Source organism: Rhizobium sp. BG4 (assembly GCF_016864575.1).
Taxonomy (GTDB): Bacteria; Pseudomonadota; Alphaproteobacteria; order Rhizobiales; family Rhizobiaceae; genus Rhizobium.
Genome location: NZ_CP044125.1, coordinates 2,457,088 through 2,684,670 on the forward strand (window position 1 = coordinate 2,457,088; position 227,583 = coordinate 2,684,670).

A 227,583-nucleotide genomic window follows, 5' to 3' on the forward strand; every position below is an offset into this window, starting at 1 on the left:
TCCAGGAGATCGGCGCGCTGCACGAGACCGGCCGACAGCTGCTGCCATTCGCGCTCGTCGATCAGGACCGGGATGTGCGACAGCGGCCAGGAGCGCTCGCCGGTGCCTTTGTTGCCATAGGCGCGGTAGAAGACGCCGGCGTCGCGCAGATAGCGGTCGGCGCGGGCGAAGCGTTCGGCAAGCTCGGGCTTCGGTACGCGGCCGAAGGCGGAGAGGAAGCGCTGCCAGACCGGGCGGATGGCGCCGTTATTGTCGACCATCTCGTCGGCAACGCCGGGCAATGGCGAATAATCGAGGATCGCATCGTTGCCGCTGCGGTTCTCGATTGCCTTGCGCTCTGTTGCCGGTTTCTTGCCCATTAAAACCTAGCCTAAAGTCCTGCCGGGCGCCTGAGATCGAGCGTCAGCGGGAATTCCTGCGAACCTGTTTCGGCGCGCGGAATGAAGCCGCCTGCCGTATGTCCCCACGGTTCGAATCGCGCCAGCCGCCGGGCTTCCGCTTCGTTTCCGTTGACCGGGAAGGTGTCATAGTTGCGGCCGCCCGGATGGGCAACATGATAGATGCAGCCGCCGATCGAACGCTTCGACCATGTATCATAAATGTCAAAGGTGAGCGGCGTGTTGACCGGCAGGACGGGGTGCAGGCCCGACGAAGGCTGCCAAGCCTTGTAGCGCACGCCGGCGACGGAGACGCCTGATGTGCCGGTCGGCGTCAGCGGCACCGTCCGGCCATTGCAGGTGACGGTGTAGCGCGAGGCATTGTTGGTCTCCAGCCGCACCTGCAGGCGCTCGACGGAGCTGTCTACATAGCGAACCGTGCCGCCGATCGCGCCTTCCTCGCCCATCACATGCCAAGGCTCCAGCGCCTGCCGCAGTTCGAGCTTCGAGCCCTCGTATTCGACTTCACCGCAGAAGGGGAAGCGGAACTCCAGCTGCGCCTTGAACCATTCGGGGCTGAGGTCGAAGCCGTTTTCGCGGAGATCGTTGAGGACATCGAGGAAATCGGCCCAGACGAAATGCGGCAGCATGAACCGGTCATGCAGCGAGGTGCCCCAGCGCACGAACTTGCCATCGGCAGGATTGATCCAGAAGCGGGCGATCAGCGCGCGCACCAGGAGCTGCTGGGCGAGCGACATGCGGGCATTCGGCGGCATTTCGAAACCGCGGAACTCGACGAGGCCGAGGCGGCCGGTGGGGCCATCCGGAGAGAACAGCTTGTCGATGCAGATTTCGGCGCGGTGGGTGTTGCCGGTGACGTCGGTCAGGAGGTTGCGGAAGAGCCGATCGACGAGCCAGGGAAGCGGTGCAACGCCGCGGCCGGGCATCGGCACCTGCGCCATGGCGATTTCGAGTTCGTAGAGGCTGTCGTGGCGGGCTTCGTCGATGCGCGGCGCCTGGCTGGTCGGGCCGATGAACATGCCGGAGAACATGTAGGAGAGCGAGGGATGCCGCTGCCATTGCAGCACCAGGCTCTTCAAAAGATCCGGGCGGCGCAGGAACGGGCTGTCGCCCGGATTGGCGCCGCCGACGACGACATGGTTGCCGCCGCCGGTGCCGGTGTGGCGGCCGTCGATCATGAACTTGTCGGCGCCAAGGCGTGTCTCGCGGGCTTCCTCGTAGATGGTGGTGGTGATGTCGATGCAGTCCTGCCAGTTCGAGGCAGGGTGGATGTTGACCTCGATGACCCCCGGATCGGGCGCGACCCGGATCACGTTGATGCGCTCGTCCTGCGGCGGCGAGTAGCCTTCGATATGGACGGGAAGACCGAGATCGCGGGCGGCATGCTCTGCAGCGGCGATCAGTTCGAGATAGTCCTCGATGCGCTCGACCGGCGGCATGAAGATGCAAAGCCTTCCGTCGCGCGGCTCGACGGACATCGCCGTGCGCACCGAGCCGCCGATCTCGCCGATCGTCTGCTCGACACGGGTCTGGCCGCCTTCCTCTGCATGGCGCGAAGCTTCCAGCATGGCGCGGCCGGGCGGCGTCATCACCTTCGGCAGCGCTTCACGCGGGATCGAAGGGTCGGCGGTGTGGATATAGGGAAATTGCGCGGGCGAGATATAGGGCAGGGTGCCGAGCGGCAGGCGGTAGCCGACGGGGCTGTCGCCGGGCACGAGGAAGATCTTGCCGCGGCGCGTCTGCCACTTCTCGCTCATCCAGCGGCGGCCGGAGGCCTGGGCGTTCCAGGCCTGGACGGGGAGGATGTAGCCGGTCGGAACCGTCAGGCCGCGTTCGAAGACGCGGGCGATGCGGTTGCGCTCTTCGGGATCCTTGAGCTTCGAATTCGAGGGATCCACATTCTCCGGCAGATTGCCTTCCTTGACGATCCACTCGGCGGGATCCTCATAGGCGGGCAGCACCATGTCCGGCGAGATTGCCAGTTCGCGGGCGATGCCGGTCATCAGCCGTTCGGCATCAGCTGGTGTCACGCCGGTATCCTTGCCTTCGGCGGCAATCAGGTTCGGGTCCTGCCAGATCGGCATGCCGTCCTTGCGCCAATAGAGCGAGAAGGTCCAGCGCGGCAGGCTTTCGCCGGGGTACCATTTGCCCTGGCCGTAATGCAGGAAGCCGCCCGGCGCGAAGCGCTCGCGCAGCTTGCGGATCAGGCTGTCGGCCTTTTCGCGCTTGGTCGGGCCGACGGCGGCGGTGTTCCATTCGGCGGATTCGAAGTCGTCGATCGACACGAAGGTCGGTTCGCCGCCCATGGTGAGCCGGACGTCTTCAGCCTCCAGAATGCGGTCGATCTTTTCGCCGAGTTCGTTCAGTTCATCCCAGCTCTCGTCGGAGAACGGTTTGGTGATGCGCGGATGCTCGGCGACGCGGGTGACTTTCATGTCGAAGGCGAATTCGGTATTCGCCTCGCCGAAATAGCCGCCGGAGATCGGCGCGGCATTGCGGAAATGCGGGGTGGCGGCGAGCGGGATATGGCTTTCGCCGGTCAGCAGGCCGGAGGTCGGGTCGAGGCCGATCCAGCCGGCGCCCGGCAGATAGACTTCCGCCCAGGCATGCAGATCGGTGAAATCGACCTCTGTGCCGGAGGGGCCGTCAAGCGCCTTCAGATCGGGCGTCAGCTGGATCAGGTAACCGGAGACGAAGCGGGCGGCGAGGCCGAGATGGCGCAGAATCTGCACCAGCAGCCAGCTTGTATCGCGGCAGGAGCCCTTGGCAGTCTCCAGCGTCTGTTCCGGCGTCTGGACGCCGGCTTCCATGCGGATGACATAGCCGATCTGCTGCTGCAGCCGGGCATTGAGGCCGACGACCATATCGACGGTCGGCTGGCCCGGCGTGTAGTCGAGCGTTTCCAGAAGCGCCTTGAGCCGCGGGCCGGGCTCCTCGGGCTTCATGTAGATCGACAGGTCTTCGCGGATGGTCTCGGGATAATCGAAGGGCCATTTCGTCGCTTCCTCTTCGACGAAGAAGTCGAAGGGATTGTAGACGGTCATGTCGGCGACCAGATCGACCTCGATCTTGAATTCGGTCACCGGCTCGGGAAAGACGAAGCGGGCGAGATAGTTGCCGTAGGGATCCTGCTGCAGGTTCACGAAATGGTTCGACGGCGTCACTTTCAGCGAATGGCTGAGTACGCGGGTCTTCGAATGCGAGGCGGGTTTCAGGCGGATGACCTGCGGCCCGAGCCGGACCGGCTTGTCATAGGTATAGTGCGTCAGATGATAGATGCTGGCCTTGATCGACATATTTCGCCTTATCCGGCGCCGCATCGTTGCGCGGCTTAGCTGTTCCCAAAGCGATAGTGTGCAATGCAGCGAAAGAATGCAAGGCACAAAGGTTAACGGCTGGAAGGCTTTACGACAGTTTTGCGAAGGTGACCGAAGCCTTGAGGCCCTTTCCATCCGGACCATTGGCGAGCGTCAGGCTGGCATTGAAGAGATTGGCGATCTCCTCGACGATCGGCAGGCCGAGACCGGCGCCGGGCGCGCCCGAATCGTTGCCGCGCGAGAAGCGCTGGCGCACGGCTTCAAGCTTTTCCGGTGGAATGCCGGGGCCGTTATCCTCGACTTCGAGCGCCACCGTCTCGCCGTTGCGGCAAACGCGGACGGTCACCTCGGCGCCCTTTCCGGCATAGGCGATGGAGTTGCCGGTGAGATTGCGCAGGAGTTCGCCGATCAGCAGCGGCTCGGCGCGGATCATCGCGGCACCTTCGCCTTCGAAACCGAGATCGATCCCCGCCTCGGCGGCGGTCGGGATCAGCTCGCCGGTGATTTCCTGGGCGATCGGGGTGAGATCGATCGCCGTCGCCGTCAGCGCTTCCTTGGCGGTGGCGGCATCGATCTTCGCCATCAACAGCAGCTGGGCAAGGATGCGCTCGGCATGGGCGACCGCCTGGTCGCCTTTCAGGGCTGAACGGTGGGCTTCGTCCAAGGTCGCGGAGCGAGCGGAGAGCGCAAGCTGGGTGCGGATGATCGCCAGCGGGGTGCGCAGCTGGTGGCTGGCATTGCCGGTGAAATTGCGCAGCGCGTCGAGCGCCGATTGCAGGCGGACCATGAAGCTGTTGACCGTATCGACCAGCGGCTCGACCTCGGTCGGGACCGACTGGCGGATCGGGTGCAGGTCGTCGGGGCTGCGCTCGCCGATGGCGTCACGGAGCTTGTAGAGCGGGCGAAGCGCCACGGTGACCGAAATCCAGACGATAACCGCCGCACCCGCGATCATAAACAGCAGGCGCAGCGCCGAGCGCAGCAGGATGGCGCGGGCGAGCTGGCGGCGGGCGATGGTGGTCTCGGCAACGGTGACGGCGAATGGCACAGAGCGGATGCCCGTCGAGGCCGAACGCCGGAGCGTGGCGACACGGATCGGCTCGCCGCGGAAGATATCGTCGGCGAAGCCCGCGACTTCGCCGGATGTGTCGGCAAGCGTCGGCAGGTTCTGATAGCCGGTGATGAACTCGCCGGGCGGGCCGTCGACGCGGTAGAAGACGCGGTCCTGGGCGGCTGAGGTCAGCATTTCCAGCGCGACATAGGGAATGTCGACTTCAAGCGTTCCGTCTTCGGCAACGACGACACGCTCGGCGATGGCCAGCGCCGAGCCTGCGAGCACGCGGTCCGAGACGATGTTCGAAGTCTGGATCGCCTCGCGATAGGTATCGGCGAGCGCCAGCGTTCCGATGATGGCGGTCGAGATCAGCAGCCAGAACAGCAGCCTGCGGCGCAGCGAATAGGCAGCGCTCATGCGGCCTCGGTCAGTTTGTCGAGATAGTAGCCGATGCCGCGGGCCGTCTTGACCGTCAGGCCATAGGGCGCGAGCCGCTTGCGCAGGCGGCTGACATATTGCTCGATCGCATTGGCCGATATGTCGTCGTCGAAGGCTGTCAGCGACTGGATGATGGCCTCCTTGGCAACGACCTTGCCGGCGCGCATGAAGAGGATTTCGAGCAGGCCGAGTTCGCGGGCGGGGATATCGATCTGCACGCCGGCTGCCGAGAAGGTGCGGGAATTGAGATCGAAGGAAACCGGACCATACATGACGGTCGCCGAATGCAGCCCGGCCTGGCGGCGCAGGAGAACGCGCACGCGCGCTTCGAATTCGGCAATGTCGAAAGGCTTGATCAGGTAGTCGTCGGCGCCGAGATCGAGGCCGCGGACGCGCTCTTCCGGGGTGCCGCGGGCGGTCAGGATCAGAACGGCGGCCTTGCTTTGGCGGGCGCGCATGTTGCGCAGCACTTCCAGGCCGTCCATTTCCGGCAGGTTGAGATCGAGGATGACGAGATCGAAATTCTCGGCGGCGATGACGGCGTTGGCGGAGGCTCCGTCATGCACGACATCGACCGCATGCCCCGTACCGCGCAAGATCGCGGACAGGCCATCGGCAAGCGCGACATTGTCTTCGGTCAGCAGGATGCGCACGGATGTTTCCTTTTTTGGAAAGGAGATTACAGGGCGGGTGTGCCGCTGTCATCAGCCGTGCTGTCGGTGTTTTTGCTGATGCGGGGGTGAGCTGCCTCTTCCTGCTGCGCAATTTCGCGCAGCCTGATGAAGCGCGGGTGGGTACGGACGTTGTCCAGGTCGGAATCGTTGTCGAACCATTTGATATGGTAGATCGAGCTGCGCACCAGCAGCCTTTCCAGGAGCACCATCGCCTCGTCCACATCGCCGAGGACGGAATAGACGCAGGCTAGATTGTACTGCGCGACGATATCATCCGGGTCGATGGCGATGGCGCGCGCCGCCCAGTTGCGGGCCCGTCCGGCATCGCCGAGATGGGCGAGCGCCAGCGCGCCGCGATGCGCCGGCCCGGAATTTTCCGGGTTGAGGTTGAGGGCGCGTTCGGCGCGCAGCAGCCCGAGTTTCGCCCAGTTTTCGGTGTCGGCGGCGCGCCCGAGCGAGCGGTAGGCGCTCATCAGGTGGATTGGCGATACGTAGTCGTCGGTGCGGATATGGGCAGCGCGGGTGAAATAATGCACCGAATTCGCATAGTCGCCGCGCATGAAGAAGAAGCGACCGTAGTGGAAATTCGCTTCATAGAGGTTCGGGTCGAGGGCCAGCGCGCGCTCGAAGGATTCGATCGCCTGCTGCTCCTCGCCGTTCTGATGCAGCGCCAAGCCGTGCGAGGCATGGGCTTCAGCAAGATCAGGGTTGAGTTCCAGCGCCCGGGCGCTCGCCTTGAGAATCTGCTCGACGGAGACCTGATCCGGATCCCAGTCGCGGATGGCAGCGTCACAATCGGCAATACCGGCATAGGCGCGGCCATATTCGGGATCGAGCTCGACGGCCTTTTCGAACATGCGGCGGGCAAGGACGAGATAGGATTTCGTCCAGGTATGGGAGAGCTGCCGGCCGCGGAGGTAATAGGTATAGGCCTCGACATTGGCGGTCGGCTCTTCGGCGATCGCCTTGCGCTCCTCCGGCAGCAGCCGGATCTTTAGCTGGCCGACGATCGAATTGGCGATCTCGTCCTGGATGGCGAAGATGTCGGTCAGGTTCCGGTCATAGCGGTCGGCCCAGAGGTGGTCGCCATTGGTGGTGTCTATCAGGTGGCTGGAGATGCGCACGCGGGTGCCCGCCATGCGCACGCTGCCCTCCAGCACATAGCGGACGCCGAGTTCCTGGGCGACCTGCTTGATGCGCACCGAAGTCCCCTTGTAGGTGAAAACCGTGTGGCGCGGCACGACATGCAGGCTGGAGACCTTGGAGAGATCGGTGATGATGTCCTCGGTGATGCCGTCGGAGAAGTAGTCCTGCTCGGTATCGCCGCTCATATTGGTAAAGGGCAGGACGGCGATGAAGCAGGTGTTGCGCCGCTGGGTGGCGCTGCGGCTGCTGCCGGAACCCTTGGTGATGTCGATGGTATAGACCTGCACCGGCTGCTTGATGTTTTTCAGCGCATGCTCGCCCTGCAGCTCGAAGCCGACATTCAGCCGCGTACCGACCTGATCGCGCACCGAGCCGGACACGCAGATGCCGCCGGGCTGCGCGAGCTTTTCCAGCCGCGCCGCCACGTTGACGCCATCGCCGAACACGTCACCATCCTGGACGACGACGTCGCCAAGATTGATGCCGATGCGGAATTCGATGCGTTGTTCCTTCGGTACGCCCTCGTTGCGCGCCGCCATGTTTCGCTGGATTTCGACCGCGCAGGCAACGGCATTCACGACGCTCTGGAACTCGACAAACATTCCATCGCCTGTCAGCTTGAATGTCCGGCCCTTGTAGTCGGAGATCCTGACATCGATCAGTTCGCAGCGGTGACGGTTGAGAGCCTGGAGGGTGCCGGACTCGTCGATACCCATCAGGCGGCTATAACCCACGACGTCGGCAGCGAGTATTGCACTCAGCCGTCGTTCCAACATCCCCTCCATGAAAACGGTCTAATTTAGCTTAACTTCTTTTGAAGTTCTTGTCGCGGGGCGACTGCGATTTTGCCGCTTTGACTAGAGTATCGGCGCTTGCTCCCGTTTTGCACGCATGCAATCCTTGGGGCATGAGGAGACTTTTCATTCTTTTACTAATGCTCTGTCCGGGCTTTGCTTACGGCAACCAGACCTTCTACCCGGCAAAATCGGGCAAGGCGGATGCCAGGGTGCTGACGGTTTATTCATCGCTGGACGAGCCGCTTGCCAAGCCGATGATAACGGGGTTCCAGCATGCCAATCCCGATGTGGCGATCCGCTATGAGGATATGCTGACCGGGGAGATCTACGACCGGATCGTGCGGGAAACCGATGCCGGTAAGAAGACGGCGGATTTCGCCTTTTCATCGGCGATGGACCTGCAGGTGAAGCTGTCCAACGACGGTTACGCGCAGGTCAGCAACCTGCCGATGAGCGGGCGCTGGCCGAAATGGGCGAACTGGCGCAACACCGCCTATGCACTGACCTTCGAGCCCGCCGTCTTCGTCTATCATAAGCCGAGCTTCAAGCATGAGGCGGTGCCGTCGTCGCGTGCCGAATTCGTCGATTACCTCACGCGCAAGGGCAATGCCGTTTATGGCCGCATCGGCACCTATGACATCGAGCGGTCGGGCGTCGGCTTCCTGTTCATGGCGCGCGACCAGGAGCAGTTCGGCGATATCTGGTCGGTGATCGGCGCCATGGGTGCGGCGGGCGTCAAGCTTTACTCGACGAGCTCAGCGATCCTCGAGCGCGTTGCCGACGGGCGCTTCGTGCTTGGCTATAACATCCTCGGCTCCTATGCCGCTGACTGGGCGGCCCGGCATCCGGATGTCGGGATCGTGCTGCCGAAGGATTATACGGTCGTCATGTCACGCATCGGGCTGGTGCCGCAGGCAGCGGCCGACCCTGAGCTCGGGCGGCAATATCTCTCCTTCTTCATGTCGAAGGAGGGGCAGACGATCATGGCGCGCGAACTGCAGATCCCGGCCGTCAGCCCCGAGGTGGCGGGCGACAATACTGCCAATACCATGCAGGAGCTGCTCGGCGCGCAGCTGAAGCCGGTGCCGGTCAGTCCTGGTTTGATGGTCTATCTCGATCAGGTGAAACGGGCACGGCTGATAGCCCATTGGAACGAAGTGCTGCGCCGGCAGTAAGTCCGGCTCAGCGTCCCTTGAAGAAGGCGGCGGTCCGGCCCCTCAGCTCGTCATTCTGTTCGGCCGCGCTGTCATAGTCGAAATGGCCGGCATCGAGGATGAAAACCTCCTTCTCGCCCGGCAGAGCGTTGGCGACGGAAAACTGGCAGGGGGGTGCCACGGCAGGATCGAACCGGGCGGGTGCGACGAGCATCGGCACGCGGATGCGCGTTGCGGCCGTTGCGGCATCGAAGAAGCGCACGGTTTCCAGAACGCTGCCGTGCTTGCGCTGATATTGCTGCACGGAATCGGCGCTGCCGACGGTCGGTAGGCGCAGCCAGAGCGGCCGGTTTCCGAAGGTCGGCACAGTCAGGAAGCCGCGGTCGATACGCCGGTCGAAGGGGATCGCCAGGGCGCCCAGCCCGCCGCCGAAACTGACGCCGGAATAGCCGATTGCGCCATCGAGCCAAGGGTAGAGTGCGATCAGCGCCGAGACGCCAAGCCAGATATCCTCGACGCAGCCGCCGATGACATAGCTGTCGCGGCTCTCGATGCCATGCAGCACATGGCCGCTGGCCTCATTCGGGATCGGTGGATGGGCGCTTCGCGACATGCCGCGGGCGCAGAAGAACAGTACAGCGGTGTCTTCGACGGGCATGTCGAGATCCGGCTGATCGCGGCCGCCATAGCCATGACCGACGACGAGGCCGCGGCGCACCTGTCCGTGCTTCGGCAAAAGCAGCCATCCGCCGATCGTCACGCCGTCCGTCGAGGCGTAGGTGATATCCAGCACGTGCCAGCGGGCATGCCCGGTCTCGTTGCGCGAAACGGCAGGTTTCGGGTCGATGGTGAGTGCCCGGGAGTAGCGCTCTTCCCAGAAAGCATCGAAGCCATCGGGCGCTTCCGGCGGACGGATCGATTGCAGCGCCGACAGGGTGGCGCCGTAGGTGGGATCGAAGGGAAACGGATGTTGCTTCGGGATGCTCATGGCACATTCATTTCCCGAAAGTCTGATGTGCGCAAGCGGCTTTGATCCAGCTATTTTGAAGCTGGGTGAGAGCGGGAATTTATACTTACGCATATTCTCAAGTGATAATATTTATGCGGATCCCGCAAAAGAAAATTTTACTCTGAAAGTAAGAAAAACTTACTTCGGCCGAGTGTCGCCGAAAATGCCGCTTTTTTACATCTGATTTTACAAGTTCTTTGTTTTTATTACTATTTTTTCTGTGTCGCATTTAGCGAAAATTAATCGAAAACCGGTGGTTATTCTCGATATGAAACGGCTTGCGCGGGGCCGTCAGAATGTCCGTGCGGGCGGCATGAAGCTGCAAATCATATCTCTCCACAATGACGGGGCGGGGGAGCGCGAGAGCGCGGGGCCCCCTTTTTCAGAGGTTCTTTTTCATGAAGCGTCCAAACGTAAAAACATCGATGGTGGCGATATTCGCGGTCATCGCGGTCTTGTTCGGCCTGACCGGCTTTATTTCGCTGCGCAGCCTCAACACGTTCAACGAGAATGCCGACGACTTCGCGACCAGCTATCTGCCGGGCGTTTCGAAGGCGACCGATATCCAGCTGGCGCGCTACTCGCTGCGCGGCTCCTACGGTGACTACGTCATGGGCCGCACCGAAGGCGGTCCGGATGGCTTCGTGAAGAAGATCAAGTCGAAGCAGGCAGCGCTGCTGAAGGCCGTTGCCGACTTCAAGGATCAGGTCGATACCGACGCCGAGCGTGAGGCCTTCGCCTCGATCGACGATACGTCCTCCAAATATGTCTCCGCGGGCGACAACCTGATTGCGCTCCTCCAGGCCGGCGAAAAGCAGAAGGCAATCGATGCCTTCGACAAGGATCTCGGCCCGATCGCCGACGAGCTGGCCGCCAGCGTCGACAAGGTCGTGAAGTCGAACCAGGCACTGGCCGCCAGTGCCGCTGCCGAAAACCGTTCGGAATTCAGCCGCACACTGCTGCTGCTCAGCGTCATTCTCGGCATGAGCGCGCTGCTCGTCTGCGGTGCAGCCTATTTCGGCATTGCCGGCATTGCCAATGCGATCGGCCGGATCACCGGTTCGATGCGCGCCCTCGCCAACGGCGATACGCATATGACGGTTGCCGACGCCCATCGCGGCGACGAGATCGGCGAGATGGCAAAGGCCGTCGAAGTGTTCCGTCAGGCTGCGATCGAGAACGTAAAGCTGCAGGCCGATGCGGAAGCCAACCGCGCCCAGGCCGAAGCCGACCGCGAACGGCTGACGCGTGACGCCGAAAGCGCTGCCCAGGCACGTCTCAGCGAAGCGACCGCCGGTCTTGCGGCTGGCCTGAAGCGCCTTGCCAATGGCGATCTCAGCTTCCAGCTCAACGAAGCCTTCGCGCCTGATTTCGAGCCGCTGCGCCAGGACCTGAACGGCGCCGTCATGCAGCTTGCCAACACGATGAAGGCGATCTCCTCTTCGGCAGGCGCGATCGGCACCGGTACCCGCGAAATCGGCAGCGGTGCGGACGATCTCTCGAAGCGCACGGAACAGCAGGCCGCTTCGCTCGAGGAAACGGCAGCGGCGCTCGATGAGATCACCGTCAACGTCTCGAACTCTTCCAAGCGCGCCGACGAGGCCCGCCAGGTGGCGATCCAGGCAAATGAAAGCGCTGCCCGCTCCGGCCAGGTCGTCTCCAACGCCGTCAACGCGATGCAGAAGATCGAGCAGTCGTCGAACCAGATCTCCAGCATTATCGGCGTCATCGACGAAATCGCCTTCCAGACCAACCTCCTGGCCCTCAATGCCGGTGTCGAAGCCGCGCGTGCCGGTGAAGCCGGTAAGGGTTTCGCCGTCGTCGCCCAGGAAGTCCGTGAGCTTGCTCAGCGCTCGGCGGAAGCCGCCAAGCAGATCAAGGACCTGATCCGCAACTCGTCCGTCGAAGTACAGGGCGGCGTCCAGCTGGTGCGTGAAACCGGCGATGCGCTGAAGACCATTGAGGGGCTGATCGTCTCGATCAACCAGCACATGGATGCGATCGCCACGTCGTCCCGTGAGCAGTCGACCGGTCTCTCCGAGGTCAACAGCGCCGTCAACCAGATGGACCAGGTAACCCAGCAGAACGCGGCGATGGTGGAAGAAACCAATGCCGCCAGCGCGACGCTCGCCTCCGAAGCAGTCCGCCTGCGCGACCTGATCGCCAACTTCAAGCTGGCCGGCGATCACCATCAGGGTGCTTCCGACGCCGAAGCTCTGCGCCGCACGGCCTCTGCAATGGCCCGCAGCGCGCCGAAGGCCGCTGCACCGGTCTATCGCAGCCACGGCAACGCCGCCGTGCAGCAGGAATGGTCGGAATTCTAATTCCAACTGTCTGAAAACAGATCGTAATTCGATCGAACGGCCGGTCCGCTGAAAGGCGGGCCGGCCGTTGCCGTTTGGGTGCCCGGGCGAAAGAATTGCGGCAAAAAAGTGTCAACGGACACTGGATAGGTGGCGATGTCAGCTAAATGACAGCTTCTTGTGGTGCTTTCGGACACTTCTTCTCCGTGGAGGCGGAGGAAGTTTCGGGAGGACTTGCCGTTCATTTGCGATCGATCGCTCTTTCGCCGGCGGCCGTGCTTCCCCCGATCCCTGACAGCAATGACGCGGCTTAAAGCCCGCGCTCAAGGAGGACACGTCTTGAAACATACATTTATCGCCACTCTCTTTGCAGCCGCCATCGCGCTGCCGGCCGTTGCGGCCGATTACACGATCATCGCTCCGGCAGCGCCGGGCGGCGGCTGGGACCAGACGGCCCGTTCGCTGCAGTCGGTGATGCAGCAGGAAGGCATTTCCAGCAACGTTCAGGTTCAGAACGTACCGGGCGCCGGCGGCACCATCGGTCTGGCGCAGTTCGCCAACCAGAGCGCCGGCAACCCGAACACGCTGATCGTGGGCGGCTACGTCATGGTCGGCGCGATCCTAACCAACAAGGCACCGATCACGCTCGCCAACGTTACGCCGATCGCCCGCCTCACCGGCGAATACGAAGCCGTCGTCGTTCCGGCATCGTCCGACATCAAGACCATGGCCGATCTCGTTGCCAAGCTGAAGTCCGATCCCGGCTCGGTCTCCTGGGGCGGCGGCTCTGCCGGCGGTACCGACCACATCACGGCCGGCCTGATCGCAAAGGCTTCGGGCGTCGACCCGACCAAGGTCAACTACATCGCCTTCTCCGGCGGCGGCGAAGCGCTTGCCGCTATTCTCGGCGGCCAGGTCACGGCCGGCATCTCCAGCTACAGCGAGTTCGAATCGCAGGTTAAGGCCGGCACGCTGCGCCTTCTCGCCGTTTCGAGCGACGCTCGCCTCGAAGGCATCGATGCACCGACCCTGAAGGAAGCCGGCACCGATGTGTCGATCCAGAACTGGCGCATGGTTGCAGCCGCTCCCGGTCTGACGGACGAGGAAGTCAAGGTTATCGCTGCCGACGTCGAAAAGCTGCACAAGTCTGCCGGCTGGCAGGAAACGCTGAAGACCAAGGGCTGGGCTGACACCTACCTCGCGGGCGATGAGTTCAAGGCTCAGCTCGAGAAGGACGTTTCGGCGACCGAAGGCATTCTCAAAGAGATTGGACTGGTAAAATGAGCGAGGGTAACACCCCCTCGGCAACGAAGCGCCGCCCTGATTGGGCGGCGCTGGCTATTGCCGTCTTTCTGTTCGCAATCTCGGGCGTGATATTCTGGGATGCGTCTCATCTGAGCGCGATTGCGCAGTATGACCGCGTCGGTCCGGCGACAGTGCCGGAGTTCGTCGCCTTTGGTCTTGCCGCTCTCGGTCTGTGGACGGTCGCGGAAGCCTGGCGTGGCGAGTTCCCGGAGCGCGAGCGCCAGGAAGTTCCGCCGGTTCTCTGGGTCGTCGCGGGTCTGGCCTGTCAGATGATCTTCCTGCGCACCGCAGGTTTCTCGATCGCCACCGGCCTGCTCTTCGGCCTGACGGCGCGCGGCTTCGGCAAGCGCCAGCTGTGGATCTCGATCCCTGTTGGTATCGTCTTCAGTTTCATTGTCTGGATGATCTTCTCCAAGCTGCTGCAGCTGACGCTGCCTGCCGGCTGGCTTGAACATCTGTTCTTCTAAGGTGCAGCCCCCATGAGCACTTTCGAATTCCTTCTTCAGGGTCTCGCGGTTGCATTCCAGCCGATGAACCTGCTCTTCGCCTTCATCGGCGTCATGCTCGGCACCGCTGTCGGCGTTCTCCCGGGCATCGGCCCGGCGCTGACCGTCGCGCTGCTGCTGCCTGCCACCTACAAGCTCGATCCGGGCGGCTCGCTGATCATGTTCGCGGGCATCTATTACGGCGGCATGTATGGCGGGTCGACGACCTCGATCCTCTTGAACACTCCGGGCGAAAGCTCGTCGATCGTCACCGCGCTCGAGGGCAACAAGATGGCTCGCGCCGGACGCGGCGGACCGGCACTTGCGACGGCCGCCATCGGCTCCTTCGTCGCGGGTCTGATCGCGACGCTCGGCCTCGCCTTCATCGCGCCCTACATCGTCAAGCTGGCGCTGGTCTTCGGTCCGCGCGAATATTTCGCGCTGATGATCCTTGCCTTCGTCACGGTATCGTCTGCTTTCGGCGACTCGGCGCTGCGCGGTCTGACGTCGCTGTTCATCGGCTTTGCGCTGGCCATGGTCGGTATCGACCAGCAGACCGGCCAGGCGCGTCTCTCTTTCGGCATTCCCGATCTGCTTGACGGCATCGAAGTGACGACGCTTGCCGTTGCGATGTTCGCGATCGGCGAGACGCTTTACATCGCTGCCCAGGGCAATCTGGTTGCCGACAAGATCGAGGCCGTGAAGGGTTCGCTCTGGATGACGGCGCAGGACTGGAGCCGCTCCTGGAAGGCGTGGCTGCGCGGAACGGTCATCGGTTTCCCGATCGGCGCGATGCCGGCCGGTGGTGCCGAAATCGGCACGTTCCTCTCCTATGCCACCGAGAAGCGCCTGTCGAAGAACCCGGAAGAGTTCGGCAAGGGCGCGATCGAAGGCGTTGCCGGTCCCGAGGCTGCCAACAATGCATCGGCTGCCGGTACGCTCGTGCCGCTGCTGACGCTCGGCCTGCCGACCTCGGCGACGGCTGCGATCATGCTCGCCGGCTTCCAGCAATACGGCCTACAGCCCGGTCCGCTGTTGTTTGCGACCAATCCGCAGCTCGTCTGGGGGCTGATCGCCTCGCTGCTGCTCGCCAACGCTATGCTGCTGGTTCTGAACCTGCCGCTGATCGGCCTCTGGGTGCGTCTGCTGACCATCCCGAAGCCGTGGCTCTACGCCGGCATCCTGCTGTTTGCGACGCTCGGCACCATCGGCGCCAACCCGTCGGTCTTCGAACTCGGCATGCTGCTCGCCTTCGGCGTGCTCGGCTACATCATGCGTCTCTTCGGCTATCCGATCGCGCCTGTCGTCGTCGGCCTGATCCTCGGACCGCTTGCCGAACAGCAGCTGCGCCGTGCGCTGTCGATCAGCCAGGGCGACCTGACGACGCTGGTGATGTCGCCGATCGCGGCAGGCCTTCTGCTCGTTGCGGCAGCGGCCTTCATCATTCCGCTGATTCTTCGGTTGCGCGGGCGCGGGCAGGTCCTTTCCCAGCTCGCTGCAAACGAAGACTAACAAAAAGACGCCACTAACCCCTACCTGCCAACCGGCCCGCGCAAGCGGGCCGGTTTTTTTTCCGTTTTGACTGCAAGATGATTGGATGGACCGCTTTGTATTCCATAAATTTCGCTAGTGAAATTTGCGGTATTGGCGACCTCTTAGAGTTAATTCTGTTTTAATCCCTCAGCCATTACTTTGATAAGAATCGTATATGATGTCGCATCTTCGTATTTCTATTGCTGATGTCATATACTTTCATATTTTCATTTTAGGATCATTCGATGAAGCGCCCCCGCATCAAGATGTTATTGTCTGCCATTTTCGCCGCCGTCGCGATCATGTTTGCATTGCTTGGATGGATGGCGATCAGCAGCATGAGCATGCTGCACGGCCAGACCGAGGTGATCGCCACGAACTGGATCCCGAAGATCTCGACGGGCAAAAGCATCGAGAGCGCCTTCTACCAGCTCGACAACGCCTATTCGCAGCACATCCTGGCTTCGACGCCTGAGGAGATGAAATCTGCCGAAGCGCTGATTGCCGAGCGGAACGGCGCGCTTCAGAAGCAGCTGGAGACCTATCATCCGCTGATCTCGACGCCGAAGGGCGCAGACTTGATCAAGTCTATCGAAGACAGCATCGATGCCTATCGCAAGGCGTCCGAACACATGGTCGAGCTTTCCTCGGCAGGCAAGGATGCGGAGGCCAAGGCTTCGCTTTCCGGCGAGATGCGCACGGCGATGAACAATGCCAGCGCCCATCTGAACGAACTGCTCGACTTCAACACGGCGAGCTCCGAGAAAATCCATCAGCAGGGTGCTGACGTGTTCCGGTCGACGCTGGTATTCGCCTGCAGCCTGATTGCCGGATGCCTTGCCATCCTCATTGCCTCGGTGGTCTTTGCGATTGCCGGTATTGCGCGGCCGATCGAGGCGATCACGGCGTCGATGCGCGTACTTGCCGGCGGCAATGACGAGGCGGCGATTCCCTTTGCCGGGCGTACCGACGAGATCGGCGACATGGCGGCGGCGGTTGAGGTGTTCCGTGCCAATTCAGTCGCCAACAAGCGGCTGGAGCGGGAAGGGGCCGAGCAGCGCCATCTCACCGAAGAGCAGCGGCTTCGCACGGCCGAAAGCGATCGCATCAGGGCCGAGCAGATGCGCCAGGCGACGTCGGGCCTTGGAAATGGTCTCAAGCATCTGGCATCCGGCGACCTGTCCTTCCAGCTCGACCAGCCTTTCGCGGAAGATTTCGAATCCCTTCGTGCCGATTTCAACGGCTCGGTGACACAGCTTGCTGAGGTTCTGCGCGCCGTTTCCGCCAGCGCCTCGTCGATCGACAGCGGCAGCCGCGAGATCAGCCAGAGCGCCGACGACCTGTCGCAGCGAACCGAGCGTCAGGCCTCCTCGCTGGAGGAGACGGCGGCGGCACTCGACGAGATCACGGCGAACGTTGCCAATTCCTCGAAGCGTGCCGAAGAGGCGAAGGTCGTTGCCGTTGAGGCGAATGAGAGCGCCGCGAAGTCTGGCGCCGTCGTCTCCGATGCAGTCCGGGCGATGGAGCGCATCGAGCAGTCGTCGAGCCAGATTTCCAACATCATCGGCGTCATCGACGATATCGCCTTCCAGACCAACCTGTTGGCGCTGAACGCCGGTGTCGAGGCTGCGCGTGCCGGCGAGGCGGGCAAGGGCTTTGCCGTTGTTGCACAGGAGGTGCGCGAGCTGGCGCAGCGGTCCGCCCAGGCGGCACGCGAGATCAAGTCGCTGATCGACGCCTCGACGGGCGAAGTCGAGGCGGGCGTGCGGCTGGTGCGCGAGACCGGCGATGCGCTGACGGCGATCGGCGAGCACGTTGCCGTCATCAACCGCCACATGGAGGCAATCGCCACGTCGTCGCGCGAGCAGTCTCTCGGCCTCAACGAGGTGAACGCTGCCGTCAACCAGATGGACCAGGTGACCCAGCAAAATGCCGCGATGGTCGAGGAGACAAGTGCGGCCGGTGCCACACTTGCCACCGAGAGCGGCCGGTTGCGCGACCTGATCGGCAGGTTCAGGCTCGGCCAGCAGCAGGCGGCTGCGCCTGCCGCAAGGGCGGTCAGCGAGGCGGCTCCGCGTGCGGCGCGCTATGCAACTTCGGGCAACGCCGCACTGAAGCAGGAATGGTCGGAATTCTGAGTTTCACCACAGCCTGAACGCGATCGAAGCCCGGCTCTCATGTGGCCGGGCTTTTGCATTTCGGCCGCCGCATCGGCGTTTTTGCATGGCAGCGCTGAATTTCCGCGACTTGTGGTAGATGTTGCGATGCACCATATGTGAGCAGTCAATAATGAAGCTAAAGCGAGAAGACAATGTCCTACGTTAAGTCCATCCGTGAAGGTTTCCTTGGCCGCGCCTTCGCCGTCATTGGTGCCGCAAATGCAGTCAGCGCCGCAGTCGATGCAGGCCGCCGTCCGCAGGGCCGTCATCTGAAGACGCTCGGCATCGACGCCGATGTGTTCGATCACATCCGCCGCTAAGCGCCGCTGAAACCTACGCATGAAAATAGCCCGCAACCGGTTGGTCGCGGGCTTTATTTTTATCTTGGTGACTGCGGCTGATGCCCCGCCGCAGTCCTGCTATCAGGCTTCCACGCTCTTGGCGTGATGGCCGTGGGCAAGTCCTTCCGCTGCTTCCTTGCGGTTATGACGGATCGACGACCAGAGCGAGATGCCGATCAGCGTCGCGCCACCGAGACCGGTGATCACCTCAGGAATGTGGTAGAGCGTCTGGACATACATGATCACTGCCAGGATCAGGATCGCATAGAACGCGCCGTGTTCCAGGTAGCGGTATTCCGTCAGCGTTCCCTTTTCGACCAGCATGATCGTCATCGAGCGAACGTACATGGCGCCGATGCCAAGGCCGATGGCGATGATGAAGAGGTTCTGCGTCAGGGCGAAGGCGCCGATGACGCCGTCGAACGAGAAGCTGGCATCCAGCACTTCCAGATAGATGAAGGCGCCGAGACCGCCGCGGGCGGCTTCGCTCATCGCCCGCTGCGAGGCATCCAGCAGGCCGCCGATGACTTCGACAGCCAGGAAGGTCACTAGGCCATAGATCGCGCTATAGACGAAGGTGGTGGCTTCCTCGCCTTCCAGAAGCGACGAGAAGAGCAGGATGAGCAGGAGAACGACAGCGATCTCGATGCCCTTGATGGCCGCACCGCGCGACATCATCCGCTCCAGCGAGGAGATCCAGTGGATATCCTTCTCGTGGTTGAAGAAGTAGGAGAGGCCGACCATCATCAGGAACGTGCCGCCGAAGGCTGCGATCGGCAGGTGGGCGTCGTTCATGATGCGGGCATATTCGGCCGGTTCGCGGGCCGCGAGGATGATCGCGTCGATCGGGCCGATACCGGCGGCGATGACGACGATCGCCAGCGGGAAGACGATACGCATGCCGAAGACGGCGATGACGATACCCCAGGTCAGGAAGCGATGCTGCCACTCCGGCGTCATCTCTTTGAGCTTGTTGGCGTTGACGATGGCGTTGTCGAAGGAGAGCGATATCTCCAGCACGGCCAGAACCGCGCAGATGAAGAAGACGGTCGCCATGCCGCCGATCGTGCCGGTCGATTGCCAGCCGAGAATGGCGCCGAGCGCCAGGCCGACTGCGGTGATGATGAAGGACCAGCGGAAATATCCGAGGGTCGACTTATGGCTTTGTGCCTGGTTCATGGCCGCACCTCATTCGTGCGGACATCGTTTTTGACATTGGGTGTCGTGGAGGAACGCGGCATGCCAGAACGGGCATGCGCGAAAGGCATGGTGAACTTGTTCATCGATTGAAAATCCGCCGGCTCTCTGCAGGCGGTACCGACATCACGAGAGCGCCGTAAAAACTCTCGCCAGAGGGGCCCGGCACCAGTGTTTATCCATCGCCGATGTTTTTCGCATGGGGGGCAACCACGCACATCTCTGCGGCGACAGATCAGCGCTTAGGTAATCAACTTATACAGGCAGTCAAGAGGGAAGACGTCTGATCCCAGCACGATTTTCTTTGGAACCTTACGCAGCCCCGGCCGTTTGAATGAGGTTGAGCGATGCGATGCATCGCGGGTGCGATGATAAGGAGGCCGATGATGCAGACTTCGACCCACTCCCCCGACAAGAGAACCGAGGCAGCCGACCGCATGAAGCGGGCACGCCCGAACCGCATGCAGAAGGCACAGGTGCTGCCGCCGCATCAGGTGGATCTCACCCTGCCGCAATCGCCGGTGCATGATGTTCATGTCCCCGCGCATGTGAGCGGCAGCGATCTTTCCAAGGGCGGTCCGGATATTGCCGCCGATGCCATCAAGAACAAGCGCTGAGCCAGTAGCCACTATGAAAGGTGATACGCGAATGGACACTCGTCTTGTGCCGCAGGACATCTATCTCCAGCATGAAGAAGAATGGCGGATGATCCGCACAGCCGAAGACAGCGGCAAGGATGAGCGCAGAGGCAGCGTTGCCTGGAAAGGCATCAAGGCGAAACCGAAGGCTTCGCCATCCCTCGATCAGGAAAGATCGATCCGCAATTGATGTAGATGAGCCCGGCCCAGCCGGGCTTTTTCTCTAGTGGTGATCTTTCTCGTCGGAAGCAGAGAGGCGCTTTTCCATCTTGCCGAAGGCATAGAGAACGCAGACGGCCGCCACGGTGGCGAAGAAGGCGATCGGCCAGTAGCCGAAGCCCATGGCGAGACCGATCGCGCCGGACAGCCACATGCCTGCCCCTGTCGTCAGTCCCCTCACCCGGCCACGGGCAAAGACGATCATTCCAGCAGCCAGAAACGCCACGCCGGCCGTCACCGCTTCGATGACGCGGAGCGGATCGATGCGGACCTGCTGGTCGTCGGCAATGCCGGGCATATGCACGGCCTCGATCGAGATGATGCCGAAGAGGGCGGCGGCGAGGCTGATCAGGATATGCGTTCGAAAGCCCGCCGGGTGATCACGGGCCTCGCGCTCGATGCCGATTAGGCCGCCAAGGATGACCGCGCCGATCATGCGGGCGAAGATAACAGGGTAGTGGATGCGCGACTCGGGAAACATGTCGGCAAAGACAAGGTCCATGGCTTCAGTTCTCCAGCGAAGAATTCTTCGCTGACTAACGCCGGCAGGTCACCTTCGTTCGGCTTCAGAAACCGATCGTCTCTTCGTATTTGTCCCAGGAGCTGTACATGGCGTAGCGGCCAAGGCCCTTGATGGCGAAATTGCCGTAATAGGGGCTGAGCTGGAATTCGGCGGCGGTCTCGCTCATCTTCTCGACGGCGCCGACATAGATTGCCGAGGCAAGACCGGTCCGGTTGGCGCCGTGTTCGCAGTGGATGAGAAGCGGCTTCGGCGCATCGGCCATGATCTTTGCCAGCTTCTGCGCTTCCGCGATCGGCAATTCGCGCGACGAAGACATCGGGAAGTCGATCAGGGTGATGCCGTTGTCGGCCGCCGCCTTCTGTTCGTCGGTGTACCATTCCGTGCGCTTTTCGTTGCGCAGGTTCAGGATGGTGCGGATGCCGTGGTTCTTCGCGTAGGCGTTGACATCGGCGCCGCTCGGCTGCGCTGAGCGGTAGAGCTCTCCAGCGATCACTTCATGGAAATTACCCGTCGCCTGTCCGAGTGCCGCATGCGCGCCGACAAGGGCCGCCAATCCGAGGATGGCGCCTGCGGGCCAGGCTATGAAGGACAGATAACGCATCAGACACCGGTTGCTTTACGCGCGACTAGCCACCCAAATGGGGGCTCAATGTGACGGATGCCAGACCGCACGCATATTATTCTCAGATAGACCTTGTTCCGCTTCGTTGTCCAGCGTCCGCAGAAGCCTGTGCATAGCCATGCCGTTCGCCAACCTTTCGGAAAGGATTGCCGTCCAATAATCCGGCCACTCACGGGATTCGGGACAATGGCGAAGACAGCGACTCGCGGCCGTAGCCGCAAATCATCGGGACGCAGCAAGAGCAGCGGCAGCGGCATCCTGCCCTGGGCGGCGATCGGCATTCTGACCGTCGGCGGCATCTATGCGCACGACAACTGGAAAAGCGTGAAGCCGATGCTGGCCCGCGCACCCGATGTCTCGACGATCACGGCTGCAATCAAGCCGGATGCTCCGAAGGCCACAGCGCCCAAGACTGCGGAAACGAGGACTGCCGAGCCGAAGCCGGCCGTTGCACTCGCTCAGCCGCAGCGTCCGCTGCCGCCGGCCGATGTGCCCGTGCCCGCCGCCCAGCCGGTCAAGGCATCGCCGGCCGATACGCTAAGCGGCAAGGCTGCCTTCGGCTATTGCGGCCAGGGCGAGCATGTGAACTGCGTCGGTGATGGCGGGGTGTTCTGGTACAAGGGCGAGAAGATCGTCGTTGCCGATGCGCTGGTGCCAGATGTCACCAACGCGCGCTGCGAAAACGAGCGGCGCCTCGGCTTTGCCGCCAAATCGCGTGTCTTCAAGTTCCTGAATGCCGGACCCTTCACCATGAATACGGCCGGCAAGGGCGGCAATGACGGCGCCCCGCGGGTGATTTCCCGCGACGGCCGTTCGTTGGGCGCGCAGCTCACGAACGAGGGGCTGGCACGCAAGCCAGGCGCCGGCGGCGCCTGGTGCGCCTGATCTGATTATTTCTTGGCGGGTTTGGCCTCGGGTGTCGGCGCTACTGCTGCGGCGGGCGCCTTCGGCTGAACCGGCGCCTTGCCGTTAGTCTGGAAATTGGCAGCGAAGGTGCTGTCCTTGCTCTCGGCGGTGCATTCGATCGCTACCGGCTTGCCGCCGTAGGGATTGCCGAAGGTGCAGCTGCCGGCAACCTTCACTTCGCCGGTCATCTTCTGTCCGACGCCCGTGGTCACCAGCGTCAGCGGGATCCGGGCATTGCCGTTCGAGGCCGGCTTGATCGCCTTGCCGTCACCCTGGAAGCCCAGCATCTTGCCCTGTGCCGTGAAGATGAAGGTCACGTCGCCGTTCGGCAGCGCCACGGCCGCGATCTCGTTCTTGCAGGGCTTGGAAACATCGAGCTTGCCGACGACAAGCTTGGAGCATCGGCCGGCCAGCGTGGTAACGCCTGCGCTCGGAAAGTTCTGGGATTGGGCGGAGGCCGAACCGGCAAAGGCAAAGGCGGAAATGGTGGCTGCGGAGAGGGCTGCCGCGGCGGTAATCAGTCGTCTCATAAGGTTGCAAATCCTGTCATGCTGCTCGTCTGATCTGTGACTGGCATGTTTGTGTGTCGGAATTTTGCTTTGTTCAAGCCTTCGAGACCCGCAAAGATAGATGGCAGGCAAAAATGAAACGGGCCGCTACAGGGGATCGCGGCCCGTTCCAGGAAGCGGGGGCGCCTTGGCGGCAGCCGCCCTCTTTATCTCTTCAGTGCTGGCGGTTGGCGTCTTCCATCGACCAGCCAAAACGCCATGCCTCATAACGCGCGTACCAAGTTTCGAGGGCTGCAGCGTCCCAGATGGGCATGAATTCCGGGTGCGACATAGGGTTGTCACTCAGCCGGCATCCCAGGATGCGGTCGCGGATGCCCCGCTCCTGCATATTCAGCAGCTCTTCGATTTCCATATGCGTGCCCTCAACCACCGGCCCCTCAGCCGACCCGTTCAAGGAAACATTTCCCTTTACTAATGTCCACAAAAGCCGAACTCATCCCCGTTATTCACAGGATTAATCATGAAAAAGCCTTGACGCATTCGGTGATGCGCCAGTGCAACTTCTATCTGCTTAATCCAGTGCGAATTTAACCTTATTAGCACCTTGTGATGGATGTGTGCTGTTACGCCAACTATAGATTTTTATGGGTTGTAAGAGGGCGTGATGGGCAAGGTCGTATCGAAGATCATCCGGATATTGTTGCATCCGGCATGTGTTTGCATTGCCGCGATATTGTTTTTCGCGCTGATCCGTTACCTCGATACCCGCTGGCGGTTCCTGCCCTATACATTCGCCGTGACGCTGGTGATTGCGGCGATCTTCTTCCTGTTTTCGCGGCGCCCCGTCTTTTCGTTCTATGGCGCGGCGGCGATCGTGCTGTTGCAGACGGCGGCGTCGATCGTGAAGTTCAAGCTCAAGGGCTATTCGCTGCACGTTTTTGATTTCATCTTCACCAGCACCGATACGGCGATCCTCGCGTTCCTCATCAAGTATTATACGCCGCTGGTGGTTGGGGCGATGCTGGCGCTCGTTGCTACCGGCGCATTCCTCTGGGCGCTGTTCCGTGCTGAGAAGCCATGGAATGCGCCGGTGCTCGTCCGGTTGCCGGCGCTGCTTCTGACCGTCGGCGTCTCGATCGGCGCACATCCGACGGCGCGGCCGGGCGATCCGCCGTTCATCTTCGGCTTCAACGCCTCGTCGCTCTTCATGTCCTTCTGGCATATTCCGAGCCTGATCGGTGAGCCGCCGCTGGCCGCCAAGCTGCGGGCCGTCCAGACGCAGGGTGCGCTTGCGGATACGGTCGAATGCGGGCCGGAGGTGGGAAGGGCCGACCTCTATCTTGTGCTGTCGGAGAGCCACGCGTCGCCGATGCGATTTCCCGAGATCAGCTTCCCGCCCGAAATCGCCGACACGTTCCGCTCCGGCGACGGTACGATCAAGCCGATGTTCGTGGAAACCTTTGGCGGCGGCACCTGGATGAGCAATTTCTCGATGCTCACGGGACTTTCCAGCGCCGATTTCAGCTGGCAGGCGCCCTATGTGAACCAGTTGCTCGAAGGCAAGATCAAAGGCGCGCTGCCGGAGATGCTGGCGCGCTGCGGCTATCGCACCGTGGCGATCATGCCGATGAAATATAATGCGGTAAACGAAGGGCCGTTCCTGCGCTCGATCGGCTTACAAGAGGTCTTCGACGCCGCCGATCTGGCGCTGCCGGAATGGGGTGTGAGGGACAAACTCTACTTCGACTTTGCCGAAAAGCTGATTGCCGAGCACCGCAAGACCGACAAGCGGCCGCTATTTCTGGCGATGGAGACGATGTTTGCCCATGCGCCCTACGACAAGGAAATGGTGCCGCAGGCTCTCGTGCCCGCCGAGAGCTTTGCCGATGACCGGAAGGTCAATGAATATGCCAGGCGCGTGGCGCTTGCCCGTGCCGATTTGCAGGCGTTTCTCGATCGCCGTGCCGAGGAGGCGCCGGAGCGGCGCAGCGTCGCCGTCGATTTCGGCGATCACCAGTCCGAAGCGACGCTCGGCTACGCGCTGGCGCTCGATCCCGCGAAGAACATGTTCGCCGATTTCCGCTCGCCCGTTTACGAAACCTACTTCGCGGTGAGGGGCTACGGCGTCGACATCGACTATGCAAAACTCGATCAGGCGGAGGACATCGCCTTCGTCATGGCCCGAATTCTGAACGCCACGGGGCTGCCGATCTCGCCGAAATTCAGAAACCTGAATGAACTGAGCGAGGCCTGCGGCGGGCGCTATCACACCTGCAATGACCGCGGGATTGTCGATGAACACTTGAAAAAGCTAGCAAATTCAGGGCTTCTGGATGCCAGCTGACGGCTAAAATCGTCATCACTAATGTTGTAAAAATATCGTTAAAATTGCCCATAACAAGTTTTTGTTCATCTGCCGTTCAGAAAACTGTTTGGGAAAGACGCAAAGTGGCGCACACTCCTCCTTGTGAATAAGGAGATAGTGCATGATTCGATTGACCGCGGCTCTGACGCTGTTCTCAGTCTATGCGTTTACGATGTTCTTCATCGCATCCATTCCTGAGACCCCGTATCTGCAAACCGCAGCAACGACGATAACCGAAGACGCATCGCTTACGAAGTGAGTTGGGCGAAGAGGGCAGGCTTGGGGGCAAGCCTTTGTACAGGGTGGTGGCGTAAATGATACGCTTCCCTGTGTGACAGAGCTTTTATTGCTTTGTCGTGGTGTCAGGAGTTGCGGCCGGGCTGCCTGACTTTGCTGCGGAACCCTCCCATCACCGCGCTGCCGATTTTTATCCAAGCTTTGCCGGCTAGGTTTCAGCGCGTTTCTCATCCCGCTAATAATCAAGACAAAACAAGCTGCCAGAAGCTGGACGACAGCCGTCGGCCGTACGCTTAGGTTGTGCATTTTTCGCCGCTACGAATCGGGCGTTGTTTCTCCATCCTCGCGCAAGCTTAGTGCGACACATATCCCAGCAGGACAACGGCACATTAAGTTGTAATTGCTGGTTGTATGTGCGCCTGGATTTGCAGTTCGCAAATTGAGGCTTCGAGCGCAACGATGTTGCGATTGCCGTGCCGAGGCCGTGGTTGGGGGACCGTGGCTCGGCTCTATGTGCACTGTCCTGGCATCGGCTCCGTCGAGCGATGTCTTCCAAAGCAGTCTGTCGAACCATCCCCTCATGTAGCAACGCGCGGTGCGCGAAGGCTCCGGTCGTGGCTGGAGCGCGCGGACTGCGGCTTCAGGGATGCGAGAGACAGAGAAATGTAATCGCCAACGCCGGGGCAGGGCAATTTCATGACGTCGATCATCTCCTCCTTTACCAGCAGCCAGATCAAATCCCTGTCGCCGAAGACGATCCGGGAACTCTCGGCAGAGGATATTGCAGGGCTTTCGCCCGAACAGCTCAAGAACCTCAGCAAGGATCAGGTGGCGGCTCTTGAGGCCGAGGATATCCAGGCGCTCAGCTCCACCCAGCTGGGCGCGATCTCGACGAGCGCGATCGCCGGGCTGAAGCCGGAACTGCTCGCCGTGCTCGATGCGGCAAAGATCGCAAGCCTCGGCAAGGATCAGCTGGCGGCATTCAGCGCCACGCAGATTGCATCCCTTACCCCCGATCAGATCGAAGGCCTGACGGTCGACCAGATCAAGGGGCTGAGCGCCACGCAGATCGCGTCGATCGGCCCTGACGATATCATCAAGTTCACGCCTGATGAGGTCGCCGCCATCACGCCTCAGGCGATCAGCGGCCTGAAGCGCGAGACGATCGCAGCGCTGAGCGACGAGCAGATCGCCAAGCTGAGCGCCGACCAGATCAAGGCGCTGACGGCGCAGCAGATGCCAGGTTTCAGTGCTGCCCAGCTCGGCACCTTCTCGGCGGTGCAGATGGGCGCCCTGACGGCAACGCAGGTCGGCGCATTGAGCACGCTGCAGATCGTCGGCTTCAGCGGCAGCCAGATCGGCCAGCTCAGCACGGCGGCGATTGCCGGCCTCAAGGCAACGCAGATTGCGGCGATGACGGAAACGCAGCTTGAGGGCCTTAACGTGGCTCAGGCGGCCGCGTTGACGGCGGCGCAGGTGGCGGCCCTGACACCGGCAGATATCGAGAAGTTCACGCCGGACGAAATCGGTGCCATCGGTGCCAAAGTCATCGGCAGTCTGAAGCCGGAAGCCGTGGCCGCGCTCAGCGCCGAACAGATTGCCAAGCTGAGCCCTGACCAGATCAAGGGTCTGGCGTCGAAGCAGATCGTGATGTTCACGGCCGATAAGCTTGCAGGCTTCTCCCCGGCGCAGATGAGCGCGATGACGGCTGTGCAGGTCGGCGCCCTGACCAACGCACAGATCGCCGGCCTCAGCGCCGCGCAGATCGGCCAGCTCAGCACCACGGCGCTTGCCGGTCTCAAGGCGACCCAGATCACCGCGATGACGGCCGATCAGGTCTCCGGTTTCTCGGCCGCGCAGACCGCCGTCCTGACGGCTGTCCAGGTTGCCGGCTTCACCGCTGCAAACTTCGCCAAGCTGTCCGATGATGCTGTCGTGGCTATCGGTCCCAAGGCCATTAGCGGCCTGAAGGGCGAGGTGATGCCCGTCTTTAGTGATGCGGTCTTGAGCCGGTTGAGCACGGATCAGATCAAGGCGCTGACACCGAAGCAGATCGCCGGTTTCACGCCGGCCCAGATCGGATTGCTGTCCGAGACACAGATTAAGACCCTGTCGGCCGCGCAGGCGGCGGCGCTGACCACCGCGCAGATCGGCGGCCTTAGCGCCACCCAGATCGGCCAGCTGAGCAATGCCGCCTTCAGCGGCCTGAAGGCGACGCAGATCGCGGCGATGACCGGCGATCAGATCGCCGGGCTGACGGCCAGCCAGATCGGCTTTCTCACTGTCTCGCAGATCGCCGGCTTCGGTGCCGGCAACATTGCCAAGCTGAGCCCGGAGGCATTCGCCGCCATTCCTGCAAAGGTCATCGGCAGCCTGAAGGGTGAGGCGGTTGCCGCTCTCACCGATGCGCAGATTGCCAAGCTCAGCGCCGACCAGGTCAAGGGCCTGACCTCAAGGCAGATGATGAGCTTCACGCCGGAACAGCTCGGCCTGTTCTCCGAAACGCAGATGAAGGCCCTGTCGGCGGTCCAGGTCGGATCGCTGAGCAACACGCAGATTGCCGGGCTTAGTGCGGCCCAGATCGGCCAGCTCAGCAACTCGGGTATTGCCGGCCTGAAGGCAACGCAGATCGCATCGATGAGCGCGACGCAGCTCGAAGGGCTCAGCGTGGCGCAGGTCGCGGCGATGACGGCAGCGCAGATCGCCGGGCTGACGCCGGAGGATATCGCCACCTTCACGGACGACGAGATTGCGGCCATCAGCACCAAGGCTATCAGCGGCCTGACGAATGATGCGATCGCCAAGCTCAGCGAAAGCCAGATCGGCCATCTCAGCGCCGATCAGATCAAGGCTCTCACAACCAAGCAGATCGCCGCTTTCACGCCCGAGCAGTTCAGCAAGTTCACCGATACGCAGCTCAAGGGGCTGACGGCGGCGCAGGCCGGATCTCTCACCAGCGCGCAGATCGCCACGCTTTCCGCAGCCCAGATCGGCGAGCTTACCAACGTTGCCGTCAGCGGTCTGAAGGCCACGCAGATTTCGGGCATGACGGCGGATCAGGTGGCCGGCTTTACGGCGGCGCAGACCGCTGTAATGTCGGCGGCTCAGGCCGCCGGATTTACCGCGACCAATATCGTCAAGTTGGCGGACGATGCCGTCGCAGCCCTCAGCACCAAGGCCATCAGTGGCCTGAAGAATGAGGCGATTGCCAAGCTCAGCAATGATCAGGTCTCGATGCTGAGCGCAACTCAGCTCAAGGCCTTTACGGCAACGCAGATCACCGCCTTCACCGACACGCAGCTCGGCACCTTCACCGACGAGCAGATGAAGGCGCTGTCTGCAGCGCAGACCGGTTCGCTGACGGCCCCGCAGATCGGCGGGCTGTCCGGCGAGCAGATCGGAGAGCTTACCAATTCGGCCGTGACAGGTCTGAAGGCCGCGCAGATCGCCGCCATGACGCCGGCCCAGGTTGCGGGCCTGACCGCGGCTCAGCTTGCCGTCCTGACGGCAGCGCAGCTGGCCGGGTTCACCGCTATTAATGTCACCAAGCTGTCGGATGACGCAATTGCCGCGATCAGCCCCAAGGCGATCGCCGGTCTGAAGGGCGAGGCGATCGCGGCGCTCACCGACAGCCAGATCGCCAGCTTGAGCCCGGATCAGATCAAGGGCCTCAGCGCGCAGCAGATCGCGAGCTTCACGCCGTCCCAGCTCGGCAAGTTCAGCGGCGATCAGATCGCGGCGCTGTCGGGCGTTCAGGCCGGTGCCTTGACCAACGACCAGATCGCCGGTCTCTCCGCCGCCCAGATCGGCCAGTTCAGCAACGCGGCCGTTGCCGGATTGAAACCGGCGCAGATCGACGCGATGAGCGATGCGCAGCTCGAGGGCTTGAGCGTTGCTCAGGCCGGTGCGCTGACAGCCGCGCAGCTTGGTGCGATGACGGCGGCGGATCTCGCCCGGTTCACCGACGAGGAACTGGCAGCGATCAGCCCCAAGGCACTTGCCGGCCTTAAGAGCGAAGTCATCGCTGCTCTGAGCGACAGCCAGATCGGCAACCTGACGCCGGAGCAGATCGCCGGTCTGCTGCCGGCCCAGATTGCCAGCATCAAGCCTGCCCAGGTCGCCCGCTTCACCGACGAACAGATCGGCGCGCTGTCGGCGGCACAGGCCGGAGCGCTGACGGATACGCAGATCGATGGCCTGTCCGCGGGTCAGATCGGTCAGCTCAGCAATGCGGCCGTTGCCGGTCTCAAGGCATCGCAGATCACCGGCATGACGGCTGACCAGGTGGCAGGCTTCACGCCCGCCCAGGCGGCTGTGCTGACCGCGGCGCAGACGGCCGGTTTCACGGCGGCGAATATCGCCAAGCTCAGCGACGAAGCCGTGGCCGCTCTCACGCCTGCCGCGATCGCCGGCTTGCCGAATGAGGCGGTTGCCGCGCTGACCAGCAGCCAGATCGGCGAGCTCAGCACGGACCAGGTCAAGGCGGTCGCGACAAAGCAGATCCCGGGCTTTACCGCTGCGCAGATCGCCCAGTTCAGCGAGGCGCAGATCGGCGCGCTGACGGCGGCGCAGACGGGTGCGCTCACCGGAGCGCAGATCGGGGCGCTGACACCGGCGCAGATCAGCCAGCTCAGCAGCGCGGCGATTGCCGGCCTGACGGCGGCGCAAATCTCCGCAATGACGGCCGATCAGGTGGATGCTCTCGGCGCCGACAAGATCGCGCTGCTGACGGCCGCCCAGGTCGCCGGTTTCACGGCCGCCAATATCGCCAAGATGAGCGACGAGGCATTTGCCGCGATCAGCCCCAGCGCGATCGGCGGGCTCAAGCCTGAAGTGCTCGCGGGTCTCAGCGACAACGAGCTCGCTTCGCTCGGACCTGACAAGATCAAGGGACTGACCGCCCAGCAGATGGCCGGCTTTACGGCCGGGCAGCTTGGCAAGTTCACCGAGGAGCAGATCGGTGCGCTGTCGGCGGCGCAGACGGCCGGTCTGACCGAGACGCAGGTCGGCAGCCTCAGCGCGGCTCAGATCGGCCAGCTGAGCAGCGCCGCGGTTGCCGGTCTCAAGCCTTCGGTGATCGCCGCCATGTCGGCAGCGCAGCTTGAAGGTCTGAGCGCGGGCCAGACGGCGGCACTGACGGCGGCCCAGGTCGGCGCATTGAGCCCCGAGGCTATCGCCAAGTTCTCCGCCGATGAAATCGGTGCGATCAGCGCCACCGCGATCGCCGGCATGACGAATGCCACGATCGCGGCTCTCAGCACCGAGCAGGTCGCGAGCCTCAGCAAGGAGCAGATCGCCGGGCTGCAGCCTACGCAGATGCCGGGCTTCACGACGGCGCAGCTTGGCAATTTCACTGATGAGCAGATCGGTGCCCTGTCGGCAACGCAGGCCGGGGCGCTGACCAATACGCAGATATCGAGCCTCTCTGCCGCCCAGATCGGCAAGCTCAGCCCCACGGCCACGAGCGGCCTGAAGGCGAGCCAGATCACGGCAATGTCCGCCGATCAGGTCGCAGGCCTGACGGTGGCGCAGGTGGGCGCCCTGACGGCGCTCCAGGTCGCGGGTCTCACGCTTGCCAATATCGCCAAGATGAGTGACGAGGCCTTCGGTGCCATTAGCCCCCGGGCGATGATGGGCCTGAAGGACGAGATCATCGCGTCGCTGAACGACAGCCAGATCGGCAAGCTCAGCGCCGATCAGCTCAAGGCGGTCACCGCGCTGCAGATGACGCACTTCACCTCGGACCAGCTCGCCAAGTTTACCGATGCGCAGCTCGGCGCGCTGCTGCCGTCGCAGGTGGGGGCATTGACCACCGCTCAGATCACCAATCTGACGCCGGCGCAGATCGGCAAGCTCAGCGATGCCGCCATCACCGGCCTGAAGCCCAGCCAGATCGCTGCCATGACGCCTGCCCAGATCGAAGGTCTGACGCTGTCGCAGACGGCGAAGCTGACCGCCGAGCAGATCGCCGCAATGGCGCCCGAAGATGTGGCAAAGTTCGCCATCGACGAAATCTCGGCGATCAGCGTCGGCGCCATTGCCGGCCTCTCCGTCGATGACATCTCGAAGCTCGACAGCGCTCATGCAAATGCGTTCACGACGCAGCAGGTCGAGGCGATGACCAACGACCAGCTGGCGGCAGTGATCGCGGCCTACAATGCCGTCTGAGCGCTAGACAGAGCAGGGGTGCGCCAGCACCGCTGATCGCAATCGGGTCCGCAATCTTGCGGGCCCTTTTTCGTTTCCGAAGTCAGATTTCGATTCGCGGCGCGAACCGGCGATCATCGCGTGACGTCGAAACGAATTGTCGAGGATGTGAGATCGGATGGTGGGCGTGACAGGGATTGAACCTGTGACCCCTACGATGTCAACGTAGTGCTCTCCCGCTGAGCTACACGCCCATCCGATGGGCAATAAATCCGTCGCGAATTCATGCCCTTAACGGCGCGCTTGATAGCGAGCCTTTGGCGCCTTGGCAAGCGCTTATGTGATGCGGCGCGATCGAATTTGTGGATCGAGCCCGGTATTGTGCCTGGCACGCTGAAATGCGCGATATCGAACGTTCTGAGGAGCCGAGGAAGGGCCGCGGAGCTTGCTGCCGTGAGGCCGCGAAACGGAGCGGCGATCGCTGCCATCGCCAAGCCTTGCCGTGCGGCAGGCTTCTCCGCGCGACAAAGCGAACCGTTCTTCGCTTTGCGAACCGCTTCTCTAAGTCTTTGACTTTGTGGAGATTTCGGATGGTGGGCGTGACAGGGATTGAACCTGTGACCCCTACGATGTCAACGTAGTGCTCTCCCGCTGAGCTACACGCCCATCCGATGGCGGCGCATAGATCACAAAACCTTTGGGGCCGTCAATAGGCTTTTTTGAAGTTTTGTGACGCGACGCCTGGAAGCCTTATGCGGCAAGCATTTTATTCACTTCATCGACCAGGTCGCGGAGGTGGAAAGGCTTGGAGAGGACCTTGGCGTCCTTCGGGGCCTTCGAATCGGGGTTCAGCGCGACGGCTGCGAAACCGGTGATGAACATGACCTTCAGGTCCGGATCGAGTTCGGTGGCGCGGCGCGCCAGCTCGATGCCGTCCATTTCAGGCATGACGATATCGGTCAGGAGGAGTGAAAAGGGTTCTTCGCGGAGCCGGTCGTAGGCGCTTGCGCCGTTGTCGTAGGACAGAACCTTGTAGCCGGCCTTTTCGAGCGCCTTCACAAGGAAGCGGCGCATGTCATTGTCGTCTTCTGCAAGCAGTATCTTCTGAGTCATTATCCAGACCGCTGGTGAGATGAATTTTTATGGAAGGCTCCAGCCATTACACTAGTCCTTCCCCAGTAAACAACCGGTGAAGTGACGGCCCAAGGCTGTCATCCCCTGTACATAGTATGGACTTGAGGCCGGGCAACTGGCAACATAGGCCAAGTCAGCCTCGAACGACATGGTTAAGAGGGCAGAAGGTGCCGGAAATCCGCGAATACGAGCTTTTTGAGATACGTGAGCCCGTGTCGCAGACCATTCCCTTCGTTTACAATTCCCCCATAGCGGCCGTATTTATCCACCGGAATTTATCGCTCAGTCGCGTTTGCAGGGCATTTCGATCCGCCGCTCGGAGGATCATTATGTCGAAGAGCTGTTCTCGGCGGCGAGCATGCTTGGTGCGCCGCTGCTCTTCGCAAACTTCCCGCGCGCCTATCTCGACGTTAACCGTGAACCGTACGAACTCGATCCGCGGATGTTCGACGGCATGCTGCCGTCCTATGCCAACGTCAATTCGCTGCGGGTTGCCGGCGGTCTCGGGACGATCCCGCGCATCGTTGCCGAGAACATGGAGATCTACTCTCACCGGATCCCGGTCCAGGAGGGGCTCGACCGCGTCGAGAGCGTCTATAAGCCCTACCATGCGGCGCTGCGGCGGCTGATTGCGCGTACCCATGTGCAGTTCGGCTTCGGCGTGCTGATCGACTGCCACTCGATGCCGGGTAATATCCGTATCGCCGGCAGCAACCAGCGGCCGGACTTCATCATCGGCGACCGCTACGGGACGTCGGCATCGGCCGAGTTGTCGCGCACCGCGATCAGCATTTTCGAGGAAATGGGCTTCAACGCCATCCGCAACAAGCCTTATGCCGGCGGCTTCATCACCGAGCATTACGGCCGCCCCTCGCGCGGGCTGCATGCGCTGCAGATCGAGGTGAACCGTTCGATCTATGTCGATGAGGTGACGCTGGAGAAGCGGGCCGATTTCCCCGTCATCGCCAATGCGGTGACAAGCTTCATGCGGCAGATGGCGGACTACGTACAGCGTTTCGCCGACGATACGGCGCTTGCCGCAGAGTAATTCCTCCCTCCAGGTCAAAAAAAACCGCGCTCTGCAGCGCGGCTAAGTCTAGGGAGGAAACACCCAAGGAGGGTATTTACAGTCAGAAGACTGTAAGAAGAAGCTACTATTGCATTGCACAATCGTCAAGCAAAATATTGCAGTGCGAAATATTTAGGCAGATAAAGATCGATTGCCTGAAGTGTTTGCATTTTAACGCAGTTTCGCTATGAAAAGCGCCATTACCGAGGCTAGAAACGGATCCGCCATGCTCCCCGACCGCTCGTTCTTCAATCGCCTGGCGGAAGCCGCCAAGGCTGAGACTTTGCCGCGTTTCCGCTCCGGCCTCAGCGTCGTCAACAAGCTCGCCAGCGGCTTCGACCCGGTCACCGAGGGTGATCAGGCGGCAGAAGTCGCGATCCGCAAGCTGATTGAAGAGCACTATCCCGAGCATGGCATTCTCGGCGAAGAGCATGGCAGCGTCGGTCTGGATCGCGAATATGTCTGGGTGATCGATCCGATCGACGGGACCCGCGCCTTCATTTCGGGCGTTCCCGTCTGGGGCACGCTGATCGGTCTGCAGAAGAACGGCCGGGCGGTCATGGGCATGATCGAGCAGCCGTTCACCGGCGAGCGCTATTTCGCCGATGAGAACGGCGCGATCTATACGGGTCCCGAGGGCGAGCGGCGGCTTCAGGTGCGCGATTGCGGCAGCCTTTCCAACGCCATCCTGTTCACCACCTCGCCGCATCTCTTTACCGGTAGCGAGATGGACAAGTATCGCGAGATCGAAAGCCAGGTACGGCTCTTCCGTTACGGCTGCGACTGCTATGCCTATGCGCTGCTCGCGGCCGGTCATATCGATCTGGTGATCGAAAACAGCCTGAAGCCCTATGATGTCGGCGGCATCATCCCGGTCATCGAGAAAGCAGGCGGCATCATGACGACATGGGACGGCGGACGGCCGGAAAATGGCGGCTCGATCATCGCCGCCGGCAGCCGCGCCGTTTATGAGCAGGCGATCGCCATCCTGCAGCGCTAAAGGGCGCGGGCGTCAGACGCCGATTCCTTCGACCTCCTGCTCAGCCTCGGCATCGCTGCCGGGGATGAAGGCGTGGAAGGCGGCGAGCGCGGCGGCGCGATAGGCGTCGCGCTCCTGGAAGATCTCGTGACGGGCGCCGTTGATCGGTACCAGCTGTCCGGCGCGGAAATAGCGCGACAGCCGCTCCTGGGCGATATAGGGCACGACGCCATCGCGGGTGGGGGCGATCACCACCGTCGGGATAGTGATCGAGAACAGGTGGTTCGGCGTCATGACCTTGTCGATCGTCTTGAAGGATTCGACCAGCCAGCGGGCCGTCGGCGGCCCGAGCGTTAGCTCGGGGTGGTCGCGCATCATCGAAACGTTGCGCTCGAAGCGCACTTCATCCGAGGTCAGCGGATTGTCGCGGAATTCCGGCTCGCGCAACTTGCCGGTCAGCGGCATGGAGCCGAGCCCGATGGCGCAGGCCGTCGATGCCAGCCTCCTGATCGTCGAGGCGGAAGCCGCTTGGCCGATCAGGCCGATGAATGGCGCCGAAAGCACCATGCGCTCGATACGGGTGGCGAGATAGGGTGCTGCCGAAAGAGCGATCAGCGCGCCGGTCGAATGCGCCAGAATGTAGAAGGGCAGGCGGGTATCGGGCAGCACGACCTTCTCGAGGAAGATATCGAGATCGCGCTCGTAATCTGAAAAGCGGCGGACATGGCCATGCTGGCGCTTCTTGACGAGGCGCGGCGAGCCGCCCTGGCCGCGCAGATCGAAGGTCGCAACCCAGAGACCCCGGGCGGTCAGGTCGCGGATCGTCTCGAAATATTTCTCGATATATTCGTTGCGCCCCTGCAGCAGGACGACAGTGCCCTTGGCAACGGAGGCGTTGGAGCGGAAGACGGCATAGCGCAGTTTCTGACCATCGAACGTCTCGAAATAGCCTTCGGTCCGGTTGTCGGGTGCCGGATTGTCTGGTGTCGAGATGAGAACCTGATCCATAGACGTCTTTGCCATTCAGTGCTGCGCTTCGTTCAAAATTATCGCAGCGTCACGCTCAAGGGAAGCGAGTGCCTGATCATAACTGCATGATCTGTTGTTCGGAAGCTTGTCTCTGCTACCTAAGGTAGATGTTGGTCGGTTGTTCCTCTTGGTGGCGAAGGGATAACTTCAGAACGTCAGGAGGGCACTCTAATGGAGCCGACCAGTCTGCTTTTGGAATATCTGAAAGAACAATACACCCAAGCGCGTCAACATGAGACAAGACAGACGGCCGCAACTACATTTCTGACGGCTGCCGCTGGATTGCTCCTTGGGGGCGACGCGTGTGAATACTTGAAGTCCAACAATTGGGAGACGGCGCTTCTCATTTTCTTGATCGGTCTCGCCAATTGGCAGATCAATGAAGCCAACTTCAAAGGCAATCGATTTCACGCCAGGCTCGCCGGCTACACTCGAATCGAGCTTGAGAAGGCTCTCTCTCCGTGGCCAGCCGATATAGCCACGCCAACAGCACTCAGAGATCGTGCGCTCAAGGAAGTAGGAATCATAGGCAACGTCGGCGAAAAGGTCCATCAAGCAATGCGTCTGGTTCCGATCGGCGTCATGGTCATCGGCATACTCCTATTGATCTCGGCAGTATTGAATCTCTGAGAAAAAAAAGAGACCGGCGGGGCGAGAGGGATGCCCGGCGCCGGTCCATAATCGGACTGAAGAAGAAGGGACGATGCACTTCAGCCATCGGGCCAGTTTGATCACCCGACGATCCGATTCCTAAGGCAGGACGGCTGAACGCATGCCGAACCGGGCGTTCATGCGTGGTTCACGGGTGTTAACGGCAGGGCTTGAACTCGCCAAAAACCATCACCATCTGAATTCTGCAGGCGCCGGAAGGGCCTGCGAAACCGTCCCGAAGCTGCCGAATATGGGGTTTCAGGGGCATCTTTATCGCAACTCGTCGCTTCCCAAGGAGGACACCATGCGTCACGTCGATTTCTCTCCCCTCTACCGTTCCACCGTCGGTTTCGACCGTCTCTTCACGATGCTCGACAGCCTCGCTCAGCCGGATCAGGGCCAGACCTATCCGCCCTACAATATCGAGCGCACCGGTGAGAACACCTACCGTATCACCATGGCCGTCGCCGGTTTCGACGAAAGCGAGATCTCGATCGAAGCCCAGGCTCACGCTCTGAACGTCAAGGGTGAAAAGAGCGAAGACAATGCCGAAGGCAGCGAATTCCTCTATCGCGGGATCGCCAAGCGCACTTTCGAGCGCCGCTTCCAGCTGGCCGACCATGTCGAGGTCACCGCCGCTTCGCTGAAGAACGGTCTCCTGCATATCGATCTTCTTCGCAGCATTCCGGAGGCCATGAAGCCCCGCAAGATCGCGATTGCCGCCGAGCCGGTGAGCGCGCCGAAGGCGATCGAGGCTCAGGTCAACAGCTAACCAATTCCTCCCAGGAATAGGAAAAGGCAGGCGGCGCTCCGTTGGAGCGCCGCTTTTTTATTGCGCTATATCTAAGGGGATCAGGCCGGGCTTGCGGCCTGTTCGATTTCCTTGGCAGTCGCCCGCTTCTTGGCGGCGGCTGCATATTTCTGGGCGATGACGGCGCAGGCCATCAGCTGGATCTGGTGGAACAGCATGAGCGGCAGAACGATGGCGCCGATCGGCTGGCCGACGAAGATGACGTTGGCCATCGGCACGCCGCTCGCCAGACTCTTCTTGGAGCCGCAGAAGGTGATCGTGATCTCGTCGGCCTTGTTGAAGCCGAGCAGGCGGCTGCCGAACATGGTGAAGAGCAGCACGAAACCGAGCAGCAGCATATCGACGATGATGACGGCGGCGATGTCGCCGATCGAGAACTGGTGCCAGAGGCCCTCGATAACCGCCTTGCTGAAGGCTGCGTAGACGACCATCAGGATCGAGCCGCGGTCGACGGGCATCAGGATCTTCTTCTTGGAGCGGATCCAGTCGCCGATCCAGGGCTGCAGCACCTGGCCGAGCACGAAGGGCAGCAGCAGCTGCAGCATGATCTGTTCCAGCGCATCCCAGGAGAAGCCGCCATGGCCGCCGACCGAGAAGAGCAGGCCGACAAGCAGCGGCGTCAGGAACATGCCGAAGATATTCGATGCCGAAGCCGAGCAGATGGCTGCCGGAACGTTGCCGCCGGCCATCGAGGTAAAGGCGATCGACGACTGCACGGTCGAGGGCAGGACGCAGAGGAAGAGGATGCCAAGATAGAGCGGTTGCGGCAGGATCCAGTCCGGGATGAAGCCGATCGCCAGGCCGAGCAGCGGGAAGAGGGCAAAGGTGACCAGCAGGATCGCCAGATGCAGGCGCCAGTGCAGCACGCCGGCGATCACCACATCGCGCGACAGGCGGGCGCCGTGCAGGAAGAAGAGAAGGGCGATGGCGAAATCCGTTGCGATGTCGAAATAGCCTGCGAACGCGCCATTCGCAGGAAACAGCGAGGCGAGGATGACGGTGCAGACAAGCAGGATCGTGAAGGTATCGGGCAGGAAACGGCGCATGGTGGTGGTCCCGGGCAATAACAAGTTCATTGTCTTGTCATCCATTGTGATTCAGGATGCAAGGAATAACAGTTATCACGAAATGGGATCGTCATGCTTGATCTGACCCAATTGCGCAGTTTCGTTGCCGTCGAGCAGATGGGCAGCTTTACCCTTGCGGCGGAGCGGCTCGGGCTTGGACAATCGACCGTCAGCCAGCATATTCAACGGCTTGAAAGCTCGGTCGGCCGGAAGCTCTTGGCCCGCGATACGCATAAGGTGGTGCTGACAGGCGATGGCGAGGCGTTGCTGTCGCATGCCCGCGCCATGCTTTCAATCGAGGGGCAGGTGCAGTCGCTGTTTCGGGGAAACAGCCTGCGCGGCAAGCTGCGGCTCGGCGTTTCCGAGGATTTCGTGACCAGCCAGCTGCCGGCCGTGCTTGAGGATTTCGTGCGCTCGCATCCGTCCGTCGATCTCGAGCTGACCGTCGCGCTCTCGGGTGCGCTCTATGAGATGCAGGACAATGGCGAGATCGATCTGGTTCTCGCGAAGCGCAGGCTCGGCGATGCGCGCGGCAAGCTCGTCTATCGCGAGCCGCTGATTTGGCTGGCGCGCGATCCGGAGCATGTTCTGCAGCAGAGTCCACTGCCGCTGATCGCCTTTCCGGCGCCGAGTGTCACGCGCAGCATCGCGCTGGAGGCGCTGGGGCGGACGCAGGTGGCCTGGCGGATCGTCTGCACCTGCGGCAGCCTGAGCGGCCTGACGGCGGCGGCCCGCGCCGGGATGGGCGTGCTGGTCCAGCCGCGCAGCATGGCGCCGGCGGGATTGAAGGAGATCGCGCCCGGGCGGTTGCCTGTTCTCGAGGATGTGGAATTCGTGCTGGTGCCGCGCAAGGGGGCGGACCGGGCGCTGGTTTCTGCTCTGTCGGACGATATTCTCGGGAAGGTTCGCAGCCTTCGCTCCGGCGGCTGACAAGAAAAACCCCGCCGGAGCGGGGCTTCTCTTCAATCAATAGGGGCCGACGCACTGCTGGCGGGGACCGTTATAGGGCTGGAACGTGTTGTCCGATGCCCTGTAGGAGCGATAGCGGCTGTAGCACCAGCGGGTATGCGAGTTGCCGCCGTAGTAGCGCGGCTGTGTGGCAGCGCTCAGCGCACCACCGATGATCGCGCCCGCTGCGAGACCGCCGATGATCGCACCGGCATTGTTGTGGTGGTGGTGATGGTAGTAGCGGCCGCGATAGTAGCGGTTGTTGTAGTAGCGCCTGTTGTTGCCGTGCCACCCATGGCGGATCCAGCGGCGGTCGCGGACCTGTTGTACATCCGAGGCAATGCCGGGCGATGTGATGTCGGGCCTCTGGATTGCCATGACCGGGAAGGCCTGAGCGGGGGCGATGCCTGTAAAACCGGTTACAAGCGAGACGAGTACGATTGCGAGCTTTTTCATGATTTTTCACCTTTCGCCTGTAAAGTCCTGAGGCGAGGGTAAAGTTCCGCAACACTTTGCTTTTGTTTGTATCTTCACGCAAAAGTTAACGCCCTGCTTACTATTTTAAGCAGGTCTCAACCCTGTCGCTTAGGCGTTTGGTCAGATTTCGGTTCGTAATTTAGCACCAGGTAAAGGTCGTCGTTCGGGGCAAGGGAGAACGGACCGATGATTTATGGTGCAGTGTTCATATCCGGGCTGGTTGCCTGCGTGATGATGATCGTGGTGATCGGCCACGAAGCAGAAAAGGCGGATCAGGGAGCGCCCCAATCCGCCGTCTTCGGGCATCAGAATTGATGCTGTCTTATGCCGCCAGGCATTTCAGGAAGCCGTCGACATCGGCTTCCGTCGTCGCGAAGCTGGTCACCAGGCGGATCAGCGTTTCGTTGTCGCCAACAAGTTCCGGCATGGAAACCGGGATCGGCCATTCATAAAATTTCGCGCCGCGGCTTTCGGCCGTCTTTGCAGCACTCTTGGTGATCACCGCGAAGACCTCGTTCGATGCCGTCGGCCAGGCAAGGCGGGCAGAGTTGCTGGCGCCGATGCCGGCGCGCAGGTGATCGGCCATCCCATTCGAATGGCGGGCGAGGCCAAGCCAGAGCTCTTCCTCAAAATAGGCATCGAACTGCGCGGCAATGAAGCGCGACTTGGAGAAGAGCTGGGCGGCGCGCTTGCGGATGAACGGCATTTCCTTTGCCTGATCCGGATCGAAGAAGACGATTGCCTCCGCACACCAGCAGCCGTTCTTGGTGCCGCCGAAAGAGAGAATGTCGACGCCGCGCTTCCAGGTCATTTCGGCGGGTGTGGCGCCAAGCGCCACGAGCGCATTGGCAAAACGGGCGCCATCCATATGCAGCGGCAGATTGCGCTTCCTGGCGATCGAGGAAATCTCGCCGATCTCCGGCAGCGAATAGACGGTGCCGATCTCGGTCGCCTGGGTGATGGTGACGGCGCTGGCGCGGCCGTGATGCACGGCGTCCTCAGGGTAACCGGCGATCTTTGCCGAAAGTTGCGCGGGATCGATCTTTCCGAACTCGCCGCTGACGGCAACGAGGCGCGAGGCGTTGGAAAAGAACTCCGGGGCGCCGCATTCATCTTCGATCACATGGGCTTCCGAATGGCAGAAGGTGATGCCGCCGGGGCGCTGGACACTGGCAAGCGACAGCGAATTGGCAGCTGTGCCGGTCGAGACGAAGAAGACGGCGACATCGCGCTCGAAGACTTCGGAAAAGCGGGCCTGGACCTTTTTGTCGAGGTCGCTGTTGCCATAGGCGGCGGCAAAGCCGGTGGAAGCGGAAAGCAGGCGCTGGGCAATGGCTTCGTGAGCGCCGGCCCAGTTATCGGATGCGAAGAACATGAGGAAACCGTTTATCAAATGAAAAGGCGGGGCAAATCCCGGCAGGGACATTACGCCATTGCGGTGAGCGATCAAGGCGCCATTGCAGTGAGCGACAAGGGGCCGCTGGCCGATCCATCACGAAATCTGATTTCGGCAATCAACAAACAAAATAATGCAAAACTGTGTAATTTTATTGCGTACCAAAAATACAGATTGTAATTTTCATTCGGAAGTTCATGTTTTTTTAATTTGATGGTCTTGCGGGTGCCCCAGCCTTCTGTCATAGAACTAGTGAATTAGGGCAGGGTTGCTGTCCTATTTTGGCCTTTATGGCCGAAGAGGCGCCGAGAGTCCTGACGTTTTCAGGCTTTCACGTTATAGTCGCCAGGAGCGCGGGCAATCGGCCCAAGCGGAGGCGGCTGGCAGGCGCGGAGCGCGGCGGATCGCTTTTGGCGGACGCATGCGGCCGGATCTTCACAATGCAACAGCGCTGTCACGCGCCGAACCTAAGATCGGGGACGGTGCATGACGAAAGGCCGCCCGCAGTCCCCGCGGGCTTTGACAGGAGCGAAGACGATGACGAAGAAGACGCCATCCACGAGTTTTGACCAGATTGCTGCAGCCGATGCGCGCGCAACGGCCAAAACGCGCAAATTCGCTTCCGGTCTGCCTGCCAAGCAGGGCCTCTACGATCCGCGCAACGAGCATGATGCCTGCGGCGTCGGCTTCGTTGCCCATATGAAGGGCCAGAAGTCGCATCAGATCGTCAAGGACGGTCTCTTCATTCTCGAGAACCTGACGCATCGCGGTGCCGTCGGCGCCGATCCGCTGATGGGCGATGGCGCCGGCATTCTCGTGCAGATCCCCGACCGCTTCTTCCGCGAGGAGATGGCGAAGCAGGGCATTACCCTGCCGAAGTTCGGCGAGTATGGCATGGGCCATATCTTCATGCCGCGCGACGAGAAGCAGATCGAGCATTTCAAGAAGGTCATCAAGGACGTCATCGTCGAAGAAGGCCAGGTCTTCCTCGGCTTCCGCGATGTGCCCGTCGATAACTCCTCGCTCTCCAAGGCGCCCGAGATCGCCGCCACCGAGCCGCATCACGTTCAGGTCTTCATCGGCGCTGGTAAGGATGCCGCGACCAACGACGAGTTCGAGCGCCGCCTCTTCACGCTCCGCAAGGTGATCTCCAACCGTATCTATGACGAGTTCGACGGCGAGGAGAGCAACTTCTATCCGGTGTCGCTGTCATCGGCGACCGTCGTCTACAAGGGCATGTTCCTGGCCTATCAGGTCGGTGACTACTACAAGGACCTGGCGGACCCGCGCTTCGAATCCGCGGTCGCCCTGGTGCACCAGCGCTTCTCGACCAACACCTTCCCGTCCTGGAAGCTGGCGCATCCGTACCGCATGGTCGCCCATAACGGCGAAATCAACACGCTGCGCGGCAACGTCAACTGGATGGCGGCGCGTCAGGCTTCGGTTTCCTCGCCGCTCTTCGGTGAGGATATCTCCAAGCTCTGGCCGATCTCCTATGAGGGGCAGTCGGATACGGCCTGTTTCGATAACGCGCTCGAATTCCTCGTGCGCGGCGGCTACTCCATGGCGCATGCCGTGATGATGCTGATCCCGGAAGCCTGGGCCGGCAACCAGTCGATGGCTGCCGAACGCAAGGCATTCTACGAATATCACGCCGCTCTTATGGAGCCGTGGGATGGCCCGGCAGCCGTTGCCTTCACCGACGGCAAGCAGATCGGCGCGACGCTCGACCGTAACGGCCTGCGTCCGGCCCGCTATCTCGTCACCAACGACGACCGCATCATCCTGGCCTCGGAAGCTGGCACGCTGCCGGTTGCCGAAGAGGATATCGTCCAGAAGTGGCGCCTGCAGCCGGGCAAGATGCTGCTGATCGACATGGAAAAGGGCCGCATCATCTCTGACGAAGAGGTGAAGTCCGAGCTTGCGACCAAGCATCCCTATCGCAGCTGGCTCGATCGCACCCAGCTCATCCTCGAAGACCTGAAGCCGGTCGAGCCCCGTGCGCTTCGTCGCGACGTGTCGCTGCTGAACCGCCAGCAGGCCTTCGGCTACACGACCGAAGACACCCGCATCCTGATGTCGCCGATGGCGACGACGGGCCAGGAAGCCGTCGGCTCGATGGGCACGGATACGCCGATTTCGGCAATGTCCGAGAAGTCGAAGCTGCTCTACACCTATTTCAAGCAGAACTTCGCGCAGGTCACCAACCCGCCGATCGATCCGATCCGCGAAGAGCTGGTCATGAGCCTCGTGTCGTTCATCGGCCCGCGTCCGAACCTGCTTGACCATACCGGCATGGCGAATGCCAAGCGTCTGGAAGTGCGCCAGCCGATCCTGACCAATGGCGATCTCGAAAAGATCCGCTCGATCGGCCACACGGAAGACCGCTTCGACACCAAGACGCTCGACTTCACCTATGATGTCGAGCGCGGCGCCGAAGGCATGCCCGAGATGCTCGATCGCCTCTGTGAGCGCGCCGAAGCTGCGGTCAAGGGCGGCTACAACATCATCGTTCTCTCGGACCGCCAGCTCGGCCCGGACCGCATCGCCATCCCGGCGCTGCTGGCGACTGCTGCCGTCCACCATCACCTGATCCGCAAGGGTCTGCGCACGTCCGTCGGCATCGTCGTCGAAACCGGCGAGCCACGCGAAGTGCATCACTTCTGCCTGTTGGCCGGCTACGGCGCCGAAGCGATCAACCCGTATCTCGCCTTCGACACGCTGCTCGACATGCATGCCAAGGGCGAATTCCCGAAGGAAGTCGACGCCTCGGAAGTCGTCTACCGCTATATCAAGGCTGTCGGTAAGGGCATCCTGAAGGTCATGTCCAAGATGGGCATCTCGACCTATCAGTCCTATTGCGGCGCGCAGATCTTCGATGCGATCGGCCTGCAGCAGGAACTGGTCGACAAGTATTTCTTCGGCACGGCAACGATGATCGAAGGTGTCGATCTCGCGGCGATCGCCGAGGAAACCGTTGCCCGTCACAATTCCGCTTTCGGCAAGGATCCGCTGCTCGCCACGACCCTCGATATCGGCGGCGAATATGCCTACCGCATGCGCGGCGAAAGCCACGCCTGGACGCCGGATGCTGTTGCGACCCTGCAGCACGCCGTTCGCGGCAATGCCGAGGACCGCTACCGTGAATTCGCCGAGATGGTGAACACCTCGGCGCTGCGCATGAACACGATCCGCGGCCTCTTCAACATCAAGAGTGCCGAGCAGCTCGGCCGCAAGCCGGTCTCCATCGATGAGGTCGAGGCTGCTGCCGATATCGTCAAGCGCTTCTCGACGGGCGCCATGTCCTTCGGCTCGATCAGCCGTGAGGCGCATACGACGCTGGCAATCGCCATGAACAGGATCGGCGGCAAGTCGAACACCGGCGAAGGCGGCGAAGAGAGCGACCGCTACATGCCGCTGCCGGATGGTTCGTCCAACCCGGAACGCTCGGCGATCAAGCAGATCGCGTCGGGACGCTTTGGTGTGACCACCGAGTATCTCGTCAACGCCGACATGCTGCAGATCAAGGTCGCGCAGGGTGCGAAGCCCGGCGAAGGTGGTCAGCTGCCTGGCCACAAGGTCGATGCGACCGTCGCCAAGACCCGTCACTCGACGCCTGGCGTCGGCCTGATTTCGCCGCCGCCGCACCACGATATCTACTCGATCGAAGATCTGGCGCAGCTGATCTACGACCTGAAGAACGTCAACCCGACGTCGGATGTCTCGGTCAAGCTCGTCTCGGAAGTCGGCGTCGGCACGGTTGCTGCAGGTGTTGCCAAGGCGCGCGCCGACCATATCACGGTCTCCGGCTTCGACGGCGGTACCGGCGCATCGCCGCTGACCTCGCTGAAGCATGCCGGGTCGCCGTGGGAAATCGGCCTTGCCGAGACGCAGCAGACGCTGGTGCTGAACGGCCTTCGTTCGCGCATCGCGCTGCAGGTCGATGGCGGCCTGAAGACCGGCCGCGACGTTATCATCGGCGCGCTGCTCGGTGCTGACGAATTCGGCTTCGCGACGGCTCCGCTGATCGCGGCAGGCTGCATCATGATGCGCAAGTGCCACCTGAACACCTGTCCGGTGGGCGTTGCGACGCAGGATCCGGTCCTGCGCAAGCGCTTCAAGGGCACGGCAGAGCACGTCATCAACTACTTCTTCTTCGTCGCCAACGAAGTGCGCGAAATCCTGGCGTCCCTCGGCTTCACCAAGCTCGATGACATCATCGGCGCTTCGGAGCTGCTCGAGAAGGACGAGATGCTGGCGCACTGGAAGGCCAAGGGTCTCGATTTCAGCCGCATCTTCCACAAGGTCGAAGCTGACAAGGAAGCGACCTACTGGACGACCCGCCAGAAGCATCCGATCGACGACATTCTCGACCGCAAGATGATCGAGCAGGCGCAGCCGGCTCTTACGTCGAAGACCCCGGTTGCCTTCGAAGTCGACATCAAGAACGTCGACCGTTCGGCCGGTGCCATGCTGTCGGGTGAGGTGGCCAAGCGCTACAATCACCGCGGCCTGAAGGAAGACACGATCAACGTTACCCTCAAGGGTACGGCTGGCCAGAGCTTCGGCGCGTTCCTTGCCCGCGGCGTCACCTTCAACCTGATCGGCGACGGCAACGACTATGTCGGCAAGGGTCTCTCGGGCGGCAAGATCATCGTTCGTCCGCCTGAGAATTCGAAGATCGTCGCCGAAGACTCGATCATCGTTGGCAACACCGTTCTCTACGGCGCGACCGAAGGCGAGTGCTACTTCCGCGGTGTCGCGGGCGAGCGCTTCGCGGTTCGTAACTCCGGCGCCATCGCTGTCGTCGAAGGCGTGGGCGACCACGGCTGCGAATACATGACGGGCGGCGTGGTCGTCGTGCTCGGCGCAACGGGCCGCAACTTCGCGGCTGGCATGTCCGGCGGTGTGGCCTACGTTCTCGACGAGAGCGGCGACTTCGCCAAGCGCTGCAACATGGCCATGGTCGAACTCGAGCCGGTTCCGGAAGAGGACGACATGATGGAGAAGCTGCATCATCACGGCGGCGATCTGGCGCACAAGGGACGTGTCGACGTCTCCGGCGACATGACGCGTCACGACGAGGAGCGCCTCTACCAGCTGATCTCCAACCATCTGCACTACACGGGCTCCACCCGCGCCAAGCAGATCCTGGACGCCTGGGCCGACTACCGCCCGAAATTCCGCAAGGTCATGCCGGTCGAGTACCGCCGTGCGCTTGAGGAAATGGAGCGCGCCCGGATGGGGATTGCTGCCGAATAACTTGCAGAGAAGTCCGCCGTGCCGGTGCATGGCGGATGACCGGACTATCTTCAAATGACCCGCGCCGATCGGCGGCAGCATCCTGCTGCTGGTCCGCGCGGATGGATCTCAGGGGATAAGTGCTGATGACGGTCGAAAGAAGCAACCTGCCTCCGAAGTTGAGGCTGATGATGGACAACTGGCCGCAGGCGAGGCGGTCATGAGTGTAAGGGACGAAAATATGGGTAAGGTTACAGGCTTTCTGGAAATCGACCGGCAGGTTGCGAAGTATCAGCCGGCGTCCGATCGTATCCGGCATTTCCGCGAATTCACGATCCCGATGTCGGACCCGGAAGTGCAGAAGCAGGCTGCCCGCTGCATGGACTGTGGCATCCCCTATTGCCACGGTCCGACCGGCTGCCCGGTGCATAACCAGATCCCTGACTGGAACGACCTCGTCTACAACAACAACTGGGAAGCAGCGATCCAGAACCTGCATTCCACCAACAACTTCCCGGAGTTCACCGGCCGCGTCTGCCCGGCGCCCTGCGAGGAAGCCTGCACGCTGAACCTCGAAGATACGCCGGTCGCGATCAAGACGGTCGAACAGGCGATTGCCGACAAGGCCTATGAGCTCGGCTTCATCCGGCCGCAGCCGGCGACGGTTCATACCGGCAAGAAGGTTGCGATCATCGGCTCCGGTCCTGCCGGCATGGCGGCTGCCCAGCAGCTCGGCCGCGCCGGTCACGAGGTTCACCTCTACGAGCGCGAGTCGAAGCCCGGCGGCCTGCTGCGCTACGGTATTCCTGACTTCAAGATGGAGAAGAACTTCATCGATCGCCGCGTCGAGCAGATGAAGGGCGAAGGCGTGACCTTCCACTGTGGCGTCAATGTCGGCGTCGATGTGAAGATGGAGCAGCTGCTCGCCGATTACGACGCCGTTCTTTATTGCGGCGGTTCGGAAACGCCGCGTGAGGCAGGCATTCCGGGCACGGATTTCGCCGGCGTTCACGATGCGATGCCTTACCTCGTGCAGCAGAACAAGCGCGTCGGCCGCGAGAATATCGACAGCGTCGGCTGGCAGGCAGATCCGATCCTCGCCGGTGCCAAGCACGTCGTCGTCGTCGGTGGTGGCGATACCGCGTCGGACTGCGTCGGCACGGCTTTCCGTCAGGGCGCCGTGAAGGTCACCCAGCTCGACATCCGCCCGCAGCCGCCGGAGAAGGAAGACAAGCTCGCCGTCTGGCCGTTCTGGGCCACGAAGATGCGTACCTCCTCCTCGCAGGCCGAAGGCGCGGTGCGCGAGTTTCAGGTCGCGACCCTGGAGTTCATCGGCGAAGACGGCCAGCTCACCGGCGTCAAGTGCTGCGAAGTCGATGAGCGCCGCAAGCCGGTTCCCGGCACGGAGTTCATCATCAAGGCCGATCTCGCTTTCATCGCGATCGGCTTCCGCGGCCCGTTCACCGATAGCGTGCTGAAGGATCTCGACGGCAAGCTGACGCTCAATACCGACCGCCGCGGCTCGACCAACGTCGTTGCCAACGACAGCGACTACAAGACCTCGGTCGACAAGCTCTGGACCGCTGGCGACGTGCGCCGCGGTCAGTCGCTGGTCGTCTGGGCGATCCGGGAAGGCCGCCAGGCCGCCCGCGCCATCGACGAAGCGCTGATGGGTTCGACGGTTCTGCCGCGCTAATCTGCCGGTCCGTCCGGTTTCAGACGAGCCGCTTGCGAGACATCGCAGGCGGCTTATCTATGCCTGCCATGACCTACTCGTTTCGAAAAGCCGTGCCTGAGGATGCCGCCAATGTTGCGGCTCTGGCGATCCAGGTCTGGCTGCATACCTATGCGAAGACAGGCATTCGCCGGGCGATTGCCGACTACGTCCTGCAGCAGTTCACCGAGGAAAACTTCAGGCGCCAGATCGCCTCGGATCCGCAATATTTCATCCTCTGCGAAAGCAAAGGCCATCTCGTCGGCTATCTGCGGCTGGATTTCGAGGCGCCATGCCCTGATGAGCCCGATATCGATACCGAGATCGTCACGCTCTATATTCAGGAGCATTTTCTAGGGAAGGGTCTTGGCGCGAAGCTCCTGGAAGAGGCGGACCGCGTGCTGTCAGCGCGCGGCAAGCGTCATGCCTGGCTTGGGGTCAACCATCAGAACCTCCCGGCAATCCGCTTCTATCAGAAACAGGGGCTTCGGCGGGGCGGCTCGACCTATTTCGAGTTCGAGGGAGAGCAGCACGAGAATTTCATCTACATCCGCTCTGCCGGTTAGCCGTTACTTCGCCGAAACCTGCTTCGGCTCCTTTGCTGGAAGGCGGTAGTCGTCGACGCGCCCGGCGGGAGCCTCTTCGACCATGCCGTCCTGCACCAGCATGTCGCGCGGCGACTTGGTGAGCGAGACCGGCGGCGCCTTGGCGCCGAGCAGTTCGGAGCCGCCGTCGAGATTGGGATCGGAGAGGCTGATGGGCTGCGTATGCGGCACGTTCGGCTCCGGCAGGCCGAGGCTCGGCAGGTTGCTGGTGTCGAGGCGCACGAGGTCCGGGCTCGCCTGCGTGCCGAGGATGCGGCGGGCGGGCTTTTCGACATAGAAGGCGACCTTGCGGCGGCCGGCCTGCGTCAGGTTGATACCGTCGGAGGTGCGCAGGCGCACCTGCTGGCCGTTGATATCGGAACCGGTGACGATGAACTGGCCGCCCTCGTCGACGAAGCCGTCCCAGATGTCGACGAACTCGCCGCCGACGCTTTCCACCTGCTTGCGGTAGAGCTGGTTCATCTGCACCGCGTCCGAGGTCATCGAATCGGAACCGAAGGCGGGAAGGCCGACCCAAAGCAGCGGGATCTTGCGGTTGGTCACTTCCTTGCCGAAATTCAACACGCGCTTCTGATATTCGGCATACCAGGCCTCGGTGCGGAATTTCTCCTTGTCGCCGTTGATCGCCATCTGCTGGCGGTCGTTGGCGCCGATCATGACGACGACGATGGCGGGCTTCACCTCGTCCATCATCTTCAGGAGCTGCTCGGGCCAATTGTAATAATCGTCGCGCACCAGGCCGGAGGAGACGTTGCCGCGCGCATCGATGACGACGCCCGGCGAGGTCTTGAACGCATCGGTCATGCCATCGCCGAGGCCGCTGGCCAGGAAGTCGCCGACGATCAGGATCTTCTGGGCGTTTTCGAGCTTCTGAACCGTCTCCTCTTGCGGAACGACAGGTGCGGGCTTCGGCGCGGATGTTACCGCCTTCGGCTTGGCCGGAGGGCGCTTGCGCTGCGGGCGGGGGCGCTCCACATCCGGCGGCGGCGGATAGTCGTCGACATAGGTGCGGCGGCCGAAGAAGAAATCGAGAATCGAGCGGCGCTCGTAGCGCTCCTGCGCATCGGCGAAATGAACGGGCGCCGTCACGCCGAAAGACAGGGCCAACAGCGCGATCGTCGCCGTCCGCCAGCCGGATTTACGCTTGTTGCCCTGTGGTCGCATGGTCATGTCCCGCATCTCGCGGCATTTTCGCATGGAGTGGGCGCGAGCGTCCACTCCGGATAGGATTTATGTCGCGAAATCTTGCCGTCTAGCGGCGCAGCGCGTTGAGCAGCGGAAGCGAGGGCTCGCCGTCGGCCTGCATGCCCAAGCGCTCCTGCACGGCCGAGATGGCGGCCTTCGAGCCGGAGCCGAAATTGCCGTCGACTTCGCCGTTGTAATAGCCGAGCGTCTTCAGGCGCGTCTGCAGCTCGAATTTTTCCTTCACATCGAGCGTGCCGTCCGGGCGCGGCCAGCGCTGCTTCATGCCGCCATAGCCGGCGATCTCGTCGGCGAGCAGGCCAACGGCAAGCGCGTAGCTGTCGGAGGCGTTGTACTTCTTGATGGTGAAGAAGTTGGAGGTCATCAGGAAGCCAGGGCCACCAGCGCCGCCCGGCATCTTCAGGATCGCCTTGGTGCCGGCGTCCTTGAAGCTCTTGCCGTTCGGACGCGTCAGACCCATCGCCGCCCACTGCGCCAGCGTGTGGGTCTTGCCCGCCTGCTTGGCGGCAGAGGCCGGAACCGAAACTTCGTAGCCCCAGGTCTTGCCGGTCTGCCAGCCGTTCTTGGCAAGCAGGTTGGCCGATGTCGCCAGCGCATCGGGAACCGAATTCCAGATGTCGCGATGGCCGTTGCCGTCGGCATCGACCGCGTAGAGCAGGTAGCTGGTCGGAATGAACTGCGTGTGGCCCATGGCGCCGGCCCAGGAGCCGGTCATGCCATCGGCGGAGATGTCGCCGTTCTGCAGAATCTTGAGGGCTGCGATCAGCTGCTTCTTGGCGAATTTCGCCCGGCGCTCGTCGGCATAGGCCAGCGTCGCAAGGGCGCGCGGCACGTAATGCAGGCGATCGTCCTTTTCGAGAACGGCGCCGTAATTCGATTCCATCGACCAGATCGCCAGGATGATCGTCTTGTCGACGCCGAAATGGCGCTCGATGGCGTTCAGAGTCGAGGCGTGCTTTGCGGCCATTTTGCGGCCGATCTCGACCGTATAGGGGTTCACGCGGGAATCCACATAGTCCCAAATCTTGGTTGTGAATTCCGGCTGAAAGGCCGCCTTTTCAAGGACTGTAGGGTCGGGTTCGCTCACCCCGGCGAAAGCTTTCCGGTAGGTTGCCTTGCTGATGCCATTTTGCGCGGCAGTTTGATAAAAATCCGCGATCCACTTCTGGAACCGCTGGTCGGCAGCCGCGTTATGGGGTGCCAAACCGGCGGACGCGGTCACAACGAGGGCGAGGGCAAGACCACGAAGGGAGTATTTGTGATTTTTGGTCATCGGCAGTCCGTATCCGTCATCTCTGTTACAAGTGCGGCGGAGGGGCATTCCGTCCGGACCCGAGACTACCGGAACGAAGTCAACAAATTCTTTACCATGACAACGTCTTCCCGTCATCATTTGTAAAACAGTAGCGAATTTAGCTTAATTCACCCCAAATAGCTTGAGTTCAAAGCGATAAACCCCCCAGGAGGTTCTACGTGACGCAGCAGAAAAAAGTTCGTAAGGCGGTATTCCCGGTCGCAGGTCTTGGAACCCGGTTCCTTCCAGCGACGAAGGCCGTTCCGAAGGAAATGCTGACCGTCGTCGATAAACCGATCATTCAGTACGTGGTCGACGAGGCTCTGGAAGCCGGTATCGAACATTTCGTTTTCGTCACCGGCCGCAACAAGCACATCATCGAAGACTATTTCGATATCCATTTCGAACTGGAGCAGACGCTGCGCGAGCGCAGCAAGAAGGCCGAAATGACGCTGCTCGAAGCGCAGCTGCCGAAGGCCGGCACCGTCAGCTTCACCCGCCAGCAGGAGCCGCTTGGTCTCGGCCACGCCGTCTGGTGCGCCCGCGAGATCGTCGGCGACGAGCCCTTCGCTCTGCTTCTCCCTGACATGATCATGAAGGCCGAAGGCAAGGGCTGCATGAAGGGCATGATCGACCTTTACGGCCAGAGCGGCGGCAACATCATTGCCGTCGAGGAATGCGCTCCGGACCAGGCTCACAAGTACGGTATCGTCGGCGTTGGCGATGCGATCGGCGACGGCTTCCGCATCACCGGCATGGTCGAAAAGCCTGCCAAGGGCACGGCGCCCTCGAACTTCTTCATCAATGGCCGCTACATCCTGCAGCCTGAGATCTTCAAGATCCTGGAAACCCAGGAACGCGGCGCCGGCAACGAGATCCAGCTGACCGACGGCATGCTGAAGCTGCTCAAGGATCAGGCCTTCGCCGGCTACCACTTCCGCGGCACGACCTATGACTGCGGCGCCAAGGATGGCTTCATCCTCGCCAACGTCGCCTTCGCGCTCGACCGTGCGGATATCCGCCCGACCGTCGAGGAAGGCTTCAAGGCGTTGCTCAAGGGTCTCTGAAGTCTAGCGCTTCAACCGCAAACCGACACCGGCTCGCCATTGCTGCGAGTCGGTGCCTTCATCCCGCGTCGTCAGCTCATAGCCGACAGTGCTCGTCAGATCGAGATAGCGGTTGATGTTCCAGATCAGGCCGGCGCTCGTCGTATAAACGGTCTCGTCGCTGCTTGCTCCGGCCGGATAGTCGCGGAGCGTCACTCCACCCAGAACCGTTGCCTGCAGATTGTCACGCAGCTGATGTGTGATCGTTGTCGACAGGGCATGCGACACGTAACCGCTCAGCCCCGGCGTGGTGGAAGGCTGAATGCTGGTCTGCAGGTCGAAGCCGACATTGGTGCCGCGCAGCGGCGACCAGACGATATTGGCATCGACGGTTGCCGTATCGATCGAGGACAGACGATCGTCGTCGAAATTGGCCGTCTCGTAACCGGCACTGACTTCGCCCTTCAATTTCTCGCCGAGATCGATCTGAACGCCGGCCTTGGCGCCGTAGCTGTTGCCGGAGCGGGCATAGCCTGAGCTGTCGCGCGTCTCGTCATAGACGGTCTTGCCGACGGTGCCTTCGATGAAGGGGATGAGCGCCGGGGAGAGCTCGTAGCCGATGCGGGCGCGGAAATTCCCGGCGGTCTGGTCGCGGTCGCTGAGGGAAACAGTCGTGCCGTTCGCCAGCGTCACGTCGGAATAGATCGTCCGGACGACACCGATTTCCGTCGTGCCGCGCAAGACGCCGAAGTCGCGCTCGATCGAGGCGCCGGTGCTGAATTCCTGGACGTTCGACTGCTCGTCGGCGTCGGAGATGGCGTTCGGATCGTCGGTGTCTTCGCGGTAGAAGCGGTAGCCGCCCTTGAGATGGGCGGTGGTGTCCTCGGGCAGATCGAGGCGCAGATCGCCATCGATCTGGAAGGACGGCTGTTCCTCGCCTTCGCCGCTGATGTTCTGCTGCCAGCTGCCCTCGCTGGTGACTGTCAGCTGATGCAGGCCCCAATCGGAGGTCAGCGTCGCATTGCCGTCGGTCTGCAGGAAGCCGCGGCTTTCCTTGATGCCGTTATCCTTGGTCGTCTCGGTATTGATCGACTGGGTGATCGACGGGCGCAGGATGAAGGTGCCGACGCGGATGCCGTCGGTGTCCTTCTCGGTCAGCGTATCGTCGGCCTTGCGCGGCAGGCGGCGCTCATCGATCGCCGGTTCGCGGGTGTTCAGGCGGCGGATGTCCTCGTCGAGGATCGAGCCGGTTGTTTCGTCGCTCGGCTGCTGGTCACCGGTTGCCGTGGTGGGTGCCGTGCCGGTCTGCTGCGTGGTGCCGGTCTGGGTCGCCGTGCCATCGGGGGAGGGAACGCCGGGCTGGCCGGGATCCGGGACGCCGTCGCCATCAAGATCAACGGTTTGCGCCTGCTGATCGCCGGTGTTGCCGCCGGAAGAATATTGGGACGATGATTGATAAGCGGATGTGCCGCTGCCGTAGCTCTGTGCCGATTGGGCGAAGGCCGCCTGCGGCAGCGCTGCGGCCAGAAGAACGGCAGACACGGCAAAGCGCGTCGCACGGAGCGGCGTCAAACTGCTCGTATCACGTTCCTTGCCCATTCAGAATCCGCGTGTGGCATGCTTCAACTCGTTACCCGAAAGTAAAGTGTCATAGTTAATCATTCGTTTAGGACGACCGAGGCGGCCTGTGCTTGCAAGCGCGACAACGATGGACAGCCACAGTGAAAAGCGGTAACGCAAGCACATGATGAGAAAAGTCGTCAATCTGATCGAAAACAGCGTGCTGGAGTCCGCGCGGCGGACCATCAGCATCGAGCGGCGCGGCCTTGAAGCCCTTGAGCGGGCGCTCGACGATGGTCTCTCCGGACCCTTCAGTCAGGCCGTCGAGACGATCAGCGCCATCAAGGGGCGCCTCGTCGTGACCGGTGTCGGCAAGAGCGGCCATATCGGCGTCAAGCTCGCGGCGACATTTGCTTCAACGGGCACGCCTGCGTTCTTCGTCCATGCCGCCGAGGCCAACCATGGCGATCTCGGCATGATCGGTGATCAGGACGCGATCGTTGCCGTTTCCTGGAGTGGCCAAGCGCCGGAACTGAAGGCGATCCTGAACTACTCCCGCCGCTTCTCGATCCCGCTGATCGCCATTACCTGCGATGAAAAGTCCGTCCTGGGCGAGGCAGCCGATATCGTGTTAAAGCTGCCGAAAGAGATGGAAGCCTGCCCGCACGGCCTGGCGCCGACGACATCGGCGATGATGCAGCTGGCTATCGGCGATGCGCTCGCCATGGCGCTGCTCGATGCGCGCGGCTTCACGGCCCGCGACTTCCACGTCTTCCATCCGGGCGGCAAGCTGGGCGCGAGCCTGACCCACGTCTCCGACATCATGCACAAAGGTGACCGTCTGCCGCTGGTGGCGGAGGGTACGCCGATGCAGGATGCGATCAAGGTTCTGTCGAGCAAGCATTTCGGCTGCGTCGGCGTTCTCGACGGCGAAGGAAAACTTTGCGGCATCGTCACCGAAGGCGATATGGCACGCAACCTGTCGCGCAATCTTGCCGAACTGGCTGTCGACGACATCATGACGCGGACGCCGAAGGTGGTGAAGCCGAAGGTACTTGCGACGGCTGCGCTTGCCTTGCTCGAGGAATATCACATCGGCGCGCTGATCGTCGTCGACGACGACAACCGCCCCGTCGGCCTTGTCCACTTCCACGATCTCCTGCGGATCGGCGTCGCCTGATCAGGCGGCTTCCACCGTCAGGTCGCGCCCGGTGCTGGCGACGACCCTGACGCGGGTGCCGGCCGGCAGGTCCGGTCCCATGACCTGCCAGATCGTATCATCCAGCTTTATCCGGCCGCGGCCTTCAGTGATCGGCTCCGCCAGCGTGGCGGTGCGCCCGACAAGGCTCGCGCCGCGCTGATTGAGGAAGGGCTCGTCGGTCGCATCGTGGCGCAGCGTCAGGCGGCGGCCGATAAAGGTCGCGGCGACCGATAGCGCCGCGAACAGGATGAGCTGTACTTCCCAGACCCAGAAGCCGGCATCCCAGAGCAGCAGCGACAGTATGCCGACGGCAAGCGCCGCCAGCCCGATCCAGACGAGGAAGAAGCCGGGCACGATCATTTCGGCGGCCAGCAATACGAGGCCGGCTACCCACCAGGTCCAGGGCCCGAGCTCTGCAACGATGCGTGCCAGCATGCGTCAGCGCTCCGGGTTCTGGTTGAAGGGGTTGACGGGCGGGGTGCTGCGCTGCGCCACCTGCCGGGGCGGCTGCGGCGCAGGCGGGGTGCTGCCGTCGCCGAAGACTTCCTTGGCGATGGCGCCGATGCCGCTCAGCGAGCCGAGAATCGACGATGCCTCGATCGGCATCAGCACGACCTTGGAATTGGATGCCGAGCCGATGGAGGTCAGGGCTTCGGTGTATTTCTGCGCCACGAAGTAGTTGATCGCCTGGACGTCACCGGCGGCGATCGCCTCGGAGACCATCTTCGTTGCCTTGGCTTCGGCCTCGGCCAGGCGCTCGCGGGCTTCAGCGTTGCGGAAGGCGGCTTCGCGTTGTCCCTCAGCCTGCAGGATGGCCGACTGCTTGGCGCCTTCGGCGCGCAGGATCTGGGCGTTTCGCGACCCTTCCGCCTCCAGAACCTGGGCGCGCTTCTCGCGCTCGGCCTTCATCTGGCGGGCCATGGCATCGACGAGGTCGCGGGGAGGCTGGATGTCCTTGATCTCGACGCGGGTGACCTTAATGCCCCAGGGATGCACGGCCTCATCGACGACGCGCAGCAGGCGGTCGTTGATGGCGTCGCGGTTGGAGAGCAGTTCGTCGAGGTCCATCGAGCCCATGACCGAGCGGATGTTGGTCATGGTCAGGTTGAGAATGGCGTTTTCGAGGTTCGAGACCTGGTAGGCGGCCTGCGCGGCGTTCAGCACCTGATAGAAGGACACGGCATCGGCCGAGACCGAGGCGTTGTCCTTGGTGATCACTTCCTGGGTCGGCACATTCAGCACCTGTTCCATCACATTCATCTTGGCGCCGACGCGCTCGATGAACGGGGTGATCAGGTTGAGGCCGGGCTCCAGCGTGCGCGTATAGCGGCCGAAGCGCTCGATCGTGTAGCGATAGCCCTGCGGCACCGTCTTGATGCCGGCAAACAGCACCAGGATGACGAAGATGACGAGTGCGATGACGACGATGTCGAAGCCGCCCAGGACCATGAAATTCCTCCACCGGTTGTTGCCGGAAAATCCGGCACACATCAAACGTGGAGACTTATCCCGTTATTTGCAACGATCCGCAACAAAAAGCCGCTGGCTGGATCACACCCAGCCGAGCAGCTCCCGGCGGACGACCTTCTCGAGCACGCGCATGCCGTGCTCGCTGTCGTTGAGACAGGGGATATGGGTGAATTTCTCGCCGCCATTCTCATGGAAGGAATGGGCCGCCTGTTCGGCGATTTCTTCCAGCGTTTCCAGACAGTCGGAAACGAAGCCCGGGTTGAGGACGGCGATCTTCTTGACGCCGTCCTGCGCCAGCTTCTCGACGGTCTTGTCGGTATAGGGCTGAAGCCATTCTTCCGGCCCGAAGCGGGACTGGAAGGTGACCATGAACTTTTCCTTCGGCAGGCCCAGGCGCTCGCGCAGCAGCCGTCCGGTCTTCTGGCACTGGCAGTAATAGGGGTCACCCTGCTTGAAGTAGGACATCGGGATGCCGTGGAAGGAGGCGAGCACCATGTCCGGCTCCCAGTCGAGGGTCGCGAGGTGCTGCTGCACGGAGTTGGCGAGCGCTTCGATATAGGTCTCGTCGTCGTGATACTCAGGGACGGTGCGCACCGCCGGCTGCCAGCGCATGGTGAGCAGCTTCTGGAAGGCCTTGTCGTTGACGGTCGCCGTCGTCGCTGCCGCATATTGCGGATAGAGCGGGAAGAGCACGATGCGGTCGCAGCCCGCAGCCTTCAGGCTGTCGATTTTCGAGGCGATGGAGGGGTTGCCGTAGCGCATCGCCCAGTCGACGACGACATTTGGCAGGTCCTTCAGCCGCGCAGCCATCAGTTCTGACTGGTTGCGGGTGTAGGTGCGCAGGTAGCTCTCGTTCTTGTCCCTGTTCCAGATCGTCTCATAGGCCTTGCCGACTTTCTGGGGGCGGGTGTTGAGGACGATGCCGAAGAGGATCGGGTACCACTTCCAGGGCGACCATTCGATGACGCGCTTATCGGTCAGGAACTCCCGGAGATAGCGGCGCATCGAATTGTAGTCGGTGCCATCGGGCGTGCCGAGATTGACGAGCAGCACGCCCACCTTGCCAAAGCTGACGGGCGGATGGTCCGCCGGGCGGTTCGAAATTTCAGCAGTCATACTGGCCCCAACGCTCATGATGTCTTCGCCCCGCTCATACGCAGCCGGGTTCGGTTGGTTCAACCCTATAAGTAGAAAAGCCGGCCCGGGGAACCCCGGACCGGCTTCGAAGATCGGGACAAATCGTCTTACTTGGCGGGAAGCTTCAGCTCCTCGCCGACCATGAGGCGGCGCGGGTTCGGGCTACCGTTGGCTTCGGAGATCTTCTTCCAGAGTTCACCGTTGCCGTAAAACTGCTTGGCGAGATCCCAGAGCGTGTCACCGGCGGCAATGACGTGGCTGGACGGCGTTGCGGCGGCCGGTGCGGAAGCGGCCGGTGCAGCCGGTTCGGCAGACGGTGCCGGTGCTGCGGGAGTGGCGGGTGCCGCCGGCGCGGCCGGGGCAGCAGCGGCGCCGGCTGCAGCGATCTCGGTGACGCGGCCATCGGTGTAGGGCTTGTAGGGGTTGTGCGCCGTCAGATACTCGACAGTGACGTCGGCAAGATCGGGGCCGAAGTCATAGGCATTCTTGCCGGCGCTCTCGAAGATCGAGTAGCCGTCGCCGCCCGCGCGCATGAAGTTGTTGGTGGCAACGCCGTAGGTCTTGGCCGGGTCGATCGGCGCGAAAGCGTCACCGGTCTTCACCTGAACGTCGCTAACGCGGCTGCCGACGGGCTTCGACTGATCGAAGGTATACTTGAGACCCGCAACCTGCGCGAAACGGCCGGCGCCCTGGTCGATCTGGCTGACGCCGTTTTCCAGCGCCTTGACGACGTCGGCACCGGTCAGCTGGAAGGTTGCCAGCGTGTTCTGGAAGGGCAGGACGGTGATGACTTCGCCCTGGGTGACTTCGCCGCCATCGATGGAGGCACGCAGGCCGCCGCCGTTCTGGATGGCGATCTGGACGCCCTGGCTCTTGGTGCGGTCGAGCATCGCGTCGGCGACGAGGTTGCCCATCGAGCATTCCTTGACGCGGCAAATGGTGCGGTCGCCCTCGATCGGGCCTTCCGAAGCACCGATGACCTTCTTGCGGAGGTCTTCGATCGGCTTGGCGAGCTCGGCAATGCGTGCCGTCAGCGCCGGATCGGGCGTGAAGGAGGAGTCGATCAGGATCGGATCGCCCTTGGCGCTCTTGACGACGCCGTTGTCGTCGAAGTCGACGACGAGATCGCCGAGATACTTGCTGTAGGATGCGGCCTGGACGACCGGAACCTTGTAGCCGCCGGGATTGTCCACCATCGTCGGATAGGGGCCTTCGGCCTTCGGATCGGTATTCGACAGCAGGCTGTGCGAGTGGCCGCCGACAACGACGTCGACGTCAGGGATCTTGGCGATGAAGGCGAGATCGCGCGGATAGCCGACATGGGTCAGCGCGATGATCTTGTTGATGCCCTGAGCCTTCAGTTCCTGAACGGCTGCGGTGATCGAGGCGACGTCGTCGGCGATCAGTACCTTCGGGCCGGGCGAGGAGAGTTCTTCCGTATCGTTGGTCACGGCGCCGACGACGCCGATCTTCTGGCCGCCGACATCGAGAACCAGCGACGGCTTGATGCGGTCGCCGAGCTTCGAGCCATCACCGGCAAGCACGTTTGCGGAGATGACTGGGAACTGAACCTTGTCGAGGAAGGTGGCGAGGCCGTCTTCGCTGTCGTCGAATTCATGGTTGCCGACGGTCATGACGTCGAACTTCATGGCGTTCAGCACTTCGGCTTCGGCCGCGCCCTTGTAGGTCGTGTAGAAGAGCGAGCCCTGGAAATTGTCGCCGGCATTGAGCAGCAACACATTCTGGCCTGTGAGAGCCTGGCGGCGCTGGTCGATCGCGGTCTTCAGGCGGGCGGCACCGCCGAAGCATTCCTTCTTGCCTTCTTCCTCGGCAGAGCAGGTGGAATCGAACTTGTTGATCGATTCAATGCGTGAATGGAAATCGTTGATGTGAAGAATATTGAGCTGGTAGTCCGCAAAGGCGGCGCTTGTGCTGAGCGCCAGCATGGATGCCGTCAGCAGACCGAAATTAAAGGATTTCGTCATCCTGTTCTCCTGATTTTCCGGCGGCAGCGCTTACCCCTGGCTGTTCCGCCGATCCCTCTTAGCCGTTACCCGGCGCGCCGGATGTTTTCATCAAGCCTGCGCAACCGCAAGCGAAAAGCTGTGCCAGTCCCGGCGCTTTCCAAGTAGCGGTAAACAAAAAAGCTCCCGCGAAGGGGAGCTTTTCATCGTCCAGATTTCGAGCGCCTTTACATGCTGCGCGTCAGCGTGAACTGCGAGCCGGAATCGGCGGTGCAATTCAGCTGGGTCGGGTTGACGAGGGCGCAATTGACCTTCGACTGCGTCTTGCGCACCAGCGAGGTCATATTGATCTCGACCAGAGACGGACCGGTGTTCACATAGGTACCGGAGGCGAGCAGCTGGTTGCTGTCGGTCGTGCGAGTGGTGAAGGTACCGGCCTGGAAAGTCGAGACGATGCCGTTCGGATCGCGCCATGCGCCTTCGACACCGGCCGGAGCGGCGCTTGTGGCGACAGGCATCGGGCGGGGATCAGAGGAAACACAGGCGGCGAGCGCTGCTGCGGCAGCCGCCAGCGCGGCAATATTTCTCAACTTCATAAGCTTCTCCGGCGATTGACGGCGGACTTTATCCGCAAGAGTTCGGAAAAAACATGGCGCGGGGCGGCCGCCAAGGCAAGCCTTCTGCAACGCCGAAGCGAATTTACACAGCAGGCGTTACAAAAATGCCCGCCTTGCGGCGGGCATCTTGGTTTTCATCGGTTCGCGATTACGAGCGAACGAGGATGTTCTTGAACTGCCACGGATCCTTGGTGTCGAGATCTTCTGGGAACAGGCCCGGGCGGCCATCAAGCGGGGTCCAGTCGGTGTAGTGACCTTCGACCGGGCCGAGGTAGGGCAGCTGCACTTCGAGGCAGCGCTTGTAGTCGATCTCGTCGGCTTCGACGATGCCGGCCTTCGGGTTTTCGAGAGCGTAGACCATGCCGGCCAGAACGGCCGACGTGACCTGCAGGCCGGTGGCGTTCTGGTACGGCGCGATGCGGCGGGTTTCTTCGAGCGACAGGCGCGAGCCGAACCAGTAGGCGTTCTTCTCGTGGCCGTAGAGCAGTACGCCGAGTTCGTCGATGCCTTCGACCAGCTCGTCTTCGTCGAGGACGTGGTGAACCGGCTGCGCGTTGCCGCCGTTGCCGAACATTTCATGCAGCGACAGAACGGCGTCGTTCGCCGGATGGTAGGCGTAGTGGCAGGTCGGGCGGAAGGTCACTTCGCCGTCCTTGTCGCGCACCGTGAAGTAGTCGGCGATCGAGATGGACTCGTTGTGGGTGACGAGGAAGCCGTACTGCGGACCCGGCGTCGGGCACCAGGTGCGAACGCGGGTGTTGGCGCCCGGCTGCTCGAGGTAGATCGCGGCCTTGCAGCCCTTCTTGTGCTTCTTGGCGTTCTTCGGCATCCAGTTTTCGTGGGTGCCCCAGCCGAGTTCGGCCGGCTGCAGACCTTCGGAGATGAAGCCTTCGACGGACCAGGTGTTCCAGAAGACGTTGAGCGGCTTCGGGTTCTTGGTGAGCTGCGTGTCGCGCTCGGCAATGTGGACGCCCTTGACGCCGAGCTTCTTCATCAGCTTCGCCCAGCCTTCGCGGTCGTGCTGATCCGGCTCTTCGAACTTCAGGCCCGTGTCATTGGCGAGGTTGACCAGCGCCTGCTTGACGAACCAGGAGACCATGCCCGGGTTTGCACCGCAGGTGGAAACGGCTGTTGCGCCGCCCGGGTTCTTTTCCTTTTCCTTGCGCACGGTTTCGCGCAGCGCGTAGTTCGTGCGGTCGGCGTTCTTCATGTTCTTGTCGAAATAGAAGCCGAGCCACGGCTCGACGACGGTATCGATGTAGAGAACGTCGAGCTTGCGGCAGAGCTTCATCAGGTCGAGCGAGCCGGTATCAACCGAGAGGTTGACGCAGAAGCCCTGGCCTTCACCTTCCGTCAGCAGCGGCTTCAGGAGGTCCTTGTAGTTGTCCTTGGTCACATATTCCTTGATGTGACGGACGCCGTGCTTCTTGAGGATTTCCATGTCGCCCGGCTCTTCGCGCGGGTCGATTACAACCAACCGGTTCTTGTCGAACTTGAAGTGGCGCTCGATCAGCGGCAGCGTGCCGCGGCCGATGGAGCCAAAGCCGATCATCACGATCGGGCCGGTAATTTCGGCATATACCGGGTGGTTTTGTTCCGTCATTCTTTTCTCCTGTGGAAGGCGACGAAGGCGATCTGCCTGAAGAATTCTTCAAAATGGGCTGAAAATTCGCGAAGTGACCGGCTCTAACCACAAAATGGCGTCACAATAAAGAGCGTTCGGCCGGGAAATCTAATATCAGGCGGGTGCGAGCTGTTGTGCAAGGCTGTGCAGCTTCTGCACGAGCTCGGCTTTCTGCAGTGTCAATCCCTTGTAAGCCGTCTGCTGTTCGTCGAGCGCGGCAAGCTGCGTGGCGAAACTCGACGCGAGTTCGGCGGCGCGCGGGTGATGCTCGATCGCGGCGATCGGATCGACATAGACGCGGATCGTGAAGACGATGTCGCCGGAAACAGGAAGCTTGCGCAGCGTCTGCCGCTCGACGCGGGCGAAGCGCTCGGCAAGCGTGAAATCCTCGGAAGACGGCGGGCGGCGGTGCTTGGACATCGGCAGGAAGAGATCGCCCGTCGTGTTGACCGACCAGTTCATACGCTCGACCGGCTGGGCGACCAGCAGGTTGTCGAAGATGCGGGTGATCAGCGCCGCGTTGCGCGTGCCCTCGCTGAAACCGGGCACATCGGCATGGATCGCCTGCATCGGCCGGCCGAACTTTTCCTGCAGCGACCAGGACGACGGGAAGGAGACATGGCCTGCGACCAGATGCCACCCATCGTCCTTGCGGCGCATGATGACCAGATCGTCCTCGACGAGAAGGCCGGCGCGCATCAACGGCGGCAGTGAGACGTCAGCGAGATCGACTTCGGTATCGCCGGCCGTGATGATGTCGCCATGCCTGACATAGCGATCCGGGTAGGCGGAGCAGAGATGATCTGCGAGGAGGCCGAGACATTCTTCCTGGGCCGCCTGCGTATCGTCTTCGGCGACGAATACATCCTTGCGGCGCGCGGCGAGAAGCCCGCGCTTTTCCGCCAGATAGCGCCCAAGGTCACCATCCGGCTCGATCCAACGGCCCGCATCGAGCGGCATCAAGCCGATGGTGAACGGCTTCGAGGATCCATCATAAGGTGTGTAAGCGGGAAGTTTCATTGTCAGGAAACTGCCGGTTTGCGGTGATTGATGCAAGAGTAAAGAGGCTAGCCCTTCAACGCTTCCAGTCCCTCATTAACCGTCGTCAGGGCCACTTCGGTCACCTCATACTCCGCCACCCCATGCACCGCAAACGGATCGGCGGAGACATAGGCTTCGATCTCGGCGCGATTGCCGGTGGCGAGGATGACGCCGCCGGTGCGGGGGACTTTGCGGCCGGAAGCGAGGAACCAGCCCTTCGCATAGCCTTCCTTCACCCAGGCCATATGCGGCTCCATGTGCTTGTCGGCCTCTTCGTTGGGCTTCACATAGGTGAGGGAAAGTATGAACATCTTTGATCCCGAGGGTTGTGCCGTTTTGGGGCTGTTGATAACAGAAATTGCACTGCCTTATCCATTTTCTTTTTATAGTTTTGAAGCATTGTGCCACACATCGCCATTAGTACGCCCGGAACCGTCGCATGACCAATATATCGGAGCGGCTTGCGGAGTTGCAGGAGGAAAGCGCCGTCATGATCGTCCTCTACGATCAGGACGACCGCGTGCAATATACAAATGCCGCCTTTCGCTCCACCTTCGCGCTTGAGCCGGACGAAACGCCCACATGGGCAGAGCTGATGCGCCGCAACACCAAGGCCGGGCGCGGCACCATCATTCGCACCACGGATTTCGAGGCATGGCTGATGTCTGCCCAGTCCCGCCGCGGCAAGCTGCCGTTCCGGGCCTTCGAGATGGATGTCGTCGACGGGCGCTGGTTCTGGATGACGGAGACGGTGCAGCGCGACGGCTGGATGCTGTGCATGGCGAGCGACATCACCCATATGAAAACCAGCCAGCGTGATCTGCGCCAGGATCGCGATTTCGCGCTGAGGGCATCGCAGACCGACGAGCTGACCTGTATCTCCAACCGCCGCTTCATGATGGCTGCGCTGGAGAACATGATCGCCCGTCAGGAAACATCGGCGCTCAGCGGCTGCATCTGCATCGTCGATCTCGATTTCTTCAAGCGCATCAACGACAATTTTGGCCATCAGGTCGGCGACCAGGTGCTGATCGACTTTGCCCGGCGGGTGCAGCCGGTGATCAGGCGCCGCGACAGCTTCGGGCGGATCGGCGGCGAGGAATTCATGCTGGTGTTTCCGGATACGACGCTGGAGCAGGGCGAGCGGATCATCGATCGCGTGCTGGAGCTGGTGCGCATTGCCCATCCGCTTCCCGCCCTGCCGGGCTTTTCCTATACGTGTTCGGCGGGCCTTGCAGAGCTCAAGGTCGGAGACACGGTGCAGCAGCTCTATGCGCGGGCCGACGAGGCGCTCTACATCGCCAAGCAGAGCGGCCGCGACCGGCTGAAGATCGCAGCTTAGCTTAGGCAAGCACCGAGGGGATCAAGCCGCGCAGCGAATTGCCCATGTAGAGCTTGCCCCCGGCAATATCGGCGAGGCTGATCCTGCCGACGCGGGCCTTGCGCTGGCAGATGAGTTCGGTGCGCAGCACGCCGGCGAGCAGGCCGCAGGAGATTGGCGGAGTGCGCAACAGGTCCGAGCCGTCGTCGAGAAAGACCGAGGTGATCGTGCCTTCGCAGATCTCGTCATTCTCGTTGAGCATCAGGACCTCGTCCGCTTCACTCGCCGGATATTCCGCGCGGGCGGCTTCGTAGACCTCTCGTCGCGTGGTCTTGATCCGCAGCAGCTTGTCGGCGCTGTCGAGCCGTTGCGAGGCGATGCGGAGTTTCCAGATTGTGTCCGGCGCCGGTGGCGTGAAAGCCGCGCTCGTCACATCGATCCGCCCGGCAGCATCGAGCGTCAGGCGGACGCGCAGCGATGTCGTCGCACCAGCGACGGCCTCTTCCAGCCTGTCCTTCGCCTGAAGCGGCGTGGGGAAGCCGATGCGGCGGGCGGAGCGGTCCAATCGGGCAAGATGCAGCCGCAGGCGGGTGAAGCCGATACCGGGTTCCCATCGCAGGGTTTCGATCAGGGAGAAATTGCTCATCGGGCAATCTCCTGGTCGCCGATCGCGAAGCGGGCCTTCAGCAGGCATTCCTCGTATTCGGCTTCGGCGGTCGAATCGAAGACGATGCCGCCGCCGACATTGAAGACGGCGCGGCCGTTGTCGAACAGGCTGATGGTGCGGATGGCGACGGAGAAGCGCATGGCGCCTGTTGGAGCGATCATGCCGATCGCGCCGCAATAGACGTCGCGCGGCCGTTCTTCGAGATCGTCGAGGATCTGCATGGCGCTGAGCTTCGGGGCACCGGTGATCGAGCCGCAGGGGAAGAGGGCGGCGAAGATATCGCGGATCGTCAGATCCGGCAGGAGTTTCGCCTGCACGTGGCTCACCATCTGGTGCACGGTCGGATAGGTCTCGATATCGAAGAGTTTCGGGACATCGAGTGTTCCGACTTGCGTGATCCGCGAGATATCGTTGCGCAGCAGATCGACGATCATCCGGTTCTCGGCCTGCGTCTTGATATCCGCGAGCATCGCCGCCTTGATCGCCTCGTCCTCGGTGGCATCGGCGCCGCGCCTGGCGGTGCCCTTCATCGGATGCGTCTCGATCCAGCCGTCCTCATCGGTGCGGAAGAAAAGCTCCGGCGAGCGCGACAGGATGATGGGACCACCGAGATCAGCATAGGCGCCGTATTTCACCGGCTGCCGCTCGATCAGCGACCAGAAGGCGGCGAGCGGATCGCCGCTCCAGCGCGCCTCGATGGGCATGGTCAGGTTCGCCTGATAGCAGTCGCCCTGGCGCAGATGCCAATGGAGGCGGTCGAAGCGCTCCTTATAGGTTTCGAAATTCCAGCCGGCTTTCGGGGCGGTGAGGAACTCTTCGTTGTCGCGGCGGCGGACCGGCTGGGCGAGGGGATGGTCATTAGGTGCCGGGCTGTTGAAGACGCCGAAGCAGACGAGAGGGGATTGGCGATTGGCCGGTAGTTTTGGAGCGAGCTTGTTCTCGAAGAGGTAGCCGGCCTCGTAGGACATATAGCCCGCAAGCCATTTGCCGGCGGCTTTTGCGTCCTGCATGCGTTTCAGGGCCGGGAAGAATTCGGCGCGGTCGTTGGCGATGATGATTTCGGACGGCTCGGAAAAGAGCATCGTCTGATTAGCCGTGTCGTCACGGAACAGGATGAAGGGGCCCAATTTATGTCTCCCTCATTCCTGTGCTTGTCACAGGAATCCAGTGCGCCCAAGTCCTTGGGCGCGGAAGACTCCTTTCACGGCGCAGACGCGCCGTGGCTGGATTCCTGTGACAAGCACAGGAATGAGGGAGGTCATTAGTTGGCATCATCGGTTTCTCATAGCCCCAGAGCGAGATGCGACATTGTTTTGGGAAACTCTGCGCCGCTCTCCCTCATCGGCCCTTCGGGCCACCTTCTCCTCGCAAGGAGAAGGCCTATCACTTCAGCCCTTATCCAAAGCTTCCAATTCGTCGATCAGGCCTTCGATCATCGACAGGCCCTTGCTCCAGAACGACGGATCGGTGGCGTCGAGGCCGAAAGGCTTCAGGAGTTCGGAGTGATGCTTGGTGCCGCCGGCCTTGAGGAGCTCGAAATACTTGTCCTGAAAACCCTTGTCGGCCTTCTGGTAGACGGCATAGAGCGAGTTCACCAGGCAGTCGCCGAAGGCGTAGGCATAGACGTAGAAGGGCGAGTGGATGAAGTGCGGGATATAGGCCCAGTAGGTCTCGTATCCCTCGGAAATCTTGATCGCCGGGCCGAGGCTCTCCGACTGGACCGATAGCCACAGTTCGCCGATATCGTCAGACGTCAGCTCGCCGGCCTTGCGGGCGGTGTGCATCTTGCGTTCGAATTCGTAGAAGGCGATCTGGCGCACGACCGTGTTGATCATGTCCTCGACCTTCTGGGCGAGCATCGCCTTGCGCTCGCGCTTGTCGCTGGTCTTGTCGAGCAGAGCACGGAAGGTCAGCATTTCGCCGAAGACCGAGGCGGTCTCGGCCAGCGTCAGCGGCGTTTGGCACATCAGCGCGCCCTGACCACCGGCCAGAACCTGATGGACGCCGTGGCCGAGTTCGTGGGCGAGCGTCATCACGTCGCGCGGCTTGCCCATGTAGTTGACGAGCACATAGGGATGCGCGGAGGGAACGGTCGGGTGCGCGAAGGCGCCCGGCGCCTTGCCGGGGCGAACCGGAGCGTCGATCCATTCCTCGTCGAAGAAGCGCTTTGCGATCGCGGCCATCTCGGGTGCGAAATTGCCGTAGGCGGAGAGGACCGTGTCCTTTGCCTCGTTCCAGGAAATGACGGCGTTCGAGGTTTCCGGCAGCGGCGCGTTGCGGTCCCAGAAATTCATCTGGTCCATTCCGAGCCACTTCGCCTTCATCGAATAGTAGCGGTGCGAGAGGCGCGGATAGGCTTCCTTGACGGCGGCGGCCAGCGCATCGACGACTTCGCGCTCGACGCGGTTGGCAAGATGCCGGGAGTCGGCAATGTCCTCGAAGCCGCGCCAGCGGTCGGAGATGTCCTTGTCCTTGGCGAGCGTATTGGTGATCAGCGTGAAGGTGCGGATATTGGCCTTGAAGGTTTCCGCCAGAGCCATCGCCGCCTTGTGGCGGGCTTCCGGGTTCGGATCCTGCAGCATGTTGAGCGCCACTTCGAGCGGCAGCTTCTCGCCGTCGATCTCGTAGCGCAGCTCGGCCATCGTCTCGTCGAACAGGCGATTGAAGGCAGCGGCCGATGTCATCGACTTCTCAAGGAAGAGCTGCTCCAGCTTGTCGTCCAGCTGGTAGGGCTTGTCCTTGCGCAGATCGACCAGCCACGGGCGGTAGTGGCCGGCGGCGGGATCGTTCGCCATGCAGGCGTCCATCACCGCGTCGTCGATGCGGTTGAGCTCTAGCGCGAAGAACAGCAGGTGACCGGAGAATTCGGTGATGCGCGCCTGGACGTCGCCATAGAGCTTGCCGTTCACCGGGCTCGTCGTATCGGAGAAATAGGTGAGGCCGGCAAAGGAGCCGAGACGGCCGATGATGTCGTCGAGCGCCTCATATTCCTTCAGCGCCTGGCCGATACCTTCCGCACCCGTCTTGGTGGCTGCGGCGGCCAGCTTGCCCTTCCACTTCTCTTCGAAGGCGATCGAGTTCTTGCCGGCCTTTTCCATGTCGCTGGTGAAGGCGGTCGAGATTGCGGAAGGGTAGAGATCCTGCAGTTTCCAGACTGGAAGATCGCCGAGCGCAGCGTCGGATGCCCCGGCGGCAGATGTTGCCGAAAAATTAAGACCGGCGGCGTTGAGCACAAAATTCATGGCAGGGCTCCTCTTCCTCTTTTCAAACAGGTCTGACTGTCTATGCGCCAGAAGCCCCCGCATCAAGGGGTTTTCAGCAGCCAAAAGGCCCCGCTTCGGCACGGAATCGCCATCGTCACAATCGTTAAAATGCGATTATTTCTCAAAACTGGATGTTCAAGCCTTTCGGGCAGAGTGCAACCTAGGTTTCGCATGAAGTGAGGCGACAATGACCGGTTACAATGAGCTCAAAGGGGCAGGGCAGATACTCGTGGTCGAGGATGACCCGGTACAGCGCCGTCTGTTGAAGAACGCAATCGAGCGCCACGGGCACGTCGTCCATCAGGCAGAAAACGGCCGCATCGGCCTGGAGATGGTCAAGCGCGATGCTGGCCTTTTCAATGTGATCGTGCTCGATCTGATGATGCCGGAAATGACCGGTCTCGAGTTTCTTGAGGCGGTGCACGAATTCGGCACACAGATCCCGGTGATCGTTCAGACCGGCCAGGGCGGCATCGAAACGGTCGTCCAGGCGATGCGCGCCGGCGCCTTTGATTTCGTCGTCAAGCCGGTTTCCCCGGAACGTATCGCAACGTCGATCGCCAACGCGATGAAGCTCGACCAGCGTGAAGTGAAGGCCCGTGCCGGCCGCCGCTCGCGCTCCGGCGTCGTCGGTTTCGATGATATCGTCTCGGCAAGCCCGGCGATGATCCGCGTCATCGATCTGGCGCAGCGCGCCGCCCAGTCGAACATCCCGGTCGTTCTCGAAGGCGAGTCCGGCGTCGGCAAGGAGCTCGTCGCCCGCGCCATCCAGTCCGCCGGCGATCGCTCCGGCAAGCCGTTCGTGACCGTCAACTGTGGTGCGATCCCGCACAATCTGGTCGAAAGCATTCTCTTCGGTCATGAGAAGGGTGCGTTCACCGGCGCGACCGAACGCCACATCGGCAAGTTCATGGAAGCCGACGGCGGCACCATCTTCCTCGACGAAATCGGTGATCTGCCGCTCGAGGTTCAGGTGAAGCTGTTGCGCGCCGTGCAGCAGGGTGAGATCGAAACGGTCGGCGCCCGCACGGCCCACAAGGTCAATGTCCGGCTGATCTCGGCGACCAACAAGGACCTGATCGAAGAGGTCAAGAACGGCCACTTCCGCGAAGACCTCTACTATCGCCTCAACGTGTTCCCGATCACCATTCCGGCGCTGCGCAAGCGCAAGGAAGACATCCCGCATCTGGTGCGCGTCTTTGCCGACCGTTTCTCTTCGGAACAGAAGAACGGTCACCGCATGACCGTCAGCGCCGGCGCGCTGGCGCTGCTGACCGCCTATGACTGGCCGGGCAATATTCGCCAGCTGGAAAATGCGATCTTCCGCGCTGTGGTGCTTGCAGAGGGGCCTGAGCTGACGGAATCGGACTTCCCGCAGATCGCCGCACAGCTGCCGGAATACGATGTCGTCGATCATCTGGCGCTGGTGGCCGACAATTCGCACCGTGACCGCGAAGCCGAGTTCGCAGCGGCCGATTACAGCGTTCCGCCGCCGTCGATGATCGACACGTCGGGCCGCCATGGCGAAACGGCCGATAACGCCATCGCCAGCGTCAACCCGGCGGGCGAAGTGCGCAAACTTGCAGATGTCGAAGAGGAGTTGATCCGATTCGCCCTTAAATTCTATCGGGGCCAGATGAGTCAAGTTGCGAGGAAACTCGGCATCGGACGATCAACTTTGTACAGGAAGCTGAAAGATTACGGCATCGACCCCGATAATCCCCAGAAAGACGCGGCATAGCAGCTGCCGCGTTAACATTCCCGCAAGCATGTCCGGTTACTGTTTATAAACCACTTGTTAGTCGATCGTTGACTATGTAAAGAAAAGGTTGATCGTGTGTGGCATTTTTGCCATCGTGTCACCGCATTTGACAGTCATTGGGACAGCTGGACTATTAGGGCAGTCTGACGGGGATTGAGTTTGCCGGATTTGAATGAGCATACCAAGCCTTCGCGCTTGAGCTGGCGTGCACGTTGCGCCAACGTTAGCGGAAAGGCGGTTAGGACGGCGATGGCCGCCCTTCTCGCGCTCGCGGTGTCCTCACCGGTATTCGTCGGGACGCCGTCCGAGGCGGCGGGGGAAACCCGCAGCCTTAAGCTCTATTTCATCCATACCGGTGAAAAGGCAGTCATCACTTACAAACGCAACGGCAAGTTCGATCCGAAGGGTCTTGAGCAGCTGAACCGATTCCTTCGCGACTGGCGCAAGAACCAGCCGACGAAGATGGACCCGCATCTGTTCGACCTGATCTGGGAAGTCTATCGCCAGAGTGGCTCGAAAGATTACATCAACGTCGTCTGCGGTTTCCGTTCGCCCGGCACCAATGCCATGCTGAAGGCGCGTTCGCGCAATTCCGGCGTCGCCGAAAAGAGCCAGCACATGCTCGGCAAGGCGATGGACTTCTTCATTCCCGATGTGAAGCTCGCAACGCTGCGCGCCATCGGCATGAAGATGCAGGTCGGCGGCGTCGGTTTCTATCCGAAATCGGGTTCGCCCTTCGTGCACATGGATGTCGGCGGCGTTCGCGCCTGGCCGCGCATGAGCCGCGACGAGCTGGTCCGGCTTTTCCCGAACGGCAACACCCTGCATATCCCGGCTGACGGCACGCCGCTTCCGGGCTACCAGCAGGCACTCGCCGACTACAAGCGCCGCGTCAATTCCGACACGCTCGTTGCTGCCGTTGGCGGCGATAACCTTGCCTCGTCCAAGAAGCCGAAGACGCTGTTTGCGGCGCTGTTCGGCGGTGGTGCTGATGAGGAAGAGGATAGCTCGGACGATTCTGCACCGGTCGCAGTTGCCAAGGCAACGCCGACGAAGCCGGAAGCTCCGGCTGCCGCGGCTGAGCCTGCCGCGCCGGAAGACGTTCAGGTGGCTGCGGTCAACGCGCCGGTTCCGCAGGTTCGTCCGGCCTTTGCCGGTCAGCTCGGCGGTGGCGAAGTTGCCAATGCGATGCTGCCTGCCAATTCCGGCAATGCTGCTCAGCAGGCGCTTGCCGCCGCAACGGCGCAGGAAGACCAGCCGCAGCAGTTTGCCGATCTCAGCACCTACCGCGTCCCTGTTCCGGAGCTGCTTGGCCAGCGCCGCGAGCCGGGTGATGCGGAAGTTGCGTCTATCGATCCGTCGATGGCTGTCCCCACTCCGGTCGATCGTCCGGTGGCTGCAGAGAACCTGCTTGCCGCTGCTGCCGACGCTGATCCGGATGCTGCAGGCGACGAGGCCGAGGCGCAGCAGCTTTCGCCTGCCGTTGCCCAGCAGCTCGCCAAGGATGGCGCTGCCGCCAACCAGCAGGTCGCGGCTCTCGCGCCGTCGACCGTCGAGCAGGCTATCAGCGCTGCGATGCCGGGTTCGGCCAAGCCCGCTGAGAAGGCTCCCGTCCAGCTCGCTGCTCTGGCGCCCGCCAAGACCGCAAGCTTCGGTGACAGCTTCTACATGCCGCAGCAGCGCGCCAGTGATGATGTCGCACCGGTCGCGCCTTCCAAGGGTGGCCGTCCGACCAAGGCCGTTGCCGCTGCCGCCGATGCTGGCCGCGCTTCGATCCGCACCGAGCCGAAGCTGACGCAGAAGATGATCTCGCAGTGGGCGCTGACGAACTCCCGCATGGAAATGGTCACCAAGCCGGTCAAGGCGCCGCGCTTCGTCAGCCAGACGCTCCGCGCCCAGCCGACGGCCGTCTACGCGGAAGGCTTCAACGTCAAGACAGCTTCGATCGATCCCGGCCGCTTCAGCGGTACCGCCGTCAACTTCATGGAAGTGAAGAAGTTCAACACGAACTGACCGGTTTCAAATTCATTGAAAAAGCCGCTGGAGCGATCCGGCGGCTTTTTTGTTTGGGTTCTGTCACGGCAATAAAAAAGCCGCCGAGGCGCGGGGCCTGGCGGCTTTCGAAGCGAATATCTGGGATCAGCCTTCCGGCGGAGCCTCGATCATGCCGAGCGCGTGCAGGTAGGTGTCGAGGATCGCATCTTCTTCCATGCGTTCCTGCTCGTCCTTCTTGCGCAGAGCGACGACCTTCTTGAGGATCTTGGTATCGAAGCCCATGCCCTTGGCTTCGCCGTAGACATCCTTGATGTCGTCGGCAATGGTCTTCTTTTCTTCTTCCAGGCGTTCGATACGCTCGACAAAAGCGCGAAGCTGATCGCGGGCGACGCCATGAGCATCAGACATCCGTGTTCTCCTGATTTTTCGGATTGGAATTCGTGGCAGTGACTGCCGTGAAGCGGTGCCGCGGTCAAGTCCCTTCGGCGGCGATGACGTTATTTGTGGGGATTGTTTTCGGCAAAAGCCGTCTTCTGTGCTTCCGATGCCTCGTTCTGGTGGAGGTTTTTCCACTCGTCATAGGGCATGCCATAGACGATCTCGCGGGACTGGTCCTTGGTGACAGGCACACCGTTTTCCTCGGCCGCCTCGCGGTACCAGTTCGACAGGCAGTTGCGGCAGAAGCCGGCGAGGTTCATGAGGTCGATGTTCTGGACGTCGGTGCGCTCACGCAGATGGGCGACCAGCCGGCGGAAGGCGGCTGCCTCGAATTCGATCTGCTGTTCCTTCGTCAGTTCCGTCATCGTCTCCTCCTTCATGCGTAGGGGCCGGTGCGCGAGGGATGCACCTTGTATTCGTGCAGCGTCGGATCGGCATTCATCGCCGCAAAGACCGGCGCCAGCCGTTCGGCCCATTCGGCAATCCCGGCCTCGTCGCCGATCAGATCCTGGCGGACCTCGAGGAGCGCGTGCGGGATGCCCGTCACCATGCAGTGCTGGTACATGGTATCGCCTTTGAGCGCGCCGTCATAGGGCTCGTTGTCGCCGACTACCAGATCGGGATCGCGGCGCAGCATGTCAAGCAGCGGGCCGACGGCGCGGTGATCGCTATCCCAGAGCACGGCGGCGTGCCAGGGACGGGGAACGCCCTTCCACGCGGGCGTATAGGAATGCAGCGAGAGGACCAGCGGCGCCTTGCCGGTGGCGCTGGCCACCTTGGCGATCTCCATCGCTACGGCATCATGATAGGGGCGATGAAAACGCTCGATGCGGCCCTGCCATTCGGCCTTGGAGATCGGGTGATTGCCGGGAATGATCGCGCCGTCGGAGATTTTCATGATCAGCGTCGGGTCGTCTTCGCCGCGGTTCGGGTCGATCAGCAGGCGGGAGAAGCCGCCGAGAACGGCGGGTACACCGAGCCTTGCCGACAGGCTGCGCACCAGGCCCTCGATGCCGATGTCGTAGGCGATGTGGCGGGCGAAGGCGGTCTCCGGCAGGCCGAGCTTTCCGTAGCTTTCGGGTAGCCGGTTCATGGCGTGATCGCCGAGGATCACCATGCCGCTGTCATGTTTGCCGGGTAGGATTTCGAAGGGTTGGAAGTCTTCCATCAGCGAATGGCCATTCGTCATTTCGGGCGAGGGGTCACTGATCGCATGCACGTGCCGGAGGTTCAAGCCGGATCATCGCGCGTCTGCGGCAACGCGATGGTCACAAGCAGGTTATGAAAGGAATATAATCGATTAGCATCGCGTTGACATTCGCCGGATGGCGGCGCAAGAAGGCACGGGAAAACGAATAACCGTGGGAGCAAATCGGAAGCCGTGTTGATGCAAGCCGCACCAAGTTTCCTCACCCGGTCCGGGCCGCTTGCCCGCCTCGCATTGTTCGCATTCGCAGCCATGATGCCATTCTTCGCCGCAAACGCGGCCCGCGCGGACTTCCGCGTCTGCAATGGCACGCAAAATCTGGTCGGGGTCGCCATCGGCTATCGTGCCAAGGATGGCTGGATTACCGAAGGCTGGTGGCAGGTCCCGGCAACGACCTGCGCGACGCTGATCGAAGGAGAGCTGCAGTCGCGATACTATTACCTCTACGCAGAAGATGCCGCCCGGGGAGGCCGTTGGACGGGCGATGTGCAGATGTGCGTAGCGGAAAACGAGTTCAAGATCACGGGCGTCAATGACTGCTATGCCCGTGGCTATCAGAAGATGGGGTTCAAGGAATATGATACGGGCCGCCAGGGCAGCTGGATGGTCCAACTTTCCGATACGCCCGGAACGCAAGAAAGCCCGAATTGATGAAGCGTAACCGCAAAGTAAAAATCCTCGCAACGCTCGGCCCCGCCTCCAGCGAAGAAGCGATGATCGAGAAGCTGCACCAGGCCGGTGCCGACGTTTTCCGCATCAACATGAGTCATGCGAGCCATGACCTGATGCGCACGCTGGTCCAGCGTATCCGCTCGGTCGAAGCGCGCTCCGGCCGCCCGATCGGTATTCTCGCCGACCTGCAGGGCCCGAAGCTTCGCGTCGGCAAGTTCGCCGATACCAAAGTCGACCTGAAACCCGGCCAGACCTTCACGCTCGACAACAACGAAGCCCCTGGTGACGCCACCCGCGTCTTCCTGCCGCATCCGGAAATCCTGGAGTCGGTGCAGCCGGGCCATCGCCTGCTGATTGACGACGGCAAGCTCGCCCTGCGCGCTGAGAAGTGCGACGGCAAGAGCATCGTCACCACTGTCATTTCCGGCACCAAGATTTCCGACCGCAAGGGCGTGAGCCTTCCCGATACGCTGCTCACCGTCGGCGTTCTGACCGACAAGGACCGCGTCGATCTCGACGCCGTGCTGGCGACCGACGATGTCGACTGGGTCGCGCTTTCCTTCGTGCAGCGCCCGGAAGATCTCGCCGAAGTGCGCAAGATCGCTAAGGGCCGCGTCGGCATCATGTCGAAGATCGAGAAGCCGCAGGCAATCGAGCGTATCGAAGAGATCATCGAGCTTTCCGACGCGCTGATGGTTGCCCGTGGCGACCTCGGCGTCGAAATGCCGCTCGAAGCCGTTCCCGGTATCCAGAAGCAGCTGATCCGCGCCTGCCGCCGTTCGGGCAAGCCGGTGGTCGTTGCTACGCAGATGCTGGAATCGATGATCACCGCTCCGGTTCCGACCCGCGCCGAAGTTTCCGACGTCGCGACCGCCGTGTTCGAAGGTGCGGATGCCGTCATGCTGTCGGCCGAATCCGCTTCCGGCGACTATCCGGTCGAAGCTGTTGCGACCATGGCGTCGATCGCCAGCGCCATCGAGCGCGAGCCGCACTATCCGGGCATCATCTACGCCCAGCGCGCCCAGCCTGAAGCAACCGGTGCCGACGCGATCTCGCTCGCAGCGCGCCAGATTGCCGAAACGCTGAAGCTCTCGGCCATCGTCTGTTATACCTCGTCGGGCACGACCGGCCTGCGCGCCTCGCGCGAGCGCCCGCAGGTTCCGATCCTGGCGCTGTCGCCGATCATCAAGACCGCCCGCCGTCTGGCGATCGTCTGGGGCCTGCACTGCGTCGTCACCCATGACGCGACCGACCTCGACGACATGGTCAACCGTGCCTGCCGCATCGTCGCCGACGAAGGCTTCGGCAAGCCGGGCGACCGCATCATCATCTCGGCCGGCGTTCCGCTCGGCACGCCTGGTGCCACCAACATGATCCGCATCGCCTATATCGGCTCCGACGGCCGCAGCGGCATCTGACAAGTTCGAGGCTTGGTCTCGATAGCCCGCCGGGAAACCGGCGGGTTTTTCTTTTGCGGTAATCTTGAACGGACGATGGCGACATGCGAGCCTCCGGAAAAATCCGGGAGGTGGATATGGACGCCGTTACAATTCTCGCCTTTGCCGCAGTTTCTTTCGTTGGGATCGCGACACCTGGGCCGACGGTCCTGCTTGCGCTCAACAACGGCTCGCGCTACGGCGTGAGGCGGGCCATTCCCGGCATGCTGGGCGCCGTGTTTTCGGATTTCGTCCTGATCGGGGCGGTTGCCGTTGGTCTCGGCGCTTTGCTTGCCGCGTCGGAATTCTGGTTCTCCGTGCTGAAATATTGCGGCGCGGCCTATCTCGCCTTTCTCGGCGTCATGCTGCTGCGATCGAAGGGATCTCTCGATGTCGCGCTCGCGGAGCAGGGCGGCGGATCCCGGTCAGCGATTGCTATCGGGCTGAAGAGCTTCATGGTGGCTGTTACCAATCCGAAGGGCTACCTGTTCTTTTCCGCCTTTCTGCCGCAGTTTATCGATCCCACATCGCCACAGGCATCACAGTACCTGCTGCTTGCGCTCGTCTTCTCCGCGCTCGATTTCTTCATCATGTTCGGCTACGCGGTGTTCGGTTCGCAAGCGGCGCGCTTTCTCAAGACGAGCGGTGCCATATGGCTTGAGCGCGCCTGCGGGGGCGCGCTCCTGGCTCTTGCGGGCTCGCTCGCCTTTTACCGCCGGGCAACCGCCTGAACGGCAGCTGGCAGCGACATGTGCCCGACGCGGTAGATCTGGCCGTCGCCTGATATCAGCGGCATATCCGCGTAGAGCATGAAGCGGACGAGCGACCACGATCTGGCTTCGAAGCCGGAGATCGAGGCGAGGGCGTCACGTTTGCGTCCCGTCTGCCTTGCCCGCTCGGTTTCTTCCGCGCGCAGAGCCGCGAGATCGGCGTGCGGCTCGATCGGGAGACGCTCGGCGGTCGCGAACTTGGCATTGCAGAGATCAGCCACCGTTTCGGCGTGCCACACCATCCATTGCTCGATGCCTGGCCGGCCGAAAGATTGCGTCAGCGCCTGGAAGCCCGGGCCGGTGATGAAGTTGCTCGCGCCCTCCGGCTGGTCCCAGAGGTAGAAGGGGGCGTAGAGGTTTTCCTGGCCGCCGAATTCGCCTCTCCTGGCGCTGAGATAGGCCTTGAAGGCGAGATGCGGAAAGCCGTCGGTGCCCGGGCCGCGTTCGCGCATGCGGCGGTCGATGATGCCCATGTCGTAATCGGCAGGCAGGGTGAAGCTGTATTGCATGGCGATCATCGCGGTAACTCCACGGGTTCCAGCCAGTCGACGAAGCGCTCCCCATCGGTTGCTTGGATGCTGAAATAGCTGAAGGGCGCATCCTCGGCCGCGCCGTGCCAGTGCTTCTCGCCAGCCGCAAACCACACGGCGTCGCCGGGCCTGATTTCCTCGACCGGGCCGCCATCGCGCTGCGCCCGTCCTATGCCCGAGAGGGCATAGAGCAGTTGTCCGCGGGGATGCGTGTGCCAGTTGGTGATTGTGCCGGGATCGAGCGTGGCGCGCATTGCGGCATTCTCTCCGGCGGCACTGCCTTCCAGCAGCGCCTCCACCCAGAAAGGCGCGGATGCGATGCCATCGGGGGAGCGCACGGCGCCTCCCGGACGGCGGATCGTCATGGCCGTGGGATTGCCGCTCATCACGGCTCTCCCATGGCGCGGGCACGCCAGTTGTCGTCGGCCATCTGCGCCACGCCGTCGCCGAAGGACCATTCGTCGGGCTGCGAGCTGACGATGGTGATCATGATGTCTTCCTTGCGCAGGCCCGGCGCCTCGCTCAGCAGTTCGGCGGCGCGCTTGAAGAAGGCCTTGCGCGTCTCCGTGCTGCGCGGGCGTCCGGCGCGGATGGCAAAAACCACGAAATCGTCGGAGCGGGGTCCGGCCAGATAGTTGCGGTCGAAGATCAGCTCGCCGGGTTCATGCTGCTGGATCTCATGGAACCGATCGGCCGGGGGCACGTCGAAAGCCTCGACGAGGGCGCGGTGGATGCCATCGGAGAGGGCGCGCAGATATTCCGGCGACTTGCCTTTGAGGAGAGAAATGCGAACGAAGGGCATGGGAGCCTCCTTGTTTGAAATCTTGACAGGAGGACCATTGCACGGCAAATTAATCCATAAAATCAGAATATATCGAACGTATGATCCTGAAAAATGGGATTGATGATGCGCAAGACAAATTTCGATCTGGATGTTCTCCGCACCTTTGTGACCGGCATGGAGCTCGGCAATTTCGCCAAGGCGTCCGAGCGTCTCGGCCGCTCGACATCGGCCGTCAGCGCGCAATTGAAGAAACTGGAGGAGCAGGCGGGAACGCCGATCTTCCGCAAGTCCGGCCGCGGGCTGGCGCTGACCGATGCCGGGGAGACGATGCTTGCCTATTCCCGGCGGCTTCTGGAGCTCAACGATGAGGCGGTGGCGGCGATCCAGAGCGTCGAGCTCGAAGGCTGGGTGCGGCTCGGGCTGCAGGAGGATTTCGGCGAGACCGTCTTGCCGGAGGTGCTTGGCCGTTTTGCCAGGGCGCATCCGAAAGTCCGGATCGAGGCGCGCGTGGTGCGCAATGCCGAACTGATCGAGCGGGTGACGACCGGCAAGCTCGATCTGGCGCTTGCCTGGAGCAACGGCAATGCGACGGCGCATTGCGAGATGGTGGGCGAGGTGCCGATGCTGTGGGTCGGACCGGCTTCGGGGCCGCAGGGCTGGACAGTCGAAAGCGGCGAGCCGCTGCCGCTGGCTTCGCTCGAAGCGCCCTGCCTGCTGAGGACCGCGGCAATCGATGCGCTCGACCGGGCCAACATTCCCTGGCGGCTTTCCTTCGTCAGCCCAAGCCTCGGCGGCCTCTGGGCGGCGACGGCGGCGGGGCTCGGCATCACCATCCGCACGCCGCTCGGTCTCCCTGCCAAGGTCAAGCCGGTTTCGCCTGACGCTGCCGGTTTGCCCGCTCTGCCGTCGCTCGGCTTGATGATGCATCGCGCCGAGGCGGATCCGGATGCGGCAACCGCGCGGCTGTCATCGATCGTGCTGCAGGCAGCACAGGAAGCGCTTGCCGGTCTTTCGCCGCAACCGATGTTGATGCGGGCCTAGGCCACCAGTTCGCTTTGGGCGTTGCGGCGGATGACGGCCGGCGGCTGGCCGAAAGCGCGCAGGAAGGCGCGGCGCATCCGCTCGCGGTCGGCAAAGCCAGTCTCGCGCGCCACGACATCGATCGGGTGGCGGCCCTGTTCCATCATCAGCCGCGCCGCTTCCAGCCGCAGGTTTTCCACGGCCTTTGCCGGGGACTGGCCGGTCTCGGAGCGGAAGGTACGGCTGAACTGGCGCGGGCTCAGATGCGCGGCGTCGGCGAGCTCCTCGACGGAGAGCGCGCTCGTCAGATTGCTTCTGGCATAAGTGAGCGCCTTCTGGATGCGGTCCGATTTCGGCTCGAGATCCAGGAGCGTCGAGAATTGCGACTGGCCACCGGCGCGGCGGTGATAGACGACCAGCTTGCGGGCAACGGCGCGGGCGACGTCGGCGCCATGATCGTTCTCGACCATCGCCAAAGCCAGATCGAGACCGGCAGTCATGCCGGCCGAAGTCCAGATCGAGCCATCGACGATGAAGATGCGGTCCTCATCGAGCTTGATGGCGGGATAGCGGGATTTCAGCTCGCGGGCGAGATGCCAGTGGGTGGTGACCCTGCGGCCGTCGAGGACACCGGCATCGGCCAGCAGAAAGGCGGCCGTGCAGATCGAAGCGAGTCGACGTGAGGCATCTGCCGCCTCACGAATGAACGCGGCCTCTCCCGCAGTCGGCAGGCGGATATCGGGCGCGCCGGAAACGATCAGCGTATCGAAGGCGGGATCACTGAAGGCTTCTGTGTGGATGATCATGCTCAGCGAGCTCGGCACAGGGCCGCCGGTTTCCGAGACATAGCGGATCTCGTAGGCCTGCTCGCCAAGCTGGATATTGGCGAACTCGAAAGCCGAGACCGCGGCGAGGCTCATGATCTGGAAGCCGGGATAGACAAGAAAGCCGATGCGCTGCATGGCCGAAAACTCCGTTTGTCCTAAAAGGTGGTTTATATGACATTCAGGACATCGGCAATCCCTCGTAAAACATCCCTCAAGCGATGGCATTCGCCAAAGCAATTGAAGGAGAAAGACCATGAGCGATTTGAACAAGGGCATCGCGCTCGTCACCGGTGCGTCATCAGGCATCGGCGCGATCTATGCCGACAGGCTTGCCAAGCGCGGCTACGATCTCATTCTGGTGGCGCGCAATGGCGAACGCCTCTCGGCGCTCGCGAGCCGCATCAGCGGCGAGACCGGCCGCAAGGTCGAGACTGTCGTTGCCGATCTCGGCGCGCAGGCTGATCTTGCCAAGGTGGAAGCTGTGCTGAAGGGCGACCGCAACATCACGCTCTTGGTCAACAATGCCGGTGTCGGCGGCACGGCGCCGCTGCTTTCGGCCGATGTCGACAAGATGCAGCAGATGATCGACCTGAACGTGACGGCGCTGATGCGGTTGACCTATGCCGCAGTGCCGGGCTTCGTTGCCCGCGGCGGCGGCGCGATCATCAATATCGCCTCGATCGTGGCAATCGCGCCGGAGATCCTCAACGGCGTCTATGGTGGCACGAAAGCCTTCGTGCTGGCCTTCAGCCAGTCGCTGAAGCATGAGCTGACGGACAAGAATATCCGCGTTCAGGCCGTTTTGCCGGGCGCGACCGCAACGGAATTCTGGGGCATTGCCGGGATGCCGGTCGAGCACCTGCCGGGCGAAATCGTCATGTCCGCCGAAGCGATGGTCGATGCCTCGCTCAAGGGCTTCGACCAGGGCGAGTTCGCGACCATCCCGGCGCTCGAAGACTCAGCGCTGTTGCAGGCCCATGAAGATGCGCGGCAGGCAATGATGCCGCACCTCTCGCGCTCTGTGCCTGCAGCACGCTACGGCGTCTGATTAGCCGAAGCGCTCCAGCGCCGTCGCGAAGACATCGGTATCGACATTGCCGCCCGAGGTGATGGCGATGACGGTGTCGCTCTCCAATGCCTTGCCGTGGAACAGTGCCGCGGCAAGCGCCACTGCGCCGCCCGGCTCGACGATGATCTTCAGCCGCTTGAAGGCGAGCGCCATGGCACGGAGCGCCTCCTCGTCGGTGACGACGATGCCGGCGCCGGCGAGGCGCTTCAGGATCGGGAAGGTGATTTTGCCGGGCTCGGGCGTGATGATTGCATCGCAGATCGAGCCGGTCATCGAGGCATTGCGCCTGATCTCGCCTGCGGCCAGCGAGCGGGCGAAGTCGTCGAATTTTTCCGGCTCGCAGGTGCGGACCGTGAAGGACGGCGCGCTGGCTTCGAGTGCCAGAGCGACGCCGGAGCTGAGGCCACCGCCACCGCAGGGGATCAGCACTTCGGCCGTCTTGATGCCTTCCTCCTCCGCCTGTTCGGAGATTTCCAGACCTGTCGTGCCCTGTCCGGCGATGACCAGCGGCTCGTCGAAGGGTTTGACCAGCGTCAGGCCGCGCTCGGCGGAGAGGCGGTCGCCGATCGCGTCACGGTCTTCCTTGGCGCGGTCGTAGAGCACCACCTCGGCGCCGAAGGCGCGGGTGTTGTCGATCTTCAGCTTCGGCGCGTCCGAGGGCATGATGATGACCGAGGGGACGCCGTGCAGCTTGGCGGCCAGCGCCACGCCCTGGGCATGGTTGCCGGAGGAGAAGGCGATGACGCCGCGCTTGCGGACATCAGGCTCCAGCCCCGATACCGCCGACCAGCCGCCGCGGAACTTGAAGGAACCGGTATGCTGCAGACATTCGGCCTTCACGAAGACCCGCCGCCCGGCCATTTCATCGAGGAACGGTGAGGAGAGCAGCGGCGTGCGCCTGGCATGCCCGCGCAGGCGGGCACGGGCGGCAACGATCATTTCAATGGATGCCATGGGATGTTCTTTCGGCTGATGTGCTGCGCCATGAATAGAATGTGACAAAGCCGTTGTGAACGGCGGTTTTTGTCACGGTGACACGAATGCCGGGGCGCGGCTTGGGCTCGCGACCGTTCCGGCCTGCTCGCGCCGCCGGTATTCGGTCGGGCTCGCGCCCGTCACCCGCAGGAATTCGCGATTGAAGTTAGACTTGCTGATGAAGCCCGCCTCGAACATCACGCTGGTGACCGGCAGCTCGGTGCGGACGAGCTGATCGCAGGCAAAGCGGATGCGGAACTCGTTGACATATTGCGAGACGCTCATGCCGTGGATGCGGTTGACCGCCGTCGAGACGCTGCGGGCCGGCAGGCCGAGCTTGCGGGCGATGCGGCTCAGATTGAGTTCGGGATCGCGGTAAATCTGCCTGGTCTCCATCAGGCTGTCGAGATGGGCGGCAACGGCGCCATCCTCCTCAGTCGGCAGGCTGGGCGGGGGTGGCGCGGCTTCGGTTGCCGGTTGCTCCGGCTGGCTTGTTCCGGCAGCGGCCGCCGCGCTGCCGAGGATCAGCAGCACAATGACATTGCCGAGCGCCACGATCCGCCCGGCATGGGCGCCGCCGGTATTGTCGAAATCCAGGCTGATGAAGACGTCGCTGAGCGCAGAGGCGATCAGGGCGACGGCCGTTACCATCAGGGAGCGATGGGAGAGGAAGGCGCCGTCGAGCCGCGAGGCGACGAGGCCATCGGCGCCGCTGCGGGAGATCCAGAGCAGGCTGAGGCCGTAGCCGAGAAAGATCAGGATCAGGCTCAGACCGACGATATCGCGCCAAAAGGCGAAGGCGAGCGCTACGCCGATCGCCGGCAGGAGATGCGGCCATTGGCGCTTCAGCGGACGCGGCGTCTCCAGTGTCAGGTCGGCGAAGCTGGCGAAGGAAAGCGGTGCGACGAGTGCCGCCAGCACCGCCTGAAACGGCATGATGGCGAGCGTGTCATAGCCCCAGCGAAAGCCGATGAGGACGGATTGCAGGGCATAGGCGGCGATCAGCGCCAGAAACAGCCGGCGGCCGGGCGCATTCCATTCCTCCGTCCGCAGCATCCTGACGAGCAGGATGAGCAGCAGCAGTGCGACGACGAAGGGTAGCGGCACGAAAATCATGGTCGGCGTCCGGATGATTGCCTTGAGGATATGAGCACGAGAATGGCCTCGATCGCAATTGCGGGCGACCCGAAACACGATTGAGGTCTCCGGAAAACTGCACGAATTGCACCTTGGTCTCGCCGGACCTGCCGGCCTTATTCAAGGAGCAAACCGATGAGCCTCATCCTTTCCATTCCGCTTTTCTTCATGACCCTGCTGTCGGCCTTCGGCGGCTCGATCACGCCGGGCGAGACATTCGATATCACCGCGATCCGCTCGATCGTCATCCGCGGCGATTCCAGCTCGATCCGGATCACCACGGATGCCGGCAGGCCCTATGAGGCCGTGACGACGGGGCGGCGCATCGGCTGGTTCTCGTCCTGGTATTCGAACTGGTTCTTCAACGCCTGCAAGGATGAGAGCCGGGTGCAGATCGACGGGACGTCGATGACGATCGATGTCGCGGTTTCGGCCTGGAGCGATATCGGCGATTGCGCGCCTGATGTTTCCGCCAATGTACCGGCGGGGGCTGCCGTTAAGATCGACCAGCATGCCTTCATGGCGCGGCTCGACGGCAATTTCTCGAGCTTTCGCACATCGGGCAATGCCGCCGATATCACCCTCGACGGTCATGCGTCGGAGGTCGATATTTCCGGCACGGCTGTGCGGGCGAACCTCACCTATGCGTCCATCGCCAGGGACGAGAAGATCGGCATCGAGGCGACCTCGCTCGATGCCACGCTTGGGTTCGGTGCGGACGTGCCGGTCGACTACACGGTTACGGCCAAGGCATCGCTTGTCGATGCCGAGAAGCCGAGCGTGCCGGGTGCCAAGCCGCAGGTGACGATCCGGGGCGACTATGTCCGCGCCCGGATCCGCTGATCAGTAACCCTTGGCAGCGCCCTCGACGGCGCGGCTATCCATCGCGCCGTAGTAACGCGCGCCGCCGCCCTTCTCGATATGGGCAAGGCTCTTGCCGCCGACGAGAATGCCTGCCGCCTGGCCCCAGACCGGCGCGTCATTGCCGCCGTCGAATGTGTAGCCCATGGCAGCGAGCGTCTTTTCCGTGTCGGGCGAAAGCGCGTAGGGTTCGAGGAAGACCTTGTCCGGCTGCCACTGGTGGTGGATGCGCGGGGCGTTGACGGCCTGGCTGATATCCATGCCGAAATCGATGACGTTGAGGATCGCTTCCAGCGTGATGGTGATGATGCGCGAGCCGCCGGGGCTGCCGATCACCATGAAGGGCTTCCCGTCCTTGGAGATGATCGTCGGGCTCATCGAGGAGAGCGGCGTCTTCTTCGGCGCGATGGCGTTCGCCTCGCCCTGCACGAGACCATAGAGGTTCGGAACGCCGGGCTTGGAGGTGAAATCGTCCATCTCGTTATTGAGCAGGATGCCGGTGCCGGGTGCGACGACGCCGGCGCCGAAGGAGCCGTTCAGCGTATAGGTGACGGCGACCGCATTGCCCTCGTCGTCGATGATCGAATAATGCGTCGTCTCGGTGCTTTCCTTGCCGCCGAGCGGCTTTAGGTCGGCCGACTTGCCGGCCTTGTAGGGATCGATCTTTTCACGGATCTCGGTGGCATAGCCCTTGTCGAGCAGCTTGCTCACCGGGTTGTCGACGAAGTCGGGGTCGCCGAGTGCGGCGTTGCGGTCGACATAGGCGTAGCGCATGGCTTCCACCATGGCATGCACCGTCTCGGCCGAGCCATAGCCCAGATAGGAGAGCGGGTAGCCTTCGAGGACGTTGAGAATCTCGCAGATGATGACGCCGCCGGATGAGGGCGGGGGCGAGGAGACGATGTCGTAGCCGCGGTAATTGCACTCGATCGGCTTCAGCTCGCGGACGGAATATTGCTCGAAATCCTCCTTGGCGAGAATGCCGCCCTTCGACTGGCTGGCCTTGACGATCGCTTCGGCGGGCTCGCCCTTGTAGAAGGCCTCAGGCCCCTTCTCGGAGATTGCCTGGAGCACGGTACCGAGCTCCGGCTGAACAAGCTTTTCACCGGCGGTCAGCGGCTTGCCGTCCTTCAGGAAGATCTTGGCGGCAGCTTCGTCCTTGGCGAGGCGCTTGGCGCTGTCGGCGAGGATCGCGGCATCGCCCTGCTCGAAGGTGAAGCCGTCCTTGGCGAAGGCGATGGCAGGCGCGAGAAGATCGGCGCGCGACTTGGTGCCGTATTTCTCGCGGGCGGTTTCGAAGCCCATGACGGAGCCGGGGACACCGACGGCGAGATAGCCGTCCAGGCTGGCCCGCGGCACGATATCGCCCTTGGCGTCGAGATACATGGTCTTCGTCGCGGCAAGCGGCGCGCGCTCGCGGAAATCGAGGAAGGTGGTCTTGCCGTCCTTCATGCGGATGGTCATGAAGCCGCCGCCGCCGATATTGCCGGCGGTCGGATAGACGACGGCGAGCGCATAGCCGACGGCGACTGCGGCATCGACGGCATTGCCGCCATTCTTCAAAACCTCGACCCCGACATCGGTCGCCAGATGCTGGGCGGTCACCACCATGCCATGCTGCCCTTCGACGGGCGCGGGCGAGGCGGCGAAACTGGTGGAAAGCGGGCTGAGAAAGAAGGCGAAAGCGGTGAAAAGCGAAATGGTTCGGGCCTGAAGCCGGTCCATGAGATCCCCTCCAAAAGATAAATTATCGAGTGGATATGGTTCGGCTTTTCGCCGGTGCAAGGCTTCAGGCGGCAACTGCCGCTATCTCTCCGGCAAGGCGCGCTTCCGCTACGCGTGCGGCGGCCTGCAGATCGCGCGGAAGACCGGCGATCTTTTCGAGCGCGGCGATCGCTACATCGGTCGCGAGATAATCCGGCTTGTGGCCGACGCCGCGGATCTTCACCAGCTCGGAGCCGGCGATATCGCGGGCAAGACCCTGCGAATGAAGATGCTCCCAGACGATATCGTCGCTGTCTCCTGTTATGATCACCGTCGGCGCGGCAATCTCGGGGTAGCGGTGCGATTCCGCCTCAAGATAGGCGTGGAGACGTGTGAAGTCGGCGGCGTTGTTGTAGAAGGTATCGGGGCGCAGCACGAGGGACGGGCCGGTGCTGGCGATATAGTCCGATGGCCTGAGGTTCGGGCGGAAGACGTTCAGCGTGCCCTGTTCGAGACGCCGCAGACCCATCGGCACGACGAGGGCATGATTGAACAGCCAGCCGAGAACGGGTGCCGTCGCGACGTGATAATACCAGTCGATACCGCCGGGCCATGGATGCGTCGCAGGCGCCAGAAACAACAGGCCCGCCGTCTTTTCCGGATGATGGACGCCGAAGGCGGCGGCAATGGCGCCGCCGAAGGAATGGCCGACGATGATCGCTTTCTCGATCCCGCGCTTTTCCATCAGTAGGGCGATCGCAGCGGCCTGGCCGGAAGGGATGGCGTTTTCAGGTCCGCCGCGTTCGGAATAGCCGTGGCCCGGCCGGTCGACGAAGAGCATTTCGGCGCGGCCCTGCAGCGGACGCAGGAAGGCGCCGGTCTGGTCGAGCAGATTGCCGCTGGCGCCGTGAATAAAGACGACGGGCGGCAGATCGGCAGTCTCCGGGCGCGGGAGATGCAGCGAGTTCAGGCGATAGCCGCCGACATCGATGAGTTCACCGACGTTAGGATAGGCGCGTTCGAACTGGCGAGCCTTGTAGGAACTGTAACCGATCGCGGCGGCAATGGGGGCGAGGAGGGCGGAAACTTCGGCAAGCATGGTCGGACCGGGAAGGTGTATCACTTATCCCTAAGATTGGGTGCGGCGCGCCGCCGTCAAGATCAGGTCCGGCTGCCGGCGAGTTTTTCCGAAAGGGTGTTCACCTGCTCCTGCGCCGTGCGGTTGGCGGGGAAGACGTCGAGGAAGCGTTCCCAGGCCTTCAGCGTCAGCTGGTCGTTGCCGGTGTCGTTGAGAATCGCGGCCATGCCCGACAGCGCGCCGAAATGGCGGGGGTCGAGTTCGAGCACATGCTCGATATCGGACATCGACTTGCGATAATTGCCGGAAGCGTAGTTCAAAGTGGCGCGGCGATTCCAGCTCTCGGCATAGGTCGGCTTCAGCGCGATCGCCTCATCGAGGAAATCGAGGGCGGCGGCGCTGCGCTTGTCCTCGATCGCCTTGTCGGCCCATTGCATCAGGAGATTGACGGTGGCGCTACCGGAATCGTTCCATTCCATGCGGATCTCCTGGGCGATGCCGTTCGCCTTCTCGGGATCACGCTCGCGCTTCAGCTGCGCATAGAGATTGTCGAGCCGTTGTTTGGGGGAGGCATTGGCATCCGGCTGCTCGACAATAACGTCCTTTTCCGCAGCGGCGGCAGGAGCGATTGGAGCGAGGAGACCAAGGGTCAGCGGCAGGGCCGCGGAGAGCAAAGCAAAAAAGCGCATGGCGGACAATGTAGCCCGCCAACGCACAAGATCAAAGAAAATTTGACGTGACCACCGCAGCGACCCACCGGAAAGCATGGCAGCGGCACGAATGCCGCCCAGATGCTCCGGAACGCTAGATCAGCCCTGACGAGCCTTGTAGCGCGGGTTCAGCTTGTTGATGATGTAGATGCGGCCCTTGCGGCGAACCAGACGGTTGTCACGGTGACGAGCCTTGAGCGACTTGAGCGAATTCTTGATCTTCATTTTTCTGATCCGCGATCTCTGTGGGGGAATTTCACATTCGCCCGTATCTTTAAACATTCAAAAGCGCGCTCGTGGCGCGCCTTTAGGTTGGGCAGGCAGATAACCCGATGGCATTCCTGTGTCAACCACATGAAGGCCTTTTATCCGGCAAAATCCTAGGTTTTCGCCGTCAGCACCGTCACGTGGCCCATCTTGCGGCCCGGCCGGGACTCGGTCTTGCCATAGAGATGGACAAGGGCATCCTTGCGCTTCAGCCAGTCCGGAACGGTCAGGATGTCGTCGCCGATCAGGTTCTGCATCACGCAGTCCGAATGGCGCCCGGCATCGCCGAGCGGCAGGCCGCCGACAGCGCGAATGTGCTGCTCGAACTGGGAAACCACGCAGGCGGCCTCCGTCCAATGGCCGGAATTGTGGACGCGCGGCGCCATCTCGTTGGCAACCAGGCCGCCGTCGGCGAGCACGAAGAACTCGATGCCGATGACGCCGACATAGCCGAGCGAGGAGAGAATTTTCCCGGCAGCCTCGCGGGCGGCCTCGGCGGTGGCGTCCGAAATCGATGCCGGAATCGTCGAGGTATGGAGGATACCATTCCTGTGGACATTCTCGGCCGGATCGAAGGCAACGACGGTGCCGTCGGTCGAGCGGGCGGCAATGATCGAGACCTCACGCTCGAAGGCGACGAAGCTTTCGAGAATCAGCGGCACGCTGCCGAGCGCGGCATAGGCGCCCTCGGCGCTATCGGCCGGCGAGCGGAATACTTTCTGCCCCTTGCCGTCGTAGCCGAGGCGGCGGGTCTTGAGCACGCCCTGCCCACCGAAATCCTTGAGCGCGGCTTCCAGGTCTTCCTGGCTGTCGACGGCATGGAATTTCGCGGTCGGGATGCCGCAGTCATTGATGAAGCGCTTTTCGACCAGACGGTCCTGCGCGGCTTCCAGTGCCTTCGGCGGCGGATAGACCGGCACGCTTGCGGCGAGCGTTGCGGCGGCGGCAACGGGCACGTTCTCGAATTCGTAGGTGACGACGTCGCAGAGCCTGGCGAGCTCGGCAAGCGCTGCCGGGTCGTCATAAGCCGCGGTGATCTGGCGGTTGGACACCTGGGCGGCCGGAGAATCGGCCTGCGGCTCCAGGATGATCGTGCGGAAATTCAGCCGGGCTGCGGCCATGGCAAGCATGCGGCCGAGCTGGCCGCCGCCAATGATGCCGATCGTCTTTGCAGTCATCTGTCGTCCATCGGGTATTCGGCGATCGCGCCGCTCTGGCGTTCGCGCCATTCGTCGAGCCTGTCGGCGATATCTTCATCGGAAAGGGCGAGAACCGCGGCGGCGAGCAGCGCCGCATTGATGGCGCCTGCCTTGCCAATCGCCAGAGTGCCGACGGGAATGCCGCCCGGCATCTGCACGATCGAGAGAAGGCTGTCCTGGCCGGACATGGTTTTCGACTGAACCGGAACGCCGAAGACCGGGAGCGGCGTGAAGGCGGCCGTCATGCCCGGAAGGTGGGCTGCGCCACCGGCGCCGGCGATGATCACCTTGAAGCCTTCGTCACGCGCGTTCTTGGCGAAGTTGACCATCCGATCCGGCGTGCGGTGCGCAGAGATGATGCGCGCCTCGTAGGGAATTTCGAGCGCCTCGAGCGTGTCGGCGGCGTTCTTCATGGTTTCCCAGTCGGATTGGCTGCCCATGATGATGGCAACGGGTGGTCTGTCTGTCATCGTCAACGGCACGTCCCCTTCAGGCGATGATATCCGGGATAATCTGATCCTCGATCTTCGTCAGCTTGTCCTTGATCACAAGCTTCTTCTTCTTCATGCGCTGAACGCGCAGAGCATCGCAGCCGGTTGCAATCATGGCGTTGATCGCGGCGTCATAATCCTCGTGCTCCTGCCGCAGCCGAGCTGCGATGAGCCTGATTTCCGCCTGTTCCTGATCGGCCATTTGCATTCCCCATTACCGTCCTTGGACCTTGTCCGTTCTGCCGATGATTTCCGCAAGCTCCTATCACCAAATAGCGGTAACGGGAAGTTAGTGTTGATCATGAATTTGCCATCTAGGCACCACGTTTTCGCCTTCGACAAGCCTTCAAAAATATGTCACAGTCGAAAGGTTGACGCCTAGAACTCCAGCGATGGATGGCTGGGGAAGGCAAGAGGAAGGAAGGGTCAAATGACTGTTCAAGCTCATCTTGAGTCACTTGAGAAGAAGCATGGAGCTCTTGAGGAGGAGCTGCACGCGCTGATGACATCTCCCTCTAAGCGCGATGCAGACATTGCAGAGTGCAAGCGCAGAAAGCTGCGTATCAAGGACGAAATCCAACGTCTGAAATCTTCCGTTCACTAATGGAATAACTCGAGATCACCGGTCGATCACTTGCAGTCTTGAAGGACAAAAATCCAAACTTTAAATAGGTTTAGCAAGGGCCCGGTGGCTTTACAAAATCGTGCGTCAGTCCATTCAGTGCGGAGTTGGACTGGCGCATTTTCATTTGTAGCGGGTGCTTTACGCCCAGAACTGGTCCAGCCACAGATTGAGCCTGTCGAAGCCGCGGTTGTTGACCGCGTAGATCCGCCGCGTGCCCTCGGAGGTAACGGAGACGAGGTTCGAATCCAGAAGCGCCTTCAGGTGCTGCGAGACAGCCGGGCGGCTGATCGGAAGGGTTTCGGCGAGTTCGTTGACCGTCTTCGGCGCGCGCCTCAGCTGTTCCAGCAGGAACCGCCGGTTCGGATCTGATATCGCGGCGAAGGGGTCGATGTTCGACATGCCGAAACGCTACGTCAAAGACCGCTTTCCGGCAAGGAAATTGTGCGGTGCACCCAAGCTCGATTGTCTGCCGGTGAACGCCCGGATTTGCTGTAACGGCAGGCTTCGTTGTAAACCGTCAGCTCTCTTGGATGACGAGGAGATGCAGGATGGATCGCTTCACCGGTGGCTGCCTCTGCGGTAATGTCCGTTTTGCCGCGACGGGAGCGCCCTACCGCGTCGGCATTTGCCATTGTCTCGATTGCCGCAAGCATCACGGCGCCTTGTTTCATGCTTCGGCGATCTATCCTGAAGATGCGGTCGAGGTTCAAGGCGAGACGGGGAGCTATGCCGGCCGCTTCTTCTGCCCGCGCTGCGGGTCTCCGGTCTTTGGCCGTAGCGGCGATGAGGTCGAGCTGAACCTTGGTTCGCTCGACGAACCCAATCGGTTCAAGCCGACCTACGAGCTCTGGACGATCCGCCGCGAGGCTTGGCTGCCGGCATTTCCGTGGGCCCGGAGCTATGAACGCGACCGCGACGATGCCGGTCGATCGGAAGACTAGAAACCGAGACCTTCGCGCATGATGAGGAACGCGGCGATCATCGCCATGGCATACATGAACGGATAGAAAATCTCCGGCTTCATGCGGCGCACGCACCAGGCGCCGGCGATCGTCGCCAGCGGTGCGAAGGGCAGGAGGGTCATCGAGGTGACCAAGTTCTTGGTGTCGAGCTGCCCGAGCGCGAAGTAGGGGATCAGCTTCACGGCATTGAGGATGGCGAAGAAGCGAACGCTGGTGCCGGTGAATTCGCGCGGCGGCAGCTTCAGCGGCAGGGCATAGATCTGGAACGGTGCGCCGCCGGCATGGGCGACGAAGCTGCCATATCCCGACAGCGTTCCCCAGGCGCTCGCAAGGATCGGGCGCTGGCCGCGCGGCGGCACGACTTTTCCGGCGCCGGGGCCGAAATTGTTCCAGAAGTAGCGCAGGCAGAACAGCACGGTGACCGTGCCGATGACGATGCGCAGCGCATTGCCGGGAATGAGTGCGGATGTCGCCCAGCCGAGCGCGATGCCGAAGAGCGCGCCGGGAAGCATGATCTTCAGCGTCGTCCAGTCGCCATGCTGACGCCAGATGATCAGCGAGATGATGTCCATGAAAACGAGGATCGGCAACAGGATGGCGGCCGCTTCGACCGGCGAGACGACGAGGGCGAGGAAGGGGACGCCGATCAGCGAAAGGGCATCTCCCATGCCGCCTTTCGCGAGGCCAACGAGCAGGACAGCGGGCACTGCCGCATAAAAGAATGACAGTTCCGGCAGCATGCTTTTCAAGTCCTCCCCTTGCCAGCCCCGTCTATCGGAATTACTCACACAAAACGAGTGCGGATTTACCGCCTGCTGGCGGAATCGGCAGAAAATGGAAAGACTTCATGAGCACCGAACCGGAAAACCGCTGCCGCCTGGTCCTGATCGCGCCTGACATTGCAGACGCCGACGAGAGGGCGAAGATTGTTGGCGATGCGCTGAAAGGCGGAGACGTCGCCTCGGTGATCGTGCCGCAATACGGCCTCGACGACGGCGTTTTCCAGAAGCACGCCGAAAAGCTGGTGCCGATCATCCAGGACGCGGGCGCGGCTGCCCTGATCGCCGGCGACAGCCGCATCGTCGGCCGCGCGAAGGCCGATGGCCTGCATCTGACCGGCCCGGCTGCCGAGATCGCAGAAGCGATCGACAAATATGCCGACAAGCTGATCGTCGGCGGTGGCAATGCCACCGATCGCCACAATGCGCTGGAGATCGGCGAGGAACGTCCCGACTACATCTTCTTCGGCAAGCTCGACGGCGACATCAAGCCGGAAGCGCATCCGAAGAATGTCGCGCTCGGCGAATGGTGGGCGTCGATGATCGAAATTCCCTGCATGGTGATGGGAGGAACCGATCCCGCTTCGGCGCTCGTGGTTGCCGAATCCGGCGCCGAGTTCGTAGCGTTGCGGCTTGCCGTTTTTGCCGATCCGGCACAGGCGCCGGCGATCGTTGCGCAGGTCAACGCACTTCTTGACGAAAAAGCGCCACGGTTTGAGGATTGAAGTCGCGCTTATGCCGATCCGCGCCGTCCACATTCGCCGTCTGATTCTCGCCGCTGCCGCGTTTTCCGCGTCCATTCCCTATGCGGCGATGGCCCAGACGATCGACAATGTGGTGACACGGCCGGTCGGCGGCGATGCCGAACCGCTGAAGAAGGGACGCCCGCCGGAAGGCGTGCAGCCCTCGACCGGTCTCGGCGTTCTCGACCGCATGGGCGCGAAACTTCCCGACCTGCCGCCGGAGAAGGACTACAAGGGGCCGGTCGATGATGCCTATGGCGCCTATCAGCGCGGCTATTATCTGACGGCGATGCAGCTTGCACTGCCGCGCGCCCAGCTTGGCGATCCCGCCGCACAGACGCTGGTTGCCGAAATTCAGTATGCCGGTCTCGGTGTGCGCCGCGATCCGAAGAGCTCTGCTTTCTGGTACGGCAAGGCAGCCGAAGGCGGCGATGGCGCGGCGATGTTCAAATATGCGCTGATGCTGATGGCCGGCGAAGTCGTGCCGCGCGACAAGGCCAAGGCCGACGAATACATGAAGAAATCGGCTGATGCCGGCAATTCTTCCGCGCAGTTCAACTGGGGCCAGATCCTCACCTCCGACCATCCCGGCCAGGACGGACTGAAGCTCGCGCTGCCCTATTACGAGAAGTCGGCGGAGCAGGGCATTGCCGATGCGCAATATGCGGTAGCTGAACTCTATTCGACAATGCCCGATCTTCCGGAAGAGAAGCGCCGTCTTGCGCGGCCCTGGATGGCGCGTGCTGCCCATGCCGGTTTCGATACCGCGCAGGTCGATCTCGCCGTCTGGATGGTCAATGGCCAGAACGGCCCGCGTGACTTCGTGCACGGTTTCCAGTGGATGCAGCTTGCCGCCAACCGCGGCAACGTGGTGGCGCAGAACAAGCTCGCGCATCTCTACATCTACGCGCTCGGCACCAAGCCCGATCCGATCGAGGCGGCCAAATGGTATGTGCTGTCACGCCGGGCCGGCCTGCCCGATCCTGAGCTCGAGGATTTCTTCCTGGGGATCGAGGACGATCAGCAGAAGGCGGCCATCGACCGGGCGAACAAGTTCCGCCGCCTTCCGTAGGCTTTAAGTCCTAGAACAGCGCGTCGGCGAAGAGGTCTTCGTCGTCACCGGCAGCCGCGGGGGCTGCCGCAGCGGCCGGTGCCGCTTCTTCTTCGATGGCCGGAATGATGGCGCGGTGGACGTTGCGTTCCTGAACCATCGTGTAGAGCTTGAAGATCTTGCGGTCGAGCGGAGCGATCAACTCGGCGATATCGTCGATATTGGCGATTTCCATGCCGGCGACGTCTTCGAGAACGGTGGCGCAGCGCACCAGCGTTTCACCGAGATCGTGCTCGAAATCGAGCTTGCCGATCATCAGGGTGATCTTGCTTGCGACCTCGCGGCCGTGCTCGGCCAGAACCTTCAATTCCTCTTCCATCATGTCCGCGCCCAAACGGATGCTGCCGACGGCAGCCGTCAGGCTCTCGGCGAGACCGCCGGAATTGCCGCCTGCGGCAGGGGCCATGTTGCCTGCCGCTGCTTCGAGCGCCGGCAGGCCGTTGACGATCGCATCGGCGGAATCGTCGAGCTTGCCTGCGAAGATGCGAAGCTCCGCGGTCACGACGTTGATCGACTTGCCCTCTTCACCGAGACGGCTGCAGCGTAGGTTGGTATTCAGCGCCATGTAGTTGATGTCGGTCTTGACGGCGCGGATGTTGCCGATCGCTTCCAGAAGCTTGGCCGCGGTGCCGAGTGTCGACTGGCTGACCTGGTCGGCCTGGCGGCTGGAGGCATCCACCTGCTTGACGATCTCGTGGGCGGCCGAAACGCTGGATTCCAGGGCGCGCATGAAATTGCCTTCGCCGCCGCCAGCCATCTGGTCGCGGAGCTTCATGATCTCGTGCGTGTCGTGGCCGAAGCTCTTGATTGTCTGCACAACATTCTGCGAGTCGCGGCTGAAATCGGCGGACATTTCCGCCATCTGTGCCGCGGTCAAATGATTGATGACATTGCGCAGCCGCTCGCGCTGGTCGGCATTCAGTGCCTTGCCATCGCCATCGAGGAATTCGTCGAGCAGCGAGAAGGTGCTCTGGACGTGCTCGATGCGCTGACGGGTGATGTCGCCGATCTGCAGGGCCGAAAGGGTGGAGGCGACCTTGGACTGGACGCCGCGGGCGATCGCGCCGACTTCGCGGGCGATGACGCCGAGTTTCTGGCGGTGTTCGGCGATCTTCTGCGCATCCTGGCGCAGTGCGCCGGCAACGGCGGGCACGGTTTCCGAATAGCTCTTCGACAGATTGGCGCCGACACTCAGCGCCAGCTTTACTTCCTTTTGCAGGCTATCAAGGTGGCCGGCGAAGCGATTGACTTCCTCGGTGCCGGAATAGATGCGCTCAAGAATTTCCTGGGCGAAGCCAGCGAATTCCGGGAGACCGGCGCCGGTGATCTTTACCGTCACGGCGAAGGTGCGGAGATAACGCATGGTCTCCTGCATCTCGGCGATATGCTTGTGCAGGCCGCTGCCGGTTTCGGCGAGCGTCGCAAGTGCCGTCTGGCGCGCCTGTTCGGTGACCGGCAGGGCGGTCAGGCTTTCGACGGTGGCGCGCAGATCAGCGTCGGCATTGCTCGACTCATTGTTGTCGAGAGCCTTGGTGATGTTATCGAGAGAATTCAGCAAACGGTTGAGAACGTCCATGACGGACAGCAGCACCGTGCCGCCTTCCAGGAAGCGTTCTTCGACTTGGCTGCGCGCGGTTTCGAGCGTCTGACTGACCTCCGTACCGGTGGTCAACTCTATCGCCTGTGCCGATCCTGCCCCGTTTGCCACGTTGTTCCCTTTACTTATTACTTCTGCAAAACTGATGCTATTTTTACGGGCAGGATGGAAATGAGGGGTAAACGCCGCCGACTCGCCTGCGTTGTGATTAACGATGCGTAAAAAATGCGGAGCCTTTCTCGTTAGAAAGCTCTCATGTTAATTTAACCATATGATTTTGCTTGTAAAAAATACCCATAAAAATTGCCGACTATAACTTATCTTGGGTAAGAATTTGGGAGTCGGGACTCGCGGCAATTGTAGATCGGTTACAACCACAGTTTACTCCCCGTTAAGCCTGTCGTGAGAGTCCTTTAGAGGAATAAAAGTATTTCTCATGCCTCGGGGGCTGTCTTGAGCGGCGATAATCAGCATCGCGATTCTATATCATTGCCTGAAGTTCTAAGTATCAGGAATGTATTGGATCTTAGCGCGACAATTTCTAGTGAAATCGAAAGTAAAGATCGAATTATACTGGAAATTCCATCGAGTGCGGAGGCCGATCTGAGCTTCGTGCAACTCGTGGAATCCGCGCGCCGCCAGGCCAAGCTGCAAGGCAAGACCCTGACGCTCTCGTCCCCTGTTGGCGAGCGTATTCTCAAGGTCCTCGAACGCGCCGGCTTCGTCGAAGCCTTCACCGCCGAGGACGCGAAGTTCTGGTTGCATAAAGAGGTTACAGCATGAGCGCCAATATCCTGACAGTCGACGATTCCGCCAGCATCCGGCTGACGACCAAGGTCACGCTGACCAATGCGGGCTATACCATCACCGAGGCGGTCAACGGTGCCGAAGGTCTGGCAACCGCGCAGACCGCGCAGTTCGACCTGATCGTCACCGATCTGAACATGCCTGTCATGGACGGCCTGACGATGATCGAGGAGCTGCGCAAGCTGCCGAGCCAGGCGGGCGTGCCGATCATCTTCCTCACCACCGAGTCCGATGCCGATCTCAAGGCCCGCGCCAAGGCGGCCGGTGCCACCGGCTGGCTGACCAAGCCGTTCGATCCTGAAAACCTCGTGAAGATCGTCAAGAAAGTTCTCGGCAGATGAGCACGCTCGATCCGGTCGCAGTGTTCCGCACGGAAGCCGCCGAATGCCTCGAGGCAATCGAGGCCGGGCTTCTCGATCTCACCCACCAGCTCGACGACAAGGGCCTCGTCGATGCCGTCTTCCGCGGCCTGCACACCCTCAAGGGTTCCGGCGCGATGTTCGGCTTCGAGGCGCTCGCAGCCTTCACGCATCACTGCGAGACGGCATTCGACCGCGTCCGCAAGGGCGAAGTTCCGGCAACCGCCGAACTGGTGGCGGCGGTACTGGCGGCGCAGGATCACATGCGCGCGCTCGTCGATCAGCCCGACGCCGACCACGGCGATACCGGGCAGAAACTGCTTGCCCAGCTGCAGGCCGCCGTCGGCGGTTCCGCAGCACCGAAGGAAGCGGCACCTGCTGTAGCGGCGCCCGCAGCCGTTGTGGCACCTGCTCCGCAGAAGAAGCTCAATCACTGGCGCATCCGCTTCAGCCTGCCGTCCAATGCGATGGCCAACGGCACCAACCCGCTCGGCCTGCTCGACGAGCTGCGCGAGCTCGGCGAATGCACGGTGCGCGCCAATACGGCCGGTATCCCGCCGCTTGGCGAATTCGTGGCGAACGAACTCTACATCTCCTGGGAAGTGACGCTGAAGAGCGAGCAGGACCGTTCGGCGATCGACGACGTCTTCATCTTCGTGATGGATGACATGGAGCTCGAAGTCGTCGATATCGATGACGCCGCCCCGGCGCCCGCGCCTGTCGCAGCCGAGCCGGTCAAGGCTGCCGAGCCCGCACCGGTCGCGGCGCCCGTTGCCGCACCGCAGGCTGCCGTCGCTCCGGCCTTCAAGCCGGTCGAGGCCGTTCCCGTCAAGCGCGATGCACCGGCCGCTGCCGCGGCCGACAGCCGCCAGGCCAAGGCACAGGAGAACGTCCGTGTTCCTGCCGAGCGCCTCGATGAACTGATGGACCGCGTCGGCGAGCTCGTCATCGCCCAGTCGCGCCTCAGCCAGCTGGCAAGCTCAAGCTCGGATATCGCACTGCGCTCCGTCTCCGAAGAGATCGAGCGCCTGTCGGGCGAGCTTCGCGACACGATGATGGTGCTGCGCATGGTGCCAGTCGCCACGCTCTTCTCGCGCTTCCGCCGCCTCGTTCACGATCTTGCCCGCGAAACCGGCAAGTCGATCGAGTTGATCACCGAGGGCGAAAGCACCGAAGTCGACAAGACGGTCATCGAACGCCTTGCCGATCCGCTCGTTCATCTCGTCCGCAACTCGATCGATCACGGCCTCGAAACCCCGGCCGACCGCCTTGCCGCCGGCAAGAGCGAAGCCGGTACCGTGACGCTGTCCGCCCGCCAGTCCGGTGGTGAAGTGATCATCTCGATCAAGGACGACGGCCGCGGCATCAACCGCGAACGGGTCCGCGCCAAGGCCGAATCCTCGGGTCTCATCGCGCCCGGCCAGCAGCTTTCCGATCAGGAACTGCTGCAGCTGATTTTCGCGCCGGGCTTTTCGACGGCTGCGACGATCACCAATCTCTCCGGCCGCGGCGTCGGCATGGATGTCGTCAAGAAGACGGTCGAGGCGCTGCGTGGCGCCATCGATATCGAGAGCCGTCCGGGTGAAGGTTCGGAAGTCTCGCTGCGCATCCCGCTGACGCTGGCGATCATCGACGGCCTTCTCGTTCGTGTCGGTTCCGGCCGCTACGTCATCCCGCTCTCGGCGGTCGAGGAATGCCTCGAACTGTCGCTGGAAGAGGATCTGCGTTCGCGCGGCCGCAGCTTCATCTCGCTGCGTGACAGCCTGGTACCGTTCCTGCGCCTTCGCGATCTCTTCCGCACCGGCACCAAGCCCGACGTGCATCAGAAGGTCGTGGTCATCTCGACCGGCACGGAGCGCGTCGGCCTCGTCGTCGATCAGATCATCGGCGACCACCAGACGGTCATCAAGTCGATGTCGAAGCTGCACAACGACGTGGTGACCTTCTCGGGCGCCACCATTCTCGGCGACGGCAGCGTCGCACTCATTCTCGACGTCGGCCATCTCGTGGCCGCCGGTCAGCAACAGGAAGCGCAGATGAGGGTCGCAGGATGAGCGCCGTAGCCGAACGTGTAGACCAGCATTGGGCCTATGCCGAAGAAGTCGAGGTCCTGACCTTCGACATGAACGGCGAGACCTTCGCTCTCGAGGCCGTCATGGTTCAGGAAATCCTGGACCTGCTGCCGGAGACTGCCGTGCCCGGCGCGCAGTCCTATGTGGCGAGCGTCATCAATTTCCGCGGCAAGGTCATCCCGCTCGCCGATCTACGCCTTGCCTTCGGCATGGAGGCGACGGAGGCGACGATCGACAGCCGCATCATCGTTATCGAAATCGACCTGCAGGGCGAGCGTACGCTCGTTGGCCTCAGGACGGACAAGGTGAATGAAGTCACCACGCTCGCAAAGACGGCGAGCGAACCACCGCCAAGTGTCGGCATGCGCTGGCGCGCCGACTACATCAATTGCCTCGTCAAGCGGGGAGGGGAGTTCATCATCATCCCCAATCTGCAGGCAATCTTCTCCGCCCGGCACGACAGCGCCGGCAACTCAAACTGAAACGCCGTTGATATCAGCTAGGGGGCTGGGACGATGCGACTGACAATTAAAGCCAAATTGGTGACAGCGTTCACCTTCATCATACTAATGCTTGTGGGCACGGCCGGTTACGGCATCATGAGCCTGGGTTCGCTCAACGACACGCTCGGCAACCTGCTCGCAGGCCCGGCCGCGCGTCTCGATCTTGCGCAGCAGATCAATATCGCGCAGCTCGAAGCGATCCGTCAGCAGAAGAACCTGCTCACGGCCCGCACGCCTGACGATATCGCATCTTCGATCCAGAAGGGCGATCAGGCCCGCAAGGACTTCACCGACGCGTTCAACGGCGTCGTCGCGATCGCCAGCGAAGAAGGCAAGCCGCGCTGGGCGCAGATTGCCGAGTTCTCGAAGGCATTCAACCAGTCCGACGACCAGATCCGCGACCTCATGAAGGCCGGCAACCTGGACGCCGCCAACAATATCTCGATCACCACGGCCCGCGACTCTGCCAACAAGATCGATGCGGCTCTTGACGATATTCTGGCGCTTGAAAAGCAGCGCATGCAGGATGCCGACGACAGCGCCGACCAGCAGTATGCCTCGACCCGCACAGTCATGATCGGCGTTGCCGGTGCTGCGCTGGTTCTGGCCGCCATTGTCGCCTTCTGGATCGCCAACACGATCTCCAAGGGTCTCGCCCGCGCCAACACCGTCGTTCGCGAAGTCTCCGAAGGTGACCTGACGAAGACCGCCGAAATCACTAACCGCGACGAAATCGGCGAATTGCTCGGCAACGTCAACGTGATGATCGAGCGTCTGCGCGGCGTCGTTGCCGATGCTCTCTCGGCCGCTGACAACGTCTCCTCGGGCAGCCAGGAACTCTCGGCTTCCTCCGAGCAGGTTTCGCAGGGCGCGACCGAGCAGGCAGCATCTGCCGAAGAAGCATCCGCCTCGATGGAAGAGATGGCTGCCAATATCAAGCAGAACGCCGACAACGCCGCCCAGACGGAAAAGATCGCCCGCCAGTCGGCAAAGGATGCCGAGGCTTCCGGCGATGCCGTCAACCGCGCTGTCGATGCGATGCGCACGATCGCCGAGAAGATCGGCATCGTTCAGGAAATCGCCCGCCAGACGGACCTGCTCGCTCTGAACGCCGCCGTTGAAGCGGCCCGTGCAGGCGAACATGGCAAGGGCTTTGCGGTCGTTGCTTCGGAAGTCCGCAAGCTTGCCGAACGCAGCCAGTCTGCCGCCGCCGAAATCAGCTCGATGTCGAGCGATACGGTCAAGGCTGCCCGCGACGCCGGCGAAATGCTCGGACGCCTGGTGCCGGATATCCGCAAGACCGCCGAACTCGTCTCCGAGATCAGCGCTGCTTGCCGCGAGCAGGATATCGGCGCCTCGCAGATCAACGAAGCGATCCAGCAGCTCGACAAGGTGACCCAGCAGAACGCCGGCGCATCGGAAGAAATGTCGGCAACGTCGGAAGAGCTTGCTGCACAGGCAGAAGAGCTGCAGGCCTCGATCGCCTTCTTCAAGGTCGATACCGCAGGTGCGGCCCGCTCCAGCGCGCAGCGCACGCCGGTCAAGGCCGTGACCAAGGTCGTCAAGGCTTCGGCTCCGGTTCGCAAGCCCGCCAGCGATCACTCGCACTTCAGCCATAGCAGCCAGTCGGTGTCGGCCCAGCAGGCCCGTGCCAAGGGCTTCGCACTCGACATGTCGATGGGCGGTCCGGACTCGCACGACGACGACTTCCGCGAAAGCGCCTGATCGATAGATGAACAAGTGCCGCGGGCTGAGAAGTCCGCGGCATGAAATGCCCGGCGTGTGTATGCGCCGGTGTCGATCGGCCCAGGCCACCGCAGGATGCGGACCGGCTTGAAGGCTCTCCGAGGGAGAAGCATCCGTGGCTGGCGCTCAGCGGTTTGCTGCCGATCGTGAAAAGGCCGGTACAAAACGGTGCCGGTGACGCGACGATGATTTTGGAACCAGCAAGACATTTCGAACGACTGCCGTTTGGGCGGCGCGGAAAGCCGCGCGTTCAGCCGGATCAACCAGAACATCTCTAGCGAGGAATGCCCCCATGACTACCGGCCGCAAAAAGGGAATCTTCCGTTCCATCGGCGCCAAAATTCTTGCAATCCAGATCTCGTCCAGCATCGCTATCGCCAGCGTTATCGGCGGTGGCGCCTATTACGGCATGAACGCCATGACGGAATCGATGAAGTCGATCTATGATGATCGCGTCGTTCCGCTGCAGCAGCTCAAGCTGGTGTCGGACGCCTATGCCGTCAGCATCGTCGATACGACGCACAAGCTGCATGCCGAAAAGCTCGACTGGCAGCAGGCCGCCTCCAATATCGAAGGCGCCAAGCATGTCATCTCCGATCAGTGGTCGGCCTGTCTCGCCACCCAGCTGACGCCTGAAGAAAGCGTGATCGCCGAGAAGGTGAAGTCCGACATGGCGCGCTCCGACGTCAAGGTCGCCGAGCTTCAGGATATTCTCCAGACGCGCGACACCGCCAAGCTCGATACATTCGCCAAGAACGACCTTTATCCTGCGATCGACCCGACGACCGACGGCATCAGCAAGCTGACCGAATATCAGCTGAAGGCCGCCAAGGATCTGCGCGAGCAGGGCATTGCTCTTTTCCACTCGCTGATCCAGATGACCGTGACGATGGGTCTGCTGATCACGCTCGCCGCGATCGGTGTCGTGATCTTCGTGACCCGCGCCATCAAGCGGAACCTTTCGGCAGCCACCGATCTCGCAAGTGCCGTCGCACGCGGCGATGTCTCGGCAACCGCGACCGTCAATTCCAACGATGAAGTCCGCGACCTCGTCGATGCCCTCAACACCATGACGGCCAATCTTCGCGATACGGCAAGCATTGCCGACAAGATCGCCAATGGCGACCTGACCGTCACGCCGAAGCCGCTGTCCGACAAGGACGTGCTTGGACTCTCGCTGGAAAGCATGGTCGAGCGTCTGCGTGGCGTCGTTGCCGATGCTCTCTCGGCCGCCGACAACGTTTCTTCCGGCAGCCAGGAACTCTCGGCCAGCGCCGAGCAGGTTTCGCAGGGCGCGACCGAGCAGGCAGCATCGGCCGAAGAGGCGTCTGCCTCGATGGAAGAGATGGCCGCCAACATCAAGCAGAACGCCGATAACGCCGCCCAGACGGAAAAGATCGCCCGTCAGTCCGCCAAGGATGCTGAAACCAGCGGCGAGGCCGTGGCACGCGCGGTCGAGGCTATGCGCACCATCGCCCAGAAGATCGGCATCGTTCAGGAAATCGCCCGTCAGACCGACCTTCTCGCTCTGAACGCCGCCGTCGAAGCGGCTCGTGCCGGCGAACACGGCAAGGGCTTTGCTGTTGTCGCATCGGAAGTCCGCAAGCTGGCCGAACGCAGCCAGTCTGCTGCTGCCGAGATCAGCTCGATGTCGACCGACACAGTCAAGGCAGCACAGGATGCCGGCGACATGCTTGGCCGCCTGGTGCCGGATATCCGCAAGACCGCAGAGCTCGTCTCCGAGATCAGCGCCGCCTGCCGCGAGCAGGATATCGGTGCGGCCCAGATCAACGAAGCGATCCAGCAGCTCGACAAGGTGACCCAGCAGAACTCCGGCGCATCGGAAGAGATGTCGGCAACCTCGGAAGAGCTCGCCACCCAGGCCGAGGAACTGCAGGCCTCGATCGCCTTCTTCAAGGTCGAAACCTCGGGCCATGCCCGCACGACAGCTGCCCGGATGAGCGCCCGCCCCGCCGCTTCGCCGCGCAAGCCCGTCAAGGCGGTTGCGGCAGCCAACAGCGTCGCCAGCCAGCAGGCCCGTGCGAAAGGTTTTGCCCTGGACATGTCAATGGGTGGTCCCGACGACGGTGACGCCGAATTCAAGGAAAGCGCATAATCATGGCCTCGACATCCCTGGAAGCTCAATTCGTGACCTTCAGCCTCGGCGATGAAATCTTCGCCGTTCCGGTGGAGGTGGTGCGGGAAATTCTGGACTATGCGGAAGCTTTCAAGATTCCGAACGGTCCCGACTATCTGCTCGGCCTTCGCGACGTGCGCGGCCAGGGTGTTCCGACCATCGATCTGCGCCTGAAACTCGGTATGTCGAAGACCGTGCCCACGCCGCATACGCGTGTGCTCGTTCTCGACATACCGATGGAAAGCCGGGTGCTGACGCTCGGCCTCGTCGCCGACCGGGTCTTCGAGGTGACGCCCTTCCGGCAGGACCAGATCGAGGCGGCGCCGGATATCGGTACCCGCTGGCGTTCCGATTACATCGCTGGCGTCGTGCGCCGTGAAAACGGCTTCGTCGTCATCGTCGACCTGGCGCGGCTGCTGTCGCGCGAGGACGCTTCGGCATTGCAATCGGCAGCTTAGGCTGCCGACTTTTGGGGGTTTTGAGTTATGAGTATGGCAGCAGTGGAAGCCCAATTGCCGGGCGACCGGATCAGCAAGCGCAATTTCGACAAGCTTTCCCGGTTCATCTACGACTACAGCGGCATCAAGATGCCGCCGTCGAAGCTGACGATGCTGGAGGGCCGGCTGCGCCGCCGCCTTCGCGCCACCAACCATTCGACATTCGACGACTATTGCGATTTCCTGTTCGATGAAGGCGGCCTGGATCAGGAAACGGTCTATCTGATCGATGTCGTCACCACCAACAAGACGGACTTCTTCCGCGAAGCCAAGCATTTCGAGTATATGCAGATGACGGCGCTGCCGGCGCTGGTTTCGAGCGGCGTGCGCAAGATCCGCACCTGGAGCTCGGCCTGCTCGACGGGCGCCGAGCCTTACACGATGGCGATGGTGCTTTCCGAATTCGTGGAAGAGAATGCCGGTCTTTCCTACAGCGTGCTGGCGACCGACCTCAGCACCGATGTGCTGCAGACGGCGCGCCGCGGCATCTATGCGCAGGATCTGGTGCAGCCGGTGCCTTACGATCTGCAGCGCAAATATGTAATGACCGCCAAGCAGGCCGGGCGCCGCGAAGTGCGCATCTCGCCAAAGCTGCGCAGCAAGATCGGCTTTGCGCGCATGAACCTGATGGACGACAAATATCCGGTCGGCGAGCCGATGCAGATCATCTTCTGCCGCAATGTGCTGATCTATTTCGACAAGCCGACGCAGCAATCCGTGCTGACGCGGCTCTGCGACTGCCTTGCCGATGGCGGCTACATGTTCATCGGCCACTCGGAATCGATCACCGGATTCGACCTGCCGCTGAAGCAGGTTTCCAACACGGTGTTCCAGAAGAAGTAGAGCAGGAAAGAGATGGGAAAGAAGGTTCGCGTTCTCGTCATCGATGACTCCGCCAGCGTTCGTCAGACGCTGGTGCGCATTCTCGAGGAAGATCCCGATATTGAAGTCATGGGGGTGGCGACAGATCCCTTCATGGCCGCCCGCAAGCTGCAGGAAGACGTCCCTGATGTCATCACGCTGGATGTCGAGATGCCGCGCATGGATGGCATCACCTTCCTGCGCAAGCTGATGTCGCAGCATCCGATCCCGGTCGTCATGTGCTCGTCGCTGACGGAAGCAGGTTCCGAAACGCTGATCCAGGCGTTGGAAGCCGGCGCGGTGGATATCATTCTCAAGCAGAAGATCGGTGCGGCCGACAGTCTGGCCGACGACGCGATCCGCATTCGCGAGGTGGTGAAGGGTGCGGCTCATGCGCGCCTTCCCTCCGCTCGCCGTGTGGCGGGTGCGGCGCGTTCAGCCTCGGCCGACGGTCCGGCCAAGAAGCTGACGGCTGACGCAATGCTGCCGCCGCCGACGGGTCGCGCCATGGCGAAGACCACCGAGATGGTCGTCTGTGTCGGCGCCTCGACGGGCGGAACGGAAGCGCTGCGCGAATTTCTGGAAGGATTGCCTGCGAATGCTCCAGGCATGGTCATCGTTCAGCACATGCCGGAGAAGTTCACCGCCGCCTTCGCCAAGCGCCTCAACGGCCTCTGCGAAGTCGAGGTCAAGGAAGCGGCCGATGGCGACGCTGTTCTGCGCGGCCACGTGCTGATTGCGCCGGGCGACCGGCACATGCTGCTGGAGCGCCAGGGGGCTCGCTACTATGTCTCGGTGAAGACAGGTCCGCTGGTTTCCCGCCACCGCCCGTCTGTCGATGTGCTCTTCCGCTCGGCGGCGCGCGCTGCCGGCTCGAACGCGATGGGCATCATCATGACCGGGATGGGCGACGACGGCGCCCGCGGCATGCTCGAGATGCACCAGGCCGGCGCCTATACGGTGGCGCAGGACGAAGCGAGCTGCGTCGTCTTCGGCATGCCGAAGGAAGCGATCGCCAAGGGCGGCGTCAGCCGCATCCTGCCGCTCGACCAGATCGCCCGCGAAGTGCTTCTGACACAGCAGAAATTCTAGGAAAGCCGGCGGCCTTGGCCGCCGGTTCTGTTTTCAGGCGAGATAACCGCCGTCGATCGTCAGGCTAGCGCCGGTGACGAAGGATGCATCGGGGCTGGCGAGATAGGCGGCAAGGCTGGCAATCTCGCGGTCCTCGCCGAGACGGCCGAGCGCCATCAGCCCTTGCAGCATCTCATGCGAACCCGGATCCGAGTTCATGTCCGTCGCCGTCGGGCCGGGCTGGATGGCGTTGACGGTGATGCCGCGTGGACCGAGATCGCGGGCAAGGCCGCGGGTCATGGCGGCGACAGCGCCTTTCGTCATGCTGTAGACCGATGCGCCGGGAAAGCCGCTGCGCTCGGCAGTGACGCTGCCGACGGTGATGATCCGGCCGCCGCTCTGCATGTGCCGTGCAGCCGCCTGCGTCCCGGCAAAGACCGCTTTGACGTTGATGGCGAACATGCGATCGAAATCGTCGAGCGAAAAGGTGTCGATCGGGCTGCGCATCAGGATCCCGGCATTGTTGACCAAAATATCGAGCCCGCCGAAATGGCGGGCGGCCTGATCGATTGCCGCCTGCAGTGCGGCCGCATCGGCGCTATCGGCTTGGATGGCGATTGCCTTGCCGCCCTCGGCCTCGATCCGGGCCGTTAGAGCCTCGGCCTTTTCCTTCGAATTTGCATAGGTGAAGGCTACCGCCGCGCCGTCCCCGGCAAGACGGCGGACGATTGCTGCGCCGATGCCGCGGGAGCCGCCGGTCACCAGTGCGGTCTTTCCATCAAGAGGTTTCGTCATGTCATGTCTCCTTATTTGGACTGTTTAGTCTAGAATTGGATATGCAAAGGCGCGCTCGGCCAACCCTCTTGTTAGCGAAGGCTGCGGATGGCGAGGCGGGCGATTGTTCTGAGTATGTCCGGCGTGGCGCCGTTGCGGGCGCTGACCTTCATGCCGGATAGCGTTGCGCCAAGAAATTGTACGGCGGCATCCGGATCGATCTCGGCGCTGATCTCGCCGCTTGCCAGGCCGCCTTCGATCAGCCTGGTGATTGCCCGGCCGAGAGTGGCCGAAGCGCTGTCTGTCAGCGTCGCGACGTCATTGTCGGTCCTGCCGAACTCGCAGACGGCGCTGACGCCCATGCAGCCGAGCGATGCCTCGGCAGTGGGACGCGAGGCGAAGGCGACAAGGGCAGCTTCCAATGCGTCGAGCGCAGAGCCGTTCCCCTTCATATCATCAATGATGCGCGAGACGCTGTCAGTGTTGTAGCGCTTCAGCGCCTCCAGATAGAGGCTGCGCTTGTCGCCAAAGGTATCGTACATGCTTTGCCGGCTGATCTTCATCGCCGTTAGCAGCGCATCGGTCGAGCTCCCCTCATAGCCATGCTGGGAGAAGATGCCGATAGCGGCGCCGAGAGCCTTGTCCCGGTCGAATTCCTTGTGACGTGCCATGACTCTCAGATAGGGTTTTCGGACTGATGTGTCCAGAATAATTTTAACCTCTCCGGCGCTCGCTGAAGCCGCTCGGCGCCTCTCCCCTTGAAATTTCCGTGATTTTGTGGTCTTGAGGCCGCCAATCTTATAAAGCGCTGCCTTTTCCGGCGATCAGGGACCTTTCCCGCCCTGACAGCGACCCCGTACCAGTTCCAAGGAAATTGCCAACATGGCCCGTTCTGCTCTTCTCAATGTCATGGTTCAGGCTGCCATCAAGGCAGGCAAGTCGCTGGGGCGTGATTTCGGGGAAGTTCAGAACCTGCAGGTTTCGGTCAAGGGACCGGGTGACTTCGTTTCCAACGCTGATCGCAAGGCCGAGAAGATCGTCAAGGACGAGCTTCTGAAGGCTCGCCCGACCTACGGTTTCCTCGGCGAGGAAAGCGAAGAGATCAAAGGCACCGACGGCGCGCATCGCTGGATCGTCGATCCGCTCGACGGCACCACCAACTTCCTGCACGGCATTCCGATGTTTGCCGTTTCGATCGCTCTGGAGCGCAACGGCGAAATCGTCGCCGGCGTCGTCTTCAACCCGGCGACCGATGAGCTCTACACCGCCGAGCGTGGCGGTGGCGCCTTCCTCAACGATCGCCGCCTGCGCGTCGGCGCCCGCCGCGTCCTGTCGGATGCCGTCGTTGCCTGCGGCGTGCCGCATCTCGGCCGCGGCAATCACGGCAAGTTCCTCGTCGAGCTGCGCCATGTGATGGGCGAAGTTGCCGGCGTGCGCCGCATGGGTTCGGCGTCGCTCGATCTCGCCTACGTCGCTGCCGGCCGGTTCGACGGCTTCTGGGAAAACGGTCTCTCGGCCTGGGATATCGCTGCCGGCATCCTGCTGATCCGCGAAGCAGGCGGCTACGCAACCGATTGGGATGGTGGAGCAAACGTCGTTGAAGGTGGCGCAGTGGTCGCCGGCAACGAGTACATCCACAAAGCGCTTATGGAAGTCATCAAGCGCCCTATCCCTTCGAAGTAGGACCTCATCAAAACCGACTGTTGTAAACACACGGTTTTCTGTCCCGGCATACTTCAATTCGGCACAATGTTGCTCTAGTCTCCCGATGCTAGCAATCCGGAGGCTGCGAGACCATGGAAAATGTGAATGCGGCGGAGTTCGGCTCGACCGAAAAACCGAGCGGTACCTATACGTACAAACTCTCCAGCCCGATGTCCTTCCTCTGGACGATGCTCCTGTTCCTGGTGATCGTCGGCTTCATCGCCGCGATCCTTTTCAGGCAGACGCAGACGGCGTTCATGCACAATCCCGGCCTCAACGGGCTGATCCTCGGCGTTCTCGCCGTCGGCATCATTCTGGTTTTCAATCATGTTCTGGCGCTGCGCCCGGAAGTGCGCTGGTTCAATTCGTTCCGCGCCGCAGGCAGCGCCGACAAGGTGAACCGCAATCCGCGGCTGCTGGCGCCGATGCGGGCGCTGATCGGTAACCGCAAATCGACGGCGACGCTGTCGACGACGGCGCTGCGCTCGATCCTCGATTCGATCGCCACACGCCTCGATGAATCCCGCGACACCTCGCGCTATCTCATCGGCCTGCTCGTCTTCCTCGGTCTGCTCGGCACCTTCTGGGGCCTGATCGGCACGATCGGCTCGATCAGCAACGTCATCCAGTCGCTCGATGCCGGTTCGAACGGTTCCGGCGATGTTCTCGCCACCCTGAAGGAAGGCCTGTCGACTCCGCTGTCGGGCATGGGCCAGGCCTTCTCGTCCTCGTTGCTCGGCCTTTCCGGCTCGCTGATCCTCGGCTTCCTCGACCTGCAGGCCGGCCGCGCGCAGAACCGCTTCTATATGGAGCTGGAAAACGCACTGTCCTCGGTCACAGACGTCGGCTCCGATGTTCCCGTTGCCGCCGCGCTCGATGCGCCTGCCGGATCGTCCGAAGATGTCCGTGCGCTTTCTGATTATCTGAAGAAGGTTTCGGAAGAAGGGGGTGCGGGCAACCAGCGCTCGGTCGCCGCGATGGCGAGCCTCGCCGAAGGCATTCAGGGCCTCGTCAAGAACATGCGCAACGAGCAGCAGATGCTGCGCGACTGGATAGAGGCGCAGCAGGACGAGGCGAAGGCGATGCGCCGCACCCTCGACAGGCTTGCCGAGCGCATCGGCGGCCAGGAGCGCACCAGCTACCGCAGCAGCCAGACCGAAAAGAGCGAGGGCAAATAAGCCATGGCTCTTGCCAAGAACCGCCGCCGCGAGCGTACGGTCGACTATTGGCCGGGTTTCGTTGACGCGCTGTCGACGCTGCTGATCGCCATCATGTTCCTGCTGACGGTCTTCGTCGTCGGCCAGTTTATTCTCAGCCGCGAGATTTCCGGCCGTGACGAGGTGCTGAACCGCCTCAACAGCCAGATCAACGAGCTGACGCAGCTTCTGGCCCTTGAGAAGGGCAGCAAGCAGGATCTGGAAGATTCCGTTGCCAATCTGCAGGCTTCGCTTGCGGGTGCCGAGAGCGAGCGTTCGCGGCTGCAGGCGCTGCTCGATGCCGGTTCCGGCGGGCAGGAAGCAGCGCAGCAGAAGATTGGCGGCCTGACCAAGGAACTCGACGAGCAGAAGCAGGTCAGCGAGCGGGCGATGAGCCAGGTCGAACTGCTCAACCAGCAGATATCGGCGCTGCGCAGCCAGATCGCCGCCGTCGAAGCGGCGCTGCAGGCATCCGAGCAGAAGGACCAGACCTCGCAGACCAAGATCGCCGATCTTGGCCGCCGCCTGAATGTGGCGCTGGCACAGCGCGTGCAGGAGCTCAACCGCTATCGTTCGGACTTCTTCGGCCGCCTGCGCGAAATCCTCTCTGACCGCGAAAACATTCGCATCGTCGGCGACCGTTTCGTGTTCCAGTCGGAAGTGCTGTTCCCATCGGGCAGCTCGGATCTGAATCCCGACGGCACGGCCGAGATGGGCAAGCTCGCCGCCGCACTTCTCGATCTCGCGAAGGAAATTCCGCCGGAGATCAACTGGGTGCTGCGTGTCGACGGTCACACGGATAATGTCGCGCTCTCCGGCAACGGCCGCTACCGCGACAACTGGGAGCTTTCCTCAGCGCGCGCGATTTCCGTCGTCAAATACCTGATCTCACAGGGTGTTCCTGCCGACCGCCTGGTGGCCGCCGGCTTCGGCGAGTTCCAGCCGATCGCGCCGGGCGATACGCCGGAAGCGCGGGCGACGAACCGCCGTATCGAGCTCAAGCTCACCGAGAAATAAGTGTGGGGTGGCGTTTCGCCGCCCTGCCATCGCCCCAAATTTCAGAGAGTGAAATCCAGCAGTTGCGGCTGACGCTGCCACTGCATAACCTTGGATTCGTGAATGCGGGGGAGGCGTTCGGGATGGAATGTGATGTGCTCGTCATCGGCGCAGGCCTGGCGGGATTGGTGGCGGCGGCCGAGGCTGCCGATCGTGGACACAAGGTCTGCATCGTCGATCAGGAAGGGGAGCAGAGCCTCGGGGGCAGGCTTTCTGGTCTCTCGGCGGGCTGTTCTTCGTCAATAGCCCCGAACAGCGGCGGCTGGGCATCCGTGACAATATCGATCTGGCGCGGCAGGACTGGTCTGGATCTGCAGGTTTCGACCGGCCGGAGGATTACTGGCCGCGGCTTTGGGCCGAAGCCTATCTCGAATTTGCCGCGGGCGAAAAGCGGTCCTGGCTGCATCAGCAGGGCATGCGCTGGTTTCCCGTTGTCGGGTGGGCCGAACGCGGCGGCGGCATGGCGCATGGTCATGGCAATTCGGTGCCGCGCTTTCACCTGACCTGGGGAACGGGGCCGGCGGTTCTGGAGCCGTTCATTCGCCGTGTGCGCGCAGCGGAAGAAGAGGGCAAGATCACCTTCGCCTTCCGCCATCGCGTCGACGACCTGATCGTCGAGAACGGCACTGTCGTCGGGGCCTTCGGCACCGTGCTGGTGCCCGACAATGCCCCGCGCGGCAAGCCGACAGCGCGGATGATCTCCGGCACCTTCCAGATCCGGGCCGGTGCTATCATCGTCACGTCCGGCGGTATCGGCGGCAATCACGATCTCGTCCGGCGCAACTGGCCGCAGCAGCGGCTCGGACCTCCACCGGCTTCCATGGTCGCGGGCGTGCCCGCGCATGTCGATGGCCGCATGCTGGAGATCGGCGAGCGAGCGGGCGCCCGTGTCATCAATGGCGATCGCATGTGGCACTATACCGAGGGCCTGAAAAATTGGGATCCGGTCTGGGCGAACCACGGCATCCGCATCCTGCCCGGGCCGTCGTCCTTCTGGTGCGATGCGCGCGGCAACCGGTTTGCCGCCCCTGCCATGCCGGGCTTCGATACGTTGGGGACGCTGAAGGCGATCAGACAGACCGGCTACGACTACAGCTGGTTCATCCTCACTAAGGCGATCATCAAGAAAGAATTCGCGCTCTCCGGCTCCGAGCAGAACCCGGATCTGACCGGCAAGGATATCAAGCTGCTGCTGCAGCGGCTTGGCAGCGAGCCGCCGGGGCCGGTGAAGGCCTTCATGGACAAGGGCGAGGATTTCATCGTCCGCAACACGCTGGAGCAACTGGTCGATGGCATGAATGCGCTGACCGGCGAGCGGCTGCTCGACGTGTCGCATATCCGCCATCAGATCGAGGCGCGCGACCGCGAGATAGAAAACAGCTTCTCCAAGGATGCGCAGGTGACGGCGATCCGCGGCGCCCGCAGCTATATCGGCGACAAGCTGCTCAGAACCGCGCGGCCGCACAGGTTGCTCGATCCTGCGAAGGGTCCGCTGATTGCTGTCAAGCTGCACATCCTGACGCGCAAGTCGCTCGGTGGGCTGGAAACGGATTTGTCGGCCCGGGTAATCGGTCCGGGTGGAAATGCGGTGCCTGGTCTCTATGCAGCGGGCGAGGTCGCCGGCTTCGGCGGTGGCGGCATGCATGGTTACAACGCGCTGGAAGGGACCTTCCTCGGCGGTTGTATTTTTTCCGGCCGCGTGGCCGGACGAGCTGTATGAGAAAAGGCGGCAACCTTATCGGGTGCCGCCTTTGTCAGGATCAAGCCGTGGGCTTGGTCTGATCGTCAACTGTTGCGCCGGGCGCATTCTTCTTGATGGATTCAATGGCGCTCAGCGCGGATGCCTTGGCCTTGTAACCTTCCGAGCCGAACATCTGCTCGCCGTTAGACGCCTTGAAGCGGAAACGGAATTCGCCGGCCTTGTCTTTGTACACTTCAAACTTATACATCGAATGTCTCCCAAAATCAGGAAGTTGCCCCGGTAACAGGCGATAATCTAGAGCAAAAGTTGAGACTATTCCATCTGGATATTTGCGCCTTTTACGATTGGCTCCCACTTCGCCAATTCGGCCTTCACATGGGCGCCAAGCTCGTCCGGCGTCGAGCCGACGATGGTGGCGCTGAACTCCTTCATGCGGCCTGCGACAGCCGGATCCTTGAGCGCCTTGTTGGCCGACTCGTTCAGCTTGGCGACGACATCGGTCGGCGTATTTGCCGGGGCGAAAAGCGCGTTCCAGGTATAGGTCTCGTAGCCCGGAACACCTGATTCAGCGACCGTCGGAATGTCAGGGAAAGAGGGCGCGCGCTGGGCCGTCGTGACCGCCAGCGCCCGAAGCTTGCCGCTCTTGATATGGCCGGACGAGGAGGGGAGGTTGTCGAACATGATCGACACCTGATTGCCGAGAAGATCGGTCAGCGCCGGTCCGGCACCCTTGTAGGGGATGTGCTGCATCTTGGTGCCGGCCATGGCATTGAAGAGCTCGCCGGAGAGATGCAGCGGCGTGCCGTTACCCGAAGAGGCGTAGCTCCACTTGTCCGGCTCGGCCTTCAAAAGCGCGATCAGTTCCTGCACGTTCTTGGCGGGCAGCTCCGGATTGACGACCAGCACGTTTGGCACGATGACGAGAAGCGAGACCGGCGAGAAATCCTTCTGCGGGTCATAGGGCGTCGATTTCAGGATCAGCGGGTTCAGCGCGTGGGTGGCGACGGTGCCCATCAGGATGGTGTAGCCATCCGGTTCGGCGCGGGCGACATTATCGGCGCCAAGATTGCCGCCGGCACCGGCAACGTTCTGCACGATCACCTGCTGGCCGAGGTCCTCCGACATCTTCTCGGCGATGATGCGGGCCACCACGTCGGTCGATCCGCCGGCCGCGAAAGGCACGACCATCGTGATCGTGCGATCCGGAAAGCCTTCCGCCATCGCCGTGCCGGCGCTGAGCGTGGCAAACAGCCCAAGGCCGAGCGCCAGGCTTGCCCGGCGGGTGAAATTGAAAAGCGCCATTCGATTCTCCTCCCAGAATTCAACAGCTATGCACCCGGCTGCGTCTGACCGGGCAGGAGGAGGTTAGGGCAGCGGGCTTTAAAGGCAACCACGGATGGTGCCGAAGCGAATTCGACTTTAGTCGCCTTGGAATGGGGATTGATATTACATTTGCTCCTCCGATAACCATCTAGGGATAAAGCAAGTCTTCTGCCGCTCGCCCCGCGGGTGGCCCTCATGAGGTTTTGATATGCATCCGTCCCCCGATGCTCTTTCCATCTCCACTGCTGCCGAAGACGGCGCCTGGCCGCTGCGCCGCCGCCGTATCCTCGATTGGCTCGTCAACGAAACCCGCAGCGAACGCTTCATCGACAATATCTTCGTCGAGATGAACGAGCGGCTGATCGAGGCGGGCGTGCCGCTCGGCCGGGCTACGCTGCACTTCCGTACGCTGCATCCGCAATGGATGGGTGCGCGGGTTCTGTGGCGGCCGGGCATGAAGGAAGCGAAAATCACCACCTTCGGCTATGGTGTCGAAAACACGCCGCAGTTTCTCAGCAGCCCGATGAACGAGATCTTCAGCGGCGCTTCGGAAGTGCGCCAGGACCTCGAAGGCGAGATCCGCAGCGACTATGCGCTCTATGAGGAGCTGCGCGGCGAGGGGCTGACCGATTACATCGCCTGGCCGCTGGAGCACACGCTCGGCAAACGGCATGTGGTGACCTTCTCCAGCAATGTAGCCGGCGGCTTCACCGCCGATCAGATCGCTTTCCTGCGCGATCTTCTTCCGGCGCTGACGCTGGTCAGTGAAATCCGGGTGAAAAATATCCTGGCGCGCACCCTGCTGCAGACCTATGTCGGCCCGCATGCGAGCGAGCAGATCCTGGCCGGCGCCACCACCCGCGGCAGCGGGAGCACCGTAGGCGCCGCCATCCTGATCTGCGATCTGCGCGACTTCACGACGATCTCGGACATGTGGCCGCGCGACGACGTGATCGAGCTGCTCAACGCCTATTTCGACGCGATGTCGGAGCCGATCGAGCGGCATGGCGGCGAGATCCTGAAATTCATGGGCGACGGGCTGCTCGCGATCTTCCCGCTCAGCAATCCCGATGCCTGCCGCAATCTGCTGACGTCGCTCAAGGAAGCCCGCAAGGCGATCAACGACCTCAACACGTTCAACGCCGAACGCGGCGTCGTAGAGCTCCGCTACGGCGTCGGCGTCCATGTCGGCGATGTGATGTACGGTAATATCGGCTCGCGCAAACGCCTCGACTTCACCGTCATCGGCCCGGCCGTCAACGTCGCCTCGCGGCTGGAAACCCTGACCAAGGACGTCGGCCAGCCGGTGCTGATCTCGAAAGCCTTCGTCGACATGGCCAAATGCGGCGCCGAACTGAAACCTGTCGGCACCTTCCCGCTGCGCGGTCTCGGCGAGCCGGTCGATGTCTTCACGTTTCCGGAGGGGTGAGGCTTACTTCCGCGATGCTACTTTTGGAGGCGTCGACTTGTCGGTTTCGGTGTCAACGACACCGCTCTTGAAGGCTTCGATGACCTGTATCGCGGCTTCCTTGCTTTGGTATGCCTCAGACACCAACAATATGTTTCCGGTTCCATCTCGAAGGCGGAAGCGAAATTTGCCGTCTTGATCTAAGAAGATCTGAAACCGTGCGGAGTCCTGTTCGACAAAATCAAAACGGACCATGCGCCGGTTCGTCCGTAGGTCGAATTGGCTCAGGTCTGCCTCATCGACGAAACGCTCAGCTTCTTCGTCGGTTTCAAATTCCGGTAGCGGTTTGTTTTCAAACTTGCTCAAAACGCTGGACCTCGCTCCCGTGCATATATCGGGCACTGATCGGACGGATCAATGTTACACCGTTTCGTTGACGCAGGCAAAATACGACAAATGCGTAGCGCCCCGCGCTGGTCTTACCGATAGCGCGCTGCCGCTTTTCGGTAGTCGCGGCATGCGGGTCCTCAAACGTCGCAAAGTCGCCCCGGAAGATGAACTCAATATCGCTCCGGCTTAGACCATGCTTGCCGCATTTCGGCCAATTGCCTTCATCCCAATCGAAACCACCGATGCTCATGCCATCCCACCCTTGGGTGGAATGCTAAAGCATCGAACACGTCAATACAATCAGAGGTAGCTTACTTCGCCGCCGCCAGAAACTCTTCAGCCCCTGCATCGAATTGGAGCTTGGCGAGCTTGGCGTAGATGCCGCCGTGGCGGATGAGGGTTTGGTGGGTGCCTTCCTCGATGACGCGGCCCTGGTCCATGACGAGGATGCGGTCGGCCTTGAGGACGGTTGCGAGGCGGTGGGCGATGACCAGTGTCGTGCGGCCCTGCATCAGGCCGTCGAGAGCCTTCTGGACCAGCGTTTCGCTTTCGGCATCGAGAGCCGATGTCGCTTCGTCGAGGAGCAGGATCGGGGCATTCTTCAGGATGGCGCGGGCAATGGCGATGCGCTGGCGCTGGCCGCCTGAAAGCGTGATGCCGCGTTCGCCGACCTCGGTATCGTAACCATTCGAAAGACGGGCGATGAACTCGTCGGCCTGCGCGGCGATCGCCGCGGCGCGCACCTCTTCGCGGCTGGCGCCGGGGCGGCCGAAGGCGATGTTGTCGTGGATCGAAGCGGCGAAGATCGTCACGTCCTGCGGCACGATCGCCATACGCTCGCGCAGATCGTCAGGCGAGACGCTGCGGGCATCGAGACCATCGACGCTGATGCCGCCGAGTTGCGGATCGTAGAAGCGCAGCAGTAGCGAGAAGACCGTGCTCTTGCCTGCGCCCGACGGACCGACGATCGCCACGGTTTCACCGGGCACGACGTTAAAGGTCAGGCCGTGCAGGGCAGATTTGTCCGGCCGCGAGGGATAGGCGAAATGGACATCGGCAAATTCGACCCTGCCACGAGCGGGCATCGGCAGCGTTTCTGGCTTGGCCGGGGCTGAGATCGGGGAGACTTCGTCCAGCAGCTCGGTCAGGCGGTCGGCGGCGCCGGCGGCCTGCGAGAGTTCGCCCCAGACTTCCGAGAGCGCGCCGAGCGAGCCGGCGGCGATCACCGAATAGAGCAGGAACTGGCCGAGCGTGCCGGCAGACAGCGTGCCGGTCAGAACGTTGTGGGCGCCGACCCAGAGAACGGCGACGACGCTGCCGAAGATCAGGGTGATGGCGATGCCGGTCAGGAGCGCGCGCGAACGGATGGCTGAACGCGCGGCCTGATAGGCGGATTCGACGGCGGAAGCATAACGGCCGGAAGCGGCATCCTCGCCGTTGAAGGCCTGTACGGTGCGGGTGGCGGCAATCGTCTCGTTGGCGAAGGCGGAGGCTTGCGCCAGCGTGTCCTGCGCGGCACGCGAGCGTTTGCGCACCGAGCGGCCGAAGGCGACGAGCGGGAAGACGATCAGCGGGATTGCGCCGAGCGCCAGGCTTGCGAGCTTCGGCGATGTCACGACCATCATGCCCATCGCGCCGAAACAGAGGATCAGATTGCGCAGCGCCACCGAGGCGGTCGCGCCGACGGCGGACTTGATCTGCGTCGTATCGGCCGTCAGCCGCGAGACGATCTCGCCGGACTGGTTGACGTCGAAGAAGGAGGGGGAGAGGCGGGTGACATGCGCGAACACATCCTGGCGCAGATCCGAGACAATGCGCTCGCCGAGCGTGATGACGAAATAGTAGCGCAGCGCGCTGGCGATCGCGAGCACGACGGCCATCCCCATCAGCATGGCGAAGTAGCTGTTGATGAAGGTGCCGTCAGGCTGGGTGAAGCCGTGATCGATCATCCGACGGACGGCGAGCGGCAGGGCGAGCGAGGTGACGGCGGCGAGTGCGAGCGCGACGAGAGCTCCGGCGACCATGCCGCGATAGCGCATGATATAAGGCGTCAACCGTCCGAGAGGCTTCAGCGACCGCGACTTCTTTTCCCCGCCCTGCACTGCGTCTGTCAAATCATCTCCAATCGCCTTCAAACCGTTGATCACCAGCTTGTTGGCACTTGTTATCCGGATGGCCTTCATGTATAGGCACCGCATCCGAATGGGAAGCCGTAGCCTTCGCGACTGCGGCTTCATTTATTCAATCGGTTCTCTTGCCGCAATGACATGCGTCAAATTGGACCCTGGCATCGCAGGAAGATTGTTATGAAGGCTGATATCCATCCCGACTACCACACCATCAAGGTGGTCATGACTGACGGTACCGAATACGAAACCCGCTCGACCTGGGGTTCGGAAGGCGCTGTCATGAACCTCGAAATCGATTCCAAGTCCCATCCGGCATGGACGGGCGGCAACCAGCAGCTCATGGACCGCGGTGGCCGCGTTTCCAAGTTCAACAAGCGCTTCGGCGGCCTCGGCCTCTAATCGCTTCTGCGGTACTACGGAATTTGAAAAGAGCCCGGTTTCGACCGGGCTTTTTTATTGTCCGGATTCTGGATTTCGGCAGGAAATGAAAAGGCCGACTGTGCAGGGAACACAGCCGGCCGGTCTTTAAAGTATGGCAGTAGAAACTTAGTTGTTGCCGAACGCCGTCTGCAGCAGGCTGAGCTGCGCCTGGACGCTGTTCTGGTTGTCATGCACGATCGGTGCTTCCGACGGACGGTAGATTTCGCGATCGAGCAGGGCGATGCGGTTCTGCAGGCGCAGCGAGCGCTCGACGAGATCGCGGAAGGATTCCGGCAGGTCGCCCCAGCCCGGAGCGTTGCGGTCGACGTTGAAGCCGTCGAGGCGAACCTTGTTCTTTTCAGCGAGAACCTGATCGCGGGACATCTCGCCGTTGTTGACGGCGCGCTGCAGGAGCAGCCAGGATGCCATCTGCATCAGGCGGGTGGTGAGGCGCATGGATTCTGCTGCGTAGAGGACGGATGCCATGCGGGGCAGGACCTTCGAAGCGGCGCGGCCGTTACCATCGAGGTAGGCTGCGGTTTCTTCGACCAGCGACATGCCTTCTGCATAAAGCGTCTTGAACTGCGACGATGCGGCGGCGCGTCCTGCGAAGCTGATCGTATTCAAACCAAGTTCCGACATTCCAATGGTCCCTGTTGCACGCGTCTACATATGGTCAGGTAACGCCAGCCGGAAGTAAAAGTTTCAGCGGCGGGTCTTTATGTCTTTAAGATGGTATCATTACCCTAAATGCGCAAGGCGTTTCTTAAGAAAGGGTTAACTTCCACAGATTCGTGGTGAACGGCCGCGCAGGCAAAAAGAAGAGCCGCAAAAGCGGCTCTCAAGGTAAAACAGGGAGAAAAATCAGACCAATTCACCGCATGGAAAACTGTCTGAGATCCAGACGAAATCTGGATGCGTTAAGTAATAGCTCGTAAAGCTTAATTGTATGTTAATACTGTTCTTGATTGAGACTTGCCGCGGCGCGTTTTGCGCTTGCCTGTGACTTTTTTCGGGCTTTTACGAGCGGAACAGGCCTTCGGCCGCAGCGCGCCCGGAAGCCTTCTTCGCCGACTCGGCTTCGAGTCTTGCGATCTCGCTTTTCAGGAGCTCGACGCGCTCTTTGAGCTCGCCGACGGACAGCAGCGACAGATCCTGGCCGATCTCGTGCGCTGTCTTCTTCTGTGGCCGTTCCTCGTCAAAGAAGCTCATGGGGCAACCCTCCTGCGTTGGCTTTTCAGCCGTACTTTACAGCAGGATCGCCGCTTTCGGGAGCCTTGCTGGAACCGCGGTCGGCAAGGGTCATGCTCTCGGGCGTGATCATCGGCGAGGTTGCCGTCGGGATCGTCGTATAGGCGTCGCGTTCGCTCGGATGGATGGCGGCGCGCAGGCGGCTGCGGATGATCGCGTAGGCGGCGATCAGGATATGCGCGATGGCAGTCACCAGGAACAGCGCGTGCGGGCTGACGACGGACATGACCGGGCCGCCGATGGTCGGGCCGATTACCGTGCCGATGCCATAGAGCAGCAGCAGACCGCCCGAGACCTTTACGAAATCCTCGGAGGAGGCGAAGTCGTTCGCATGGGCGACGGCGATCGGATAGAGCGTGTTGGCGACCGCGCCGTAGAAGACGACGAGGCCGATCACCCAGAAGGGATCCGACGGACTGAAGACGACGATGAGGATGCCGGCGAGGGCGGCAAGCGCAGACATGGCGGCCAGCACATAGCGGCGGTCGATACGGTCGGAGAGGCGGCCGGCCGGGAACTGCATGACGGCACCGGCGAAGATCGTGGCGCTCATCATGATGGCGATGCTGGTATCGGAAAGGCCGGCACCGGCGCCGAAAACCGCGCCCAGCGTACCATAGGCGCCATTGGCGATGCCGACGAGCAGGATGCCGAGGCAGGAAACCGGCGAATTGCGGTAGAGCGCCGGCAGATCGAGCCTGACCGCCTTCAGCGGCTGCGGCGAGGCTGCGGTCGAGAGTGTGGTCGGCAGCATGGCGACGCAATAGAAGACGCCGCAGATCATGAAGAGAACGGGCGTGCGCACATCTTCGAGCGGGATCATCATCTGGCCGCCGACGACGCCGAAAAGGGTGATGGCGATATAGAGCGAGAAGATCGCGCCGCGGCTCTCATTGGTCGCCCGCTCGTTCAGCCAGCTTTCGATGATCATCGAGGTGCCGGCGGTGGAGAAGCCGGTGACGGCGCGCAGCGCGATCCACCAGAAGGGATCGATGATGATGCCGCTGAAGAGAGCGGAGATGGCGATGATCGAGATGAAGCCGGAGAAGGCGCGCACATGGCCGACACGGCGCACCATGTTCGGCGCCACGAGGCAGCCGACGACGAAGCCCGCGGCCCAGGATGTGCCGAGCAGGCCGAGCGTGGTTGTGGCATAGCCCTCGAGATTGCCGCGGACGGGAAGCAGGATGCCCTGCAGGCCGTTGCCCATGAAGAGGAAAAGCGTTCCGAAAAGCAGCGCGGCGACGGACAGCAGATTTCTTCTCATATCCCCACTCTCGAAGAGTTCTGTGTTGAAAAGACATAAGACGAGACGCTGTCCCGCCTAGCCCCTATGGTGTTGATTGTGCCCCGGAATGCCGTTACGGCATGAAGAAATCTTGTGTTCGCGCGGAATAATGTCCGTCCTGTGACATTCTGATAATGTTGGAAAAATAAAACTATGACCAAGCTGCTCGCATTGCTGCTCATCCTGGCCATGGTCGTACACATCATCAAGCCGTTGGGGCTGCCCGGTTTGCGACGCCGGATGGACTTCTGGAAGATTGCGCTGGTCGCTTTCGCGATCTGGTCGGTGGCGCTGATCGCCCGCGAGTTCGTCGGCTAGGCCAGGATCTCGCCGCGCATGACGAAGACGCAGCTGCCGGAGATCCGGACATCGGTGACCGTGTCGCCGTTTTTCGTCACATCAACCTCGATGATGCTGCGGCGGCCCATCTCGACACCCTGCTCGATGGTGACGCGTTGCTGGCCGTCGGTTCCGGGCGCGCGGGAAACCAGATAGGCCGAGAGGGCAGCCGAGGCGCTGCCGGTCGCCGGGTCTTCGGCGACGTTGTCGAGCGGTGCAAACATGCGCGCGCGAAGGTGCCAGGGGTTCTCCTTCGAGCGCACATAGAGGAACAGCGAGAAGTCGTGATTGTTTTCGCTGCGGTTGCCAGCGGCTTCACGGAACAGGGCAGGGTTCGGCACCGCCGCGGCAAGCGCCTCCAGACTGTCGAGCTCGGCGACGGCAAATTCGAGGCCGACGGAGACGAAGAGCGGGCGGTGGAGCGCGGTGGCGATCTGGTCCGGCCGGATGGCGATGCAGCGGGCGATATCGGCTTCCGGGATCGTTGCGCCCGTCTGCAGCGGCTTCGGTGCGCGGATGGTCGCGGCGGTCACCTGCCCGTTGCTGCGGCGCAGGTCGACGTCGACGATGCCCGCGGCCTCCTCGAAACGCAGGCGATCGCCGACCGGCTTGCCGAAGATCTCGCTCTGCTGGCCGATGAAATAGGCGGTGCCGACATTCGGATGGCCGGCGAAGGGCACTTCCATGGTCGGCGTGAAGATACGGACATGCGCGGTGTTGGCCGGATCCTTCGGCGGCAGGACGAAGGTGATTTCGGAATAGCCGAACTCGGCGGCGATCTTCTGCATCGTGCCGGTATCGAGCGCTTCGGCGCCGGTGATGACGGCGAGCGGATTGCCTTCGAAACGCGTGGAGGTGAAGACGTCGAGTGTTGTGTAGGAGAGATTGGGCACGGCTGGCTCCCGTTCGGCTTTCCCAGATGTTTAGCCGGGAGCGCCTGTGACAGAAGGGGCAAACTTGTCGCCGTGACAAAGAAAAATGGGCGGCCCGGGCCGCCCATTGTTGGTCAGACGAGGGCGCTCTCGCGCGCCGGAGACTTGTCGACGCTTGCCGCATAGATCTGGGCGATCGTTGCGGTCAGGCTTGCGTCGAATTCCGCGTCGCTCATCGAAACGCGCAGATTTTCCGCCAGTGCGCGCGAGAAGCTTGCGATCATGCCATGGTTATGGCTGAGCTTTTCGCAGGCGTCTTCGGTGTTGTATCCGCCGGAAAGGGCGACGACGCGGATCACCGACTTGTGGGCGATCAACGGCGCATAGAAATCGGCAACCGTCGGGATCGTCAGCTTGATCATGACGTTGTCGCCTGCGGGAAGCCTGTCCAGTTCCTTGAGGATCTCGTCGCGCAGGATGGCTTCTGCTTCCTGCTTCGTCGGGCTGTCGATCGAGACTTCCGGCTCGATGATCGGGACGAGGCCGTGGCCGATGATCTGACGCGCGACTTCGAACTGCTGCTTCACGACGGCGGCGATGCCTGCCTTGTCGGCATGGGCGATGACCGAGCGCATCTTCGTGCCGAATATTCCCTTTTCCCGGGCGCGGATCAGCAGCGCGTCGAGATCCGGCATCGGCTTCATCACCTGAGCGCCGTTTGCCTCAGCCTCAAGACCCTTGTCGACCTTCAGGAAGGGGACGACGCCGCGCTTTTCCCAGAGGTAGGACGGAACCGGCTGGCCGTTGACATCGCCATCCATGGTGCGCTCGAAAAGGATCGCGCCGATGACCTTGTCGCCCGAAAAGCTGGGCGCGCTCATGATGCGGACGCGCATGGCATGCACCAGGCGAAACATCTCGTCGTCGCCGGAGTAATCGGATTCATTCACGCCATAGAGACGCAATGCCTTGGGCGTCGAGCCACCGCTCTGGTCCAGCGCTGCAATGAAGCCCGGTGCAGAGCTCATCTTATTCAACATCTTCGCGTCTACCATACTGCTCCTATCCCCAAAGTTTGCGCACTACGCGCCTCAAGGCTCGCTGGCCGTCATTCGCGGATAACAGATGTTTATGGACGGGAGAATGGAAGGCTAAATCATTGAAACGATTGAATTCGTTTCAATCGTTTGAAAGTTTGGGCAGTTTTAGTCACGCTGAGCAAAAGACCGCGGAAGCGATGTGCCTCCGCGGTCCTATCCACATGTAAAAATTGTCAAATCAGCGTTTGCTGATTACTTGGCGGTGAGCACGGCAACGCCCGGAAGCACCTTGCCTTCCATCCATTCCAGGAAGGCGCCGCCTGCCGTCGAGACGTAGCTGAAATCGTCGGCAACGCCGGCGTGGTTCAGTGCCGAAACGGTGTCACCACCGCCGGCAACGGAGGTCAGCTTGCCGGCCTTGGTGCGCTCGGCAGCGTATTTCGCAGCCGCCACGGTCGACTTGTCGAAGGGCTCGATTTCGAAGGCGCCGAGCGGGCCGTTCCAGACCAGCGTCTGGGCGCGTTCGATCCAGGACTTGACGGCTTCGACCGACTTCGGGCCGACGTCGAGAACCATGGCATCGGCCGGGATCGCGTCGATGGCGACGATCTCGTTGGCCGCACCTGCCTTGAATTCGCGGGCGACGACGCCGTCCTCAGGCAGGATGATGGCGCAGCCGGCAGCGGCGGCTTCGATCATGATCTGCTTTGCGGTCTCGGCGAGGTCGTGCTCGCAGAGCGACTTGCCGACATTGGTGCCGCGGGCGGCGATGAAGGTGTTGGCCATGCCGCCGCCGATGACGAGGGCGTCGACCTTCTTCACGAGGTTCATCAACAGGTCGATCTTGGTCGAGACCTTGGCGCCGCCGACGATGGCAACGACCGGACGGGCCGGATTGCCGAGGCCCTTTTCCAGCGCTTCCAGCTCGGCCTGCATGGTACGGCCGGCATAGGCGGGCAGGACCTGGGCGAGGCCCTCGGTGGAGGAATGGGCGCGGTGGGCGGCCGAGAAGGCGTCGTTGACGAAGATGTCGCCGTTGGCGGCGAGCGCCTTGGTGTGATCGGCATCGTTCTTCTCTTCGCCCTTGTAGAAGCGGGTGTTCTCGAGAAGCAGGATGTCGCCATCCTTCATCTTGGCAACGGCAGCGGCAGCGTCGTCGCCGATGGAGTCGGTCGCGGTCGCGACCGGCTTGCCGAGCACCTTGGAAACGTCAGGGGCGATCAGCGACAGCGACAGGTCAGCCGACGGGCCATCCTTCGGGCGGCCGAAATGGGCGAGCAGGATGACCTTTGCACCCTTTTCGGAAAGTTCGAGGATCGTCGGAGCCACACGCTCGATACGGGTCGCGTCGGTAACCTTGCCGTCCTTGACGGGAACGTTGAGGTCGACGCGGACGAGGACGCGCTTGCCGGCAATGCCGTTGAGGTCGTCGAGGGTCTTGAAAGCTGGCATGGGACTATCCGTTCGTTAGTGCCTTGGAAGGTGGCCGACCATACCAAGGATGCCCCACGACGCAAGGTGTTCAGCCGTGCTTTTCGCGTGCGTTTTCGTCGCTGTCGGCGGTGGATCCGCCATGCGCGGTAACGGCCATGTGACGGCCCTTCAGCCGGTCGCGAACACGCTGGATGATATCGCGCATATTGATGAAGATCGGCAGGGTGATCACCGGTTCGACGGCTTCCAGCGACATGCCGACCGAGCTGATGTGGTCCTGGTCGTCGAGATCGCGGACGATCAGGATGATCGAGCCGAGACGGACGCGATCGGCATAATCCGCCTTGCCACCGAGACGCTGCCGCATCAGCTCGGCGATCGTCAGACCCTTCTCGGATTCGTTCAGCAGGCCGGGTCCGTAGGCGGCGTCGAGATCGGCCGCCGGGCGCACCGGGGAGAGCGCGAAGGCGCCGAAGAAATCGGCATCGTCCTCGTCGACCGGCGCCTTGCTGGCGAAGAGACGGTCGAGCAGGCGGGCGTAGCTCGGCACGATGAAGAGGTAGACGAGGTCATTCTCGCGCAGGCGCCCCGCATATTGATAGCGCAGCGACTTGCCGTCGCGGATGACGAGCGAGGGCGTTGCCCAGCGCGGGATGCGCTCGCCGCGCAGAACAGGGCTGTCCTTGATGACGCGGTAGGCGAGCAGCTCGTGATTGGCGCTGCCGGGCAGATCGATCTCGACCTTGTCGACGGCGCCCATGCGCGGGGGAATGATGAGGCCGAGTTTCTTCGCCACCGGCTTGATCGTCCAGCCCTGCACCAGCAGCGAGACGAGCACGATGATGAACGCGACGTTGAAATAGACATGGCCGTTCGGCAGGCCGCCGAGGATCGGCATGATGGCGAGCAGGATCGAGACGGCGCCGCGCAGGCCGACCCAGGCGACGAAGCCGATCTCCTGCTGGGTGTAGTCGAAGGGCAGCAGCGACAGCCAGATCGCCAGCGGGCGGGCGACGAAGATCAGGAAAAGCGCGAGCGCCACGGCAGGCAGGATGATCGCCGGAAACTGCGAGGGTGTGGCCAGCAGGCCGAGCACCAGGAACATGATGATCTGCGCCAGCCAGGTCATGCCGTCCTGAAAGCGCTTGATGGCGGCAAGGCCCGGAAGCTTGCGGTTACCGGCATAGATGCCCGCGACATAGACGGCGAGGAAGCCGCTGCCGCCGACGGCGCCGGTGAAGGCGAAGACCAGCATGGCAAGACCGAGCACGAAGATCGGGGTGAGGCCGCGGTCGGTGTCGAGGCGGCTCACCACCTGGGCGATCATCATGCCGCCGAGCATGCCGAGAATGACGCCGAGCCCCATTTCCTCGATGAAGAGGGCGAGCATGGAGAGGTTGATACCGGAATAGCCTTCGCCGCTGGCCAGCAGCTCGACGAGCACGATCGTCAGGAAGATCGCCATCGGGTCGTTGGTGCCGGATTCGACTTCCAGCGTCGAGCGCACCTTGTCGCGGATATTGATGCCGCCGATGCGCAAGAGTAAGAAGACGGCGGCGGCATCGGTCGAGGCGACGATCGAGCCGAGCAGCATGCCTTCCAGCCAGCTGAAATTGAGAAGCCAGGTCGCCGCAAAGCCGACGAGGGCCGCGGTCATCAGCACGCCGACGGAGGCCAGCGTCAGCGACGGGATCGCCGCGAGCTTGAAGGCCTGGATCGGTGTGCCGAAACCGGAATCGAAGAGAATGACGGCGAGCGCGATGGAGCCGAGGATATAGGCGAGATAGTTGTTGCTGAACTCGATGCCGAGGCCATCGACGCCGGCGAGCAGGCCGATCGCCAGGAAGAGCAGCAGCAGGGGGGCGCCGAAGCGGAAGGCGAGCAGGCTGGAGAAGGCCGCAAGAAGCACCAGCGCCGTCGAAACCAGCACGACGATATAGAATGCTTCCACGTCCATCCCCTTTCACATCCGCGCTGCGATCCGCCCCCGGAAACGCAGCCATCTCTCAAACCTCGTCCGTTGCTTGCCTTCAGCCAGTAAACGGCAAAACAGGCCGGAAGGGTAGGCCTTGCGGCTTAACCTTGCTTACCTGCGGCGTCATGCTGCTGAACGATGAACCGGACGGATCACCGCGCTGAATGCTACGGGAGAGATTCTCTATAAAGAATGTATAGGCAAATCGGGCGAGAGCAGGGCAGGAGCAAATAAGCTTGCCGTTTTTGTCAAAGAAGTGCGGGCACTTACGCTGAGGCGACCCGATAGCGCTTGTTGATGCGGTCGACTGGCGTCCCATCGCGCAGCGGCACATCCTTCGTGGTGCTGTAGGTCTCGAAGCCGATCTTGCCGTAATAGGCGAGACCGCCGGTATTGTCGGCGCGGATCGTCGCGTTGATGAACTCTATATCGAGCGACCGGGCGGCCGTAAGTGTTGCCGCAAACAGCGCGGTGCCGACGCCGGGGATCTTGGGGCGTATGCGGGAAAACGTGCCGATGTCGGCCCATCCCTCGGGGAGGTCTCCGTAGCGGCTGATCTCCTGGAAACCGGCAAGGCGGCCTTCAGTTTCGGCGACATGGCAGGCAAAGATGGATGGTCCGTCGATGAACCATTCCCTGAACTCTGCGGGCGAAAGGGCAACCTCCATGGCGGTTGTGCCGCCAGCGGCGATGATCTCGTTGAGGAGCGCGGTGAGTTCTTCGGCGTCTGCCGCGCGTGCTTTTCGAATTCCGAGATCCACCATGATGCCGTTCTCCCCTTTTCGGCCGTCATTTAAAACAAAACGGCCCGGTTTCCCGGGCCGTTCTCTCGATCTGCTTTTCGCGAAAGCGAAGCTTAGATGAGCTTGGCGAAGGCGACTGCGGTGTCCGACATGCGGCTCGAGAAGCCCCATTCGTTGTCGTACCAGGACAGAACGCGCACGAAGTTGCCTTCCATGACCTTGGTCTGGTCGGTCGCGAAGATCGACGAGTGGCTGTCATGGTTGAAGTCGCGGGAAACCAGCGGCTCGTCGGTGTAGCCGAGGATGCCCTTCAGCTTGCCGTTCGACGCAGCCTTGATGGCTTCGTTGATTTCGCCGACGGTCGTAGCCTTCTTGGAAACGAACTTGAAGTCGACGACCGAGACATTCGGGGTCGGGACGCGGATCGACGTGCCGTCGAGCTTGCCCTTGAGGTGCGGCATGACGAGGCCGACGGCCTTGGCAGCGCCCGTGGACGTCGGGATCATGGACAGGGCTGCAGCGCGGGCGCGATACAGGTCCTTGTGCATAGTGTCGAGCGTCGGCTGGTCACCCGTGTAGGAGTGGATGGTCGTCATGAAGCCGTGGTCGATGCCGACGGCGTCGTCGAGAACCTTCACGACCGGCACCAGGCAGTTCGTCGTGCAGGAAGCGTTGGAGATGACCAGGTGTTCCTTGGTCAGCTGGTCGTGGTTGACGCCGAAGACGACGGTCAGGTCGGCACCGTCGGCAGGAGCCGAAACGATGACGCGCTTGGCGCCGGCCGTCAGGTGGGCAGCGGCCTTGTCGCGGGCGGTGAAGATGCCGGTGCATTCCATCGCGATGTCGACGCCGAGTTCCTTGTGCGGCAGCTGTGCCGGATCACGAACGGCGGTCACCTTGATCGGTTTGCCGCCGCCAACGGTGATCGTGTCGCCTTCGACCTTCACTTCGGCCGGGAACTTGCCGTGGATGGAATCGTAGCGCAGCAGGTGAGCGTTGGTCTCGACCGGGCCGAGATCGTTGATCGCGACGACTTCGATGTCGGTGCGGCCGGATTCGACGATAGCGCGGAGAACGTTGCGGCCGATGCGGCCGAAGCCGTTGATGGCAACCTTTACAGTCATGTGCATTCACTCCCTAGAGATGGGGCTTGCGGATAAGGTGGAGGAGCGCTTGCGCGCTCCCCTTAAAGCTTGGCTTCTGCAGCTGCGACGACGGCGTCGGCCGTGATGCCGAAATGCTTGAAGACGTCCTTGGCCGGGCCGGAAGCGCCGAAGCTCTTCATGCCGATGAAGGTGCCTTCCGGACCGATGAACGCATCCCAGCCTTCGCGAACGGCGGCTTCGACGGCGATCTTGACCGGCGAGTTGCCGAGTACTTCCTTGCGGTATGCGTCCGGCTGCTCGAAGAACAGCTCGGTGCAGGGGACCGAAACGACGCGGACGGAAACGCCCTTGGCTTCCAGCGTGGCGCGGGCAGCAACGGCGAGTTCGACTTCAGAGCCCGATGCGAAGATCGTGACCTTGGCGTCGGCCTTGCCGGCCAGCGTGTAGGCGCCCTTGGTGGTCAGGTTCTCTTCCGAATATTCGGTGCGAACCGTCGTCAGGTTCTGACGGGTCAGCGCCAGAGCGGTCGGGCGGTTCTTGGTCTTCAGCGCGATCTGCCAGGCTTCCGCCGTCTCGGTGACGTCTGCCGGACGGAAGACCAGCAGGTTCGGTACGGCGCGCAGGCTCGGGACCTGTTCGACCGGCTGGTGGGTCGGGCCGTCTTCGCCGACACCGATCGAGTCATGCGTCAGCACGTGGACGACACGGATGCCCATCAGGGCGGCGAGGCGGATCGGCGGGCGGCAATAGTCCGAGAAGATCATGAAGCCGCCGCCGTAGGGGATCAGACCGCCGTGCAGGGCGATACCGTTCATGGCAGAGGCCATGCCGTGCTCGCGGATGCCCCAGTGCATGTAGCGGCCGGCGAAATCCGTCGGGGTGATCGAGACCATCTGGCTGGTCTTGGTGTTGTTCGAGGGCGTCAGGTCGGCGGAGCCGCCGAGCGTTTCCGGCAGCAGGCCGTTGATGACTTCGAGCACGTCCTCGGACGCCTTGCGGGTGGCGACGGTCGGCTTGGTCTCAACGATCTTCTTCTTCAGGTCGCTGATCGCGGCGTCGAAGCCTTCCGGCAGGTCGCCGGCGAAGCGGCGGCTGAACTCGGCCTTGTGGGCCGACTTTGCGAGGCCAGCTTCCCAGGACTTGACCAGATCGACCGAGCGGGCACCGGCGGTGCGCCATGCGTCGAGAACGTCAGACGGAATGACGAAGGGTTCGGCTTCCCAGTTCAGTGCCTTGCGGGTAGCAGCGATTTCTTCGGCGCCGAGCGGCGAACCGTGAACCTTGTGGCTGCCGGCCTTGTTCGGAGCGCCGAAGCCGATGACGGTCTTGCAGGCGATGAAGGTCGGGCGGTCGGACTTGTGGGCTTCTTCGATCGCAGCGGCGATCGCAGCCTGGTCGTGACCGTCGACTTCGATGGTGTTCCAGTGAACCGCCTTGAAGCGCATGATCTGGTCGGTCGAGTCCGACAGCGAAACGGCGCCGTCGATGGTGATCGAGTTGTTGTCCCAGAAGAGGATCAGCTTGTTCAGCTTCAGGTGACCGGCAAGAGCGATCGCCTCATGGCTGATGCCTTCCATCAGGCAGCCGTCGCCGTTGATGACGTAGGTGTAGTGATCCTGCAGGTCGGAACCGAATTCCTCGCGCAGCTTGCGCTCGGCGATCGCCATGCCGACGGCATTGGCAATGCCCTGGCCGAGCGGGCCGGTCGTCGTTTCGATGCCGGTTGCGTGGCCGTATTCCGGGTGACCGGCGGTCTTGGAGCCGAGCTGGCGGAACTGCTTCAGGTCCTCGATCGACATGTCCGGATAGCCGGTCAAATAGAGGAGCGAGTAGAGGAGCATCGAGCCGTGGCCGGCGGAGAGGACGAAACGGTCGCGGTTCGGCCAATGCGGCTTCTTCGGGTCGAAGCGGAGATACTTGCTGAAGAGGACGGTGGCGACATCAGCCATGCCCATCGGCATACCCGGATGGCCGGAATTGGCCTTTTCGACTGCATCCATGGCGAGGAAGCGGATCGCATTTGCCATCCGGTCGTGTTGTTCAGGAGAGGTCATGGCTATTCCACGGGTTCCGGGTGTCGGGGGATGGCCTCGAGCCTTCTGAAGACCATCGATGAGAGCGGGGTGACACATAGCAGTTGGAACGGCCAAGTCAATAAATTGCGGGCCGAATCCGGGCCGGGTGCGACGATTTTTAACATTTGACCATCAAATTTTACAAAAGACCAATCCGTTGGGAAGACTGCTTCAATTTCGGTCATCCACAGAATAGGCCGTGTATCCCCATATCCCGTTTATTGACGGGCAGTTGGCTAGCTGCATATCCTCTTGAAAACACTGAACCGGCACCCTTTGCCGATTCGCCAGGTCTTCTGCGGGAACACCGGACTTAAGACATGACGCCCACAGGCACTGCCATGGAAACCGCGCTGAGCGAGCTCAAACAGGCCATCTCCGGCCTGGAGAATGCCGTCGACATGCGCATCGAACGCCAGCGCGAGCAGGGCGACATCGAGAGCGAAGTGCGCCGGGTCCATGCCGACCGTTCGAAGCTGGCGCAGGAGCTGGATCAGGCGGAATTCCGTGCGAACCGCCTGGAAGAGGTCAACCGCGAGGTCTCCCGCCGTCTGGTAACGGCGATGGAAACCATCCGCGCGGTTCTGGACCGGTAAAGGAAGCAGCGATATGGCGCAGGTGACGGTAACGATTGACGGCAAGGCCTATCGCATGGCTTGCGAGGAAGGCCAGGAAGGCCATCTGACGGATCTCGCCAACCGCTTCGACGGCTATGTCGGCCACCTCAAGGGCCAATTCGGCGAAATCGGCGATCTCAGGATCACGGTCATGGCCGGTATCATGGTGATGGACGAGATTGCCGAGCTGACGCGCAGGGTGGCGGGTCTTGAGGCCGAGCTCGAAGGTCTGCGCAGCAATCGAGACACCGTGGTTGCTGCGACGGCGCGCACCGAGGAAACGCTGGCGCAGGCGCTCGACGAGGTGACGAACCACATCCGCATCATCACCGAAAAGCTCAACAACCGGGCGCCGGCCGAGCTGAATTAATTCGCCGGGACAGCACGCGCTGCCACTGGCGCAGTCCTCAGAACCTCCTTATATATTGCCTGCGATCTGCGCCTCTCGACAGGAACCACAATCCCTGGGGCCATACTCGATCCAAAGGGAGCTGTCCCTGACCAGGCCCGTGGGCTTGGACATATGGCGCCCACCTACGTTTGTAGGCACCCAGGATCGTAAACATCCATCGGTTGCCGCGGATCGCACTTCATTTTCCGGCGCGTGGCGAGGCATCGCCGATGCCGATGTCTTCCTTCAAGTGATTGCTCAGTTCCAGCGCCTTTTGCGGTGCCGGCACCTGTTTGCCTGCGGGTGCACATGCGGCGATGGCGGATTTGATCCAGGCATTCAGAATATTCATCGATAGCGTCATGGTTTTTCTCCCATGAGGCCAGTTTATGCAGGCGTCCTGTCTGCGTATAATGAAACTCGCTCTGATCTTTCATGAGAAATTTTCATGTCAAACTGGCCGTTGCCACCGCTATCGACCCTGCAGGCCTTCTGCGCCATCGCCGAAACCGGCGGCTTCGGGCGGGCGGCTGAAAGGCTGGGGCTGACGCAAACCGCGGTCAGCCACCAGATCGCCCAGCTCGAGGGATGGCTCGGCGAGCGGCTTTTCGAGCGTGGACGGCGCGGTGCGCGGTTGTCTCCGGCGGGGTTGAAGCTGCACCCGGATATTGCTGCGGCGCTGCAGAGCCTTGAGACGTCCTTACATCAAGCGCGGGCGGCAAGTGCCAGTCCGTCGCTTGCGATCACGACGACACCGGAATTTTCCAGCCAGTGGCTGGCGCCGCGGCTCGAGAGCTTCTGCCGCCGCTATCCGAAGATCGAGGTGCAGATCGCGGTCAGCTACAAGCGGCCGGATTTTGCCAATGCCGATCTGGCGATCTGGCTTGGCCGCGGCGGGCCGGAGGTGGTGACGGAACCGTTGCTGCTCGACGACGAATTCGTGGTCTGCGCCCCCGAAGTCTCCGCCCGGCTTCCGAAGAGAGGCGCGATCCGCGCGGCGCCGCTGCTTGTCTATCGCGGCATGCGCCATACCGTGCTCGACTGGCAGCTCTGGTTCGAACAGATCGGCGGCGATCCCGACGCGCCGGAGCTCGCCGGCTACGACATCACTGAAGCGGTGCGTGAGGCGAAGGTCTTCGATACGTTCGAGGAGATGCTGGAGGCATGCGGGCGCGGGGAGGGCTTTGCGCTGGTGCGCAGTTCGCTTGCCGGTGCGGGTCTCGCTTCAGGCACTCTGAAGCGCTGCTTCATCGAGCAACAGCCGGCGGCTTTGAACTATGCGATGCTTTACCCGGCGGGAGCGCTGGAGAAATCCTCCGTCGCGCTGTTCCGCCAGTGGCTGCTTGAGGAGACGGCTTCCGCCGGCTGACGGTTTATTCGGCGGCTGCCAGATAAACCGTGTTCTGCGAGGCTGAAGCGAGCGCCTGGACGCGGGCCTCGGCCTTGGCGATCAGCTGGTAGAACTCTTCCTGGGCATCGACATCCAGCTGGATGACGGCATTCACGTCATCGGGCGTATCGCAGATGCAGGCAACGGCCGAGATCGGGCAGATGCCGCCGGGATAGCGCTTTCCGGTGCCGGTATAGGCGCGGCGGCCCCAGCGTTCGGAATAAACGGTCTCTTCGCGGTCGAGATGCAGGATGGTGCCCTTGCATTCGGTCACGATCGCCGCCTTGCCATAGGCGAACCAGTGATAGTTCAGTTTGCGCAGGATATATTTTCCGGTGATGTCTTCGCCGGCCAATTCCGCAGGGTCTTGAATCATTCGGATCATCAACGGGTCCTCGAAAGTGTATGCAATATCCGTTATGTATCTCTGCGCCGCAAGTCGGAAAATGCCTGCCTTTGCAACGGTTTAGTCACAATGTGTTTCCGATTCTTACAAACTGCGCTTTCTTGATAGCTGCGAATTAATGCCGTTTGATGAATTGAATTCACAAGTGTTAGGCGCTGCCGCCCGATTATGCCGGGCGCTGCCATCATCCATATGGAGATCCGAACAAGAAAGGCTGCCCGTTTTATCCGGGCGCCACAGCTATCGGATCTCTCATCATGCCCCTTGCTCTTTTTGCGCTCACGGTCGCGGCCTATGCGATCGGAACAACGGAATTCGTGATCGTCGGCCTGCTGCCGACCGTTGCGCAGGACCTTCACATCACCCTGCCGCTCGCCGGCTTGATCGTCAGCGTCTATGCGCTCGGCGTGACCTTCGGTGCGCCCATTCTGACGGCGCTGACCGGGCGTATCGAGCGCAAGCCGCTGCTGCTCGGCCTGATGGCGCTCTTCATCGTCGGTAACACGCTGGCGGCGCTCAGCCCCGGCTACGCGCCGCTGCTCGTCGCCCGCGTGCTCTCTGCCTTTGCCCATGGCGTGTTCTTCTCGGTGGGCTCGACCATCGCTGCCGATCTCGTGCCGGAGAACCGCCGTGCATCGGCAATCGCCATGATGTTCATGGGGCTGACGGTGGCAATCGTCACCGGCGTTCCGCTCGGCACCTTCATCGGTCAGACCTTCGGCTGGCGCGCCACCTTTGCCGCCGTCGCCGGTCTCGGCGTCATCGCCTTTGCCGCGATCGCCGTTCTCTTACCGTCGACGCTCAGCAAGGCCGAACCGGCGACGCTGCGCCAGCAGGCTGGCGTGCTCGGCAGCGGCAGACTGCTGATCGTCTTTGCCATGACGGCGCTCGGCTATGGCGGCACCTTCGTTGCCTTCACCTTCCTCGCGTCGATCCTGCAGGAAGTCACTGGCTTCTCGGCTTCCTCGGTAAGCCTCATCCTGGTGCTCTATGGCCTGGCGATCGCGGCGGGCAATATTGTCGGCGGCCGGATTGCCAATCGCGACCCGGTGGCGGCGCTGACCTGGCTGTTCTTGGCGCAGGCTGCCGTGCTCCTGCTCTTCAGCTTCACGGCTGTGTCGCCTAGGCTGACGATCCCGACGCTTGCTGCCCTCGGCTTCCTGTCCTTCGCCAATGTTCCCGGCCTGCAGCTCTATGTCGTCCAGCTCGCCAAGCAGGTGCGCCCGGCCGCAGTCGACGTCGCCTCGGCCATGAACATCGCGGCCTTCAATCTCGGGATCGCCCTAGGTGCCTGGATCGGCGGTCTGGTCGTCGAGTCTCGCCTCGGCCTGCAGGCAACGCCATGGGTCGGCGCGATCCTGGTTGCCGGTGCGCTGCTCCTGACGCTGCGGAGCGCCGCTCTCGATCGCCGCGAGGCGCAACCGCTTGCGGAGCCGCTGCGGAAGGCAGCCTGATCTGCGAGAAATGGAATGATGAGACGGGCGCTTCGGCGCCCGTTTTCGTTAGTCCTCGAGATCGGTCCTGAGGCGATCGATGATCGAGAGTGAGTGGCCGGCATAGGCGCTGATCCAGCGGTCGTAGATCTGCTTGATCGGCAGGCTGTTGAGATGGTTCCAGCGCTCGCGGCCTTCTTTCTTGGCCATCACCAGATCGGCCTCTTCCAGAACCTTCAGGTGCTGCATCACGGTGCAGCGGTCCATTTCGGGAAAGCTCTCGCAGAGCATGCCCGTCGTGCGCGGGCCATCCTTCAGCAGATCCAGGATCTCGCGGCGGCGATGATGGGCAAGGGCCTTGAAAACCGGGTCGTTTTGCGATTCGCTTGACATGTTATGTTTTTATAACATAATGACCCCATTGGCAATGAGAGAGGAGTAAGTGTCATGTCCCTCGCAATTCGTGTCGGTGGCCGCGTTGGCCGCCCTGCGGCTGAGGTGTTCGATGCCGTCGTCAATCCCAAGAAGCTTTCGAGCTACTTCACGACGATCGGCGGAGCGAGCGCGCCGCTGGTGAAGGGTACGACGGTGACCTGGTGGAAGGATGCACCTGTCGAGGTCATCGATCTCGTGCAGGACGAGCTGATCGTGTTGCGCTGGGACGGCGGCACCGATGCCGACAATGTCCGCTACAAGACGACCGTCGAAATGAAGTTCGATGCGCTCGACGATGGTGGGACGATGGTGACGATTTCCGAGAACGGCTGGCGGGAGGACGATCCCGGCCGGCGCGGCACCTATCTCAACTGTGAAGGCTGGAGCAACATGCTCTGCTGCATGAAGGCCTTCGTCGAATACGGTATCAACCTGCGCGACGGCATGTTCCTCAGCGAGATGCGAGGCGTGCCGGCCGAAGCCCCGGATTATGAGAAGCTGTCATGAGCGAGCTTTTATATGGAGGCGTGGATGTCGCCATGAAGGTACCGACGCATCAATATGCCGAGGTGCTGGATTTCTACCGCGATGTCGTGAAGCTGAAGGAGATCGGTAATGACGGCACGCGCGGCTTCGAGCTCGGGCCGATCCGGCTCTGGATCGACGAGGCGCCGGGAATGAGCCAGGCCGAAGTCTGGCTGGAGCTTTTCACGCCGGATTTCGACAAGGCTGCCGATCACCTGCAGCGGTCCGGCATCCGGCGGTGCGACGCGATCGAGCCGCTCGGCGAGAGCTTCCGTGGCGGCTGGATCCTCAACCCCGCGAACATCGTTCACATGGTTCGCGAGGAGAGCACCTGGGAGCCGCCGGCTGCCTGACGGGCGACTATTCGGCGGCCGGTGGCATGAGCCCGCGGGCGGGTGCAGGCAGCGCCTTTGCGCCGCCGGCGATCACGCCGCCCGGTGACGGTCTCCAGCGCGAACGGCGGACGGCAACCGTATTGGCTGCCGTTCGCGTCTTTCCGGCATAGGCCGATGGCTTCTGGAACATCCGGTTGAACAGGGCGCCCATGGCGGCCAGCGGATAGGCGCGGCCGGGCATCGCCTCCGGCATCTCGCTATAGAGCCGCTGGATCATCTTGCGCCGCACGATCGCCGGATGCGCGTGGATTTCCTCGCTCTCGCGCCGTTCCTTCACTGCAACGATCGAGACGGTAAAGACCGAGCGGTTCTGATCGACGCGCTCGATGCGGCCTGCGACATCGAAGCCCGGGAAGGGCGAGAACAGCAGCAGGTCGCCGATGCGGCTGCCGGCGGTCATCCGCTTCTGCTGCAGGCTGATCTCGGCCTGCGTCAGCGACAGCGTATCGACGGTGCAGGGGAACGCCTGGCCGTTGCAGGTCATCGCTGTCTTGCGGCCGAGTGGGAAGCGGATGGCATCCAGCGGCTCGCGCGGCAGCTCGATGCAAACGAGCATCGAGACGAAGGCATAGACCATGACAACCATGCCCCAGGCGACGCTGAAGCTGTCGAGACCGCTGTAATTGCTGAGCAGCGGGCCGTTCAGCATGCCCGTGAAGGTCAGGATGATGATCAGCGCGAAGGTCGTGGCGATCGGATAGAGGATGTCGACACGGGTGCGGTCCTCGCCCTTGGCGGTTACCTTGAACGGCCGCCCGAAGGGATGGGCGATCGCGTGGCAGATGGCGATGGTGATCGGGATCGCTGAGACCATCTGCGAGACCTCGGTGAAGAGCGGCAGGCTGCGCCAGCCGGAGACCCAGGCATGGAAGGTCCACATGGCGCCGACCATCGGCAGCGCGTAGAGGAAGAAGGCTTCGGGTTCCATCAGGATGGCGGGCAGGCCGAGGAAGTAGAAGAGGATCGGCGCCGCCATCAAGAGCAGCATGAATGGCCGGCAGAACCAGAAGAGCAGGCCGTGGAAATAATGCAGCCGTTGCATCGCCGTGTAGCCGCGGCCGAAGAACGGGCCGTCGCGCAGCAGCGCGACCTGGATGGTGCCGAGGCACCAGCGGCAGCGCTGGGTGATGTATCCGGAAAGGCTTTCCGCCGAGAGGCCGACGCTGAGGCGCTCGTTCAGCCAGCGGGTTCGCAGGCCCTTCTGCATCAGGCGATAGGTGAGGTGGATGTCCTCGGTCACTGTCTCCTCCGGCATGCCGCCGATCAGCTCCAGCGCATCACGCCGCACGACGCAGGAGGTGCCGACGCAGAAGGCGGCACCCCAGCCGTCTTTCGAAGGCTGCATGACGTCGAAGAAGATGCGCTGGTCGTCGACCCACGCCTTGGATGCCAGAAGGTTATGCTGCACGGGATCGGCGTTGTAATAGAATTGCGGCGTCTGGATCAGGCCGATCTCGGGATCGACGAACTGGCCGATGATGCGTTTCAGGATGGCGCGCTGCGGCGCAAAGTCGGCATCGAGGATCAGGATAAATGGCGCGTCGGTGATCTGCTTCGACCAGCGGATGGCATTGTTGATATTGCCGCCCTTGGCGCCCTTGTTGTCGTCGCGGGTGAGATAGCGGACACCGAGCTCGGCGCAGTAATCGCGCAGCCACTGGCGGCGGCCGTCGTCGAGAATCCAGATGGTGAAGTTGCCGTAGTCGATCGCCTTGGCGGCGAGGATCGTCCGCTCCAGAATGGTGACGTCCTCATTATAGGTGCAGATGAAGATGTCGACGGCCGGCGGCTTGCCCATCGCCGAAATCATCGCCTCGCTGGCGTCGGCAGCACCGGTATGATCGGTGCGGCGGAAGAAGAAGACGATCGACAGCAGCGTATAGAGGATGACGACCGCCTCGAAGGCGAGGTAGATGCGTGGCCAGAGCGCATAGGCGCTCCAGTCGAAATCCGGCAGCGTCGTCGTCACGCGGAAATAGACGTAGTTTGCCAACATCAGGATCAGGATGGTGCCGAAGAGCACGCGGTCCTTGCCCTTGCGGCTGTCGAGCAGCAGGGCGCAGCAGAGGATCAGCGCCAGCGTGATCAGTGAGAACAGGATGGCATCCGAAAGCGTGACTACTTCTGGGGACATGGCTTTTCCTCGTTCTTTGCCGCAAAGGAATCTGCACTGAAGGGATTGATGCCGAGCGCCGCGAGCACGGCCCATCCTGTCGCCCCGACATGGGGCAGGCGGTAGTATTTGAAGTCGCCGGGCTCCGAATTCGGCCCGACCTGCAGCCCGGTCGTCAGCTGTTCGTCGACGGTGGCGTAGATCAGTTTCTCCGGCGAGATCTGCGTCGATATCGTCTGGAACAGCGGTTCTGCCTTCTGCGGCTCGCCAACCACCTCATAAACGAGGGCTGCCTGCGCCGTTCCCTCGAGCCAGATGCCGTCGCGGTCGTTGTTGAAGTCGAAGCCACCGGGGACGCCGTGATTGGCTTCGGTCCATTCGAGCACTTGCGGCGCCTTGGCCTTGAAGTCCTCGACGGCGATCAACGGCCAGAGTTCGGCGTCGAGACCGGACATGTTGACGTTGGGCGCGTTGCTGTCGGGAACGCTGCCGATATAGAAGCGGCCCTCGGCCTTGTTCCACATGGCATCGAGGAAGTCCTTGGCGCTCTCGCCGTCATGCTCCCAGTCGCCGGCTTCGTCGATCGTCGCCAGCCAGTGGTCGGCGGCATAGATGTCGAGATTGTGCTCCGTCGATTTCCAGGTCATGCGGTCGGGCGTCGGCTCGTGGCCGAAGAAGCCGCCGAAATAGCCGGGGTTCTTGGGGTCGGCGGTCGAGCGGTGGATGAAGTCCATGATCTTGCGGGCGCCATCGAGATAGGCGGTCTGGCCGGTCTCTGAATAGGCGGCGAGCAGCCCGAGCGCGCCCCAGGCGATGCTGCCGGTGGCGCTGCCGACCTGATAGCCGTCCTCGATCCAGGAATTGCTGGCCGTGCTCCAGTAGCCGGGAAGCAGCATGCCGTCCTTGCCGGGGATGACCGGGCCGGAGCGATAGGCATTGCGCAGCCGTCCGTCGTGGTAGTGGCGGTCGGTCTCCAGCGCCAGAACCAGCGCGTCGGCCACACGCTTGGCTTCCTTGGCGCGGCCACAGCCATAGAGTGCCATCAGCGCCAGCGCGTTGTCATAGGTGAAGCCGGTATTGTCGAGCGCCGGGTGCAGTTTCGATCCGCCGTTTGCCGGTTCGAAGCTGCGGAAGACGAAGGCCTGTTCGGGTTCGCCGGTCATCAGCGCGGCAAGGCCATCGCAGAGGGTGCAGGCGAGTTCGGCGCGTTTGGCGTCTGCCATGGCCGCAGTGCTGCAGGCAGGTGCCGCGATAGCGAGCACCGCCGCAATCATGAGTGAACGCAAAACCATATCCAGGTCTTCCCTGTCATCGCGGTCGATAAAGTGAAGCGAAAGTGCTCAGTTATTGCTGGAGGCTCGCCAATCTGTGGCCCTTGTCAAAAAGCGCCGACGCGGAGAGCAGGCCGTCCGCCGCTGCCAATTTGTCGACGGCCATTTTCGAGTAGCGGGTAAGGCGCGCGACGACGGTCTCTCCAAGCGAGACAATCACGTCCTCACCGACATGGCATCCAAAGAACTTGTCGTTGTTGGGCTGTCCGGCTGCGGTCAGTTCGACGGGATCGTCGTCGACCTTGACGAGGACATAGACCTCATCGCCTTCGGCCTTCGGGAATTTGGCGAAGTAGCGGTTCTGCTGGCCGCTGTCGAAATAGCGGACGATCTTGTAGACATGGCCGCTTTTCTTGACGCCGAGCGAGCGGAAATTGACCATGGCGGGCGTGCCGATATCGAGCGAGGAGACATCCCGGCTGCGATAGACGGCAGCGGCAAAAGCCTCGTTGCAATCGAGCGACTTGGCGACCGCCTGGCCCTGCATCACGAAATCGCCGAAGGAGGCGTCGACGCTGACGACCTGGCCGTGATGGTCGGCGACGACTTCGGCCGCACCCGACTTGCCGAGCCGGCCTTCCTCGCGGTTGATCAGCTTTTCGACCTGCGCCTTGCGCTCGGTCATCTGGTTGATCTCGATATTGTCCTCGGCGATATCGCCGGCGAGCTTGGTGCGCTGCATCTCCAGCGTCAGCAGGTTGGCGGCAACCGTGCCGCCGGTATAGATGTCACGGCTGACGAGCGACTGGACGATCTCGTTGCGCTTCAGCTCGCCGCGGGCGGCATCGAGCTCGCCCTGGGCGGCATTGCGCTTCTGGCGCTGCGGCTCGACGCTGGCCTCGGAGGTCAGCCCCTTCTTCAGCATTGTGGTGGCGCGCTGCAGCAGCGCATCCTGCTCGGCGAGCCGCGCTTCGTAAATCTCGACATTCGATTGGGCGTTGCCGATCACGGCGCCGAGCTCGCTCAGGACGCCGTCCTTGACGTCGGCGATCTGCGCCTTGACCTTGCTCAGCTGGTCGTTGCGCTCGGCCACGACATTGATCGTGTTGTTGAGCTTCTCCGTCAGGTCGAGCTTCTCGAGCCTGAGGCCCGTCAGCGATGTCTGGTCCTGGTTCGGATTGGAAACGGTGGCGGTGACGTCGCCGAGATTGACCACCTGGCCGACCTGCAGGTCGATCTTGTCGACGCGGCCATAGATCGGTGAGGCGATCATCTGCACAGGGGCATTGATCACGGCTTTCGGCGAGACGACGAAGAACTGGTTTGGCACCATCGACATGCCGATGGTGAAGAGTAGCAAGAACGCGAACAAATACCCTGCAATCCGCGAAGCGGACAGTATTCGTACGTCTTTTGGATGAATGTTTATTGGTGTGGCCTTCATATTCTTCAATCCTGAACTGACAAATCATAGATCGAAATTGAAGGGCACTTCCCCCGTCGTTTTTTTATTTAGTTGTTAATGAAAAAGTACCATCCGACCTCCAGCAAGGCAACTGCTTCTCAAGTGCAAAATTTTGCGGGACAGTGTTGTGACGAAGATGGTCTCCAAGTTAAGAATATGAAAAGAAACGAATTAATCGGCTTTATTTCCGGCATAGAAAATTTTCGTGACTGTAGGAATTGACCGTTTGAAAGCATCCGGCGGTAACTGCCAGGCCTCCAGATGCAACTGCCGAATGCCTTCTGCGGCCCGCCGGGGCAGCGGCTTTTACTGAGTTTTTCACTCCGATTTTAGCACCGGCTACATCTCCTGAGCGAAATGCGGGCCATGCCCGCGACCGAACGAAGCATTTGCATCTCTGGAATGTGACAGAGACTTCGCTTGCCTGCTGCCGCGTGAGTGCTAGTTTCCGGAATCATATCGATTAGATTCCCAGGAGAATGTGTGATGCAGCTTGGCATGGTTGGTTTGGGCCGTATGGGCAGCTACATGGTCCAGCGCTTGATGCGGGATGGCCATGAATGCGTGGTCTATGATGCGAAAGCGGAAAGCGTTGCCGACCTTACGGGCAAGGGCGCCGTCGGCAGCAGCTCGCTCGAAGAGTTCGTTTCGAAGCTGTCGCGGCCGCGTGCCATCTGGCTGATGCTGCCGGCCGCCATCACCGACAAGGTGATCGCCCAGCTCGTGCCGCTGCTGCACGATGACGACATCATCATCGATGGTGGCAATTCCTATTATCACGACGATATCCGCCGCGGCGCTGAACTGATCACCAAGGGCATCCATTATGTCGACGTCGGCACCAGCGGCGGCGTCTTCGGCCTCGAGCGCGGCTATTGCCTGATGATCGGCGGCGAGAAGGGTATCGTCCAGTCGCTGTCGCCGATCTTTGCTTCGCTGGCACCTGGGGTTGGCGACGTGAAGCCGTCGGAAAACCGTACCGCAGCCGAGCACAGCACGGCCGAGCAGGGCTACCTGCATTGCGGCCCGCATGGCGCCGGCCACTTCGTCAAGATGGTGCATAACGGCATCGAATACGGCCTGATGGCCGCCTATGCCGAGGGCTTCAACATCCTGAAGAACGCCAATATCGGCGCTGCCACCCATGAGGCGGATGCCGAAACAGCGCCGCTCGCCCATCCGGAATATTACCGCTACGACTTCAATCTGCAGGATGTCGCCGAAGTCTGGCGCCGCGGCAGCGTCATCACCTCCTGGCTGCTCGATCTAACCTCCGACGCGCTGCATGCCGATCCCGCGCTCGCCAAATATGCCGGCCGCGTCTCGGATTCCGGCGAAGGCCGCTGGACGATCATGGCGGCGATCGACGAAAGCGTGCCGACGCCGGTGCTGAGTGCCGCGCTCTACGGCCGCTTCTCCTCGCGCGATCAGGACGAGTTCGCCAACAAGGTGCTCTCGGCGATGCGCGCCGGCTTCGGCGGTCACGTCGAAAAGCCGAAGGGCTGATAGACCCATACTCTCGTTTAAGAGCCCGCGCTTTCCAGGCGCGGGCTTTTTCGTGCCCATTGCCTAAAGCATTGCACACGATATGGTTGACATCAGTCATACCGGAGGGCGTCGGGTGTTTGGTTCAAGGTTCGTCAGACTGCTGTTTTGGCTCGCGCTTCTGACGCTCGGGCCAATCGCCACTCAGGCCCAAAGCCCCGCGCAGCCGCCAGCCGCCACCACCCCCATGCCGCCGGACAAGGTGCGGCAGATGATGGAGCTGATGCAGGCGCCCGAAGTGCAGAGCTGGATGGCGTCGCAGATGAAGACGGCACCGGCGGGCACGGCTGCGGCAGACGACGGGCAGATGTCGGTTCTCTCGGGCCTGCTCGGCCATGCGCGCCGCCATGTCGAGATGGTCTCGCATGCGGCGATGGAGCTGCCGGCGGAAATCGAAACGGCCGATGGCATCGTCGATCGCGAGGTCGAGCCGGCCGGCGCCGGTTGGGTCGTCGTCGAGGTGCTGACGCTGCTTCTCGCCGGTACGCTTGCCGAACTGCTGTTCCGGGCGGTGACGCCCCGGCCGCGGGTGCGCCGGGCCGATACGGAAGAACCGGCGGCACTGCATCATGCGGGCGCCAATATCTTCTACCGTGTCATTCCGGCGATCGTCTTTGCCATCGCAACGATGATCCCGTTGCTCGCCTTCAACTGGCCGCCGGTCAGCCAGTCAATGGCGATCGCCGTTGCCGTCGCGCTGATCGCGGCGCGGTTCACGATCTCGATCGGCCGTATGCTGGTCGTCTTGGTGACGCTGGCGCGGGCCGATGGCGAGCGGGATGTCTCGCGGGCCAAGGCGCTGTTCTGGTTCCGCCGCGCCGCCGTGTTCGGCATCTATTTCGCTTTCGGCTGGGCCGTCATTCAGGTGATGGAGCCGCTCGGCTTCTCGCCGGGCTCACGCTATTTCGTCGCCTATATCCTCGGCATTGGCCTGTTCCTGATCGCTGTCGAAGCGGTCTGGTCGCGCCCGTCGGATGGGTCCCGCCACAGTACTGCGGTGGCCTGGGCTCTGACGATCTATTTCCTGGCGCTCTGGATATTGTGGGTAACCGGGTTCAACTGGCTGCTCTGGCTCGGCATCTATGCGCTGCTGCTGCCGAAGGTTCTGTCGGTCGCGACGGCTGCCGTGCGCGCGCTGCATCAGGCCGAAGCCGGTTTCCTTGCCAATCGCCGCATCGCCACCGTGCTGCTCGATCGCGGCGTGCGTGCGTTGATCATTGCCGCGGCGGCGATCTGGATCGGTAAGGTCATGGGCGTCGGCGCCGATACGATGGCGGCCGGTGAAACGATGACCGACCGCATCGCCCGCGGCGTCATCGGCGGCATCGTCGTGCTGCTTGCGGCCGATCTGCTCTGGCATCTGGTCAAGGCCTATATCGACGGCAAGCTTCTCGATCAGCCGCTGGATAGCGCTGCATCGGATGAGGAGAAGGCCAGACGCGCTCGTCTGCAGACGCTACTGCCGATCTTCCGCAACATCATCGCCGTCGTCATTGCCGTCATCGCCATCCTGATGGTGCTGTCGGGGCTTGGTATCGAGATCGCGCCGTTGATTGCCGGTGCCGGCGTTGTCGGCGTTGCCGTCGGCTTCGGGGCGCAGACGATCGTCAAGGATGTGATCAGCGGCATGTTCTATCTGTGGGACGATGCCTTCCGCGTCGGCGAATATATCGAGAGCGGCAGCCACAAGGGCGTCGTCGAGGCCTTCAGCCTGCGCTCGGTGAAGCTGCGCCATCATCGCGGGCCGCTGACCACCGTGCCCTTCGGCGAACTCGGCGCCGTCAAGAACCTCAACCGCGATTGGACGATCGACAAGATCAGCCTGAACGTCACCTATGACACCGATCTGGTGAAGGCCAAGAAGGTGATCAAGCAGATCGGCCAGTCGCTGCTCGAAAACCCGGAATTCGGGCCGCATATCATCGAGACCCTGAAGATGAAGGGCGTCGAGCAGTTCGGCGAGTTCGCGATCGAGATCCGGTTGTCGATGATGACGAAGCCCGGCGAACAGTTCGTCATCCGCCGCAATGCGCTGGCGATGATCCGCAACGCCTTCAAGGAAAACGGCATCGAATTCGCCGTTCCGACCGTCCAGGTGGCGGGCGAGGGGCGCGATCCGGAAGCGATGGCAGCCGCCGCGCGCTATGCGGCGCAGGCCCGTGCGGGAGGCGAGCCGGCTGCCTGATCGGCTGCCGGGGTGCGACGGAATGTTACAAAAACGCAATGCCGCCTTGCGTTTGGCGGCGCTAATTTTGCCCCAATTCAAGCCGATGAGGCGCGCTCGGCGGCGGTTGGGTAGAGCTTGCGGGGGCTGATAGAGCTTGCCTGCAGCATATGCTAGTGCTTTGCCGAACGATTCACGCCACGCTGGCGATCGGCAGGGGTAACATGGCGAGTCAGAACAGTCTGGAAGAGATGGAAAGCGAAGAGGCCGGTGGGTTTCGCGGCTTTCTCCGGCGATATCGCACGCAGCTCGTGGCAGCCGCGACGCTGGTCCTGTTCTGCATGGTCGGCTATGCCATCATGCAGCTTACGGATGAAGTCCGCTATGACGACGTCGTCGAAGCGCTTGCCGATACCCGCGTCAGTTCGATCCTGCTCGCGCTTCTTTTCACCGGTCTCAGCTTCTTCGCGCTGATCTTCTATGATCTGAACGCCATCGATTATATCGGCAAGAAGCTGCCCTTTCCGCATGTGGCGCTGACGGCCTTCAGCGCCTATGCGGTCGGCAACACCGCCGGCTTCGGCGCGCTCAGCGGCGGCGCGATCCGTTATCGCGCCTATTCACGCCTCGGCCTGACGCCCGAAGATATCGGCCGCGTCATCGCCTTCGTGACGCTGTCTTTCGGTCTCGGTCTTGCCAGCGTCGCGGCAATCGCGCTGATGATCATCGCCGATGAAATCGGGCCGCTGATCAACACCAATGCGCTGCTGCTGCGCATCATCGCCGGTGCAATCCTCGCCGCACTTGCTTTCGTGGTCTATCTCGGTCGCGATGGCCGGGCGGTCAATCTCGGCCCGATCGCCGTCCGCCTGCCGGATTCGCGCACTTGGTCGCGCCAGTTCCTCGTCACCGCCTTCGATATCGCGGCGTCGGCGACCGTGCTCTACGTTCTCCTGCCGCAGACGGCGATCAGCTGGCCGGTGTTTCTGGCGGTCTATGCGATTGCCGTCGGTCTCGGCGTTCTCAGCCACGTTCCGGCCGGTCTCGGCGTTTTCGAAACCGTCATTATCGCCTCGCTCGGCAGCGCGGTGAATATCGATGCGGTTCTCGGTTCGCTGGTTCTCTATCGCCTGATCTATCATGTGCTGCCGCTGCTGATTGCGGTGCTTGCGGTATCGCTGACCGAGCTTCGCCGCTTCGTCGATCATCCGGCCGCATCGAGCATCCGTCGCATCGGCGGGCGCCTGACGCCGCAGCTGTTGTCGGCCTTTGCGCTGATCCTCGGCGTCATGCTGATCTTCTCGAGCGTCACGCCGACGCCAGACGAAAACCTCGAATTCCTGGCCAACTATCTGCCGCTGCCGATCGTCGAAGGCGCGCATTTCCTGTCGAGCCTGTTCGGCCTGGCGCTCGTTGTCGCCGCCCGCGGTCTTGGCCAGCGTCTCGATGGTGCCTGGCTGGTCTCGGTGGTCTCGGCCGTGCTGGCGCTGGCGCTGTCGCTCCTGAAGGCGATCGCGCTTGTCGAGGCGATCTTCCTGGCGATCCTGATCTTCAGCCTGTTCGTCAGCCGCCGGCTCTTCACCCGCCATGCCTCGCTCCTGAACCAGACGCTGACGGCGGCCTGGCTGATGGCGATTGCCGTCATCTGTGTCGGCGCGGTCGTCATCCTGCTCTTCGTCTATCGCGACGTCGAGTACAGCAACGAGCTCTGGTGGCAGTTCGAATTTGCCGCCGAAGCGCCGCGCGGCCTGCGCGCCGTGCTCGGCATCACCATCATCTCCTCGGCGATCGCGATCTTCAGCCTGCTGCGCCCGGCGACCTTCCGGCCGGAACCGGCGACAGAAGAGGCGCTGCAGCGCGCCGTCGATATCGTCAAGGCGCAGGACTATGCCGACGCCAATCTCGTTCGCATGGCCGACAAGAGCATCATGTTCTCCGAGAAGGGCGATGCTTTCATCATGTACGGCCGCCAGGGCCGCTCCTGGATCGCGCTGTTCGATCCGGTCGGCGAGCGGCATGCGATCCCGGAACTCGTCTGGAGCTTTGTGGAGGCGGCGCGCGCCGCGGGCTGCCGCGCGGTGTTCTACCAGATCTCTCCGGGGCTGCTGTCGCACTGCGCCGATGCGGGCCTGCGGGCCTTCAAGCTCGGCGAGCTCGCCGTTGCCGATCTCGGGGCCTTCGAGATGAAGGGCGGCAAGTGGGCGAACCTTCGCCAGACGGCAAGCCGCGCCCAGCGCGATGGCCTGAGCTTCGAGGTCGTTCCCGCCGACGGCGTACCGGCCATTCTCGGCGATCTCTCGGTGGTCTCCAGCTCCTGGCTCGAAGACCACAATGCCAAGGAGAAGGGCTTCTCGCTCGGCGCTTTCGAGCCCGACTATGTCAATTCGCAGCCGGTCGGCGTGTTGAAGAAGGACGGCAAGATCGTCGCCTTCGCCAATATCCTCGTTACCGAAACCAAATCCGAGGGCACGATCGACCTGATGCGCTTCTCGCCGGAAGCGCCGAAGGGCTCGATGGACTTCCTCTTCGTACAGATCATGGAATATCTCAGAGCCGAGGGCTACAAGCACTTCAACCTCGGCATGGCACCGCTTTCGGGCATGTCGAAGCGCGAAACGGCTCCGGTCTGGGACCGTATCGGCAGCACCGTCTTCGAGCACGGCGAGCGCTTCTACAATTTCAAAGGCCTTCGGGCATTCAAATCAAAGTTTCATCCGCACTGGCAACCGCGCTATCTTGCGGTTTCAGGAGGGGGCAATCCGATGATCGCGTTGATGGATGCGACCTTTCTCATCGGCGGCGGATTGAAGGGAGTCGTCAGGAAATGATCAGAAAATATCTCCTCGCAGCTGCTTGCGCCACGGCGCTGGCATTCCCGGCATTTGCCGCGGATGAAACCAACCAGGATTTCGAGACCGGCCTCATTCCGTCGCCGCACATCTTCCTGCCGAAGGGCGATGTGAAGGGTGCCGTGATGCTGATTTCGGACGGCGCAGGCTGGGGCGACAACGAAAAGGCCGAAGCGGACAAGCTGGTGGATGCCGGCGCTGTCGTGATCGGCGTCGATTTCACCTCCTATATCGATGCGCTGCGTAAATACGATGTCAGCGACAACGATGGCTGCATCTATCTCGTCTCGGATATCGAGTCGCTCAGCCAGCAGGTGCAGCGCGCCGCCGGTAACAGCGCCTATCATCTGCCTATCATTGCCGGTATCGGCGAGGGCGGAGCGCTGGCGCTGGCGATTGCCGCGCAGACCCCGGATGCGACGATCGGCCAGACGCTGGCGATCGATCCGGTTGCCGGTATCCCGCTCACCCAGCAGCTTTGCACCCCGGCCAGCAAGAAGACGGTCGGCGACCGGATGATCTACGGCCTTTCCGACGGCAGTCTGCCCGACCCGATCATCGCCGCCTTCACATCGGCAGCGCCGAAGGACGGGCGCGAACATGTGGAAGAGCTGAAGAAGATCCATCCGAAGATCGATATCCGCGATGCGGACGACGATGCGCAGACGACGCTCTCCGATACGCTGGACCAGCTGATGGACGAAGCCGGAAGCTCCGACAATCCGCTCGGCCTGCCGCTTTCGGTTCTCGACGCCAAGCCGGCGATGGACACGATGGCGGTCATCTATTCCGGTGACGGCGGCTGGCGCGATATCGACAAGGAAGTCGGCAGCAAGCTGCAGAAGGAAGGCATCCCGGTCGTCGGTATCGACTCGCTGCATTACTTCTGGTCGGAGCGGAAGCCGCAGGAGACGGCCGACGATCTCGGCAAGATCATTGACCTCTACCGCAAGCAGTGGAACGTCAAGCATGTGCTGCTGATCGGCTATTCCTTCGGAGCCGACGTGGTGCCTGCCACCTACAAGCTGCTGAAGCCGGCCGAGAAATCCTCGATCGTGCAGATCTCGCTGCTGTCGCTTTCGCATGAGGTCGATTACGTGATCTCCGTCATGGGCTGGCTCGGCCAGAAGACCGAGGGCGCCGGTGGCGACCCCGTTGCCGATCTCAAGGATGTCGATCCGAAGCTCGTGCAGTGCATCTACGGCAATGACGATGACGACGAGGTGGCCTGCCCCGATCTGAAGGACAGCGGTGCCTCCGTGGTCGAGCTGCCGGGCGACCATCACTTCGATGAGAACTACGACCTGCTGACCAAGACGATCGTCGATGCGCTGAAGTCGCGCCTCAACGATTAGCGCATAAGCTTCTCTTCGCTCCAGCCGAGGGCGGCGATCTCGCCGCCCCGGAAGCGGGCATCGTCATCGACGATGAATTCATCGAGCTGCGGCGGCTTGACGCTGGAGCCCGCCAGCATGGCGTGGATCTGGCCCCTGTGATGGGTCTGGTGCTGGAAGAGATGGCTCAGCACATCGTCTGCCCGCTCTTCCTGAATGCGCCCTGTCCGGTGGAGCTGCACAGTGGCAGCCAAGGCGTCCGGCGTCAGCTTTTCGCAGAGGATGACGAGGCGCCCGTCGACCTTGCGCTGTTCCGCAATCAGCGCTTCCAGCGCCGTGAACGGCTCTTCCACTTCCCAGGCCTTCGGCCCGAGCGTTCCGCCTTCCAGCGCGTCGACATAGAACCAGTCGACCGTGAGGATATGGTTCATAGTCATCCGGATCGATGGGAAGAAGCTGGTGCGATGCGCCTCGAATTCACCGGGCTGCAGCAGCAGGCAGGCATTGCTCAGCCGCAGATTGGCAAGCGCATTGTTATAGGCAAGCTTTCGGAACACCCGGCAGGGGTCGAAACCGGTCATGGCATGTCCTCCTAATGGCTGGATCATGCGGGCGCGCCGCCGTCAGCCGTGTCTATGCAGCTCGGAATGGCTTTTCAGCACCCGGCCGCCATCCTCCTGTTCGATCAGGTAGGCCGGCTCCTCCGGGCTCGCCTTCCGCTTGATGACGGCGCCTTCGATCGTCCGCTCGACGTCATCGGTAAAGCTCTGCCTGATTTTTCCGGTTCCAGTGCCCTTGCCCCATTTCCATTCGACGCTCGCGCCAGTCCGGTATTTTTGCATGGCGATCTCCTTTCGGAGTGGCAATGCGCAAGGCGGTGCGGGGTTCCCTCAGATGTCGCGATCGAGATCGCCGTCGCGCCAGACAACGTGCCGCGTCGTTGCCGGCAGCTGCTCGATCTCGTCGGCGATGAAATAGGGAGGAATGTCGAGAGCCTTCAGCGCTTCCTTGGTCGCAGGCACCCACTTGAATTCGAGGACGTCCTTGCCGTCTTCGAGCTGATGGACGACGTCATGGGGCCGGAAGGGGAAGCTTTCGGGGACCTCCATCAGGTAATAGAAGCCCAGCTCGTGCCAGTCGCGCTTCTCATAATGGAAGAAGTTTTCGACGATCCAGAGAAGGCGTCCGACCTCGACCGAGACGCCGAGCTCCTCGACCATCTCACGCTTCAAGGTCTCTTCGGACGTCTCGCCGATCTCGGCGCGGCCGCCGGGAAAGGTCCAGAACGGCTCATGGACGGCGCGATGTACCAGCACATGGCCCTCGCGAAAGGCGAGCCCGGCAATGCGGTAGTTGAAACGTCCGGCAGGTCCATTCAGCCGGATCATCGTTCTCTTGGGCATGGTGCTCTCACTCGTCGCCCTGGAAGAGGCGGAATTGCGCCGCTTCGAGATCCTTCGGCGGCTGCATGCCCAGGTGCTTCCAGGCCGTCGCGGTCAGGACGCGGCCGCGCGGCGTGCGCTGGATGAAGCCCTGCTGGATCATGTAGGGCTCGATGATGTCCTCGATCGCATCGCGCGGCTCCGAGAGACCGGCGGCGATGGTTTCGATGCCGACCGGGCCGCCGCCGAAATTGACGGCGATCATGTTCAGATAGCGCTTGTCGAGCTGGTCGAGACCGACATTGTCGACGAGCAGGCGGGTGAGCGCCTCATCGGCGATCTCGCGGGTGACGGCTTCGGCTCGGGCAACCTCGGCGAAATCGCGCACGCGGCGCAGCAGGCGGCCGGCGATGCGCGGCGTGCCACGGGCGCGCCGGGCGATTTCGCGGGCACCCTCATCGGTCATCGGCAGGTTCATCAGCCGGGCGCCGCGGCGCACGATCAGTTCCAGTTCCTCGACCGTATAGAAGGAGAGGCGAACCGGAATGCCGAAGCGATCACGCAGCGGCGTCGTCAGCAGGCCGAGACGGGTGGTGGCGGCAACCAGCGTGAATTTCGACAGGTCGATCTTCACCGAGCGGGCCGCCGGGCCTTCGCCGATGATCAGGTCGAGCTGGAAGTCCTCCATCGCCGGATAGAGGATTTCCTCGACGGCCGGGTTGAGGCGGTGGATTTCGTCGATGAAGAGCACGTCACGCTCTTCGAGATTGGTGAGCAGCGCCGCAAGATCGCCGGCCTTGGCGATAACAGGGCCGGAGGTCGAGCGGAAGTTGACGCCGAGCTCCTTCGCCATGATCTGCGCCAGCGTCGTCTTGCCGAGGCCGGGCGGGCCGACGAAGAGCACGTGATCCAGCGCCTCGCCACGGTTCTTGGCGGCCTCGATGAAGATCTTCAGATTGGCGCGCGCTTCCGCCTGGCCGGTAAACTCGTCCAACGACTGCGGGCGCAGCGTCACATCCAGGTCTTCGCCCCGCTTCTCCGGCGATATCAGGCGGGTTTCTTCACTCATGCAAGTAGTTCCATTCCGGGGACAGCTTTGGCAGCTCGCTGATCGAAAGTCTTGGTAGCGGAGCAGCCGGCGTCTCGATTTCGCAGGGCTATGAAAACATCGGCGAATTCGGCTGTTGTATCGGCCATTATGCCAAGCGTCTCTTCGACGACGTTCTCATTCTCCAGGATCAGGTCGGCAGCGTCCAGCAAATCGGAAACGGCTTCCATAACATCTGCGCGCGTCAACTTGATGCGCTGCCGCAGAAACCATGTCAGTTCCATCAGGGTGATACAGCTGACATAACCCGGTCCGATCTCCGGAAGCGATGCGAAGAGAGCCTCGGCTTTCTTCGCCTGCTCGGCTTCGTCCTTGAGGAAAAGACGAAGCAAGATGTTTGTGTCGAGGCCGATCATTCTGCTGCGGCGACCCGGTGCGCTATCGCATCTCCAACCGCCTGGTCCATGTCCTCAAGAGAAAATGCCGGACGATTGGGATCGTAGAACTTGCCTGCGAGATCGATCGCGCGCTTGTTCTTCGCCTTGATGAAAACCGCACCATCGCGATGGATGTACCGAATTTTGTCGCCAGGCTTAAGGTTCAACAGCTCGCGGACTTCGGCGGGAACCGTTGTCTGGCCTTTTGATGTCAGAGTGCCGTAGTAGACGTTCATCGGGTCCTCCTTACATTTCCATTATAGTAAGGAGTGTAGCCAGCAGCAAGGAATTCATCGCGACAATTCCTTCAACCCCAACCGGATCAGCTTGGCGCTGTCGGCGCCTTCCCCCGCGGTCTTCATTGCGGCCGCAACGGCATTTGCCGCCTGATCGCGCGAGTAGCCGAGGTTTGTCAGCGCCGAGACGGCGTCTGCGACCGGGGCGGAGGCGACGCCTTCGCCGATCTCCTGCTTGAGGCCCATGTTGATCGCCTCGCCGGCATAGGCGGGCGCCTTGTTCTTGAGCTCGGTGACGATGCGGACGGCAACCTTGGGGCCGACGCCCTGGGCGCGGGAGACGGCGGTCTTGTCCTGCAAGGCAATAGCGTTCGCGAGCTCGGCCGGCGTCAGGGTCGAAAGTACGGCCAGCGCTACTTTGGCGCCGACGCCCTGGACGCTCTGCAACAGGTTGAACCACTCGCGCTCGAGCACGCTCATGAAGCCGAAGAGCTTCAGCTGGTCCTCGCGCACATAGGTCTCGATGAAGAGCACGCAGGCCTCGCCGACCGAGCCGATCTTCGAGAGCGTGCGGCCGGAGCAATAGGCGACGTAGCAGACGCCGTGCACATCGACGAGCACATAGTCGTCGCCGATTTCCTCAACAGTGCCTTTCAGCTTTCCGATCATGATACGTCCGTCAGGGGTGGGTTTCGGGAGAGATGAGGTCGAGCGCCGGGAAATAGGAGCGATAGCGCGCGCCGTCACGCGTCAGCAGCCGGTGGCGGCCCCATTCCGCATGGGCTCCGACCAGAAAATCAGGAAGGGTTCGATCCCGCTGCCCTCCAGCATCGCGATAGCGCCGATGCGCCTTACCCGCGCGAAAGGCCGCCTCGAAAGGCAGTTCCTGCCGCACGAGGCCCAGCCAGGACAGCGCCCTCAACAGCTTCTCTTCTGCCGCTGACGTCGCGGCCAGCTCTGCCCATACGATCGGTGTCAATATCAATGGGCCTTCACCGGCACATCGCTTGAGTGCCTTGATAGACCAGGGTCTGAGGGCGGTCTGCGGTCCGAGAACATCGATCAGGACGTTGGTGTCAATGACGGTCGAGATCGTCACGCGGCCCCCTGATCCATTCCATATATTCGTCGGTGGTCATGCCTTCGAGATCAAGAGTGCCTTCGACATCGGCGGCCCACTCATCGAAGCCGCGCGCATCGGGCTCACTTCCCTTGACCTTGACGAGCGTGGCGGCATTGTCGCCGGCGATGAATTCGACCTCCGAGCCCGGGCTGATGCCCAGGTGGTCGCGAATGTCTTTCGGGATGGTCACCTGACCTTTTTCCGTCACGCGCATGGTAATACCTCTCAAGTAATACCTAGCGACGGAGGCGGAACAAGTCAAGAACAAATCATCCCGCCAGCGCCGCCATGCGCATCCGGGTGCCGCCGCGGTTGTGGGCGTGGCAGATGGCGATGGCGAGTGCGTCGGCGGCGTCGTTGCCCTTGAATTCCACCTTCGGCATCAGGATCTTCAGCATCATGTGGATCTGCTGCTTCTCGCCATGGCCGACGCCGATGACGGCCTTCTTCACGGCGTTCGGGGCGTATTCGGCGACGGGCAGGCCGGCGCGGGCGGGAACCAGCATGGCGATACCGCGGGCCTGGCCGAGCTTCAGCGTGGCGACGGCGTCCTTGTTGACGAAGGTCTGCTCGACGGCCGCTTCGTCCGGCTTGTAGCTGTGGACGATTTCGGCGAGCCCGTCATGCAGCTGGCAGAGGCGCGACGCGAGGTCCATGTCGCCGTCCGATGTGACCGTGCCGGAGGCGACGAAGCGCAGCGAATTGCCCAGCGTGTCGATAACACCCCATCCCGTGCGGCGCAGGCCGGGATCGATGCCGATGATGCGAATCGTGTTTTGCATGGCTCACCATATTGCAGTTGTAAAATATCTGCCATCGATATGTGAACAAAACAAAAACATCTGAGGTTTTGCGTGGCGCTGTTTACTGCGAATTAAATCAGTTGTCTGAAATCTAATCCATCAAATGTGAGAGGGCCGCTTTTTCGGAAGGTCAAGGCCCCCGATGTTCTGTTTTCGGTCAAGCCAGCTGCGAAAAAGCCAGGCAAACCGCTCCGGAAGGGTTCTAGTTCATGGCGCAGAGATTTCAGTCTCTTTCCTTTAAAGTTATCGCGACATTCATTCTGCTCACGGCGCTTGCCGTCAGCACCATCAGCGTGCTCGGCTATTTTGCCAGCAGCCGCATTTCCGACGATCAGGCGCTGAAGGCGAAGGAGAGCGTGCTCATCTTCCGCGGCGACATGCTGCAGGATCAGCTGGAGCAGCTCGAAAACCAGGCGAATTCGATTGCGCGCATCGAGGCGCTGCAGATGTCGATCACCAGCCTGAAGAGTGGCTGGAAGACAATCGAGAAGTCCTCGGGCGATGCACGCGCCGAACTCAAGAAGGTGTTCATCACCAACAACCCGAACCCGGCCGACCAGCGCGAGAAGCTGCTGAAGCCGGAAGGTCCTAGCGGGTTCTACTATTCGAACCATGAGAAGACGCAGGGCGAAGTCGCCCGCGACCTCGAAAACACCGCCTTCAGCGATCTGCTGATCACCGACATGGATGGCTCCGTCCTCTATTCCTACAAGAAGGACGACAATTTCGCCGAAAACCTGAAGGCTGACGCCTGGAAGGCGACCGGCGCGGGTCTGGCCTATGCGAAGGCTGTCGAGAACACCGCGAAGGCAACTGACGATTCCGCGCCGACGGCTTTCTCCGGCCTGCGGGTCGATGCCGGCAAGTCGGCGATCTTCTATGCCGTGCCGATCGTCAAGCTCGGCCAGGCCAAGGGCATCATTCTTTTCAAGGTGCGTGACGATATCGTCTCCAGCATCCTGTCGAAGGGCATCGTTTCGGGCAGCACGGCGCAGGCCGCGATCATCTCGTCGGATGGTTCCGCGATCGGCCTCAATGCCGAGAGCAAGCTCGCGACGCTCGATACCGCCGCCTTCACTTTCATTCCGGATGCGCTTGCCAACAGCCAGGGCATGACGGTCGATGATTTCGCCCGCAGCGACGGCACGGCGCGTGCCTATGTCCGCGGCATCGATTATCACGGCGACCGTTTCCTGGTGGTCGAGAGCGTCCGCCTCAGCGAGCTGAATGCCGGCTCGATCGAGATTGCCACGCTGCTGACGATGATCGGCCTCGGCGCGCTCGTCGTCATGGCGATCGCTACCGGCCTGATCACCAAGCTGCTGTTCTCGCCGCTCGCCCGTCTCGCCGGCAATACCCGCGACGTCGCCGACGGCAAGCTGGATACCGAGATCGGCAGCCAGAACCGCCATGACGAGATCGGCACGATGGCCAAGGCGCTGGCGCGCTTCAAGCAGTCGCTGCTCGACAGCCGCGAGCTGGAAGCCGCAAGTGCGGAGACCCGTTCGCTGGCGGAGCGCGAGCGTCAGGAAAATCTGATGCAGCGCGAAGCCGAGGCGAAGAGCCTGCAGGATGTCGTCCAGGCGCTCGACGAGGGCTTGCATCATCTGGCGCATGGCAATCTCGCCTACCAGATCGACACCCGTTTCCCGGGCGAGCTCGAAGGCCTGCGCGTCAATTTCAACGAGGCGCTTGCGACGCTCAGCGAAACGATGACGGCGATCGGCGGAAACTCGATGGCCGTCCGCTCCGGCTCGGAAGAGATGCGCAACGGCGCCGACGATCTTGCCGGCCGCACCGAGCGTCAGGCTGCCTCGATCACCGAGACCGCCAATGCGATTGATGCGATCACCCAGTCGGTCCGCATTCAGATCGAGCGTGCCGAACAGGCCGAGCGGATCGCGCGCGACGCCAAGAAGGAAACCTCAGGCTCCAGCGACATCATGCGCGAGACGATCGCGGCGATGGAAGCCATCCAGGCCTCATCGCGCCAGATCAACTCGATCATCTCTGTGATCGACGAGATCGCCTTCCAGACCAACCTGCTGGCCCTGAATGCCGGCGTCGAGGCTGCGCGCGCCGGTGAATCCGGCAAGGGCTTCGCCGTCGTCGCCATGGAAGTGCGCGAACTGGCGCAGCGCTCGTCGAGTGCCGCCAAGGAAATCGCCAGCCTGCTGCAGAAATCGACGCATGAGGTCGAAAGCGGCGTGTCGCTGGTCGAGCGGGCGGGCGTCGCGCTCACCGGCATCGGCAGCCATGTCGAGGCGATCAACGGCCAGATCCACGAGATCATGGAATCGACCCGCGAAGAGGCCGATACGCTGCGCCAGATCAACAGCGCGGTCGCCGAACTGGATTCGATGACGCAGCAGAATGCGGCGATGGTCGAGGAAAGCACGGCGGCGATCCATCGCCTCGCCAGCGAAGCGCTGGAGATGGACCGTCAGCTCGGCAACTTCACGCTCCCGCAGGGCCACCATCACCAGAGCGCGGAAGTACATGTGCTCCGGCATCGCCGGGCTTCGTAACGCCTGCAAAGGTCAGGCGACTCCAGCCATCAAGTTCGGTCTGGAGTCGCTTGAAACAGCGGCCTCATCAGAGGCTCAGGTCCAGACCGAGCTTCCTGCTCAGCAGGAAGGCAGCGAGCCCCACGCCCAATACCGCTACCGCGAAGAGTGCAGCCATCATGCCGCCCGATCGCAGCAGCGCTCGCCTGTCGCCCTTCTCCGCTCGGTCATAATGCCATTTGATGGCGAAGAACATCGCTATTCCCAGGGCAAGAACCTTGAATGTAACGAAGACTACCGGGACCCAATCCATACTAAAAACTCTTATGTGTATCAGCTGCGCTCCTTATGATCCCATATCGGGCAAGCGCCTACTTCCGATTATGCAAAGCAGATATGTAATAGTAGGTGGTGCTTACTTGGGCTGATCCGTGGTTTCACGGAGTGACCGCTTAGAGCTGAAGCCGACACCGGCAATGGACCGCTTTGCACCACTTGCGGACATCGCATGAACCGAAAGCTTGCCGGTCGCTCAGCTCACATTCGCAAATATCGAAACGATATACTTCACCCGCTCGCCGCGGAACGCCGCCCTGATGCGCCCATGGCGCTCAAGCTCCGCCAATCCGTGCAAGGCAGCCCAAAAAGACTCAGTCGCTATTTCAGGATCGGCGCAAAACGGTTCAACGACCGCCATCATGGCCCCGAACCCATCGCGCAGGACCTGAGGGGTATCGGACTTTGCGAACCGAAGGCCGCTCGGCAGAACGAACATGGCTTCGTACAGAGCTGGCCTTTCGAATGCGAACTCAAGGTAAGCCGTTGCGACGGCTTCGATAGCCTCTGCCGGCGTTGCATCTCTGGCGACCGACGCCCGCAACGCCGGCCCCAGCTCTGCAAAACCCTCAAGCGCGACCGCGCCGACGATCGCGTCACGGTTTTCGAAATGGGCGTAGAGTACGGGCTGACTGTACTCGATCTCCTGTGCAAGGCGTCGGACGGTGACTGACGCCCAGCCATCCCTTTCGGCAAGCATTCTAGCCGCCACGATGATCCGCTGCTCCCGCTCCGCTCTTTCCCGCTCTTTACGCTCGCTGATACCCATGCTTGCCCCGTCGATCCCTCGGCAGGACTTTAGCGATCTTAATTATTCATGGCAACGATTGATAATCTAGCAATGCTATATTTATGTTCGCCGCTATCGTCGCGACGGCGATCGAACGTTATGGTCTTCCAATGTCCAACCTGATTTCATTTTCGCTCGGCAATGCCGCGACGCTGGCTGCTGCTGCGGCGTTTCTCATCGGCAGCATCGTCAACGCCAGTGCTCGCAAGCCGATCCGCGAAGAATTCGTGCGTTACGGATTTCCATGGTGGTGGTGCTGGATCACCGCGCTGCTTGAATTCACGACCGCTGTTCTTCTTGTCCTGCGCCCGACATTCACGCTTGGAGTGGCGCTTGGGGCTTGCATCATGACTGCAGCGATCTTCGCTGTCGTGCGAGCGCGTGACTTTCGCCACATCCCGCCGCCGGCGGTATTCCTGTTGCTTCTGATCATCGCAGCATTAGTCCAGTTCTCGTAGTTTCGATGGGAAACCGTCGGCCTCAAACATCAAAACCGCCGAACGTCGAACAGCGTCATCTATTTGCTGACCAAGCAACCAGCCCTTTTTCTTCGCCGCGGGGTTTGGATGCGGCGCCCTCACCACCTACATAGCCGGTAGCCCCACATTCCCGACCGGCAGGTTTTCATGATCCCCTTTTCCATCCTCGACCTCTCGCCCGTTCCAGAAGGCACGACCGTCAGTCAATCTCTCGCCGGTTCTGCCCGGATGGCGCAGAAGGCGGAGGAATATGGCTACAAGCGCTTCTGGCTTGCCGAGCATCACGGCATGCCCGGTATCGCCAGCGCTGCGACGGCGGTGGTGATCGGCCATGTCGGTGCGGCGACGAAGTCGATCCGCATCGGCTCGGGCGGCATCATGCTGCCCAACCATTCGCCGCTCGTCATTGCCGAGCAGTTCGGCACGCTGGCAGCGCTTTTCCCGGGCCGCGTCGATCTCGGCCTCGGCCGGGCGCCGGGCACGGATATGCGCACCGCCCAGGCGCTGCGGCGCAATCTCGATGCCGGTGCACAGAGCTTCCCGCACGATGTCGTCGAGTTGCAGCAGCTGCTCGGCGAGCCGGTCGAGAACCAGGCGATCCTCGCCGTTCCCGGCAACCGGAGCCATGTGCCGATCTGGCTGCTCGGTTCCAGCCTCTACAGCGCGCAGCTCGCCGCCATGCTCGGTCTGCCCTATGCCTTCGCCTCGCATTTCGCGCCGGATTCGCTGCTCGATGCGATCGATATCTATCGCAGCAAGTTCCAGCCGTCGGCCGTTCTCGATCAGCCTTATGTGATGGCGGGCGTCATGGGCTCGGTGGCGCCGACAGACGAAGAGGCGGAGTATCACTTCACTTCGGCGCAGCAGCAGTTCGTCAATCTGAGGCGCAATGTGCGCGGCCAGTTCCCGAAGCCGGTGAAGGATATGGAGAGCTTCTGGTCGCCGATGGAGAAGCTCAATGTCGAGCATACGCTGCGCTACGCCGTTGTCGGTTCGCCGCAGACGGCGGAGGCGAAGCTCAAGGAATTCCTGAAGGAAACCGAGGCCGACGAGCTGATCATCTCCATGCCGATCCACGATATCGAGGCCAGGCTGAAATCGGTCGAGCTGTTCGCCGGCCTCGGCAGCTTCATGAGCGCGGCCGCCTAATCGCCAATCGTCTCGCCGGGATAGACGCCCCAGAGGGCGGCCTGCTCGACGAAGCCGGAGAGATCCTGGTGCGGCAGATCGATGGCGCACCAGCTTCCGTCGCAGCTCTTGATATGAACGAGGACGCGGGCCATCAGCTCGGCGGAGACCGCCGCGTTTTCGCGCGCCGCCTTGTGCAGGCTGGCCGGCTGTTTCAGCCACGGACCGATGACGGCGGTCCGGCGTGACGACAGCAGCGCGCGGTGCATCCAGCCGGAGATGCCGTCGCTATCGCGCACTTGGCGCCAGTTATCGTATTCGGCGGTGATCTCCAGCGGCAGGCCCGATTTCACATAGATCCACTTGGTGCCGTAATCGAGCGACGGGCCGATGCGCATGCGCGCATTGCCGGTTTTCAGCGAGACGAAGCGGGGAACCGGCAGACCGGTCTCCCGGCCTTTCGTCGCGGTGTCGGGGATGGCGGATGCCTCGCTGGCCATCAGCGGCGCAAGGAGTGAGAAGGCGAGGGCTAGAAGCCCTCTGGTGCGGCCGAGACGCAAGGGGATGCCCACGTCAGTTGCACTTGCTGACCTGCTTCAGCGCGGCGGTGATGCCGTCGAGGGAATAGGTGTAGCTCGTATCGGTGCCGCGGCTGGAGGTCGCCTCCAGAACCATCTCGCTGCCGCCGCGCATGGCGCGGATCATCTCGGGCTCACGCTCCTCGTGCTGCATCCAGGCAGCGTTCTCGCGGGTGAACATCCAGAAGGTCTGGTCGCCGATGCGGACCTTGACGCGCGAACTGTCCTTCAGTTCGTAGCCCATGCGGGCCTGCGGCTCGAACTGGCCCGAGGCGCCGGGGCCGACCATGAAGAAGTTGTTGCCGTGGCTGACGTTGGCAGGCGTCTGCCCGGTCGGCACCGTCAGGAGGTAGCAGACGGTCTGGCCGTTGGCCTTGTAGGAGTAGACGCCCCAATCGTTGAAGCGCTTGACCATCGAAGGCTGCGCTTGCGCGGCGAAGGCGCCGAGCAACGAAAAGGAGAGAACGAGAGCAAGTTTCTTCATGGCATATCCCCGCCGATGGTGTGAAGGACGCTGGCCTGAGACAGACCGGCTGGAGGCAGGGGCATTGAAAGGCGGCAGCGTTACCGCTTCCTTAAAAACAGGCGGCGGTTCACGGAGCTGTGAACCGCTTTGATCCAGATCACAGCAGAGCGGCAATCGGCGCCGCGCAGTTTCGCTTCAGCACGGCGTCGATCGACAGCGCGCCGGCACCCGATATCGCCAGCACGAACATGCCGCCGGCGATGGCGAAGTCCTTCTCGAAATGCAGGAGTTCGTTCTGGCTGGTGAAATCCGTGTGGAAGAGCAGGGCCGTCAGCAGGCAGAAGGTGCCGAGCGCTGCGGCACCCAGCCGCGTTGCCAATCCGGCTGCGACCGAGAGGCCGGCGGCGAGCTGCAGCAGGATGACGCCGATGGCGACCGGCAGTTCGAGACCGAGCCTGGCGAAGGTCTGGGCGGTGGCGTTGAAATTCAGCGCCAGTGTCGCGCCCTCATGCAGAAAGATCGCCGAGAGCAGCAGGCGTCCTGCAAGCAGCACCCTATTGGCGCCGGCGGATCGGGGGAGGGAGTGTTCCATGATCATCTCCTTGGGTGAGCAGGGCGAGCGGCAGCGCCGCCCGCCCCGGGGCAATCGCCGTCAGTTGCCGCCCCGTGCGGCGATCGCCTCTTGTAGGTCTTCAAGCTCCTCGCATCCCGCCGGGCAAAGCTGCTTCAGCGATGCGAGCTGTTCGTTCGCCTTGTCCGGTTTGCCGGTCTGCAGGTAGAGCTCGCCGAGGTATTCATGTGCCGCCTTGTGATCCGGCTGCAGCTCGAGCGCCTTGGTGTAGTAGGTCAGCGACGTTTCGTAGTCGCCGGTCATGCGCAGTGTGTAGCCGAGCAGATTGTAGACGTCGGCCTGCTGGTTATCCTCGGCGAGGCCGCGCAGTTCCGTGAGCGCCGCCTGATAGTCCTTGGCGGCGATCTTGGCGCGGACGGAGGTGAGATCCGGGCCATCGCCGGTCTCCATGTTGTCGACCGCGTAGGCGGGCATTGCCGTCAGCGCCGACATGGCGGAACCGGCTGCGGAAAGGGCGCAGAAGCCCATGACGCCGAGAACGGCGTAGCTGGTGAACGAGCGCTTCATGACTGTTATCTCCTCAGGCGTCAGGCCTGGCTTGTCGGTGTGAAGGCATAGGCGTTTCCGTCCTTGACGAAGCTGCCGGAGCCGGGGAAGGGGAAGTGCGAGCCGCAGATGGCGATCTTGTCGGCGATGACGCGATCGATCAGCTTGCGGCGGCTGGTAATGGCGAGCGGCCCGTCCTGATCGTAGCTGCCCTGCCATTCCGGATGCGGGGCGAGCAGGGCCGGCACGTACATGATGTCGGCCGAGACCAGCAGCTGGCTGTTTCCGGAGTTGACCAGATAGGTCGAATGTCCCGGCGTATGGCCAGGCGCCGAAATCAGCTCGATGCCGGGTGCCACTTCCGCGCCGTCCTCGACCAGCTTCCAGTTCTTCCATTTCGGGAAGACTTCGGCGATCCGCTTTCCGGCGCCCTTGCGGCCCTCGGGAAGCTTGTCGACCCGGCCGGGATCGGTCCACCAGTTATACTCGGCGGAATGAACGACGAGCTCGGCATTCGGGAAAACAGGTGCGTTGGAACCCTTTTCCATCAAGCCCCAGACGTGATCCGGGTGGAAATGCGAGATCATCACCGTGTCGATCTTCCGGTAGTCGATGCCGGCCGCCGCCATGTTGCCGGGCAGGTGGGTGGCGTTTGCCTGCCACTGGCCGACGCCGGAACCGGCATCCATCATGATCAGCCGCCCGCCGACCTTCAGCACCACGACTGTCAGCGGGATCGGCATGAAATCGGTCGGCAGATGGGCGGCGGCCAGCGCCTGCTTGGTCTCGTCGACCGAGACGTCCTTGATGAAGGCGGGATCGTGCGGCTTGCGCCAGATGCCGTCATAGATGGCGGTCACTTCGATATCGCCGACCTTGTAGCGATAAAAGCCGGTGGCCGGTTCGTCTGCCGATGCGGCGAAGGCCGGCGGTACGAATTCGAGCTTGGATGCGAGGCCGAATGCGGCTGCCGCGGCGGCCGAACCGAGCAGCGTACGGCGTGACATTTCGAACATGGGGATGCCTCCTCTGGCTTGTCCGTTGTCTCAGCGGGACCGGGATAGGTTCGACGTCCCCGCTGCAGAACTAGACCGGAGTGGCTGCGCGCTTATTCCCTGATGTCAGGAATTTTCTCATCAAGCCGTTGAAAGAACTCGGCTATTTTTATCGCGGCGGAAATTGCGCAAAAAAATGCAGCGGGGAGGGAATAAAACGGCGCCCTCATCGATCTAGTCGATAAAGGGTCGCGTTGCCTGCAGGGCGCCCTGAGGATTAGAGTCGGCTGGGATGCAGCCGCAGGGGACGTGATGACCCAAGTCAGTATTGCCGACCCCATTCCATTCGATGACCAGCTGGCCGAGGCCGTCCTGCGGTGGCGGCGCCGCTCGCGTTCGCTGGCCGGGCTTGTCAGCCGGCTGTTTGTCGAGGCCGCGTCGGTCCTCGTCGGCTATATGGAGATGGCCCGCGATCAGGGGCGCGCCCGGGCTGCCCAGCCGCTGCAGGCCGACCAGACGCTGCGCTTCCAGCAGAGCATCCTGCCGCACATGGATGCCGCCTATAATTTCGCGCGTTTCCTCAGCCGGGACCAGGATGCGGCGCAGGATATCGTGCAGGATGCGTTCTTGCGAGCCTATCGCAGCTTCGAGACATATCGGGGTGGTGATCCCAGGGCCTGGGTGTTTTCGATCGTCCGCAACTGCCATCTCGCCTGGCAGCAGCAGGGGCGGCGCAAGGCGCGTTTCGAGACGCCGCTCGATGGCGATGCCGGGAGCGAAAGTCCGGCGCACGAGATTGCTGCCGATGACGATACGGCGGAGACGGCGATGATCCGCGAGAGCGAGTCCTCACGCGTACGCCATGTCATCGCCATGCTGCCGGAAGCGATGCGCGAGATCCTGGTGCTGCGCGAACTGGAGGAGCTTTCCTACAAACAGATCGCCGAGGTTATCGACGTGCCGATCGGCACCGTCATGTCCCGCATCGCCCGCGCGCGGCGCGAATTCGGCGAAGCCTGGGATGCGTTCGAAAATGGCGGGGTCGGGGCATGAGCGATACGCCGAAACAGGGCTGCGACCAGTGGGGACCGGTGCTGCATGCCTTCATCGATGGCGAGCTCGATCTGGTGCGCGCAGCGGAACTGGAGGCTCATCTTGCGGGGTGCCCGGATTGCCGGGCGGAGATGGAAAGGGTGCGTGGGGTGCGGCAACGGATCGGGCGGGATGGCGTGCGCTTCAAGATGCCGGAAGAGGTGCGCGCGCAGGTGCTGACGGCGCTCTCGCGGGAGCAGGCCGCGGGCCTTCAGGCGCAAAGGCGCGTCGAGACGGCATCCCCATGGAGCCGCTTCTTCCGCTTCGTGCGCGACTGGAGCTTCGTGCCGTCGCTGGCGGCATTGGCCGCGAGCGCCATGCTGTTCGTCAACGCACCGGCGCCAGAACTCGGCATTCAGGACCAGCTGCTCGCTAGCCATGTCCAGTCGATGCTGGCCGATCACCTCGTCGATGTGCAGACCTCGAACCAGCACACGGTCAAGCCCTGGTTCAACGGCCGCATCGATTTCTCGCCGCCGGTCAATGATCTCGCCAAGGATGGTTTCCCGCTGGTCGGGGGCCGGGTCGATTATATCGGCGGCCGGGTGGTGGCGGCGCTCGTCTACAGGCGCAACGGTCACGTCATCAATCTCTTCGTCTGGCCGCAGACTGCGGGCAGACAAACGGACAGCGAACACGACGGCTACAACATGGCCAAATGGTCGGCCAACGGGCTGGTGTTTTGGGCGGTGTCGGATGTCAGCGCAGGAGACCTCGCCGCCTTCCGCTCAAGCTTCATGCGCGCCGCCGCCGGCATGTGACGCAAAAGAAAAGGCGGGCCTGAGCCCGCCTTTAGAATGCCGTCCCAAAGGGGCGATCAAGCCGAAAGCTTGGCCAGCACTTCTTCGGAGACTTCGAAGTTCGAATAGACGTTCTGGACGTCGTCGTCGTCTTCGAGATTGTCGATCATCTTGATCAGCGACTGGGCCTTTTCCTCATCAACAGGCACATTGTTCTGGGCGCGCCAGACGGCCTTGACGGTTTCGGCTTCGCCGAGCGTCGCTTCGAGCGCCTTGGCAACTTCGCCGAGGCTTTCGAAACCGGTCGTGATGTAGTGGCCTTCCTCGTCGGTCTCGACGTCGTCGGCACCGGCTTCGATCGCTGCTTCCATCACCTTGTCGGCATCGCCTGCCGAAAGCTTGTAGGTGATTTCGCCGACGTGATCGAAGGAGAAGGAAACCGAGCCGGTTTCGCCGAGTGCGCCGCCGGCCTTGGTGAAGATCGAGCGGACATTCGAGGCGGTGCGGTTGCGGTTGTCGGTCAGCGCCTCGACGATGACGGCGGTGCCGCCCGGGCCGTAGCCTTCGTAGCGGATCTGCTCGTAGTTCTCGCCGTCGCTGCCGGCTGCCTTCTTGATGGCGCGGTCGATATTGTCCTTCGGCATCGACTGGGCCTTGGCGTTCTGGATTGCCAGGCGCAGGCTCGCGTTCATCGCCGGGTCGGGCAGACCGGCCTTGGCGGCAACGGTGATTTCGCGCGCCAGCTTGGAGAACATTTTCGACCGCACGGCGTCCTGACGGCCCTTGCGATGCATGATGTTTTTAAACTGTGAATGGCCAGCCATGGCACCCCTGTTCACGTCTCATTGTTCGGAATGGGCCGCCTTATAAGAGCGAAACGGGCCGTATTCAAGCGGAAAGCAGCTTTCGGCCCTGCTGCACAGGCTGTGCAAATCATCGGAACAAAGCCGGTGGACCTGACGTTTTGAGCGGGAAACGCAAACGGAAAGGAATGGCCATGGCAAGCTTCAGCGAAGCCCGCGAACATCCGGCACAGCAGCTCTGGGAGCAGGTGAACGGCATTCACGCCGGGATGCTCGGCGTCGACGGCGCCGACATGCATATGCAGCCCATGGCGCCGCATGCCGATCCGAAGACCAATACGATCTGGTTCTACACCAAATCCGATGCCGATATCGCCCGCGCCATCAAGTCCGGCGCCCGCGCGCATTTCTGCGTGGTCGGCAAGGATCACGACTACCATGCGTGCCTCGCGGGCAAGATCGAGGTCAAGGCCGATCCCGGCAAGGTGGAGGAGTACTGGAATTCCATCGTCGCCGCCTGGTACGAGAACGGCAAGAAGGACCCGAAGCTGACGATGCTCGCCATGCATGTCGACGACGCGGAGATATGGGTCTCCACCGGCAGCAAGCTGAAATTCGGCTGGGAGATCGCCAAGGCCAATCTCGACGATGAGAAGACGCCGGATGTGGGGATCAAGCGGCATTTGCAGTTTGCTTGACGTCTCGTAGGCGTTCTACCGCGCGGCCCCCTCATCCGCCCTTCGGGCACCTTCTCCCCGCTGGGGAGAAGGGGAGGTGGCGCAACGCTCGACTCACTCTCGACATCCCCCTCTCCCCTCGGGGAGAGGGTAGGGTGAGGGGGCTGCGGGCGCCGACCTTACCTACTGCACATCCTTCATCACATAAATCTGCGGCTTCCGCGGCAGCGTCCTGAGCGACACCGTCAGCGTATCGTTCGGCGCATAGACGATCTCGAATTCCTTGCCGATCATCGACAGGAAGCGCTCGACCGGCGGCCCGCGGCGGTGCATCGGGAGCACGATAGAGGAGCGCAGCCGCTTGATCACCCGGCTCATGCTGTCAGGGCCCATCGTCAGTCCGCCATCAACAGGCACCATGACGATGTCGAGGCGGCCGATCTCGGTGTAATGGGCGTCCGTCAGTTCGTAATGCAGGTGGCCGAGATGGCCGATGCAGAGGCCGGCGATCTCGAAGATGAAGATCGAATTGCCGTCCTGCTGCGATCCGCCGAGGCCGTAGCTGAAGCGGATATCGGTGGTGACGTTGCGGATATAGGCGTCGCCGACGACCAGATCGACCTTGGCCTTTTCGCCGGGCACATCGCTCCAGCCGTGCAGCACATGCTTGATCGCCGGATCCGGCGTCAGCGTGTAATGCGTCTGGTGCGCCTTGTTCATGGTGACGACATCAGGGGTCACCGAGGGCTGGTAGATGCCGTTGTAATCGGTGGCGATGACGATGCCGCCGGGCGTGTCGATCTCGAAGGTGGAGTGGCCGAGGAAGGTGAAGGTGACGTCTTCGCCTTCGGAGACGGCCGGGACGATGGGCGCGCCAGGTGAGAAGCTTGCGAACTGCGCCTTCGGAATTCCCTGCGCGATCGCCTGGCACTGGCTGACATTCTTACGCTGTTCCTGGGAGCTTGCTGTCTGCGGCAAAGCGAGCGAGGCAAGGCATGCGATCGCGAGGACAAGACATTGCGGCTTCATGCCACCCCTCCGGCGCTTTCACGGGTAGCCGGAAGGATGCGGCAAGGCGCCGCAGGGGTCCAGATGTGGGGTGCTCACGTTTGCGTGTTGGGGTGGTCGCCGAAGCCTACCGCCAAAACTCCGGAATCGTCTCAGCCAGTCTCGGCCCCAGCCGCAGCGGCGCAATCTTCTCCGCGAGCCCGGTGCTGTCCGAAATCTCCACACCAACCCCACAGATCGTCGCCGGTCCGGTCGCCGCCTCCATCCGCCCCTTCGGCATCTTGGAAATGAACCGGTTGAGCGGTTCTTCCTTGTCCATGCCGAGCGAGGAATCGTAATCGCCGCACATGCCGGCGTCGGACATGTAGGCGGTGCCGCCGTTCAGGATCTGGTGGTCGGCGGTGGGCACATGCGTGTGCGTGCCGACGACGAAGCTGGCGCGGCCGTCGACGAAATGGCCGAAGCACTGCTTTTCGCTGGTCGCCTCGGCATGAAAGTCGAAGATGATCGCGTCGGCCTGTTCCTTCAGCGGGCAGGCGGAAAGGATTGCCTCGGCCGACTTGAAGGGATCGTCGAGCTCGGGATGCATGAAGACGCGGCCCATGATGTTGGCGACCAAGACGCGCGCGCCGTTGCGGGCATAGAAGAGGCCGGAGCCACGGCCGGGCGTACCCTGCGGATAATTGGCCGGGCGCAGAAACTGGTCATGGCGGCCGGCGAAGGCGACGGCATCCTTCTGGTCCCAGACGTGATTGCCCGTGGTGACGACATCGGCGCCGGCATTGATCGTCTCGAGAAAGATGTCTTCGGTGATGCCGAAGCCGCCGGCGGCGTTTTCGCCGTTGACGATGACGAAGTCGAGTTTCAGGTCGGAAACGAGCCCCGGCAGGCGGTCCCAAACCGCCGTGCGTCCCGTCTTGCCGACCATGTCACCCAGAAAAAGAAGCCGCATTTCTATCCGATCCAAGAAGCAAAAAAGCGAAGGCCGCTTTCTGTCAGGATGGCATCCAGGCTTATGTCATGCGGCTCGTCGGGCACATGTGCCACTTCCTGGCAGTCGAATGCAATGCCGATCAGCCTTGGTTTGCGGCCTTTTTGCCGCAAAAGGCTAATGGCGCGGTCATAATAACCGGCGCCATAGCCGATCCGGTGGCCGCGGGTATCGAAAGCCGAGAGCGGCACGAGCAGGATATCGGGGTCGAGAACCGGCGCATCCGGACCGGGACCCGAGGTGCCGAAGCCGGTGGCAATCAGTGGCGCATCGCGCAGCAATTCGCGGAAGACGATGGTCTGCTTGTCGAGAATGGCAGGCACGCAGAGCCGGGCGCCGCGCGCCTGAAAGCGTGCCATCAGCGGGCGGATATCGGCTTCCGAGCGGATCGGCAGGAAGCCGGAAATGATCGTGCCGGGATCGAAGGCGACGGCCTCGCCGGCGTGATCGGCGATGGCGAGCGCCTTTTCGATGCGCATTTCCGCGGGATGGCGTCGCGAAGCGAAAGCCGCTCGGCCCGCATGTCGGCCTTCAGCTGTTTGGACATGGTTTGCATGCGCCGACCATAGACCGGCTGCAGATCAATGCAAATGCGCGAAAGCGTCGTTGGCTTTGCCGATCGGGCTAGATGACGATGCTGGAGGGGATGGCGGAGGCTGCCGTCGGCATCGGCATTGCCTGTGCTGCGTCCGCGCCGGTCCTGCCGTTGCGCAACTCGTCCATCGCCTTGTTGAGGATCTGGCGTACTTCGCGCAGAAGCGACTGCAATTTCTCCAGCGTCGAGCGGTCTTCGTCAGACAGGCCGGTGGCCTGCTGCTCGCCATCGGCGGCAGTGTCCTGATAGGCCTTGCGGGCCTGCGCGGTATCGACGGGTTCGGTCTCGGCGGTCGCCGGATCGGCTTCCGCAGACGCAGCATCCGCCGATGACGACGTGGCCGTTGCTCCTGCCGTGCTTGCTTCGGTGGAGGCAGCGGTGACTGCGCCGGGTGTGACGCCCGCGCCGGCGACGGCGGAGGCAAATTGCGCTGCGGCGGATGCGATCTTCTGCGACAGCTGTGCTGCGAGCCGGGCGGTCGCCTCAGGCGACAGACCGCCGCTCTTCAGCATCTCGACCTGCTGCTGGAGTTCCGCGAGCTTGCGCGCGGCGCGTTCCTTTGCGAGGTCGGCGGAGGATTTCTTGTCCTGCTGCAGGGCGTTGAGCGCCTCGTCGGCGCGCTGAAGCATTCTGAGCTGCGGATCGCTGCTCGAAGTTCCCGATGCCGCAAGCGATTGCGGCGTGCTGCGCAGAATGTTCAGCGCATTCGACTGTGCGATCTGCATCATATCCCCCGATACTACGAGGGGATTTCTGCAACTTCAGGCTTGCGCGGGCCTTGGCACTAATCGCCGGGCGAGCGTCTTTACGGTCTCGGCAAAAAGCGGCAGGCCTCCCGGCTTCCAGCCGAGGCCTTCGAGCTTGGCGGTCTGCATGCGGTTGAGGGATGCCTTGTCTGCCGCCGGTGGCAGTGTGTGGGAACAGCCCGTTTCTGCCTGTATCCGGGCAAGGATATCGCGCGTATCGACGGTGATGTCGGAGACATTGAAGACCGCGCCCGATATCCGCGATGCCTCGATCTCGAGCATCAGCCGCACGGCGGTGCCGAGATCACGGCCGTGGACCTCGGTTCCCGCCCGCGCCGGAAGCGACCTGCCGTCGAGATAGTCGTCGATCAGTCCGCTCCACTTGTTGGGCAGGAGATCGCCATAGACGCCGGTTGCCCTCAGGCTCACCGCGGCAAAGCCGGGGCCGGCGAGATGGGCAAGCGCGCGTTCGCAATCGAGCTTGACCTCGCCATAGAGCGTATCGGGTTTCGGCAGCAGGTCTTCGGTCTGCAAATGAGAAGTAGCGGCATCTCCATAGACCGCGCGGCTGGAGAGGAAGATGCAGCGGCGGGTTCCGGCGCGCCTGGCGGCCTCGAAGAGTTTTACCGTGCCGTCGAGATTGAGGCGCTTGAAACCTTTGGGGTCATCGCCTTCGCCGCCGCGGTATTTGCCGGGCACATGGCTGAAAGCTGCGTGGACGAAGAAATAGGCGTCGTCGAAGGCTTCGATATGGTCCGTATCAGGATCGAGCGAGAGCGGCGCGAAATCGACGGGGCGGGAAAACAGCCGCGGCAGCGGCGCGTGGCGTCCGCCGATGATGACCTGGTATCCGGCATTCAGCAGTTCCTCGACGATATAGCGTCCGACGAGACCGGTGCCGCCCGATACCAGTACCTTCATGCCACCTCCGGGTTGTTCATGGCTGCCAGATCCGGCAGCGCCTTGCCGGCATGGAGCGCGTGCCAGAGATTGATCAGCGGCTGCAATTGTGCCGCCTTCGGATGATCGGTCTCCCACGGTTTCTCATATTGGTAATGCAGCACCGAAATGCTGTTCCAGTCCCAAAGCGCGGGCATGGTGAACCATACATATTGTAGCATGTTGAAATAGACGGGCAGGCCGTGCCAATCCGGGAAGAACTGCTGCAGGAAGGTCTGGTCGGTGCGCGGCCAGAAGGCATCGGGTGCGTCGAGCGCCTGCAGCATGCGGGCGAAGGTCTCCTTCGAGGGTGTGGCGACGAAGACGCCGGAGTTCAGCCGGTGAAAATCGGCAAGCGATTCATAGACATTGGGGGCGGCAGAGAATTCCGGATAGGAGAAGAGGCGATCGATATTGCGCAGCACGACGGCATCGGCGTCGATGAAGACCACGCGGTCGTACTCGGTCAATTCCCAGAGGCGCAACTTGCAGAAATTGTCGAGCGGCGTGTGGAAGTCGGGCTTGCGGCCTTTGGTGAAGGGAGCGGAGGCGTGGACGTTGCCGCGGGCGTGGCGCTGGTTGAAGGCGTCCGAGAGCGGGAGGTGGGCGACTTCGATGAGGCGGCAGCCCTTGTCCAGGAATGGGGCGAGATCGGCGCGTGTGACGGCGCCGGTGTGGAGGATGACGAGGTCGGCTTTCGTGCCGGTTTGGTGCAGGGAGTTAATGAGGGCGGTGGCGCCCTTGGCGTAGTCGGGGTTGGTGACGAGGGTGATGTAGGCGTGACGCGAGGGTTGGGTCATGAGTTTGCCGCCTTGCGATGATGCTCGACTGCTGCTGTGGCTGCAGGGCAAACGAAAGAGACGGTGCGCCGTGTGGCCCCCTCAACCGACCCTTCGGGCCACCTTCTCCCCGCGGGGGAGAAGGGAACACCGCAGCTTGTGCTGACGCCCCCTCTCCCCCGCGGGGAGAGGGCAGGGTGAGGGGGCTCCGGGCACCGCCGGGCGTTCTGTAGGTGTAGGGTGAGGCCGCGCAGCACAAGCGTCTCCGTCACGACACCGACTTCAACCGCTTACCCTCGGGATCATGATTGATCGTCGCGGCAATATCCTTGGTCCAGGCGGACACCGCAGGTACCCGGGAGCGGTCGACGCGGTAGGCGAATTTCCTGGCGACGTCGACGATCTCGGTCAGCAGCCCGGCCTCGAGCGTGATCGGGTCGAGGCCGAGCGCGCGGAATTTCTCGTTTTTCACGATCAGCTCGTTCTCCGGCGCTTCCTTGCGCGGGTTCGGCAGCCGGATGATTTCGGAGCCGCTCATCCTGGCGATCATCTCGGCGAGGTCGCGTATGCGATGGGTCTCGGTCATCTGGTTGAAGATCTCGACGCGGGAGCCGCGGGCCGGCGGGTTCTTCAGGGCCAGTTCGATGCAGCGGACGGAATCCTGAATGTGGATGAATGCGCGGGTCTGGCCGCCGGTGCCGTGGACGGTGAGGGGATAGCCGATGGCCGCCTGGATCAGGAAGCGGTTCAGCACCGTGCCGTAGTCGCCGTCATAGTCGAAGCGGTTGATCAGCTGCGGGTGGCGGCGGGTCTGTTCGGTATGGGTGCCCCAGACGATGCCCTGATGCAGGTCGGTGATCCGGAGCGCATCGTTCTTGGCGTAGAACTGGAAGAGCAGCTGATCCAGGCACTTGGTCATGTGATAGATCGAGCCGGGATTGGACGGGTAGAGGATTTCCTGGCTTGCGGTCTCGCCCGCCGAGGTCTCGATGCCCACGGAGAGATATCCCTCGGGAATTGCCGCGCCCACCGTCGAATAGCCATAGACACCCATCGTGCCGAGATGGATCAGATGCGCATCGAGCTGCAGCTCGACCATGGCATTCAACAGGTTATGGGTGGCGCTGACATTGTTGTTGACGGTGTAGTTCTTGTGGCGGTCGCTCTTCATCGAATAGGGCGCGGCGCGCTGTTCGGCGAAATGGATGATGGCGTCAGGGCGGTTCTCGCCGAGCCATTTCTTCAGGAGCTCGTAGTCTTTCGAGAGGTCGATGAGATTGAAATGGATGCGCCGGCCGGTCTCGGCATGCCAGATACGGGTGCGCTCCTGAATGGAGTCCATCGGGGTCAGCGATTGCACGCCGAGTTCGGTGTCGATCCACCGCCGCGAGAGATTGTCGAGGATGTGGATGTCGTGGCCCGCGTCGGAGAGATGCAACGAGGTGGGCCAACCAATGAATCCGTCTCCGCCCATCACTGCAATTTTCATCGCATTGCCTCCTGCGTGCTCATCCACTATCGGGAATACTTAGAGATTATGACGATTGTTCAATGCCTCCGGCCGCTGCTGCGGCCGCGGCAAAGAGGCATGCCCATTTGGAGACGATGATGGTGGAAGACGGTTTTCTGATTGCCGGGGCGCTGACGGAGGAGGGCCATCGGCTCATCCAGCGCGTCTATTACGAGGACACCGATTTCTCAGGCTTGGTCTATCACGCCCGCTACCTCCATTTCCTCGAGCGTGGCCGTACCGACTATCTGCGCTGCCTCGGCGTCGAGCAGCGCGAGCTGATCACTGCGGATGAGGAAGGGCTGGTCTTCGTCGTCCACCGCATGGAAATCGACTTCAAGACGCCGGCGCGGATGGACGATATCCTGACCATCGTGACGCGGACCGAAAAGGCCGGCGGCGCGAAGATGGTTCTGTCGCAGGAAATCCGCCGCGGCGAAACGCCGCTGATCGCCGCCAAGGTCATCATTGCCGTCATCAACGCCAAGGGCCGCCCGCGCCGTCTGCCGGAAGCATTGGCGAAGCAGATGCTGATCGAGACGGAATAGCCGTAAAGCAGGGCATTCCGGCAGCTGAAAAGCCGGAATTGCGCCCTTGCAAAAACATGAGTTTCATGTGAAGGAATTGCCGCGCTGCAGGAAATGCGCGGTGCTCCGCCGCCGGAACCGTTGAATCAGGTTAAAACCGGCTAGAAAAACATCAGCTTTAATAAGCTTGCCGCCGCACTCTGACACTAACGAACTATTAACCATAATAGTGTCTTACTCTGAAAGTCAGAGTTTGTGCGGTGCACGCCTTCCTTTGACCAAATTTGACGGCAAGGAAGGCGGAAGAAAAGCTTCGAGCTTGACCAGGGCTTAAGGCGGCGGTCGCCAGACATTTCTTGCGAGATCACTTTTTGTGCCGCCCGGTCAAGCGCCGGGCGTTTGGATTCGGGGATTTTGGATCAATGGAACAAGCAGGATTGGCAGCAGCAACGGCCGACGTCAGCCTCTGGTCGCTGTTCATGCAGGCAGGCATCGTCGTAAAACTGGTCATGCTCGGGCTGCTGGCAGCCTCGGTCTGGACCTGGGCGATCGTCATCGACAAATATCTGGCCTATGGCCGCGCCCGCCGCCAGTTCGACAAGTTCGAACAGGTGTTCTGGTCGGGCCAGTCGCTGGAAGAGCTCTACAGGACGCTGTCCGAGCGCAACAATACCGGTCTTGCGGCGATCTTCGTTGCGGCCATGCGCGAGTGGAAGAAGTCCTTCGAGCGCGGCGCCCGGTCGCCGATCGGTCTGCAGATGCGTATCGACCGCGCCATGGACGTGACGCTGTCGCGTGAATCCGAAGGCCTCTCGGCCCGTCTCGGTTCGCTGGCGACGATCGGCTCGGCCGGTCCGTTCATCGGTCTGTTCGGTACCGTCGTCGGTATCATGACCTCGTTCCAGGCTATCGCCGGTTCGAAATCCACCAATCTCGCGGTCGTCGCTCCCGGTATCGCCGAAGCGCTTCTCGCAACCGCCATCGGCCTCGTTGCCGCTATTCCGGCGGTTATCGCCTACAACAAGTTCTCCGCGGATGCCGGCAAGCTCTCGGCGCGCATGGAAGGCTTTGCGGATGAATTCTCCGCCATCCTTTCGCGCCAGATCGACGAGAAGCTGCAGCCGCGCCAGGCCGCGCAGTAACGGAACGGCGGAGTAACGACCATGGGTATGGCTGTTGGAGGCAATTCCGGAAGCGGTGGCGGACGCCGCCGCCGCGGTGGCCGGAACAAGAATGTAATTTCCGAAATCAACGTGACGCCGCTTGTCGACGTCATGCTCGTGTTGCTGATCATCTTCATGGTCGCAGCACCGATGATGACGGTCGGCGTGCCGATCGACCTGCCGGAAACGCAGGCGAAGGCGCTGAATTCCGAGACGCAGCCGATCACGATTTCGGTCAAGAACAGCGGCGAAGTCTATCTTCAGGAAACGCCGATCCCGGTCGACGAGGTTGCCGCGAAACTCGAGGCAATCGCCACGACCGGCTACAACGAGCGCATCTTCGTGCGCGGTGATGCAACTGCGCCCTACGGCGTGATCGCCGACGTGATGGCACGCATCCAGGGTGCGGGCTTCAAGAATATCGGCCTCGTCACGCAGCAGAAGAAGGACCAGTAGAAAGCAAGATGAAGACCAGCGTCGTCACATCTGCTGTTCTGCATGGACTGGTGCTCGCTGCGGCACTGGTCAGCATCGGCTCGCCCGAGCATTTCAAGGTCGATGATTTCGAAGCGATGCCAGTCGATCTGGTGCCGGTCGAATCGATCACCCAGATGCAGCAGGGCGACAAGAAGGCGCCGATGAAGGAAACGTCGGCGCCGAAGCCGACGACGCGTCCGCCGACGCCCGACCAGGGTGAGAATGTCGGCGACAACAAGGTCGACCTCAAGACAACGCCGGTTCCGAACGCCAAGCCGAGCAATACGGATGCGGCTGCCGCCAATTCCAGCGAGAAGCCGGCGCAGAAGATTGATCCGATCCCGAACGAGGTGAAGGAAGTCAACAAGGAAGAGACCGAGGTCGAACAGCCGAAGGAAGTCGCTTCCATTCCGCAGACAAAGCCTGACGTCGCGCCGACGCCGCCGAAGCCCGAGGAAAAGCCGGTCGAGGAGGCGAAGCCCGAGGAAGCGCCGAAGCCTGATGCCGAAGCGCTGCCGGACAAGGTGCCGACCCCGGTTGCCAAGCCGCAGGTGAAGCCGCCTGAGGAAAAGCAGGCCGAGAAGCCGCCGGAAAAGCCTCAGGACCAGCCGAAGACGGCCGAAAAGCCGACCGACAAGAAGAAGGACGATCAGAAGCGCGAAGTGGCCAAGTCCGCTTCGTCGATGAAGAGCGACTTCAATGCCGACGATATCGCCGCCCTTCTGAACAAGACCGATCCTTCCGCAGGCGGTACCAAGCGCTCGACGCAGGAAGCTTCGCTCGGCGCCAAGAAGGCGACCCAGGGCGCTTCGAAGCTGTCGATGAGCGAAATGGATGCGCTGAAGAGCGCGATTGCCGGCAACTGGAATGTCATTCCGGGCATGGAAGGCATGAACGAAGTGCGCATCAAGGTGCACATGAAGCTTGATGAAGACGGCAACATCATCGGCCAGCCCGAAGTCGAGGCGACCGGTGGCGACAACGATGCGACACGCCGCGCTCTCGAAGGCGGTGCCTATCGCGCGATCATGAAGTCCGCGCCGTTCTCCACTCTTCCAAAAGATAAATACGATGCCTGGAACGAAGTCGTCGTGAACTTCGATCCCAGCGATCTAGGGATTTAAATGCTGAAAGGCCTCTGTCATATGAGAAAGTCTTCCCTTCTCCGCGCCTTGATGATGGTGGCGGGTCTCGTCACCGCGGGTGCGTTTACGACGCCTGCGAACGCGCTCGTCGAAATCAACATCAACAAGGGCAACGTTCAGCCGCTGCCGATCGCCGTCACCGACTTCCTGCAGGGCGACATGGGCGCCCAGGTCTCTCAGGTGATTGCCGCCGACCTGCAGCGCTCGGGTCTTTTCGCGCCCGTCAACAAGAACGCCTTCATCGAGAAGATTTCGAACCCCGATGCCGCTCCGCGCTTCGAGGACTGGAAGGTCATCAATGCACAGGCGCTGGTCACCGGCCGCGTCACGCAGGAGGCCGACGGCCGCCTTCGCGCCGAGTTCCGTCTCTGGGATACCTTCGCCGGCCAGCAGATGACCGGCCAGCAGTTCTACACGCAGCCGGAAAACTGGCGCCGCGTTGCCCACATCATCGCTGACGCGATCTACAAGCAGATCACCGGCGAAGAAGGCTATTTCGATACCCGCGTCGTCTTCGTCTCGGAATCCGGCACGAAGCAGCAGCGCAAGCGCCAGCTCGCCATCATGGACCAGGACGGCTTCAACGTCCGCACCCTGACCGATGGCAGCGACCTCGTTCTGACGCCGCGCTTTTCGCCGAACCGCCAGGAAGTGACCTACATGTCCTTCGCCAACCAGCAGCCGCGCGTTTACCTGCTGCAGCTGGAGACCGGACAGCGCGAAGTGGTCGGCAACTTCCCGGGCATGACCTTCTCCCCGCGCTTCTCTCCCGATGGCCAGAAGGTCGTCATGAGCCTCCAGCAGGAAGGCAACGCCAACATCTACACGATGGACCTGCGTTCGCGCACGACGACGCGCCTGACCTCGACGGCGGCGATCGATACGTCCCCGTCCTATTCGCCTGACGGCAACCGCATCGTCTTCGAAAGCGACCGCGGCGGCCATCAGCAGATCTACGTGATGAATGCCGACGGCTCCGGCCAGACGCGCATCTCCTTCGGCGACGGCAACTACTCGACGCCGGTCTGGTCTCCGCGTGGCGATCTCATCGCCTTCACCAAGCAGTCGGGCGGCAAGTTCTCGATCGGCGTGATGAAGCCGGACGGTTCGGGCGAGCGTATCCTGACGACGGGCTTCCACAACGAAGGCCCGACCTGGGCACCGAACGGCCGCGTCATCATGTTCTTCCGCCAGGCGGCGGGTGCCGGTGGTCCGCAGCTCTATTCGATCGACCTGACGGGCTACAACGAGCAGCTCATCAAGACTCCGACCTACGCTTCCGACCCGGCATGGTCGCCGCTGCTCGAGTAGTGGAGAGCCTGGAATACGCCTTCATGTCGCCGCAAAGTCCTGAAAATGGGCAATGTAGGGACAAATCAGTAAATCGTTAACCATACTTATTGAGCGGCGGTTAACCGAGTACGGTTACAGTCCGGCAACCCTGATGAAGTCGCAAGGAGACCCGGCCATGAGCCGCATTCATACCCCGGCTATGAGCCGCATGCAGAATCTCGCCCGCAATCCCGTCATGATCGCTCTCGTCGCTGGTCTGGCTCTTGCTGGCTGCGCCAACAAGAAGAACATGGCCAACAGTGCCGGCGATCTCGGCCTCGGCGCTGGTGCGGCGACCCCGGGTTCGGCTCAGGACTTCACCGTCAACGTTGGCGACCGTATCTTCTTCGATACCGACTCCACCTCGATCCGTGCAGACGCTGCCCAGACGCTCGACCGTCAGGCTCAGTGGCTCGCCCGCTACCCGAACTACGCGATCACCGTCGAAGGCCATGCCGACGAACGCGGTACCCGCGAATATAACCTTGCTCTCGGCGCTCGCCGTGCTGCTGCCACCAAGGACTACCTCGCTTCGCGCGGCGTCCCGGCCCAGCGCATGAAGACGATCTCCTACGGCAAGGAACGTCCGGTTGCCGTCTGCGACGACATTTCCTGCTGGTCGCAGAACCGCCGCGCCGTTACCGTTCTCGGCGGCGCTGGCATGTAATCTGCGGATATCGCATTACATTTTGGAAAGGCGGTCCGTTCGCGGGCCGCCTTTTCTTTTTGAACACACTTTGGCCAGACTCCGTTGCTTTTTGAAAGCAATTGGCAAAATCTCCTGTTCGTGCCATCGGGGCGCGAAGAATCACTGGGACAGGACGATACCTATGAAGAAATATGTCGTGGCAGGGGTGCTCTGCCTCGCGGCTGTGACGGGAACCGAGCGAGCGGCTTACTCCGCATCGTTTCTCGGTCTGAATCTTGGCGGCAAGCCCGCGCAGACCCAGGCGCAGATGCCGCCTGTCGTCAACGTGCAGAGCAGCGGCACGGAAATGCGTGTGCAGCAGCTCGAAGACCAGCTGCGTCAGCTGAACGGCCGCATCGAAGAGATGAGCTACCAGATCCTGCAGATGCAGGAATCGCTTCGCAAGACGCAGGAAGACAACGAGTTCCGCTTCCAGCAGCTCGAAAAGGGCGGTGGTGGCGGTGGCGGCGGCGGCTCGATGGGCGGCAGCACCAAGGGCACCAAGAAGAGCGAGGCAGACGTTCCTCCCGCATCGACGAACCAGGCGCAGGCCGGTTCGCAGGGGCAGGGCGGTGACGACGTCGCAACGATCATCCAAGCACCGCAGGGAGCCGAAACGGCTCCCTCCAACGACGTGCCGTCGAACAGCGGTCTCGGCCAGCCGCCGCAGCAGCTCGGCTCGATGGATTTCGACCAGAACGGCAACCCGGTCGGCGGGACGGTCAATCCGGGCGCCGAAGTCGGTTCCGCGCCGCTGCCGCCTCCGGGCGCCGGTACCTCGTCGCAGCAGACGGCATCGCTCGGCAGCGAGAACGACCAGTACAAGGCCGCATACGGCCATGTTCTCTCCGGCGACTATGCGACGGCCGAACAGGAATTCACGCAGTATATCGCCCAGTACCCAGGCAGCGCCCGCGCTGCCGACGCCAACTTCTGGCTTGGCGAAGCGCTTTATTCGCAGGGCAAGTTCAACGAGGCCGCCAAGACCTTCCTGAACGCGCATCAGAAATACGGCTCTTCCGAGAAGGCGCCGGAAATGCTGCTGAAGCTCGGCATGTCGCTTGCCGCTCTGGATAACACCGACACGGCCTGCGCAACGCTCAAGGAAGTGACCCGCCGTTATCCGAAGGCTTCGCGCGCTGTCATAAGCAAGGTCGCGAGCGAACAGAAGCGTCTCGCCTGCTAAGGGTTTCCGGCTTGTATCCGGAAATCCCCCTGTCGCCCGAGGCAGCGGTCAGCCGCTTTCTCCAATCGCTTGCCGAACCCGCGCGCATTCTTGTCGCGATTTCAGGGGGCAGCGATTCCACCGGGCTTCTCGTCGCGCTTGCCGAAGCCGTCAAAGCCGATCCCCATTCGAAATTTTCCCTCTGCGCTGCAACGGTCGATCACGACCTGCGCGCCGGATCGGCGGATGAGGCGCGCGATGTCGCTGCTCTCTGCCAATCGCTTTCCATCCCCCACCGGATCGCTGTCTGGCACGGCGCCAAGCCGAAATCCGGCATCATGGCTGCCGCCCGCGAGGCGCGGTATGCGCTGCTCGCCGAAACCGCTGTCGGGTTCGGCGCCGATCTCATCGTCACCGCCCATACGCTCGACGATCAGCGGGAAACCCTGATCATGCGCAGTAAGCGCGGTTCCGTCGGCGACCTAGATACGGGCATTGCTGATGCGGTGCTGTTCGACCGCTCCATCTGGATCGCCCGGCCGCTGCTTGCGAGCACGCGGGGCGATATCCGACGTTTTCTCACGTCTCGTGGTGTCGGCTGGTCGGATGATCCCAGCAATGACGACATGAAGTATGAGCGGGTTCAAACGCGGGCGGCGATCCCTGCCGATGCTGTGGCTCGCGAATTGCCGCAGCCGGAAGGCCGCGCAGCGCTCGCAGATGCAGCGGCGGATTGGCTGACGAAGCATTTCACCCTTTGCGCCCCAGGTCTCGGGCGTATCGCAATCGAAGGCATCGCGATCGGCAATCCGGCATTCGCCTATGCACTCGGCCGTCTCGGCGCGGTCTTCGGCGGGCAGTCTTTCGTGATGGGTGCGCAATCGCTGCAGCGGCTTCTGACTTTCCTTGGGACCGGCGAGCCGGGGAGGGTGACGGCAGGCCGCGTCGTCTTCGACAAGCGCCGTGATGGCCTTTATTTCAGCCGCGAAGACCGCGGCATCTTGCCACTATCTCTGTCTCCCGGCACGAGCGGCATCTGGGATGGGCGGTTCCGCGTCTTCAACGGCGCGAGCTTCCCGATCAGGATCGAAAAAAGCGGCGGTATCGCTGCCGAAACGCCGTCCGAAAGCCGCCTGCCGAAATCGGCGTTGAAGCGTGCCCTTGCCGCCCAGCCGGCGATCTTTCCAGCGGATGACGCAAATGTGTCCGGAGCATTTTTGGGCGCCGTGGCGCTCGAACCGTATTTTGCGCCGTTCGACCGCTTTTTGACACGATTCGACTTCATTTTCGCTTGGCGCCTGACGGCGGCATTTGGAACACGCCCCTATCCAACGCTGCCTTTAGGACTTATTGACGGAAAAACCACCTGACGCAGGGGATCGCCTTGGCAACGGCACAGCGCAACCCTATGTTAGAGTTCAAATAAGACGGCCGCCAAACGGCGGCTGTTCCAGTGCTGGGGAGTTCAATGAACCCTAACTTACGTAATTTCGCCTTGTGGGCGATCATAGCGCTTCTGCTGATCGCCCTTTTCAGCATGTTCCAGACGACGCCGGCACAGACGAGCTCGCGCGAAATCCCTTACTCGCAGTTCCTGCGTGAGGTTGATGCGGGCCGCGTGAAGGAAGTCGTGGTCACGGGCAACCGTGTCTCGGGCAGCTATGTTGAAAATGGCACCACCTTCCAGACCTATTCGCCTGTGATCGACGACAGCCTGCTGGACCGCCTGCAGACCAAGAACGTCCTGGTTTCGGCCCGTCCGGAAACCGACGGCTCTTCCGGCTTCCTGAGCTATCTCGGCACGCTGCTGCCGATGCTCTTGATCCTCGGCGTCTGGCTGTTCTTCATGCGGCAGATGCAGGGTGGTTCCCGCGGCGCGATGGGCTTCGGCAAGTCCAAGGCCAAGCTTCTGACCGAAGCGCATGGCCGCGTGACTTTCGAAGACGTCGCAGGCGTCGACGAAGCCAAGCAGGACCTCGAGGAAATCGTCGAATTCCTGCGTGACCCGCAGAAGTTCCAGCGTCTCGGCGGTAAGATCCCGCGCGGCGTTCTGCTCGTCGGCCCTCCCGGTACCGGTAAGACGCTGCTGGCGCGTTCCGTTGCGGGCGAAGCCAATGTGCCGTTCTTCACGATCTCGGGTTCCGATTTCGTCGAAATGTTCGTCGGTGTCGGTGCAAGCCGCGTCCGCGACATGTTCGAGCAGGCCAAGAAGAATGCGCCCTGCATCATCTTCATCGACGAAATCGACGCCGTCGGCCGCCATCGTGGCGCCGGTCTCGGCGGCGGTAACGACGAACGCGAACAGACGCTCAACCAGCTCCTCGTCGAGATGGACGGCTTCGAAGCCAATGAAGGCATCATCCTGATCGCTGCGACCAACCGTCCTGACGTTCTCGATCCCGCGCTGCTGCGTCCGGGCCGTTTCGACCGCCAGGTCGTGGTTCCGAACCCCGATATCGTCGGCCGCGAACGTATCCTGAAGGTTCATGCCCGCAACGTTCCGCTGGCTCCGAATGTCGATCTGAAGACGCTGGCGCGCGGTACGCCCGGTTTCTCGGGTGCCGACCTGATGAACCTCGTCAACGAAGCTGCCCTGATGGCCGCACGCCGCAACAAGCGCGTCGTCACCATGCAGGAATTCGAAGACGCCAAGGACAAGATCATGATGGGCGCCGAGCGCCGCTCTTCGGCGATGACCGAGGCGGAAAAGAAGCTCACGGCCTATCACGAAGCCGGTCACGCGATCACGGCGCTCAAGGTTGCCGTCGCCGATCCGCTGCACAAGGCAACGATCATTCCGCGTGGCCGTGCTCTCGGCATGGTCATGCAGCTTCCCGAGGGCGACCGCTACTCGATGAGCTACAAATGGATGGTCTCGCGCCTCGTCATCATGATGGGCGGCCGTATCGCTGAGGAACTGACCTTCGGCAAGGAGAACATCACCTCGGGTGCATCCTCCGACATCGAGCAGGCCACCAAGCTTGCCCGCGCGATGGTCACCCAGTGGGGCTTCTCCGACGTGCTCGGCCAGGTCGCCTATGGTGAAAACCAGCAGGAAGTCTTCCTCGGCCATTCGGTTTCGCAGTCGAAGAACGTCTCCGAAGCGACGGCCCAGAAGATCGACAGCGAAGTGCGCCGCCTGATCGAGGACGCCTATACCGAGGCCCGCCAGATCCTGACCGACAATCACGACGAATTCGTCGCGATTGCCGAGGGCCTGCTGGAATACGAAACGCTGACCGGCGAAGAGATCAAGGCGCTTATCCGCGGCGAAAAGCCGGCGCGCGATCTTGGCGACGATACGCCGCCGAGCCGTGGTTCGGCTGTTCCGAAGGCTGGCGCCCGTCCGGCGTCGAAGGGCGATGAGGCCGAAGGTGGCCTCGAGCCGCAGCCGCATTGACCGAAAGTACAACGGACTAAGCTTAAGAGAGGCCGGGTTTCCCCAGGAAATCCGGCCTTTCCTGTGCAGTAACGCGATATAATCGGTTTTCGTCGTAATTGACGTGATGGCGCCTGCGTTTTGTGGCATGCCGCTATCATGAGCAGGCTGCATCAGTGGATTTCGAGCGATTTGATTCGCTCCCGCAGCCGGGAATTGCTTGGCACATGGCGCCGTCTTCTTGGCGCGCCGGAAGCATAGGGGTACATATGAAAAGACGTTACTTCGGCACGGACGGCATTCGCGGCCAGTCGAACATCTTCCCGATGACGCCGGATCTGGCGATGCGGGTCGGCATCGCAGTCGGCACCATCTTCCGCCGCGGCAGCCACCGCCACCGCGTCGTCATCGGCAAGGACACCCGCCTTTCCGGTTACATGCTGGAGAACGCGATGGTCGCGGGCTTCACCGCCGCCGGCATCGACGCCTTCGTTCTCGGCCCGATCCCGACGCCGGCCGTCGCCATGCTGACGCGCTCGCTGCGCGCCGATATCGGCGTGATGATCTCCGCCTCGCACAACCCTTATGAAGATAACGGCATCAAGCTCTTCGGCCCTGACGGCTACAAGCTTTCCGACGATATCGAGCAGCAGATCGAAGAGCTGCTCGAGAAGGACCTTTCCGGCCAGCTCGCCAAGTCTGACGATATCGGCCGCGCCAAGCGCATCGACGGCGTTCACGACCGCTATATCGAGCATGCCAAGCGCACGCTGCCGCGCGACGTCACGCTGCAGGGCCTGAGGATCGCCATCGACTGCGCCAATGGCGCCGCCTACAAGGTCGCACCGGCCGCGCTCTGGGAACTCGGCGCCGATGTCGTGACGATCGGCAACGAACCGAACGGCACGAACATCAATCTCAATTGCGGCTCGACGAGCCCGGTCGCCCTGCAGAAGAAGGTCGATGAAGTGCGCGCCGATATCGGCATCGCGCTCGATGGCGATGCGGACCGAGTGATCATCGTCGATGAAAACGGCGCAATCGTCGACGGCGACCAGCTGATGGCCGTCATCGCCGAAAGCTGGGCCGACAGTCAGCAGCTGCGCGGCAACGGCATCGTCGCCACCGTGATGTCCAATCTCGGCCTGGAACGTTTCCTGGAAGACAAGGGCATGAACCTTGCCCGCACCAAGGTCGGCGACCGCTATGTCGTCGAGCATATGCGCCAGCACAATTACAATGTCGGCGGCGAACAGTCCGGCCATATCGTCATGTCCGACTACGGTACGACGGGCGACGGTCTCGTGGCTGCCCTGCAGATCCTGGCTGCGGTCAAGCGCACCGGCAAGACGGTCAGCGAAATCTGCCGCCGGTTCGAGCCGGTGCCGCAGCTGCTGCGCAATGTCCGCATCTCCGGCGGCAAGCCGCTCGAGGATATCCAGGTACAGAAGGCGATCGCCGATGCCGAAGCCGAGCTCGCCAAGAACGGCCGCCTCGTCATCCGCCCCTCCGGCACCGAACCGCTGATCCGCGTGATGGCGGAAGGCGACGACCGCGCCCAGATCGAGCGCATCGTCAACGACCTGATCGGCACGATCTCGAACGTGCGCAGCGCGGCCTAAGAAGAAGCGCTCCAGCCAATCATGAAGCCGGTGCTTTCAGCGCCGGCTTTTTCTTTGCGCCACTGACTATGGTGAGCGATCCCTGAAGAAACACGGTAAATATTCGTAGTTAAGCGGGTTTTAACGTTTCCCGTTCATTATCCAAACAAAGCGTATCAGATTGGCAGGCGCGTGCCGGGCCAATGTAACTTCTTTGGAGTGGATCATGAAAAGAAGCTTGGCCGGCATCTTCGCCGCACTGCTGATGACATCGAATGCACTGGCGGCCGATCTCGCTCCTGTCGAGCCGGTTCCGGAAATGCCGCCGGAAGTCACGGTCACGGAAACGACCGGCTGGTATCTGCGCGGTGACGTCGGTTACGGCTTCACCGATCTGCGCGGCGCCCGCTATTTCCAGGGCAGCAATGACAACGAAGTTGATTTCACCAGCGCCGATCTTCGCGACAGCTTCACCGTCGGCGGCGGTGTCGGTTACCAGGTCAACAACTACCTGCGCACCGATCTGACGCTGGATTACCTGACCAAGGCTGACTTCCACGGTTCGACCACGGGCGAGTGCGGCTCGCCGCTCGAGCCTTGCACGTCGAGCGATCGTTCGTCGCTGAGCGCCTGGAACCTGATGGCCAACGCCTATGTCGATCTCGGCACCTACGGCATCTTCACGCCTTACGCCGGTGCCGGTATCGGTGGCTCCTACGTCAAGTGGAACAACCTCCGCAACGTCGCCTGCCAGGACGACGGCGGCGGTTGCGATGACGAAGTTACGCATAAGGGCAAGGGCAACTGGCGCTTCAGCTACGCTCTGATGGCCGGTACCTCCATCGACGTCAGCTGCAACGTCAAGGCCGACCTCGGCTACCGCTTCCTGCATGTCAACGGCGGCAGCATGTTCGGCTACGCTGAAAACGGCGGCCCGGGTCGTGACAAGGGCTTCAACGTCCACGAAGTCCGCGCCGGTGCCCGTTACCTCTTCGGCGGTTGCCAGGAGCCCGTTGCCTACGAACCCGCTCCGGCGATCCCGCTGCAGCAGCCGGTTTACAAGTAATCGGATCGAGACTGATTTGCGAAAGCCGCCTTCGGGCGGCTTTTTGCATTTGTGGCCATCCGTCGCGCCTGCGTCAAAAAATCCTCAGGCTGCGACACTTCTCCGTTGACCCAGACGGGCGACGTCTGTATCTACGGCGGTGGGACACCTCTCCCCAACGAGAGGCTAATTACCTGGAAGGGTATACATATGGCCACTGCCACCGCAAAGCCGGACGTACGTCCGAATAACACCCATTTTTCTTCTGGCCCTTGCTCGAAGCGCCCCGGTTGGTCGCTCGATGCTCTCTCCGACGCGCCTCTCGGCCGCTCGCACCGTGCGAAAGTCGGCAAGACGAAGCTGAAGCAGGCCATCGATCTTACCCGTGAAATTCTGGAAGTGCCCGCGGATTACCGCATCGGCATCGTTCCCGCCTCCGATACCGGCGCCGTCGAAATGGCGCTCTGGTCGCTGCTCGGCGAGCGCGGCGTCGACATGGTCGCCTGGGAAAGCTTCGGCGCCGGCTGGGTCACCGATGTCGTCAAGCAGCTGAAGCTGAAGGACGTCCGCAAGATCGAAGCTGGTTACGGCGAGCTGCCCGATCTCTCGACCATCGATTTCGACCGCGACGTCGTCTTCACCTGGAACGGCACCACTTCGGGTGTCCGCGTTCCGAACGCCGATTTCATCCCTGCCGACCGCAAGGGTCTGACGATCTGCGACGCGACCTCCTCGGCATTTGCCCAGGACATGGACTTCGCCAAGCTCGATGTCGTCACCTTCTCCTGGCAGAAGGTTCTCGGCGGCGAGGGCGCTCATGGCGTCATCATCCTGTCGCCGCGCGCCGTCGAGCGCCTGACGACCTATGCGCCGGCCTGGCCGCTGCCGAAGATCTTCCGCATGACCTCGGGCGGCAAGCTGATCGAGGGCATCTTCACCGGCGAGACGATCAATACGCCGTCGATGCTCTGCGTCGAAGACTATATCGATGCGCTGCTCTGGGCTCAGAAGCTCGGTGGCCTGAAGGCGCTGATGGCGCGTGCCGATGCCAATACCAAGGTCATCGCCGATTTCATCGCCGCCAATGACTGGATCGCCAACCTGGCGGTCAAGGCCGAGACGGCTTCCAACACCTCCATCTGCCTGAAGATCGTCGACAAGGATGTCGTCGCTCTCGACGCGGACGGCCAGGCGAATTTCGCCAAGGGTCTCGTCGCTCTCCTCGAAAAGGAAGGCGTCGCCTATGATATCGGCGCTTACCGCGATGCCCCGTCGGGCCTGCGCATCTGGGCCGGTGCGACGATCGAGGCATCCGACATGCAGAAGCTGATGCCGTGGCTCTCCTGGGCCTTCGAAACGCAGAAAGCTACGCTTTCCCAGGCTGCTGCCTGAGTTGATCGCATACGGCTCCGTCTTGATGGCGGAGCCCAGCATCCCTGATTTCATCCATCGCTGAACTTTTTGAAGGAAGCCCCCAATGGCACCTCGCGTTCTCGTATCCGACGAACTGTCGGAAACCGCCGTCCAGATTTTCCGTGACCGCGGCGTCGAAGTCGATTTCCAGCCGCAGCTCGGCAAGGACAAGGACAAGCTCGCCGAAATCATCGGCAACTATGACGGCCTTGCCATCCGTTCGGCCACCAAGGCGACCGAGAAGCTGATCGCCTCGGCGACCAACCTGAAGGTCATCGGCCGCGCCGGCATCGGCGTCGACAATGTCGATATCCCGGCTGCATCGCGCCGCGGTATCATTGTCATGAATACGCCTTTCGGCAACTCGATCACCACCGCCGAGCACGCCATCGCGCTGATGTTTGCCGTTGCCCGCCAGCTGCCGCAGGCCGATGCCTCGACGCAGGCCGGCAAGTGGGAAAAGTCGAAGTTCATGGGTGTCGAAATCACCGGCAAGACGCTCGGCGTCATCGGCGCCGGCAATATCGGCGGCATCGTCTGCAAGAAGGCGATTGGCCTCGGCATGCATGTCCTCGCCTATGACCCCTTCCTCTCGGCCGAGCGCGCCCAGGAAATGGGCGTCACCAAGGTCGAGCTCGACGAGCTGCTCGCCCAGGCTGATTTCATCACCCTCCACGTTCCGATGACGGACAAGACCCGCGGCATTCTCGGCAAGGAAAACCTCGCCAAGACCAAGCCCGGCGTGCGCATCATCAACTGCGCCCGTGGTGGCCTGGTCGATGAAGCTGCCCTTGCCGAAGCCATCAAGTCCGGCCATGTCGCCGGTGCCGGTTTCGACGTCTTCGAAGTCGAGCCTGCCAAGGAAAGCCCGCTCTTCGGTCTGCCGAACGTCGTCTGCACGCCGCATCTGGGCGCATCGACCACCGAGGCCCAGGAGAACGTCGCTCTGCAGGTTGCCGAGCAGATGTCCGACTATCTGGTCAAGGGTGCCGTTTCCAACGCCATCAACATGCCGTCGATCACCGCTGAAGAAGCGCCGATCCTGAAGCCGTTCATCAAGCTCGCCGACGTTCTCGGCGCCTTTGTCGGCCAGGTCACCGACGAGCCGATTAAGGAAATCGAGATCCTCTATGACGGCGTCACCGCCGGCATGAACACCCGGGCACTCACCTCTGCGACGCTGGCCGGCCTGATCCGCAGCCAGGTTGCCGATGTGAACATGGTTTCGGCTCCCGTCATGATCAAGGAAAAGGGCATCGTCCTTTCCGAAGTCAAGCGCGACAAGACCGGCGTCTATGACGGTTATATCAAGCTGACGGTGAAGACCGACACGATGACGCGCTCGATTGCCGGTACCGTCTTCTCGGATGGCAAGCCGCGCTTCATCCAGATCAAGGGCATCAACCTCGACGCCGATGTCGGTTCGCACATGGTCTACATCACCAATACCGACGTTCCCGGCATGATCGGCTTCATCGGCACGACGCTCGGCTCCGCCGGCGTCAACATCGCCAACTTCCAGCTCGGCCGTGACAAGCAGGGCGGCGATGCGATCGCGCTGCTCTATGTCGATGGTCCGCTGAGCGATGAAGTTCTGGCGAAGCTGACGGCCAATGCGGCGATCCGCCAGGCAAAGCCGCTGGTCTTCGCGGTCGACTGATTTTCCTCCCAGGAAGACAAAGAAAAGCCCGGCGCGGGAGACTGCGCCGGGCTTTTTCGTGCGATGGGGGTCAGGCGCTGATGCTGCCCGCGTCAGGCACGCGGCCCTGCGGCGTCAGCCCATCGACGGCCTGCGGCAATGTTTTCGAAAGCCGGGCGAGGAGGTCGTCCTTGTTCAGGCCGGTCGCCTTGGCGAGCTCGTCCAGAATGTCGGGGCCGAGCGCCTGGGAGAGCTGGCCGTTGTCGATCGGTTTGTTCTCTCCAGAGGAAACCCAGGAGTTTGCCGTGTCGCCGAAGCCGTTCTGCTGGAAGTGATCGAGCAGACCGCCAAGGCCGCCGCTCAGGATGCCGCCGGCGGAATTGCCCTTGAGCAGATCGCCGAGGCCGGTGCTGGCGAGACCGCCGAGCAGGCCGCCCAGTCCGCCAAGGCCACCGGATTGCGTGACACCGCCACCATCCTGGCCGCCGCCGAGAATGCCGCCAAGCAGGCCACCGAGGCCGCCATCGGCCTGTGGAGCGGCGCCGCCGGGTTGCGCTCCGGAGCCCTGCGGCTGCCCGCCGCCGGTCATCTCGCGCAGCGTCGCCGTGATGTTGTCGCGGTTCTGGTAGCCCGCAACGGCCAGAATGCCCAGCAATGCCATAAGACTTTTGCGATCCATGGTGTCCTCCCGCTGAAATCGCCAGGGCGCAGTCCGCCCGCGAGCGTGAATGCGCGACAGGGCAAAATGTTCCGCGGGTCCGGATTTTTCAACGCGCCGGGCGCAACAGACGCAGCGCGTTGATCGTCACCAGAACCGTCGCGCCGGTGTCGGCGAGGATCGCGGGCCAGAGGCCGGTGATGCCGATGATCGTCGTCACCAGGAACACGGCCTTCAGACCGAGCGCGATGGTGATGTTCTGGAAGATGTTGCGCATCGTCCGCTGCGAGAGCGCGATCATGGCGGCGACATCACCGACGCGGCCGTGGAGGATCGCGGCATCGGCGGTTTCCAGCGCCACATCGGTGCCGCCGCCCATGGCAATGCCGATATCTGCAGCGGCAAGGGCAGGGGCGTCGTTGATGCCGTCGCCGACCTTGGCGACGGTGAAGCCTTGCTGCTTCAGTTCGCCGACGATCCGCTGCTTGTCTTCAGGCATCAGCTCGGCGCGCACCTCAATGCCGAGCTGCTCGCCGATCGCCTTGGCGGTGCGGGCGTTGTCGCCGGTCAGCATCACCACCTTGACGCCGCGTGCTGTCAGCGCCTTGAGCCCGGCTGCCGCATCATCGCGCGGCTCGTCGCGCATGGCGATAACGCCGGCGATCGCGCCGTTGACGAGCAGGATCGAGACCGTCTTGCCTTGATCGTTCAGCGCCTGGATCGCGCTGTCCTGTTCCGGGCTCAGTTGTTCGCGGACTGCGGCGGGAGAGAAGAGATCGAGCTGCTCGCCTCCGACGCGGCCGGTCATGCCCTTGCCGGCAATGGCGGCGACTTCGAATGCCGGGGGCACGGGTACCTTGTCTGCCGCTGCGCGGTTGAGGATCGCCAGCGCCAGCGGGTGGCTGGAGCTGCGCTCCAGCACTGCGGCGCGCGAGAGGACCTGCGCCTCGGTGAAGCTGCCGAAGGCGAGGATGTCGGTGACTTTCGGCTTTCCCTCGGTCAGCGTGCCGGTCTTGTCGAGCGCTACGGCGGTGATCTTGCCGAGACCTTCCAGAACGGCGCCACCCTTCAGCAGCAGGCCGCGGCGAGCACCGGAGGAGAGCGATGCGGCGATGGCGGCGGGGGTGGAGATGACGAGCGCGCAGGGGCAGCCGATCAGCAGGATGGCAAGGCCCTTGTAGACCCATTCGCTCCAGGAACCACCGGCAACGAGCGGCGGCAGGACGGCGACGAGCGCGGCGACCGCGACGACGCCCGGCGTGTAATAGCGCGAGAAGCGGTCGATGAAGCGCTCCGTCGGTGCCTTGGATTCCTGGGCTTCTTCTACCAGCTTGACGACGCGGGCGATGGTATTGTCGGCAGCGGCGGCGGAGACGCGGATACGAAGCGCCGTGTCGCCATTCACGGTGCCGGCGAAGACCGTATCGTCGGGTCCCTTGCGAACGGGAACGCTTTCGCCAGTCACCGGCGATTCATCGATGGCGCTTTCGCCGGAGACGATGATGCCGTCGGCGGAGATGCGATCGCCGGGGCGCACGAGAATGATCGAGCCGACGGCGAGGGCTTCGGCGGGAACTTCGCGTGTCGCGCCGTTTTCTTCCAGCAATGCGCTCTTCGGGACCAGCGTCGTCAGTGACTGGATGCTGGCGCGGGCGCGGCCTGCCGCAACGCCTTCGAGCAATTCGCCGACAAGGAAGAGGAAGACGACGGCCGCGGCTTCTTCGGCGGCATTGATGATGACGGCGCCGACGGCAGCGATGGTCATCAGCATCTCGATCGAGAAGGGTGTGCCGGCAAGCGCTGCCATGACCGCGCGCCGCGCGATCGGGATCAGGCCGATCAGCATGGCGACAGTGAAGGCATAGGCAGAGATCTGTGGCAGGAGATGGCCGGCCGCATAGGCGACTGCGAAAGCGATGCCGGACAGGATGGTGAGCTGGCCCTTCCGGCTTTTCCACCATGGACCGTCCATCGGCGCATGGTCGTGGCCGTGCAGCCCTTCGATTTCCGCGTGGTCGTGGTCATGGTGGGAGTGATCGTGACCGGCGTGGTCATGATCGTGATGCGCGGGAGATGACGGGGCAGGGGCGCTCTGCTTGCCGAGCGGCATGGGGACGACGGAGTAGCCGAGCCCCGTCACACGCTTCTCGATGGCGCCGAGATCGCTGCTGCCGTCGTGGCTGACGGTCATCGTGCCCGCGGTAACCGAGACGGCGACATCCTCGACGCCGGGAAGGCGGCGAACGGCCGTGTCGATCTTCGATGCGCAGGAGGCGCAATCCATGCCGCCGACGCGGTATTTTGCCTGAGATGTTACAGCCATGATCCGGTTCCTTGTCATCTACCGGTGTTCTTCCTACATCCTCTAGCGACTAGAGGTGCAAGAGGCGATCATGAAAAAGATCACTATCGGAGATGCTGCGCGCCAGAGCGGCGTCAAGGTGCCGACCATCCGGTACTACGAGGGCATCGGGTTGCTTGCCGCGCCGGTTCGCAGCGAAGGCAACCAGCGCTCCTATGAGCCCGAGGACGTCAGGCGCCTCGCCTTCATCCGCCATGCGCGCGAACTCGGCTTCGAGGTCGATGCGATCAGGACGTTGCTGACGCTGCAGGACGATCCGCATCAATCCTGCGCCTCGGCCGATGCGATTGCCAAGGCGCGGCTGGCGGAGGTCGAGCAGCGCATCCGCAGCCTGACGGCGCTGAAGGCGGAGCTTGAAGTCATGGTCGAGGGCTGCGGGCACGGCCGCGTCGATCAGTGCCGGGTGATCGAGATCCTTGCCGATCATGGCCAGTGCACGCATCACCAGCATTGACCGGGCGCCAAGTGGCGCAAAGTAGAGATCGAACTTCCTCTATGCATCTTTTGCGCGATCCGGCGGCATAAATCTATCCGAGGCTGCTTATTAAATAAGCGATCGCACAAAGTTTATGCATCCTATCATTTTGAATTTATTCAGCTTTTTGCGTTACAACATCGCGGTCCGCTGTTTGTATCCGAAAAGACTTCATGGCCCCCACCACGACGAAGACCGATGAATTTCAAGTTCCGAACGACGACTTCCGGTCGTTGTTCGAAACCCATCCGTCACCGATGTGGGTCTATGATCCCCGGACGCTGCGCTTCCTCATCGTCAACAATGCCGCCCATGATCTCTACGGCTATTCGGCCGAGCAGTTCCGGGAAATGACCGTGCTCGACATCCGCCCGCCGGCCGAACGCGAGCGGATGATGACTGCCGTTCAGGGGCGTACCGATATCGAGCGCGCCGAGCGCTGGACGCATCTGAAGGCGACCGGCGAGGCATTCGAAGTTTTGACCTATGGCCGCGAGGTGCGGTTCGACGGCGGCGATGCCATTCTCGCCATCGTGCAGGATCGGAGCGAGGTGAATGCCGCAAGGCGGCAGGTCACCGATACCCGCTCGCTGCTCGACAGCATCGTCGACAACCTGCCGGTCGGCGTCTTCGTCAAGGATATGGAAGACGACGGGCGTTATGTGCTGTTCAACCGGCAGAGCGCGGCGATCGCCGAAATGCCGGGCCGCGAGATCGTCGGCAAGACCGATCGTATGGTGTTCCGCGACAAGACCGGCTTCTTCCGCGAGCAGGACCGGCAAGTGCTGGATGAAGACATCACCGTGACCTTCGAAGAAACGGTGCCGAAGCGCGGCGGCGGGCACCGCCTGCTGAAGACGGTGAAGCGGGCGCTGCCGGCGGCGGAGGGCAGGGCGCGGCGTTATCTGCTTGGCATCTCGCAGGACGTGACCGAGGAGCGCGCTTTCGAGGCGAAGCTCGCGCATCTCGCCATGCATGACGCGCTGACCGGGCTGCCGAACCGCGCTGCCTTCGCGGATTTCATCGAGAGCCACGCGGTTGCGGCCACTGCCGAGGCGCCAGTGGCGCTGCTTTATCTCGATGTCGACCATTTCAAGCTCATCAATGACAGCAAGGGTCATGCGGCCGGCGATGCTCTGCTCTGCCAGGTGGCGAAACGGCTGCAGATGCTGGTCGAGGATGGCGATCTCGTCGCCCGGCTCGGCGGTGATGAGTTTGCCGTTGTACTCAAGGGCGGCGATTGCGGCCGCACCAAGCGGTTTGCCGAGCAGCTGCTTGCCGTTCTGAGCGCCCCCTTCGATCTCGATGGCAGCAACGAGCATGTGACCTGCTCGATCGGCGTGGCGCTCGCGCCACAGCAGGCGGGCGATGCCGATGTGCTGATGCGCCATGCCGACCTGGCGCTTTACGCCGCCAAGGAAAGCGGCCGCTCGACCTATCGCTTCTACGAGGCCGAGATGCGGCTGGAGGCGGAACGGCGCCACCAGCTGACGGCAGAGCTGCGCGATGCGCTAGAGAAGGATCAGTTCGAGCTGTACTACCAGCCGATCGTCCAGGCTGCGACGGGGCGGCTTGCCGGGTTCGAGGCATTGATCCGCTGGCGTCATCCGGCCCGCGGGCTCGTGGCGCCGATGGAATTCATCCCGATCGCCGAGGATACCGGGCTGATCGTGCCGATCGGCGAGTGGGTGCTGCGCGAGGCCTGCCGGGCCGCGGCGTCCTGGCCGGAGTATCTGAAGATCGCCGTCAATCTCTCGGTCTGTCAGTTCCGCCACAACACGCTGTTGGCAACCGTCGTCTCGGCGCTCAGCGACAGCGGCCTGCAGCCGCAGCGGCTGGAAATCGAGATCACCGAATCCGTCTTCCTGGCCGATGTCGAGCAGAGCCTGCCGCTGCTCAGGGCGCTGAAGGAGCTGGGCATCCGCATCGCCATCGACGATTTCGGCACCGGCTATTCCTCGTTCAGCTATCTGCGTGCCTTCGCCTTCGACAAGATCAAGCTCGACCGCAGCTTCGTCGCCGGCATGGAGAGCGATCCGGGCAATCTTGCGATCATCCGCGCCGTCGCGGGTATCGGCTCCGGCTTCAACGCGGTGACGCTGGCCGAGGGCATCGAGACCGAAGAGCAGCTGGACAGGTTGCGCCAGGAAGGTTTTGCCGAGGTGCAGGGCTATCTGCTCGGCAAGCCGATGCCGCAGCGCGAGGCCGAGCGGCTGATCGATGCCGAAGCGCCGCTAAAGCGCGCCGCCCACGGTTGAGATCATCGCATCGAAGGCATCCGCCGCCTTGCTGCGATAGCGCTCCTCATGCCGCAGCAGGAAGAATGGCCGTGGCAGCGGCGTTACCGCCACTTCGGCGATCGATCCGCTCTTCAGAAACGGCGCGGCGATGCTGCGCGACATCAGCGTCGCGCCCAAACCTGCCTCGACGGCGCCGATGATTGGCTCGTTGGCGGGCATCATCAGCGCCACGTCGAGCGCTGCAAGCGTCATGCCCTTCGCCTCGATCATGCTCTCGAATGCGTGGCGGGTGCCGGATCCCGCCTCGCGCACCACCCAGGACGTCTGTTTGAAATCCTTCACACGGCGCGGCTTGCCATCTGCCCACGGGTGGTCGCGGCCGACGATGACGATCATCTCGTCGATCGCCACTTGCCGGGCTGCGACGCCGCGCCTCTCCTCCCGCCACTCGATCAGCCCGATTTCCGCCTTGCCGTTCATAACGGCATCGGCGGTGTCCGCCGTATTGCCGATGCCGACATTGAGCTTGATGCCGGGATAGCGGCTGCGATAGGCGGCGAGCTTCGGCCCCAGCCAATGGGCGGCGACCGTCTGGCTAGTGGCGATCGACAGCTCGCCATGCATCAGGCCCGAGAGATCCATCAGCGCCGCTTCCGCCGCCCGGGCGCTCGCCAATACCTGCTGCGCTTCTTTCAGGAACAACTGGCCGGTCTGGTTGAGAACTATCGAGCGGCCGACGCGATCGAACAACGTCACGCCATGGCGCGTTTCCAGCGCCGTGATCGCGGCGCTGACGGCCGATTGCGTCATGTTCAGATGTTCCGCGGCCCGCGTCACATGCTGGCGGGCGGCGACTTCGACGAAGATGCGGAGCTGTTCCAAGGTCATATGTTCGATTTTATCGAATGAAATGACAATTACAATTCGTTGGAAGCGATTAATTGAGGCGTTTATTCGTGATGCCAGAAAGACGAGGCAAGCGGCATGACCATTCTCATGAAAATCGAAACCGACGGTATCTCCAGCGAGGGCCTGCGGATCATCCGCCATTTCACCCCCAACTGGTTCGCGGCGACGATGGGCACCGGGATCCTTGGTGTCTGTTTGGCGCAGTTTCCGTCAGCCCCCGTGCTCTACAGTGTGGGCGAGGTACTGTGGATCCTGAACATCCTGCTCTTTGCGGGGCTGACCGCGATCTATGCCGCGAAATGGGTTCTCTACCCCGCGGATGCCCAGCGCGTCCTCAATCATCCGGTGCTGTCGATGTTCTTCGGCTGCATTCCGATGGGCTTGCCACCATCATCAACGGCTTCGTGATCTTCGGTGTGCCGCTGATGGGCGATACGGCGATCGAGATCGCCGAGGTACTCTGGTGGCTCGATGCGGTGCTGGCTGTGCTCGCTGGTCTCTCCATCCCCTTTGCGATGTTCACGCGCCAGCAGCACGCGATCCATGAGATGACCGGCGTCTGGCTGTTGCCGGTCGTTGCCTCGGAGGTCACCGCAGGCGGCGGCGCGCTGCTGATCCCGCATCTTGCGGGGGATGGCGCGCAGTTCACCATGCTGTTCACCAGCTATGTGCTCTGGGCATGCTCGGTGCCGCTGGCGCTTGGTATCCTCGTCATCCTCTTCCTGCGCATGGCGCTGCACAAGCTGCCGCCGGCCAGCATGGGCGCGACCGGGTTTCTGGCGCTTGGCCCGATCGGCACCGGTGCCTTCGGCCTCGCACTTTTTGCCGCCAATAGCGGCGGCGTGCTGGCGGCAAGAGGGCTTGGCGACCTGGCCTCCGCCATGGCCGGTGCAAGCCTGCTCGGTGCCGTGCTTCTCTGGGGCTACGGGCTCTGGTGGCTGGCGATCGCCATTGCGACGACCGCAAGCCATGCCCGCGGCGGCCAGCTGCCTTTCAATCTCGGCTGGTGGGCCTTCACCTTTCCGATCGGGGTCTATGCGGTCGCTACTCTGCGCCTTGGCCAGCTTCTCGCATTTCCGCTGCTGACCTGGCTTGGCGCAGCGCTCGTTGCAGCTCTTGCGATGATCTGGATCGTCGTCAGCCTGAAGACGCTATCAGGCGCGCTGAAGGCTTCCTTTTCGCGGATCCCTGCCTCGATAACTGAATGGCCGGACGGAGCCGGAGCAGTCTTTTTGATCTCCGGCTCTTTTCTATGCTGCGCTGCACCCTAGCTCCCGGGGCATGACCGACCTTGTGAACGAAATTCGCGCCCAAGGCTTCTGGCTTCCGGACTGGCTGGCAAGCACCGTCATCTTCGCCGCCGTCGTGGCGCTGGCGCTCTTCATCCACCGGCTCGCCTTCCGCCTGCTGACACGCATCGTTGCCGAGCGGGATCTCTTCTGGCGATCGCTGGTTTCGCGCCTCGAACGGGTGGCGCGGCTGGCGATCCTGACCGCGGCGCTGTCCTTTGCCGCCACCGTCTCGCCGCTGACGGAATATCAAGCCTCGACGCTGCGCCACATCCTGCTGATCGCCTTCATCATTCTCGTTGCGGCGATGGCGCGGACCGCCAAGCATATCTGGATGACCGTCTATCTCCGGCGCTTCAAGCTGGATGCCGAGGACAATCTTCTCGCCCGCAAGCACGTGACCCAGTCGCGCATCATAGAGCGGATCGCCGACCTCCTGATCGTCATGGTGGCGATCGCCTCCTGCCTGATGACCTTCGATGCCGTCAAGCAGTATGGCGTCAGCCTGCTGGCGTCGGCCGGTGTCGCCGGTATCGTCGTTGGTCTGGCGCTCCAGCCGGTGCTGAAGAACCTGTTTGCCGGCATCCAGCTGGCCATCACCCAGCCGATCCGCATTGACGATGCGCTGCTCGTCGAGGGCGAGTGGGGCAATGTCGAGGAGATCACTTCCACCTATGTCGTCGTGAAGATCTGGGACTGGCGGCGGCTGATCCTGCCGCTCAGCTACTTCATCGAGAACCCCTTCCAGAACTGGACCCGCGAAAGCGCCTCGCTGATCGGCAATGTCATGCTTTATCTCGATTACAGCGTGCCGGTGCCCGTCATCCGCAGGAAGGTGGAGGAGATCCTGGCCGCCTCGAAACTCTGGGACAAGCGGGTGGTCAATGTCGCCGTCACCGATTTCAAGGAGAGCGTGATGGAAATCCGCATCCTCGCGTCGGCGTCCAATTCCGGCCGCACCTTCGACCTGCGCTGCGAAATCCGCGAAAAGCTGATCGATTTCATCCAGCAGGACTATCCGCATGCGCTGCCGCACGTGAGGGCGGTGATGGATGGCGGCAACGGTGTGCCGCGCAGGCAGGCAGCGGAGTGAGGCCGTTCTACGCGCCCCTTGCGTGACGGGGCGTTCCTTTCTATATCCAGCGCCAATGAAAGACCGGCGGCCGACCCCGCCGGCGGCAGCACAATCCGCGGCATTTGCAGGGCAAGGCACGGATCGCTACAATCGTATTTCCTGAGCGCAGAGTTGGCAGTACCTCGTGAACACACTGGATTTTGACAAGAAGCCCGAAGACACCCGTGTCGTCGTCGCCATGTCCGGCGGCGTGGACAGTTCCGTCGTGGCCGGGATTTTGAAACACCAGGGCTACGATGTGCTCGGCATCACCCTGCAGCTCTACGATCATGGCGCCGCCGTCCACCGCGCCGGTTCCTGCTGCGCCGGTCAGGATATCGACGATGCGCGCCGCGTCTGCGAGACGCTCGGCATTCCGCATTATGTGCTCGATTACGAAAAGCGCTTCCGCGACACGGTCATCAATCCGTTCATGGAAAGCTATGTGGCGGGCGAGACGCCGATCCCCTGCGTCTCCTGCAACCAGACGGTCAAGTTTGCCGATCTCCTCGAGACTGCCAAGGAACTCGGCGCCGATGCGCTGGCGACCGGCCACTATATCCGCTCGCGGCCCAACCCGGCGCCCGGCAATCCCGGCCGCCGTGCGCTCTACCGCCCGGCCGATGCCGATCGCGACCAGAGCTACTTCCTGTTCGCGACGACGCAGGAGCAGATCGATTATCTGCGCTTCCCGCTTGGCGGTCTGCCGAAGGCGGAGACCCGCAAGCTGGCCGAAGAGATGGGCCTTGTCGTTGCCAAGAAGGCCGACAGCCAGGACATCTGTTTCGTGCCGCAGGGCAAGTATTCCGACGTCATCAACAAGCTGAAGCCGAATGCGGCGCTCGCCGGCGAGATCGTCCATCTCGACGGCCGCGTGCTCGGCCAGCATGACGGCATCCTGCACTACACGATCGGCCAGCGCCGCGGCATCGGCGTCGCCACCGGCGAGCCGCTCTATGTGGTCTATCTCGACGCCCGCTCGCGCCGCGTCATCGTCGGCCCCAAGGAAGCGCTGGAAACGCACCGCGTCTATCTGCGCGACGTCAACTGGCTGGGCGATGAGGAGCTTCTCCAGGCGGCCTCCGGCGAAGGCTTTGCCTGTTATGCCAAGGTGCGTTCCACCCGCGTGCCGGAGCCCGCCGTTCTGCGTGGCGACGCCTCGGGCATCTATGTCGATCTGACCGTCGGCGAAGCCGGCATCGCGCCCGGCCAGGCCTGCGCGCTCTATTCCGCGCCCGGCGACGACGCCCGCGTTTTCGGCGGCGGCTTCATCGAGCGCTCCGAACGTGAGCCCGCCGCCGAGGCCTCGCTGAAGGCACTTCTGAGCCAGCCGGTGGCTGCATAAATTTCTTGGGAAAGGCGATGCTGCGGTGCAGCCTTTTTCTCCTTCATGTGCTTGACACAAAGCCGAGACGCTCTTAATAACCCGCTCACCGACGGGCCGAGCGCTTTGCGAATGGCTTGTTCGAGTTGTGGCTGGGTAGCTCAGTTGGTGAGAGCGCAGGATTCATAACCCTGAGGTCGGCGGTTCAATTCCGCCCCCCGCTACCAATCTTCTCCAATCAAAGACGCTATTGGAATTGACGGCTGGCACCGGCCGGTTTCGCTATGTCTACCTATCGGCCTCTCCGCGCAAAGCCTCCGGCCGCCGCGCCAAGCGCAATGCCGACGGCGATGCCGATTGCGGTATCTTCGAAGAGGATCGATCCGGTTGCCGCCCCGATGGCGGTGCCGATTGCTATTCCAAGCGCCATGCCAGTCGAGATAGGCCTGAGGGCGAGTGATTCAACCCGCCGCCGACAGCGTCTGCATCCGCTCGTCGATAAATGACGCTGCTTGATCTGCCACGCCCTGAACTCGGGAATTGACATCTCTACGCTCTCTTTGGTAGCGGCCTCGCTGGAATATTTTCAATTTAGAAGCGTCCTGATGATTCTCGCGTGCTGTATAGATAGAAATTATGTTGAACTCGCCGGTGTCATGCTACGATCGGTTCATCAGTTCGGAAATGTCGGTGCTGTTCAGTTCTGGATACTTGCCGATCGTCTTACAGAGGCTGACAAAGCCAATATTGCTGCGGCCGCGGATCGAGAAGTAACCTTTGTCGACATGACGAAGGAAATGGCGGGTCGAATTGAGAATCTCAAAACGACGTCATATTGGAGCCGGTCCATCTACGGCCGTCTGCTCATGCCCGAGATTGTCGATGAAACCTGCGAACGTATCGTCTATCTGGACGCCGACGTTATCGTAAAAGGCGACATCTCGCATCTTTTCGAGACCGACCTCCAAGATAATCTCGTGGCAGCGTGCTGCACGGTTGGTGGCGCGAAGCTGAATCGTCGTTTGGGACGGAATGACGATGAGCTTTATTTTAACTCCGGCGTTCTGGTCCTCGATGTAAAGAAGTGGCGAAATGAAGGGCTTACGCGAAAAGCGATCGAGCTACTGCAAATCAACAACTATACATTTATGGATCAGGATGTCCTGAACGTCCTGTCGACGGGCCGGGTGTTGTCACTTGAGTGGATTTGGAACGCCCAGAGAGGGAACGACTTCGCTGACGCGGTGATCGTGCACTTCATTCACGCGAAACCTGATAGTGTCGAGTGCCAGCATCCAGAAAAGGACTTCTATCTCAATTTGCGCGCTCAAACGCCGTGGGGAAGACGGCGCCTTCGCACAAAGACTGACAGGAGACTTCGCAAGCTCGGGCATTCGCTCAAGTATCGCCTTCGATATATGCGCCAACTCTTTTCCATCAGTGTTGATGAAATGCTTCGCAGGCTCACGGCTATGGGGGCAAATACCGAAAGCCTCGTTTCGACAGTTGAAAATTTGGCTTGGCTAAGGGAAAGATGGTGGCTCCCAGGGAGCCTCAACCCGCCGCCGACAGCGTCTGCATCCGCTCTTCGATAAACGCCGCAGCCTGATCCGCCGGCATCGCCTTGCCGAAGAGGTAGCCCTGGCCGATGTCGCAGCCGAGGCGGGTCAGGTAGCCGAGCTGGCTGTGTTCCTCGATGCCTTCCGCGGTCGTCTTGATATTCAGGCTGTGGCCGAGGCCGAGCATGGCGCGGACAATCTTTTCCTGGCGCTCGTCTTCCTGGTAGGTGGCGACGAAGCTCTTGTCGATCTTGATCTTGTCGAAGCGGTAGCGGGCGAGCTGGGCGAGGCTGGAATAGCCGGTGCCGAAATCGTCGAGCGCGATCTGGACGCCTGCCGCATGCAGCTCGTCGAGGATGACGGCGGCGATCGCCGGATCCTGAATCAGGGCATTCTCGGTGATCTCGATCTCCAGCCTTTCCGGCGGCAGGCCGGAGGCGGCGAGCACTTTCAGGATGCGCGAGGCGAGCAGCCGATCTTCCATCTGCACCGGAGAGATATTGAAGGAGAGGACGATATGGGCGTGCCAGCCGAGCGCGTCGCGGCAGGCCTGCGACAGCAGGTTCTCGAAGAGCTCGGTAATCATCCCGGTTTCCTCGGCAATGCCGATGAAGACGGGGGGAGGGATGTTGACGCCGGTATCGTCGGACCAGCGGGCCAGCGCCTCGAAGCCACAGATATCGCCGGTCTTCAGATCGATCAGTGGCTGGTAGAAGGGACGGATCGCCTTCTGCTGGATGGCGGTGCGCAGCTTTGTCTCCAGAGAGGCGCGCTCGGCGACCTTGTCCTGCATTGAAGCCTCGAAGGCGAGCGCATGGTTCGGGCCGCGTGACTTCGCCTCATACATCGCCAGATCGGCGCGGTGGGCGGCGTTCTCAAGCGGTTCGCTGCCTTCGGTCCAGCGCTCGTAGCCGACACTGGCGCCGACTTCGACGGCAAAGCCTTCGATGCTGATCGGTCTTGTGACGGCCTGGATCAGCACGCGGGCGAAATGCTTCTCGCGCTCCTCGGTCATGCCGGCACCGATGATGACGAATTCGTCGCCACCGAAGCGATAGACGCAATCGGCATTGCCGAGCGAACAGATGCGTCGCGCCACCTCGATCAGCAGGATATCGCCGCCCTTATGGCCGACGAGATCGTTGACTTTCTTGAAGCCGTCGAGATCGACCGAGAAGACGGTGACGTTGCGGGCCGCCGCGTTATACTCCTCGTCCGAAGCGTCCGGGCGGGCGAGCTTCTTGCGCTCGAAGGCATAGCGGTTCGGCAGTTTGGTCAGGTGATCGTGGGTGGCGGTCCAGTCGGCCTTGAACTGCGCGGCGGCGCGCAGTTCCATCTCGCGGCGGAGATCGGCAATGCGCAGGATCGAATAGATGAAGCTCATGGCGCCGGCGATGACGAAGGCAAGCACAAGCTTTTCGGCGCCGTAATCATCGAACATCTGCACAAAGGCCGAGAGGCCATCGCCGAATTCCAACAGGATTCCGAGCAGCCAGAGGACGCCCCCGAGCATCATGACCGATAGACACTGCCGTCCGGCACGGCTGCGAAAGAACCCCGGCATTCACATTTCCTCACCCCTGATAAGACATAGCAATATCATCGAAGTCTGAAATGTTCGTTGAAAACGGGTAGTGATTGTTTGCTGCAATCTCCGTACGGTTTCGCACGCTTCGCGGGTTTTAAAGCGCCTTTAACTCAATTTGTAGATAGGTTCGATCCGTAACTTGTAGGTGCTGGTCAATAATATTACAGCCTTATGGTACGGAAAACACAGCTGTGGCTTTTTTGGGGGTACGGTTCCAATTGGCTTGTTGAAGCGGACTTAGTGTGCTTTGCAAGTCTGAGGGGAATCTGGCAGTCGTCGATCGCGCAACTCAAAGAGGTGCGCTGTTGGCATTGAGGGGACGCAATTGGTTCGGTCGAGTGTTGTATTGATCTGCCTGGCTTTGGCCGGTTGTCAGGCTGTTCCTGCTCAGGGTCCTCTTGCGGATGCCATCAATCAGGATGCTGGACGCTCTGCTTCTGAAGTCGGCCGGCGTAACACGGCTGTCTTCGACATTGTTGATGTCGATAGCCGTTCGGCTACTCTCGTTTCGAAATATGTGGCCACCGCGCTCAATCGCCGTTTTGGCATCGGCGGCGGTATCGGGCGTGTTGTCATAGGTGTCGGCGACCATCTCAAGGTGTCAATTTTCGAAGCAGGCAGCGACGGTCTGTTCTCGACAGCTGAATCCAAACAGATCAATCTTGATATTGTCGTGCAACCCGACGGTATGGCGGCTATACCTTATGCCGGTTCCGTCAAGTTTGCCGGAAAGACGCTTGAGGAAGCACGTAAAGCTATTCTTTCATCCTTGGCAAACAAGGCGGTCGAGCCGGATGTCATCGTAACCAGCGTCAGCACGGCCTCGCGTAACGTCACGGTATCAGGCGCGGTCGGTACGCCCTCTCAGGTTCCGCTCAGCCTTGTCAGCGAGAAGATCACCGAGGTCATCGCAAAAGCCGGCGGATCACGCGCGCAGCCCTACGAAGCCTATGTAACGCTCGTTCGCGGCAGGAAAACGGGCACGGCGCTTTTGCAGTCCATTATCGAAAATCCGTCAGAAGATATCTATGTTCAGCCGGGCGACCAGATATTTGTGTCTCAGGATCCGCGAACATTCACGATCCTAGGTTCGGCTAACAGCAATGCGCGTGTCAATTTCGGCGCCAATGATCTCAATCTTCTGGAGGCTGTCGCGCTGGGCCGTGGCGGCAATGATCTGACGACCGACGCCAAAGGCTACTTTGTCTTCCGCTACGAAGAACCTGATGTCGTGATGAGCCTTCTTGGAACTCAACGCTTCCACGAGCTGCTCGCCAAGGGCCTGATGCCTGACAGCGTCGGCCGGTATCCAATTGTCTACAGATTTGACATGAGCCATCCGGATAGCCTGATCGTGGGGCAAACCTTCCCGGTGAAGAACCGCGACGTCGTCTATATTTCGCGGCATCCGTCGGTGGACATCAAGATGTTCCTCGGGATTGTCGGTCAGCCGGTAGCGATCGCTGCACAGAGTGCGTCGATCTACAACAACTTCAACGATTAGAATATTTTAAGTTGTTTTCTGCTGCCTCGGCGGCAGGGGCGGTTCAGGGTTGATTGCAATCAATCCGTGCCTTGCTTTTGGGTGGCGATGTTTTCGTCTCGCTTAATTTCGGATTTCTAAAATACAACCTTAAATGATATTTTTGAATGACAGCGGCAGCCTTTTGTGGTGTCTGCCTGTGACGCTTTTTGGGGTCATCCTGCGTGGTGCCGTGACATGAAGACATTTGATGGCCATGACGACTGAAATTATCGGACGCGCGATCATTGCTCCGGGTGCTCCTTCCGTAGATGCGCTACGGCAGGTTCTCGAAGATGCAAGATGCACCGTCAGCGAGATTCCGGCCGGACGTTGGGAGCTTGGTCGCTTTTGGCATCCGACGCAGGGCCTTCCCGGCAAGACATACTCGTTCGCGGCCGGTGTGCTTCACGATATCTATCATTTCGATCCTGCGGTTTTCGGCCTTTCGCAGCGCGAAGCCATACAGATGGATCCGCAGCAGCGCATTCTGCTCAATCTGGTCTGGCGCGCGCTTGAGGACGCCAATCTTCCGGCGGCGGCCTTGGTGGGAGAGCGCGTGGGTGTCTATGTCGGCGCATCGAGCCTCGACAACGGGAATCTGGCAGCAGAGGATCCGGCTTCCGGCAGCCCGTACTTCATGACGGGAAATACGCTGTCGATCGTGTCCAACCGGATATCGCATATCTTCGGTCTGCGCGGTCCCAGCATGACGATCGACACGGCTTGTTCGTCGTCCCTGGTCGCGCTCGATCAGGCTATGCGGGCGCTGGACCGCGAGGAAATCGATACTGCGATCGTCGGCGGCATCAATCTTCTCGCTCATCCGCTTTCCTTCGTCGGTTTTGCGCAAGCGCGCATGCTTTCGCCAGAGGGCCTCTGTCGCGCCTATGACACCAATGGCCATGGCTATGTCAGGGCGGAAGGTGGCGTCGCGATCGTTCTGCGCCGCACCGACAGGGCATTGCGGGAGCGGGACAGAAGCCACGCCCGTTTGCATGCCGCCGGCGTCAATTCGTCCGGCCGTACGAACGGCATTTCGCTGCCGTCGCGCGATGCCCAGGCGGCATTGCTTCGGTCGATCTACGAAGACAGCAATATCGATGTGAACCGGATCGCCTTCATCGAGGGCCACGGCACGGGTACACGCGTTGGCGATCCTGCCGAAGTCTGGGCGATCGGCAATGTCATCGGCAAGAAGCGGCGGGCACCGGTGCCGATTGGTTCGATCAAGTCGAATATCGGGCATACGGAACCGGCCTCCGGCCTGTTCGGCCTCGTCAAGGCGGTCCTGGCGCTGGAAGACAATTTCCTGCCGGCGACGCTTCATATCGAACAGACCAACGAAGATATCGATTTCGAGGCATTGAATGTCCGGGTGAACACGTCAGGCATCGAGTTGATGCCGGCAAAGACGCCTCGTTATGCCGGCGTGAATTCCTTCGGTTTCGGCGGCACCAATGCCCACGTGGTGATAAGCGATCCCGATCCCATCGCGCCGCCCGAGCCGCAGCCGAAGGGCGACAACATCATCTTTATGGCAAGCGCTCACACGGAGACGGCACTACAGAGCCTGCTGCAGGATTACCGCGATCAACTGGCCCAGGCAGAGACGAAGGAAGCGCGGCAGATCATCGCCGCCGCCGCGGCCAATCGGGAGGCAATGCGCCATCGCTTTGCCGTAAAGGTGAAGGACGGAGAAGCCGTTCTCGCGGCACTCGAGGCTCATCTGGCGGGGGATCAAACGCAGGGCGAGCAAGGCGAAGCCCCCGGCCAATCGGTCAAGGTGGCCTTCGTTTTCTCCGGCAACGGATCACAATGGCCCGGAATGGGGGCAGATGCCTATCGGAACAATGCGCATTTCCGCCAGTGTTTCCAGTCGTTCAGCGCGCTGTTCGAATATTATATCAGCGAAAAGCTCACGGATCTGTTGTTTGCCGAGGACCTGCCTCAGCGCCTTGCAGATACGAAGATCGCGCAGCCGCTGCTGTTTGCGGTGCAGGCAGCGCTCTCCGATTGCCTGTTCTCTCAGGGCGTCAAGCCTGCTGCCGTTTTCGGCCACTCCGTCGGCGAGATCGCGGCCGCTTATGCGGCAAAGGCGCTGACGGCTGCCGAGGCGGTGGCGATCGTCGCCAAGCGCTCTCAGCACCAGGATCTGCTGGCCGGTGAAGGCAAGATGGCCGCCGTCGTGCTCAGCGCCGAGGCAGCTACGGCTTTTGCCAAGGCCAACCATCTCGACAATATTTGCATCGCCGCGATCAACGCAGCGAATTCAGTCACGATATCTGGCCCGTCCGAGGAGGTGCTTGCGTTCCGCGACGCTGCGCGCAAGGCGCAGATCGTCGCCCACGTACTCGATATCAATTACCCGTTTCACCACCCGATTATCGATCGTGCGAAAGACGCCTTCCTTGATGACTTGCCGGATATTGAACCGGATCAGGGCAATGGAACGTTTTTCTCCACGGTTACCGGCGGGCGCGAAGACGGCGCGGTGCTGGATGCTGGCTATTGGTGGCGCAACGTGCGCGATCCCGTCTTGTTCAAGGATGCCTGCGAGGCGGCGATGGATGCCGGCTGCAACCTGTTCATCGAGATTTCACCGCGGCCTATCCTGTCGAATTATGTCGCGGATGTTGCGAAGGGCATCTCCTACAAGGCGGCCGTCATCCCAACACTCCTGCGCGAGAGCGGCACCGGCCGCGATCCGGTCTCGCAGTCGTTTGCGCGGGCATTTGCCCATGGTGTGTCGCCGCTGAAGTCGCGGAGTGCCGGTGCGCGCAACGCCTTTGTCCGATTGCCGTCTCTGCCGTTTGAAAATACCGAGTTGCGTCCGCAGACGACAACGGATGAGATCGATGTTTTCGGCCGGGACCAGAAGGTTCCCTATACCCTGCTCGGCTGGCGAACGGATCCAAACGGTTCGAGCTGGAAAAACCATCTCGATGCCCATCTGGTGCCTGATCTGGCCGAACATGTCGTTGACTCGAAGGCGATCATGCCGGGAAGCGGTTTCATCGAAATCGCGGTCACGGCGGCCCAGCAATATTATGGGCTTGATGCCGTAGAGCTCGGCAATCTTGAAATCGTGCGCCCGCTCGAACTGCGCACAGATCGCATCGCCGAGCTTTCGACGGTGCTTTCGCCGGAGACCGGCAATATCGAGATCCGCTCCCGCGAGCGGTTGAGCAATGACGACTGGACGGTCCATGCGGTCGCCAGGGTCCGCAAGACCATTGAAGCGCAGGCCGAAGAGCCCGCCGCGCGGGTTGCCGGTGAAGTCACGACGGTCCTGAGTGCGGCCAAGACCTACGAGACAGCAGAGCGGTTCGGCCTGCAATATGGCCCGCGCTTCCAGCTGCTGTCGAAGGCCGTGACTTTCGGGCACGGAACGATCGAGGTTGATCTCAAGAAGGCGACCCCGGCTGCGCATCGCTACATGCGCTACGGGCTCAATCCGATGTCTGTCGATGCGGCGTTCCACGGTCTGGTGGCGCTGTTCGATCAGCTTTCCGGCGACCAGGCGGGTGCACCCTATATTCCCGTTCGGTTCGGAACGGTGCGGGTGACGCGCTCCGAGCAGCCGATCGTCAAGGCGATCATCTCGATCGAGCGCTTCAGCCAGAACTCGATCAAGGTGCATTTCCGGATGTTCGATGCCGCAGGCCTGCAGGTCGCGGCGTTCGACGACTGCCGTTTCCGCAGGACCTATCTGCGCCGCCACCACACGCTGGATTCGGTCGCCTTCCATTACGAAAGCGTTCCGTCTTCCTTGTTCCCGTATGCAGCTGGCACACGCGGGCTTGCGGAGTTTGCGGCGGCAGGCGAGGGCGAGCTCAACAACGCGACGCTGCTGCTGGATGCAGCAGTCTATCGTGCATGTCACGAGATCGCCTTGTCGATTGCCGGGAGTGATGGCTCCATCGCCAAGATGCCCGGCGATGCGGCGTTCCGCTCGTTCCTGACGAGCTGCCTGTTCAGCCTCGAAGATGCCGGGCTTGCTTCGTCGGAAGACGGACAATGGCGCGTGGTGCCGGAGTTCACGTTGCCGCCGGTCGCGGAAGTGCTGCGGGAGCTCTACGGTGAGGATTCCGGCCGTATTGCCGAGGCGGTGCTGATCAACAATACGCACCGCGATGCACTGGAGCGGATTGCGGTTCTGAAAGCCGGCGGCGATGCGCTCGGGTTTGCGTCATCGAGCGATGCGACGCTCGATCATATTCTCGTTCATGCGCCTTTGAGCGTGCGCCGGCAGGCTGCTTCCGAACAGATGGTGACGCAGCTTCTGCCGGATGGCGGCGCCCGCTACATCCTGGAGGCCGGTTCGCTTTCGGCCGCCTTCAGCCGCAAGCTTGCGCAGCTCGCTGCACAGAGAGGCGCGTCGCTGATCATCGCCGAGCCGCGCGAAAACACCCGCCGCGCCCTGCAGATCGCGTTCGAGGCCGATGCCAATGTGCTGATCGCCGATCCCGAACGGCTCGCGGATCATCCGGCCGCCGATCTCATCGTGTGCGCTGGCGATGAAAGCCAGAAGTTCCTGATGGGCAACGAAGCCATGCAGGCGCTTGTGCGGCGTGCGGCCTCTCATGGCGCATCGCTGGTTTTCGCCGATCGCTCACCGTCCGCCTTCAACGATTTCGTCTTCGGCCTCGCCGAAGATTGGTTCGCCGGCAGCCAGTCGCCGGAATTCCCGATCGGCAGGCTTTCCACGGTCAATCAGATCGAGGAAACAATCCGCTCGCTCGGCTTCTCGCAGGTCGCGGCGGAGGAGACGGGCTATCCCGAGGGGCGCCTGATTTCGCTTCTGGCGCAATCGAAAGCTCTTGCGAAGACGCCTGCTCAGGCGAACGCGAGCGGAGCGCCGGTGCTGGTCTTTGGCGATGCCGAGAGATGGATATCTCTGGACGGGATGGTGACGCTTCCTGTGCCGGGCGGTGCGTCCGATCTCGTATATGCGGACGCACTGGCGGCGTTCGAAGGGCACACGGTTCGCGCAATCTATTTTGCTGCTCGCGCAGCAGGCGAAACGGCGTCCAGCGCCTCGCAGCAACGTCTCGAAACGTTCCGCGTCTTTGCCGAAGCGCTGGCCGCGCGGGTTGCGGGTTCGGCCCGCGTCCAGCTGATCGTCGTGGCGCCCGGTGGTTCACCGTTGACGGATGAAGGGGCCGATGCGGCCAATGCCGGTCTCTGGACCTTCGCGCGTGTCCTGCAGAACGAGTATGAATTCCTCGATGTGCACCTGATCGATGCCGAGACGGATGACGCCCGGCTTTCGGGCGTTGTGACCTCTGTGTTGACGTCGCCCACGGAAAACCGGGAATGGCTGCTCGACCGCGCAAGCGGCGAGGTGCGTGAGCTGCGTGCGGCGACGGGTCCGGCGGCTTCGGTTGCCCGGAATACCGCTGATTATGTCGCGGCGACGATCCGTCAGCACTCCGCTGGCCGACTGGATAGCGTGGCATGGGAGGCGTGCGACGTTCCTGTTGCCGTTGCCGGTGAGATCGTTGTTTCTGTCGAGGCGACCGGTCTCAATTTCCGGGACGTAATGTGGGCGATGGGCGTCCTGCCCGAAGAGGCGCTCGAGGACGGCTTTGCCGGTGCGACCATCGGCATGGAATTCGCCGGCCGCGTGGTGGCATTAGGCGCCGACGTCAGCGGGCTCTCGGTGGGTGACAAGGTCATGGGCATCGGCCCGGCGGCGTTCTCGACACATGTCCGCGTCCGTCAGGACGGCGTGACCAGATTGCCGGAGCACATGAACACCGTGGCGGCCGCCACGGTTCCCGTCGCGTTCCTGACCGCCTATTACGCCATGGTGGAGCTAGGCCGCATCCAGCCCGGTGAGACCATTCTCATTCACGGCGCTGCCGGCGGCGTCGGTCTCGCAGCGGTTCAGATCGCCAAGCTGAAGGGCGCGAAGATCATCGCAACGGCCGGGACGGTCGAGAAGCGGCGTTTCCTGGAAACGCTCGGCGCCGATCATGTTTTCGACTCGCGCTCGCTCGATTTCGTATCGGCGATCCGCGATGTCACGGATGGTGCGGGCGTGGACCTCGTCCTGAACTCGCTGTTTTCCGAAGCGATGGAACGCAGTCTCGAGCTGGTGAAGCCCTTCGGACGCTTCCTCGAACTCGGCAAGCGCGATTACTATTCCGACCGCAAGATCGGCCTGCGCCCCTTCCGGCGCAACATCAGCTATTTCGGCATCGATGCCGACCAGCTGCTGGTGAATGTGCCGGAGCTGACGAAACGCATCTTCACAGAGATCGGCGAATTGTTCTCTGCGGGCAAGCTTGTTCCGATCCCTTATCGGGCCTTTGCCTATGACGAAATCGGCAATGCCTTCCGCCTGATGCAGAATGCCGGGCATATCGGCAAGATCGTCGTCCAGCCCCCTGTTATCGGCACCGACAGCGTTCTCTTGCCACCCGGAAAACCGGTCGCATTCGATGCGGATGGTGTCTATCTCGTGGCCGGCGGTATCGGTGGCTTCGGCCTTGCGACGGCAGCCTGGCTTGTCTCGAAGGGGGCGAGAAAGATCGCGCTCTGCACCCGCAAGGGCATCGCTGACGACGAGACCCGCAAAGCGATCGGCGACTGGGCGAAAAAGGGTGTGACGGCAAGCGTCCATGCCTGCGACATTACTGATGAGGACGCGGTTCGTGCCTTGCTCGGCGAGTTGCGCGCCAAGGGCCCGTTGAAGGGCGTGGTTCACGCGGCGATGGTCCTCGACGATGCGCTGCTGTCGAACCTGTCTGCGGAACGCAACCGTCCGGTCGTCGACGTAAAGGTCCGCGGCGCGGAGATCCTGAGCCGCTTGACCGCAGCTGACGATCTCGGTCTCTTCCTGCTCTTCTCATCGGCAACGACCATGCTCGGCAATCCGGGCCAGGCGAATTATGTCATCGCCAACGGCTATCTCGAAGGCCTGGCCCGCGAGCGCCGCCTTGCCGGTCGCAAGGGCCTGGCTATCGGCTTCGGCGCGATCGCGGACAAGGGCTATCTGGCGCGTAACGCCGAGGTCAACGACGTGCTCTCGAAGCGCATCGGCAAATCGGCCCTCAAGGCGGGCGACGCGCTGGAGCAGGTCGAGCGCTACATGATGGCCGATCAGGGCAGCATTGCCGAGGCGGCCGTGATGATCGCGGAAGTCGACTGGACGGCAGCCCGAATGCTGCCGATCGCCAGCAAGTCGCTGTTCGAGACGATCATGCGTCAGGCGGGCAGCAACCAGGCCGCAAGCGATAGCGAAACCATCGATCTCGAAGCGATGATCGCCGGCAAGTCGGCGGACGAGTCCCAGGCTCTTCTGCACAAGCTCGTCGCGGCCGAGATTGCCGCGATCCTGCGCGTGACGGAAGACGGGATTACCCCGGACAAGGTGCTCAAGGATATCGGCCTCGACAGCCTGATGGCGATGGAGCTCGGGATGAGCTTTCAACAGAAGACCGGCTTCGATATTCCGCTGAGCGGCATAAGCGATGGAACCACGGTCGGAGACGTCGTCGCGCGCCTTCGAGAGCGTGTTGCGAGCCGCGCCGGTGGCGGCGATGGCGAAGCCGATGCGGGCGGCGACAAAATTCTCACTCAGCTGATCCAGACACACTCTGGAGCGGCTCAGAGATCAGCAGGCTGACATGACAGAGAGCTCGAACGGCAACGGACAGGATAGCGGCCGCAGGGCGGGTCTGCTGGATCAGATGCGCCATGCCAACGAATCCTCCGGGCGGAACCGCATGGCACGCATGAACCGGCAGCCGGTGCAGGCGATCCGCCAGGCCGTGAAGTTCGACGAGCTTCCTGAATACAAGCGGGTGGTGGCGCAGAAGATCGGTGCGCAGATGGTCGGCATCGACAATCCGTTCTACCGTTCGCATGATCGGGCGGCCGGTGCGACCACGGTGATGTCCGGCAAGGAATTCGCCAATTTCGCCTCCTACGACTATCTCGCGACCAACACCGATCCGGTGGTCAAGCAGCGGGCCAAGGAAGCGATCGACCGGTTCGGTATCTCGGCATCCGCAAGCCGCCTTGTCGCCGGGGAGCGCCCGGTCCATGTGGAACTGGAACAGGCACTTGCGAAGGTCTATGGCGTCGACGCGGCTGTCTGTTTCGTCAGCGGATATCTGACCAATGTAGCGGCGATCAGCTGCCTGATGGGGCCGCAGGATCTCGTCATCCACGACGAGTTCATCCATAACAGCGCGCTTGCCGGCATCAAGCAGTCCGGCGCTGCCCGGCGCCTCTTCAAGCATAACGATGTCGCCAGTCTCGAAGCCGTATTGAAGACCTTGTCCTCCGACTTCCGGCGTATCCTCGTCATTGTCGAAGGCGTTTACTCGATGGATGGCGACATTGCCGATCTGCCGGCTTTTGTCGAGCTTCGGTCGCGCTACGGTTTCTGGCTGATGGTCGATGAGGCGCATTCGCTCGGCGTTCTCGGCGCGAGCGGCCGCGGATCCTTCGAACATTACGGTATCGATCCGCGCGAGATCGATATCTGGATGGGTACGCTCTCGAAAACGACTTCGAGCTGCGGCGGTTATATTGCCGGCAGCCAGGCACTGATCGACGTGCTGAAGGCGGATGCGGGCGGTTTCGTCTATAGCGTAGGGCTGGCGCCGGTTCTGGCGGCGGCTGCGCTGACCGGCCTCGAAATCCTCGAACGGGAGCCGCAGCGCACGGCCGATCTCAGGAAGAACGGCAGCCTGTTTCTGCAGCTCGCCAAGGACGCCGGGCTCGATACGGGTCTGGCGACCGGGTACTCGGTCGTACCTGTCATCGTCGGGGATTCGGCGCGCGCGGTGCAGCTTTCGAACGAGCTTCTGGAAGATGGTGTCAACGCGCTGCCGATCATCCACCCGGCGGTTCCCGAAGGCTTGGCCCGGCTACGCTTCTTTATCACCTGCAATCATAGCGAGGCGCAGATTGCGCATGCGGTGCAGGCAACGGCGAAGCGCCTGAAAGCCCTTGAGGAGCGCAACTTCGGGCTGGGTTCGATCGACATGGAAAAGATGATGCAACTGCTGCCGGATATTCAAACGGCGGGAAAGTCTTAGGCGGGACGATGCAATGCATGTCATCGTAACCGGAGGTTCCAGCGGTATCGGCCTGGCAGTCGCCAGGGCCTATGCCTTGCAAGGTGCTGCGGTTTCGCTTGTTGCGCGGGATGAGGGGCGCCTTGAGGCGGCGCGAAAAGATCTCGGTGCAAATGTCTTTTCGGTGTCGGCGGACACCACGGCGAATGCGGCACTCAGCAGCGCTATCGCTGCTTGTGAAGCCGCCAATGGCCCGTGTGATGTGCTCGTGGCGTCGGCCGGAATTGTCGATCCTGCCGCTTTCGAGACGCTGCCGCCTGACCTTTTCGATCGCCAGATTTCCATCAATCTGCTGGGAACCGTCAACGCCGTACGTGCGGTCTATAGTGGCATGAAGGGCCGCGGGCGCGGGACGATCATGATCGTTTCGTCCGGCGCGGCGCTGATCGGCATCCATGGCTATGCGGCCTATTGCGCCTCGAAGTCCGCTCTCGATGGCTTTGTCGAAGCTCTGCAGATGGAAGCGCTCGGCAGCGGCGTGAGTGTCTCCATCTGCTACCCGCCGGATACTTTGACACCCCAATATCAGCAGGAACTCCCCGCGCGGCCGTGGCAGGCGGAACTGCTGATGGGAAAGGTGAAGCCCTGGGCTGCCGATGCGGTTGCGCTGCGGATCGTCTCGGCGATCGGGCGGCGGCAGGCGAGCGTCTATTTCACGCCGTCGCTTGCGGCACTCGCGCTCTTCGGCCCCGTCATAAAGCCCGCGTTGCGGCTCTGGTATCGGTGGCGACTGCGCGAAAAGGAGCGAATGCGGCCGATTGCATTCGAGACGCGGCACGAGCCACGCCCGGCGCCCCGGGCCGATACGAACAGCACTTAGTCTGACTGCGACGGCATAATAGAATGCATATTCATGACGCCCCCATCCTGCTGACCATATTGTGTTTCGGTCTTGTCTGCATCGCGGTCTATGCCACCGATTGGTTGGCCTTGCCCTTTGCTGTCTACCGCAAGAATGCCGTCCGGCGGCCGATGGCGCGCACGCTTATCGATCTTGCCGCCCGCCTTCCGGTGATTGCGCTCGTCTTCGCCGGTTTCTTTGCCGTGACCTGGCGGCCGATCTATTGCGTTCAGGCGACCATCAGCTTCTTCGTGATATTCACCGGCATTTCGCGCGCCAAGTTCCAGTTCATCCGTGAACCGCTGGTCTTCTCGGACATCGCGCTGGTCGTCGATGTCTTCAAATATAAAGAGATCTTCTATGCGACGTCGCTGAACGTCTTCTTCTGGATCTTCTCTTTCCTCTACGTCTTCGGGGTGACGGGCCTCTATTTCTATTTCGAGCCGCATATCCTGCCCGACACCGCGCGGTTCCTCTGGATATTGCTGGGTCTGCTCGTTGCGTTCGGGCCGTGGTTCGCGCTCTTCTATGGTCCGGTCAACGGCCCCGTCTCGCGTCTCACGCAATGGGTTGTCGGCCCGATCGACATCAAGAAGAACACGGTTCGCTTCGGCACCTTCACATCCGTCGTCCTGCATTTCGTCATCTGGCTCGGGCGCCGCCGTGAGAAGATCGTCCGCGAGCTTTCGACGCTGATCAAATCGGCCCTGCATGATCTCTGGGATGGCGATGACGACGAGGCGCCGCCGCTGATCGTCATCTGGCAATCGGAATCCTTCATCGATCTCCGGCATTTCGGCGTGAAGGGCCTGAAGCTTCCCAATCTCGACCGGCTGCGCAAGCAATCGGCCCAGTGGGGGCGGATGACGAGCGTCTTCGAAGGCGGATACACTCTGCGCACCGAATTTGCGGTGCTGAGTGGCCTTCAGCCCGAAGACGTCGATATCGACGCCAGCTATCCCTATCTGCGCGCGGGCCACTACGCCGACATCGTCTGGCCGAACAAGCTGAAGAATGCCGGCTGGAAGACACAGTTCGTGCATCCCTACGACCGGACGTTCTTCCTGCGCCACAAGGCGATGCCGCAGCTCGGCTTCGATCATATGATGATGCTCGACGAGTTCGACCACAAGCCGGAGCGCGACGGTCCCTATGTCAGCGATCTGGCGCTGACGAAGAGCGTCATCCGGGAGATCGACAAGGATCCCGACCTCAAGAATTTCGTGTTCGTCGCCTCGATGGCCAATCATGGCCCCTGGGAAGCCGGACGCGTCAAGGACGAGACGGATCCCGTGGCGATCTATACGGAACTCCTGAGGCGCGCCGATCACGCGCTTGGAAATCTCGCTCATTACCTCGATACGCTGGACCGGCCGGTATGGCTGCTGTTCTACGGTGACCACGCGCCGCTGCTGAAGGCGTTTGCCGATCCGTTCCCCGATCCGCGCACGGACTATGTGATCGTGCCGCTCGGCCGCGCACGGGCGCATTCGCAGAGGCCTGTTCCGGCGCAGGAGGAGGCACCCTGGAATCTGCTCGGCACGTTGCTGCGCTATGCGGGCCTCAGCAAGGAGTTGCCGTCTTGACGCTTAAGCCGGCCATTGTTGGCGCAGACCGGCGTGTCTTCCTGTTCATGCAGGGGCCGTCGTCGAGCCTCTATGTCCGGATGGCCCGCAAGCTGGAAGCGGCGGGCAGCGAATGCCTTCGCGTCAATCTCAATGCCGGCGATGCGATCTTCTGGCGACGGGGCGGCGCCATCAACTATCGCGGTTCGTTCGCTGCCTGGCAGGGCTATGTCGGGCGGCTGATCGCCGAACGCGGCATCACCGATCTGGTCGTTCACGGTGAAGAGCGCCCCTATCATAAGGTGGCGATCGCTGCCGCGAGGCAGGCGGGCGTCGCGGTCTATGCCGTCGAGATGGGACATCTGCGGCCCGATTGGGTCACCATCGAGCGTGAGGGGTTGTCGTCGAACTCCCGCTTTCCCATCGACCCGGACCATATCCTGACGGCTGGCGAGGGGCTGGGCGAACCGGATTGGCAGAGACGCTACAGCCATAGCTTCCTGTCGGAAGCCGCGGCCGACATGCTCTATTATCTGCCGACCGTGTTCCTGAGCTTCCTCTATCCCCACTACCGGCGGCATGGCTTGTTTCATCCGCTGGCCGAGTATGCGGGGTGGGCGATCCGGCTTGCCAAGTCGCGGTTCACCGCCAGTAAGGCCGTCCGGTCCGTGCACGCCGTTGCCTCCGCCAGCCATCCGTATTTTGTCTATCCGCTCCAATTGCAGACCGACTATCAGCTGCGATCGCACTCGCCGTTTCATAGCCAGCAGGATGCGATCCGGCATATTCTCCGATCCTTCGCAGAACATGCCGCGGCCGATGCCCGGCTGGTGATCAAGGTTCACCCGCTGGACAATGGCTTGATCGACTGGCGCTCCTACGTGGAGCAAATGGCGGCCACATCGGGCGTTTCGGATCGAACGGTCTTCATCGATGGCGGCAATCTCGATTTGCTCATCCGTGGCTGCAGCGGGCTGGTGACCGTCAATTCCACGGCGGCGCTGAACGCGCTGCAGGCGGGTAGGCCGGTCAAGGTGCTGGGCTCGACCGTCTATGACATCGATGGCCTGACGGATCGCCAGCCGCTCGATGCGTTCTGGAGCCGGCCGGTGGCGCCGTCGCCGCTCCTGCTCACCGCCTTCATGCGGCTGCTTGCGGCGTCGATCCAGGTGCGCGGCAATTTCTACAGCCGCGAAGGGGCGGAGGCCGCGGCAGGCGGGCTTGTCCGCAAACTGCTCGACCGCTCGGTCAACGAGCCGGGCGCCTATGTCGATCCGGCTCCGCGTTCGCATCCCGAAAAGATCGCCGTCGCCTGACCTCCCTCCCAAGTTTTTCCGTGTGCATTGAAACCATTAGTGCACTTCCCGCTTTATGCATCAAAAGGCGAGTGGGAACTGATGTCCGCTTTTTATTTCAAGACGCAAGACAATGACGGCACGGCCGCGGCCGATCTGCCGTTTGAATTTCCGGATCTGTTTTCGGCAATCGAGGAGGCCAAGCATGTGCTGGCGGAGATGGCGCTCGATGGGCTGCCGTCGGCGCCGGAGCGGCGGTTGTCGATTGAGGTTCAGAATTCCGAGCGGCTGCCGATCGTCAGCTTGCAGCTGGAACTGAAGATTTCCTATCTGCCGCAGGCGCGCAACTGAGCGGGAACCAAGCGGCGGCAATCTCGTTTCAAATCATGAAGAGATGAAAACGGAGGAAGGCTGATGCAGGTCGTTGGCACGCAGATCATTGCCGCGAGAGGCGGCAAGGACGGGTTTACCGTGGAATTCGTGAGCGATGACGGCGCCGTCGTTTCGGTACAGATGCGCGGCGAAGAAGGGCTGAACCGGCAGAACGCCATCATGAAGGCGCAGTCGCTGATGAGCGCGATGGCATCCGTCGACGCGAGCGAAGGCGGCGATATGAGCGTGCATCGCAGCGCGCGTGCTTCCGGTGATCGTGCGGAGCTCGAAGAGCAGCTCGACCAGGGGCTGGAGGACAGCTTTCCGGCCAGCGATCCGGTGTCGGTGACGCGAAGCTCGGTTCCCGGCGAGCCGACCAAGCATTGACGCAAATCCCATTTATAGTCGTGGGATCGTGTGGTTCCCTGCGGTCATTGGGTTGATCGCAGGGATCTTTTCCGTCACTTGTATTTAAGAAAATCCTTTTCAGAGAATCCTCATGTCCTCTTCCAACGCCGTCTTTGTCCGCTCGACGCTTTTCATGCTCGGGCTCGGCGTGCTGCTTCTGGCCGGTATCGTCGGAACGTCGCTCTGGCTGACGAGCGCGAACCGCATCTATTCCGATACGGTTGCCGAGATGCGCCGCATCCGCACTGGTTCGGTCGATCTGCTGACCGCGCTCCAGGATGCCGAAACCGGGCAGCGCGGCTTTCTGCTGACCAATGACGAGAGCTATCTGGCACCCTACTTTCAAGCGGTGAAGAACTTGCCCGAGCGGCGCAAGCGGCTGGCAGACGTGCTGCAGAACTATCCTGATTATGCCGAGCGGCTGCCGGTGCTGGATCAGGCGGTCGACGGCAAGATGGCGGAGATCGATAATACGGTCGCGCTCGCCAAGGCCGGCCGGATGCAGGAAGCGCTGGCGATCGTGCGCAACGATAGCGGCAAGGCGCTGATGGACGACGCCCGCGGCGTTCTCGTCGGCTTCATCAGCCAGACCGATGACCGCCTTCGGGTAATCGTCGGCGAACAGCTCAAAGCGGCAAGCAACCTGCAATGGGTGACGATCGGCGGCGCATTGGCGATTGCCATCGTCGTCGGCGGGGCAATCCTCATTATCGTCCAGCACGTGCGCGACCTGTCGCGGGCGCGCGAGGAGCTGCAATCGCTGAATTTCGGCCTGGAGGAGCGCGTCAACGAGCGCACCGAAGACCTGATGCAGGCCAACCAGGAAATCCAGCGCTTCGCCTATATCGTCACCCACGATCTCAGGGCACCGCTCGTCAATATCATGGGCTTCCTCAGCGAGCTCGAGGCCAGCCTGACGGCGGTCACGGCCTATGTCATGGCTGATGAGAAGAAGCCGAGCGAGGACGAAATCAAGGAAGCGCGCCTCGCAGTCGAGGAAGACCTGCCGGAGGCGATGAGCTTCATCCGCTCGTCGACCCGCAAGATGGATTCGCTGATCAACGCCATCCTGAAGATTTCCCGCGACGGACGCCGCAAGCTGGTGCCGGAGAGGATCGACCTCAAGGCCATGCTCGAGACGGCTGCGGCGAACGTGCATCACCAGGTCGCCGAGGCCGATGGGGAAGTGGAGATGGATATCCGCGTGCCCGGACTGATCACCGACCGCTTCTCGCTGGACCAGATCTTCGGCAACCTTTTCGACAATGCGGTCAAATACCGCTATCTTGGCCGTCCTGTCAGGATCGCCGTGCGGGCCATGCCGGCCGGCAAGGGCCGGATCAGGATTGATGTCGAGGACAACGGCCGCGGCATCGCAGTTGCCGATCGCGAGCGCGTTTTCGAACTCTTCCGCCGCGCCGGCGAACAGGATCAGCCGGGTGAAGGCATCGGCCTCGCATATGTGCGATCGTTAATACGAAATTTGGGAGGTGACATTACTGTCGCTTCGACAGAGGGCACCGGCAGCACCTTCACGCTGCTTCTGCCGTCGGATCTCACCACCATCGTAAAGGGTACAGAGTCATGAAAGCCACAGGCCAGGAAGTCACGATCGTCATGATCGAGGACGACGAGGGGCATGCCCGCCTCATCGAGAAGAACGTGCGCCGGGCCGGCGTCAACAACGAGATCGTGCCCTTCACCAACGGCAAGAGCGCGCTCGACTTCATCCTCGGCCCCGACCGCAGCGGCACCGTCAGCAAGGACCGCTATCTGCTGATGCTGCTCGATCTCAATCTGCCGGATACGTCGGGCATCGATATTCTCGAGCAGATCAAGAACAACGAGCACACCAAGCGCATGCCTGTCGTCATCCTGACGACCACCGATGACGAGCGCGAAATCCAGCGCTGCTACGATCTCGGCGCCAATGTCTATATCACCAAGCCCGTCGATTACGACGGCTTCGCCCACGCGATCCGCCAGCTTGGCCTGTTCTTCGCGGTGATCCAGATTCCGCAGCAATAACGAGAAAAGGCGAGCAGTTTGCCTGCTCGCCCTTCGTTCAGCGCATCAGCAGCGGAATGCCGATGACGATAGCTATGAGAACAATGGCGATTGCGACCTTCAGAAGGCGCACACGCCGCGTCCGCTCCCCACTCCAATCATACGTCATGGTTGGTCTCCACGGGGCATGCACTTAGAGCCCGGCATGCCGGGTTCAATAGGTATGGCGCAACTTGCTTGCGTAAGGCTTATCTAAATTATGCGGTGAAAACAGACGCTTGCTGCAATCAGCGGCTGAAGCGCAGCGCCCATCGACGGCCGTCGAAACTCATCCGCAGCAGGGCGAGCGGCTCGATATCCGCCAGCCAGAAAGAACTCGGCGGTGCCTTCATCACATGCAGGATCGCGGCCCGGATGACGGTGGCGTTGGCGATGGCGACGATATGGCCGTCGAATGCCTGCTGCTCTTCCATCCAGCCGGCGATGCGGGCCTGAAGTTTCGACAGGCTCTCGCCGCCATGCGGGGCGGCGTCCGGATCGGTCATCCACTGGATCAGAGCATCCGGCTCCTTGGCCTGCAGATCGGCAAGCGGGCGGCCCTTCCAGCGGCCGTAATCCATATCGGCGAGCTTCGGATCGGCCGCGGCCGTCAGGTTCAGGATTTCGGCGGTCTGCAGCGCGGCGAGCGCCGGGCTGCTTTTGACGTGATCGGCACGCTGAAGCCTTTCCGCGAGAGCCGCGGTATCGGTGGCGGCGCTCTGTTCGAGCGGCTCGTTCAGCGGAAAGCGGCCTTCGCGGTTGGCGCTTGTCGGGCCGTGGCAGATCCAGGTCAGCCGGGTATGCACAGGAGAGCCTCCGGGCTGCCTCTTCGGCAGATGAAGTTTCGTTGACAGTTCGAAGCCTAGAGATATAACGGTCACGTTGCGGGTTTGGAAGCCGGTGTAAATCCGGCGCGGTCGCGCCACTGTGACCAGGATGCGAAAGCGAACTGGAAGTCAGACCTTGCCGCAACATCCTTTCGACTGAACGCGTCATTCCAGGAGGAATACATGTCTGACATCACTTTCAAGCCTATCGCAGCACCGCAGCCGATTCCGGTTGGCGAGATCCTGCCCTGGGCGATCTTCGGCGGCCTGCTGATGATCATCGCCATCTATTTCGTCGGCACGGAAGAGGGCGCCATGGCGCTGTTCTCCGGCGGCTACGTCCACGAATTCGTGCATGACGCCCGCCACCTTCTCGGCTTCCCCTGCCACTAAAGGACGACTGACATGGTTGGAAACCTTCTACTTCGCGGCATGATCGCGGGGGCGATTGCTGGCGTCCTGGTGTTTGTCTTCGCCCATTTCTTCGGTGAGCCGCTCGTCGATCAGGCGATCGCTTTCGAGGAAGCCGCGGCACAGGCAGCCGGCGAGGCCGCAGAGCCCGAGATCGTCAGCCGCGCGACGCAGGCCGGCATTGGTCTCTTCACCGGCGCCATGGCCTATGGCATCGCCGTCGGCGGTCTCTTCGCGCTGACCTTTGCCTTCGTGCATGGCCGGTTCAGCACGCTCAGCGCCCGCGGCACCGCTGCGGTCATCGCTCTTGCCGCTTTCGTCGCCATCATCCTCGTTCCCGGCATCAAGTACCCGGCCAATCCGCCGGCTGTCGGCAATGGCGATACGATCGGCGTTCGCACCGAGCTGTTCTTCCTGATGATCGTCGTCTCCGTCGCGGCGCTGATCGCGGCGATCGCCTTTGCGCGCAGCCTCGCTCACCGCTTCGGCATCTGGAACGGCGCGATCATCGCCGGCATCGCCTATATCGTCTTCATCGGCCTCGTGCAGTATCTGCTGCCGCCGATCAACGAGGTGCCGGAAAACTACTCGGCGATCGTCCTCTGGCGCTTCCGCATCACCTCGCTCGGCATGCATGTCGTGCTGTGGTCGGTGCTGGCTGTGGTCTTCGGGATGCTGGCCGAGAAGCGGCTGGCCTCGCAGGGTGCTGTCGGGCGTCCGGCGTTTCGGTGAGGATTGGGTGAGGGGAGCCAAAGGCTTCCCTCATTCCTGTGCTTGTCACAGGAATCCAGCCACCGCGCGTCGGCGCGGTGAATGACTCTACAGTTTCCCGCGTCCATGGACATGGACGCACTGGATTCCTGTGACAAGCACAGGAATGAGGCATTGGTAAAGGCTGTGATGAATAGGCCTCTGTTTCATTTGATGACCGGCATGGCTGCGCTCGCGCTGTCGAGCGGCGGTGCCATGGCCCACAGCCGCACATCCTCTGCCAATCACGCCGGCATCCCCGTCCCCGAAATTTCCCACGGCGAAATGGCCGTGATGGCCGATTATCGTGACCGGATCATCGCGCTCGCATCCACCGCCACCGATACCGACGAGCCGTTCCGCCGGGTGCTGAACTATGCGCAGATCCAGTATTCCTACTGTCTCTGGGGCCGCATGCCCGGCAGCGTGACGGATGAGGAAAGTCCGTTCAACGAATGCGCCCATGCTTATCTGGCGGCGACCAAGGCGGTGCTGATGTCTCTGCGGGAGATGCCGCGGGAGGCCGCGGCGGCGAGTGCGATCGTCTCCGAAGCCGATGCCGATATGATCAGGCGTGGGTTGTCGCTGATCACCTGCCGTTTCAGCGGCGAGGCGTTCAATACGGCCGATATCATCCGGCCGCGCTGGAGCGAGATACCGCTCCATACGGCGAGCATGGCGTCGCTGACCGGGTTCTTCGCGCTTGTTTTCGGCGTCTTCCTTGCCGGGCGCCGGTGGCTGAAGGTTCAGTCTTCGGAATAGCGCTGTTCCCGCCAGGGATCGCCGAACATGTGATAGCCGTTCATCTCCCAGAAGCCCGCCCGGTCAGCGGGCATCAGGTCGATGCGGCGCAGCCATTTGGCGCTTTTCCAGAAATAGAGATGCGGGACGATGAGGCGCATCGGGCCGCCGTGATCGGCCGTCAGCGGCTGGCCTTCCCAGGCGGTCGCGAGGATCGCGTCTTCGGCGGCGAAATCGGCGAGCGGCAGGTTGGTCGTGTAGCCGTCGTAGCTCGTCAGCATGACATAGTTTGCTTCCGCCTTGGGCATGGCGCGGTCGAGCAGGTCGCGCGTCGCGACGCCCTTCCATTTGTTGTCATAGCGCGACCATGTCGTGACGCAGTGGATGTCGGAGACGAAGGTGCTCTGCTCCAGCGCCTGGAAGTCGCGCCAGGAAAGCGTCAGCGGCGTTTCCACCAGGCCACGGACCTCCAGCTTCCATGTGTCGAGCGCAATCGACGGCTGCTGACCGAGATCGAGCACCGGCCAGTTCTTCACCAGATGCTGGCCGGGCGGCAGGCGGTCGGTTTCCGGGCGGGCGACGCGGCCGGTCAGGAACTTGCCTTCGGCGGCCCAGCGGCGTTTGGAGGTGGTCAGTTTACTGTCAACAGGGGTCTGCTGGTCGGTCATGGCACTCGTCCTCTCGCAGTGCAGCGATAGGACAATCTGGAGCCGCAGCTGTCAAGGCAGCCGCGCCTCTTGGAATCCTCCTCCGTGCTCATTACAATCAGGCCGTCGGGGATGCCTTCCTGGGGAGGGAGGCAGAATGGGAGGAGCCGCCGCTGTCTCAGAGGCACAGGCTTATATTCGCGCTGTTCTCAGTGCCTTTCGTCGTTTTCGCCTTCTTCTACTACGGCGGATCGGTGGCGACGCGCGCCTATATGGCAGAGGCCTCGGCCCAGGCGGGAACGGCGCTGCGTCTTGCCGTCTCGGCGCTCAGCGGCCATCTCAACCGCTATGAGGCGCTGCCGGCGCTGATTGCCGATCACGACGATATCAAGGAACTGGTGGCCCACCCCGAAGACAAGGGGTTGCGGGATGCCGCCAACCTCTATCTCAAGGAGATCAACCATCTCCTGAAATCCTCCGATATCTATGTGATCACACCCGACGGCGAGACGATCGCGGCCAGCAATTTTGATCTGCCCGACAGCTTCGTCGGCGAGAATTTCAGCTACCGGCCCTATTTCCAGGAGGCGATCGCCGGCAAGCAGTCGCGCTTCTACGCGCTCGGCACGACATCGCTGAAGCGCGGCTATTATTTCGGTTCGCCGATCAGGGTGGGGGACGAGATACGCGGGGTCATCGTCTTCAAGGTCGATATCGACATGATCGAATCCTCCTGGACGGGCGGCGAATACCGCATCTTCGTCTCCGACCCCGAGGGCATCATCTTCATGTCCGGCAAGCCGGAATGGCTCTATAACAGCATCCTGCCGCTGACCACCGACCGCCTGCAGCGCACTGAGGCGTCGCGGCGCTATGCCAATGCGACGCTCGCGGCATTGCCGGTGAACCGCAGCCGCTTCGAGGATCACAATCTGATGGGGCTGGTCGAGGAGGGCGTGCAGAAGGAATATCTGGTGCTTTCCAGCTACATGACGGCCGAGGACTGGACGGTCAACGTGCTGCTCGACACCGGCTCCGTCCGGGCGCAGGCGCGCACGGCGCTTGCTGCGGTCTTCCTGTTCCTCTGCATTGCCGGGCTCGCCTTCGCGGTGCTGCGCCAGCGGCGCATGCGGCTGAACGAACGCATGCATCTGCAGGCCGAAGCCCGCAACGAGCTGGAGCGGCGCGTCGAGGAGCGCACCGCCGATCTCGCCCGCGTCAACAGCCGCATCGAGGAGGAAATCGCCGAGCGCCGGCTGACGGAAAAGCAGCTGCGCCAGACGCAGGCCGATCTTATTCAGGCCGGCAAGCTTGCCGGTCTCGGCCAGATGTCGGCGGCACTTTCTCACGAGTTTAACCAGCCGCTGGCGGCCGCCAAGACCTATACGGACAGCGCCACCGTTCTGCTCGATCGCGGGCGCACGGACGAGGCACAGGACAATATCCGGCGGATCGGCGGCCTGATCGACCGTATGGCATCGATCAGCAAGCACTTGCGCAATTTCGCCCGCAAGCCGAACGAAAAGCTCGGCCCGGTGCCGCTGGATGAGGCGATCCGCGACACGCTGGAGATCGTCGCGTGGCGGATCAAGGCGGCGGACGCCGATCTCAGGCTTGATCTCGGCCTGCATCCGCCTGTGGTGCGGGCCGGTTCTGTGCGTCTGCAGCAGGTGCTGGTCAATGTCATCTCGAATGCCGCCGATGCCGTCGAGGGGCTGGACGACCGGCGTATCGAGGTGCGGGCCTCGGAGGAGGCGGGAAGGGTGGTGCTGACGGTTCGCGACTTCGGCCCCGGCGTGCCGGCGGCGATTGCCGAGCGCATCTTCGATCCGTTCTTCACGACGAAGGGCGTCGGCAAGGGGCTCGGGCTCGGTCTTTCGATCTCCTACAACATCATCAAGGATTTCGGTGGCAGCCTGACCGTCGCCAATCATCCAGATGGTGGGGCGGAGTTCCGTATCGAGCTGCAATCGGCCGCGGGTGCAATGCCGGAGGCGGCGGAATGAGCGAACAGAAAATCCTGCTCGTTGACGACGAGGAGGAACTGCGCCGCTCGACGGCGCAGGCGCTGGAGCTCTCGGGCTTCAGTGTCGAGACCTTCTCCAATGCCGATCATGTGCTGGAGCTGATCGGCTACAGTTTTCCGGGCGTCGTCGTCAGCGATATCCGCATGCCCGGCACCGACGGCATGACGCTGATGAGCCGGATCCGCGAGATCGACGCCGAAGTGCCCGTTATCCTCGTCACCGGTCATGGCGACGTGCAGCTCGCCGTGAAGGCGATGCGCGAGGGCGCCTATGATTTCATCGAGAAGCCGTTCACGCCTCAGATGCTGGCCGGCGTCATCAAGCGCGCCTTCGAGCGGCGTGGCCTCGTGCTCGAAAACCGGCTGCTGAAGGCGGTTGCCGGCAAGCGGGACGATATCGAGGCGCGGCTGCCGGGGCGCACGCAGGTGATGGTCGACCTGCGCTATCGCATCCGGGCGATCGGGGCGAGCGACGCTGATACGCTGATCGTCGGTGAGACCGGCGCCGGCAAGGAAGTGGTGGCGCGGGCGCTTCATGATATCAGCGCGCGGGCGAGCCGCCCGTTCATCGCCATCAATTGCGCGGCACTTCCAGCAAACCTGATCGAGAGCGAGCTTTTCGGCCATGAGGCAGGCGCCTTTCCAGGTGCCGTGCGTCCACGCTACGGCAAGTTCGAACATGGCCGCGGCGGGACGATCCTGCTCGACGAGATCGGCTCGATGCCCTTCGATCTGCAGGCGAAGTTTCTGCGCGTGCTGCAGGAGCGGGTGATCTCGCGCCTCGGCTCCAACGAGGTCGTGCCGCTCGACGTGCGCTTCATTGCCACCAGCAAGGTAGACTTGGAGGAGGAGGTCGCGGCGGGACGGTTCCGCGCCGATCTCTTCTACCGGCTGAATGTCGCGACGCTGCATGTGCCGGCGCTGGCGCAGCGGCGGGCGGATATTCCGCTGCTCTTTCTCCAGCTGGTGCGCGAGGCGGCGGCGCGATACGGGCGGGACGATATGCCGGTTTCGCCGGATCTGATCTCCGATATCGCCCAGCGCGACTGGCCGGGCAACGTCCGCGAGTTGCGCAATGCGGCCGACCGTTTCGTGCTCGGTCTCGATGGCGGCGAGCGGCCGAATGGCGAGGCGACGGGGCTCGCCGATCGTGTCGCGGAATTCGAGCGCGGCGTCATCGCCAGCGCGCTGGTTGCCCATGGCGGCAGCCTCAAGCCGGTCTATGAGTCGCTGCAGATATCGCGCAAGACGCTGTACGAGAAGATGCAGAAATACGGGCTCGACAAGAAGCTGTTGGTTTCCGAATAGGCCGAATGGGTGGATTTCCACCCATCGCTATCCGCCTTTGTTTCCAAATCGACCCATGCTGCATCGCACGCAGGCGAAATCTCTGCCCCGCGGCATGCCCAGCCGATTGCCGCCGGCGCGTTTACCACCTGTTAATGGCCGCATCTCACCGGCGCATGGGAAGCGCCGGCGGAGCCTGTTTTCATCAGGGAGGAAAACGATGAAACTCTTCAAGGCCATGCTTGGCATGACGGCGGCCGCTGCCGTCTCTCTTTTCGCTGCCGGTGCATCCGCACAGGGCTATCCTGAACGCACCATCACCATGGTCGTGCCCTTCGCGGCCGGCGGCCCGACGGATACGGTCGCGCGCCTCGTCGCCGAATCCATGTCGAAGGATCTCGGGCAGCAGATCGTGGTCGAAAATGTCGGCGGCGCTGGTGGCACGCTCGGCGCCGGCCGCGTTGCCGCTGCCGATCCGGATGGCTACACGATCCTGCTGCATCACATCGGCATGGCGACATCGGCCACGCTCTACCGCAAGCTCGCCTATGACACGTTGAACGCCTTCGAATATGTCGGTCTCGTCACCGACGTTCCGATGACGATCGTTGCCCGCAAGGATTTCGAACCCGCCGATCTCAAGAGCCTCGTCGAATACGTCAAGGCGAACAAGGACAAGGTCACTTACGCCAACGCCGGCATTGGTGCTGCCTCGCATCTCTGCGGCATGATGTTCATGAGCGCCATCCAGACACCGCTCACGACCGTTCCCTACAAGGGCACCGGTCCGGCGATGACGGATCTGCTCGGTGGCCAGGTCGATATCATGTGCGACCAGACCACCAACACCACGAAGCAGATCCAGGGCGGCACGATCAAGGCCTACGCCGTGACCTCCCCGAAGCGCCTCGACGTTCTGAAGGACGTTCCGACGGCCGTCGAAGGCGGTCTGCCGGGCTTCGAGGTCGGTATCTGGCACGGCGTCTACACGCCGAAGGGCACGCCTGCGGAAATCAACGAGCGTCTGTCGAAGTCGCTGCAGGTGGCGCTGAAGGACGAGAACGTCGTCAAGCGCTTCGCCGAACTCGGCACCGCGCCGTCGCCGGATGCCGATGCGACGCCGGCTGCGCTGAAGACCAAGCTCGAGACCGAAATCGCCCGCTGGAAGCCGGTGATCGAGGCTGCCGGCGAATACGCCGACTGATTGGCCGCCAACGTCGAGTGCGGAGCCCCCTCACCCTAACCCTCTCCCCGCTGGGGAGAGGGGACGCGGCTTCCCTTCTCCCCTTGGGGAGAAGGTGCCCGTCAGGGCGGATGAGGGGGCTACCCGCTTCGACGCCAACTCTCTCCAACCCCACGGAGACACCATGAAATCTGTCACATTCGACACGACAAATGCGATCTGCGGCGCGCTTCTGGTCGCGACCGGCGCATTCTTCGCCTATCAGTCCTTCACGCTCGAACTCGGCACCGCGCTGCGCATGGGGCCGGGCTATTTTCCGCTGGTGCTTTCGGCGGTGCTGGTCATCCTCGGCGGTATCGTCTTCATCCAGGCGCTGCGCGTCGAGGGCGAGCCGATCGATCCCTTTGCCTGGCGCGGGATGCTCTTCATTCTTCCGGCACCCATCCTGTTTGGGCTGACGGTTCGCGGCCTCGGCTTTGCGCCGTCGCTGTTCCTCGCGGCCTTCGTCGCCTGTTTCGCGTCGCAGAAGATGAACGTCTTCTACGCGCTGATCCTGTCGCTTGGGCTCACGGTGTTCTCGGTTGCGGTGTTCAGCTACGGCCTCGGCCTGCCGTTCGAGCGCTTCGGTCCGTGGACCAGGTTCTGAGGAGAGGGACATGGAACTTTTCAGCAATCTCGCCCTCGGCTTCGCAACGGCGGCGACGCCCGCAAACCTGCTCTTCTGCCTCATCGGCGTCCTTCTCGGCACACTGATCGGCGTTCTCCCCGGCATCGGCGCCACGGCGACGATCGCCATGCTGCTGCCGATCACCTTCCAGCTGGAGCCGGTCTCCTCGCTGATCATGCTCGCCGGCATCTATTACGGCGCGCAATATGGCGGTTCGACCACGGCGATCCTCATCAACATGCCGGGTGAGTCCTCCTCGGCGGTGACGGCGATCGACGGATACCAGATGGCCCGCAAGGGCAGGGCGGGGGCCGCACTTGCGATCGCCGCACTCGGCTCGTTCTTCGCCGGTACGGTCTCTACCTTCCTCGTCGCCATCTTCGCGCCGCCGCTGACCGAGATCGCGCTGAAGTTCGGCGCGCCCGAATATTTCTCGCTGATGATCGTCGGTCTGGTGTCGTCAATCGCGCTGGCGCATGGCTCGGTCATCAAAGCGCTGGCGATGGTGGCGCTCGGCCTGCTGCTCGGCCTCGTCGGCACCGATATCTATACCGGTACGCCGCGCTTCACGCTCGGCATCCGCGAATATGCCGACGGGCTGAACTTTGTGGCGCTTGCCGTCGGTGTCTTCGGCGTCGCCGAAATCCTGCGCAATCTCGAAGGCGAGTCGACGCGCACGGTGCTGATGAACAAGGTGACCGGCCTGCTGCCATCGAAGCAGGAATTCAAGGAGATGATCGCGCCGGTCCTTCGTGGCACGGCGATCGGCTCGGCGCTCGGCATCCTGCCGGGCGGCGGCGCGATCCTCGCATCCTTCGCCTCCTATACGGTGGAGAAGCGTTCGTCGAAGAAGCCGGAGGAATTCGGGCATGGTGCGGTCGCGGGTGTTGCTGGTCCTGAATCGGCCAACAATGCCGGCGCACAGACCTCGTTCATTCCGCTCCTGACCCTCGGCATTCCCGCCAATCCGGTCATGGCGCTGATGGTTGGCGCGATGATCATCCAGGGCATCGTGCCCGGCCCGAATGTCGCGACCGAGCAGCCGGCGCTGTTCTGGGGCATCATCGCCTCGATGTGGATCGGCAACCTGATGCTCGTCATCCTGAACCTGCCGCTGATCGGCCTCTGGGTGAAGCTGCTGACGGTGCCCTATTACGTACTCTTCCCCGTTATCATGGCCTTCTGCTCGATCGGGGTCTACAGCGTCAACTCGAACGTCTACGACCTCTATGCCGTCGCCTTCTTCGGGCTGATCGGTTATGTGCTGGCGAAGTTGCGCTGCGAGCCGGCGCCGCTGCTGCTCGGCTTCGTGCTCGGGCCGCTGCTGGAAGAGAACCTGCGGCGCGCGATGATCCTGTCGCGCGGCGATCCGACGACCTTCCTGACCCGGCCGATCAGCGCGACGCTGCTCGCCATCGCGCTTGCCGTTCTCATCATCGTCTTCCTGCCGAGCGTGAAGAAGAAGCGCGAGGAGGTCTTCGTCGAGGAAACGTGAGGGGTTGAACTCACTGCCTCTTTGTAGAACAAAGGGATACCTGAAACGGGCGCCGTTCTGGCGCCCGTTTTCGCATGCACAGGACATCCCGGCTCATGACCATTCCCGCCCGGATCAAGGACGATCTACCCTTCCTCATCTCGCTTCGCCGTGATCTTCACGCGCATCCCGAGCTCGGCTTCGAAGAGGAGCGCACCAGCGGCATCGTCGCGAAACTGCTGGAGGAGGCCGGTATCAAGGTTCACCGCGGGCTTGGCACCACCGGCGTCGTCGGCACGCTGCAGGTCGGCAACGGCACGCGCAGCATCGGCCTCAGGGCGGATATGGATGCACTGGCGATGCCCGAGATTGCCGAGCGGCCTTACAAGTCCACTGTTCAGGGCAAGATGCATGCCTGCGGGCATGACGGCCACACGACGATGCTGCTCGGTGCCGCGCGCTATCTGGCTGAAACCAAGGGATTTTCGGGCACGGTGCATTTCATCTTCCAGCCGGCCGAAGAGGGACGCGGTGGGGCGCGGCGGATGGTCGAGGAGGGGCTGTTCAAGCTCTTCCCCTGCGATGCCGTCTATGGCCTGCACAACATGCCGGGGCTCGATGTCGATGAGATCGCCGTCGTCGAGGGCCCGCAGCTTGCCTC

The 227,583-nt window shown here is 62.2% G+C and carries 206 protein-coding genes, 3 tRNA genes, 1 other RNA gene, 8 pseudogenes and 1 riboswitch (2 of these 219 cut by a window edge); of the genes and pseudogenes, 112 read left to right on the plus strand and 106 right to left on the minus strand.

The features are described 5' to 3' along the window. From F2982_RS12500 to F2982_RS12520, 5 genes are all read right to left on the minus strand, one after another. Positions 1-359, minus strand: the 5' end (the start) of a protein-coding gene (locus tag F2982_RS12500) for a circularly permuted type 2 ATP-grasp protein (RefSeq protein ID WP_203428014.1). The gene continues 2,056 nt to the left of window position 1, outside the view; the window shows 359 of its 2,415 coding nt (coding positions 1-359); its start codon is at positions 357-359; its stop codon lies beyond the left edge, outside the window. Between the two features lie 11 nt (positions 360-370). Then, entirely contained in the window at positions 371-3,694 is a 3,324-nt protein-coding gene (locus F2982_RS12505) for a transglutaminase family protein (RefSeq protein WP_203428015.1), read from the minus strand. Positions 3,695-3,803: 109 nt separating this feature from the next. Continuing rightward, complete coding sequence (locus F2982_RS12510) at positions 3,804-5,186, minus strand: sensor histidine kinase (RefSeq protein ID WP_203428016.1); 1,383 nt, start codon at positions 5,184-5,186, stop codon at positions 3,804-3,806. Then, the gene (locus F2982_RS12515) at positions 5,183-5,860 is read right to left on the minus strand and encodes a response regulator transcription factor (protein ID WP_199628985.1); all 678 of its coding nucleotides are present in this window, start codon (positions 5,858-5,860) and stop codon (positions 5,183-5,185) included. Before F2982_RS12515 ends, F2982_RS12510 begins: the two co-directional genes overlap by 4 nt. A gap of 26 nt (positions 5,861-5,886) precedes the next feature. Next, positions 5,887-7,800, minus strand: coding sequence for an adenylate/guanylate cyclase domain-containing protein (locus F2982_RS12520; protein ID WP_112719840.1), 1,914 nt, complete (start codon positions 7,798-7,800; stop codon positions 5,887-5,889). Between the two features lie 134 nt (positions 7,801-7,934). Here F2982_RS12520 and F2982_RS12525 point away from each other — a divergent pair, with 134 nt between their 5' ends. Next, positions 7,935-8,999, plus strand: coding sequence for an ABC transporter substrate-binding protein (locus tag F2982_RS12525; protein WP_112719704.1), 1,065 nt, complete (start codon positions 7,935-7,937; stop codon positions 8,997-8,999). A gap of 7 nt (positions 9,000-9,006) precedes the next feature. Here F2982_RS12525 and F2982_RS12530 read toward each other — a convergent pair whose 3' ends face one another. Further along, the gene (locus F2982_RS12530) at positions 9,007-9,966 is read right to left on the minus strand and encodes an acetylxylan esterase (protein ID WP_203428017.1); all 960 of its coding nucleotides are present in this window, start codon (positions 9,964-9,966) and stop codon (positions 9,007-9,009) included. Between the two features lie 419 nt (positions 9,967-10,385). Between F2982_RS12530 and F2982_RS12535 the strand changes: the two genes are divergently transcribed. The 6 genes from F2982_RS12535 to F2982_RS12560 all read left to right on the plus strand — a co-directional run bounded on the left by F2982_RS12535 (position 10,386) and on the right by F2982_RS12560 (position 18,092). Continuing rightward, a complete protein-coding gene (locus F2982_RS12535) occupies positions 10,386-12,311 on the plus strand; it encodes a HAMP domain-containing methyl-accepting chemotaxis protein (RefSeq protein ID WP_203428018.1) in 1,926 nt (641 codons plus the stop codon). A 318-nt stretch (positions 12,312-12,629) separates the two neighbouring features. Further along, entirely contained in the window at positions 12,630-13,574 is a 945-nt protein-coding gene (locus F2982_RS12540) for a tripartite tricarboxylate transporter substrate binding protein (RefSeq protein ID WP_112719701.1), read from the plus strand. Continuing rightward, a complete protein-coding gene (locus F2982_RS12545) occupies positions 13,571-14,062 on the plus strand; it encodes a tripartite tricarboxylate transporter TctB family protein (protein WP_112719700.1) in 492 nt (163 codons plus the stop codon). Before F2982_RS12540 ends, F2982_RS12545 begins: the two co-directional genes overlap by 4 nt. Before the next feature lie 12 nt (positions 14,063-14,074). Next, on the plus strand, positions 14,075-15,592 hold the full coding sequence (locus tag F2982_RS12550; protein ID WP_112719699.1) for a tripartite tricarboxylate transporter permease: 1,518 nt from the start codon (positions 14,075-14,077) through the stop codon (positions 15,590-15,592). Positions 15,593-15,858: 266 nt separating this feature from the next. Then, the gene (locus F2982_RS12555; protein WP_203428019.1) at positions 15,859-17,751 is read left to right on the plus strand and encodes a methyl-accepting chemotaxis protein; all 1,893 of its coding nucleotides are present in this window, start codon (positions 15,859-15,861) and stop codon (positions 17,749-17,751) included. A 173-nt stretch (positions 17,752-17,924) separates the two neighbouring features. Next, the gene (locus F2982_RS12560; RefSeq protein ID WP_165402725.1) at positions 17,925-18,092 is read left to right on the plus strand and encodes a hypothetical protein; all 168 of its coding nucleotides are present in this window, start codon (positions 17,925-17,927) and stop codon (positions 18,090-18,092) included. A 102-nt stretch (positions 18,093-18,194) separates the two neighbouring features. On the opposite strand, the gene F2982_RS12565 is transcribed toward F2982_RS12560, so the two are convergent. Beyond that, positions 18,195-19,292: a DUF475 domain-containing protein gene (locus tag F2982_RS12565; RefSeq protein ID WP_199628991.1), complete on the minus strand. Its 1,098-nt coding sequence runs from the start codon at positions 19,290-19,292 to the stop codon at positions 18,195-18,197. Between the two features lie 401 nt (positions 19,293-19,693). Between F2982_RS12565 and F2982_RS12570 the strand changes: the two genes are divergently transcribed. Next, on the plus strand, positions 19,694-19,927 hold the full coding sequence (locus tag F2982_RS12570) for a hypothetical protein (RefSeq protein ID WP_203428020.1): 234 nt from the start codon (positions 19,694-19,696) through the stop codon (positions 19,925-19,927). Between the two features lie 31 nt (positions 19,928-19,958). After that, the gene (locus tag F2982_RS12575; RefSeq protein WP_203428021.1) at positions 19,959-20,138 is read left to right on the plus strand and encodes a hypothetical protein; all 180 of its coding nucleotides are present in this window, start codon (positions 19,959-19,961) and stop codon (positions 20,136-20,138) included. Positions 20,139-20,171: 33 nt separating this feature from the next. Here F2982_RS12575 and F2982_RS12580 read toward each other — a convergent pair whose 3' ends face one another. Continuing rightward, positions 20,172-20,669: an MgtC/SapB family protein gene (locus F2982_RS12580; RefSeq protein ID WP_203428022.1), complete on the minus strand. Its 498-nt coding sequence runs from the start codon at positions 20,667-20,669 to the stop codon at positions 20,172-20,174. A 64-nt stretch (positions 20,670-20,733) separates the two neighbouring features. After that, a complete protein-coding gene (locus F2982_RS12585) occupies positions 20,734-21,291 on the minus strand; it encodes a tyrosine-protein phosphatase (protein WP_199628995.1) in 558 nt (185 codons plus the stop codon). 207 nt (positions 21,292-21,498) lie between these two features. Here F2982_RS12585 and F2982_RS12590 point away from each other — a divergent pair, with 207 nt between their 5' ends. After that, positions 21,499-22,197, plus strand: a complete 699-nt coding sequence (locus F2982_RS12590) for a hypothetical protein (RefSeq protein WP_112719692.1) — start codon at positions 21,499-21,501, stop codon at positions 22,195-22,197. Positions 22,198-22,202: 5 nt separating this feature from the next. Here F2982_RS12590 and F2982_RS12595 read toward each other — a convergent pair whose 3' ends face one another. Then, positions 22,203-22,748: a hypothetical protein gene (locus tag F2982_RS12595; RefSeq protein WP_203428023.1), complete on the minus strand. Its 546-nt coding sequence runs from the start codon at positions 22,746-22,748 to the stop codon at positions 22,203-22,205. A gap of 208 nt (positions 22,749-22,956) precedes the next feature. Further along, positions 22,957-23,139, minus strand: a pseudogene (locus F2982_RS12600) (CrpP-related protein); the annotation flags it as partial. A gap of 252 nt (positions 23,140-23,391) precedes the next feature. Between F2982_RS12600 and F2982_RS12605 the strand changes: the two are divergent. The 3 genes from F2982_RS12605 to F2982_RS12615 all read left to right on the plus strand — a co-directional run bounded on the left by F2982_RS12605 (position 23,392) and on the right by F2982_RS12615 (position 31,497). Beyond that, positions 23,392-25,071, plus strand: a complete 1,680-nt coding sequence (locus F2982_RS12605) for a sulfatase-like hydrolase/transferase (protein WP_203428024.1) — start codon at positions 23,392-23,394, stop codon at positions 25,069-25,071. Between the two features lie 142 nt (positions 25,072-25,213). Continuing rightward, a complete protein-coding gene (locus tag F2982_RS12610) occupies positions 25,214-25,351 on the plus strand; it encodes a hypothetical protein (protein ID WP_199628999.1) in 138 nt (45 codons plus the stop codon). Between the two features lie 674 nt (positions 25,352-26,025). Next, complete coding sequence (locus F2982_RS12615) at positions 26,026-31,497, plus strand: hypothetical protein (RefSeq protein WP_203428025.1); 5,472 nt, start codon at positions 26,026-26,028, stop codon at positions 31,495-31,497. A gap of 158 nt (positions 31,498-31,655) precedes the next feature. Here the strand turns inward: F2982_RS12615 and F2982_RS12620 are convergent. The 3 genes from F2982_RS12620 to cpdR1 form a co-directional block, all read right to left on the minus strand. Beyond that, positions 31,656-31,730 (minus strand) — tRNA-Val (locus F2982_RS12620). A gap of 337 nt (positions 31,731-32,067) precedes the next feature. Then, positions 32,068-32,142: transfer RNA gene (locus tag F2982_RS12625), tRNA-Val, on the minus strand. Positions 32,143-32,226: 84 nt separating this feature from the next. Then, entirely contained in the window at positions 32,227-32,589 is a 363-nt protein-coding gene (gene cpdR1 / locus F2982_RS12630; RefSeq protein WP_003542883.1) for a response regulator CpdR1, read from the minus strand. 188 nt (positions 32,590-32,777) lie between these two features. Between cpdR1 and F2982_RS12635 the strand changes: the two are divergent. Together F2982_RS12635 and hisN are read left to right on the plus strand one after the other, a co-directional pair. Continuing rightward, positions 32,778-33,658 (plus strand): annotated as a pseudogene (locus F2982_RS12635) (N-formylglutamate amidohydrolase). 247 nt (positions 33,659-33,905) lie between these two features. Next, complete coding sequence (gene hisN, locus F2982_RS12640) at positions 33,906-34,679, plus strand: histidinol-phosphatase (RefSeq protein ID WP_203430062.1); 774 nt, start codon at positions 33,906-33,908, stop codon at positions 34,677-34,679. Positions 34,680-34,691: 12 nt separating this feature from the next. On the opposite strand, the gene F2982_RS12645 is transcribed toward hisN, so the two are convergent. Further along, positions 34,692-35,666 (minus strand): alpha/beta hydrolase, encoded by a 975-nt coding sequence (locus tag F2982_RS12645; RefSeq protein ID WP_112719964.1) that lies wholly within the window; start codon positions 35,664-35,666, stop codon positions 34,692-34,694. Between the two features lie 192 nt (positions 35,667-35,858). On the opposite strand from F2982_RS12645, the gene F2982_RS12650 reads away from it, so the two are divergent. Beyond that, positions 35,859-36,317, plus strand: coding sequence for a hypothetical protein (locus tag F2982_RS12650; protein WP_203428026.1), 459 nt, complete (start codon positions 35,859-35,861; stop codon positions 36,315-36,317). Between the two features lie 325 nt (positions 36,318-36,642). Then, positions 36,643-37,110: an Hsp20 family protein gene (locus F2982_RS12655; protein WP_203428027.1), complete on the plus strand. Its 468-nt coding sequence runs from the start codon at positions 36,643-36,645 to the stop codon at positions 37,108-37,110. A gap of 80 nt (positions 37,111-37,190) precedes the next feature. Here the strand turns inward: F2982_RS12655 and F2982_RS12660 are convergent, their stop codons facing one another. Then, entirely contained in the window at positions 37,191-38,240 is a 1,050-nt protein-coding gene (locus tag F2982_RS12660) for a bile acid:sodium symporter family protein (RefSeq protein ID WP_112719959.1), read from the minus strand. A gap of 48 nt (positions 38,241-38,288) precedes the next feature. Between F2982_RS12660 and F2982_RS12665 the strand changes: the two genes are divergently transcribed. Further along, a complete protein-coding gene (locus tag F2982_RS12665) occupies positions 38,289-39,146 on the plus strand; it encodes a LysR substrate-binding domain-containing protein (RefSeq protein WP_112719958.1) in 858 nt (285 codons plus the stop codon). A 36-nt stretch (positions 39,147-39,182) separates the two neighbouring features. Here F2982_RS12665 and F2982_RS12670 read toward each other — a convergent pair whose 3' ends face one another. Further along, on the minus strand, positions 39,183-39,620 hold the full coding sequence (locus tag F2982_RS12670; RefSeq protein WP_199629003.1) for a BA14K family protein: 438 nt from the start codon (positions 39,618-39,620) through the stop codon (positions 39,183-39,185). 207 nt (positions 39,621-39,827) lie between these two features. On the opposite strand from F2982_RS12670, the gene F2982_RS32025 reads away from it, so the two are divergent. Further along, positions 39,828-39,956 (plus strand): hypothetical protein, encoded by a 129-nt coding sequence (locus F2982_RS32025; RefSeq protein WP_281438203.1) that lies wholly within the window; start codon positions 39,828-39,830, stop codon positions 39,954-39,956. A gap of 7 nt (positions 39,957-39,963) precedes the next feature. Here the strand turns inward: F2982_RS32025 and F2982_RS12675 are convergent, their stop codons facing one another. Next, positions 39,964-41,016, minus strand: coding sequence for a low specificity L-threonine aldolase (locus F2982_RS12675; RefSeq protein WP_199629004.1), 1,053 nt, complete (start codon positions 41,014-41,016; stop codon positions 39,964-39,966). A gap of 18 nt (positions 41,017-41,034) precedes the next feature. Between F2982_RS12675 and F2982_RS12680 the strand changes: the two genes are divergently transcribed. From F2982_RS12680 to F2982_RS12695, 4 genes are all read left to right on the plus strand, one after another. Then, positions 41,035-41,217, plus strand: coding sequence for a hypothetical protein (locus F2982_RS12680; protein ID WP_148194694.1), 183 nt, complete (start codon positions 41,035-41,037; stop codon positions 41,215-41,217). A gap of 357 nt (positions 41,218-41,574) precedes the next feature. Then, positions 41,575-46,299 (plus strand): glutamate synthase large subunit, encoded by a 4,725-nt coding sequence (gene gltB, locus F2982_RS12685; RefSeq protein ID WP_203428028.1) that lies wholly within the window; start codon positions 41,575-41,577, stop codon positions 46,297-46,299. Positions 46,300-46,519: 220 nt separating this feature from the next. Continuing rightward, positions 46,520-47,974: a glutamate synthase subunit beta gene (locus F2982_RS12690; protein ID WP_112719954.1), complete on the plus strand. Its 1,455-nt coding sequence runs from the start codon at positions 46,520-46,522 to the stop codon at positions 47,972-47,974. A gap of 59 nt (positions 47,975-48,033) precedes the next feature. Further along, positions 48,034-48,558, plus strand: coding sequence for a GNAT family N-acetyltransferase (locus tag F2982_RS12695; RefSeq protein ID WP_203428029.1), 525 nt, complete (start codon positions 48,034-48,036; stop codon positions 48,556-48,558). Between the two features lie 3 nt (positions 48,559-48,561). On the opposite strand, the gene F2982_RS12700 is transcribed toward F2982_RS12695, so the two are convergent. Next, the gene (locus tag F2982_RS12700) at positions 48,562-49,761 is read right to left on the minus strand and encodes a DUF459 domain-containing protein (RefSeq protein ID WP_203430063.1); all 1,200 of its coding nucleotides are present in this window, start codon (positions 49,759-49,761) and stop codon (positions 48,562-48,564) included. Between the two features lie 88 nt (positions 49,762-49,849). Next, entirely contained in the window at positions 49,850-51,073 is a 1,224-nt protein-coding gene (locus F2982_RS12705) for a lytic murein transglycosylase (protein WP_203428030.1), read from the minus strand. A 200-nt stretch (positions 51,074-51,273) separates the two neighbouring features. Between F2982_RS12705 and galU the strand changes: the two genes are divergently transcribed. Next, positions 51,274-52,161 (plus strand): UTP--glucose-1-phosphate uridylyltransferase GalU, encoded by an 888-nt coding sequence (gene galU, locus F2982_RS12710; protein WP_112719951.1) that lies wholly within the window; start codon positions 51,274-51,276, stop codon positions 52,159-52,161. 3 nt (positions 52,162-52,164) lie between these two features. Here the strand turns inward: galU and F2982_RS12715 are convergent, their stop codons facing one another. Beyond that, on the minus strand, positions 52,165-53,739 hold the full coding sequence (locus F2982_RS12715) for an outer membrane beta-barrel protein (RefSeq protein WP_203428031.1): 1,575 nt from the start codon (positions 53,737-53,739) through the stop codon (positions 52,165-52,167). A gap of 145 nt (positions 53,740-53,884) precedes the next feature. On the opposite strand from F2982_RS12715, the gene F2982_RS12720 reads away from it, so the two are divergent. Next, positions 53,885-54,880 carry a KpsF/GutQ family sugar-phosphate isomerase gene (locus F2982_RS12720; RefSeq protein ID WP_203428032.1) on the plus strand — a complete coding sequence of 332 codons (996 nt, stop codon included), beginning with the start codon at positions 53,885-53,887 and terminating at the stop codon, positions 54,878-54,880. On the opposite strand, the gene F2982_RS12725 is transcribed toward F2982_RS12720, so the two are convergent. From F2982_RS12725 to F2982_RS12760, 8 genes are all read right to left on the minus strand, one after another. Further along, positions 54,881-55,336 carry an NfeD family protein gene (locus F2982_RS12725; protein WP_203428033.1) on the minus strand — a complete coding sequence of 152 codons (456 nt, stop codon included), beginning with the start codon at positions 55,334-55,336 and terminating at the stop codon, positions 54,881-54,883. A gap of 3 nt (positions 55,337-55,339) precedes the next feature. Then, the gene (locus F2982_RS12730) at positions 55,340-56,350 is read right to left on the minus strand and encodes an SPFH domain-containing protein (RefSeq protein WP_199629011.1); all 1,011 of its coding nucleotides are present in this window, start codon (positions 56,348-56,350) and stop codon (positions 55,340-55,342) included. 102 nt (positions 56,351-56,452) lie between these two features. After that, positions 56,453-57,487, minus strand: a complete 1,035-nt coding sequence (hemH, locus tag F2982_RS12735; RefSeq protein WP_203428034.1) for a ferrochelatase — start codon at positions 57,485-57,487, stop codon at positions 56,453-56,455. A 128-nt stretch (positions 57,488-57,615) separates the two neighbouring features. Beyond that, complete coding sequence (locus F2982_RS12740; RefSeq protein ID WP_203428035.1) at positions 57,616-59,493, minus strand: bifunctional UDP-sugar hydrolase/5'-nucleotidase; 1,878 nt, start codon at positions 59,491-59,493, stop codon at positions 57,616-57,618. Between the two features lie 206 nt (positions 59,494-59,699). After that, the gene (gene omp10 / locus F2982_RS12745) at positions 59,700-60,068 is read right to left on the minus strand and encodes an outer membrane lipoprotein Omp10 (RefSeq protein WP_112719944.1); all 369 of its coding nucleotides are present in this window, start codon (positions 60,066-60,068) and stop codon (positions 59,700-59,702) included. Positions 60,069-60,237: 169 nt separating this feature from the next. Beyond that, entirely contained in the window at positions 60,238-61,692 is a 1,455-nt protein-coding gene (locus tag F2982_RS12750) for a homospermidine synthase (RefSeq protein ID WP_203428036.1), read from the minus strand. Positions 61,693-61,827: 135 nt separating this feature from the next. Continuing rightward, on the minus strand, positions 61,828-62,733 hold the full coding sequence (locus F2982_RS12755) for a DUF3445 domain-containing protein (RefSeq protein ID WP_203428037.1): 906 nt from the start codon (positions 62,731-62,733) through the stop codon (positions 61,828-61,830). 47 nt (positions 62,734-62,780) lie between these two features. Further along, positions 62,781-63,065, minus strand: coding sequence for a YciI family protein (locus tag F2982_RS12760; RefSeq protein ID WP_203428038.1), 285 nt, complete (start codon positions 63,063-63,065; stop codon positions 62,781-62,783). A 128-nt stretch (positions 63,066-63,193) separates the two neighbouring features. Here F2982_RS12760 and F2982_RS12765 point away from each other — a divergent pair, with 128 nt between their 5' ends. Then, the gene (locus F2982_RS12765) at positions 63,194-64,096 is read left to right on the plus strand and encodes a sensor domain-containing diguanylate cyclase (RefSeq protein WP_203428039.1); all 903 of its coding nucleotides are present in this window, start codon (positions 63,194-63,196) and stop codon (positions 64,094-64,096) included. Between the two features lies 1 nt (position 64,097). On the opposite strand, the gene F2982_RS12770 is transcribed toward F2982_RS12765, so the two are convergent. From F2982_RS12770 to F2982_RS12780, 3 genes are all read right to left on the minus strand, one after another. Beyond that, positions 64,098-64,721 (minus strand): aminotransferase class IV family protein, encoded by a 624-nt coding sequence (locus F2982_RS12770; protein ID WP_203428040.1) that lies wholly within the window; start codon positions 64,719-64,721, stop codon positions 64,098-64,100. Beyond that, positions 64,718-65,824 (minus strand): aminodeoxychorismate synthase component I, encoded by a 1,107-nt coding sequence (locus F2982_RS12775; protein ID WP_203430064.1) that lies wholly within the window; start codon positions 65,822-65,824, stop codon positions 64,718-64,720. Before F2982_RS12775 ends, F2982_RS12770 begins: the two co-directional genes overlap by 4 nt. Before the next feature lie 306 nt (positions 65,825-66,130). Next, positions 66,131-67,984 carry a M3 family oligoendopeptidase gene (locus F2982_RS12780; protein WP_203428041.1) on the minus strand — a complete coding sequence of 618 codons (1,854 nt, stop codon included), beginning with the start codon at positions 67,982-67,984 and terminating at the stop codon, positions 66,131-66,133. A gap of 208 nt (positions 67,985-68,192) precedes the next feature. Between F2982_RS12780 and F2982_RS12785 the strand changes: the two genes are divergently transcribed. Together F2982_RS12785 and F2982_RS12790 are read left to right on the plus strand one after the other, a co-directional pair. Next, positions 68,193-69,746, plus strand: coding sequence for a sigma-54 dependent transcriptional regulator (locus F2982_RS12785; protein ID WP_112719936.1), 1,554 nt, complete (start codon positions 68,193-68,195; stop codon positions 69,744-69,746). A gap of 180 nt (positions 69,747-69,926) precedes the next feature. After that, positions 69,927-71,780: a DUF882 domain-containing protein gene (locus F2982_RS12790; protein ID WP_203428042.1), complete on the plus strand. Its 1,854-nt coding sequence runs from the start codon at positions 69,927-69,929 to the stop codon at positions 71,778-71,780. 126 nt (positions 71,781-71,906) lie between these two features. Here F2982_RS12790 and F2982_RS12795 read toward each other — a convergent pair whose 3' ends face one another. The 3 genes from F2982_RS12795 to F2982_RS12805 form a co-directional block, all read right to left on the minus strand. Then, positions 71,907-72,170: a DUF2312 domain-containing protein gene (locus F2982_RS12795; protein WP_007527482.1), complete on the minus strand. Its 264-nt coding sequence runs from the start codon at positions 72,168-72,170 to the stop codon at positions 71,907-71,909. A gap of 89 nt (positions 72,171-72,259) precedes the next feature. Beyond that, entirely contained in the window at positions 72,260-72,565 is a 306-nt protein-coding gene (locus F2982_RS12800; RefSeq protein ID WP_203428043.1) for a DUF1244 domain-containing protein, read from the minus strand. A gap of 11 nt (positions 72,566-72,576) precedes the next feature. Further along, a complete protein-coding gene (locus tag F2982_RS12805) occupies positions 72,577-73,368 on the minus strand; it encodes an N-formylglutamate amidohydrolase (RefSeq protein WP_203430065.1) in 792 nt (263 codons plus the stop codon). 219 nt (positions 73,369-73,587) lie between these two features. On the opposite strand from F2982_RS12805, the gene F2982_RS12810 reads away from it, so the two are divergent. The 3 genes from F2982_RS12810 to F2982_RS12820 all read left to right on the plus strand — a co-directional run bounded on the left by F2982_RS12810 (position 73,588) and on the right by F2982_RS12820 (position 76,246). Then, positions 73,588-74,058 carry a DUF1036 domain-containing protein gene (locus tag F2982_RS12810; protein WP_112385515.1) on the plus strand — a complete coding sequence of 157 codons (471 nt, stop codon included), beginning with the start codon at positions 73,588-73,590 and terminating at the stop codon, positions 74,056-74,058. Next, the gene (pyk, locus tag F2982_RS12815; protein WP_112719920.1) at positions 74,058-75,497 is read left to right on the plus strand and encodes a pyruvate kinase; all 1,440 of its coding nucleotides are present in this window, start codon (positions 74,058-74,060) and stop codon (positions 75,495-75,497) included. The genes F2982_RS12810 and pyk overlap by 1 nt, the downstream gene beginning before the upstream one ends. Positions 75,498-75,613: 116 nt before the next feature. Beyond that, positions 75,614-76,246 carry a LysE family translocator gene (locus tag F2982_RS12820; RefSeq protein WP_203428044.1) on the plus strand — a complete coding sequence of 211 codons (633 nt, stop codon included), beginning with the start codon at positions 75,614-75,616 and terminating at the stop codon, positions 76,244-76,246. On the opposite strand, the gene F2982_RS12825 is transcribed toward F2982_RS12820, so the two are convergent. From F2982_RS12825 to F2982_RS12835, 3 genes are read right to left on the minus strand one after another with little or no spacing between them, the layout of a single operon-like run. Further along, positions 76,225-76,803, minus strand: coding sequence for a DUF4865 family protein (locus F2982_RS12825; RefSeq protein WP_203428045.1), 579 nt, complete (start codon positions 76,801-76,803; stop codon positions 76,225-76,227). The genes F2982_RS12820 and F2982_RS12825 overlap by 22 nt on opposite strands. Continuing rightward, on the minus strand, positions 76,800-77,204 hold the full coding sequence (locus F2982_RS12830; protein WP_203428046.1) for a cupin domain-containing protein: 405 nt from the start codon (positions 77,202-77,204) through the stop codon (positions 76,800-76,802). Before F2982_RS12830 ends, F2982_RS12825 begins: the two co-directional genes overlap by 4 nt. Beyond that, positions 77,201-77,617, minus strand: a complete 417-nt coding sequence (locus tag F2982_RS12835; RefSeq protein ID WP_203428047.1) for a tautomerase family protein — start codon at positions 77,615-77,617, stop codon at positions 77,201-77,203. The genes F2982_RS12830 and F2982_RS12835 overlap by 4 nt, the downstream gene beginning before the upstream one ends. A 105-nt stretch (positions 77,618-77,722) precedes the next feature. Here F2982_RS12835 and F2982_RS12840 point away from each other — a divergent pair, with 105 nt between their 5' ends. Next, positions 77,723-78,640, plus strand: a complete 918-nt coding sequence (locus F2982_RS12840) for a LysR substrate-binding domain-containing protein (RefSeq protein WP_203430066.1) — start codon at positions 77,723-77,725, stop codon at positions 78,638-78,640. Here the strand turns inward: F2982_RS12840 and F2982_RS12845 are convergent. Then, complete coding sequence (locus F2982_RS12845; protein WP_203428048.1) at positions 78,637-79,581, minus strand: GlxA family transcriptional regulator; 945 nt, start codon at positions 79,579-79,581, stop codon at positions 78,637-78,639. The two genes, F2982_RS12840 and F2982_RS12845, sit on opposite strands and share 4 nt — an antisense overlap. 118 nt (positions 79,582-79,699) lie before the next feature. Here F2982_RS12845 and F2982_RS12850 point away from each other — a divergent pair, with 118 nt between their 5' ends. Continuing rightward, positions 79,700-80,494, plus strand: a complete 795-nt coding sequence (locus F2982_RS12850) for an SDR family oxidoreductase (protein WP_203428049.1) — start codon at positions 79,700-79,702, stop codon at positions 80,492-80,494. Here F2982_RS12850 and F2982_RS12855 read toward each other — a convergent pair whose 3' ends face one another. Then, positions 80,495-81,469 (minus strand): threonine/serine dehydratase, encoded by a 975-nt coding sequence (locus tag F2982_RS12855; RefSeq protein ID WP_203428050.1) that lies wholly within the window; start codon positions 81,467-81,469, stop codon positions 80,495-80,497. 72 nt (positions 81,470-81,541) lie between these two features. Then, positions 81,542-82,606 (minus strand): helix-turn-helix domain-containing protein, encoded by a 1,065-nt coding sequence (locus tag F2982_RS12860; protein ID WP_203428051.1) that lies wholly within the window; start codon positions 82,604-82,606, stop codon positions 81,542-81,544. Between the two features lie 156 nt (positions 82,607-82,762). On the opposite strand from F2982_RS12860, the gene F2982_RS12865 reads away from it, so the two are divergent. Then, positions 82,763-83,470, plus strand: coding sequence for a hypothetical protein (locus F2982_RS12865; RefSeq protein ID WP_203428052.1), 708 nt, complete (start codon positions 82,763-82,765; stop codon positions 83,468-83,470). Here the strand turns inward: F2982_RS12865 and ggt are convergent, their stop codons facing one another. The 7 genes from ggt to F2982_RS12900 form a co-directional block, all read right to left on the minus strand. Next, positions 83,471-85,213: a gamma-glutamyltransferase gene (gene ggt, locus F2982_RS12870; protein ID WP_203428053.1), complete on the minus strand. Its 1,743-nt coding sequence runs from the start codon at positions 85,211-85,213 to the stop codon at positions 83,471-83,473. Between the two features lie 64 nt (positions 85,214-85,277). Next, positions 85,278-86,291 carry an alpha/beta hydrolase gene (locus F2982_RS12875; RefSeq protein WP_203428054.1) on the minus strand — a complete coding sequence of 338 codons (1,014 nt, stop codon included), beginning with the start codon at positions 86,289-86,291 and terminating at the stop codon, positions 85,278-85,280. A gap of 62 nt (positions 86,292-86,353) precedes the next feature. Further along, positions 86,354-86,968 (minus strand): hypothetical protein, encoded by a 615-nt coding sequence (locus F2982_RS12880; RefSeq protein ID WP_112719908.1) that lies wholly within the window; start codon positions 86,966-86,968, stop codon positions 86,354-86,356. Between the two features lie 111 nt (positions 86,969-87,079). Continuing rightward, positions 87,080-87,205: a type B 50S ribosomal protein L36 gene (ykgO, locus tag F2982_RS12885; protein WP_003582204.1), complete on the minus strand. Its 126-nt coding sequence runs from the start codon at positions 87,203-87,205 to the stop codon at positions 87,080-87,082. 155 nt (positions 87,206-87,360) lie between these two features. Continuing rightward, positions 87,361-88,425 carry a 5-(carboxyamino)imidazole ribonucleotide synthase gene (locus tag F2982_RS12890; protein WP_203428055.1) on the minus strand — a complete coding sequence of 355 codons (1,065 nt, stop codon included), beginning with the start codon at positions 88,423-88,425 and terminating at the stop codon, positions 87,361-87,363. Beyond that, entirely contained in the window at positions 88,422-88,916 is a 495-nt protein-coding gene (gene purE / locus F2982_RS12895) for a 5-(carboxyamino)imidazole ribonucleotide mutase (protein ID WP_112719906.1), read from the minus strand. Before purE ends, F2982_RS12890 begins: the two co-directional genes overlap by 4 nt. A 19-nt stretch (positions 88,917-88,935) precedes the next feature. Further along, positions 88,936-89,139: a DUF465 domain-containing protein gene (locus F2982_RS12900; protein WP_130282062.1), complete on the minus strand. Its 204-nt coding sequence runs from the start codon at positions 89,137-89,139 to the stop codon at positions 88,936-88,938. 228 nt (positions 89,140-89,367) lie between these two features. On the opposite strand from F2982_RS12900, the gene F2982_RS12905 reads away from it, so the two are divergent. Continuing rightward, positions 89,368-89,541: a DUF465 domain-containing protein gene (locus tag F2982_RS12905; RefSeq protein WP_112719904.1), complete on the plus strand. Its 174-nt coding sequence runs from the start codon at positions 89,368-89,370 to the stop codon at positions 89,539-89,541. Between the two features lie 159 nt (positions 89,542-89,700). On the opposite strand, the gene F2982_RS12910 is transcribed toward F2982_RS12905, so the two are convergent. Continuing rightward, entirely contained in the window at positions 89,701-89,961 is a 261-nt protein-coding gene (locus tag F2982_RS12910; protein WP_112719903.1) for a metalloregulator ArsR/SmtB family transcription factor, read from the minus strand. Positions 89,962-90,110: 149 nt separating this feature from the next. Between F2982_RS12910 and F2982_RS12915 the strand changes: the two genes are divergently transcribed. Next, the gene (locus F2982_RS12915) at positions 90,111-90,503 is read left to right on the plus strand and encodes a GFA family protein (protein ID WP_203428056.1); all 393 of its coding nucleotides are present in this window, start codon (positions 90,111-90,113) and stop codon (positions 90,501-90,503) included. Here F2982_RS12915 and F2982_RS12920 read toward each other — a convergent pair. Then, the gene (locus tag F2982_RS12920; protein ID WP_112719901.1) at positions 90,500-91,264 is read right to left on the minus strand and encodes a sulfite exporter TauE/SafE family protein; all 765 of its coding nucleotides are present in this window, start codon (positions 91,262-91,264) and stop codon (positions 90,500-90,502) included. The genes F2982_RS12915 and F2982_RS12920 overlap by 4 nt on opposite strands. Positions 91,265-91,371: 107 nt before the next feature. Between F2982_RS12920 and F2982_RS12925 the strand changes: the two genes are divergently transcribed. Beyond that, on the plus strand, positions 91,372-92,028 hold the full coding sequence (locus tag F2982_RS12925; protein WP_112719900.1) for a thiamine phosphate synthase: 657 nt from the start codon (positions 91,372-91,374) through the stop codon (positions 92,026-92,028). A gap of 10 nt (positions 92,029-92,038) precedes the next feature. Next, entirely contained in the window at positions 92,039-93,118 is a 1,080-nt protein-coding gene (locus tag F2982_RS12930; RefSeq protein ID WP_203428057.1) for a tetratricopeptide repeat protein, read from the plus strand. A gap of 10 nt (positions 93,119-93,128) precedes the next feature. Here F2982_RS12930 and F2982_RS12935 read toward each other — a convergent pair whose 3' ends face one another. Next, a complete protein-coding gene (locus F2982_RS12935) occupies positions 93,129-94,835 on the minus strand; it encodes a chemotaxis protein (RefSeq protein ID WP_246777554.1) in 1,707 nt (568 codons plus the stop codon). A 372-nt stretch (positions 94,836-95,207) separates the two neighbouring features. Between F2982_RS12935 and F2982_RS12940 the strand changes: the two genes are divergently transcribed. From F2982_RS12940 to F2982_RS12980, 10 genes and pseudogenes are all read left to right on the plus strand, one after another. Then, complete coding sequence (locus F2982_RS12940; RefSeq protein ID WP_246777437.1) at positions 95,208-95,537, plus strand: STAS domain-containing protein; 330 nt, start codon at positions 95,208-95,210, stop codon at positions 95,535-95,537. Then, positions 95,534-95,902: a response regulator gene (locus F2982_RS12945; protein ID WP_112719896.1), complete on the plus strand. Its 369-nt coding sequence runs from the start codon at positions 95,534-95,536 to the stop codon at positions 95,900-95,902. The genes F2982_RS12940 and F2982_RS12945 overlap by 4 nt, the downstream gene beginning before the upstream one ends. Further along, the gene (locus tag F2982_RS12950) at positions 95,899-97,974 is read left to right on the plus strand and encodes a chemotaxis protein CheA (protein ID WP_203428059.1); all 2,076 of its coding nucleotides are present in this window, start codon (positions 95,899-95,901) and stop codon (positions 97,972-97,974) included. Before F2982_RS12945 ends, F2982_RS12950 begins: the two co-directional genes overlap by 4 nt. After that, positions 97,971-98,474: a chemotaxis protein CheW gene (locus F2982_RS12955; RefSeq protein ID WP_112719894.1), complete on the plus strand. Its 504-nt coding sequence runs from the start codon at positions 97,971-97,973 to the stop codon at positions 98,472-98,474. The genes F2982_RS12950 and F2982_RS12955 overlap by 4 nt, the downstream gene beginning before the upstream one ends. A 33-nt stretch (positions 98,475-98,507) precedes the next feature. Continuing rightward, positions 98,508-100,220, plus strand: a complete 1,713-nt coding sequence (locus F2982_RS12960) for a methyl-accepting chemotaxis protein (RefSeq protein WP_199629036.1) — start codon at positions 98,508-98,510, stop codon at positions 100,218-100,220. Positions 100,221-100,533: 313 nt separating this feature from the next. Next, positions 100,534-101,034: pseudogene (locus F2982_RS31535) on the plus strand (MCP four helix bundle domain-containing protein); the annotation flags it as partial. Positions 101,035-101,211: 177 nt separating this feature from the next. After that, positions 101,212-102,357, plus strand: a pseudogene (locus F2982_RS31540) (methyl-accepting chemotaxis protein); the annotation flags it as partial. Positions 102,358-102,359: 2 nt separating this feature from the next. Next, positions 102,360-102,836 carry a chemotaxis protein CheW gene (locus F2982_RS12970; RefSeq protein ID WP_112719891.1) on the plus strand — a complete coding sequence of 159 codons (477 nt, stop codon included), beginning with the start codon at positions 102,360-102,362 and terminating at the stop codon, positions 102,834-102,836. Positions 102,837-102,863: 27 nt separating this feature from the next. Beyond that, on the plus strand, positions 102,864-103,718 hold the full coding sequence (locus F2982_RS12975) for a CheR family methyltransferase (RefSeq protein WP_130282048.1): 855 nt from the start codon (positions 102,864-102,866) through the stop codon (positions 103,716-103,718). 12 nt (positions 103,719-103,730) lie between these two features. After that, on the plus strand, positions 103,731-104,828 hold the full coding sequence (locus F2982_RS12980) for a chemotaxis response regulator protein-glutamate methylesterase (protein WP_130282046.1): 1,098 nt from the start codon (positions 103,731-103,733) through the stop codon (positions 104,826-104,828). 33 nt (positions 104,829-104,861) lie between these two features. On the opposite strand, the gene F2982_RS12985 is transcribed toward F2982_RS12980, so the two are convergent. Both F2982_RS12985 and F2982_RS12990 read right to left on the minus strand, forming a co-directional pair. Continuing rightward, positions 104,862-105,602, minus strand: coding sequence for a 3-oxoacyl-ACP reductase family protein (locus F2982_RS12985; protein ID WP_203428061.1), 741 nt, complete (start codon positions 105,600-105,602; stop codon positions 104,862-104,864). A gap of 71 nt (positions 105,603-105,673) precedes the next feature. After that, the gene (locus tag F2982_RS12990; RefSeq protein WP_203428062.1) at positions 105,674-106,252 is read right to left on the minus strand and encodes a TetR/AcrR family transcriptional regulator; all 579 of its coding nucleotides are present in this window, start codon (positions 106,250-106,252) and stop codon (positions 105,674-105,676) included. A gap of 211 nt (positions 106,253-106,463) precedes the next feature. Between F2982_RS12990 and F2982_RS12995 the strand changes: the two genes are divergently transcribed. From F2982_RS12995 to F2982_RS13005, 3 genes are all read left to right on the plus strand, one after another. Continuing rightward, positions 106,464-107,264 carry an inositol monophosphatase family protein gene (locus F2982_RS12995; RefSeq protein ID WP_112719886.1) on the plus strand — a complete coding sequence of 267 codons (801 nt, stop codon included), beginning with the start codon at positions 106,464-106,466 and terminating at the stop codon, positions 107,262-107,264. Between the two features lie 113 nt (positions 107,265-107,377). Then, entirely contained in the window at positions 107,378-108,463 is a 1,086-nt protein-coding gene (locus tag F2982_RS13000; RefSeq protein ID WP_112719885.1) for a MotA/TolQ/ExbB proton channel family protein, read from the plus strand. A gap of 3 nt (positions 108,464-108,466) precedes the next feature. Beyond that, complete coding sequence (locus F2982_RS13005; protein WP_203428063.1) at positions 108,467-109,498, plus strand: peptidoglycan -binding protein; 1,032 nt, start codon at positions 108,467-108,469, stop codon at positions 109,496-109,498. A gap of 41 nt (positions 109,499-109,539) precedes the next feature. On the opposite strand, the gene F2982_RS13010 is transcribed toward F2982_RS13005, so the two are convergent. After that, on the minus strand, positions 109,540-109,698 hold the full coding sequence (locus tag F2982_RS13010) for a hypothetical protein (RefSeq protein WP_203430129.1): 159 nt from the start codon (positions 109,696-109,698) through the stop codon (positions 109,540-109,542). Here F2982_RS13010 and F2982_RS13015 point away from each other — a divergent pair. Then, a pseudogene (locus F2982_RS13015) lies at positions 109,621-111,257 on the plus strand (FAD-binding dehydrogenase). The gene F2982_RS13010 and the pseudogene F2982_RS13015 overlap by 78 nt on opposite strands. Positions 111,258-111,297: 40 nt before the next feature. Here the strand turns inward: F2982_RS13015 and F2982_RS13020 are convergent. Then, the gene (locus F2982_RS13020; RefSeq protein ID WP_112385480.1) at positions 111,298-111,486 is read right to left on the minus strand and encodes a YegP family protein; all 189 of its coding nucleotides are present in this window, start codon (positions 111,484-111,486) and stop codon (positions 111,298-111,300) included. A 65-nt stretch (positions 111,487-111,551) separates the two neighbouring features. After that, on the minus strand, positions 111,552-112,541 hold the full coding sequence (locus tag F2982_RS13025; protein WP_112719882.1) for a tripartite tricarboxylate transporter substrate binding protein: 990 nt from the start codon (positions 112,539-112,541) through the stop codon (positions 111,552-111,554). Between the two features lie 229 nt (positions 112,542-112,770). Here F2982_RS13025 and F2982_RS13030 point away from each other — a divergent pair, with 229 nt between their 5' ends. Next, the gene (locus F2982_RS13030) at positions 112,771-113,991 is read left to right on the plus strand and encodes an adenylate/guanylate cyclase domain-containing protein (protein WP_112719881.1); all 1,221 of its coding nucleotides are present in this window, start codon (positions 112,771-112,773) and stop codon (positions 113,989-113,991) included. 3 nt (positions 113,992-113,994) lie between these two features. Here the strand turns inward: F2982_RS13030 and F2982_RS13035 are convergent, their stop codons facing one another. The 3 genes from F2982_RS13035 to F2982_RS13045 form a co-directional block, all read right to left on the minus strand. After that, entirely contained in the window at positions 113,995-114,336 is a 342-nt protein-coding gene (locus F2982_RS13035) for a DUF1508 domain-containing protein (RefSeq protein ID WP_203428064.1), read from the minus strand. Next, on the minus strand, positions 114,323-114,610 hold the full coding sequence (locus F2982_RS13040) for a BrnT family toxin (protein ID WP_203428065.1): 288 nt from the start codon (positions 114,608-114,610) through the stop codon (positions 114,323-114,325). The genes F2982_RS13035 and F2982_RS13040 overlap by 14 nt, the downstream gene beginning before the upstream one ends. Before the next feature lie 61 nt (positions 114,611-114,671). Continuing rightward, complete coding sequence (locus tag F2982_RS13045) at positions 114,672-116,543, minus strand: ABC transporter transmembrane domain-containing protein (protein WP_246777438.1); 1,872 nt, start codon at positions 116,541-116,543, stop codon at positions 114,672-114,674. A gap of 123 nt (positions 116,544-116,666) precedes the next feature. Between F2982_RS13045 and rpmE the strand changes: the two genes are divergently transcribed. Next, positions 116,667-116,888, plus strand: coding sequence for a 50S ribosomal protein L31 (gene rpmE, locus F2982_RS13050; RefSeq protein ID WP_007527409.1), 222 nt, complete (start codon positions 116,667-116,669; stop codon positions 116,886-116,888). Between the two features lie 147 nt (positions 116,889-117,035). On the opposite strand, the gene F2982_RS13055 is transcribed toward rpmE, so the two are convergent. From F2982_RS13055 to F2982_RS13065, 3 genes are all read right to left on the minus strand, one after another. Then, positions 117,036-117,551, minus strand: a complete 516-nt coding sequence (locus F2982_RS13055; protein WP_112719877.1) for a DUF1465 family protein — start codon at positions 117,549-117,551, stop codon at positions 117,036-117,038. A gap of 378 nt (positions 117,552-117,929) precedes the next feature. Further along, a complete protein-coding gene (locus F2982_RS13060; RefSeq protein WP_112719876.1) occupies positions 117,930-118,121 on the minus strand; it encodes a DUF1192 domain-containing protein in 192 nt (63 codons plus the stop codon). Between the two features lie 25 nt (positions 118,122-118,146). Next, on the minus strand, positions 118,147-119,427 hold the full coding sequence (locus tag F2982_RS13065; RefSeq protein WP_203428067.1) for an MFS transporter: 1,281 nt from the start codon (positions 119,425-119,427) through the stop codon (positions 118,147-118,149). Between the two features lie 174 nt (positions 119,428-119,601). On the opposite strand from F2982_RS13065, the gene F2982_RS13070 reads away from it, so the two are divergent. Further along, a complete protein-coding gene (locus F2982_RS13070; protein WP_203428068.1) occupies positions 119,602-119,766 on the plus strand; it encodes a hypothetical protein in 165 nt (54 codons plus the stop codon). Here the strand turns inward: F2982_RS13070 and F2982_RS13075 are convergent. The 7 genes from F2982_RS13075 to tkt all read right to left on the minus strand — a co-directional run bounded on the left by F2982_RS13075 (position 119,763) and on the right by tkt (position 129,011). Continuing rightward, positions 119,763-120,680, minus strand: a complete 918-nt coding sequence (locus F2982_RS13075; RefSeq protein ID WP_203428069.1) for a PhzF family phenazine biosynthesis protein — start codon at positions 120,678-120,680, stop codon at positions 119,763-119,765. The genes F2982_RS13070 and F2982_RS13075 overlap by 4 nt on opposite strands. Positions 120,681-120,793: 113 nt before the next feature. Then, positions 120,794-121,714 (minus strand): fructose bisphosphate aldolase, encoded by a 921-nt coding sequence (locus tag F2982_RS13080; RefSeq protein WP_203428070.1) that lies wholly within the window; start codon positions 121,712-121,714, stop codon positions 120,794-120,796. 237 nt (positions 121,715-121,951) lie between these two features. Further along, on the minus strand, positions 121,952-123,151 hold the full coding sequence (locus F2982_RS13085) for a phosphoglycerate kinase (protein WP_203428071.1): 1,200 nt from the start codon (positions 123,149-123,151) through the stop codon (positions 121,952-121,954). A gap of 70 nt (positions 123,152-123,221) precedes the next feature. Beyond that, positions 123,222-125,090, minus strand: a complete 1,869-nt coding sequence (locus F2982_RS13090; RefSeq protein WP_203428072.1) for a potassium/proton antiporter — start codon at positions 125,088-125,090, stop codon at positions 123,222-123,224. A 284-nt stretch (positions 125,091-125,374) separates the two neighbouring features. Beyond that, positions 125,375-125,872, minus strand: a complete 498-nt coding sequence (locus tag F2982_RS13095) for a GNAT family N-acetyltransferase (protein ID WP_203428073.1) — start codon at positions 125,870-125,872, stop codon at positions 125,375-125,377. Positions 125,873-125,964: 92 nt separating this feature from the next. Beyond that, the gene (gene gap / locus F2982_RS13100) at positions 125,965-126,975 is read right to left on the minus strand and encodes a type I glyceraldehyde-3-phosphate dehydrogenase (RefSeq protein ID WP_112719870.1); all 1,011 of its coding nucleotides are present in this window, start codon (positions 126,973-126,975) and stop codon (positions 125,965-125,967) included. A 62-nt stretch (positions 126,976-127,037) separates the two neighbouring features. After that, positions 127,038-129,011: a transketolase gene (gene tkt, locus F2982_RS13105; RefSeq protein ID WP_112719869.1), complete on the minus strand. Its 1,974-nt coding sequence runs from the start codon at positions 129,009-129,011 to the stop codon at positions 127,038-127,040. 341 nt (positions 129,012-129,352) lie between these two features. On the opposite strand from tkt, the gene F2982_RS13110 reads away from it, so the two are divergent. From F2982_RS13110 to ssrS, 3 genes are all read left to right on the plus strand, one after another. Then, on the plus strand, positions 129,353-129,628 hold the full coding sequence (locus F2982_RS13110; protein WP_112719868.1) for a DUF4164 domain-containing protein: 276 nt from the start codon (positions 129,353-129,355) through the stop codon (positions 129,626-129,628). Positions 129,629-129,641: 13 nt separating this feature from the next. Beyond that, positions 129,642-130,019: a cell division protein ZapA gene (locus F2982_RS13115; protein WP_203428074.1), complete on the plus strand. Its 378-nt coding sequence runs from the start codon at positions 129,642-129,644 to the stop codon at positions 130,017-130,019. Positions 130,020-130,079: 60 nt separating this feature from the next. Continuing rightward, positions 130,080-130,238, plus strand: a non-coding RNA gene (gene ssrS / locus F2982_RS13120) — 6S RNA. 1 nt (position 130,239) lies between these two features. Here ssrS and F2982_RS13125 read toward each other — a convergent pair. Continuing rightward, positions 130,240-130,404 (minus strand): hypothetical protein, encoded by a 165-nt coding sequence (locus tag F2982_RS13125; protein WP_203428075.1) that lies wholly within the window; start codon positions 130,402-130,404, stop codon positions 130,240-130,242. Between the two features lie 84 nt (positions 130,405-130,488). Between F2982_RS13125 and F2982_RS13130 the strand changes: the two genes are divergently transcribed. Then, positions 130,489-131,409: a LysR family transcriptional regulator gene (locus tag F2982_RS13130; protein WP_203428076.1), complete on the plus strand. Its 921-nt coding sequence runs from the start codon at positions 130,489-130,491 to the stop codon at positions 131,407-131,409. A gap of 4 nt (positions 131,410-131,413) precedes the next feature. Here F2982_RS13130 and F2982_RS13135 read toward each other — a convergent pair whose 3' ends face one another. Further along, complete coding sequence (locus tag F2982_RS13135; protein ID WP_112719865.1) at positions 131,414-131,815, minus strand: hypothetical protein; 402 nt, start codon at positions 131,813-131,815, stop codon at positions 131,414-131,416. Between the two features lie 278 nt (positions 131,816-132,093). On the opposite strand from F2982_RS13135, the gene F2982_RS13140 reads away from it, so the two are divergent. Next, positions 132,094-133,290, plus strand: coding sequence for an MFS transporter (locus tag F2982_RS13140; RefSeq protein ID WP_203428077.1), 1,197 nt, complete (start codon positions 132,094-132,096; stop codon positions 133,288-133,290). 48 nt (positions 133,291-133,338) lie between these two features. Here F2982_RS13140 and F2982_RS13145 read toward each other — a convergent pair whose 3' ends face one another. Next, positions 133,339-133,662, minus strand: coding sequence for a metalloregulator ArsR/SmtB family transcription factor (locus F2982_RS13145; RefSeq protein WP_130282013.1), 324 nt, complete (start codon positions 133,660-133,662; stop codon positions 133,339-133,341). A 54-nt stretch (positions 133,663-133,716) separates the two neighbouring features. On the opposite strand from F2982_RS13145, the gene F2982_RS13150 reads away from it, so the two are divergent. Both F2982_RS13150 and F2982_RS13155 read left to right on the plus strand, forming a co-directional pair. Next, positions 133,717-134,211: an SRPBCC domain-containing protein gene (locus F2982_RS13150; RefSeq protein ID WP_130282011.1), complete on the plus strand. Its 495-nt coding sequence runs from the start codon at positions 133,717-133,719 to the stop codon at positions 134,209-134,211. Continuing rightward, positions 134,208-134,582 (plus strand): hypothetical protein, encoded by a 375-nt coding sequence (locus F2982_RS13155; protein ID WP_112719861.1) that lies wholly within the window; start codon positions 134,208-134,210, stop codon positions 134,580-134,582. The genes F2982_RS13150 and F2982_RS13155 overlap by 4 nt, the downstream gene beginning before the upstream one ends. A gap of 7 nt (positions 134,583-134,589) precedes the next feature. Here F2982_RS13155 and F2982_RS13160 read toward each other — a convergent pair whose 3' ends face one another. The 3 genes from F2982_RS13160 to F2982_RS13170 are packed head-to-tail and all read right to left on the minus strand — an operon-like array spanning position 134,590 to position 139,380. Continuing rightward, positions 134,590-136,758: a cellulose synthase catalytic subunit gene (locus F2982_RS13160; protein WP_203428078.1), complete on the minus strand. Its 2,169-nt coding sequence runs from the start codon at positions 136,756-136,758 to the stop codon at positions 134,590-134,592. Further along, positions 136,743-138,029 carry a hypothetical protein gene (locus tag F2982_RS13165; protein ID WP_203428079.1) on the minus strand — a complete coding sequence of 429 codons (1,287 nt, stop codon included), beginning with the start codon at positions 138,027-138,029 and terminating at the stop codon, positions 136,743-136,745. The genes F2982_RS13160 and F2982_RS13165 overlap by 16 nt, the downstream gene beginning before the upstream one ends. Before the next feature lie 52 nt (positions 138,030-138,081). Then, the gene (locus tag F2982_RS13170; protein WP_246777439.1) at positions 138,082-139,380 is read right to left on the minus strand and encodes a hypothetical protein; all 1,299 of its coding nucleotides are present in this window, start codon (positions 139,378-139,380) and stop codon (positions 138,082-138,084) included. Positions 139,381-139,959: 579 nt separating this feature from the next. Here F2982_RS13170 and gnd point away from each other — a divergent pair. The 4 genes from gnd to F2982_RS13190 all read left to right on the plus strand — a co-directional run bounded on the left by gnd (position 139,960) and on the right by F2982_RS13190 (position 147,386). Continuing rightward, positions 139,960-140,979, plus strand: a complete 1,020-nt coding sequence (gnd, locus tag F2982_RS13175) for a phosphogluconate dehydrogenase (NAD(+)-dependent, decarboxylating) (protein WP_199629056.1) — start codon at positions 139,960-139,962, stop codon at positions 140,977-140,979. Positions 140,980-141,118: 139 nt separating this feature from the next. Further along, complete coding sequence (locus F2982_RS13180; protein WP_246777555.1) at positions 141,119-143,203, plus strand: mechanosensitive ion channel family protein; 2,085 nt, start codon at positions 141,119-141,121, stop codon at positions 143,201-143,203. 203 nt (positions 143,204-143,406) lie between these two features. Continuing rightward, on the plus strand, positions 143,407-146,010 hold the full coding sequence (mprF, locus tag F2982_RS13185; RefSeq protein WP_203428081.1) for a bifunctional lysylphosphatidylglycerol flippase/synthetase MprF: 2,604 nt from the start codon (positions 143,407-143,409) through the stop codon (positions 146,008-146,010). Then, entirely contained in the window at positions 146,007-147,386 is a 1,380-nt protein-coding gene (locus tag F2982_RS13190) for an AcvB/VirJ family lysyl-phosphatidylglycerol hydrolase (RefSeq protein WP_025555438.1), read from the plus strand. Before mprF ends, F2982_RS13190 begins: the two co-directional genes overlap by 4 nt. Here F2982_RS13190 and F2982_RS13195 read toward each other — a convergent pair. Genes F2982_RS13195 through ruvC form a run of 10 tightly spaced genes read right to left on the minus strand, consistent with a single transcriptional unit; the run spans position 147,383 to position 152,373 of the window. Next, entirely contained in the window at positions 147,383-147,946 is a 564-nt protein-coding gene (locus tag F2982_RS13195) for a DinB family protein (protein ID WP_203428082.1), read from the minus strand. The two genes, F2982_RS13190 and F2982_RS13195, sit on opposite strands and share 4 nt — an antisense overlap. Before the next feature lie 42 nt (positions 147,947-147,988). Then, positions 147,989-148,207, minus strand: a complete 219-nt coding sequence (locus F2982_RS13200) for a DUF2945 domain-containing protein (protein WP_112718836.1) — start codon at positions 148,205-148,207, stop codon at positions 147,989-147,991. 48 nt (positions 148,208-148,255) lie between these two features. Next, positions 148,256-148,768 carry an NUDIX hydrolase gene (locus F2982_RS13205; RefSeq protein WP_203428083.1) on the minus strand — a complete coding sequence of 171 codons (513 nt, stop codon included), beginning with the start codon at positions 148,766-148,768 and terminating at the stop codon, positions 148,256-148,258. Positions 148,769-148,775: 7 nt separating this feature from the next. Next, positions 148,776-149,816: a Holliday junction branch migration DNA helicase RuvB gene (gene ruvB, locus F2982_RS13210; RefSeq protein ID WP_025555435.1), complete on the minus strand. Its 1,041-nt coding sequence runs from the start codon at positions 149,814-149,816 to the stop codon at positions 148,776-148,778. Next, positions 149,813-150,211: a type II toxin-antitoxin system VapC family toxin gene (locus F2982_RS13215; RefSeq protein WP_203428084.1), complete on the minus strand. Its 399-nt coding sequence runs from the start codon at positions 150,209-150,211 to the stop codon at positions 149,813-149,815. The genes ruvB and F2982_RS13215 overlap by 4 nt, the downstream gene beginning before the upstream one ends. Further along, the gene (locus tag F2982_RS13220; protein ID WP_203428085.1) at positions 150,208-150,468 is read right to left on the minus strand and encodes a type II toxin-antitoxin system PrlF family antitoxin; all 261 of its coding nucleotides are present in this window, start codon (positions 150,466-150,468) and stop codon (positions 150,208-150,210) included. Before F2982_RS13220 ends, F2982_RS13215 begins: the two co-directional genes overlap by 4 nt. A 54-nt stretch (positions 150,469-150,522) precedes the next feature. Further along, a complete protein-coding gene (gene ruvA, locus F2982_RS13225) occupies positions 150,523-151,137 on the minus strand; it encodes a Holliday junction branch migration protein RuvA (protein ID WP_112718840.1) in 615 nt (204 codons plus the stop codon). Between the two features lie 10 nt (positions 151,138-151,147). Beyond that, positions 151,148-151,567, minus strand: a complete 420-nt coding sequence (locus F2982_RS13230; RefSeq protein ID WP_203428086.1) for a type II toxin-antitoxin system VapC family toxin — start codon at positions 151,565-151,567, stop codon at positions 151,148-151,150. Then, on the minus strand, positions 151,545-151,805 hold the full coding sequence (locus F2982_RS13235) for an AbrB/MazE/SpoVT family DNA-binding domain-containing protein (protein ID WP_025555430.1): 261 nt from the start codon (positions 151,803-151,805) through the stop codon (positions 151,545-151,547). The genes F2982_RS13230 and F2982_RS13235 overlap by 23 nt, the downstream gene beginning before the upstream one ends. A gap of 55 nt (positions 151,806-151,860) precedes the next feature. Beyond that, on the minus strand, positions 151,861-152,373 hold the full coding sequence (ruvC, locus tag F2982_RS13240; RefSeq protein WP_025555429.1) for a crossover junction endodeoxyribonuclease RuvC: 513 nt from the start codon (positions 152,371-152,373) through the stop codon (positions 151,861-151,863). A 230-nt stretch (positions 152,374-152,603) separates the two neighbouring features. On the opposite strand from ruvC, the gene F2982_RS13245 reads away from it, so the two are divergent. Beyond that, complete coding sequence (locus F2982_RS13245; RefSeq protein ID WP_203428087.1) at positions 152,604-154,922, plus strand: methyl-accepting chemotaxis protein; 2,319 nt, start codon at positions 152,604-152,606, stop codon at positions 154,920-154,922. A gap of 67 nt (positions 154,923-154,989) precedes the next feature. Here F2982_RS13245 and F2982_RS13250 read toward each other — a convergent pair whose 3' ends face one another. Beyond that, positions 154,990-155,157 (minus strand): hypothetical protein, encoded by a 168-nt coding sequence (locus F2982_RS13250; protein ID WP_246777440.1) that lies wholly within the window; start codon positions 155,155-155,157, stop codon positions 154,990-154,992. Positions 155,158-155,433: 276 nt separating this feature from the next. Beyond that, positions 155,434-156,006 carry a TetR/AcrR family transcriptional regulator gene (locus F2982_RS13255; protein ID WP_203428088.1) on the minus strand — a complete coding sequence of 191 codons (573 nt, stop codon included), beginning with the start codon at positions 156,004-156,006 and terminating at the stop codon, positions 155,434-155,436. A gap of 83 nt (positions 156,007-156,089) precedes the next feature. Here F2982_RS13255 and F2982_RS13260 point away from each other — a divergent pair, with 83 nt between their 5' ends. Together F2982_RS13260 and F2982_RS13265 are read left to right on the plus strand one after the other, a co-directional pair. After that, positions 156,090-156,485, plus strand: coding sequence for a DoxX family protein (locus F2982_RS13260; RefSeq protein ID WP_246777441.1), 396 nt, complete (start codon positions 156,090-156,092; stop codon positions 156,483-156,485). 168 nt (positions 156,486-156,653) lie between these two features. Further along, positions 156,654-157,655, plus strand: coding sequence for an LLM class flavin-dependent oxidoreductase (locus tag F2982_RS13265; RefSeq protein ID WP_203428089.1), 1,002 nt, complete (start codon positions 156,654-156,656; stop codon positions 157,653-157,655). Here the strand turns inward: F2982_RS13265 and F2982_RS13270 are convergent. The 5 genes from F2982_RS13270 to F2982_RS13290 form a co-directional block, all read right to left on the minus strand. Then, complete coding sequence (locus F2982_RS13270; RefSeq protein WP_246777442.1) at positions 157,652-158,206, minus strand: SH3 domain-containing protein; 555 nt, start codon at positions 158,204-158,206, stop codon at positions 157,652-157,654. The genes F2982_RS13265 and F2982_RS13270 overlap by 4 nt on opposite strands. Before the next feature lies 1 nt (position 158,207). Beyond that, on the minus strand, positions 158,208-158,696 hold the full coding sequence (locus F2982_RS13275; RefSeq protein ID WP_130281973.1) for an invasion associated locus B family protein: 489 nt from the start codon (positions 158,694-158,696) through the stop codon (positions 158,208-158,210). Positions 158,697-158,835: 139 nt separating this feature from the next. Continuing rightward, complete coding sequence (locus tag F2982_RS13280) at positions 158,836-159,270, minus strand: DoxX family protein (protein ID WP_203428090.1); 435 nt, start codon at positions 159,268-159,270, stop codon at positions 158,836-158,838. Between the two features lie 60 nt (positions 159,271-159,330). Next, the gene (locus tag F2982_RS13285; RefSeq protein WP_112718849.1) at positions 159,331-159,816 is read right to left on the minus strand and encodes a tetratricopeptide repeat protein; all 486 of its coding nucleotides are present in this window, start codon (positions 159,814-159,816) and stop codon (positions 159,331-159,333) included. Positions 159,817-159,836: 20 nt separating this feature from the next. Then, entirely contained in the window at positions 159,837-160,811 is a 975-nt protein-coding gene (locus tag F2982_RS13290; RefSeq protein WP_203428091.1) for an MBL fold metallo-hydrolase, read from the minus strand. 291 nt (positions 160,812-161,102) lie between these two features. Here F2982_RS13290 and F2982_RS13295 point away from each other — a divergent pair, with 291 nt between their 5' ends. Further along, the gene (locus F2982_RS13295) at positions 161,103-161,843 is read left to right on the plus strand and encodes a sigma-70 family RNA polymerase sigma factor (protein WP_203428092.1); all 741 of its coding nucleotides are present in this window, start codon (positions 161,103-161,105) and stop codon (positions 161,841-161,843) included. Continuing rightward, a complete protein-coding gene (locus tag F2982_RS13300; protein WP_203428093.1) occupies positions 161,840-162,643 on the plus strand; it encodes an anti-sigma factor in 804 nt (267 codons plus the stop codon). Before F2982_RS13295 ends, F2982_RS13300 begins: the two co-directional genes overlap by 4 nt. A 56-nt stretch (positions 162,644-162,699) precedes the next feature. On the opposite strand, the gene F2982_RS13305 is transcribed toward F2982_RS13300, so the two are convergent. Beyond that, positions 162,700-163,446, minus strand: a complete 747-nt coding sequence (locus tag F2982_RS13305; RefSeq protein ID WP_112718853.1) for a YebC/PmpR family DNA-binding transcriptional regulator — start codon at positions 163,444-163,446, stop codon at positions 162,700-162,702. Positions 163,447-163,619: 173 nt separating this feature from the next. Here F2982_RS13305 and F2982_RS13310 point away from each other — a divergent pair, with 173 nt between their 5' ends. Then, entirely contained in the window at positions 163,620-164,123 is a 504-nt protein-coding gene (locus F2982_RS13310; RefSeq protein WP_112718908.1) for a pyridoxamine 5'-phosphate oxidase family protein, read from the plus strand. Positions 164,124-164,285: 162 nt separating this feature from the next. Here the strand turns inward: F2982_RS13310 and F2982_RS13315 are convergent, their stop codons facing one another. From F2982_RS13315 to F2982_RS13345, 7 genes and pseudogenes are all read right to left on the minus strand, one after another. Then, positions 164,286-165,131: an MBL fold metallo-hydrolase gene (locus tag F2982_RS13315; RefSeq protein ID WP_203428094.1), complete on the minus strand. Its 846-nt coding sequence runs from the start codon at positions 165,129-165,131 to the stop codon at positions 164,286-164,288. A gap of 106 nt (positions 165,132-165,237) precedes the next feature. Then, positions 165,238-166,062: a TIGR00282 family metallophosphoesterase gene (locus F2982_RS13320; protein ID WP_203428095.1), complete on the minus strand. Its 825-nt coding sequence runs from the start codon at positions 166,060-166,062 to the stop codon at positions 165,238-165,240. 2 nt (positions 166,063-166,064) lie between these two features. Next, positions 166,065-166,648: pseudogene (locus F2982_RS13325) on the minus strand (5-formyltetrahydrofolate cyclo-ligase). 77 nt (positions 166,649-166,725) lie between these two features. After that, positions 166,726-167,424 (minus strand): hypothetical protein, encoded by a 699-nt coding sequence (locus tag F2982_RS13330; protein WP_203428096.1) that lies wholly within the window; start codon positions 167,422-167,424, stop codon positions 166,726-166,728. Positions 167,425-167,457: 33 nt separating this feature from the next. Next, positions 167,458-168,363 carry an NAD(P)-dependent oxidoreductase gene (locus F2982_RS13335; RefSeq protein ID WP_203428097.1) on the minus strand — a complete coding sequence of 302 codons (906 nt, stop codon included), beginning with the start codon at positions 168,361-168,363 and terminating at the stop codon, positions 167,458-167,460. Next, a complete protein-coding gene (locus tag F2982_RS13340) occupies positions 168,360-169,181 on the minus strand; it encodes a glycosyltransferase (protein ID WP_203428098.1) in 822 nt (273 codons plus the stop codon). Before F2982_RS13340 ends, F2982_RS13335 begins: the two co-directional genes overlap by 4 nt. Before the next feature lie 247 nt (positions 169,182-169,428). Then, positions 169,429-170,649, minus strand: a complete 1,221-nt coding sequence (locus tag F2982_RS13345; RefSeq protein ID WP_203428099.1) for an NAD-dependent epimerase/dehydratase family protein — start codon at positions 170,647-170,649, stop codon at positions 169,429-169,431. Between the two features lie 119 nt (positions 170,650-170,768). On the opposite strand from F2982_RS13345, the gene ybgC reads away from it, so the two are divergent. The 13 genes from ybgC (at position 170,769) to serA (ending at position 186,265) form a co-directional block, all read left to right on the plus strand. After that, positions 170,769-171,218, plus strand: coding sequence for a tol-pal system-associated acyl-CoA thioesterase (ybgC, locus tag F2982_RS13350; RefSeq protein WP_112718909.1), 450 nt, complete (start codon positions 170,769-170,771; stop codon positions 171,216-171,218). A 401-nt stretch (positions 171,219-171,619) separates the two neighbouring features. After that, positions 171,620-172,339, plus strand: coding sequence for a protein TolQ (tolQ, locus tag F2982_RS13355; RefSeq protein ID WP_112718862.1), 720 nt, complete (start codon positions 171,620-171,622; stop codon positions 172,337-172,339). Positions 172,340-172,360: 21 nt separating this feature from the next. Further along, positions 172,361-172,816, plus strand: a complete 456-nt coding sequence (gene tolR, locus F2982_RS13360; protein WP_112718863.1) for a protein TolR — start codon at positions 172,361-172,363, stop codon at positions 172,814-172,816. 8 nt (positions 172,817-172,824) lie between these two features. Further along, complete coding sequence (locus tag F2982_RS13365) at positions 172,825-173,961, plus strand: hypothetical protein (RefSeq protein ID WP_130281944.1); 1,137 nt, start codon at positions 172,825-172,827, stop codon at positions 173,959-173,961. Positions 173,962-173,982: 21 nt separating this feature from the next. Beyond that, positions 173,983-175,293, plus strand: a complete 1,311-nt coding sequence (gene tolB, locus F2982_RS13370) for a Tol-Pal system beta propeller repeat protein TolB (protein ID WP_112718865.1) — start codon at positions 173,983-173,985, stop codon at positions 175,291-175,293. Positions 175,294-175,450: 157 nt separating this feature from the next. Then, complete coding sequence (pal, locus tag F2982_RS13375) at positions 175,451-175,981, plus strand: peptidoglycan-associated lipoprotein Pal (protein WP_112718866.1); 531 nt, start codon at positions 175,451-175,453, stop codon at positions 175,979-175,981. A gap of 163 nt (positions 175,982-176,144) precedes the next feature. Then, positions 176,145-177,188 (plus strand): tol-pal system protein YbgF, encoded by a 1,044-nt coding sequence (gene ybgF, locus F2982_RS13380; RefSeq protein ID WP_203428100.1) that lies wholly within the window; start codon positions 176,145-176,147, stop codon positions 177,186-177,188. Between the two features lie 11 nt (positions 177,189-177,199). Next, positions 177,200-178,537, plus strand: a complete 1,338-nt coding sequence (gene tilS / locus F2982_RS13385; RefSeq protein ID WP_203428101.1) for a tRNA lysidine(34) synthetase TilS — start codon at positions 177,200-177,202, stop codon at positions 178,535-178,537. 98 nt (positions 178,538-178,635) lie between these two features. Continuing rightward, positions 178,636-180,567, plus strand: a complete 1,932-nt coding sequence (ftsH, locus tag F2982_RS13390; protein ID WP_112718869.1) for an ATP-dependent zinc metalloprotease FtsH — start codon at positions 178,636-178,638, stop codon at positions 180,565-180,567. Between the two features lie 248 nt (positions 180,568-180,815). Further along, positions 180,816-182,168, plus strand: coding sequence for a phosphoglucosamine mutase (gene glmM / locus F2982_RS13395; protein ID WP_112718870.1), 1,353 nt, complete (start codon positions 180,816-180,818; stop codon positions 182,166-182,168). Positions 182,169-182,373: 205 nt separating this feature from the next. Next, positions 182,374-183,213 carry an outer membrane protein gene (locus F2982_RS13400; RefSeq protein WP_203428102.1) on the plus strand — a complete coding sequence of 280 codons (840 nt, stop codon included), beginning with the start codon at positions 182,374-182,376 and terminating at the stop codon, positions 183,211-183,213. A 189-nt stretch (positions 183,214-183,402) separates the two neighbouring features. Next, entirely contained in the window at positions 183,403-184,584 is a 1,182-nt protein-coding gene (locus F2982_RS13405; RefSeq protein ID WP_130281936.1) for a phosphoserine transaminase, read from the plus strand. Between the two features lie 85 nt (positions 184,585-184,669). Continuing rightward, the gene (gene serA / locus F2982_RS13410) at positions 184,670-186,265 is read left to right on the plus strand and encodes a phosphoglycerate dehydrogenase (protein WP_112718873.1); all 1,596 of its coding nucleotides are present in this window, start codon (positions 184,670-184,672) and stop codon (positions 186,263-186,265) included. Positions 186,266-186,335: 70 nt separating this feature from the next. Here the strand turns inward: serA and F2982_RS13415 are convergent, their stop codons facing one another. Together F2982_RS13415 and F2982_RS13420 are read right to left on the minus strand one after the other, a co-directional pair. After that, positions 186,336-186,923: a YidB family protein gene (locus F2982_RS13415; RefSeq protein WP_203428103.1), complete on the minus strand. Its 588-nt coding sequence runs from the start codon at positions 186,921-186,923 to the stop codon at positions 186,336-186,338. An 88-nt stretch (positions 186,924-187,011) separates the two neighbouring features. Further along, positions 187,012-189,225 (minus strand): heavy metal translocating P-type ATPase, encoded by a 2,214-nt coding sequence (locus F2982_RS13420; RefSeq protein WP_203428104.1) that lies wholly within the window; start codon positions 189,223-189,225, stop codon positions 187,012-187,014. 70 nt (positions 189,226-189,295) lie between these two features. Here F2982_RS13420 and F2982_RS13425 point away from each other — a divergent pair, with 70 nt between their 5' ends. Further along, positions 189,296-189,718, plus strand: coding sequence for a helix-turn-helix domain-containing protein (locus F2982_RS13425; RefSeq protein WP_112718876.1), 423 nt, complete (start codon positions 189,296-189,298; stop codon positions 189,716-189,718). A 194-nt stretch (positions 189,719-189,912) separates the two neighbouring features. Next, complete coding sequence (locus tag F2982_RS13430) at positions 189,913-191,997, plus strand: EAL domain-containing protein (protein WP_203428105.1); 2,085 nt, start codon at positions 189,913-189,915, stop codon at positions 191,995-191,997. On the opposite strand, the gene F2982_RS13435 is transcribed toward F2982_RS13430, so the two are convergent. Next, positions 191,974-192,867, minus strand: coding sequence for a LysR family transcriptional regulator (locus F2982_RS13435; protein ID WP_203428106.1), 894 nt, complete (start codon positions 192,865-192,867; stop codon positions 191,974-191,976). The two genes, F2982_RS13430 and F2982_RS13435, sit on opposite strands and share 24 nt — an antisense overlap. A 189-nt stretch (positions 192,868-193,056) precedes the next feature. On the opposite strand from F2982_RS13435, the pseudogene F2982_RS13440 reads away from it, so the two are divergent. From F2982_RS13440 to F2982_RS13465, 6 genes and pseudogenes are all read left to right on the plus strand, one after another. After that, positions 193,057-194,159 (plus strand): annotated as a pseudogene (locus tag F2982_RS13440) (TDT family transporter). A 10-nt stretch (positions 194,160-194,169) separates the two neighbouring features. Continuing rightward, positions 194,170-195,270: a mechanosensitive ion channel domain-containing protein gene (locus F2982_RS13445; protein ID WP_203428107.1), complete on the plus strand. Its 1,101-nt coding sequence runs from the start codon at positions 194,170-194,172 to the stop codon at positions 195,268-195,270. A 166-nt stretch (positions 195,271-195,436) separates the two neighbouring features. Next, entirely contained in the window at positions 195,437-196,636 is a 1,200-nt protein-coding gene (gene mnmA, locus F2982_RS13450) for a tRNA 2-thiouridine(34) synthase MnmA (protein WP_203428108.1), read from the plus strand. Positions 196,637-196,765: 129 nt separating this feature from the next. Next, a tRNA-Met gene (locus F2982_RS13455) sits at positions 196,766-196,842 on the plus strand. 23 nt (positions 196,843-196,865) lie between these two features. Next, complete coding sequence (locus F2982_RS13460; RefSeq protein WP_203428109.1) at positions 196,866-197,075, plus strand: hypothetical protein; 210 nt, start codon at positions 196,866-196,868, stop codon at positions 197,073-197,075. 52 nt (positions 197,076-197,127) lie between these two features. Further along, complete coding sequence (locus tag F2982_RS13465; protein ID WP_203428110.1) at positions 197,128-198,210, plus strand: glycosyltransferase family 8 protein; 1,083 nt, start codon at positions 197,128-197,130, stop codon at positions 198,208-198,210. Here the strand turns inward: F2982_RS13465 and F2982_RS13470 are convergent. After that, positions 198,170-199,738, minus strand: a complete 1,569-nt coding sequence (locus F2982_RS13470; RefSeq protein WP_203428111.1) for a bifunctional diguanylate cyclase/phosphodiesterase — start codon at positions 199,736-199,738, stop codon at positions 198,170-198,172. The genes F2982_RS13465 and F2982_RS13470 overlap by 41 nt on opposite strands. A gap of 349 nt (positions 199,739-200,087) precedes the next feature. On the opposite strand from F2982_RS13470, the gene F2982_RS13475 reads away from it, so the two are divergent. The 10 genes from F2982_RS13475 (at position 200,088) to F2982_RS13520 (ending at position 216,891) form a co-directional block, all read left to right on the plus strand. After that, positions 200,088-201,266, plus strand: a complete 1,179-nt coding sequence (locus F2982_RS13475) for a polysaccharide biosynthesis/export family protein (RefSeq protein ID WP_203428112.1) — start codon at positions 200,088-200,090, stop codon at positions 201,264-201,266. A 235-nt stretch (positions 201,267-201,501) separates the two neighbouring features. Further along, positions 201,502-208,920 (plus strand): type I polyketide synthase, encoded by a 7,419-nt coding sequence (locus F2982_RS13480; protein WP_203430069.1) that lies wholly within the window; start codon positions 201,502-201,504, stop codon positions 208,918-208,920. 1 nt (position 208,921) lies between these two features. Next, the gene (locus F2982_RS13485) at positions 208,922-210,343 is read left to right on the plus strand and encodes an aminotransferase class I/II-fold pyridoxal phosphate-dependent enzyme (protein ID WP_203428113.1); all 1,422 of its coding nucleotides are present in this window, start codon (positions 208,922-208,924) and stop codon (positions 210,341-210,343) included. A gap of 13 nt (positions 210,344-210,356) precedes the next feature. Continuing rightward, the gene (locus F2982_RS13490; protein WP_203428114.1) at positions 210,357-211,202 is read left to right on the plus strand and encodes an SDR family oxidoreductase; all 846 of its coding nucleotides are present in this window, start codon (positions 210,357-210,359) and stop codon (positions 211,200-211,202) included. Positions 211,203-211,225: 23 nt separating this feature from the next. Next, the gene (locus F2982_RS13495) at positions 211,226-212,809 is read left to right on the plus strand and encodes a sulfatase-like hydrolase/transferase (RefSeq protein ID WP_112718887.1); all 1,584 of its coding nucleotides are present in this window, start codon (positions 211,226-211,228) and stop codon (positions 212,807-212,809) included. A gap of 47 nt (positions 212,810-212,856) precedes the next feature. After that, positions 212,857-214,104 carry a capsular biosynthesis protein gene (locus tag F2982_RS13500; protein WP_203430070.1) on the plus strand — a complete coding sequence of 416 codons (1,248 nt, stop codon included), beginning with the start codon at positions 212,857-212,859 and terminating at the stop codon, positions 214,102-214,104. Between the two features lie 81 nt (positions 214,105-214,185). Further along, on the plus strand, positions 214,186-214,434 hold the full coding sequence (locus tag F2982_RS13505) for a hypothetical protein (RefSeq protein ID WP_112718888.1): 249 nt from the start codon (positions 214,186-214,188) through the stop codon (positions 214,432-214,434). A gap of 63 nt (positions 214,435-214,497) precedes the next feature. Next, positions 214,498-214,842, plus strand: coding sequence for a hypothetical protein (locus F2982_RS13510; RefSeq protein WP_203428115.1), 345 nt, complete (start codon positions 214,498-214,500; stop codon positions 214,840-214,842). A 112-nt stretch (positions 214,843-214,954) separates the two neighbouring features. Beyond that, positions 214,955-216,451, plus strand: coding sequence for a CHASE3 domain-containing protein (locus F2982_RS13515; protein ID WP_246777443.1), 1,497 nt, complete (start codon positions 214,955-214,957; stop codon positions 216,449-216,451). Then, positions 216,448-216,891, plus strand: coding sequence for a response regulator (locus tag F2982_RS13520; RefSeq protein WP_112718890.1), 444 nt, complete (start codon positions 216,448-216,450; stop codon positions 216,889-216,891). Before F2982_RS13515 ends, F2982_RS13520 begins: the two co-directional genes overlap by 4 nt. Before the next feature lie 266 nt (positions 216,892-217,157). On the opposite strand, the gene F2982_RS13525 is transcribed toward F2982_RS13520, so the two are convergent. Continuing rightward, a complete protein-coding gene (locus tag F2982_RS13525) occupies positions 217,158-217,715 on the minus strand; it encodes a histidine phosphatase family protein (protein WP_203428116.1) in 558 nt (185 codons plus the stop codon). 51 nt (positions 217,716-217,766) lie between these two features. Further along, positions 217,767-217,895: riboswitch (cobalamin riboswitch) on the plus strand. Positions 217,896-217,919: 24 nt separating this feature from the next. On the opposite strand from F2982_RS13525, the gene F2982_RS13530 reads away from it, so the two are divergent. The 3 genes from F2982_RS13530 (at position 217,920) to F2982_RS13540 (ending at position 219,659) form a co-directional block, all read left to right on the plus strand. Next, positions 217,920-218,129 carry a CbtB-domain containing protein gene (locus tag F2982_RS13530; RefSeq protein WP_112718892.1) on the plus strand — a complete coding sequence of 70 codons (210 nt, stop codon included), beginning with the start codon at positions 217,920-217,922 and terminating at the stop codon, positions 218,127-218,129. A gap of 12 nt (positions 218,130-218,141) precedes the next feature. Next, positions 218,142-218,879, plus strand: coding sequence for a CbtA family protein (locus tag F2982_RS13535; RefSeq protein ID WP_203428117.1), 738 nt, complete (start codon positions 218,142-218,144; stop codon positions 218,877-218,879). A gap of 192 nt (positions 218,880-219,071) precedes the next feature. After that, positions 219,072-219,659, plus strand: a complete 588-nt coding sequence (locus F2982_RS13540; RefSeq protein ID WP_246777556.1) for a hypothetical protein — start codon at positions 219,072-219,074, stop codon at positions 219,657-219,659. Here the strand turns inward: F2982_RS13540 and F2982_RS13545 are convergent. Further along, positions 219,644-220,306, minus strand: coding sequence for a sulfite oxidase-like oxidoreductase (locus F2982_RS13545; RefSeq protein ID WP_203428119.1), 663 nt, complete (start codon positions 220,304-220,306; stop codon positions 219,644-219,646). The two genes, F2982_RS13540 and F2982_RS13545, sit on opposite strands and share 16 nt — an antisense overlap. 111 nt (positions 220,307-220,417) lie before the next feature. On the opposite strand from F2982_RS13545, the pseudogene F2982_RS13550 reads away from it, so the two are divergent. The 6 genes and pseudogenes from F2982_RS13550 to F2982_RS13575 all read left to right on the plus strand — a co-directional run. Further along, positions 220,418-222,291, plus strand: a pseudogene (locus tag F2982_RS13550) (sensor histidine kinase). Beyond that, positions 222,288-223,619 (plus strand): sigma-54 dependent transcriptional regulator, encoded by a 1,332-nt coding sequence (locus F2982_RS13555; protein WP_203428120.1) that lies wholly within the window; start codon positions 222,288-222,290, stop codon positions 223,617-223,619. The pseudogene F2982_RS13550 and the gene F2982_RS13555 overlap by 4 nt, the downstream one beginning before the upstream one ends. Before the next feature lie 199 nt (positions 223,620-223,818). Continuing rightward, complete coding sequence (locus tag F2982_RS13560; protein ID WP_112718897.1) at positions 223,819-224,802, plus strand: tripartite tricarboxylate transporter substrate binding protein BugD; 984 nt, start codon at positions 223,819-223,821, stop codon at positions 224,800-224,802. Positions 224,803-224,965: 163 nt separating this feature from the next. Beyond that, positions 224,966-225,427 (plus strand): tripartite tricarboxylate transporter TctB family protein, encoded by a 462-nt coding sequence (locus F2982_RS13565; RefSeq protein ID WP_203428121.1) that lies wholly within the window; start codon positions 224,966-224,968, stop codon positions 225,425-225,427. A gap of 10 nt (positions 225,428-225,437) precedes the next feature. Next, complete coding sequence (locus tag F2982_RS13570; protein WP_112718899.1) at positions 225,438-226,943, plus strand: tripartite tricarboxylate transporter permease; 1,506 nt, start codon at positions 225,438-225,440, stop codon at positions 226,941-226,943. Between the two features lie 95 nt (positions 226,944-227,038). Continuing rightward, a protein-coding gene (locus tag F2982_RS13575) for a M20 aminoacylase family protein (protein ID WP_203428122.1) crosses the window boundary here: on the plus strand, positions 227,039-227,583 show its 5' end (the start). It continues 625 nt past the right edge of the window; only the first 545 of its 1,170 coding nucleotides appear in the window; its start codon is at positions 227,039-227,041; its stop codon lies beyond the right edge, outside the window.

Coding starts and splice junctions, on each gene's coding strand:
- F2982_RS12505 (WP_203428015.1), bottom strand. CDS start 3,694: ATGTCGATCAAGGCCAGCATCTATCATCTGACGCACTATACCTATGAC.
- F2982_RS12510 (WP_203428016.1), bottom strand. CDS start 5,186: ATGAGCGCTGCCTATTCGCTGCGCCGCAGGCTGCTGTTCTGGCTGCTG.
- F2982_RS12525 (WP_112719704.1), top strand. CDS start 7,935: ATGAGGAGACTTTTCATTCTTTTACTAATGCTCTGTCCGGGCTTTGCT.
- F2982_RS12530 (WP_203428017.1), bottom strand. CDS start 9,966: ATGAGCATCCCGAAGCAACATCCGTTTCCCTTCGATCCCACCTACGGC.
- F2982_RS12535 (WP_203428018.1), top strand. CDS start 10,386: ATGAAGCGTCCAAACGTAAAAACATCGATGGTGGCGATATTCGCGGTC.
- F2982_RS12545 (WP_112719700.1), top strand. CDS start 13,571: ATGAGCGAGGGTAACACCCCCTCGGCAACGAAGCGCCGCCCTGATTGG.
- F2982_RS12550 (WP_112719699.1), top strand. CDS start 14,075: ATGAGCACTTTCGAATTCCTTCTTCAGGGTCTCGCGGTTGCATTCCAG.
- F2982_RS12555 (WP_203428019.1), top strand. CDS start 15,859: ATGAAGCGCCCCCGCATCAAGATGTTATTGTCTGCCATTTTCGCCGCC.
- F2982_RS12560 (WP_165402725.1), top strand. CDS start 17,925: ATGTCCTACGTTAAGTCCATCCGTGAAGGTTTCCTTGGCCGCGCCTTC.
- F2982_RS12565 (WP_199628991.1), bottom strand. CDS start 19,292: ATGAACCAGGCACAAAGCCATAAGTCGACCCTCGGATATTTCCGCTGG.
- F2982_RS12570 (WP_203428020.1), top strand. CDS start 19,694: ATGATGCAGACTTCGACCCACTCCCCCGACAAGAGAACCGAGGCAGCC.
- F2982_RS12575 (WP_203428021.1), top strand. CDS start 19,959: ATGGACACTCGTCTTGTGCCGCAGGACATCTATCTCCAGCATGAAGAA.
- F2982_RS12580 (WP_203428022.1), bottom strand. CDS start 20,669: ATGGACCTTGTCTTTGCCGACATGTTTCCCGAGTCGCGCATCCACTAC.
- F2982_RS12585 (WP_199628995.1), bottom strand. CDS start 21,291: ATGCGTTATCTGTCCTTCATAGCCTGGCCCGCAGGCGCCATCCTCGGA.
- F2982_RS12590 (WP_112719692.1), top strand. CDS start 21,499: ATGGCGAAGACAGCGACTCGCGGCCGTAGCCGCAAATCATCGGGACGC.
- F2982_RS12595 (WP_203428023.1), bottom strand. CDS start 22,748: ATGAGACGACTGATTACCGCCGCGGCAGCCCTCTCCGCAGCCACCATT.
- F2982_RS12605 (WP_203428024.1), top strand. CDS start 23,392: ATGGGCAAGGTCGTATCGAAGATCATCCGGATATTGTTGCATCCGGCA.
- F2982_RS12610 (WP_199628999.1), top strand. CDS start 25,214: ATGATTCGATTGACCGCGGCTCTGACGCTGTTCTCAGTCTATGCGTTT.
- F2982_RS12615 (WP_203428025.1), top strand. CDS start 26,026: ATGACGTCGATCATCTCCTCCTTTACCAGCAGCCAGATCAAATCCCTG.
- cpdR1 (WP_003542883.1), bottom strand. CDS start 32,589: ATGACTCAGAAGATACTGCTTGCAGAAGACGACAATGACATGCGCCGC.
- hisN (WP_203430062.1), top strand. CDS start 33,906: ATGCTCCCCGACCGCTCGTTCTTCAATCGCCTGGCGGAAGCCGCCAAG.
- F2982_RS12645 (WP_112719964.1), bottom strand. CDS start 35,666: ATGGATCAGGTTCTCATCTCGACACCAGACAATCCGGCACCCGACAAC.
- F2982_RS12650 (WP_203428026.1), top strand. CDS start 35,859: ATGGAGCCGACCAGTCTGCTTTTGGAATATCTGAAAGAACAATACACC.
- F2982_RS12655 (WP_203428027.1), top strand. CDS start 36,643: ATGCGTCACGTCGATTTCTCTCCCCTCTACCGTTCCACCGTCGGTTTC.
- F2982_RS12660 (WP_112719959.1), bottom strand. CDS start 38,240: ATGGATGACAAGACAATGAACTTGTTATTGCCCGGGACCACCACCATG.
- F2982_RS12665 (WP_112719958.1), top strand. CDS start 38,289: ATGCTTGATCTGACCCAATTGCGCAGTTTCGTTGCCGTCGAGCAGATG.
- F2982_RS12670 (WP_199629003.1), bottom strand. CDS start 39,620: ATGAAAAAGCTCGCAATCGTACTCGTCTCGCTTGTAACCGGTTTTACA.
- F2982_RS32025 (WP_281438203.1), top strand. CDS start 39,828: ATGATTTATGGTGCAGTGTTCATATCCGGGCTGGTTGCCTGCGTGATG.
- F2982_RS12675 (WP_199629004.1), bottom strand. CDS start 41,016: ATGTTCTTCGCATCCGATAACTGGGCCGGCGCTCACGAAGCCATTGCC.
- F2982_RS12680 (WP_148194694.1), top strand. CDS start 41,035: ATGAAAAGGCGGGGCAAATCCCGGCAGGGACATTACGCCATTGCGGTG.
- gltB (WP_203428028.1), top strand. CDS start 41,575: ATGACGAAGAAGACGCCATCCACGAGTTTTGACCAGATTGCTGCAGCC.
- F2982_RS12690 (WP_112719954.1), top strand. CDS start 46,520: ATGGGTAAGGTTACAGGCTTTCTGGAAATCGACCGGCAGGTTGCGAAG.
- F2982_RS12695 (WP_203428029.1), top strand. CDS start 48,034: ATGCCTGCCATGACCTACTCGTTTCGAAAAGCCGTGCCTGAGGATGCC.
- F2982_RS12700 (WP_203430063.1), bottom strand. CDS start 49,761: ATGCGACCACAGGGCAACAAGCGTAAATCCGGCTGGCGGACGGCGACG.
- F2982_RS12705 (WP_203428030.1), bottom strand. CDS start 51,073: ATGACCAAAAATCACAAATACTCCCTTCGTGGTCTTGCCCTCGCCCTC.
- F2982_RS12715 (WP_203428031.1), bottom strand. CDS start 53,739: ATGGGCAAGGAACGTGATACGAGCAGTTTGACGCCGCTCCGTGCGACG.
- F2982_RS12720 (WP_203428032.1), top strand. CDS start 53,885: ATGATGAGAAAAGTCGTCAATCTGATCGAAAACAGCGTGCTGGAGTCC.
- F2982_RS12725 (WP_203428033.1), bottom strand. CDS start 55,336: ATGCTGGCACGCATCGTTGCAGAGCTCGGGCCCTGGACCTGGTGGGTA.
- F2982_RS12730 (WP_199629011.1), bottom strand. CDS start 56,350: ATGGTCCTGGGCGGCTTCGACATCGTCGTCATCGCACTCGTCATCTTC.
- hemH (WP_203428034.1), bottom strand. CDS start 57,487: ATGACTGCTGAAATTTCGAACCGCCCGGCGGACCATCCGCCCGTCAGC.
- F2982_RS12740 (WP_203428035.1), bottom strand. CDS start 59,493: ATGACGAAATCCTTTAATTTCGGTCTGCTGACGGCATCCATGCTGGCG.
- omp10 (WP_112719944.1), bottom strand. CDS start 60,068: ATGAAGTTGAGAAATATTGCCGCGCTGGCGGCTGCCGCAGCAGCGCTC.
- F2982_RS12750 (WP_203428036.1), bottom strand. CDS start 61,692: ATGACGGAACAAAACCACCCGGTATATGCCGAAATTACCGGCCCGATC.
- F2982_RS12755 (WP_203428037.1), bottom strand. CDS start 62,733: ATGAAACTTCCCGCTTACACACCTTATGATGGATCCTCGAAGCCGTTC.
- F2982_RS12760 (WP_203428038.1), bottom strand. CDS start 63,065: ATGTTCATACTTTCCCTCACCTATGTGAAGCCCAACGAAGAGGCCGAC.
- F2982_RS12765 (WP_203428039.1), top strand. CDS start 63,194: ATGACCAATATATCGGAGCGGCTTGCGGAGTTGCAGGAGGAAAGCGCC.
- F2982_RS12770 (WP_203428040.1), bottom strand. CDS start 64,721: ATGAGCAATTTCTCCCTGATCGAAACCCTGCGATGGGAACCCGGTATC.
- F2982_RS12775 (WP_203430064.1), bottom strand. CDS start 65,824: ATGCTCTTTTCCGAGCCGTCCGAAATCATCATCGCCAACGACCGCGCC.
- F2982_RS12780 (WP_203428041.1), bottom strand. CDS start 67,984: ATGAATTTTGTGCTCAACGCCGCCGGTCTTAATTTTTCGGCAACATCT.
- F2982_RS12785 (WP_112719936.1), top strand. CDS start 68,193: ATGACCGGTTACAATGAGCTCAAAGGGGCAGGGCAGATACTCGTGGTC.
- F2982_RS12795 (WP_007527482.1), bottom strand. CDS start 72,170: ATGTCTGATGCTCATGGCGTCGCCCGCGATCAGCTTCGCGCTTTTGTC.
- F2982_RS12800 (WP_203428043.1), bottom strand. CDS start 72,565: ATGACGGAACTGACGAAGGAACAGCAGATCGAATTCGAGGCAGCCGCC.
- F2982_RS12805 (WP_203430065.1), bottom strand. CDS start 73,368: ATGGAAGACTTCCAACCCTTCGAAATCCTACCCGGCAAACATGACAGC.
- F2982_RS12810 (WP_112385515.1), top strand. CDS start 73,588: ATGCAAGCCGCACCAAGTTTCCTCACCCGGTCCGGGCCGCTTGCCCGC.
- pyk (WP_112719920.1), top strand. CDS start 74,058: ATGAAGCGTAACCGCAAAGTAAAAATCCTCGCAACGCTCGGCCCCGCC.
- F2982_RS12820 (WP_203428044.1), top strand. CDS start 75,614: ATGGACGCCGTTACAATTCTCGCCTTTGCCGCAGTTTCTTTCGTTGGG.
- F2982_RS12825 (WP_203428045.1), bottom strand. CDS start 76,803: ATGATCGCCATGCAATACAGCTTCACCCTGCCTGCCGATTACGACATG.
- F2982_RS12835 (WP_203428047.1), bottom strand. CDS start 77,617: ATGCCCTTCGTTCGCATTTCTCTCCTCAAAGGCAAGTCGCCGGAATAT.
- F2982_RS12840 (WP_203430066.1), top strand. CDS start 77,723: ATGCGCAAGACAAATTTCGATCTGGATGTTCTCCGCACCTTTGTGACC.
- F2982_RS12845 (WP_203428048.1), bottom strand. CDS start 79,581: ATGCAGCGCATCGGCTTTCTTGTCTATCCCGGCTTCCAGATCATGAGC.
- F2982_RS12850 (WP_203428049.1), top strand. CDS start 79,700: ATGAGCGATTTGAACAAGGGCATCGCGCTCGTCACCGGTGCGTCATCA.
- F2982_RS12855 (WP_203428050.1), bottom strand. CDS start 81,469: ATGGCATCCATTGAAATGATCGTTGCCGCCCGTGCCCGCCTGCGCGGG.
- F2982_RS12860 (WP_203428051.1), bottom strand. CDS start 82,606: ATGATTTTCGTGCCGCTACCCTTCGTCGTCGCACTGCTGCTGCTCATC.
- F2982_RS12865 (WP_203428052.1), top strand. CDS start 82,763: ATGAGCCTCATCCTTTCCATTCCGCTTTTCTTCATGACCCTGCTGTCG.
- ggt (WP_203428053.1), bottom strand. CDS start 85,213: ATGGACCGGCTTCAGGCCCGAACCATTTCGCTTTTCACCGCTTTCGCC.
- F2982_RS12875 (WP_203428054.1), bottom strand. CDS start 86,291: ATGCTTGCCGAAGTTTCCGCCCTCCTCGCCCCCATTGCCGCCGCGATC.
- ykgO (WP_003582204.1), bottom strand. CDS start 87,205: ATGAAGATCAAGAATTCGCTCAAGTCGCTCAAGGCTCGTCACCGTGAC.
- F2982_RS12890 (WP_203428055.1), bottom strand. CDS start 88,425: ATGACTGCAAAGACGATCGGCATCATTGGCGGCGGCCAGCTCGGCCGC.
- purE (WP_112719906.1), bottom strand. CDS start 88,916: ATGACAGACAGACCACCCGTTGCCATCATCATGGGCAGCCAATCCGAC.
- F2982_RS12900 (WP_130282062.1), bottom strand. CDS start 89,139: ATGGCCGATCAGGAACAGGCGGAAATCAGGCTCATCGCAGCTCGGCTG.
- F2982_RS12905 (WP_112719904.1), top strand. CDS start 89,368: ATGACTGTTCAAGCTCATCTTGAGTCACTTGAGAAGAAGCATGGAGCT.
- F2982_RS12910 (WP_112719903.1), bottom strand. CDS start 89,961: ATGTCGAACATCGACCCCTTCGCCGCGATATCAGATCCGAACCGGCGG.
- F2982_RS12915 (WP_203428056.1), top strand. CDS start 90,111: ATGGATCGCTTCACCGGTGGCTGCCTCTGCGGTAATGTCCGTTTTGCC.
- F2982_RS12920 (WP_112719901.1), bottom strand. CDS start 91,264: ATGCTGCCGGAACTGTCATTCTTTTATGCGGCAGTGCCCGCTGTCCTG.
- F2982_RS12925 (WP_112719900.1), top strand. CDS start 91,372: ATGAGCACCGAACCGGAAAACCGCTGCCGCCTGGTCCTGATCGCGCCT.
- F2982_RS12930 (WP_203428057.1), top strand. CDS start 92,039: ATGCCGATCCGCGCCGTCCACATTCGCCGTCTGATTCTCGCCGCTGCC.
- F2982_RS12945 (WP_112719896.1), top strand. CDS start 95,534: ATGAGCGCCAATATCCTGACAGTCGACGATTCCGCCAGCATCCGGCTG.
- F2982_RS12950 (WP_203428059.1), top strand. CDS start 95,899: ATGAGCACGCTCGATCCGGTCGCAGTGTTCCGCACGGAAGCCGCCGAA.
- F2982_RS12955 (WP_112719894.1), top strand. CDS start 97,971: ATGAGCGCCGTAGCCGAACGTGTAGACCAGCATTGGGCCTATGCCGAA.
- F2982_RS12960 (WP_199629036.1), top strand. CDS start 98,508: ATGCGACTGACAATTAAAGCCAAATTGGTGACAGCGTTCACCTTCATC.
- F2982_RS12970 (WP_112719891.1), top strand. CDS start 102,360: ATGGCCTCGACATCCCTGGAAGCTCAATTCGTGACCTTCAGCCTCGGC.
- F2982_RS12975 (WP_130282048.1), top strand. CDS start 102,864: ATGAGTATGGCAGCAGTGGAAGCCCAATTGCCGGGCGACCGGATCAGC.
- F2982_RS12980 (WP_130282046.1), top strand. CDS start 103,731: ATGGGAAAGAAGGTTCGCGTTCTCGTCATCGATGACTCCGCCAGCGTT.
- F2982_RS12985 (WP_203428061.1), bottom strand. CDS start 105,602: ATGACGAAACCTCTTGATGGAAAGACCGCACTGGTGACCGGCGGCTCC.
- F2982_RS12990 (WP_203428062.1), bottom strand. CDS start 106,252: ATGGCACGTCACAAGGAATTCGACCGGGACAAGGCTCTCGGCGCCGCT.
- F2982_RS12995 (WP_112719886.1), top strand. CDS start 106,464: ATGGCCCGTTCTGCTCTTCTCAATGTCATGGTTCAGGCTGCCATCAAG.
- F2982_RS13000 (WP_112719885.1), top strand. CDS start 107,378: ATGGAAAATGTGAATGCGGCGGAGTTCGGCTCGACCGAAAAACCGAGC.
- F2982_RS13005 (WP_203428063.1), top strand. CDS start 108,467: ATGGCTCTTGCCAAGAACCGCCGCCGCGAGCGTACGGTCGACTATTGG.
- F2982_RS13020 (WP_112385480.1), bottom strand. CDS start 111,486: ATGTATAAGTTTGAAGTGTACAAAGACAAGGCCGGCGAATTCCGTTTC.
- F2982_RS13025 (WP_112719882.1), bottom strand. CDS start 112,541: ATGGCGCTTTTCAATTTCACCCGCCGGGCAAGCCTGGCGCTCGGCCTT.
- F2982_RS13030 (WP_112719881.1), top strand. CDS start 112,771: ATGCATCCGTCCCCCGATGCTCTTTCCATCTCCACTGCTGCCGAAGAC.
- F2982_RS13040 (WP_203428065.1), bottom strand. CDS start 114,610: ATGAGCATCGGTGGTTTCGATTGGGATGAAGGCAATTGGCCGAAATGC.
- F2982_RS13045 (WP_246777438.1), bottom strand. CDS start 116,543: ATGAAGGCCATCCGGATAACAAGTGCCAACAAGCTGGTGATCAACGGT.
- rpmE (WP_007527409.1), top strand. CDS start 116,667: ATGAAGGCTGATATCCATCCCGACTACCACACCATCAAGGTGGTCATG.
- F2982_RS13055 (WP_112719877.1), bottom strand. CDS start 117,551: ATGTCGGAACTTGGTTTGAATACGATCAGCTTCGCAGGACGCGCCGCC.
- F2982_RS13060 (WP_112719876.1), bottom strand. CDS start 118,121: ATGAGCTTCTTTGACGAGGAACGGCCACAGAAGAAGACAGCGCACGAG.
- F2982_RS13065 (WP_203428067.1), bottom strand. CDS start 119,427: ATGAGAAGAAATCTGCTGTCCGTCGCCGCGCTGCTTTTCGGAACGCTT.
- F2982_RS13070 (WP_203428068.1), top strand. CDS start 119,602: ATGACCAAGCTGCTCGCATTGCTGCTCATCCTGGCCATGGTCGTACAC.
- F2982_RS13080 (WP_203428070.1), bottom strand. CDS start 121,714: ATGGTAGACGCGAAGATGTTGAATAAGATGAGCTCTGCACCGGGCTTC.
- F2982_RS13085 (WP_203428071.1), bottom strand. CDS start 123,151: ATGCCAGCTTTCAAGACCCTCGACGACCTCAACGGCATTGCCGGCAAG.
- F2982_RS13090 (WP_203428072.1), bottom strand. CDS start 125,090: ATGGACGTGGAAGCATTCTATATCGTCGTGCTGGTTTCGACGGCGCTG.
- F2982_RS13095 (WP_203428073.1), bottom strand. CDS start 125,872: ATGGTGGATCTCGGAATTCGAAAAGCACGCGCGGCAGACGCCGAAGAA.
- gap (WP_112719870.1), bottom strand. CDS start 126,975: ATGACTGTAAAGGTTGCCATCAACGGCTTCGGCCGCATCGGCCGCAAC.
- tkt (WP_112719869.1), bottom strand. CDS start 129,011: ATGACCTCTCCTGAACAACACGACCGGATGGCAAATGCGATCCGCTTC.
- F2982_RS13110 (WP_112719868.1), top strand. CDS start 129,353: ATGACGCCCACAGGCACTGCCATGGAAACCGCGCTGAGCGAGCTCAAA.
- F2982_RS13115 (WP_203428074.1), top strand. CDS start 129,642: ATGGCGCAGGTGACGGTAACGATTGACGGCAAGGCCTATCGCATGGCT.
- F2982_RS13125 (WP_203428075.1), bottom strand. CDS start 130,404: ATGACGCTATCGATGAATATTCTGAATGCCTGGATCAAATCCGCCATC.
- F2982_RS13130 (WP_203428076.1), top strand. CDS start 130,489: ATGTCAAACTGGCCGTTGCCACCGCTATCGACCCTGCAGGCCTTCTGC.
- F2982_RS13135 (WP_112719865.1), bottom strand. CDS start 131,815: ATGATCCGAATGATTCAAGACCCTGCGGAATTGGCCGGCGAAGACATC.
- F2982_RS13140 (WP_203428077.1), top strand. CDS start 132,094: ATGCCCCTTGCTCTTTTTGCGCTCACGGTCGCGGCCTATGCGATCGGA.
- F2982_RS13145 (WP_130282013.1), bottom strand. CDS start 133,662: ATGTCAAGCGAATCGCAAAACGACCCGGTTTTCAAGGCCCTTGCCCAT.
- F2982_RS13150 (WP_130282011.1), top strand. CDS start 133,717: ATGTCCCTCGCAATTCGTGTCGGTGGCCGCGTTGGCCGCCCTGCGGCT.
- F2982_RS13155 (WP_112719861.1), top strand. CDS start 134,208: ATGAGCGAGCTTTTATATGGAGGCGTGGATGTCGCCATGAAGGTACCG.
- F2982_RS13160 (WP_203428078.1), bottom strand. CDS start 136,758: ATGTCCCCAGAAGTAGTCACGCTTTCGGATGCCATCCTGTTCTCACTG.
- F2982_RS13165 (WP_203428079.1), bottom strand. CDS start 138,029: ATGGTTTTGCGTTCACTCATGATTGCGGCGGTGCTCGCTATCGCGGCA.
- gnd (WP_199629056.1), top strand. CDS start 139,960: ATGCAGCTTGGCATGGTTGGTTTGGGCCGTATGGGCAGCTACATGGTC.
- mprF (WP_203428081.1), top strand. CDS start 143,407: ATGGCGAGTCAGAACAGTCTGGAAGAGATGGAAAGCGAAGAGGCCGGT.
- F2982_RS13190 (WP_025555438.1), top strand. CDS start 146,007: ATGATCAGAAAATATCTCCTCGCAGCTGCTTGCGCCACGGCGCTGGCA.
- F2982_RS13195 (WP_203428082.1), bottom strand. CDS start 147,946: ATGACCGGTTTCGACCCCTGCCGGGTGTTCCGAAAGCTTGCCTATAAC.
- F2982_RS13200 (WP_112718836.1), bottom strand. CDS start 148,207: ATGCAAAAATACCGGACTGGCGCGAGCGTCGAATGGAAATGGGGCAAG.
- F2982_RS13205 (WP_203428083.1), bottom strand. CDS start 148,768: ATGCCCAAGAGAACGATGATCCGGCTGAATGGACCTGCCGGACGTTTC.
- ruvB (WP_025555435.1), bottom strand. CDS start 149,816: ATGAGTGAAGAAACCCGCCTGATATCGCCGGAGAAGCGGGGCGAAGAC.
- F2982_RS13215 (WP_203428084.1), bottom strand. CDS start 150,211: ATGATCGGCCTCGACACAAACATCTTGCTTCGTCTTTTCCTCAAGGAC.
- F2982_RS13220 (WP_203428085.1), bottom strand. CDS start 150,468: ATGAACGTCTACTACGGCACTCTGACATCAAAAGGCCAGACAACGGTT.
- ruvA (WP_112718840.1), bottom strand. CDS start 151,137: ATGATCGGAAAGCTGAAAGGCACTGTTGAGGAAATCGGCGACGACTAT.
- F2982_RS13235 (WP_025555430.1), bottom strand. CDS start 151,805: ATGCGCGTGACGGAAAAAGGTCAGGTGACCATCCCGAAAGACATTCGC.
- ruvC (WP_025555429.1), bottom strand. CDS start 152,373: ATGCAAAACACGATTCGCATCATCGGCATCGATCCCGGCCTGCGCCGC.
- F2982_RS13245 (WP_203428087.1), top strand. CDS start 152,604: ATGGCGCAGAGATTTCAGTCTCTTTCCTTTAAAGTTATCGCGACATTC.
- F2982_RS13250 (WP_246777440.1), bottom strand. CDS start 155,157: ATGTTCTTCGCCATCAAATGGCATTATGACCGAGCGGAGAAGGGCGAC.
- F2982_RS13255 (WP_203428088.1), bottom strand. CDS start 156,006: ATGGGTATCAGCGAGCGTAAAGAGCGGGAAAGAGCGGAGCGGGAGCAG.
- F2982_RS13260 (WP_246777441.1), top strand. CDS start 156,090: ATGTTCGCCGCTATCGTCGCGACGGCGATCGAACGTTATGGTCTTCCA.
- F2982_RS13265 (WP_203428089.1), top strand. CDS start 156,654: ATGATCCCCTTTTCCATCCTCGACCTCTCGCCCGTTCCAGAAGGCACG.
- F2982_RS13275 (WP_130281973.1), bottom strand. CDS start 158,696: ATGAAGAAACTTGCTCTCGTTCTCTCCTTTTCGTTGCTCGGCGCCTTC.
- F2982_RS13280 (WP_203428090.1), bottom strand. CDS start 159,270: ATGGAACACTCCCTCCCCCGATCCGCCGGCGCCAATAGGGTGCTGCTT.
- F2982_RS13285 (WP_112718849.1), bottom strand. CDS start 159,816: ATGAAGCGCTCGTTCACCAGCTACGCCGTTCTCGGCGTCATGGGCTTC.
- F2982_RS13290 (WP_203428091.1), bottom strand. CDS start 160,811: ATGTTCGAAATGTCACGCCGTACGCTGCTCGGTTCGGCCGCCGCGGCA.
- F2982_RS13295 (WP_203428092.1), top strand. CDS start 161,103: ATGACCCAAGTCAGTATTGCCGACCCCATTCCATTCGATGACCAGCTG.
- F2982_RS13300 (WP_203428093.1), top strand. CDS start 161,840: ATGAGCGATACGCCGAAACAGGGCTGCGACCAGTGGGGACCGGTGCTG.
- F2982_RS13305 (WP_112718853.1), bottom strand. CDS start 163,446: ATGGCTGGCCATTCACAGTTTAAAAACATCATGCATCGCAAGGGCCGT.
- F2982_RS13310 (WP_112718908.1), top strand. CDS start 163,620: ATGGCAAGCTTCAGCGAAGCCCGCGAACATCCGGCACAGCAGCTCTGG.
- F2982_RS13315 (WP_203428094.1), bottom strand. CDS start 165,131: ATGAAGCCGCAATGTCTTGTCCTCGCGATCGCATGCCTTGCCTCGCTC.
- F2982_RS13320 (WP_203428095.1), bottom strand. CDS start 166,062: ATGCGGCTTCTTTTTCTGGGTGACATGGTCGGCAAGACGGGACGCACG.
- F2982_RS13330 (WP_203428096.1), bottom strand. CDS start 167,424: ATGATGCAGATCGCACAGTCGAATGCGCTGAACATTCTGCGCAGCACG.
- F2982_RS13335 (WP_203428097.1), bottom strand. CDS start 168,363: ATGAAGGTACTGGTATCGGGCGGCACCGGTCTCGTCGGACGCTATATC.
- F2982_RS13340 (WP_203428098.1), bottom strand. CDS start 169,181: ATGACCCAACCCTCGCGTCACGCCTACATCACCCTCGTCACCAACCCC.
- F2982_RS13345 (WP_203428099.1), bottom strand. CDS start 170,649: ATGAAAATTGCAGTGATGGGCGGAGACGGATTCATTGGTTGGCCCACC.
- ybgC (WP_112718909.1), top strand. CDS start 170,769: ATGGTGGAAGACGGTTTTCTGATTGCCGGGGCGCTGACGGAGGAGGGC.
- tolQ (WP_112718862.1), top strand. CDS start 171,620: ATGGAACAAGCAGGATTGGCAGCAGCAACGGCCGACGTCAGCCTCTGG.
- tolR (WP_112718863.1), top strand. CDS start 172,361: ATGGGTATGGCTGTTGGAGGCAATTCCGGAAGCGGTGGCGGACGCCGC.
- F2982_RS13365 (WP_130281944.1), top strand. CDS start 172,825: ATGAAGACCAGCGTCGTCACATCTGCTGTTCTGCATGGACTGGTGCTC.
- tolB (WP_112718865.1), top strand. CDS start 173,983: ATGAGAAAGTCTTCCCTTCTCCGCGCCTTGATGATGGTGGCGGGTCTC.
- pal (WP_112718866.1), top strand. CDS start 175,451: ATGAGCCGCATTCATACCCCGGCTATGAGCCGCATGCAGAATCTCGCC.
- ybgF (WP_203428100.1), top strand. CDS start 176,145: ATGAAGAAATATGTCGTGGCAGGGGTGCTCTGCCTCGCGGCTGTGACG.
- ftsH (WP_112718869.1), top strand. CDS start 178,636: ATGAACCCTAACTTACGTAATTTCGCCTTGTGGGCGATCATAGCGCTT.
- glmM (WP_112718870.1), top strand. CDS start 180,816: ATGAAAAGACGTTACTTCGGCACGGACGGCATTCGCGGCCAGTCGAAC.
- F2982_RS13400 (WP_203428102.1), top strand. CDS start 182,374: ATGAAAAGAAGCTTGGCCGGCATCTTCGCCGCACTGCTGATGACATCG.
- F2982_RS13405 (WP_130281936.1), top strand. CDS start 183,403: ATGGCCACTGCCACCGCAAAGCCGGACGTACGTCCGAATAACACCCAT.
- serA (WP_112718873.1), top strand. CDS start 184,670: ATGGCACCTCGCGTTCTCGTATCCGACGAACTGTCGGAAACCGCCGTC.
- F2982_RS13415 (WP_203428103.1), bottom strand. CDS start 186,923: ATGGATCGCAAAAGTCTTATGGCATTGCTGGGCATTCTGGCCGTTGCG.
- F2982_RS13420 (WP_203428104.1), bottom strand. CDS start 189,225: ATGGCTGTAACATCTCAGGCAAAATACCGCGTCGGCGGCATGGATTGC.
- F2982_RS13425 (WP_112718876.1), top strand. CDS start 189,296: ATGAAAAAGATCACTATCGGAGATGCTGCGCGCCAGAGCGGCGTCAAG.
- F2982_RS13430 (WP_203428105.1), top strand. CDS start 189,913: ATGGCCCCCACCACGACGAAGACCGATGAATTTCAAGTTCCGAACGAC.
- F2982_RS13435 (WP_203428106.1), bottom strand. CDS start 192,867: ATGACCTTGGAACAGCTCCGCATCTTCGTCGAAGTCGCCGCCCGCCAG.
- F2982_RS13445 (WP_203428107.1), top strand. CDS start 194,170: ATGACCGACCTTGTGAACGAAATTCGCGCCCAAGGCTTCTGGCTTCCG.
- F2982_RS13470 (WP_203428111.1), bottom strand. CDS start 199,738: ATGCCGGGGTTCTTTCGCAGCCGTGCCGGACGGCAGTGTCTATCGGTC.
- F2982_RS13480 (WP_203430069.1), top strand. CDS start 201,502: ATGACGACTGAAATTATCGGACGCGCGATCATTGCTCCGGGTGCTCCT.
- F2982_RS13485 (WP_203428113.1), top strand. CDS start 208,922: ATGACAGAGAGCTCGAACGGCAACGGACAGGATAGCGGCCGCAGGGCG.
- F2982_RS13490 (WP_203428114.1), top strand. CDS start 210,357: ATGCATGTCATCGTAACCGGAGGTTCCAGCGGTATCGGCCTGGCAGTC.
- F2982_RS13495 (WP_112718887.1), top strand. CDS start 211,226: ATGCATATTCATGACGCCCCCATCCTGCTGACCATATTGTGTTTCGGT.
- F2982_RS13500 (WP_203430070.1), top strand. CDS start 212,857: ATGCAGGGGCCGTCGTCGAGCCTCTATGTCCGGATGGCCCGCAAGCTG.
- F2982_RS13505 (WP_112718888.1), top strand. CDS start 214,186: ATGTCCGCTTTTTATTTCAAGACGCAAGACAATGACGGCACGGCCGCG.
- F2982_RS13510 (WP_203428115.1), top strand. CDS start 214,498: ATGCAGGTCGTTGGCACGCAGATCATTGCCGCGAGAGGCGGCAAGGAC.
- F2982_RS13515 (WP_246777443.1), top strand. CDS start 214,955: ATGTCCTCTTCCAACGCCGTCTTTGTCCGCTCGACGCTTTTCATGCTC.
- F2982_RS13520 (WP_112718890.1), top strand. CDS start 216,448: ATGAAAGCCACAGGCCAGGAAGTCACGATCGTCATGATCGAGGACGAC.
- F2982_RS13530 (WP_112718892.1), top strand. CDS start 217,920: ATGTCTGACATCACTTTCAAGCCTATCGCAGCACCGCAGCCGATTCCG.
- F2982_RS13535 (WP_203428117.1), top strand. CDS start 218,142: ATGGTTGGAAACCTTCTACTTCGCGGCATGATCGCGGGGGCGATTGCT.
- F2982_RS13540 (WP_246777556.1), top strand. CDS start 219,072: ATGACCGGCATGGCTGCGCTCGCGCTGTCGAGCGGCGGTGCCATGGCC.
- F2982_RS13545 (WP_203428119.1), bottom strand. CDS start 220,306: ATGACCGACCAGCAGACCCCTGTTGACAGTAAACTGACCACCTCCAAA.
- F2982_RS13555 (WP_203428120.1), top strand. CDS start 222,288: ATGAGCGAACAGAAAATCCTGCTCGTTGACGACGAGGAGGAACTGCGC.
- F2982_RS13560 (WP_112718897.1), top strand. CDS start 223,819: ATGAAACTCTTCAAGGCCATGCTTGGCATGACGGCGGCCGCTGCCGTC.
- F2982_RS13565 (WP_203428121.1), top strand. CDS start 224,966: ATGAAATCTGTCACATTCGACACGACAAATGCGATCTGCGGCGCGCTT.
- F2982_RS13570 (WP_112718899.1), top strand. CDS start 225,438: ATGGAACTTTTCAGCAATCTCGCCCTCGGCTTCGCAACGGCGGCGACG.